Here is a 230,686-nt window from a genome sequence, read left to right on the forward strand (position 1 = left end):
CGGCAGACTGTGCGAACGATCGATCATCGCTTTGCGCTCGGCAACAGACCGGCCTTCCCGAGCGCGCCGGCCAAAAAATCATTCGCCAGCGTCAACTCACCGATCTTGGCATGTAGTGTCTTCACGTCAACCGGCGGCTCGCCCGTTTCCGATGCCTTGTCCGAACCAAACACACCGGCTGCGCCCTCCAGCAACTGGCTTCGCCACGTCGTGATCTGGTTCGGATGCACGTCAAACTGCTGCGCCAACTCGGCCAGCGTCTTCTCGCCCTTCACGGCAGCCAGTGCCACCTTCGCCTTGAATGCCGGACTGTGGTTCCGGCGGGGTCGTTTGCTCATCTCTGCTCCTGTCTCGCAGCCATACTGGCCACCGTCAGGCAGAAAATCCACTTATCTCAATGTTTAGTTTTGCCAGGCCACCTCTATGCCACTGCGTAACGAAATACCTGCCCGATGAAATTCAGTGCGTGTTTCGCGCTCTCATGCCGCCCCTTTTTCTCGATAGGCCGCAGAGCCAGCAGCACGCAGGTCCCGCGCTCCGTCCCGCAGGATATGGGCTCTCGTTGAAGAAACATCCGGATAAGCGCCTAGGGAGAGTAGCTTTTTAACCTTTTTAAACCGTCCTTGAGCATCGATCCGAAATTTCAATCTCCATAGTCGGCTGCCATCGGGCTTATCAGGAGGAAAAGGCCGCGCTCATCAGCGACCTAATATGGCTTGTCTTGAGGCTTTAGCCCCCTGTTTCTCGTGTCTGAAAGCGCCATCTGTCGACCATCCCATCTGCCTCGTCCGCTTCCTGGGGGTATCGCGTTTCACTCATTAGCCTCATGCCCCTTTCCAATACCCCCAATGGGGAACGGACAGGCATGGACGGCGACAACTGCAGCCAGCCAAAAAGAGTGAATTTTTATCTGATTTCCGCCGCTTCTTCAACCTGATGTGGATGCTAACGGAGGGGGTACTGGTGCCGCTTACGTGACTCGAACACGTGACCCCATCATTACGAATGATGTGCTCTACCAACTGAGCTAAAGCGGCGATGGCGGGGCAGATAACAGCGGTTGGGCGATTGGACAAGCGGGCAAATCATCCTCTCATCCGCTTTTCTTGCGCTCTCCATTTACCCCCTCTTTACCATCCCCTGCGACAATCGCGGTCCGGCCAAGGCTTTGCGGTAGGACAGGAACCGACTGGATGGACACTCTGCGGGGACAGGACGTCGCCCATGATCAGGATGATTTCGACGATGGCGACGACGCCGCGATCGAAAGCCCGCCCGCTGTCGGATCGGATGAGCGCCGGATGCAGGTGCGGGCCTATAATTACTGGGCATCGCTGCTGGGCGACCGCGCGCTGCCCTCGATCGAGGATCTGGCGCCGGACCAGCTTGAGGATTTCGGGCCTTACAGCGTGTTGCTGGATTTCAGCACGGGCCTGGAAAACCCCGCCATCGTCTATCTGGGCTCAGCGCTGCGCCAGGAATGTGCGATCGAAGGCACCATCGACTATATCCAGGATGTGCCTGCCCGGTCCTTGCTCTCTCGGCTGACCGACCATTATCTCCAGATCATCGCCAACGCCGCGCCGATCGGCTTCGAAGCGGAATTCATCAACCAGCGCGACGCCGAAATCCTTTATCGCGGCATTTTGATGCCCTTCTCTTCTGACGGTGACACAATCGACTTTGTGTTCGGCGTCATCAACTGGAAGGAAACCGTCAGCAGTGACATGCTGCACGGGCTGGAGCGGGAAGTGGGCGATGCGTTGCGGAGCGCTCCGACGCCGCGAGCCGCCACGCCGATCTGGGCCGATGGTCCCGCAAGCGATGCGATGACCACGGCCCCCGATGAAATTGACGAAGATGCGCTCGACCTGGCCGGCATGGAATGTCCGGCCGACGATGCCTCCCTGGCCGACTGGCTCGCCCTCGCCCGCGACGGCGCGGCTCGTGTGCGCATCAGCGAAGCACGCAGTCATGCCGCGCTCTACCGCGCCGTCAGCCTTTGCTATGATTTCGCCCTGGTCGCCCGCGCCCGGCCCGACGACTATGCAGAACTGCTTGCCGACTATGGCGTCAAGGCGCAGGCGCGCAGCCCGATGACGGCGGTCATCAAGCTCGTCTTCGGCGCCACCTATGACAAGACGCGCATCACCGAATATGCGACAGCGCTGGAGCATGCGCTGGGCAGCGGACTGGGCGTCGGGATGCTGGCGGACTATCTGACGGCCTATGTCGGCGGCCTCAAGGCCGTGGTGCGCGACGAGCGCGCCAAGCGACGCGCCGCCTCGCCCATGCGTCCCGATCGCCGCCAGACCGCGCGCGATGTCATCAAGTCGGCTGCGGCGCTGGACCCTGTTGCGGTCAGTACCGATCCGGATGGGTTGGCCGTTGTTGTCGCCCGCCGCGAAGAAGACGGCAGCTTGTCGATCGTCGCCGCGCTGCCGGAAGGTTCGGATCTTGGCCAGCGGGTCATCGTCGCCGCATCGCGTTGACGGCTCGCATCGACGCACGCCAGGCCCCGCCTCTCGACATCGTAACTTAGTCACGTAATAGAGGCCGGGCATCGCGCGGCGCCAGTTGGTGCCGCATGCTGCGCTGCATCATATTATTTCACAATTCCGAAATTTTATTTCGTTCGATACTTGAGCGTTTCTGCCGTGCAGCGCATATAAGCGATCCCGAGCCGAGGAGTCGCATGGCGGCCATCCAGCGCCTCCTCCGTTCAGACTAGAGCGGGTGAAGACCGCTGTTGAGAGGTGAGCGAATGACGGCGCTGGTGGAAGCGAAGAATAAGGACGTTGACCAGAACATCCTGGAGGCGTTGCAAGGCGCGCTGAGCAAGGGTGCGCTACCGGGCGAAAGCGAGGGACTGGATCAGGCGGCACTCGCTGCGGCTGGGGCCTTCCTGGGCCGCGTCGCCAACGGGCGGCGCCCCGGTGAGCCGGCAATCGTCATCGAAACCCTGGGCGAAGGTGCGACCGGCCGGTTCATGCGGCTGGCCATCATCAATGATGACATGCCTTTCCTGGTGGACTCCATCGCCAACGCGCTTGCCGCCGCCGACATCACCATCCATCGCCTGCTTCATCCCATCCTCTCGGTCGAGCGCGATGCCGGCGGTGCTCTGACCGCCATATTGGACGATGATGCGCCGGGCGCCCGGCGCGAATCCATGATCTACATCGAAGCGGATCGGGCGGATGCGAAGGCGCGCCGGGCGCTGGAGAAAGCGCTTACGGAAACATTGGCGGACGTGCGCGCGGCCGTTGCGGACTGGGCGCAAATGCAAGCCGCCATGTCGGCCGACGCGGACGCGGTCGCCGATGAGGAGGGCGCGGCGCTGCTGCGCTGGTTCCTTGCCCGCCACTTTACCCAGACCGGGCATGAGGTCGTTGCACGTGACGGCAGCAGCAACGCGGCACTGGGCATATGCACCCGCCACGACCGCGCCCTGGTTGCGCCAGCGTCACTGGACGCCGCCTTTTCCTGGTTTGAGGAAGGCAAGCGCACGCCACTGATCATCAAGTCCAGCCGGCTTTCGCGTGTGCATCGGCACGTGCTGCTGGATCTCGTCATCGTGCCCGTACGTTCCGGCAAGGACGTAACCGCGCTGTCCATTCATGCGGGCATGTGGACCAGTTCGGGCCTTGCCGCGACGCCGGACAAGGTGCCGCTGCTGCGCTCGGCACTTTCGACGCTGATGGATAAATTCGGCTTCGAGCCGATGAGCCATGCAGGCAAAACGCTTGCCCACGCGCTGACGGCTCTGCCCCACGACATCACCATCGGTTTTGATCGCGACACGCTGGAGCGGCTGGCCCTGACGTTCATGTCGCTGACGGATCGCCCGCGGCCCAAGCTGGCGCTCGCGACCAGTGCGCTGGCGCGCCATCTCTATGCCTTCGTCTGGCTGCCGCGCGATGAATTGTCGACCGCGCGCCGCGTCGCCATTCAGAACATGCTGGCCAGCGCCGCCAATGGTCCGGTGCTCAGCTGGTCGATTGCGCTTGAAGAGGGCGGCTTGGCGTTGCTGCGCATCACGCTCGACCTACGTGATGGCGGCACCGTCCCGGACGCACCGACACTCGATCATCAATTGCAGCAGATGGTGCGCGGATGGGTGCCCGCGGTCGAGGAATCCTTGGCGCTAACCGAAGAACCCGGCCGCGCTGCCGCGATGGCGCAGCGTTATGCCGCCGGCTTCCCGCTGGCCTATCGCAATGGCGCCGGTCCGGCCGAGGCGGCGGTCGACATTCGGCTGATTCATGGTCTTTCCGGACCTGGCGACAAATCCATCCGCGTCTACCGCAATCCGGAAGACTGCGCCGAGCGCCTACGTCTCAAACTCTACAGCCATGATACGACGGCCCTGTCCGAAGTCGTGCCCGCGTTCGAGAATTTCGGGTTCCGCGTCATTGAAGAAATGACCACGCCTATCGACAGCGGCGCACTTGGCCATGTTCAGCGCTTTGTGCTGGAACTGCCCTCGGGCGGCGACGCGCAACTGGTGGTCGATCGCGCCGAAATCGTGACTGAGGCTATCGCCCAGGTGCTGGAAGGGCGTGCAGAAAACGACCGTTTCAACGAACTGATCGTCACAGCCGGCCTGTCACCGCGATCGGTCGTGCTGTTCCGCGCGCTCTATCGCTATCTGCGTCAGACCGGAGTCGCCTATGGTATGGCGACCTTCGCTGAAACGCTGCGTCGGGCGCGCGATGTCACGATGAACCTCGTAGCCCTGTTCGAAGCGCTCCATGATCCCGCAGCACAGGCGGATTCCGAAGATCGCATCGCCGCAGCCAACGCCGCCATCGATGCGGGGCTGGAGCAAGTGACGGCGATTGATGAAGACCGGGTCCTGCGCTTGCTGCGCGCTGTCATCGGCGCGACGTTGCGCACCAATTTCTATGGGTCGGCCGCTTCCGAAGCGCTGGCGTTCAAGCTCGACAGCGCGCAGATTCCCGGCTTGCCCGCTCCTCTGCCCTGGCGCGAAATCTGGGTCTACAGCCCGCGCGTCGAGGGCATCCACCTGCGCGCCGGCCCGGTTGCGCGCGGTGGCCTGCGCTGGTCCGATCGGCGCGATGATTTCCGCACGGAAATCCTAGGCCTGATGAAGGCGCAGCGCGTCAAGAATGCCGTGATCGTGCCAACGGGGGCCAAGGGCGGATTCTATCCCAAGCAGCTGCCCAATCCCCAGGCCGATCGCGACGCGTGGCTCGCCGAAGGCACCGAAAGCTATCGCATCTTCATCCGCGCCTTGCTGTCGGTCACCGACAATATCGTCAAGGGAGAGGTCAAGCATCCCGCCGAGGTGGTGGTGCGGGACGGAAATGACCCCTATTTCGTGGTCGCCGCTGACAAGGGCACCGCGACCTTCAGCGACGTCGCCAACGCCATCGCACAGGATCGGGACTTCTGGCTGGGCGACGCTTTCGCCAGCGGCGGCTCCAATGGGTACGACCATAAGGCGATGGGCATCACGGCCCGTGGCGCATGGATTTCCGTGCAGCGCCATTTTGCCGAAATGGGCATCGATGTTCAGAACGAACCGGTCAGCGTGGTCGGTTGCGGCGATATGTCAGGCGACGTGTTCGGCAATGGCATGCTGCTGAGCAAGGCGATCAAGCTGGTCGCTGCCTTTGACCATCGCCACATCTTCTTCGATCCCACGCCCGATCCCGAGCGCAGCTGGGAGGAGCGCAACCGGATGTTCCAGCTTCCCCGGTCCAGTTGGGAAGATTATGACAAGTCCCTGATCTCCAAGGGTGGCGGCGTTTTTTCGCGCAGCCTCAAGCGCATTGCCCTCACCCCGGAGATGCAGGCCATTCTCGACGTCACGGACACGGAAATGGAGCCGTCCGCGCTCATCTCCGCAATCTTGAAAGCGCCGGCCGACCTGCTCTGGTTTGGCGGCATTGGCACCTATGTGAAATCGAGTACGCAAAGCCACAGCGACGTGGGCGATCCGGCCAATGATCGCCTGCGCATCAACGCTGAGGAACTGCGGGTCCGCGTAATCGGCGAAGGCGCCAATCTGGGCGTCACCCAGGCGGGACGCATCGCCTTCTCGCTCAGGAGCGGGCGCATCAATACCGACTTCATAGACAACAGCGCTGGCGTCGATTGCTCGGATAATGAGGTCAATATCAAGATCGCCCTGAACAAGGAAATGGCGGAAGGCCGCCTTCCCTTTGATGCGCGCAACGCGTTGCTGGAAAGCATGACGGATGCGGTCGCCGACCTGGTTCTGGAGGATAACCGGCTCCAGGCTCTAGGCCTTTCCATCGCCGAAGCGGGCGGTAATGACGATCTTGCCAGCTATGTCCGCCTGATCGAAACCTTTGAGGAATCCGGCCGGCTGGACCGCCAGGTCGAAGGGCTTGCCGCCAACGACCAGTTGCTGCGGCGCGGGCAGGATGGTCAGGGGCTTACCCGGCCCGAACTGGCGGTCCTCCTTTCGACCGCGAAACTGTCGTTGCAGGATGCGATCGAACATGGCGATCTGGCCAATGACGTCAGCATGATCGACGAGCTCATGGCCGCTTTCCCCCCGGCCATGCAGGAAAAGGAAGCCGACGCCATCGCCGCGCACGCACTGCGCAAGGAGATTATCGCGACCAAGGTCGCGAACCGCATCGTCAACCGCCTGGGCCTCATCCATCCGTTCGAACTGGCCGAAGAAGAAGGTTGCTCACTTGCGGATCTGGCCAATGCCTTCCTGATCGCCGAACGGCTATACGGCATTCGTGATCTTTGGGCCGATATCGACAGCGCGGACATGGGTGAGGACGCACGGCTGGGTCTGTTTGCGACCATTGCCAGCGGGATGCGCGCCCAGATCGCGGATATCCTGCGTGCCCTCCCGACGGGAACCTTGCCGGCGCAGGGTCATGCACGGTTGGCGCCTGGCGTGCAAAAACTGGCCGAACAGGTCGATGAGCTGCTGACCAGTGAAGCGCAGCGTCGCACCGCTAGTGTCTCCGACCGGCTGCTTGGACTGGGCGCGCCCGAACCTCTGGCGCGGCGCGCGGCGGGCCTGTTCAAGCTGGACGGCGCGGTCGGCATTGCGTCTCTGGCGTCCCGCATGGACATGAATGAAGTCGCCCTCACCCGCGCCTTCACGCATCTGGGCGAAGCGGTCGGCATCGACTGGGTCCAGTCCACCGCGGCTCGGATGGAGCCGTCCGATCCATGGGAAAGGCTGCTGATTTCCGGCGTCGCGCGCGACATGCAGCAGGTGCGACTGGACTTTCTGGCGCAGACATCCGCCATGGACGTGTCGGACCATGTCGAACAATGGCTGAAAGCCAAGGCAGCCCGCATTCGCCAGTTCCGCAGCCTGGTGCAGCGCGCCAAGGCGGCGGCCAACCCCAATGTGGCGATGTTGGCGGAGATTGCGGGCCAAGCGCGCGGCCTTCTGGGGCGCTGAGGTCCCGAACGCCGGGAGGCAGGCGCGCCTGCCTCCCGGGCCAACCTCCTCAATCTACGGCAGGCGTGGCCACCCCGGACGATGCGCCATTGTCTTTCGGTGTCGGGATCCCCGGCCCATAGACAGGCACGACGGGTTCATCCGGAGCGCGTCCATGCAACGCGTCGATCTCCGCCTGCCGCTGTTTCAGATATAAATCGCGATAGGCGGCATAGGGATCATCGTCCTTGCGCAATTTCTGGATCGTCTCGTCAAATGCTGCGCGTTCGCCAAGTTGGTTCAGCACCGTGGCCGGAATGACGTAGGTCGGCTTATTGAACGGCTCACCGATGGACAAGGGCAGGATCATCTTGTCGACCGTATCCCCCACAATATCCCGCAACGTGGTCGGGCCCACAATCGGCAAATACATATAAGGGCCGGGACCGACGCCATAATAGCCCAGCGTATTGGCCAAGCCATTGTTGCGATGGGGCAAATGGAACGGCTTGCGCTTCGCCACGTCAAACAGGCCCAGGAAACCCAGCGTCGAATTGACGCCAAAGCGCCCCGCTGTTTCGGCGGCCTTGCCCGGCTTCAATTGCAGCAGATAGGCGGCAAAGACGATCGGCTCGCCAATGTTGGAAAAGAAGTTGCGCAGCCCTTTGCGCACCGGTCGCGGCAGGCCCTTATTATACGCCTTGGCCACTGGCTCCACGACCGCTTTGTCGACCGATTGCACGGCTTGGAAGCTTTTGGCATTGAGCTTTTCCATCGGATCGCCCGGCGGCGCGCCCTTCTCGCCGGTCACGACGATATCCTGGACCACGTCTTCATCCGCGGGCTGGCCTTCTGTCGGCTGGACTGTCGGACCGGCCGGTGCCGGATCGACGGCCATTGGCGCGGTCTGGTCCGCCCGCGACAAAGCGCCCGTCCCTTGCGGATCGGGCTGCTGCGCGGCAGTCCCCATCATCATCATTCCCGCAGCAACGGCCGGTATCAGCATCATAATATTCCCAGAAAGGCACCGCTTCTGTTCGCAAAAGCGCGCCGGTAAGATGGCACCGCAATGCGTGCGCCTATCGTAGCTGTCCGGCATCCGGCGTGTCGGCGCTAGACCGACAACATCATAACGTCAAGAAAACGACTTGGTGCGACGCGGTGGATCATCGGCTTTCCACGGCGCGATGAGCGGCATTTCCCGCTATGACGTTCCTGCCGGCGAGAATCCGTTGCAACTGCGAGTCGTTCGCGTTATTGCGACGGTGTTGATACGGGGCGACTTATCTCGATGCATGGCACTTCCCACACCCCAAGCAGAGGCAAAGGGGAAAAGACCAGACGCGGCGCCAAGGCCTTCTGGATGAAGCAACTGCACAGCTGGCATTGGATCAGTTCGGCCGTCAGCCTGATCGGGCTCCTGTTGTTCGCCTTCACCGGCATCACTCTCAACCACGCCGCCGACGTCGAAGGCGCGCCCACTATTGTTGAGCGAAGCGGCACACTGCCCGCCCCCTTGCTGGCGCAGATCGCCGTCAGTGACGCGCCGGACGCCAAAAAGCCGTTGCCCAACGCCGTGCGGCTGTGGCTGGATGAGGAAATGGGCCAAAGCGGCGCGGCCGATGCCGAATGGTCGGCGGACGAAGTCTACCTGGCCTTGCCTCGCCCCGGTGGCGACGGCTGGGTCGCAATCGACCGCCATAGCGGCAAGGTGACAAGCGAAAGCACCAACCGCGGCTGGATCAGTTACCTCAATGACCTCCACAAGGGCCGCAACGCGGGATCGGCGTGGAAATGGTTTATCGATATTTTTGCTGTGGCCTGCTTCCTGTTCGCGCTCACCGGACTGCTGCTGCTGCAACTCCATGCGCGCAGGCGTCCCAGCACATGGCCGCTGGTGGCTGCCGGCCTCGCCATCCCGGCCATCGTCGCCATCATCTTCATTCATTAAAGGGATCATCACCCATGCAGCTTCGTCACTCCTTGCTTTTGACCGGTGCGGCCGCCGGGGCGGCCAGTGCCGCCGCTTTGCCCGCCCACGCTCAAACGCTGACCATGTCCATCATCATTCCGCGCCTCACCGTCGCCGAATATCACCGACCCTATGTCGCCGTGTGGATCGAAAAGCAGGGCGCTACACCACGCACCCTGTCGGTCTGGTATGATTATGACATGCGCAATGGCGAAGGCGCCAAATGGTTGCGCGATGTGCGGCAATGGTGGCGGGCCTCGGGTCGAACGATGACGTTCCCGGCCGATGGCGTGACTGGCGCGACCCGGGCACCTGGCGAACAGAAGCTCGCCTTCACTTCGGGCAAGGGGCCGCTCGGGTCTCTGACACCCGGCAATTACACGATGATCGTTGAAGCGGCGCGTGAAGTGGGCGGACGTGAAGTGCTGCGCCTGCCTTTCGCCTGGCCGCCAAAGCCCGGGACGACCGTCCGGGCAAAGGGCGCAAGCGAACTGGGCGCTATCACATTGACATTCGGCAAATGAAGGGGGCGATGATGAAAAGGACTTTATGGACCGCAGCAATTGCTGCGTTGCTGCTGACACCGGGCCTGGCGCAGGCGCATCGCCAATGGATGCTGCCTTCGGCGACATCGCTTTCGGGCACGGAAAGCTGGGTCACGGTCGACGCCGCCATCTCCAACGACCTGTTCTATTTCGAGCATTTCCCGCTACCGATAGATGGCATCGTCGTTACCGAGCCGGATGGTGCCGCTGGGACGATCGAAAACGCCGCCAAGGGCCGCTACCGCTCGACGTTCGACGTCCATTTGACCAAGCCTGGAACCTACCGCATCGCCTCGGTGGCGAACCGCCTGATGGGCAGCTATATGCTGAACGGGAAGCGGGAACGCTTGCCCCGTGGCATCACCAGGGACAAGCTGGCCAGTGCCCTTCCCGCAGGCGCAACTGACGTGCAGGCCAATGACTCCATCAACCGCAACGAAATTTTCGTGACCTTGGGTGCGCCCACCACCAATCTGTTCACACCGACGGGCGACGGCATCGAAATGGTGCCGGTCACGCATCCCAATGATCTTGTTGCGGGCGAAGCGGCGACCTTTCAGTTCCTGCTAGACGGGAAGCCGGCATCGGGCCTGAGCGTCACAGTGATCCCTGGCGGCATTCGCTACCGCGACAGCCTGGGGCAGATGGACCTGACCGCCGACCAGGACGGCAAGATTGCCGTTACCTGGCCGGAACCTGGCATGTTCTGGCTGAATGCCACTGTGGGCGGCCGGCGCGAAGGCGCTGGCGAAGCCGATGCACCGCCAAGCCAGCGGCGGACCTCCTACGTTACGACGCTTGAGGTGCAGGCGCCCTGACCGTCACTGTCACGACCGCCCCTCGCATTGCGATCGCGCCAGGCCTGTCGCCCGAAATTTTCCGCGGCAGGCAAAGGCGGGGTGCGATCACGGGGTTTTCCGGCCCGACGATGGGTACGACATGGTCCGCATCGGTCGTCGATCCGCCGGCAGATGCGGAAATGACCATAAGAGCGAAGCTGGACATGGTCATCGCCCAGATGAGCAATTGGGACGCAGATTCGGTCATCAGCCGCTTCAACCGGCAGCCGATCGGCGCCTGGATGACCTTGCCTGTCGAAATGATGACAGTGCTTCGCACCGGAATGGACATTTCGCGATTGTCGGGCGGCGCGTTCGATCCCGCCCTTGGCCAACTGGTCGGTCAATGGGGCTTCGGCCCGCACGTCGCCAACGAAGCCCCCGCATGCGGTAGCGCCGCCACTTCTGTTGAAGTGGGCGATCATGGCGCTCGCCGCCTTGCCGATGTGGCGCTAGATTTTTCGGGCATCGCCAAGGGCTTTGCCGTCGATGCCGTGGCCGACGCCCTGCGAGCACTGGGGGCAGCCAATTTCCTGGTCGAGATTGGCGGCGAATTGCGGGGGGCAGGCGTCAAGCCGGATATCCAGCCATGGTGGGTGGATATGGAAACGCCACCCGGCATGGCGTTGCCACCGATGCGTGTGGCCCTAAGCGGACTGGCGATCGCCACATCAGGCGACTATCGGCGTTTTCATATGGCCGCGGGCAAGCGACTGTCCCACAGCATCGACCCCGGGACAGGCGCGCCGATCCAAAATGGCGTCGCTTGCGTCACCGTGCTGCACGACAGCGCCATGATGGCGGACGCCTGGGCCACGGCGATCACTGTCGCCGGCCCCGGAAAAGGTCTGAGCCTCGCGCGCGAACATGGCCTCGCCGCCCGTATGATCGTGCGCACCGATAACGGACCGCGCGAACATCTGACCCCGGCGCTTGAAATGATGCTGGCGTAGAAAAACAGGCGCTATTTTCCAGCGGCCATCAGGAAATCTGCGCTCCTCTGCAACATGTCCGCGCGGGCATCGCTGTCCGTCAGGCTGTGAGTCAATCCGTCATAGGTGATCAACTGGCTGCGCTTGCCGGCTCCCTGCAATTTGGCTTGCATGATCCGCGCCTGGCTTATGTCGACATTGCTGTCGTCGGTGCCGTGGAACATCAGCACCGGTGCGCGAAATGCGGCGGCATGATTGGACGGGGACGCCTCTGCAGCCTCCGGCCCGGTTCCCATGCGCTGCTGTTGCAGCAGATAGTCGGCGCTATATTGGCTGCGCCGCATCCGATCGGCAAAATCCGTCACCGGCGCGATCGCCACCACTGCCTTGAACAGCGCAGGATCGACCGCCTGCGCCTGCAATGCTGCGTACCCGCCATAAGACCAGCCCGCGATCGTCAGCTTATCAGGGTTGGCAATGCCCTGCGCCACCAGCCAGCGCCCGGCATCGACAACGTCACTGATTGCCATCCGCCACGAACGATAGCCGTTGCGCATCAGCCATGCCTCACCAAAGCCAGCCGAGCCGCGAAACTGCGGTTGCAGCACGGCGAAACCGCGTGCCGCATAATATTGGACCATCCAGTCGAAACCCCATTCGTCCCGCGCTTCCGGGCCGCCATGGGGCAGGACGATAGCCGGCAGGCCCTTTGCCGTCTCTTTGCCGGGCGGAAGCGTGAGATAGGCCGGGATCATCGTGCCGTCGCCCGCCTGATACTGAACCGACTGCATGACGGCGAGCGTGCGTCCGGCAAGCTCCGGTCGATCAGGCATGATCGGCGACAATTTGCGGGCGGCGCGGTCGAACAGATAATATTGCCCGGGATCGACATCGCTGCCGGCCCAGATCAGGACGCGGTTGCCGTCGCTGCTCATGTCGCTGATGTTGATGGCCTTGCCGCCCAATGCCTTGCCCAGCGACGACACCAGCGCCTTTGCCTGTTCGTCGAAATAGACTGCCTGGCGATGGTCGGTGACGTAGCTGGCGCCGACGACGCGCCGGTCGCGACCCACCCGGATTAGCGCGCTCACATCCACGTCTGGGCGCGAGAATATGACCGTCTTGGCAAGACTTGGGTCCAGCGCGACCGTGACCAACGCATCGCGACCATTCATCTTTTCAAACCCATAAGCGACGTTCTTTGTCGGATCGACGGCAACCGGGTAGAAACCGCTATTGTCCCGCGTATCGTATAGGGACAAATTGCTCCATCCCGACTTTCCCACCGGCCGATAGAGAAATTTATAGGTGCCTTTGGCATAACCGGACGTGCGGTTTTCCTGAAGCGCCATGATGCGGACATGGCCCTGCCCGTCGGAGATGTAATCGACCGCCAGTTTATCAGGAGATTCGATCCGCTTAGCCGAGCCACTGCGGGTGTCGATCCGGTCGACGCCCAACCCTTCCAGCTTCTTTTCGATCAGGCTGCCGATCTTCGCTTCTGGCACATAGGATCGGGTCATGAGGACGGTGCCCTCGTCATCGGGCAGCAGATCGATCACATCGCCGCCTCTCAAGTCATAACTCAGCGCGTTCGCTCCGCGCCGCTGGCTTAACAACTTGGTGTCTCGTCCATCTGCGCCGACCGCGAACACATTGGAAAAGCCATAGACATCATCGCCATAGCGTTGCTCACCGACTATCCGGCAAGCAAGACGGTCGCCAGAGACCCAATCGCAACGATTGAGATATTCAGGGCGGCCGCTGGTCGAGGCTATCACTTTGATATCAGCGCCTTCGCGCGCCTCAAGAACATAGGCGCGACTTGTCCGTCCGGGTCCCGAAGCGATCAGCGCGATTGTTCGGCCATCAGGCGACAGGCTGGCCGAAGAAATGGTTTCACGCGCGCCAAAGGCCTTGGCCAAGGCATCGGGTTGCCCCTGCGCCAAAGCCGTGGCAGCCGATCCCGCCAACCAGAGCGCGATGCACGCAGCTTTCGCGATTCCCCTCATCTCCAATATTCCCCCACAAAATCCCCTCGAGTCCGGTGGCTAAGCCAAGGCGGACATATTGGCAACGGCTTGCTTGCTCTCCCCGCTGCTCAGTGGCATCACCCCTCTACCGATAAGAAAAAGGGGACATAGTCTTGCGCAGTTCCATTCTGGCGATCGCCGCCATATTGGCTCTTCCGGCCTGCACCACCATGTCCGACGCGCCGCCAGAAAGCGCGTCGGCTCAGCCTGCCGCTTCCGGCGTGACGCCATCCATCGACACGATGAAACGGCTGGTGCAGCTATTGTCCTCGGACGCCTATGAAGGCCGCGCGCCCGGATCGGCCGGGGAGGAGAAGACGCTGGCGCTGCTGTCGTCGGAATTTGCCAGGCTGGGGCTCAAGCCCGGTAACAATGGCAGCTGGTTTCAGGATGTCCCGCTGGTCGAAATCACCGCAAAAAATGTGTCGCCGCTGCGCTTTAGTGGCGAGAATACCCCCGTCACCGCCGCCTATGGCCCGGAAATGGTGATCGGCACCTATCGCACGGCCCAGCCGCATATCGCGGTGAAGGACAGCCCGGTCGTGTTCGTGGGTTATGGCATCAACGCGCCCGAAAAGGGCTGGAACGATTATGCCGGCGTCGATGTGAAGGGCAAGACGGTCATCATCCTGGTCAATGATCCCGACTATGAGACAAGCGGCCTTGAGGGCACCTTCAACGGCAGGGCCATGACCTATTATGGCCGCTGGACCTATAAATATGAGGAAGCGGCCCGACAGGGCGCCGCCGCCGCGATCATCGTGCACGACACGGTGCCTGCCGCCTATGGCTGGAACGTCGTGCAGTCCAGTTGGACCGGTGCGCAGCATGTCGCCGACAGCGCCAATGGCAATGCCGACCAGTCCGCCGCGATCGGCTGGATCCAGAAGGACAAGGCGCAGGCGCTGTTCGCCAGCGCGGGCATGGATCTGGACGCGCAGATGCGTGCCGCCAAGCAGCCCGGATTCAAGGCAGTGCCGCTGGCGGGCGTCAAGGCGAACGTCTCCTTCGACAATGACCTGCGCAAGCATAGCTCGAAGAATGTCGTGGCGCTGCTGCCCGGCAAGACGCGCCCGGACGAATATGTGCTCTACAGCGCCCATTGGGATCATCTGGGCCGATGCCAGGCCGCGCCCGATGGCGACGACATCTGCAACGGCGCGGTCGACAACGCCACCGGCACGGCTGCGCTCGTCGCCCTGGCGGAAGCGAATGTGAAGGCTGGGCCGACCGACCGGAGCCAGGTCTTCCTGGCGGTGACGGCGGAGGAATCGGGGCTGCTGGGGTCGGCCTATTATGGCGAAAACCCGGTCTTCCCCTTTTCCAGGACCGTCGGCGGCGTAAACATGGACGCGCTCAGTGTCGCAGGTCTGGCAAAGAATGTCGTCGTGATTGGCAAGGGCAAGTCCCAGCTTGACGCCTATCTGGACCGCGCTCTGGCCGCGCAAGGCCGGGTCGCGACGGTGGAGCCGACGCCGGAGAAGGGCTATTATTATCGCTCGGACCATTTCAGCTTCGCCAAGCATGGTCTGCCGATGCTCTATTTCGAAGGCGGCGAGGATCTGGTGAATGGCGGCACCGCCGCCGGCATGGCGGCGGCCGAGGATTATACCAAGAACCGCTATCATGGCCCCAAGGACGAATATGATCCCAATTGGGACTGGAGCGGTGTCGCGGCTGACCTCAAACTTTATTATGACGTGGGTCGCGCGCTTGCCGAAACCACCGAATGGCCCAATTGGGTTGAAGGCGATGAGTTCCGCGCCATCCGCGACAAGGATCGCGCTGGCCAATAAGCCAGAGGAGAGGACCTATTTCCCGGCCGGGGAATAGGTCCAGCTCTGGGTCTGCGATCCATCCATTCGCGACGTTTCCGCCATCAACAGCCGCCCTTCTCGCCAGTAGCGAATGCGTTGGGGATACTCATGATCGGGGTTGGCGAAGCTGATGTCGCGCACGCCCTGTTCGACCAGCGTGAATGGCGTTGCCGGTCCACCGTCGGGCGCGGCATAAAGCATCACATCGCCCGCCCCATCGCGGACGATGCGAATGACCTCCCAGCCCAGCAGGCTTTCGCCGCGCCCGTTGCGGCCAACGCCGATCATCGTGCCGCCGCGCGGCAGCGTCCACACTTCTTCCGCCCAGCGATCGCCGCGCTGCTGGACCCATTCGCCAGTCAGCCATTCGGGCAGTTCGTCCGCCCATGCCTTGCCCGACAGCGAAAGCGACAGCAGCAAGGCCATCGCCACTGTCGGGATACCCGCCTTCATCATCGCAACCCTCTGTCCAGATCCGTGATCGCGCGTTATGGAGCGCGCACCCTTTCCGACCCATCATGATCCGGCGCGTCAGGCCGGGCAAGGATATTGCACATGACCTTCCGCATGCCCGCCGAATGGGCGCCGCACGACTGGACCTGGATCGGCTTTCCGACCAACCCTGCCGAATGGCCCGGCGCATTCGATGGCGCACGCCAGCAGATCGCCGCCTTTACCAACGCCCTGCATTGCGGCGGCAAGGGCGAGCAGGTGCGGCTGGTCGTCGCCCATGAAGAGGACGCAAAGGCCGCCCGCGCAATGGTCGATGCATCTGTCCGCATCGTTGTCGCGAACCTCGGCGACGTATGGCTGCGCGACACCGCGCCGATCGCCGTCCTGAACGGCACAGGCGGACGCGCGCTGGTCGATTTCGGCTTCAACGGCTGGGGCGGCAAATATCAAATGCCGGGCGATGAGGATATCGGCGCGCGGCTGGCGGCGACCACCGGCCTTCCCACATCGACGCAAAACTGGGTGTTCGAAGGCGGGGCGATCGACACCGACGGCACGGGCCTGTTCGTGACGACCGAGCAATGCCTGCTCAACCCCAATCGCAATCCCGACCTCGATCGCGGGAAGATCGAAACATTGCTGGCGGGAAGCCTGGGCCTGTCGGACATGCTGTGGCTGGGCGACGGATTGCGCAACGATCATACCGACGGGCATGTCGACAATCTGGCGCGCTTCGTTGCGCCGGGCGTTCTGGCTCTTCCCGTCGCCACGACCCCGGACGATCCCAATGCCGCCATCTACGCTGACGCACGCGCCCGCGCACAGGCTTACGGGCTGGAGGTAGTGGATGTCCCCTCGCCCGGGCTTGTGCTGGTCGATGGCGAGCCGATTCCGGCAAGCTACATGAATTTCTATATCGGAAACGCCGCTGTCATCGTGCCCATTTATGGCCAGCCCAACGACCAGGCGGCGCTCGACGCCTTCCGCGCCTTCTTTCCGGGTCGGGAGATTGTAGGATTGCGCAGCGACGCCATATTGTCTGGCGGCGGCAGCTTTCATTGCTGCAGCCAGCAGATGCCATCGCTCTGATCTATCGGGAAACAGAATGACCAAGGTTACCGTCGCCGCACTTCAGCTCTCCTTTTCCGACGACAGGGCTGACAATATCGCTCTGGTCGCCGATCATGTGCGCAAGGCGGCGATGCGCGGGGCCAAGATCATCCTGCCGCCGGAATTGTTCGAAGGCCCCTATTTCTGCCGCGTGGAGGACGAAGCGCTGTTCGCCAACGCGCTGCCGACGGACGAGCACCCCGCCGTGCAGGACATGCGCAAGCTGGCGAAAGAGCTAGGCGTCTATATCCCCACCAGCTATTTCGAGCGCGACGGCCACCACCATTATAACTCGCTCGCCATGATCGATGATCAGGGGGAGATCATGGGCGTCTATCGCAAGAGCCATATCCCCGACGGGCCGGGCTATGAGGAGAAATATTATTTCCGGCCTGGCAATAGCGGCTTCAAGGTGTGGAAGACGCGGTACGGCACGATCGGCGTCGGCATCTGCTGGGACCAATGGTATCCCGAAACCGCACGGTGCATGGCGTTGATGGGGGCCGAAATGCTCTTCTACCCTACCGCCATCGGCTCCGAACCCTATGATGCGGACCTTGACACCAGCCGCATGTGGCGGCGGGCGATGATCGGTCATGCCGTGTCCAATTGCATGCCGGTGATCGCCGCAAATCGCATTGGTGAGGAAGACGGCCAGAGCTTCTACGGCCACAGCTTCATCAGCGACGAATGGGGCGACTATGTGTCGGAAGCGGATGCGAAGGACCATGGTGCGCTGGTCGCAACGCTCGACCTGGAACGCGCGCGCATCCATCGCGCGGGCATGGGCTTCTTTCGCGATCGCCGGCCGGACCTGTATGGCCGCATCGCGCAGGACATCTGAGCCGCGCGCGGCCTAGACGTCGGCCCAGCGCCGCAGCAGATTATGGTAGACGCCGGTCAGGCGGATAACTTCCACATGATCCTGCCCCAGCTGCGCGGCGATACCCTGGACGCTGCGATCCAGGTCGAACAGCATCTGCCGCGCCGCATCGTCGCGGATCATCGACTGGAGCCAGAAGAAACTGGCAACCCGTCGCCCGCTTGTCACCGGCTCCACACGATGGAGCGAGGATGAAGGGTAGAGGACGGCGTGCCCGGCCGGCAGCTTCACCTGCTGCACGCCAAACTGGGTTTCGATCGTCAACTCGCCACCCTCATAGGCTTCGGGCGGTTCCAGAAACACGGTAACGGACAGGTCAGACCGCACGCGAAAGCCCGTACCGGCCTGAATGCGCACGGCATTGTCGACATGGACGCCAAAGGATTGCCCACCCGCATAGCTGTTGAACAGCGGCGGAAAGATGCGCAGCGGCAGCGCCGCCGCGATGAACAGTGGCGATTGTCCGAGTGCGTCGAGGATCATCTGGCCGGCTCGCTTCGCGGCCAGGCTGTCTTCGGGCAATTGCAGATTATGCTTGGCGAGGGCCGACTGGTGGCCGGAGGTGATGTTGCCATCGACCCAATCGGCGGCGTCGATCAAGTCGCGAATGGCGGCAACGCCGGCAGCGTCGAGTAGGTCGGGAATGGGGATGAGCATGGGGTGAAGGGCTGTCCGTCAGGCGGCGTCGGTCCGCAGGATGAAGGGGATTTCCACGACGCCACGCACGCGCACCGGTTGGCCGCTGCGCAGCACCGGCTTCCAGCGCCAGCCGCGCACGGCTTCGCTGGCAGCCTTGTCGAGCCGGAAAAAGCCGCTGCTCTGCGTAACGACCAGATTTTCAACCGCACCGTCCAGACCCAATGTCAGGGTCAAGACAACAGTGCCTTGCTCCCGCTTGCGACGGCTTTCAACCGGATAACGGGGCGGCTTGCCGGCAATCATCTGCGCGCCAAGGTCGCCCCCCTGGACTAGGCTGGGCGCCGCGACCGGCGCGGCGACGACCGGCGAAGGAGCAGGAACGGCGATCGCGACCGGTGTTGGAGATTGCGGAGGCGATACGTCCGGTGTCGTGCGTATCTGGGGTGCCGGCGGCACCGGTGTCTGCACGATCGGCGGCGGCGCGACCACTTCGGGCCGGGACGGCGGCGGGGGCGGCGCTTCCTCAGCGGGCGGCGGGGGTGGCGGACTAAGGTTGACGACAGTCAGTGACGCGTCCTGCGCCTTGGTAACATGGCTGCGAATCTGCACCAGCGCGCCGATCAGCAGGATGTGGATCAACAGGATCGCAATGATCACGGGCACATTCGGACGAGAACGGACTCCGTAGCGTTCACCCGGCACAGACCGTTGCGACATGGTCCGAACGCTATCGACGTTCACCACTGGCTCGCAGATGATCGCCACATCGTCCGTATCGCTCGGCTCGCTTGCCGCTTGCAGCATGACAGCGCCTCCCTTTCCGTCAGCCCGCGATAGCGCGAAGACTAATGCGAATCAATTGCGGCGTTTGCAAGCCAACAAAATGGGGCGGCGGATCGAGCCAAGGCCAATTGATCCGCCGCTCGCGGCCCAAACCTACGTCAAATCTTGTAATTGAGCGTCAGGACCCAGGACCGCCCCTCCCCTGGATTGGCCCAGCCATTGTTGCGTACGCTGGTGAAATATTTCTCATTGGTGAAATTCTGGACATTGAGCTGCGCAGTCAGACTTTCCGTGACCGGATAGGAGAGCATCGCCCGATGGACCAGATAATCGTCCGTCTTGTACATCGGCGCACCAGTCGCATTGGAAAGATACCAGCTGCCCTGATAGGTCAGGCCATAGCCCAGTTGCAGCCCAAACGGCAGCGTGTAGGTCGTGAACAGACTGCCCGAATGCTTCGGATTGTTCGTCATGGGGTTGCCGGCCTGAAGATCGACCACACCCTGCGATTTCTGATAATCGGAAATGCTCTGGATTACCTTGGTGTCCAGATAGGTATAATTGGCGAAGATCGTCCAGGCGGGCGTTATGTTGCCAGTGGCGCCCAGCGTCACCCCATTGACCCGGTTGCGTCCGTCATTGACGGCCAGATCGCCGACCAACGGGTCATTGGAGGTGACCCGGTAGTTGGTGCGCTCGTTACGGAACAACGCCGCGCTCAATTGCAACTGGCGGTCGAACAAATCGATCTTGCCGCCAATTTCGTAATTGACTGCCTGTTCAGGCTTGATGTTGCAGGGGTCGGTGAAGTTATTGCCTTCATCGGCAAGTCCGCAGCCCGATCGCACGGTGGTGCTCACCGGGTTCTTCGAATTGCCGTAAGCGACATACAGGCTGGCATAGTCGACAGGCTTGAACACCAGACCTACGCGGTAGGAAAAGAGGTCGTCCGTGGACTGCTGCCGCGCGCCGGCGCTATATGCGCCGCCAAGCGCCGGTGTCGCGATGCTGTCTGACCGGAAACGGGCGCGATTATGCTCCCAGCGGATACCGCCATTGAGTTCGACCTGCTCCACGATCTTGACCGCTGCGAAGGCATAGGCGGCGACGTTGAACAGGTCGCCGTCATCGCGCCGGGTGCGGATCGGATTGACGGGCCCGGTATAAATGGCATCGGGATTGCTAATGTCGATCGGATCGAGCGTCGGGTTGGGCAAGGCACCACCGACATTGCGCAGCACGTTACCGCTGTCGAGCGTGTAATCTTCCTGCAACGCGGACGTGCCGATCACCAAGCTATGACCACCTGGAATGGCAAAGGTCAGATCAAGCTGGTTGTAGAGGGTCTGGTTCTCGGTATTGCGGAAGCCGCCCCGTGGTCCTCGAGGATAATAGGTGCCGGGCACCTGCGTATCCGAGCAGGGATCGCCATTCGCCAGCAGACCGCTGGCCAGGCAATAATCGCCCTGTGGCGGATTGACGATCAGCTCCTGTTCAACCCGCTGCCAGCGCGACAGATTACGGATGGAAAAGACGTCGCTGAAGCGATGATCGAAGATCGCGGTGGCCTGATCGATCGTCTGGTCCTGCTTGTCCAGATTGCGATAGCCATAATAGCCGCTGTAGGGCACGCCGGGCAGAATACCGTCGTGAAAGGCATTCTTGTAATAGGGCACACCGTATAGCGGCGTGTTCTGATCTTCCTGATGGGTGTAGAGCAGCGTCAGCGAGGTTGGCCCTTCAAGTCCAAGCTTCACAGAGGGCGCAACGCCCCAACGTTCGTAGCGATCGACGTCGCGGCGCGGCACGTCATTTTCATGATACATGGCATTGAGCCGCACGGCCGCGAAGTCGGACACGCGCACATTGCTGTCGACCGTCGCGCGATAATAGTCCGACGTGCCGATACCGCCCTGAACCAGCGTCTCATCATAGCCCTTGGGCCGCTTGGTGACGATATTGATGTTGCCGCCCATCGCTCCGGACCCGCCATAAACGGAATTGGCGCCGTTGGTGACTTCGATCTGTTCGATATTGAACGGGTCAGTGCGGCTATATTGCGCGCTGTCGCGCACCCCATCGATGCTGATATCGGTATTGGCACTCTGACCGCGCAGATTGATATTGTCGCCATAGCCGCCGCCGCCTTCACCCGCGCCGAAGGTGATGCCGGGGATCGTCGACAAAACGTCGCGCAGGGTCAGCAAATTCTGCTTCTGGATGGTCTGGTTGCCGACGATGGTAATCGTCTGCGGCATGTCCAGCAGCGGGCGCACATATTTGGGTGATTCCGGCTTGTCGACCTTGATCGCAGGCTCGTCGATAGCGGTGTCGGTGACAGTCATTCCGCCCAGTTTGCGGGCGGTTTCATCCCCCTGCGCCTGCGCCTGCGCCTGCGCGGCACCGGAAAAGGCCAGAGCGCCGACGCAGCCGAGCGCAAGAAAAGAGGTGGATGCGATTTTGGACATGGATAGTCTCCCCCATATTGTCGAGGAGGCTGCTATTGCGAATCGTTCTTATAGTCAAATGCTATTGCAACTAATTCTTATCACCAATTGCCGCCAGCCGCCGAAACAGCCAGCAGCGGATTGCGCTCGCCAGATTGGGCGCAGGATCGGCCGCCATGCGCGCAAGGTCGATCCGCGCGATCAGGGCGTTGACGGGAACGGATCCGTCGTCGGCCGCGCGGCGTAGCGCGTCCCAGAATATGGGTTCCAGACTGATGGCGGTCTGGTGGCCGGCGATGGTGACGCTCCGCTTCACCGGCGGGGCGAAGGGCGACCCGTGAGGATCGTCAAGGTCGCCCATGTCCATCAATACATATGCTGGCCGCCGTTGATCGACAGCGTGCTGCCGGTCACGAAGCCGCCATCCTCGCTACAGAAAAAGGCGACGCCGCGCGCGATTTCATGGGCCTGCCCCAGCCGGCCGACCGGGATCTTGGCGACGATCTTTTCCAGCACAGGGGCAGGTACGGCCGCGACCATGTCGGTGTCGATATAGCCGGGCGCGATGGCATTGACTGTCACGCCACATTTGGCGCCTTCCTGCGCCAATGCCTTGGTAAAGCCATGGATGCCCGACTTGGCGGCCGCATAATTGACCTGGCCATATTGACCCGCCTGGCCATTAACCGAACCGATATTGACGATGCGGCCCCAACCCCTTTCGCGCATGCCGCCGAAACAGGCCTTCGCCATATTGAAGCAGCCGCCAAGATTGATGCGCATGACCTCATTCCAGTCGTCGAAGCTCATCTTGGCGAGCACGCCGTCGCGGGTGATGCCGGCATTGTTGACGACGATGTCGACAGGCCCGATCGCTTCGGCGACCTGCGCGCAGCCGTCGAGGCACGCCTGATGGTCGCCCACGTCCCATTTGAAGGCAGCGATGCCGGTCTTGTCGGTGAACGCCTTGGCCTTTTCGTCGTTGCCGGCATAGTTGGCGGCGACGGCATAGCCCATTTCCTTGAGCGCGAGACTGATTGCCTCCCCGATGCCCCGCGTACCGCCGGTTACGATCGCCACTCTCGACATATCAGCGTCCTCTTCCAAACAGGGGTCAGTCCATCCAACCCGAAAGTTCGCGGCCTATAAGCCTCTGGTAAAGGGTGATAGCCTCCGCGGATGCGTTTAGACAGGGCAAATAGGCGAAATTTTCCCCGCCAGCGGCCAAAAAAGCCTCTTTTGCGCGCATGGCAATCTCTTCGAGCGTCTCAAGGCAGTCCGCTGAAAAGCCTGGTGTTGCCACGGCAATGTTTCGGACACCTTCGTGCACCAATTTGGCCAGTGTTGCTTCGGTCTCAGGCTCAAGCCATTTGGCCCGCCCGAAGCGCGACTGGAAACTCATATGGACCGGTATTGACAAGGCCTCCTCCAGCAGTCGCGCGGTCTTGACCGAATGACAGTGGTAGGGGTCGCCCAGTTTCAGCGTCCGTTCGGGCATGCCATGAAAGCTGGCGAGCAGCGCATCGGGGCGGAAGGACAAGGCGGTGATGGCCCCTTCGATCGAGCGGCGCAGGGCGCCGATATAGGCGGGGTCGTCATGATAGGGCGGCAGCGTGCGCACGGCCGGTTGCCAGCGCATCTTTGCGAGGGCCGCAAAGGCCGCGTCATTGGCAGTGGCGGTCGTTGCACCGCTATATTGCGGATAAAGCGGCGCCAGCAATATACGATCGCACCCGGCTTGCTTCATCGCCTTCAGCCGCTCGCCGATGGCGGGATTGCCATAGCGCATTGCCCAGTCGACAAGCACTCCACCCCCCATAGCATCCTGAAGCGCCTGCGCAGTGGCGCGCGTGTAGACGGCGAGCGGCGACCCTTCCGTCATCCAGACCTGTTGATAGGCGTGGGCCGATTTTTTCGGCCGCGTCGTCAGGATCGCGCCGCGCAGGATCGGTTGCCACAGCAATGGCGGAATTTCCACGACACGCCGGTCGGAGAGAAATTCGGCCAGATAGCGGCGGACCGAAACAGGGTCTGGCGCATCCGGCGTGCCTAAATTGATGAGCAGCACACCCACCATTGGCGCGGGGATGACGGGATGATCGGCTGGCGGGGTCATGGCGTTCCTACAAGGGGCAGGCTGCGGATGCGCTGGCCAGTCCATGTATAAAGGGCGTTGGCGATGGCGGGAGCCATAAGCGGCGCGACGAGATCGCTGGTGCCGGCGGGATCGGCCGTGCTGCGGATCATCTCGACGGATACCTCTCCTATGTCGGCCAATCGTGGCAGGTTCATTCGGCCCAGGATAGCGCGGGTCGGGAGGCCGTGCGCATAAGAAACTGATGCGCCGGTTGCGAAGGCGAGGCCGAAGACAAGGCCGCTTTCGATATGCTGGCGGGCGATATCGGGATGCACCGGATCGCCAGCGTCGACGGCGGCGATGATCCGGCCGACCGAAAGCCGGTCACCCGACATGGACGCTTCCACCATGACGGCGGCATAGGCCCCGTTGATCATGTGCGCCGCCATCCCCTGCCCGCTGCCGGCCACGCCGCCCTGCCAGCCCCCCATCGCGGCCGCGGTGGTGAGGCAGTGCGCCAGGCGGGGATTGCCGCCCAGCATCTGGATGCGGAAGGACATGGGCTCGATATTGGCAAGATGCGCCAGTTCGTCGATGAAACTTTCGGTGAAGAAGGTGCCATGCAGACGCGCATTGCCGCGCATGAAGCCAAGCGGCAGGCCGACATCGGCCGGATAATGATCGATCGCCCAATTGGGAATGGCGTAGGGCGGCACCATGCCCGCGACGGCGAGCCGGTTCGCACTTTCGGCCCCGTCCTGCGCGGCTTCATGCGGCAGCTTGCCGTCGGCGATGCGCGCCCATGTCTGTGTCATCGCGCAGGGCGCGGCGACCTTTGCCAGCCAGCCTTCGATCGCGCCATTGCGCCCGACCTTGGCGGCCATGCGCGCGCGCGCCGGCGCGCTCGGTCGATCCTGGATGACATCTTCCAGCCGCGACCATAGGAGTTGCACCGGTCGCCCCATGTCACGGGCGATCATTGCGGCCTGAACGCCCACATCCCAGTCCATCGCCCGGCCGAAGGACCCGCCTGCATGGAGCGGATAAAGTGTTACCGCGTCCCGGGAAAGGCCAAGCGCATCGGCGATGGCATCGCGGGCCAGACCGGGGGCCTGGGTAGCCATCCATATTTCCGCGCCGCCCTCCGTGACGCGCGCGGTGGCGCAGGGCGGCTCGATCGCGAGATGAAGGGCAGCATCGACCTGATATTCGCTCGCCAATATGGTCGCGCCGTCGAAGACCGGCTCCAGATCGCCTTGCGCATAGAGACGGCGGCCCGATGATTTGGAAAATGCCGCCTCCAGCGCAGCGTCGATGCCTTCGCTGCTGACCGCTGTCCCGCGCAGGGTGAAAACAGGGTCGGCAAGGTCCAGCGCCTTGTTCGCCGCCCACCAGTTGCTTGCCACCGCGGCGACCCAGCGATCCTGCTTCACCAGCTTGAGGAAACCCGTGACGCTACTCGCAGCACGATCGTCCAGCCCGGCAAGGGTCGCATCGCCAATTGGTCCCTGTCGGATGGATGCGAACACCATGTCAGGGAGGCGGACGTCGGCGGCAAAATTATGCGTGCCGTCGATCTTTGATGGCGTGTCCAGACGCGCAAGATCCTGCCCCGCCAGCCGGCCATCCTGTCCCTGCCGGTAAGGCAGGATCGGCGGCAGGTCGAACGCCATCGCCTCGCCGGCCACATCGCCGATCTTCATCCGCCGCTGCGCCCCATCGGAAATGAGGCCTTCCTGTATGTCGCAGCTTTCCCAGGGAATGCTCCAGCGCGCAGCCGCCGCCTTGCACAGCAGAACGCGGGCCGCAGCGCCCGCATCGCGATAGGCGTCATGGAACATCGGGATCGACGTGCCGCCGCCTGTCAGCATCAGCGCGCTGCGGGTCGCATATTGGTCGATCGCCCAGCGTCCGGCGTCGCCCAGCAGCCGGGTCCAATCGCTGGCCAGCCATTCGCGCGCTAACAGCTCATTGGCGTAAAGTGGGCTTATCGGCGCGCTTTGCACGGCGACGGTGCGCCAATCCGCGCCCAGTTCGTCCGCCAATATCTGCGGCAGAACCGTCGTTACCCCTTGCCCCATTTCGGTCTGGGGGACGACAACGATGATCTGGCCCGATCGGTCGATCTTCAGGAAGGCGTTGACGATGGTTTCCGTAGGGCCGGCAGCGAGGTTGGGCGCGTAGGTGCGCGGCCAGGCGCCCCACGCGAGCAAAAGCCCTGCCGCCGCCCCGCCGCCGATCAGCAGCGTCCGCCTATCGAGGCCCTTTCCTCTGTCCAATTGCTTCCGCGGTGCGCGCCCCATGAGCTGCCTGATACTGGCGCGCAATGCTGCTGCCTAGAGCTATTCGGCGCGGATCGGCGCGACGCCCAGACGGGGAATTTCGATGGCGGGGCAGCGGTCCATCACCACATCCAGGCCAGCCGCCTCCGCACGTGCCGCCGCAGCTTCGTTCACGACGCCGATCTGCATCCAGACCGCCTTGGCACCCACGGCGATGGCGTCATCCACCGCCTCGCCAGCCGCTTCGCTGCGGCGGAAAATATCCACCATGTCGATCGGCACGCCGATGTCTGACAGGCGCCCCCAGACAAATTCGCCATGGACATGCTCGCCCGCCAACTGCGGGTTGACCGGGAGCACGCGATAGCCATGATCCTGAAGGAAGGCCATGACGCCATAGCTCGGCCGATCCGGCCGATCCGATATGCCAACCAGCGCAATGGTGCGGGTGCGCTCCAGCAGCGCGGCAATATCCTGCGGGTGGGTAAGCGGCACGGCTTTCTCCTTATCTGGTCAAGACAGAAGATGCACGAGGCGGCCAGACGTTCCCCGTCAGCCCCGATCAGGCGGGCTGGTCCAGCCACGCCGCCACCTTTTGCCCGATCGCGCGGAAGGCGTCGGCATGGGGGCCTTCGCCTGCCGCCGGCGGATCGCCTGCGTCGGACTGGCGGCGAATATCGATGGCGAGCGGCACGCGGCCCAGGAACGGCATGGACAGCGCCGCCGCTTCCCGTTCCGCGCCACCCTGACCGAACGGGTCGGAAATTTCGCCGCAATGGGGGCAGGCATAGCCCGCCATATTCTCCACCAGCCCCACCATCGGCACGCCGGCCTGCGCGAACAGGCTGACGGCGCGCGTGGCGTCGATGAGGGCGAGGTCCTGGGGCGTCGACACGATCACCGCACCGGCAGGCTTGTGCTTTTGCACCATCGACAGCTGAATGTCGCCCGTGCCCGGCGGCAGGTCAACGACCAGCAGGTCCGTATCGCCCCAGTCAGCGTCGATCAGTTGGCCAAGTGCGCCGCTCACCATCGGGCCGCGCCAGGCCAGCGCCTTGCCCGGTTCGACCAGATGCGCCATCGACAGCATCGGCACGCCCATCGCGCCGGTGACGGGGATCAGTTTCTTGTCGCGGGCGACCGGCTTTTGATCCTCGCTGCCCATCAGCCGCGCCTGCGACGGGCCGTAAATATCGGCATCGACCAACCCGACTTTCAGGCCAAGGCGGCGCAGCGCGATGGCAAGGTTCGCTGACAGCGTCGATTTGCCAACGCCGCCCTTGCCCGACGCAACGACCAGGATGCGCAGCGGACGACGCTCGGCAGTCATGGCGATCCGCACATCGCTGACGCCGGGCACGGTCAGGCCGCCTTCCCGGATGGCCGCGATCAGCCCGTCGCGCTGATCGGGACCAAGGCCGCCCACGTCGAGAGAGAGCATCATCACCCCGTCGCGCAGCCGCGGCGTGCTGGCGCGGCCATCGGTCAGGGTCTTCAGGCGGGCGGCGAAATCGTCAAGATCGGTCATGCCGACGCGCTGTAGGCAAGTTTCGCGCCCATTGGCACTGTTTTTCGGGCGAGAGCCTTCCTATAGAGGGTGTCATGAGAAGAATTTTCGGGTGGATGCCCGCGATCACAGCGATGGTCCAAGGCCCCTGGGGGGGCAAGAATGACGGACCCGGCGGGGACGGACCAAAGGACGGCGACGGCGGGCCGCGCAACCCCTGGACTCAACCCGGCAAACCGACCGGCGGCGGGCAGAAGGGTCCTTCCGCGATCGAAGAACTGTTGCGGCGTGGTCGCGACAGCTTCGGTCAGGGTGGCGGCGGACGCAATGGCGGCTTTGGCGGCATGCCGCCCTCGGCCGCCGGCAAGGCGCTGTGGCCGATCGCAATCGGCATCATCCTGGTGCTGTGGCTGCTGCTCACAAGCGTGCATCGCATCGGCCCGCAGGAACGCGGCGTCGTGACCTTCGTCGGCAAATATAGCCGCACGCTGTCCCCGGGGATCAGCCTGACCCTGCCGGCCCCGTTCGAGGCGGTGACGACAGTGGACGTGGAGGAAATCCGCACCATCGACATCGGATCGTTGAGCGCGGAAAGCGAAAATCTGGTACTGACCGGCGACCAGAATATCATCGACCTCGCTTATTCGGTACGCTGGAACATCCGCAATCCCGAACTCTACCTGTTCCAACTGTCCGACCCTGACGACACGGTGCGCGAAGTGGCGGAAAGCGCGATGCGGGCGGTGCTGGCGAGTGTCAGCCTGGACGACGCGCTGGGCGCGGGCCGCACCACGATCGAACAGCAGGTCGAACAGCGGATGCAGGAGATATTGGACGGCTATAAATCAGGCATCCGCATCCAGGGCGTCGCGATCAAGCAGGCCGACCCGCCGACCGCCGTCAATGACGCGTTCAAGGAAGTGTCGGCCGCACAGCAGACCGCGCAGACCTACCTTAACGAAGCACGCGCCGCCGCGCAGCAGGTGACGGCCAAGGCGCAGGGCGAGGCCGCCGCCTTCGACAAGGTCTATGAACAATATCGGCTGGCACCCGAAGTGACGCGCCGGCGCATGTATTATGAAACCATGGAGAGCGTCCTGTCGGATGTCGATAAGACCATCGTCGAGGGGAGCAACGTGACCCCCTATCTGCCGCTGCCCGAAATCAAGCGGCGCGCGCAGGCGACGCCTGCGCCCGAAGCATCCAGCACGGAGGGCCAGTGATGCCCGGATTCCTGCGTCATCCCGTCGCGCTGGCGATCATCGCGCTGGTCCTGCTGATCATCGTCGGCAGCACGGTCGCGATCGTGCCTGAGACCAAGCAGGGCGTGGTCGTTCGCTTCGGCGACCCCAAATATATCATCAACAGCTATCGCGCGAGCGAACCCTTTGGAAAGACCGGCGCGGGCATCATCCTGCGCGTGCCTTTCGTCGACCAGATCGTGTGGATCGATAAGCGCGTCCTGTCGGTCGAGATGGAGCGGCAGCAGGTGCTGTCGACCGATCAGCTGCGGTTGCAGGTCGATGCGTTCGCGCGATACCGCATCGTCGATCCGCTGCGTATGTATATCGCAGCGGGCAATGAGGAACGGGTGAGCGACGCGCTGCGGCCGATCCTGGGTTCGGCCTTGCGCAACGAACTGGGCAAGCGCCCCTTTGCCGCCCTTCTCAGCCCTGAGCGGGGCCAGGTGATGGACAATATCGAGGCCGGCCTCAATCGCGTCGCCCGGCAATATGGCGCGCAGATCGTCGACGTGCGGATCAAGCGGGCCGACCTGCCCGATGGCGCGCCGCTGGAAAGCGCGTTCAACCGGATGCGCACCGCCCGGTCGCAGGAGGCGCTGACCATCCGCGCGCAAGGCGCCAAGCAGGCGCAGATCATCCGCGCCGAAGCGGACGCGAACGCTGCCCGCATCTATGCCGAAAGCTATGGCAAGGACCCGCAATTCTACGATTTCTACCGGGCCATGCAGAGCTACCGCTATACCTTCGCGCCCGAACGCAGCGGCGAGACGAACATCATCCTGTCGCCGGACAATGAATTCCTGCGGCAATTCCAGGGCCGACGTTAATCCCGCTGGCAAAGCGGCTGCTTTGTTACGGAACCAGTGTCATTCAATGAGGGTTAAGGCAAGGCGGCGCATTTCTCGGCTCTCCCTAGAGTCCCGCCTTCCATTTCCTGAAGACCAGAAGAGGACCTTCACGAGTGCGTTACGCTTATGCCATCACCGGCGCCCTGCTGCTCGGCGGCACCGCCATCGCCGTCACCACCAGTTCCAATGTCGGCGCGCAGGTCGCGCAGAATGAAGGCTTGCAGGCCGCAGCGCCCGCCGGCGCTCCCGCTAGCCTGGCCGACATGGTTGAGAAACTGCAACCGGCCGTCGTCAACATTTCTACCAAGCAGCGCGTCCAGGTTCAGAACCCCTTTGCCGGCACGCCGTTCGGTAACCTGTTTGGCCAAGGCCAGCCGCAGACCCGGCAGGCCCAATCGCTGGGTTCCGGCTTCATCATTTCGGCCGATGGCTATATCGTCACCAACAACCATGTGGTGTCGGCCGGCGCGGAAGGCGCGAGTGTCGAGCAGATCACCGTGACGATGACCAACCGCGAGGAATATACCGCCAAGCTGGTCGGGCGGGATGCCGCCACCGACATCGCGGTGCTCAAGATCGAGCCGAAAAAGGCCCTGCCCTTCGTCAAGTTCGGCGACAGCAGCAAGGCGCGCGTGGGCGACTGGGTCGTCGCGATCGGCAATCCCTTCGCGCTGTCGGGCACCGTGACAGCGGGCATCATCTCAGCGCTGCATCGTGGCACTGGTGGCACCTACGACAAATTCATCCAGACTGATGCGTCAATCAATCAGGGCAATAGCGGCGGCCCGATGTTCGACATGCGCGGTAATGTGATCGGCATCAACAGCCAGATCCTGTCCCCTTCGGGTGGCAATGTCGGCATCGGCTTTGCGATCCCGTCGGAACAGGCAGAACCGATCGTCAGGACACTGATGAAGGGCCAGACCGTCAAGCGCGGTTATCTGGGCGTGCAGATCAGCCCGCTGGGCGAAGACCTGGCCGAATCGCTGGGGCTGGCCAAGAATAGCGGCGAGTTCATTCAGGGCGTCGAACCAGGCAAGGGCGCGGACAAGGCCGGGATCAAGGCGGGCGACGTGATCGTCAGCGTCAACGGCCAGGAAGTGAATCCGGACCAGAATCTGTCGTCGATCGTCGCCAATCAGCCGATCGGGTCCAAGGTGCCGATCGTCCTCATTCGCAACGGCCAGCGCATGACGGTGACCGCCGTCGTGGGCGAACGACCGCCCGAAGACGAGCTGAACAGCTTCGCCCAGAGCCAGGATGATGAGGATTTCAGCCAGCAACAGCAGCAGACGCCCGGCAAGGCCGCCGAACAGTCGCTGGGTATCGCAGCGATTCCGTTGACGCCCGGCATCATCCGCCAGCTCGGCATCCCGACCGACACGCGCGGCATTGTCATCACGGGGGTCGACGGGTCGACCGACGCGGGTGCCAAGGGGCTGCGCCGGGGCGACGTCATCATTAGCGCCAATAATCGCCCGGTCACCAGCCAGGCGGAGCTGGACGCACAGGTGAAGGCGGTCGCGGGTCAGGGGCGCAACGCCATCCTGCTGCAGGTGCTGCGTCGCGGCCAGCCGCCGATTTTCCTGCCGGTGCGGATGCGCGACAAGTAAGGGACAAACGCCCTCTCCCCTTGTGGGCGAGGGCGATGTTCGGCTAATTCCGTCATCCCCGCAGGCGCGGGGGTGGCGGTTTTTTTGTGGGGGATCGCGATGAGCGACGGACTTTTCATCGGCCTTGGTTCACCGGACAAGGCCGGCGGCGTTCCCCAGACGCTGAACCTGCGCCGTGCCAACCGGCATGGCCTGATCGCAGGCGCGACCGGAACCGGCAAGACCGTGACGCTTCAAACCATCGCCGAGGGTTTTTCAGCGCGCGGCGTGCCCGTTTTCCTGGCCGATGTGAAGGGCGACCTTTCCGGCATCGCGATGGCAGGATCCCCGACCGCGAAGAATGCCGACAAGCTGGTGGCGCGCGCGCGGGAGGTCGGCGTCACCGACTACAGCTATGCCGATAATCCGGCGATCTTCTGGGATCTTTATGGGCAGCAGGGCCACCCCGTGCGCACGACGGTCAGCGAAATGGGGCCGCTGCTGCTGGCGCGGCTCATGGGCCTCAACGACACGCAGGAAGGCGTGCTGTCGATCGCCTTCAAATATGCCGATGACGAAGGGCTGCTGCTGCTGGACCTAGGCGACCTGCAAGCAATGCTGGCCTATTGCGCCGACCATGCCAGCGAGCTGTCGGCGCGCTACGGCAATGTGAGCAAGGCCAGCGTCGGCGCGATCCAGCGGCAGCTGTTGCAGCTGGAGACCCAGGGCGGCGATTATTTCTTTGGCGAGCCTGCGCTCGACATCCACGACATGCTTCAGCTGGACGAGAAAGGGCGCGGCTACATCAATGTGCTGGCCGCCGACAAGCTGATGCAAAGCCCCAAGCTCTACGCCACATTCCTTCTATGGCTGCTGTCCGAACTGTTCGAAACGCTGCCCGAAGTCGGGGACCCGGAGAAACCCAAGCTGGTCTTCTTCCTCGACGAAGCGCATCTTTTATTCGAAGACGCGCCCAAGGCGCTGACTGACAAGATCGAGCAGGTGGTGCGCCTCATTCGATCGAAAGGCGTGGGCGTCTATTTCGTGACGCAGAACCCGATCGACATTCCCGAGGATGTGGCCGGGCAGCTGGGCAACCGCTTGCAGCATGCACTTCGCGCCTTCACGCCACGCGACCAGAAGGCGATCAAGGCGGCGGCCGACACATTTCGTATCAACCCGGACCTGAACGTCGAAACCGCGATCACGGAACTCAAGGTCGGGGAGGCGCTGCTATCCCTGTTGCAGGAGGATGGCGCCCCGGGCGTGGTGCAGCGGACGCTGATCGCCCCGCCCCGATCCCGATTGGGTCCGATCAATGCCAAGGAGCGTGCGATCATCCAGTCCATTTCCCCGTGCGCCGGCAGATATGACGAGGCGATCGATCGCGAATCGGCCGAAGAGATATTAGCGGCGCGGGCGGATGCGGCGGCGGCGGCGGCGGCGGCCGAAAAAGCCGAAGCAGAAGCAGAAAAGGCTGCGGCGGCCCAGGCCAAGCTGGAGGCAAAGCAGCGCGAAGCAGAATTGAAGCGGCAGGCCCGCGAGGCTGCGCGGCCAAGCAATCTGGATCGGGCGATGCAATCGGCCACGCGGTCGGCTGCGTCCTCTGTCGGGCGGCAGGTCGCCAATGAACTGGGGCGTGCGGTTTTCGGCGGAGCGTCGCGGCGAAAGTCTTCGGGCAGCATCGCGGGTCAATTGGTGCGCGGCATTTTGGGCGGCCTGTTCAAATAGAAGCAAGCCGACAGCGAACAGGACACATGCGCGGCTATTTTCAACATGCACTCATAGCCATATGGTTATGGGATCGATGGATGGCGGCTGGCGCGCGATAGGTCGCAGTCACCTAGTCGGTCCGACTAGAGACGAGGCGGCCGGCGCCTGAGACTATGCTGCCCTGACACAACGACAGGAGCAGGGTCGATGGTGAGTGGCGTTTCAGCGGCTGAAAACAGCGCGACCAACAATGTGCAGACAGCGACGAACGAGCCTGGCGGCAGCCATCAGGTGCACGCGGGAGAGACGTTGTCGCAGATCGCGCAGCGTTACGGCACCGATGTCGGCACGCTGGCGGCGCTCAACGACATTCGCAATCCCGACCTGATCCATGTCGGCGACCAGCTGACTCTGCCGGCGGGCGCCGCACAGGGCTATGAGGTCGCATTCGGCGACACACTGGGCAAGATCGCGGCGCGCCACGGCGTCGGGCTGGACGCGCTGTTGTCGGCCAATCCGCAGATCGCCGACCCCAATCGCATCTTCCCGGGCGACCAGCTGTCGATCCCCGCCAACGATACGGCTGCGCCCGCGACGGAAACGCAGCAGGTCGCGCCGGTCGAGGGCGCGCCGCGCGTCGAGGGTGGCACGCTGGCGCTCAGCGAAACCGACATCACCAACATCAAGAAGACGCTGCAGACCGAATGGGTGCAATCAGCCGGCGACGCGCAGGCGCATGGCATCATCGACACCATCCTGAACCGCACAGCGTCGGGCCATTGGGGCGACAGCGTGTCGGACGTGGTGAATGCTTATAATCAGTTTTCCGACATCAACGGGCCGATCGCCCGCGCCGACGGCCGCAATGCCGTGGAGGATATTCCTGAGAGCCAGATCAGCACCCGCGTCGACCAGATGGTGGACGATTATCTGGCCGAGCGGGCGGCAGGCACGCCATCGTCCGTGGGATCGCACCTCAATTACGCCAATCCCAATTATAGCAGCCCCAACAATCTGGGCTGGATCAATGCGCTGGACGGACCAGTGCTGGGCCGGGGCGATGCGGTCCACCATCATGGCACGGTGCCCGAACTGGACCGCTATCGTCCCGATGATTTTGCCGTGGCGCTGCCCGGCACCGCTGCGGCTGAGACTGCGCCGGCCGACCAGACGCCTGTCAGCGGCTCGATCGACGGGCGCGCGGCGGCGGCGGCTAATGGCGTGCACGTCAAGAGCGAGGCTGTGCAGATCAGCCGGCTGGATGCCGAAATGGAGCCGGCCATTCGCGCGGTCGCGCAGGCGGCGCAGCGGCTGAGGCTGCCCACTCCGGTCATCACGTCCGGCAATGACAGCCGCCACATGAATGGGTCGCTCCATTATAGTGACCAGGCGCTCGATTTCCGCGGCAACAATATCAGCGCGGCGCAGGGCCAGGCCTTTCAGGACGAAGTGCGCGCGATATTGGGCGAACGCTACGACGTAGAGTTTGAAACCTTCGCCAATACAAGCAACAATCACCTGCATGTGGAGTTCGACCCGGACTGAACCGAGGGACTGACGAGATGCGGCGATGGAGGCTAGCCCCCGCCGGGGCGATGATGCTGCTCGCAAGTGCGGGGTGCGCGCCAGCGGGCGACGCATCCCAGCGGCAGATGGAAGAGACTGGCACGCCCGCCCGTGCCGCTGCGGCCATCACGGCGCAAACGACCAGTGCGAGCGCGCAGTCGCGCCTGCTGGGCAAGAGCGATTTCACCCTGCGCGGCAAGCCCGCCTGCAAGATCGCCTATGCCTATGCCGGCCATGCGCCCGATACGCTGTTCTGGGAGGAGCCCTGCGCCGACGTCACGGCGCGGCTGGCAGGTAAGAGCGGTCTTCAAGGCTGGGGCAAATGGCGGCGGTTGGACGACCATGCTCGCAAGTTCGTGCAGGCGATGCCTGGCGGCCGCGTCCTCTATGTCGAGGGCCGTTTCAGCGCGTCAGTCTATCCTGTCGGGACGAGCGGCGAGGCCTATGAAGTGACCGTGGCGGATTGAGGGGCGCGGCGCACGCCGCGTCCCCCGGCCGCATCAGAAACGGTAGGTCGCGCCGATGGTGAAGTTGCGCGGCGCGCCATAGCGATACTGGCTGAACGAGCCCATATTGCTGTAGAATTTTTCGTCGAACAGATTGTCGACATTGGCCTGTAGCTGCAATTGCGGCGTCACCGCATAGCGTGCCATCAGCGCGACCAGCGTATAGCCGTCCTGCTGGAAGCGGAAGGCCGCGCCGGTGACGGGATTGGCCCCGTCCGAATAGGCCTTGCTGCGATAATTGATGCCACCGCCAACGGTGAGGCCGTCAAGCGCCCCGCCCAGATCATAGGTGGTAAAGATTTTCAGCAGCTTGCGCGGCTGGTCGGTGTTGGCGGGAACATCGTCGGCATCCTCCGCCTTGAACTGGCTGTAGCTGGCATTGACGTTCCAGCCTGGCATCGGCTGCCCGGTGACTTCCAGTTCGAACCCCTTGCTGACCACGCCCGCGGCCGCGCGATAGGGCTGGAACAACAGCCCATCGACGATGATCTGAGGCCCATCCATCTGCCCGACATTATCCTGTTCAATGCGAAATAGCGCGACCGAGGTTTGCAAAGCGCCGCCAAAGAAGCTGCTCTTAAGGCCGATTTCATAGGCATTGCCGTCCAGCGGATCGAGCAGCCGCCGTTCGCGATCGTAAAGATTCTGCGGCTGGAAAATCTTGGTATAGCTGGCGTAGACCCGGTGGTTGGGCGTCAGGTCATAGAGCGCGCCGACATAGGGAATGAAGACATTGTCGTCGCCATAGTCGCTGGTCGCGCCCCAGGCATAGCCGGTCTGTTTCCAGCTGGCGATGCGGCCGCCCAATATGACCTTGAGCGGATCGGCGATGTTGAGGCGCATCGCGCCATAATAGCCGGTCTGCTTGATCCGTTCCTGTTCGTTGCGCACCGGCGTCGTGCCCCAGATGGGCTCGGGATAGGGCACGCCTTCCTGCCCGATGACGGGCAGGTCGGTGAGCCATGGCAAAGGCGCTTCGAAATTGTCGGTGTGGCGTTTGAGGACGCTGTGCAGCGCGCCGAGCACCACTTCATGGTCGCGGCCGAACAAAGGCACCAGCCCCTTCAATTGCGCATCGAAGCTGTTCTGGATGCTTTGCCCCGACGATTTATAGGGATTGGTGCCGTCCATCGTGCCCGTATCCTTGTCCACGGTGCCGTACAGATAGAGCAGCTGCGTATCGCCGGTGTTCTTGAGGCGGTTATAGTTGAGCGTGAGGTTCCAGCGATCCCCAAATTCCTGGCGCACGGTGGCAAAGATATTCTGGTTGGTTGTGTTCCAATAGGTCCAGTCCGCCGCCGTGGTCTGCGATCGCGGCAGGTCCGTCACCGAGCCGTCGCTGTAGAAGGTGGGCAACGCGCCCCAGGTGATGCCGCGCGGCTTGGTATCCTGATGACTGATGCCAGCGCGGACCAGCGTGGTATCCGTGAGGTCAGCGTCGACGACGCCATAAAGCACCCATTTCTTGCGGTGCTGAATGTCGATATAGCTGTCCCCTTCCTCGTACCGGCCGACCAGGCGGGCCCGCACGCGTCCGTCGGCGGTCAACGGGCCTGCGACATCTGCGGACAGACGCCAGGTATCCCAGCTGCCGATGCTGGCGCTGGCATAGCCGGTCAATTCGGTCGCGTCGGCATGTTTGCGCACAAGGTTGACGGAGGCGGATGGATCGCCCGCGCCCGAGAGCAGGCCAGTCGCGCCGCGGACGATTTCCACCCGTTCATAGATGGACACGTCGATGCTGGTTTCGCCATTGCCCCCCGCCAGCGTCCAGGCCGCCGGCACGCCATCGACCTGCGTATTACGGATTTCAAAACCACGCGCGAAGAAGCTGTTGCGCACATCATCAAATTCATTGGCGGAGACGCCGACCGCGTTGGTGATGACGTCCTTCACCGTAATGAGATTCTGATCGAGGATACGCTGCGCGGTCATGATGCTGACCGATTGCGGCGTTTCGAGCGTGGTGAGGCCAAGGCCGGTCGCGGTGTCTATCTTGTTTTGCAGCGTATAGGTGCCGGTGACGACGATCGTCTCTTCATCAGGCGCGCTTGCAGCGTCGGGCGCCTGGGCAAAAGCCGGCGCAACGAAGGCACACAGGGCGGCAGTGGAAAGCCAGGCGAAGGTCCGTGTCATGGTGCGATTGTCCCCCATATATGTTCGTTGCGGCCCGCTAATCACAATGCGAATAATTTGCAATAGCTTTTACGTCTGTGTTTTTGAATAGGAGCAATCCAATGCTGATACGGATGCAGCCGGGATGCTCAGGATGCAGGCAAAATGGCGGGAAGCTAGTTCGTCCCTGCCGATCGAAGCTGTCGAGCGCGGGGGGATAAGCGCCAGCGACAGCCTCAAGCCGCCGGTGGCATCTGCCACGCGTTGCCGTTGCCCGCCTCCCCCGTCCCGGCTAAGGCGCGGCCATGACCGTGCCTGACGCCCCGCCCCGCCATCCGCTGCGCTTTCCCGATTTCCGCGCCTATCTGGTCGGCCGGCTTTGCGCGGTGCTGGCGCAATATGGCATGATGATCGTGCTGGGGTGGCAGGCCTATAATATCGCGCGCGAAACGATGACGACCGCCGGCGCCTCGGCGCAACTGGGGCTGATCGGGCTGGCGCAGTTCTTGCCGCTTTTTTTCCTGACGCCCATCACGGGATGGGTGGCCGACCATTTTGACCGTCGAATCATCACCCGCATCACATTGTCGGTGCTGGCGGCGGCGTCGGGGCTGCTGGCCTTTGCGACCTATGAAGGCTGGGTCAGCCTGCCGCTGATATTCGGCATGGCGGTGATTGTTGGCACGGCGCGCGCGTTCAACGGCCCGGCCTATGGCGCGCTGGCCCCCAATCTGGTGCCACTGGCGGTGCTGCCCAATGCCATCGCCATTTCCTCAGTCGCGTGGCAGGCGGGCATGATCGCGGGGCCGGCGCTGGGCGGCTATGCCTATGCCGCGACGCCCTGGGGCGCTTATGCCATGGCGGCTGGCCTGTTCACCGTGGCGCTGGGCGCCATGCTGCTGATCGGCCCGGTGCCGCAGCCACCGCGTCAGACGGGTCGCCACCCAGTCCGGCAGATGATCGACGGCTTTGCCTATGTGAAGGGCAACCGGCTGGTGCTGGCTACGATCACACTGGACCTGTTCGCGGTGCTGCTGGCGGGCGCGACGGCGCTGCTGCCGGTCTATGCCCGCGACATATTGCATGTGGGATCGACGGGCCTGGGCCATCTGGCGGCAGCGCCGGGCATCGGCGCGGCGGTGACGGCTTTGTGGTTTTCGTTCCGCCCGATGAAAAGCGAGGTGGGGTTGAAGATGCTGGGTGCGGTGATCCTGTTCGGCATCGCCACCATCATATTCGGGTCCACCGCCTTCCTGTCGCGCGACATTGCCATGCCCGTGGGCCTGGGCTCGCTGGTCGTGCTGGGCGGCGCGGACATGGTGTCGGTGTTCGTGCGCCAGTCGCTGGTGCAATTGCATACGCCCGACGCGATGCGCGGGCGCGTGTCGAGCCTGTCGCAGCTCACCATTTCGGCGTCCAACGAACTGGGCGAGGCGGAATCGGGTTTTCTGGCCGCGCTGGTCGGCCCGGTGGCGGCGGTGATCGGAGGCGGCGTCGGCGCAATCATCATTACCTTATTATGGTCGCGGCTCTTTCCAGAATTGCGCCTTGCACGTAGCTTTGATCCACCCGACATCGGGCGCGCGGAAATCAGCCAGGAGAAGGCATCATGAAAGCAGCCACGATACTCGAAACCATCGGCAACACGCCGCATATCCGGATGCAGCGCCTGTTCGGCGACGCGGAAGTGTGGATCAAGTCGGAACGGTCGAACCCCGGCGGGTCGATCAAGGACCGGATTGCGCTCGCCATGATCGAGGCGGCCGAAGCCTCGGGCGAGCTGAAGCCGGGCGGCACCATCATTGAACCGACATCAGGCAATACCGGCGTTGGCCTTGCCATGGTGGCGGCGGTCAAAGGCTATAAGCTGGTGCTGGTCATGCCCGAAAGCATGTCGATCGAGCGGCGACGGCTGATGCTGGCCTATGGCGCGAGCTTTGACCTTACCCCGCGCGAAAAGGGGATGAAGGGCGCGATCGAGCGCGCGCTGGAGCTGGTCGGGCAGACGCCGGGCAGCTGGATGCCGCAGCAGTTCGAAAATCCCGCCAATATCGACGTGCATGTGCGCACCACCGCGCAGGAAATCCTGGCCGATTTCGCCGACGCGCCGATCGATGCGCTGGTAACGGGCGTGGGCACGGGCGGCCATATCACCGGGGTGGCCGAGGTGCTGAAAAAGCAATGGCCCGCGATGAAGGTCTTTGCCGTCGAACCGACGCTTTCTCCGGTCATCAGCGGCGGCCAGCCCGGCCCGCACCCGATTCAGGGCATCGGCGCGGGCTTCATCCCGGCGAATTTGCATACGCAGCTGCTCGACGGCGTGGTGCAGGTCGATCCGGCGGATGCCAAGGACTATGCCCGCCGGGCCGCGCGTGAGGAAGGGATGCTGGTGGGCATATCGTCCGGCGCGACGCTGGCGGGCATCGCGCAAAAGCTGAAGGACATGGCACCGGGCAGCCGGGTGCTGGGCTTCAACTATGATACGGGCGAGCGCTATCTGTCCGTGCCCGATTTCCTGCCGGAATAAGCCGCCCTGCATGGCCGCGCGCGCCGACGCCCCCTCTCCCCTCGCATGGATCGCCTGGGCGCTGATCCTGATCGGGCTGCCCATGGCGGTGGCCGGATGGGAGACGCGCGGCCGTGACGTGGCGCATGGCCCTGGACCGGTGCGCGGCCGCGTCGCGCGCATCGAGCAACCGCCCAGCCCGCCGCCGCCGGTCGAGCCGGTGGAGGTCTATGCATTGGAGCGGGACGAGGCGCGGCGGTTCAATGCGGCGGTGCCTTTTTCCAAACTGGCCAATCCGGCGGCGCGGCCCTTCGTCTTTGCAGGGTCGCCCGAGGATCTGGCGCGGGCGGTCGATTGCCTGGCGGCAGCGCAAATCTACGAGGCGGGCGACGATGCCACAGGCGAGCAGGCGGTGGCACAGGTCGTGCTTAATCGGGTGCGCCATCCCGCCTTCCCCAAGACGGTGTGCGGCGTGGTGTTTCAGGGGCAAGAGCGGCGCACCGGCTGCCAGTTCACCTTCACCTGCGATGGCGCGCTAGCGCGCACCCCAGGCGCTGCGGCCTGGGACCGGGCGCGCGAGATCGCCAGGGCGGCGCTGGCGGGCAAGGTCTTCAAAGCGGTGGGATACGCCACCCATTATCATACCGATTGGGTCGTGCCCTATTGGAGCGGCAGCCTGGACAAGATCGCGGCGGTCGGCACGCATCTCTTCTTCCGCTGGCGCGGATGGTGGGGAACGCCGCCCGCCTTTCGCTTCACGCGCGACGGCGGCGAGCCGCTGATCGGCAAGATCGCGAGGCTGTCGCCCGCGCATGTGGGCGGCGAGGTTCCGGTGATGGCGCAGGACGCGCCGGTCGTGACGGCGGGCGGGCTGGAGGCGCTGGTGACGCAGCCGCGCAAGAGCATCGGCGCGGATATGCTGGGCAAGTCGGTCGCGGGCGTGAAGCTGGCGGTGCTGGGGCCGGACGGCAAGAGCTTCCTGGTGGAATTGCCGGGCGGCGGATCGCCCGACAGCTGGCCCGCGCTCGCCCGCACATTTTGCGCCGGGCGGCTGGAATGCCGGATCATGGCGTGGAAGGCGGGCGCAACGCCGGGGAAGCTGCCGCTGACCGACCCGCAACTCGACGCGATGAGCTTTGCCTATATTCACGATGCGGGCAGCGGATTGCAGCGCGCGCTGTGGAATTGCGAACAGACGCCCCGGCCCAAGGAGCAGTGTATGCGGCGGCGGGTGGCGGCGGCGCCCCCTGCCCCACCGGCCGATGCCGGCCTTGCCGGCGTGCGCAAGAAGGAGCGCTTCGAAACGGTAACGATCGCGCCGGTGAACCCGCCGCGCGCCGCGCAGTCGCGGCAGGAATAAGTCGGCGATCGCGATGGCGGATCGCACATTCCATATCGTTACGGTATAGCATCACGATAACGCGGGGACATGATGGTCACGAGACGGCATTTTCTGGGGGGATCAGCCGGCGCGGTTGGACTGGCCATGGGCGCGGCGGGAGTGGCGCAGAGCGCGGGCGCGGCAAAGGAGTGGCCGATCGACCCGCCCTTTCGCTTTACCGGCGACATGGATGATTTCGACGCCGCGCAGACGGCACTGGCGGCGCTCTACGACGTGCGGCGCGACTTCGCCACGTTCGACGCGGCCTATTATGGCGCGATGACCCGGCCGGTGGAGGCCGCCTATCGCGCGCGGTCACACTGGGTGAACCGCAACCATGCCCTGTTCCTTCGCGGCGGATCGCCGGGCCATCCGCGCGATGCCGAACTGGATGCGTCGCGCGCGGCGGTGGCGCGGATGCTGGGCGCGGCGACCGACGAAATCGCGCTGTCGGCCGGGGGCACGGAGGCGCTCTACGCGCTGATCGCCAATTATGCGCCGCTGCGGGCCGGGGACGCGGTCATCTATGCCGATGTCGATTATGATGAAATGCAGTTCGCCTGCGACTATCTGGCGCAAAGCCGGGGCGCGCGGCTGGTGCGGTTCGACCTGCCCGAACCGCAGACCAAGGCCAATATCCTTGCCGCCTATGACAAGATATTGCGGGATACGCCGCGTGCCAAGTTGTTGCTGCTGACCCATTTGTCGAACCGCAACGGGCTGGTGCCGCCTGTCAAGGCGATTGTCGCGATGGCCAAGGCGCGCGGCGTCGATGTGATCCTGGACAGCGCGCAGGCGGTGGGCCACATCCCCTTCACCGTCGCTGACACCGGCGCCGACTTTATCGGCTTTTCGCTTCACAAATGGCTGGCCGCGCCGCTGGGCACAGGTGGCATCTATATCGCCAGGGATCGGTTGAAGGACATCAACCCGTGGCTGGGCAACCGCATCCATGACGCCGACGATATTCGCGCGCGGATTCCGACGGGAACGGTCGATTTCGCCGCCCGGCTGACCGTGCCCGCCGCCATCGCGATGCAGGATGCGATCGACCTGGAGGCCAAGCATCGCCATCTGCTGCGCCTGCGCAATTATTGGGTGGAGCGTGTGCGCGACGTTCCGGGGCTGGAGATCATGCTGCCCGACGAACCGGGCAACTACGGCGCGGTGAGCGCATTCCGGCTGCCGGGCATGAACGGGCCGGACGACGCCAGGAAGGCGGCCAAGCTGTTCCTCGACAAATATCATTTGCTGGCGGTGGCGAAGGCGGGGCTGGCAAGCGGGCCGGTGCTGCGCGTGACGCCCGCCCTGTTCAACAGCAGCGCGGAACTGGACCGGCTGGTGGCGGCGATTATCGCGGAGCGCGGCCTGTTTGCGTGAAGCGTCGATGAAACCTGGAAAGCAATTGCGCGTTCCCCCTCTTCACAAGTCCCCTGCCCCGGACTATATGGGCGGTTCGCAAGTCGGCGAATGATGGCCCATGGGCATTATACGCCGCGCCCGGATCGCTCGGGAGCCATGATCGCGTTGCGCACGATCGGCGGCAGGAATAGGGCGGTTTCATCGGGTTACTCAGACGCTACAGTGCGGATCGGACAGTCCCGGCCCGCACTTTTTTGCGTGGGCTGAATGGAGCGAATCGCTCCCTTCCCGCCCATGGACCGGCTGAATTTTCGCTGCGATGCGGAAAAACGCGACGAACAGACGACCGCTCAGACAGGTACAGGCAGGACACGCATGGCGACCAAGGCTCTTCCCCCCATCAGCAACACCGGCGCGAAGAAGCGCATCCGCAAGGTGTTCGGCGACATCCACGAAGTGGTGCAGATGCCGAACCTGATCGAGGTTCAGAGGGAGAGCTACGAACAGTTCCTGCGGTCCGACCCCAAGATCGGCTATGTTTCGGGCCTGGAAAAGACGCTGCGCAGCGTATTCCCGATCCGCGATTTCGCCGGCACGGCCGAAATGGACTTCGTTCATTACGAACTGGAAGACCCGAAATATGACGTCGAGGAATGCCGTCAGCGCGGCATCACCTACGCCGCCCCGATGCGCGTCACGCTGCGCCTGATCGTGTTCGAAGTCGATCAGGACACCGAAACCCGCTCCGTGCTCGATATCAAGGAGCAGGACGTCTATATGGGCGACATGCCGCTGATGACGGGCAACGGCACCTTCATCGTCAACGGCACCGAGCGCGTGATCGTCAGCCAGATGCACCGGTCGCCGGGCGTCCTGTTCGACCATGATCGCGGCAAGACCCATTCGTCGGGCAAATATCTGTTCGCCGCGCGCGTCATTCCCTATCGCGGGTCGTGGCTGGACTTCGAATTCGACGCCAAGGACATCGTCAACGTCCGTATCGACCGCAAGCGCAAGCTGCCGGTGACGGCGCTGCTTTACGCGCTGGGCCTCAATGCCGAGGAAATCCTGGCGCAATTCTACAACAAGGTGGTGTTCCTGCGCGGCGAAGGCGGCTGGCAGATCCCCTATGTCGCTGAAGCGTGGCGCGGCATGAAGCCGGCCTTCGACATCGTCGACGCCAAGTCGGGCGAGGTCGTGTTCGCCGCCGGCCAGAAGATCAGCCCGCGCGCCGCCAACAAGGCGGAAAAGGACGGCCTGGAAACGCTGCTGATCCCGACCGACGAAGTCTATGGTCGCTACAGCGCCTATGACCTGATCAACGAGAGCACCGGCGAAATCTATATCGAGGCGGGTGACGAAGTCAGCCCTGAGAATCTCGAAAAGCTGGACAAGGCGGGCATTGACCGCCTGGAATTGCTGGATATCGACCATGTGTCGACCGGTCCCTGGATCCGTAACACGCTCAAAGCCGACAAGGCCGAGGATCGCGACCAGGCCCTGTCCGACATTTATCGCGTGATGCGCCCTGGCGAGCCACCGACGAAGGAAACCGCCGAAGCGCTGTTCGCCGGCCTGTTCTTCGACCCCGAACGCTATGACCTGTCGGCGGTCGGCCGCGTCAAGATGAACATGCGTCTCGACCTTGACGCCGAGGACACCGTCACCACGCTGCGGACCGAGGATATCCTGGCCGTGGTGAAGGAACTGGTGAACCTGAAGGACGGCAAGGGCGAGATTGACGATATCGACAATCTCGGCAACCGCCGCGTCCGTTCGGTCGGCGAACTGCTGGAAAACCAGTATCGCGTCGGCCTGCTGCGCATGGAGCGCGCGGTCAAGGAGCGCATGTCGAGCGTCGATGTGTCGACCGTGATGCCCAACGACCTCATCAACGCCAAGCCTGCCGTGGCCGCCGTGCGTGAGTTCTTTGGCTCTTCGCAGCTGTCGCAGTTCATGGACCAGACCAACCCGCTGTCCGAAGTTACCCACAAGCGCCGTGTGTCGGCGCTTGGGCCGGGTGGTCTGACCCGCGAGCGCGCTGGTTTCGAAGTCCGCGACGTTCACCCGACCCATTATGGCCGTATCTGCCCGATCGAAACGCCCGAAGGCCCGAACATCGGTCTGATCAACAGTCTGGCGACGTTCAGCCGCGTCAACAAATATGGCTTCATCGAAACCCCCTATCGCAAGGTGGTCGATGGCAAGGTGTCGGGCGAGGTGGTCTATCTGTCCGCCATGGAAGAGGCCAAGCACACCATCGCCCAGGCGAACGCGGAACTGACCGAGGATGGCGGCTTTGCCGAAGACCTGATCTCGGCGCGTGAAGCGGGCGAGTTCCTGATGGCGCCGCGTGATCACATCACGCTGATGGACGTCAGCCCCAAGCAGCTGGTGTCGGTCGCGGCCTCGCTCATTCCCTTCCTGGAAAACGACGACGCCAACCGCGCGTTGATGGGATCGAACATGCAGCGCCAGGCAGTGCCGCTGGTCCGCGCCGAAGCGCCTTTCGTGGGCACCGGCATGGAAGGCACGGTTGCGCGGGATTCGGGTGCGGCGATCACCGCCAAGCGCGCGGGCATCGTCGACCAGGTCGATGCGACCCGTATCGTCATCCGTGCCACCGGCGATGTCGAACCCGGCCAGTCGGGCGTCGACATCTACACGCTCCAGAAGTTCCAGCGTTCCAACCAGGACACCTGCATCAACCAGCGTCCGCTGGTGAATGTCGGCGACCTGATCGACGCGGGCGACGTCATCGCCGACGGTCCATCGACCGAGTTTGGCGAGCTGGCGCTGGGTCGCAATACGCTGGTCGCGTTCATGCCCTGGAACGGCTACAACTATGAAGACTCCATCCTGATCTCCGAGCGGATCGTGAAGGATGACGTCTTCACCTCGATCCATATCGAGGAGTTCGAGGTCATGGCCCGCGACACCAAGCTGGGGCCGGAGGACATCACCCGCGACATTCCGAACGTCGGCGAGGAAGCGCTGCGCAACCTCGACGAAGCGGGCATCGTCTATATCGGCGCTGAAGTGGAGCCGGGCGACATCCTGGTCGGCAAGATCACGCCAAAGGGCGAAAGCCCGATGACGCCGGAAGAAAAGCTGCTCCGCGCGATCTTCGGTGAAAAGGCGAGCGACGTGCGCGACACGTCGCTGCGTCTGCCGCCGGGCGTTGCCGGTACGGTCGTTGAAGTACGCGTGTTCAACCGCCACGGCATCGACAAGGACGAGCGCGCCATGGCGATCGAGCGGGAGGAAATCGACCGCCTGGCCAAGGACCGCGAGGACGAACGCGGCATCCTTAACCGCGCCACCTTCAACCGGTTGCAGGAAATGTTGCTGGGCCAGACCGCGTCTGCCGCGCCGAAGGGCGTCAAGAAGGGCGTGGTCATCGACGAAGCCCTGCTGGGCGAAGTCGAGCGTCACGAATGGTGGAAGTTTGCGGTCGAGGACGATCAGCGCCAGGCCGGCATCGAAGCCGTCAAGGCGCAATATGACGAGGCGGTGAAGCTGATCGTCGAGAAGTTCGAGGATCGCGTCGACAAGCTGCAGCGCGGCGACGAGCTGCCGCCGGGCGTGCTCAAGATGGTCAAGGTGTTCGTCGCGGTGAAGCGCAAGCTGCAACCGGGCGACAAAATGGCCGGCCGTCATGGCAACAAGGGCGTCATCAGCCGCATCCTGCCGATCGAGGACATGCCGTTCCTGGAAGATGGCACGCATGTCGACATCGTGCTCAACCCGCTGGGCGTGCCGAGCCGCATGAATGTCGGGCAGATCTTCGAGACGCATCTGGGCTGGGCCGCGCGCGGCCTGGGCGAGCAGATCAAGCATGCGCTGGAGGACTGGCGCGAGGCCAATCCGAACGCGGAAGCCGGCGCGATGCCGGACGCGGTCAAGCAGCGCCTGCTCGACGCCTATGGCGAGCAATATGTCGATCAGATCGAACGGCGCGACGCCGGGCAGATCATCGACCTGGCCGAACATCTGGGCCGCGGCGTGCCGATGGCGACGCCGGTGTTCGACGGTGCGCGGGAAGCCGACGTGTCGCGGATGCTGGAAATTGCCGGGCTGGATTCTTCGGGCCAGTCGGACCTGTATGACGGCCGCACGGGCGACAAGTTCGACCGCAAGGTGACGGTGGGCATCATCTACATGCTGAAACTGCACCACCTGGTCGACGACAAGATCCACGCGCGCTCGATCGGCCCCTACAGCCTCGTCACCCAGCAGCCGCTGGGCGGTAAGGCGCAGTTCGGTGGCCAGCGCTTCGGGGAAATGGAAGTGTGGGCGCTCCAGGCCTATGGCGCCGCCTACACGCTCCAGGAAATGCTGACGGTGAAGTCCGACGACGTGGTCGGCCGCACCAAGGTCTATGAGGCGATCGTCAAGGGCGACGACACGTTCGAGGCCGGCATTCCCGAAAGCTTCAACGTGCTCGTCAAGGAAATGCGCTCGCTGGGCCTCAACGTCGAACTCGCCGCAATGGACGAGGTCGAGGACGACGACGGCATGGCGCAGGCGGCGGAGTAAGGTTGGTCGGGGCGTTGCACGTCGCAGCGCCCTCTCCTGCTTCGCCACAGAATTTTACCCTCTAGAGGGACTGATAAAAAATGAACGAACTGACCAACTTCGCCAACCCGGTCGCCAAGCCGGAAACTTTTGACCAGATCCAGATCGGCCTTGCCTCGCCCGAGCGCATCCGCAGCTGGTCCTTTGGCGAGATCAAGAAGCCCGAAACGATCAACTATCGCACGTTCAAGCCGGAACGTGACGGCCTGTTCTGCGCGCGCATCTTTGGTCCGATCAAGGACTATGAGTGCCTGTGCGGCAAGTATAAGCGCATGAAGTATAAGGGCATCGTCTGCGAAAAGTGCGGTGTCGAAGTTACCGTGTCGAAGGTCCGCCGTGAGCGGATGGGCCATATCGAGCTGGCGGCGCCCGTCGCGCACATCTGGTTCCTGAAGTCGCTGCCCAGCCGCATCGGCCTGCTGCTCGACATGCAGCTCAAGCAGCTGGAGCGCGTCCTCTATTTCGAGAGCTACATCGTCACCGAGCCGGGCCTGACGCCGCTGGAGAAGTTCCAGCTGCTGACCGAGGACGAACTGCTCGACGCGCAGGACGAATATGGCGAAGATGCCTTCTCCGCCGGCATCGGCGCCGAGGCCGTCAAGCAGATGCTGATGGACCTTGACCTGGAAGGCGAGAAGCAGATCCTGCTTGAGGAACTGGCGACGACCAAGTCGGAGCTGAAGCCCAAGAAGATCATCAAACGTTTGAAGGTCGTCGAGAGCTTCCTGGAATCGGGCAACCGCCCCGAATGGATGATCCTGGACGTCGTGCCGGTCATCCCGCCCGAGCTGCGCCCGCTGGTTCCGCTGGACGGCGGCCGGTTCGCGACGTCGGACCTTAACGACCTCTATCGCCGCGTCATCAACCGCAACAACCGCCTCAAGCGCCTGATGGAACTGCGCGCGCCGGACATCATCGTCCGCAACGAAAAGCGCATGCTGCAGGAAGCGGTGGACGCTCTGTTCGACAATGGCCGCCGTGGCCGCGTCATCACCGGCGCGAACAAGCGTCCGCTGAAATCGCTGTCCGACATGCTCAAGGGCAAGCAGGGCCGCTTCCGCCAGAACCTGCTCGGCAAGCGCGTCGACTATTCGGGTCGTTCGGTCATCGTGACCGGCCCCGAACTCAAGCTGCACCAGTGCGGCCTGCCCAAGAAGATGGCGCTCGAGCTGTTCAAGCCCTTCATCTACGCCCGCCTCGACGCCAAGGGTCTCAGCATGACCCTCAAGCAGGCGAAGAAATGGGTCGAGAAGGAGCGCAAGGAAGTCTGGGACATCCTGGACGAGGTGATCCGCGAGCATCCCGTCATGCTGAACCGCGCGCCTACGCTGCACCGTCTTGGCATTCAGGCGTTCGAACCCGTACTGATCGAGGGTAAGGCGATCCAGCTGCACCCGCTCGTCTGCTCGGCCTTCAACGCCGACTTTGACGGCGACCAGATGGCCGTGCACGTTCCGCTGAGCCTTGAGGCGCAGCTGGAAGCGCGCGTGCTGATGATGTCGACCAACAACATCCTTTCGCCCGCAAACGGCAAGCCGATCATCGTTCCCTCGCAGGACATGGTGCTGGGCATCTATTATCTGTCGATGGAGCGTGAAGGCGAGCCGGGCGAAGGCATGCTGCTGGCTGACATGCAGGAAGTCCACCAGGCGCTCTACGCCAAGGCGGTGACGCTGCATTCCAAGATCATCAGCCGCGTTCCGCAGACGGACGAGGATGGCAATCAATATATGAAGCGGTATGAGACCACGCCCGGTCGCATGCTGCTGGGCGAATGCCTGCCCAAGTCGCATCGCGTGCCCTTCGACGTCGTCAACCGCCTCCTCACCAAGAAGGAAATCGGCGACGTTATCGATCAGGTCTATCGTCACACCGGCCAGAAGGACACGGTGCTGTTCGCCGACGCCATCATGGCGCTGGGCTTCCGCCACGCGTTCCAGGCCGGCATCAGCTTCGGCAAGGACGACATGGTCATCCCCGACAGCAAGGTGACGATGGTCGACGAGACCAAGGCGCTGGTGGCCGATTATGAGCAGCAATATCAGGACGGCCTGATCACCCAGCAGGAAAAGTACAACAAGGTGATCGACGCCTGGTCGCGTTGCGGTGATCAGGTCGCCAACGCCATGATGGACGAGATCAAGGCCCAGCCCAAGGACCCCAAGACGGGCCGGATGGCGCCGATCAACTCGATCTACATGATGGCGCATTCCGGTGCGCGTGGCAGCCAGGCGCAGATGAAGCAGCTGGCGGGCATGCGCGGCCTGATGGCCAAGCCGTCGGGCGAGATCATCGAAACGCCGATCATCTCCAACTTCAAGGAGGGTCTGACCGTCCTTGAATATTTCAACTCCACCCATGGCGCCCGCAAGGGTCTGGCCGACACCGCGCTCAAGACGGCGAATTCGGGCTATCTGACCCGCCGTCTGGTCGACGTCAGCCAGGACTGCACTGTCGTCGAGGAGGATTGCGGCACCGAAAAGGCGCTGGAGATGAAGGCGATCGTCCAGGGCGGCAGCGTCATCGCATCGCTGGGTGAGCGCATCCTGGGCCGCACCACGGCCGAGGATATCGTCGATACCAAGGACAATAGCGTGGTGATCCCGATCGGCACGCTGCTGGACGAAGCCATGATCGCGCAGATCGAGGCGATCGGCACGCAGGCGGTGAAGATCCGCTCGCCCCTGATCTGCGAAAGCAAGATGGGTGTGTGCGCCAAATGCTACGGCCGTGACCTGGCCCGTGGTACGCCGGTCAATATCGGTGAAGCTGTCGGCGTCATCGCGGCGCAGTCCATCGGTGAACCGGGCACGCAGCTCACCATGCGGACCTTCCACATCGGCGGCGCGGCGAACTTCAACGAAACGTCGAACCTGGAAAGCGTGGCGGACGGCACGATCGAGCTGCGCGACATGCCGACCATCACCGACAAGAATGGCCGTCGCCTGAGCCTCGCCCGCAACGGCGAGATCGCGATCATCGACAGCGAGGGCCGCGAGCGCGCGACCCATCGCCTGCCCTATGGCGCGACCATCCTGTTCGAAAATGGCGCCGCGGTGGCCAAGGGCGACCGGATTGCCGAATGGGATCCGTTCACCATGCCGGTCATCACCGAAAAGCCGGGCATCGTGAAGTATCAGGACCTGATCGACGGCAAGACGCTGACCGAACAGACCGACGAAGCGACGGGCATCGCCCAGCGCGTCGTCACCGAACATCGCGGATCGGCCCGGTCGAAGGAGGATCTGCGTCCACGCCTGACCCTGCTCGACGACCAGTCGGGGGAAGCGGCTCGCTACATGCTGGCGATCGGCGCGACCCTGTCGGTCGACGATGGGGCGCAGGTGCAGGCCGGTGACGTGCTGGCGCGTGTCAGCCGCGAAGCGGCCAAGACCCGCGACATCACGGGCGGTCTGCCGCGCGTGGCGGAGCTGTTCGAAGCGCGCAAGCCCAAGGACAACGCCATCATCGCCAAGGTGTCGGGCCGCGTCCAGTTCCTCAAGGATTACAAGGCGAAGCGCAAGATCGCCATCAATCCCGAGGATGGCGGCGAGCCGGTCGAATATCTGATCCCCAAGAGCAAGGTGATCGACGTTCAGGAAGGCGACTATGTCAAGCGCGGCGACAACCTGATCGGTGGTTCGCCCGACCCGCATGACATTCTGGAAGTGCTCGGCATCGAGCCGCTGGCCGAATATCTGGTCGCGGAAATCCAGGAAGTCTATCGCTTGCAGGGCGTGAAGATCAACGACAAGCATATCGAGACGATCGTTCGTCAGATGCTGCAAAAGGTCGAGATCACCGTGTCGGGCGATACCACCTTGCTGGTGGGCGAGCAGGTCGATCGCGAGGAAATGGACGAAGTGAACGCCAAGCTGGGCGCTGGCATGCAGCCGGCCGAAGGCAAGCCGGTGCTGCTGGGCATCACCAAGGCGTCGCTGCAGACCCGCTCCTTCATCTCGGCCGCGTCCTTCCAGGAAACCACCCGCGTCCTCACCGAAGCGGCGGTCCAGGGGAAGAAGGACACGCTCGTGGGCCTCAAGGAAAACGTGATCGTCGGCCGCCTGATCCCAGCGGGCACGGGCGCTGGCATGAACCGGATGCGGGTTGCCGCCTCGTCGCGTGACGCGGCGCTGCGGGCCGCGCTGCGGGCGTCGAACGAAGCCCATCTGATCGCGCCCAAGACCGCTGCCGAGGAACATGCCGCCGAACTGGCGCAGGGCCCCGAAGCGGCGATCGGCAATGATCCGCTGGCGATGGTCGAAGGGGAAGCCCACGGCACCGACGCGGATGCGGGCGATTACCTGCAGCAGAGCGACGAGGGCTGAGCCCTTTGAAAAGGACGGAGCCGCACCCTATCTAGAGTGAGGCTCCCAGGCCCCCGCGCCGTCACAGGCGCAAAAAGAGCCCGCCGATGCAGCGATGCGCCGGCGGGCTTTTCTTATGTGCTTCAGTCGACTGTCAGCGGTCGAGCCGCTCATCGTTTAACTATCACAACCCGACATTCAAATTATTTGGGTCGGAATACTTTAACATCGTCAAAGTAAACCGTCTGTCGGCCACTCTTATCTGGGGTTCGATAAATTCCAAGATCAATCCCAACCGTATCCGAAGAGCCATATTTTTTTGGAGAGAAGCCAATAGGACCATTGTAGTTGACCTTTTGTTCTCCATTAAGCCGAAACCTGATATTCCCCTGTGGCTGATCGTTCCCGCCTTTCAACGCGAAGGACAGACCAAATCTATACCACTCTCCTATTTTCATTTTCCCACGATAGAGGACGGTCTTATCTCGACGATCGTAATATCTAAATTTGTTGGCGCCGGGATATCTTACGGATAACACAAATTCCTGATACTCAGAACTCTTGTCGGCTCTTCTGCTCTTCGGAACCATATTGAGAGATATAATCGGTCCAGCAGGGACATAGTCCATCTTTGCCGATCGGGATTTATCTGGAAGGGTCTGAGACACTTGAAAATGGAGCAGGTTATGAATTGGCGTGGAATAACCTGCACCTAACTTCATAGCGAAACTTACATTGGTTACGCGGCCGTCGTTAATCCGGATAATGCCATTCTGCCCTCCAGGCACCTTTTTGTGATGCGACCAAATATTGAATAAGATTTTGTTTTTCTTCGAGTTTGGGGCTGAAGGCGCCATCGAAAGCCGAAGACACTTTGGGGGTGAATAGCACCCCGATGAGGATATCCGCGGAGCGCCGTCCAGTATCGTCCCGGGATCGATAGTAGCATTAATAGAGCCTCCCGGAGTAATGACCTTCGGAAGTTTCCGCCCCTCGACTTTTGCGCCATCATCGAAATTCAGCAGCCTCTCAGCCGACGGTTGCTGAGCCAGAGCCAAAGTCTGACATGAACCAGCGGCGAGGCCAATTGCAAACATGCGCAACATTCAACGTCTCCTTCGCAAGGAGAACGCGGAAATGTAAGAGATTATCCATTGCTGCACTTGCAAGCAGATCATATGTCAAAAAAATGCAGGCATCAGTTCGTCCATTGTCAATCCAAACAGCCAAGAGCAGCTGTGTTCATCCCTATCACTTTGAAAAGGGCAAATTTATTGGCGGATTTGCCTCTGAGGACGTACTTGAAAATGCGCGAATGCCTGGAATCCCCAGTCCCAGGGACATTCCACTAACAGATCCGCCCCGACCCAACCGTCGCTATGAAGGGCGCTATCTTTTCGCCGGCCCGCTATGGAACCACTTTGGTCACGTTTTGGTCGATTGCATACACCGCCTATGGGCGCTGTTGGAAAAACCAGACCGATATGAAGCCATCGTGTTCGCCAATGTCCAAAACTTGCGGGCTCGCAGCGTCCCCCAAATCCCTTCTTTTGTCCCTCATCTGCTAGACCTTATGGGGCTCCCCGCAATACCCATAATCTTCGTCGATGAGGCTACTGAATTTGAAATACTGGATATCCCAGAGCTTGGGAGCATTTATAAAATTGGGTTATCTCCAGGGTATCGACCCTACTTAGAACGCTATCAAGAGGCCATAACTAAGAGGACCGCGCTCTTTCGTGAAAAGACGCCCACCAGAATTTTTTATGGCCGCGGACATGCGCTGCGCGATGGGGGCGTCATCGGCTCCTCATATTTCGAAAAATCACTAAAACATGCGGGCTTTTTATCTTGCGTGCCAGAAGACCTAAGTCTCCGTCTACAATTTGCTTATCTTCTTCAAGCTGAAGAAATCATTTTTGAAGAAGGAAGTTCAATCCATCTAACTGAGTTACTACATGAAGTTAAAGCGAATGTCCGGATACTTCCTCGACGTCCTAATCCTCACGTTTTCCGGACAGCTTTAACTCCGAGATGTTCAGTCTATCAGGTATTGGCAAAGCCAAACAATATCATCCAACTTCCCGACCGTAATGGGAATATGTCTCCTGCATCACTGACATTCTATAAAGATCATGAGGCAGTGTATAATGAACTTTCCAAGATTTTTGATTTGCCAGATTTCGACAAATCGCTCTATGAGACTTTAGAACTTCGGGATTTAAAAGCCGCCCCTGTAAAAAGCCCGACCATATTGAAACAGAGGTTAAATATGATCCGAAATTATCGAGAAGAGACTTGATTAAATTCTCATCAATTTTGGCAGCATAGATTGCGCGATAATCCTTAACTGATCGACATTGAGTGAAATCTGAGGTTCGCATCCTATTGGCAACTCGTGCTCCAGTCGGAGCGCTTGGCTATTTGGGATAAGACTATTGATCTCATCGACAGTTTTTTGGGTGCGGCTTACAAACTCTGCCCAACACTGTTGTGATGGCTTAATTGCATCCGCTTTCAAATCGGGCAATTGCTCACAAACGATGTCCGAAAACAAATCTCCTGATTTGCCGAAAACTTTATTTACCTCCTGCTGAAAAACAAGCTCTGCGTACGTGAGAGATCTGTTTACTACAGGGTAGGGAACCGAATACACTTCGTCTGAATTGAGCCACCGTGCTAAGACGCGCGACACCTCTTTCTTACAATTGGAATAATTATATACGGACAGAGTAATCTCAGGATGTTGAAGTATCTTCTTTATAAAGACTTCAACGCTCCTGAAAAAATTAAAATGCTCGATATATTCATCCATCGCACCAGCATAGCCACTGCGTTTAACAGCCTGCTGATACGAAGAGGAAAGCATCTCATCCGGGTTACGGACAAAAAAAAGCACATTGATGCCTTCGTAATGCTCCGACAATGCCGTGATATTTTTCCGATTCAGCCAATTCTTTTCCAGCGCAAATAAAAATTCGGAGCTATACAAGGTCGAAGATGAATAATCTCCACGTGTCACATGCGACACGCTCCCTGGATTTTTCAAGAAAATGGACCCGTTGCCGGAGGATATTTTCCCTTCGGCGGACCGGTCACTATTTAAAACCGGATACAGAATGGAGAGATCTTGCTTCAACTTGTCGCGATGCGTGGACAATATGGACTGAATATAGCTGCTGCCGGTTTTTCCATGCCCAACATGCAGAAACAATTCTCTTTTCATTGACCCCCGACCTTGAAAATATAATCGCTGTTCGGGCTAGTCAGTGCCTATCCCGTCCGCCTTTGCCTCGATCCGCGCCCGCCAGCAGGCGATGCCTTCGGTTTCCAGTTCTGGACGATCAATCATATATTCCGCAACCATAAATCCGTCGCGGGTGTAGAAATCGACGTCGTCGCCGGGGAAGGCCTCGCCCCAGCGGGCGGTGTAGCTGTAGCGGTTGTGGATGATGAAGCGGCCCCTGCCCTTGGTGCGGCCTTCATGATGGGTGACGGTGGAGCCGGCGGCATATTCGAAGACATGGCGGCCATGGCCCAGGCGATAGCACAGGTCGATATCTTCCTGCCCATTGATGAAGATCGGGTCGAACCCGCCGACCGCGGCGAAATCCACAGCGCGCATCGCGAAACAGGCCCCCGTGATCGCGCGGAAACGGCGATTGTCCGCGACCAGCGGTGAATTGGCGTCCTCATCGACATAAATGGGGTAGCCCAGCGGCGTCTTGCCCGAGAAGACCACGCCAACGCACTGCACCTTGCCATCGGGGTAGAGCAGCTTGGGCTGGCTGCCCATGACTTCGGGGTCGGCGAGCGGCGCCAGCAGCGGCTCCAGCCAGCCGGGCTGCACTTCGGTGTCGTTGTTGAGGAAGATGATGCGTCCGCCCTGCGACGCGGCAAAGCCGACATTGTTGCCGAGCGAAAAATTCAGATTGTCGAAATTGTGGATGACGCTGATGCGCCCGTCCCGCTCCGCCCACTGATCGAGCAGGCCCGACGTTTCCTCATCGCTGCCATTATTGACCATGATGATCTCGACCTTGGCTCGGCCGCACTGGCGCACCAGCGCGTTGAGGCATTTGTTGGTCAGCGAATATTGATTGTAGACGCACACGATGATCGACACGAGGTCGGGATCGCGCTGCGGCGCGTTGCTGCGCAGGCTGTGCCAGTCGATCATCGTCTGGTTGAGCGACAGGAAGCGGCGCTCAGGCCCGACGCGATGCACGCTGGCGTCCACAGGCTCGCCCACCGGCGCGTCGCGCCAGGCCGGACGGGTGGCGACGGCATCCTCCTCATAGGCCTTGGCGGCGAGCGCGCGCAGCTGCTTCATCTTGCCCGATCCGAACGCCGCCTGCACCTTGCGCGCATAATCGGGATGGCGTTGGTGGACGATTTCCATCGCCGTCTTGATGAGGCCATCCTTTTCCGCGCCAAAGCTGGCGGTGCGCTGGTGGAAGACATAGGCGTGGGGCGAAATGAAATTCTTCCACCCGGCCTTGATCGTGCGCATGCAAAAGTCGTTTTCCTCGCCATAACCGCGCGGAAACGCCTCTTCATCGAACAGGCCGATATGATCCATCAGGTCGCGGCGAATATACATGCAGAAACCGTTGCCGGTCGGCACGTCGATGGGATCGGACTCCTGCGTGAAGCTGATGATCCGGTGCGCCCATTCGTCATGCGACAGGCCTTCGGGCCGGGGATTGACGATATTGGGCGTGGGGAAGGAAAAGCTGCCCGAATTGTCCCCCATGGCCGTGACGGTGCCGGCCTTGGGCGTGCCCAGCGCCACCTTGCGCATCCCCTCGATCCAGCCGTCATGGACGATGGTGTCGCTGTTGAGCAGCAGGATATCGTCATCCCCCGCCCAAGCGATGCCGCGATTGATGGTGCGGGTATAGCCCATATTCTGCGGGTTCACGAGCAGGTTAAAGCCCGGGTTGAGCGCAAAACGATCCAGCAAGGGCTGCACCCGGTCATCGCTGCTGCCATCGTTGATCATCAACACCCGGTGCCGGGTCAGGTCGGTGCGGGTCAGCACAGATTGCAGGCAGCGCTCGACGGCTTCGGGCGCATTATAGACGGGCACGATGATGGTCAGCCGCCGTGTTTCGTCGATGCGCAGCGGCACCGGCTCGTTCAGCATAGTCGAAAGCGCATGCCGCAAATTGTTGCGCAGCACGACCGGCGCGAACTGGCGCAGGATCTTCTCACGACCAGCATCGCCCATGGTCGCGATACGATCGGGATCCTGGCACAGCGTGACGACGCGCGCTACGACTGCGTCGATGTCCTTATAATCGACGAGGAAACCGCTTTGGTTGTCGTCGATCAGTTCGGGCACCGCGCCCCAGCGATAGGCGATCACCGGCCGGCGCGCGGCCTGTGCTTCCGCCACAGTACGGCCGAAGGATTCGGCGAAATGCGACAGGGCGAGCACGACGTTGAGCTGCGCCATCGCCTCGGCCGGGGTGTCGGCATAACCGGCGAATTCGAGATTGCCCGGCAGGCCGGCGGCCTTCAATTCGGCGACATAGTCGTTTTCGGGGCCGATGACGCGGAAGAAGGCGTTGGGCGCCGCAGATTCCGCACGGCGCGCGACCTCGACAAAATCGGCTATGCCTTTTTTGGGGATGTTCGAGCTGACGATGCCGAACACGATCCGGTCCTGCACGACATTGGCCATGTCGAGCGCATCGACCTTCGCGACATTGGGCGCGTGGAAGCTGCGCTTGCTGCGCTCGAACAGCTTTTGCGTGGCGGCGGAATTGGCGATCACATAATCGGTTTGCTGGAGGATGCGATCGATAATGCCCTTCGCATCCATGCCCATGCGGTTGCACAGATGTTCGTCATGGTCGATCAGTTCGCGCGCATGGATCGCCGTCACCCGCCCTGCCCGGCGCGCCGCGATCAACGGATCAACCAGCACGATCGTATTGCAGTAGACGAGGCTGATATTGCACTGTTCGATGATGTGCGTGAAATCCTCGATAGAGGTTTCGTCAGGCCCCCGGTTCTTGGTCCATTGCCCATAGGGGAAGGCGAACAGGCCGCAGGATTTCGAGCGGAGCAATTCGATATAGTCGGGATTGCCCTCCTTGGGCACGGCGACATAGATGTTAAGGCGCATCTGCCCCAGCGCATCGAGCATGTCGATGAAGCTGCGTTCGCCGCCGAACATGTGCGCGTTGACTTCATGGGCGCACAGCAGGACCGATGGCGCGTCCGCGATAACAGGCACGTCCCCCTGCTTCCAGGATGCCGGATCGAGCGCGCGCCGACGCGGACCGAGGCGGCGGTTTTCGCGGTGCCCGTTCTTCACATAATGGAGCAACGGGTTCATGCCCGCCGCGCCCACATCGGGGTTCATTTCCAGATAGCCGCTGGTGCTGAACTCGCTCGACGGATCGCGCCGCAGCAGCGACCCCAACCACAGATAATGCGCAGCGGCGTCCACGCCCAAGATCCGGACGTCGGGATAGGTGCGCAGATACCAATCCTCATTGAACAGGGGAGACTGCTTGATCAACGCCACATGGTCGGCCGGCGCTGCTTCTGCTAGGATCAATTTGTGCATATCGCGCTTCATACCACCTAAAGTTCCGAGCGCTGTCGCCACGATAAACGCCGACACACCCCTCCTCTTCATTCCCGAATGCGGAACACTCCACCCGCCATAATCCATGTTAGGCATAGCCAGACTGTCCTCGCAGGTGCAGCAAAGCAAGTATAAAGCCAGGATTAACCCTATTTTCCGGGCTGGACGGTCAAATTGCACGTCAGACGCATCGGTAGCCGCCAGAGTGGCTCTTAACCCTCAATCGGAAAATCTAGCAGCTGCAACAAGATAGCAGCGAGGACTTTTCAGCCCGATTAGGAGATGATTACAGCTGCGTTACCGCCACGATGCGCTGTGCTGGCGAACATTTTCCCGGAACACAAAACAGCTGTGACAAAAAGCCCGAGTCGTTTTTTGGCGCATAACCGGAACCGGGCGGATCTTCGGCACGAGAGCGATAGAATATGGTCTCACTCGACCTGAGCCGTTCAGATGACGGCGCGGGCAGTCGCCTCTCGCAAAGCCATCATGTCCGGCCCCGAAAAGGCAGCTTTTACGAGGCGGGCATAGTCGGGATAGCGTTTCATCACGACATCGACACCTTCCTTGACCAGCTTGTCCTTCTCGCCCTTGAAGCTGGCGGTGCGGATGTGGAAGACGAACGCCCAGGGCGAGATGAGGTTGACCCAGCCCGCCTTCATCGCCCGCATGCAGAAGTCATTCTCCTCACCATAGCCGCGCGGGAAGCCTTCCTCGTCAAACGTGCCGCATGCGTCCATCATGGCGCGCCGGATATACATGCAGAAGCCCGAGCCGGTCGGCACTTCAGGCGCGGCGCAATCGACCGCCGCCTGAACCATCATCAACGCATATTCCTCATGCGTCAGATGATCGGGCTTGTCGCATTTCTGGTTATGAAGCGGGAAGGAGAAGGCGCCGGCATTGTCGCCCATGGCCGTGACCGTGCCGACATTGGGCCGGCTATAGGCGGTGGCGCGCAGACCCTCCAGCCAGCGCGGCGTAACCACCGTATCGCTGTTCAAGAGGATGACATCGCGCCCGGCGGCCTGGCCGATGCCAAGGTTGATCGTCTTGGTATATCCCAGATTGCGAGGGGACCGCATGATGGTGAGGCCCGGCGTTCCGGCAAAACTGTCAAGCACGGGTCCAACCGCCGGATCGGGGCTGCCATCGTCGATGACGAGCAGCTGATTGTCCTTCAAATTTGTGTGCTTGATGACGGAGGCGATACAGGCCCGCACTTCCTCCGGAGCATTGTAGACGGGCATGACGATGGTGCAGGGCACGGCCGCACCGATGGTCTGGGCGGCGATATCGATGGGTTTGGCATTGCCCACATCGCTCTGCGGCGTCATCGGCCGACCGACGATCCGGCCATAAGCCTGGCCGACATGATCGCGCAGGCGCTGCTGCGAGAAATTCTGGCGGATGAAGGCGGCGCCCTTTTCCCCCATGGCTCCGATCTTGGCGTCATTCTCGCACAGGTCGGCCACCGCATCGACTACGGCAGCGACATTCTTGAACGGCACCAGATAGCCGGTTTCGCCATGCTGGATAAGCTCAGGCAGCGCGCCCCAATGATAGGCGATGACGGGGCGTTTGGCCGCCAAAGCTTCGGCGACCGTCCGGCCGAAGGATTCGGCGAAAGTGGACAGGTTCAGCAGGACATTGAGTTCCGACATGGCCGACCGGGCGCTGTCCTTGTAGCCGGCGAAGATCAGATTGTCGGGGCGCTCGCCCTTCGCGACCTCGTCCATCCAAGCATCGATCTGCGCGGTGCGCGGGCCAATGATGACGAACTTGGCGCGGCTGGTGCGGGCAGCCGCCAGGCGGGCGACCTCGACAAAATCGGCGATGCCCTTTTTGGGGATGTTGGAACTGACGATGCCGAACTTGATCGTGTTGCCGAACAGGTTGCGCATCTCGAAATCCTCAACCGTGACCGCATTGGGCACGTAGAGGGTCCGATTGTCGCGGGCGAACAACTCGCAGGTGGCGCGCGAATTGCCTATCAGCCAGTCGGTGCGGTCGAGCACCGTGCTGATGATCTCCCCGGTGGTGAGCGCCATGCGCTCCTGAAGGCCATTGTCGAGTGAGATGAGTTCCCGGACATGGCTGAGCGCCGTGCGCCCCATGCGCCGCGCCGCCGCGATCGGTTCCAGCAGGACGATGGTGTTGGCATGGACGATATCGACGGCATGGCGCGCGATGATGTCGGCGAAGTCCAGCATCAGCCATGCATAATTGTCGCGATTGTCCATCCATTGCGGATAGCGGAAGGCATAGGCGCCCGCGCACAGCTTCTGGATCGCCTCGATATAGGCCCGGTTATTGTCGCTGGGCAGCGTCATGATGACATTGACCGGCATCGTCGCCAGCGCTTCGAGCACATCGAGCAGGCTGCGTTCGCCGCCGAACAGCTGATGCCCGGAAATATGGGCGCATAACAGGATCGTCGGCTTGGTCGGATCCACCTCCCTGTAGCCGCGATACCAGACCGGGCCGCGCGGCATGGTGCCGTCCGGCGCCAGCGGGCTGCCCAGATGGGCAAGCCGACCTTCCTGCTTGGGCGCAGCGGCGATGCCGGCCGGCAGCGTCACCGCCTTCATTCCCGGCGTCGCGTCGACCGCAGAGCGGAACGCGGCCAGGTTCGTCCTGCCCCAACGCTGGTCGGGCTCCAGATAGGTGCCTTCCGCCCACTCATTCCAGGCATTGATGAACATCAGCGTTTCAGGCGCGCTGTTATGGCGGCTTTCCTGATCCAATATGCCCTTGATCCAGCGCCGGAACCCCTGCGGGGTCGCGCCATGGAAGACGCGCGCATCGGTCAGGCGGCGCGCCATATTGTCCCAACCCAGCATCGCGCCGCGGTGCACGGGCCATTCATAGCCGTCGGCATAGCGTTCGACATCGCCATCGACGACGGCGCCATAGTCGAAAATCTCGCCACCGAAATCCTTATGCAGATCATGCACCTTGGCGCGCAGATCGACCCGCGCGCCTTCATGCGGCGGGAACAGGACATAGCTGTCGAGCCCGTGATCCTGCGGCTGGCCTGCCAGCGATTCAAGACCAAAGCGCACCGCGCACAGGTGGATCTCGCCAAGACCGGCCTTGCGGCATTCCTCGCGCCAGATACGCGCGGTTTCCAGCCAGTTGGGAATGATCGAAATGCGATAGACAAGCAGAACCGGCTTGCCGCAATGACGAATCCAACGCGGATCCTTCATCATCGGGATCATTTCGTGAATGAAGGCGATATTGCTTTCGAGCGAATAATCCTGCTGCATCAGGACGTGGCGGTTCTGCCCGTCCCAATTGCGCGACCAGTTTTCGTTCGCCCAGCATACGCAAAAGCCGGTGTCGATGCGCGACGACCTGGCGAACTGCTCGATCGGCTGATTGAGCAGCTTCTTGCCGTTGAACCAGTAATAATAGAAGCAGAATCCGTGGATGCCGAATTCGCTTGCCAGTTCCGCCTGGCGCACCTGCGTCTCTTCAAGGCGCAGGTCATAATAGCCAAGGTCTGCCGGCACGCGCGGCTGATAATGGTGGCGGAATAATTGCTTCCCGCGCACGACATTCTGCCATTCGGTAAAGCCCTTGCCCCACCATTTGTCATTTTCGGGAATAGGATGGAATTGCGGCAGGTAGAAAGCCACAGCCTTGAGAGGGCGGTCAGGCGCGGCTGCTTGCGCCGGCCCGCGCGCGGCGTTGCGAACCTCCATGCCCCCTTCCCGGGCAACGGCGGCCAAAATCCCCAGAACCGTATCGCGTCCGGGAAATTTGCTGGCGTCCCCCGCACCAGCCAATTCAGCGGCACGCACAGCCACGGCAAGGGGCCGCCCGAGCAAAGGCTTGAGCCAGATCGCCGCGCCGCCGACCAGGTGCAGAGGATCCTGGCCAAGGGTCAAGCCCAGGCGTGGCAGCGCCGTATTGAGCGCGTCAATCAGCAGCTTGCGCTCCGCATCCTGTCGGACCAGCATAGAGGCGTGAGCGCCTGCCAGGCCCCATTGCGCATCGCCAACAAAGGCAGGTTGAAGCGCGATCGCCTGTTTCAGGGATTCGCCCGAACCATCCTGCGGCGATATCCAGAGGATATCTTCATAGCCATCCAGCGCCCCGGAGCCTGCAACACGCGCAAAACCTCGGGCATTCCCCGCCTCATCTGGGTCGCCAAGCAACGTCAGCGATACGATGTTGTCCGACAACGCCTCAGCGCCGAGCCGATCAATCGCTCCCATCAGGAACAGGTCCAGCGCACCGAGGCGGGAAAGCAGCTGCCGGATTTGTGCGCCGTCATCTTTAAGCGCGAGATTGAGGACGACCGCCAGTGGCGCGTTGGGCTCCAGCCCGCGCAACCCGAACGCATCAGTCGCATGACGGACATCGCAGGTCATTTCGACCGGACTTGGCATCGGCTGATGCGCTTTTGCGACGGAGTCGACAAGCCTTACCGGCGACTTGCGCGCGGGCAGCGGCTCGCGCCCTTCCGCCTCGCCATGGCGAATATAGTGAAGCAACGGATCCATGCCCGCCGCCACGACATCGGGATTGACCTCCACATAATGCCGTGTGTCAAACCTGGGGCCGGGATCACGCTGGAGAAGAAGACCAAAGCGCACGAAATGCTGGATGGGAGTGACGTCCACCAGGCGCGCGTCCGGGAAGGTCTTCACATACCAGTCGGCATCGAACAGCCCCGATTGTTCGACTTCGCGGGCCAGATCATCAAAAGTCAGCATTATCAGCCTTCATGGAATCGAGCGGCGCCAGACATGGAGCCGGATATCGGCAACAGGTTCAGCGCGGCTTTTCCTGGAGGGCGGCTGCGCAGCGGCGCAAATCCTCCATCGTGCGATTGACCGAGCGTCCTTCGCGAAGGCCATGGGTCACGAAATGTTCGGCGGCATTAACGCCCGCTTCGGACACATCAGGGTTCTGGTTAAGATACCAGGTAGCGTCGAACAGGCTATGCGTATCCAGCAACGCGCATTTGCGCTGCAAACGGACATTGGCAGGCAGGTATTTCGGCGCCGCTTGACGCAATAACGCGCCGAGCAGGCGTGTGAACAACAGATGCGCCTTGTCGGCCTGCGCCACCAGTTCTTGAACGCGTCCTTCCCGATCCTGCGCACGCTTGAGCGCGGACATCAGCGTTGCATTTTCCTTGAAACGAGCATCCAGTGCGGCTTCATGCTCACGCACGGTCGTTGCCTGTTGATCCTTAGCGGCCAGCAATTCGCCCTTGAGCTTGCGATGTTCGTCGTCAAGGCGCTTGACCTGAGCCTCAGCGGCCTGACGCGCCGCCGTCTCGTCAGCCAGTTGTGCGCGCAAAAACCGCAATTCGGCAGTGGCCCGGTCATCCGCCATCGCGGCGCCGCCGCCTGCATTCCCCTGGCTTTCCAAATCTTCCACCGCACCGCTTCCTTTGTTCAAAACTGCCCCGCTTCAGGCTATCGCATGATGGTTTCGGCTCACGAACCAAGTACCGAAGGATGGTGCGGCGACTATGGCAACCACCCTGTTGATGCAAGCCTTCCCCCGCGCCCTGCAGTCATCCTAGCGCTTCGTGGCTGACTGGGCCAACTCGCGCAGCGCGGCCATTTTCGCATTGGGCGAGCGCCCTTCGGCAAGGCCGTGGCGAATGAAGTGCAGCGCCGGATCCAGTGGTGAAACGGCGACATCCGGATAGGCCGATACATACCAGTCGGCATCAAAGCCGGCATGGTCGATGATCAGGCGGCGTTGCTGCTGCTCGGTTTTCTTTCGCGTGAGTTTGGGGAATGGCAAGACCGCTTGCGCCAACATCGTTTCCAGCGACGATAGCAAGCGATTATAGAGGTCGATATTGCTTTGCTGACTGGCCAGAGCCGTCGCGCGAAGGATTTCCCTCTTTCGCGTCATGTCCTGAAGGTCGGCTTCGACCGCCTTTACAGCATCCGTATGAGCCTTGCGCAGCCTGTCACTCTCGGCAGCGTGCTGCGCCATTTCGGTGCGCAGGCGGTCCAGTTCCTCGGTGCGAGCGCCCTCCTGTACCCGCGCGTCCTCCAGTCGCTGCCGATGCTCGCGCAGCGCGACATCCCGTTGGGCAAGATCAGCTTCGATATCGCGCTGATTTTGCAATACCGCATCAAGCCTTTGCGTCGATGCCCTTTCCTGGTCGGCGAGGGCCTGTTGAAGGTCGTCGACCTGCGCCTGCACCTGCCGCAGTCTTTCCTGCTCTTTGTCGCGCATGCGGGTCTGTTCATCGAGGTCCGCGCGAAGCCGCTCGATCGCACCATTGCGTTCGGCAAGACTGGCTTCGGCATCGTCCTGGCGCTGGCGAACATCGTCCAGCATCTGGCGCGTCTGGGCCAGTTCCAGTTCGCGATGATTGACCGCGCCCTGAAGCTGGATGGTTTCCGCCGTGCGCTCGCGCAGATTCTGCTCGAGCGTGGTGATGGAGCGGTTCGCCCTTTCCAAAGCAGCGCTATGCCGCTCCCGGTCCGCCTGATGATGCTCATCGGCCGCGCGCAATTGCGCGTCACGGTCGGCCAAGGACTGGTTCGCCGCAAGGAGTGACTGGCGCGCTTGCGCGAGTTCCATTTCGCGCAGAGCAAATTGCTCGGTCAATGTCGCGATCTCACTGAAGCGGGCCTTGAGCGCCTCTTCCGCCGCCGCCTTCGCCCGCTCCAGATCACGAAGCCTGGACTGTGCCTGCGCCAGGGATTGCTCAAGCTCGGCGCGCGCTTTCGCGTCAGCACCTTGCTGCTCGTGCCACTCGTTCCGGGCATTGAGCAAGGCTTCGGCCGCCTGTTCGGTTTCCAGCTGCCTCTGGCGCAGGGCGCTGTCCGTCTGCGCCAGATCATCCTGGAGCCGCTTTAGCTCTTCCTGGTGGGTGGAGCGCTCCTGTGCCAGCTGACCGGAGAGTTGCTCTGCCCGCTCCTCCCATTGCCTTGCGAGCGCTTCGGTCTGCGCCGCCTTTACCTGATGGTCGGATGATGCCTGTTCCGCATCGCCCAGCTTGTGCAAGGCATCCGACAGAGCCTGCGCACTTTCCTCCTGGCGCGTGGCGGCCTCCCGCTCTGCCTCGTCGGCGCGGCGCTGAGCCTCCTCGATCGCTGCGGCGCTTTCTTCCTGCTTCTGCCGAGCCGCATCCGCCTGCTGCTGCGCGTCCTTCACCGCGGCGAAGGCGTTGGACAGGTCTCCTTCCAGCTTGGCGCGCATTTCGCGCAACGTATCGCGCTCCTTCTGCGTAGCCAGATGGCGCGCCTCGAGCGCTTCCTTGGCGCGCTGGATCGCCTCAGCCTGTTCCTGTGCCTTCACAGCGCGGGCCTCGACCTCAGCCTGCGCGAGCTTCAGCTCCTCGGCCTGTTTGCGGGAGCCAGCGACATGCTGCTCCAGCGAACGAGCGCGCTCACGCAACCCGTCCCTCTCCTTCCGGGCCTCGGCCAATTGCCGTTCAGCCGTTTCCTGCCCCGTTTGCAACGCGGCAAGGCGCTCCTGCGTCGAGGAAAAATTGCGCTCAAGCTCTACTTTCCCGGCGCGCAGGGCATCAAGCTCTGCTTGTGCGGCGGCTGCACTGCTTTCCAGTTCGGCCTGACGCGCGCCCGCCTTCTCGCGGTCCTGCTGCAACTGCGCGATCTTGGCGTGCCGATCCTCATTATCCTTCGCGATCGTGCCAAAGGCATGGCTCGCCGCGACAAATTGCGCGCGAACCTCATCCAGCGCCGCACGTCCGTCCGCATTCTCGCCATCGGCGGCAAAGCCCATCAGCGTCTCATATGTCCGAACCACCCAGTCGGAACCGTAGCTGAGCGAACGGAGTACCCGTACGCCATCGCGGTGATGGCGCATGTCGGCAGAAAGGAATTGCGCGATTTCACGGCGCGCCTTGACCGAATTGCGCGGCCAGATCAGCCCCAGATCGTCCTGCGTCCGCTCGATGAGGCCGGCCGGGTCTTCCAACAGATCATCGAACGTCGTGAAGATGCGGCGCAACCCGCGGGTTCCGCGCTCGCCGTCGAGCGTGTAGCGCAACCATAGCAAGACGCCCTTGGACATCAGGAAATTATTGCGCCGCTCCAGCGATCGCGCGACCTCGACGGGATTGCGCAGCGGATGGATAGCTACCTGATCAATACCCAATTCGTCGAAGATTGATCGCCAGAACGGCATCAGGATCGAAAGCCGCGGGTCCTTGAAGATGAAGAGGGGCGAGTCGGTGAATTCACTACCCACCAGTTCGATCGCGCGATCGCGAAACCGTTGCACCGCGGAGGATTTGAACCAGTCGGGATTGAATTCCAGCCATTCCGACCATTCACCGCCGCCCGACAGGAGCATTTCCTCGTTCAGGTCCTTGATCGGCTTGGATTCCCAGTAGCCGGCGGCGTTCCACTGGTCAGCCCCGATCAGGCGCGGCGGCATGTCACCGCCGAGCAGGTTGAGCGCGCGCGACAGGGCACTGGTGCCGGAACGGTGCATCGCGACAATCATCACCGCCGTACGTCTGGCTGACGGGGAAACAGGGGCGGAAGCCCCCACCTTTTGTGCCTGACCTGATTTCGCCCCGCCCGATGCCTGCGTTTTTTCCGTCGACACTATATCGTCCACCCTTAACCGCCCCCAGACTGAATGGCCGCACCTTCTGACGCCATGGTCGCACCTGTCAATCATAAACCCCAGCTTTGTCCCGCATTGCAGCATCGGCAGCCGGCTTGGCGCGGAGATTGGCACCTATGCGACGGTGCTCGTCACCGCCAGGCAACTGCGCGGCAGCGCAGCAATGCCACGCCCCCGGGCGGCCGCCAGCTTCTGCCTTCCAGACGCGGAGTCTCGTTCTGGGCCGACCCCATCACACAACCAGACATTGCGCGCCGCAACATCGCCTTGCAATCGACACCCGCCAACCTTACACCGCGACCGTCTTTGAGGGAGCTTGATGTGCGCAAGGGAATTATATTGGCCGGCGGGTCCGGCACAAGACTCTATCCGCTGACCAAAGGCGTCTCGAAACAATTGATGCCGGTCTATGACAAGCCGATGATCTATTATCCGCTGTCGACCCTGATGCTGTCGGGCATTCGCGACGTCCTGATCATCACTACGCCCCATGATGCGGCGTCCTTTCAAGCTCTTCTGGGCGATGGCAGCGAATGGGGCATGTCCCTGTCCTATGCCGTGCAGCCCGAACCCAAGGGGCTGGCCCAGGCCTATCATATCGGCGCGGACTTCGTGGGCAGCAATCCCTCCACGCTCGTGCTGGGGGACAATATCTTCTACGGCCATGGCCTGGTCGACCTGTTGCGCAATGCCGGCACGCGCGACAATGGCGCCACCGTCTTTGGCTATTATGTCAGCGATCCCAAGGCCTATGGCGTGGTATCGTTCGATGCGCAGGGTCGCGCCGAAACGATCGAGGAAAAGCCCGAACAGCCCAAGTCCAACTATGCGGTCACGGGGCTGTATTTCTACGATGGCCGCGCGGTCGATATGGCGCGGGACCTCAAGCCCTCTCCGCGTGGCGAACTGGAAATCACCGACCTCAACCGCCTCTATCTGGAAGAAGGTGCGCTCTCGGTCGAGATCATGGGCCGCGGCTATGCCTGGCTCGACACCGGCACCCACGGATCGCTGCTCGACGCGGCGCTCTATGTGCGGGTGACGGAGGACCGCCAGGGCCTCAAAATCTGCTGCCCCGAAGAGATCGCCTGGCGTCAGGGCTTCATTGACGACGCTCAGCTGGAAAAGGTCGCGGCCCCGCTGCGCAAAAGCGGCTATGGCGACTATCTGATGGACCTGCTCGGCGGCAAGGGAGCGATTGCGTGAACATCATCGAGACCGCCATCCCCGGCCCCGTCATCATCGAACCGCGCGTGTTCGGCGACGAACGCGGCTTCTTTTACGAAAGCTATAATGCGGGCGCGTTCAAGGCGGCCGGGCTGGATCTGAATTTCGTCCAGGACAATCACAGCAAATCCGCCAAGGGCGTGCTGCGCGGGCTGCATTTCCAGAATCCCAATCCGCAGGGCAAGCTGGTGCGTGTGACCGCCGGCCGGGTCTGGGACGTCGCGGTCGATATCCGCCGGTCCAGCCCGCATTTCGGCAAATGGGTCGGCGTCGAGCTGTCGGCTGCCAACAAGCGCATGTTCTGGGTGCCCGAAGGCTTTGCGCACGGCTTCATCGCGCTGGAGGACGGCACCGAATTTCTCTACAAATGCACGGCGACCTATGATCCGTCCGCCGAACATTCGCTGATGTGGAATGATCCTGCCGTCGGCATCGAATGGCCGCTGGAAGGTCTGGAACCACAGCTGTCGGGCAAGGACGCACAGGGCAAGGCGCTAAGCGAGATCGAGGCTTTCGCATGAAAACGCTGATCACAGGAGCCAAGGGCCAGCTTGGCCGGGGTTTGCAGGCGACCGCGCCGGCCGACGCGACATTGCTGTGCGTCGACGTCGATGAACTTGATATCACCGACAGCGTCGCAGTCGGGGCGTTTGTCACGCGCGAAAAGCCGGATCTCATCCTGAACGCCGCCGCCTATACTGCCGTGGACAGGGCGGAAACAGAAGAAGACGCCGCAATGGCGATCAATGGCATCGCGACCGGGACGCTGGCGGACGCCGCCCGATCCGTGGGGGCACGGTTCGTCCATGTGTCGACCGACTTCGTGTTCGATGGACGCGCGGGAATTCCCTACGCCCCCGATGCGCAGACCGCGCCGCTCAGCGCCTATGGCCGCACCAAGCTGGCGGGCGAGCAACTGGCCGGACCGGATGCGCTGATCGTGCGCACGGCCTGGGTCTATGCGCCGACCGGCGGCAATTTCGTGCGCACGATGCTGCGCCTGATGGCGGAACGACCCGAAGTCCGGGTGGTCGCCGACCAGATCGGCACGCCGACCTACGCGCCCGGCCTTGCGTCAGCGCTCTGGACCATGGCCGGCAAGGGCGTTTCGGGCATTCACCATTATACCGACAGCGGTGCTGCCAGCTGGTATGATTTTGCGGTCGCCATCCAGGAAGAAGGGCTAGCGAGCGGCTTGCTGAGCCAGGAGGCGCGGATCGTGCCGATCCCGACCAGCGCCTATCCGACGCCCGCGGCTCGCCCGCATTATTCGGTTCTGGACAAGGCGTCGACCTTCGACGCTCTGGGTGGTCCGACGCCGCATTGGCGCGCCAATCTGCGCGTGATGATGCAGGCGATCAAGACGAACGGCTGACCGTCTAAGCGTCGACCAGTTTCAGCGCGCGGAGCAAGGCCCGCGCGCTGTCGTCCCAGCCGGCACCGACATAAGGTGCGGGATCTGGATAGCGCAGAATCTCGACTAACCGGGCCGCGAGCGCAGCGGGCGCTTCGTCAGTGAAAAAATAAAGGCCGGGGCGCTCGAGTTCGCGCAACACGGGCAGGTCGCGCGCCAGCACCTTGCAGCCGTGACGCAGCGCCTCGGCGACCGGCAATCCATAGCCCTCCCCGCGTGAAGGCACCGCGACCAGCGACGCCCGCGCATAGATGGCGGTCAGCACTTCATCGGTCGCGCTGTCCAGCCACAGGAAACGCGGCTGCCGCCGCGCCAGCTCCCGCATATGCGCCTGCAAGGATTCGGTGCGCCAACCAGGACGACCGACGACGACGAGCCAAGGCGCCGCGGGGTCAATCTGCCACAGATGCTCCATCGCCGCGATGAGGCTGTCATGCCCCTTGCGCGGTTCGATGGTCCCCACGACCAATACCATTTTCTGACCGTTCAGTTGGGCAAGCGCGGCATCCTCTTCGGCGCTCATACCCATGGTGGGGCTGGACTGCTCGATCGCGCCGCTGAGCGGCATGACGCCAATCTCAATTCGGTTAAGCGACATCGCATGCGCGGTTTGCAGCATATCGTGCAAATCGCGCGCCACCTGCTCCGAAATACAGATGGCGCGATCGGCATGGCGCATCAGCACCTTGATCCATCCCCGGAAATTCCGCCCGGTGCTTTCTGGAAACCAGTCCGGCCGTTGAAGCGGCAACAGGTCATAGACGACCAGATTGATGGAAGCCCCCGCGCGCCGCCAGCCGGCGATCTGCCGCCGATGGCGGATCAATCTGTGCGCAGCGAGATCAAGGCCTAGGAAAATATCGCCCGAGGCGGCTTTCACCAATGGAGCGGACCGGGCGGGCAACGAGAATGTCAGACTGTCCGGATCATAGTGCGCAACCGCGTAGCCGCGCCTCGCCGTCGCCGCGACCGGCACTACGAGGACATCCTTCAGCTCTGCCTGGATCAAACACTGCCAGAGCGCCCGAACCACCCGCTGAATACCAGTGCCCGCGTCATGCTGCGCAATCGTAGAGACATCGATCAAGAGGCGGCGCGGGGTGGAACAAACAGCGGGAAGTATCCGTCGCCCTTTCCACCGGGCAAACCAGGTCATGCCCGCTCGTTGGCCCTGTAGAAGGAATAGGCTTCGTCCATGTCCTCAAATTCGGTCAGGGTATTGTTCGCAAGAACAGCCGCGCGATCGCAACGTTGCCGCACGAAAGCATCATTATGCGACACTATGATCATTGCGCGGTCCGCGCGCTTCACGAACAATTCCTCCGCGCATTTTTCCTGGAACCGCTTGTCGCCGACGGCCACGATTTCGTCGATCAGAAAGCAATCAAAATCCACCGCCAACGAGATCCCAAATCCCAATCTTGCACGCATGCCGGCTGAATATGTCTTGATCGGCTCTTTCATGAAGGAACCAAGCTCGGCAAATTCTTCAACTGCTTCCGCTGCTTCAACAGGGTCTTTATCGTAAATTCGGCAAATAAACTTCAGATTGTCCAACCCGGTAAGAGAATGCTGAAAGGCGCCTGAGAACGCTAATGGCCAGGATATCGACATATCACCAGAAATCCTGCCGCCCGAAGGCTGCTCGATTCCCCCGATCAACCGGATCAGCGTCGATTTTCCTGCACCGTTCCGACCAAGAATACCGATTTTCTCCCCGCGTCCGATGGAAAAACTGACGTCTCGAAAGACCCAGTGCCGACCGGTCCGAGTGGGATAGGACTTGGATATATTCTCAAGACTGATCATGCCGGGACCAAATTCTGGCTCGCCCTTCGGATTTCAACCAATCCGAACAAGGTGAAGACAAGATTGATCGTAGCCATATAGCCCAAGTCATAATGCGCATTAAACTGCGATCCGAAAAAGCCATCACGCACGCATTCAACACCATGGACCATGGGGAGATAGAGGACCCAATGGGCAAAATCGGGGGGAAGAGCGTCAACGAGAAAGGCAGACCCCGACAAAGGGAACATGAGATATTGAAGCGGTGCCCAGAACTTGTCGATCAGTTCCGAGCGATGCGACAAGGCCCCAACGAACATCCCGATCGCGCATCCCCACCATGCGAGCATGAGCCAGCCGACGACGACCTTGAAGGGGTCCTCGGGCAGCGACAGCCAGCCGATAGCCGCAAAAATGATCGTGAGGATGAAGAAGGAAGTCGCGACGCTCAAACCTTCCAGCAGCAGTCTGCTCACGAAGATGTCGAATATCCGGACGTTGCGATGATACATCAGCGACAGATTTGGCTCTATCGAATCGATGACACGCGACGGCATATTTCGCCAGACGAGCACGCTTGAATATCCCGTGAGCGCGAAAGCCGCAATTGACAGGCTCGAGCCATGAACTGCCCGTAGCGCGCTCCAGATCAAGGTCACGCCGATGGTGAAGATCATCGGCTCCACGAACAGCCACAAAAATCCGATATTGTGACGCCCAAAACGTGTGATGACCTCGCGCATGACGAGCGCATGTATAACCCGCCGCTGGATCGCCCACGAATGCAGCAAACCGGTCTGAGGTCCCTGCCGGTGGCCGTCGCCCTCCATCAGTCCTTATGCTCCTTGATGCCGCTGACCAGCATCGACAATATGGCCCATACGACCATGCCAACCGCAAACACGCCAAGAATGGCGCGCATCCGGCGCGGCTCGGAAGGATAATCAGGCATATTAGGTTCAACGATGCGTTCGACATAAGCGCGCTTGCGGCGTGCTTCATTGCGGGCATCTTGCAGCGAGGTGATCGCGGAGGCGAGCACCTTGTCAGCAAGTTGGCTTTCCAGTTGCAAGCGCTGATATTGCGCTGCCGTTGCGGCGAGCGACTTCTGATTACCCGCGACAATGCCGGTCTGCTCGTCAATTTCCTTGTTCAACTGCCGAACCCGACTCTCCAATACCGGAATTTGCGGGTTTTGCGGCGTGAATGCGCGCAATTGGACGAGTTGCGTCTTGGTCGTGATCATCTCATCTTGAAGCTTGGAAACCATCTGCAATTGCACATTGGCCTGCTGTTCCGGGTCTACAACGCCTTTCAGGTTGCGATAATTCGAAAGAGCGAGTGCGGCTTGCCTGGACGCGCTTTTCGCTTCTTCCAATTCCTTGGAAGCATAACCAATCAGGTCACCGCGCGAACGCTGGTTCAATTGGTTGACGAGCGTTTCAGCCTGCGCCAGCAATCGACGATTGATTTCATAAGCATCTTTGGGTGCAAAGGCGCGCACCTTGAGCGTGGTGATGGATGAGCCGGCATTATAGGCCACCTCCACCTTATTGGTGTAATATTGAAAAAGCTTGTCGAACGATCCGCCTGAACCAAATGGATTGAACCGGTTCAGGATCGATATGGAGTCATTGCCATAGGCGCGCGTGACAAGCCCGTTTTTATTGAGCGTCGTCAAAGCATCGCGCGACAGGATATAATCCTGCGTGGCATAGCCTTCATTCCCCGATGACCCGCCAGATTTTATCAGCGAACTCAAGCCCGAAACGTCCGATTTATCGGAGTTGCGAACGACAAAATGCGACTCGGAAATGTACAGACTGGAACTCAGCGAATAGTAAAGTATCGCTATCGCCGTAGGAATCAGGACCGAGGCGATAAAGAGAGTCGGCACGCGCCCGACGCGATCAGGAATTTTCAGCATTGGCACTCGTCAGCCCATAGTTTGGGCTTGTGTTAGGAGTGGCATCCGGCAAAGTCCAGCCTATTGCATCGCGGCACAGAGACGGCGTCCTTGGCCTCTTTGGCGTCCTCACTCCTTGTTTGTAATCCGCAAAGGGCGTGCTAGGGCGAGCGCTCCTTCCTACAGCAGGGGCTGTGCGGCTTTATGAAAATCACGATGATTGGCACGGGTTATGTAGGCCTTGTGTCGGGGGCCTGTTTTGCGGATTTCGGGCATGACGTTGTGTGCGTCGATAAGGATGCGGGCAAGATCGCGGCGATCGAATCCGGCCGCATGCCGATCTTCGAGCCGGGGCTGGACCAGCTGGTGGGCAGCAACGCGGCGGCCGGTCGCCTGACCTTCACCACCGACCTTGCCGCCGGGGTCAAGGGCGCGGACGCGATCTTCATCGCGGTCGGCACGCCTTCGCGCCGGGGCGATGGCCATGCCGATCTTTCCTATGTCTATGCTGCGGCGCGGGAAATCGTCGGCGCGCTCGATGGCCCTGCCGTCATCGTCACCAAGTCGACCGTGCCCGTGGGCACCGGTGACGAGGTCGAGCGGATCGCGCGCGAACTGCGCCCTGATCTCGACATTCAGTGCGTCTCCAACCCCGAATTCCTGCGCGAAGGCGCGGCGATCGGCGACTTCAAGCGGCCCGACCGCGTCGTCGTGGGCACCACCGGCTCTGAGCGCGCGATCGCGGTGATGAGCCAGGTCTACCGACCGCTCAACCTCAACCAGGCGCCGCTGATGTTCACCGGCCGCCGCACCGCCGAACTCATCAAATATGCCGCCAACGCCTTCCTCGCGACCAAGATCACCTTCATCAACGAGATGGCGGACCTGTGCGAGGCGGTGGGCGCGGAAGTGCAGGACGTGTCGCGCGGCATCGGCCTCGACAACCGCATCGGCGGCAAATTCCTGCATGCCGGCCCCGGCTATGGCGGCTCCTGCTTCCCCAAGGATACGCTCGCGCTGGTCAAGACGGGCCAGGATCATGACGCGCCGATCCGCATCGTGGAAACGGTGGTGCAGGTCAACGATCTGCGCAAGCGCGCCATGGGCCGCAAGATCGTCAAGGCGCTGGGCGGCGACGCCCGCGGCAAGAAAGTCGCGCTTTTGGGCCTCACCTTCAAACCCAATACCGACGACATGCGCGACGCCCCCAGCCTCGCCATCGTCCAGGCGTTGGAGGATGCCGGCGCAACCATCGTCGCCTATGATCCCGAAGGCATGGAGGTCGCCGCGCCGATGATGCCATCCGTCACGATGGCGAGCGACGCCTATGAGGCCGCCGACGGCGCCGACGCGCTGGTGCTCGTCACCGAATGGGACATTTTCCGCGCGCTGGACCTGAAACGCATCGCCGCCGCCATGGCCGGCAAGGCGCTCATCGACCTGCGCAACATCTACCCCCTCGCCGAAGCCCAGGACGCCGGCTTCACCCTCACCCGCGTCGGCGGGATGGGCAGCTGAACCGGCTGACGGGCATATGAAAAGCGCGATCATCACCGGCATTACCGGCCAGGACGGGGCCTATCTGGCGCAACTGCTGCTGGACAAGGGCTACCGGGTTTACGGCACGTTTCGCAGGACCAGTTCGGTCAATCTGTGGCGGATCGAGGAACTGGGCATTGCCGACCATCCGGAATTGCGGCTGGTCGAATATGATTTGACCGACTTGTCCTCCTCCATCCGTCTGCTCCAGCAATCGCAAGCACGCGAAGTCTATAACCTGGCGGCGCAAAGCTTTGTGGGCGTGTCGTTCGACCAACCGCTGACCACCGCGCAGATCACCGGCATCGGTCCGCTCAATCTGCTGGAAGCCATCCGCATCGTCGATCCGTCGATCCGATTTTATCAAGCCAGCACGTCAGAGATGTTCGGCAAGGTGCAAAGCATGCCGCAGAATGAAGCGACCCCATTCTGGCCCCGCAGCCCCTATGGCGTGTCGAAACTCTATGCACATTGGAGCACGGTCAACTATCGTGAAAGCTACGGCATTTTCGGGTGCAGCGGCATATTGTTCAATCATGAAAGCCCGTTGCGCGGACGCGAATTCGTCACCCGCAAGATCACCGACTCTGTCGCCAAGATCGCGCTGGGGCAGCTCGATTGCCTGATGTTGGGCAATATTGACGCCAAGCGCGACTGGGGTTTTGCCCGCGAATATGTCGAGGGCATGTGGCGCATGATGCAGGCGGACGAGCCGGACACCTATGTGCTGGCGACGGGACGAACCGAAACGGTTCGCGATTTCGTGCAACTCGCATTCAAGGCGGTGGGACGGGACATCGTCTTTTCCGGCGAGGGCGAAGCGGAAATCGGCGTCGATGCGGCCAGCGGCGGAACCGTGATGCGCATCGACCCGCGCTTCTATCGCCCGGCAGAAGTCGATCTGCTGATCGGCGATGCAAGCTATGCGAGGGAAAAGCTGGGATGGGCGCCGCAAACCTCGCTTGAAACGCTGTGCGAGATGATGGTGCAGGCCGACCTGCGCCGTAACAAGGCCGGCGTCAGTTTCTGAACGGAGGCGGTCATGACCACCACCCTCATCACAGGCGCGGCGGGCTTTACCGGCCGCTATCTGGCGCGGCGGCTGGCTAATGGCGGCCATCGCGTGGTGGCGCTGTTGCGCGAGCCGACTGCTCTGGCGGAAGCGGGCGTCGCTGAGAGCCATGTCTGCGACCTGACCGACGCGACAGGCCTGCACGCCATCATGCGTCGGGTGCAGCCCGATCACATCATCCATCTGGCCGCGATCGCCTTCGTCGCGCATGACGATCTGGCCGACATGTATCAGAGCAACATCGTCGGCCTGCGCAACCTGCTGGGAGCCGCCAACTGCCTCGACCGCCAGCCCCGATCCATTCTGGTGGCGAGCAGCGCGAATATCTACGGCAATGGCAGGCCGGGCCGCTTGAGCGAAGACGTGCCCCCTGCCCCCGCCAATGATTATGGCGTGACGAAAGCAGCCGGCGAGATGATCTGCCGCCTGTTTGAGCGGCGACTGCCGATCATCGTCACCCGCCCGTTCAACTATACCGGCGTTGGACAATCGCCCAGCTTCCTTATTCCCAAGATCGTCGATCATGTCCGGCACCACGCACCCGATATCGAACTGGGCAATCTGGACGTGGCGCGCGATTTTTCCGATGTGCGCATGGTGGTCGATGCTTATGCCCGGCTGATCGAGGAGCCGGCTGCGATCGGCGGGACATTCAATGTCTGTTCGGGCGAGGCGACCAGCCTTGGTCAGCTTCTGGACAGTATCCGCCGATTATCGGGTCATGATTTCGCGGTGCGGGTCAACCCAGCCTTCGTTCGCGCCGACGAGGTCAAGACCCTGTGCGGTGACGCGGCCCGGATCGAAGCCGTAATCGGCCCGCTGGCGCGCGTGCCACTGGATGAAACGCTGCAGTGGATGCTGACGGCATGAGGTGACAGGATCGCAGCCGGTCGGTAATGTCTTGCAACCCGACACTGGCTGATGTTTGAATTTTCGTGGCCCGTTCGGGCGCTAGGAGACTTGATGACCCGCTTGTCGTATCGCCGGATCGGCGCACGCCTTCCCCGCCTCAGCCTGATGGCCGCGTTGCTGGCGACCGCCGCATGCACCTCGGTCGGCCCCAGCACGCAGCGCGTTGCGAAAGCTGGCAAGGCCGGCGAAGCGTCGGTTCAGGGCATTCAGGTCATCCACCTGAACGACCAGATGATTGCCGCGCGGCCCAGGATTCCGATACGCGATTTTGCGACTAATCTAGGTGATTCGCCGGCTGTCGGTGAGACTGTGGGGCCGGGCGATGTGCTGACGGTCAACATCTGGGAAGCGCCGCCCGCGGTGCTGTTCAGTTCCAATCCGACATTGAGTTCCGTCGACACCAGCCGGGCGACGTCGCTTCCGGAATTTATCGTTGGCCAGTCCGGCGAGATTTCCGTGCCCTTCGCCGGAATGGTGCCTGTCACTGGCCGCACGCTCGACTCAATCGAGCGAGATATTACGCAGCGTCTGCGCGGCAAGGCGCATCTGCCACAGGTCGCCGTACGCCTGTTGCGCAATCAAAGCGCCAACGTGTCCGTCGTCGGCGACGTCAACCAAAGCACGCGCATGCCGCTCACCCCCAAGGGCGAGCGCATCCTGGACGCGATTGCCGCGAGCGGCGGCACCAAGGCCGCTTCGGAAAAGACGGCCATTCAGGTCAGCCGCGACGGTCAGGTCTATATGATGCCGATGTCGGCGGTGATCAGCGATCCCCGCCAGAATGTCGTGCTGCGATCGGGTGACATCGTCACGGCGCTGTATCAGCCCTACAGCTTCACCGCACTGGGTTCGGCGAGCAAGAGTCAGGAGCTGTATTTCGAGGCGACCGGTATCACGCTGGCGCAGGCGATGGGCCGCATCGGCGGCTTGCAGGAAGGTCGCGCCGACGCGAAGGGCGTTTTCCTGTTCCGCTGGGAAAATCCCGCACTTGTGCCCGATCACGGCGCGGATGTGGTTCCCGGCCCCGATGGGCGGATTCCTGTGATCTACCGCGTCGATATGCGCGATCCGGGCACCTATTTCGCGATGCAGAAATTCCTCATCCAGGATAAGGACGTGCTGTATATCTCGACCAATCCGGTTGCCGAAGCCCAGCGCGTCTTCAGCCTGTTCGCCTCCACGGTTCTGCCACTGGTCGCGATCGACAGAGCCATCAGCCGCTGACAATGAGCGAGTCGGGGCGAGCAAGGCTTGTTCGCCCGGGCCCGTCACCCTTTGCCGTCAGGGCGTCAGTCCGGCCGCCTTCATCTGTTCGACAACGCCCCTGACGTCCTGCGATCGGTCGCGCGGCATCACCAGCACGCCCTGCGCCGTCGACACGACGACGCAATCGCGCATGCCAAGGGTAGCGACCGGCGGGCCGCCATCGACATAGATGAGGTTGCCTGCGCCATCGACGGTAACGGCCTCGCCCTTCACCGCATTACCTTTCGGGTCGCGATCACGCACCGCCCATAAGGCGTTCCAGGAGCCGACATCGGACCACCCCATGTCGACGGGCACGACCGCCGCATGATCGGTCCGTTCCATCACGGCCACGTCGATCGAGACATTGGGGCTGGCGCTAAATTCCGCCTCGCCCGGCAGGACAAATCCGTCCTGCATTGTCGCCTGCGCCATCGCGTCGACCGCAGCCGCGCGCACGGCGGGCACATGCTGGTCCAGTTCGTCCAGCAGGACGCCGGCGCGGAACAGGAAGATGCCGCCGTTCCAGTAATGGCGTCCATCGGCCAGATAGGCCTCGGCCCGCGCCAATGGGGGCTTTTCCACAAATTCGGCGACCGCGTGAATATCATTGGCGGCGTCGATCACATCGCCCTTGCGGATATAGCCATAGCCCGTTTCGGGATAATGCGGCTGGATGCCGAACGTCACCAGCCTGCCATCGCGCGCCGCCCCCAGCGCCGACGCGACGGCGCCCCGAAACGCTGTAACATTGGCGATCACATGGTCCGACGGCATCACGAGCATCAGCGCCGCGGGATCGCGCGCAGCGATCCAGGCTGCTGCAATGGCGATGGCGGGCGCGGTATTGCGACCTTCGGGCTCCAGCAGGATCGCCGCCGTGCTGTAGCCCCCGTCGGCAAGCTGTTGCTGCACCAGCGGCCCTTGCGCCCCGCTCGACACGATCAGCGGCTTTTCAAAGCCCGGCAGATCATAGGTTCGCTCAATGGTTTCCTGCAACATCGAACGATCCCCGACGAGCGGCATGAACTGCTTTGGGCAGGCGGCATGGGAGGCCGGCCACAGGCGCGTGCCCGCGCCCCCGGACAGGATCACCGGATAAATTGTGGTCGAAGAAGAAGAGGCAGAAATGGTCAAAATCCCTGATGGCGGCGCGTCATGATCCGCGGCCCTAGCATGAAAGGCGTAAAGAAATCCGCATTGATGCGGCCCTGTCTATGAAGCGGCAGGGGTCGATGCAATCCATGGCGGGCGAACGCTGTCTTTTTCCTCTCGCTTTGGCGATGGGGGCGGTCTGGCCCCGGGACCAATACCGCCCCGATCGCGATGAACCGCTAAAAAAGGCTGTTCGCGCCTGCACTGTACCGATATGTCGGGCCAAAGCGGTCCGCCTCGCGGGCCTGCAAGTGGGGGATTTGAATGGATTGGTTGCACGCGATCGCGGGGCTGTTCGTCGGTGTCATGGTGGGCATGACGGGCGTTGGCGGCGGATCGCTGATGGCGCCGATCCTGATCCTGCTGTTCGGCGTGTCGCCAACGACGGCGGTGGGCACGGACCTGTGGTTCGCGGCAATCACCAAATCCGTGGGCGGGTTCGTCCACCATCATCATGGCGGCGCCGAAGGCCGGCCCGATTATGAAGTCATCAAGCGCCTGTGCCTGGGCAGCCTGCCCGCCGCCGTCATCGTCCTGATCTTTCTGTCGCAGATCGACGCGCAGCAGATCAAGGGCGGGCTCATCATGAACGCGCTGGGGGTGGTGCTGATCCTCACGGCCGTCGCTACCCTGTTCCGGGGCCGGTTCCACCACATGGCGGTCCATGCGCGCAAGGATACCGCGCACAATTTCCTGCGCTATCAGGCCGGCCTCACCGTGACGGCCGGCGCCCTGCTGGGCGCGATGGTCACGCTGACGTCCGTGGGCGCTGGGGCGCTGGGCGCGACGCTGTTGCTGGCGCTCTATCCGCTGCGAATGCGATTGCAGAAGCTGATCGCGACCGACATCGTCCATGCCGTGCCATTGACGCTGGTGGCGGGCCTGGGGCATTTGTTCATCGGCAATTTCAACCTGTTGCTGCTGCTCAACCTGCTGGCAGGCTCGATCCCCGGCATCATCATCGGATCGATGCTGGCGTCCAAGGTGCCGGAAAAGATGTTGCAGCCCTTGCTTGCTTGCGTCCTCGTCGTTGCCGGCTGGCGCTTGCTGGGCTGACCAGCAGACGCCGGCTTTACGTCCCCAGCAACCGGGCCACCACATCCCGCCAGGATCGTGTGACCGCGTCCATGCCGAAGGCGTCAATGCGGTCGCCGGGATATAATCTTGTTTCCCGATCGAGTTGCTGTGCCATGGCGATCGCCATTGCCGGGGCATCCCCCGGATCGACAAGCCGACCATAGCGTCCGTCATCGAGCAAATGCGCAGCATTGCCCGCGCTGATCGATGCGACGCAGGGCGCGCCCACCGCCATCGCCTCCAGCAGCACATTCGCCGATCCTTCCCACCAGGACGGAAGCACGAATGCGTCGCAGCGCGCCAACCAGGGGAAGACGTTCGCCACCGTGCCGGGCAAGGCCAGGTCATCGGCGATACCCAGGTCCTGGCCCTGCGCCATCAATCGTGCGCGGGCGTCGTCGCGGCTTTCGCCCAGAATGATGAGCCGAGCGGGCATGTGCCCGCGCAGCAGCGCGAAGGCGCGCAGCAAGGTGTGGAAATTCTTTTGTGGCGCCAGTCTGCCTATGGCGAGAACGACGGGCCTGTCGCCGCCCAGCCAGGAATGTGGCGCGGCATCGCCGATGCGGGCCTGCGCCGACGCCCGGTCGATGCCATTGGCAATGACAGTGACCCGCCCTGAGCGGCGGGCGAGGTCGAAGGCCGGGGTATCGGACAAGGTCGGCGACACGAGAACCAGATGCGCGGCATCGGCGGCGATCAGGCGTGCCATGCCTACCCGACCGGTCCGCTTCCACCGCCCCGACGGCGCGGTCGGGATGGCGCGCATGATGTCGTTGCTGATGCGATAGAGCCGTTTGACGCCGCGGATCCCGCGGCTCGCGGCCCAGACCGTCCCATGGCCATGATTGCCCGCCGAAATCAAAAGCCGCGGTCGATGCGCGCGCAAATGCCGGTGAAGCGCGATCACCGCGTCGGCCTTTTCCCGCAGACGAGAATGGCCGACGCCTGGCAACAGGGCATGATGCGGGACTCCGGCAGCGCCCTCCCCGCCCGGCAAAGCCGTGACCAGTTGCACGTCATGACCAGCCAGCGCCAGATCGGCGGCAATCAGGCGCGCATTACGCACGACTCCCGTCGCGACCAGCGCATGCACATAGATACAGATCAACGGCCGCGCCGGTCCCATTCCACCACCTGCGCGCCCTGCCAGCGTTCGACCGGCACATGCGCCAGATGATGGCGGTACAGGTCGCCCAGCCGCGTGTCCGATAGTCCCCGCCCGCTGACGAGTTGCAGGATGTCCGTTCCGGGATTCCAATTTCCCTCAACCAGCACAGGGCCCGCGCATGTCAGGCCCACATCCCATCCGATGACGGTAAAGTCGGCAAAGGCGCGATGGGCGCGCACCGCCAGCGCAATCGCTTCTCCTAGGTCGGGGACGGCGGCCCCCATGATCTTCGCCCCCGTGGCGGGATGTCGCTCCAGGGCGTCGGGTCGACCTTCGGCGCTGCGCCATGCCACCCCGCAATAGCCTTGTTCATCAATCCCAAGAACGAGATTGCCGGCATTGAAATTGTCCACAGGGCGCGGTCCGCCAGCCGACAGGCGCAAAGCCAGGTCGCACGCTTCGGGCAAGCCGCCTTCGTCCAGGCACGTGACGACCCGCAATGTGGGAAGCGCGCCAGGCGATAGCGGGGCGAGGCTTTCATGCGTCGGCAGCCGACGCTGAATCACGCCACCCTTGCGCCACAGGTCCAGGAGACACGCGCGCAACTCTGTGTCGCCGACCGCCCCTGACGGACCGCGCCAGCCCTGGCCTTCGCGCTGATAGCGCTCCACCCCTTGTCCCTTCGACCGGAAACTGGGCTTGGCGATGATGTCGGTTTCGCTCGCCAGCCAGTCCGACAGATTGCCCGCGACAACGGGGCATGAAGGGGGGATCGGCAGCCCCGCCCCCTCTGCCTTGGCGGCGAAAAGTTGCTTGTTCTTCAAAGGATTGCCACCAAAGGGAAAGGCGGCCGGGTTCAGCAGCCGATGCAGCCCTTTACGGTCGCGCATCGACAGGCCCGACTGGCGCACCGGGGCGGGCAAGAGGAGCCGCTCGGCCGCGCTCCATCCGCCCCGCCCCATCGTCGCCAATCCTTGCGACAAAGCCCGCTCAGACCGCGCCCAATGCGCGCGCAGGCCGCCATGATAGGCCGCCAACAGACTGTTGTCGTCCCGGGGCGGGACCGCGCGTATGGTGAGCAACGGCTATTCCGCCGCTTGCGTGATGACGGCGCGTCGCTCCAGCAATTGCGTGGCGACGCCATGCGACCGCGCATTGTCAACGTCGATCGCCACCGCGCCATCCGACAGGATCACCGGCGCGATCGTCATGCGGAAGCAGCGCGAAAAGCGGGCGAACGTGTCCGCCAGCGTGCCGATGCCAAAGCGGAAGCGGATGAGATTCAGCAATCCGAAGGCGCCGATGATGCGCGCGGGATGCTTTACGAACTGACCGCCGCTGCGGAATGTTTCGGCCGCCGCCAGCGCATTGGCGTTCTTCAGCCAATAGGTGTTGCAGTTGGAATAGCTGTCGTCCGCGAAGCGGTAGAATTTGCGCTGCCCTTGCGGATGGGCCGCCAAAACAAAATCGCGGCGGGTGAAGGCGACGGCGGCATCCGCACCCTGCGCTTTGCAGCCTTCCATCATTTCCGCCACTGAATCCGGCGTCAGCAGGACATTGTCGGCCGTGGTGATGAGCAGCGGGAAAGTCGCCCCCTGCGCCCCCGCCAGCACCGAATCGACCAGATTGCGCTGCGCCGCGACGGGCATCAGCCGACGGGTCGCGATCAACCCGCGCAGCTGCGGCAAATCCTGTAGAACCGCCGGCTCCTCTATCGCGACGCGGATCTGCCCGATCCGCTCGCTCGCCGCGAGCGCATCGATCACATGCACCAGCATGGGCTGCCCCGCCACCGGGACCAGGCATTTATGCGTGACGCTCGCCGCCTGTGCCAGCGGATCGGTCGCGCCGTCGCGCTTGCCCGCGAGCACCAGCGCCGTCGCCTTGCCGTCCGTCGGCATCAGGCCGCGACCTTGAGCGGCGCTTCGGTCAGCAAACCCTGCCGTTCCAGGCTGTGGCCGATGATGGTTTCGACCAGCATCGCGTGATCGACGCCGATCGAGCGGGCCGACCGGGATATGGTCTTCTTCGACCACAGGTTGCAGGACAGATTGACTTCCATGAACTGCACCGCGCCGGTCACGGGATCATAGCGGAATTCGAACCGGCCATAGTCGAACGGCCAGAGGTCCGGGAGCATCCGGCGGGTCATATCCTCCAGCTGCGCCAGCAGCGCGCGATCCTCGACCAGCACCAGCGGGTCGTCGCCCGCGTCGATCAGGCCGCGCTTTTCTTCATGACTGCGCGCGCGATGCGGATCGGCCGGCACATACATCATCGGCGGCAATATCCAGGGCTGGCCGCCGCTGCCGCCCACGACCGGGACCGCGATGTCGAGCAGGGGCGCCCAGGCTTCGACCAGGACGTCATGGCCTTCCCCATGCAGATAGTCGATTTGCGTCCGTGCTTCGGTCCAGCTGTCGACCATGGCCAACCCCCAGGACGCCGACGACGCATTGGGCTTCACCACCAGCCGCTCCGCGTGAAAAGCGGGCTCGGCGGGCAGGCCGCCACGGCGAAATATCTGCGCCGGCATGGTCGGCACGCCATGGGCGCTGGCGATCATCTTGCTAAGATATTTGTCGTCCGACACGCCGCGCAGGATCGGGCTTGCCCCCAGATGCGGCATGTCGCGCCAACTGAGCAGCAGCGGTGCCATCATCTCGCTATTCTGGAAGCCGCCCCGGTTCAACAGGGTGACGACGAAATCCACATCCGGCCGGTCGAACAGCGATTCATAACTGTCAGCGACCCGGATATTGAGGCCGATCTCCTCCAGCGTCGTGCGCATTTCATGATGATAGACGGCATGGTTGCCATCCACCGCATCGGGCGTGCCGGACGCGCGTGCATGCTTGGCAAGGAAGAGGATGCGCAGTCGCGCCTTGTCGGCAGGCGAAATACGCACGCAGCGATCGATATGCGTTACCATGGCCGATCCCTAGCCTGTCCGCATGACGTCGGCTTGACGCGCCCATGACAACCACGCGTCGATGGCACGACACCGGCATGAACAATTTATGCCAGGGATATGTCAGGCTGTTGGTTCACTGCGCTGCGCGCACCATTGCCAGCGCCGCTGCTTCGGCGACCTTGATGCCGTCGATGGCGGCGGACAGGATGCCGCCGGCATAGCCCGCACCTTCGCCTGCCGGATAGAGGCCCGCGACGTTGAGGCTCTGAAAATCCTTGCCGCGCGTGATGCGCACGGGCGACGATGTGCGGGTTTCCACCCCCGTCATGACCGCATCGCCATGGTCATAGCCCGCCAGTTGCCGGCCAAAGACCGGCAGAGCCTCGCGGAAGGCGTCGATGACGAAGGGCGGCAGGCAGGATGCGAGATCCGTTGGCGTCACGCCAGGCTTGTAGGATGGCTCCACCGAACCCAGCGACGTGGATGGCCGCCCGGCCAGGAAATCGCCGACCGTCTGCCCCGGCGCCCAATAGCTCGACCCGCCCGCAAGAAAGGCCTGGCTTTCCCAATGACGCTGAAAATCAATGCCGGCCAGCGGCCCACCGGGATAATCGCGTTGCGGGTCGATGCCGACGACCAGGCCCGAATTGGCGTTGAATTCGGCGCGGCTATATTGGCTCATGCCGTTGGTGACGACGCGCCCTTCCTCCGACGTCGCGGCGACGACCCGGCCGCCCGGGCACATGCAGAAGCTGTAGACCGTGCGGCCATTGCCGCAATGATGCGCCAGGCTGTATGCCGCCGCGCCCAGGTCAGGGTGGCCCGCGCATTGGCCGTAGCGGGCGCGGTCGATCCAGCTTTGCGGATGTTCGATGCGCACGCCGATGGAAAAGGGCTTGGCCTCCATATGGACGCGCTGCCGATGCAGCATTTCGAATGTCGGGCGCGCGCTGTGGCCCACCGCCAGGACGACATGATCGGTTTCGATCGCGCTGCCGTCATGCAGCACCAGTCCGCGCAGCTTCTGCGCACCGTCGCCGTCCGGTTCCAGCAGCAGGTCATCGACCCGCGTCTGCCAGCGATATTCGCCGCCCAGTCCTTCGATTTGGCGGCGCATGGATTCGACCATCGAGACGAGCCGGAATGTGCCGATATGGGGATGCGCTTCCCATAATATGTCGTCGGGCGCACCGGCGGCGACAAATTCCTCCAGCACCTTGCGGCCCAGAAAACGCGGGTCCTTGACCCGGCAATAGAGTTTGCCGTCAGAAAAAGTGCCGGCCCCGCCTTCCCCGAACTGGACGTTGGAATCCGGGTCGAGTTCGCCGCGACGCCACAGGCCCCACGTATCCTTCGTGCGCTCGCGCACCACCTTGCCGCGATCCAGGATGATCGGCCGGAAGCCCATCTGCGCAAGGATAAGGCCGGCAAACAGCCCGCACGGCCCCGCGCCGATCACTACAGGCCGTTTGCCACTCCAGCCATCGGGGCGATGCGCGACGAAATGATAGCGCGTGTCGGGCGTCGGCCGCACATCATGATCGTTGGCGAAACGCGCCAGCACGGCGGCTTCGTTCTCCACATCGATGTCGAGCGTATAGACCAGCTGGATCGCATTGCGACGGCGCGCGTCATTGCCGCGCCGGACCAGATTATGACCGCGCAACTCCTGCGGCTGAATGTTCAGGCGCGCACAGATGGCGGCGGGCATCGCCTCGGCCGGATGGTCGAGGGGCAGTTTCAGGCCGGACAGTCGGATCATGGGGCAGCCCTTAATCGCTCCCGGCCTGAAAGAAAACTAGGCGCGGGAAAGCCGCCCCGCCAGCCATTCCACGGCGAGCGCGGCCAGCATCGACAGGCCGGTCAGGGGAAAGAGCGCGCCCAGTGCGATCATCACGCCTGCGACCGTCCGGCGCGCGACCGGGCTTGCCGGCGGCGGCGCGGCAAGCCGCCCGTCTTGCCGCCGCTTCCACCACAGCGCCGGCGCGGTCAGACACAGCAGCAGCAGGCACAGGCATCCCGCCAGCATCAGCAGCCGGTTGCCCTCCCCATATTGCTGGCCCTGATGGGTGGCGATGCCCCATTCGACCGCCTTTGCGCCCTTGCCGAACTGCCGCCATTCCATGTCCTGCACCACCGCGCCGGTCGCCGCGTCGATGGCGATGGCGCGCGCATCGTCGGCGCGCACCGTGATCGCCGACACCAGATAGGGCGCGCCCGGAGTGGCCGGCAGGAAGAGGTGATAGCCCTGCGCAAGCCCCCGCCGGGCAGCGATCTGTGTCACGGCGTCGACGCCGACATCGCGATTCCCCTGCCCCATCGGCGCGTCCTGCTCCCGCAGCGTCCAGGGCAGCGCATGCTTGGCGGCGTGGGACCAGGGATTGACCTTCATTGGCGGCCGCCCCGCCTTGTTGGCGGCGATCACGGCTCGCAACCCTCCGCCCCAGATATCGGTCCACGGCATGCCGGTGATGGCGAGAAACAGGATGACGAGCGCCGACGCAAAGCCCAGCGTCCCATGCAGGTCGCGCCAGAACAGCCGCCCCTTTACGGTCCCGCGGAGCGCCAGAGCGGGTTGGCCGCGCCGGGGCCAGCGCAGGTACAGCCCCGTGACGCACAGGATGATCGCCCAGCCGGCGACGATTTCGACCAGCCGGTTGCCGACCGGTCCGGTGATGGTCAGGCTGTGCAGCGACTTGACCGTCTCCATCACGCCGCCATCGCGCATCTGCCCCAGGATACGCCCGTCACGGGGATCGACGAAGTAGGTCATCGTGCCGCCCCCGTCCCTCGGCGTCACTACTCGCCAGCTTTCCTCGTCGCTGGCCGGGCGCACCACCTGGGTAGCGGCGCCACCAGCGCGCGCCTCCGCCGCCGCGACGATGCGCGACGCCGGCAAAGATGCGCCCCCGCCTGGCTGCGTCAGCCGCACCGGATAGACCAGCGCCTCCACTTCCGCCTTGTAGAGATAGAGCGCGCCCGTAGCCGCCATCAGCGCCAGCACCGGCAGCACGATGAGGCCGGCATAGAAATGCCAGCGCCACATGGCGCGGTAAAATCCGCCGCCGCGCACGTCCTCACCCATCAGAAGCGCGCCCGCACGCCGGCGTAGAAAGCGCGGCGCTCGATGGGATAGAAGGCGGCGCTGCCTTCGTTGGCGGGGGTCGCGGGGTCATCCGCGACATAGCGCACCAGCGCGCTGATATCGCCGATCGCCCGCTCCTTTGTCAGGTTGCGCGCATCGACGAACAGGGTGACGCCGTCCTGCACTTGCGCCTGCGCGGTGAGGTTCAGCATCGCATAGCTCTCCACCCGCTTGCTGTTGGCATAATCCACCCATGCCCCCTGCGGCAGCCATTCGACCGCCGGGCTGACCGACAGCCGGTCCGTCCCCAATGTCAGCTCCGCGCGGTAGAAATGGCGCGGGATGACCGGCAGGCGATTGTCGCCGAACTGGATGTCGTCGCGGAACCGGAAGTCGCTATACTGATAGACCTGCCGCAGCCGCAGCCAGGGGCTGAGCGTCAGGTCCAGCCCCGCCTCGATCCCCTGATGCCGCGTGCGGTCCGCATTGAAGGTCGCGGCCGGAATAAGGCCGGGAACGACGCTATATTGCAGCATCTCACCCCTTATGTCCGCGCGATAGACGCTGACGTCCCACGTCGCGATGCCCACCCGGCCGCGCGTGCCGATTTCGGCGGTCCATGCCTTTTGCAGCCCGACCGGCGTGAAGCCGGGCGCGCCGCCCGCGGGCGCCTGGCTCAATTCGCCAAAGCCGGGCATTTCCACCGATCGGCTGTAATTTGCGTAGACCTGCATCCTATCCGATGGTTCGTAGAGCAGGCCGATCTTGGGCGCGAAACTGTCGAAATCGGCCTGACCGCTGCGTGCGGGGGCCATCCGGTTGTCGATCTTGCGCTCACCATGGCTGTAGATGCCCCCGGCCACCAGCCACAGGGAGGGCAGCGGGGCTATGCGCGCTTCGGCATAGCTGTTGATCGTCTGCGCCTTCTGCACCGCATCGGCGGTCGGGGCGCCCGACTTTCCATTCAGATTAACGAATTGCCGCGCGACGGTGCGGCCAAACCGCGCCTGGCTTCCCAGCGTCAACGCGACGGGCATGCCGCCAATGTCCCCGGTCAAGTCCACGCTAACAAAGACTCCGCGATCCTCCGATTTCTGGTCGATCACCTGATAGATCGGATGAAACAGCTGTTTGGCATTGAAATAGACGCCAAAGGCGACGGTAGCATCGTCCAGTGCGATGGTCGTGCGGTTCTGCAACCGGATCGAATCGATGTCCCGCGCCTGATCGCCAAAGACATTGCCCTTGGACGGATTGGCGATGGCGTCGGTCTCATTGAGCGCGCCCGCCAGTTTCTGCCGGATCGTCTGCGCGCTTGCGTAAAAACGGGTCTCCACCCGCTCGCTGAGTTTTAGGCCGACATTGCCGTTGAAGCGCAATGCCTTGCGGTCGCCATGGATGCGGTCGCTGTCGGACCGGTCGGCGGTGATCGCCATAAATGCATCGCCATGATCATCGGCATAACCAAAGGCCATCTTGCCGCGCAGCGTGTCGAAACTGCCGCCATCTATGCGCAGTTCGACGCCCGGCGCACTGCGGCCGGTCGGCGTCACGGCATTGATCGCACCACCCAGCGTCGATCCACCCAGCCGCAGCGCATTGCCGCCCCGATACACCTCCAGATGCTGGAAGACCTGCGGGTCCAGTTCCTGGAAATCGCCATTGTCGTCGGCGGCGTTGATGGGAATGCCATCCTGCAACAGGGTCAGGCCGCGCATGTGATAGCCGCGCGACAGGCCTGATCCGCGAATGGAGATGCGCACTTCCTGCCCGAAGCGGGGCTGGGTGTAGACGCCGGGCGAGAAGCTGAGCGCGTCGCGCAGCGACACGGCGAGCTTGTCGTCAAACTCTTGCGCCGACACGACATCGACGCCGCCGGGGGTCCGCTGCACGCGGGCGGCGGCTTCCTCGACAATCGGGCTGGCGGTGACGATGATCGCGCTTTGGTCGGCGCTGTCCTCGGCAAGAACCGGATGGGAGGACAGCATAAGGACGAGGGCGCACAGCGGCAGGCCGCGCGCGACACTATGAGAAAACATGGATGGATCTTTCTGAAACAGGCCGACGTCTTCGTCACCACGCGGCGCCGAATCGGTCATTCATCCCGACGCGCGGGGCGTGCGGGCATTGCAGTCTTTTTCAGAAAGCGGCGGGTGGCCCCAATGAGGGCGGCGGTGGCGCGGCCAGCCGGGCGATGAGGCCGGTCTTGAGCGCAAAGGCGATCGGGCCGAAGGCGAGTTTCCACGCCGGCAAGGGCAGATCGGCCAGCGCCAGCGGCGGAACGACCGGCTGGACCGACGCGGCGAAGGGGCAATGCTGTTGGCCGCCCATGCCATCATCCGGGCGATGATCGCCATCCATGGGTGAGCCGCCGCGATCGACCACGACATTGACGGCCCCCTGACCGGTGCAAAGCGTCACCACTACGCCATGGGCGGTGCGTACCGGCATGAAACCGGTCGGCGCGATCAGGTGAATTGCCAGGACGAGCAGCGCCAGCGCGGCCAGCACACCGCGCGCACCTCTGCTCTGTCTGATCGCCCCCGTCATGACGCTGGCCCTAGCGGCTTGGCCGTGGCGTGTCACTGGGGCAAAAGGCCCATGCGGAGATATGCAGGACAGGCATAGCACTCACCTTGACGTAAACGTAAAGCGGGATTACATCATCGCCATGGATAATCGCAGCAGCATCGCCGGGATCGAACTGCCCGATCATAGCGAACGGGAACGCTACAGCATCACCGACCTGTCGGAAGAATTTGGCGTCACCGCGCGCGCTCTGCGCTTTTACGAAGACGAAGGGCTGATTTCGCCTGAACGCCAGGGCCTGACCCGCATCTATTCACGGCGCGACCGGGCGCGACTGGCGTGGATCCTGCGCGGCAAGCGCGTGGGTTTCAGCCTGACCGAAATCCGCGAGATGATCGACCTCTACGACGCTGATGAGGAACATGAGGCGCAGCGGCGCGTCACTGTGGACAAATGCCGCGCGCGCATCGACCTGCTGACCCGGCAGAAGGACGATATCGATGCGGCCATTGCCGAACTGGCGGCCTTCGTCGCCACTATCGAACAGAAATAGACCCCCTACCCCGCATAAGAGAATTTCAGGAGACGATCATGCCAAGCTACGCCGCCCCCATTCGCGACACCCGCTTCGTACTGGATCATGTCGTGGGGCTTGACCGCTACGCCAATCTGCCCAGCTTTGCCGCCGCTTCGCCCGATCTGGTGGAAGCGATCCTGACCGAAGGCGGCAAGGTCGCGGCCGAAATCCTGTTCCCGTTGAACGCTTCGGGCGACAAGGAAGGCTGCACGCGCAATAGCGACGGCAGCGTCACGACGCCCGCCGGCTTCAAGGACGCCTATGACCAATATGTCGCAGGCGGCTGGACGACGTTGCACGCGCCGGAGGAATTTGGCGGACAGGGCCTGCCCATGGTCGTGGCGACTGCGCTCGGCGAATATATGACGTCGGCCAACCAGGCGTTCGAAATGTATTTCGGCCTCACCACCGGGGCGATTTCCGCGCTGCTCGCCAAGGGCAGCAGCGAACAGCAGCACCGCTATATCCCCAAAATGGTGTCGGGCGAATGGACCGGCACGATGAACCTGACGGAACCGCATTGCGGCACTGACCTTGGCCTCATCAAGACCAAGGCCGTGCCGCAGGGCGATGGCAGCTACGCCATCACCGGCACCAAGATCTTCATTTCGGCGGGCGAGCATGACCTGGCCGACAACATCATCCACCTCGTCCTCGCCAAGACGCCCGACGCGCCCGAAGGCAGCAAGGGCATTTCGCTCTTCGTCGTGCCAAAGATCATGGTGGGTGACGACGGCGCGCTGGGTGATCGCAACGCCGTTTCCTGCGGGTCGATCGAGCACAAGATGGGCATTCACGGCAATGCGACCTGCGTCATGAACTATGACGGCGCGACCGGATGGATGGTCGGCGAGGAGAATAAGGGCCTGGCCGCCATGTTCATCATGATGAACGCCGCGCGCCTGGGCGTCGGCCTCCAGGGCTTGGGCCAGGCGGAAGTCGCGTTTCAGAACGCCGTTCATTATGCGCAGGACCGTCGGCAGGGTCGCGCGCTCACCGGCCCCAAGGAGCCGGAGGAAAAGGCCGACACGCTGTTCGTCCATCCCGACGTGCGCCGCATGTTGATGGAGGCCAAGGCGCTGACCGAAGGGTTGCGCGCGCTGACCCTGTGGACCGCCGTGCAGGTGGACCTGTCGCACTACGCCGAAACCGAGGAAGAGCGGCAGGCGGCCGATGACCTGCTCCAGCTGCTCACCCCGGTGGTCAAGGGCTATGGCACCGACAAGGGTTTTGACGTCGCGGTGTCGGCGCAGCAGGTGTTCGGCGGCCATGGCTACATCTGGGAAAATGGCGTAGAGCAATATGTGCGCGACGCCCGCATCGCCCAGATTTACGAAGGTACCAACGGCATTCAGGCGATGGACCTAGTGGGCCGCAAGCTACCCATGCATGGCGGGCGCGCATTGCAGGCGTTCCTGAAGCTGGTGAACGAGGAGGTCGCCGCCGCCAAGTCCGACGAATCGATCGCCCCGATCGCGGAGGCGCTCGAAAAGGCGAGCGGCCAGCTGGGCGCGGCGACCATGTGGCTGATGCAGAACGCCATGAAGAACCCGGATAATGCGGGCGCAGGCGCGCATCATTATATGCACATATTGGGCATCGTCGCGACGGGCCTGATGTGGCTGCGCATGGCTAAGGCGGCCAGCGCGCAGATCGCGGCAAGCGAAGGCGATGCGGGCTTCCTGGAGGCCAAGCTGGTAACGGCCCGCTTCTTTGCCGAACGGATCATGCCCGACGCAGGCGCACTGCGGCGCAAGATCGAGGGCGGCGCGGATACGCTGATGGCGCTCGACCCGGCGCAATTCCTGGCCGCCTGACCCTAGGCGACCGGACAGTCATTCAAGCGAAGGGCGGCCCATTTGGCCGCCCTTTTGCTTATCGGGTCAGGCCGCGAGCGGCAGCGGCGTGTCCAGCACGACCGGGCTGGCTTCCTGCTCGACCGGCGCTGCGGCGGGGGTCAGGCCAGCAATATAGCGTTCGGCGGTGACGACGTCGCGGCGATAGGCGAAATAGAGTGCGATAAGCGAAAACATGGCAGACCCTCTGAATGGTTTTGCTGCGTTGCAGCATCCCAGCCTATGTGGGCGAACAGCCCTTTCTTCGCAAATGCAAGGATTTCGAACGCGATTGCAGGAAAGTCACCTGCCGCCCTTCGCCGGCGCAATCGGCCGGTCGACGCCCCTTGCCCCTACCCCCGGAACATCGCCTTCATCGCCAGTTCCCACGGCCCGCCGCGATAGTGCCAGGCGGCCAGCCCGGCGATGGCCAGCGGGCGCGGATGAAAGTCAGCGCGCAGCTGATCTGCCAGCGCCTTCGCCGCGTCCGGCGTCACCTTGTTCTGGATCGTGATATGCAGCCGCGGCTTCGCCTGATCCTGCGGCGTCAGCATCCCGGCAAAGGCGTCGGCCAGTTCCGCGCGCATCTCTAGCAAATCGGGGCTTTCGACACGATAGGCAACCCCGCGCCCCAACAGCATGACGTCGGTCAGGCGCGCGGCGGGCCGCGGTCCGGCGCCCAGGCGTTTCAATCGCCCCGCAACCTCCTCCAGGGCAGAGGGCGGCAGATGATGAAACAAGTTGATATGCGCGCCAAGCCAATTGCGCTCCGGCGGGAAATGCGCGCGGCGCAGACCATCAGCCCAGGCGAAGTCCGCCGCCCCCATCAACGCCGTGACGATAATGGGGGCCGGCACGCCATCCGTCATGCGCGCGGATTGTCCGCCAGCCAAGCCAGCACCGGCTCCGGGCTGGTCTCGCCATAGGGATCGTCATCCTCGCCCGCATCGTTGATGCCCGGCTCCTCGAACCAGGCGACGATCCTGCCGTCATCGACGACCATCGCGTAGCGCCAGCTGCGCTCGCCAAAGCCCAGATGATCCTTCTTCACCAGCATCCCCATGCGGCGCGTGAAATCGCCCGATCCGTCGGGCAACAGCTTGACCGACTTGATGCCCAGCTGCTTACCCCACTGGTACATGACGAAGGCGTCGTTGACCGACACGCAATAGACATCGTCCGCGCCCGCCGCCCTCAGCGCCGCGCTCGATTGTTCGAAGGCCGGGCATTGTTCCGTCGAGCAGGTCGGCGTGAACGCTCCGGGCAGCGAAAAGACGACGGACCGCTTTCCCGCGAACAGATCGCCCGTGCTGACCTCCTGCCAGCGAAAGGGATTTGGCCCTTCGACGCTGTCATCGCGGACCCGGGTCTTGAGTGTGACGTCAGGGATGGATCGACCCAGCATAAGAGCATTCTCCTTTAAGGCCGGACTGCTATCGCCACGGCTGTTTTCGGTATATATTCGGGCGCGAACCGGCCGCAAGCGATGCCGGTCAAGTGGGGGTAACACGCATCATGTCCACATCCCGTTCCCTGACAATCGTCGGCATCATCCTCTTGCTCTGGAACCTGATGGGGGTGATGGCCTTCGTCATGCAATATGGCATGGACCTGACCGACCTCGCCCGGACCGATCCCGTCACCGCCCGCGCCTTCGCCGCCATGCCCGCATGGTTGTGGATCGTCTATGGCGTGGCGGTCGCGGCCGGCACGGCGGGCGCGGTGGCGCTGCTGATGCGCCGGGCCATCGCGGTGCCGCTGTTCCTCGTCTCGCTGATCGCGGTCCTGGTGCAGTTCGGCCATACGCTCGGCATGACCGACCTGATCGCGCAAAAGGGCCTGATGGTCGCGGCCGGCTTTCCCGCGGTCATCATCCTGATTGCGATCGTGCAACTTGCCTATGCGCGCTCCATGGCGACGAAGGGCGCGCTGCGCTGACCCGTCGGCATGCGCCAATGGCCTAGAGTTCGCCGCGCGCGCGGCGAATTTCGAACCATTTGCGGACATTCTCATTATGCTGCTGCAAGCTGTCGGCAAAGATATGCCCGCCCTTCCCGTCCGCCACGAAATACAGCGCCTTGGTCTGCGCCGGGTGCAGCACCGCCACGATCGACAGGCGACCGGGATTGGCGATCGGACCCTTGGGCAGGCCGGTCATCGCATAGGTATTATAGTCGTTCACCGCCGCGATTTCCGACTTGCGGATGCGCCGCCCCAGCGGCTTGCCGCGCGTGATCGGATAGATGATCGTCGGATCGGCCTGGAGCATCATGCCCGCGCGCAGGCGGTTGGCATAGACGCCCGCGACCATCGGCCGTTCCCTGGCGACGGCGGTTTCCTTCTCGACGATGCTGGCAAGGATGATCGCCTCGCGCGGGGTCTTCACCACCAGATCGGGCGCGCGCTCTGCCCATAGCTTGGCGAGCAGCTTCGTCATCGCGTCCTGCATGCGTTTGAGCACAGCGGCACGCGGCTCGCCCTTGTCGAAGGCATAGCTGTCGGGCAGCACGCTGCCTTCCTCGGGCACCTGGATGTCCCCGGTCAGCTGGTCGTTCGCCATCAGCCGCTCATATACCAGGATCGAGGGCATGCCTTCGGGAATGGTGACAAGCCGGGTCAGCGTCTTCCCGCCCTGCAGGATCGCCAATATGTCCTTGTTGCTGGCCTGTGCCGGGATGACGAACTCGCCCGCCTTGATCGGCGTCGATCCGCCAAAGAACTTGGCGCGGGTCAGGAAGGCATCGGCCGATCGCACCGCGCCCGCCTGCTTCAACAGCACGGCCGCATCGGACAGGGTCGCGCCTTCGGGCACGGTGATGCTGACTTCCCTGGCCGCCGGCCCGTCCTCGCTCCAACCGGCGACGAAGCGGAACGCGATGAACGCCGCCACCGCAAGGCCAATTAGCAGGATGCCGCAGCCGATGCGGCGGGTGGGGCTCGGGCGGGATCGTCTTGCCATGGGTTTCAGTCCGTCCCGCACTTAAAGCATCCTCCCCCTGCCGGGGAGGATAAGCCTTAGACCGCCTTCATGATCAGCGACGCATTGGTGCCGCCAAAGCCGAAGCTGTTGTTCAGCACCGCGCGCACCTTGCGCTCCTTGGCGACGTGCGGGACCAGGTCGACACCCTTGCAGCTTTCGCTGGGCTCATCGAGGTTCAGCGTCGGCGGCACGATCTGGTCGCGCATGGCGAGGATGCAGAAAATGCTCTCCACCGCGCCCGCGCCGCCCAGCAGGTGGCCGATCGCCGACTTGGTCGACGACATCGACATGGACGACAGATGGTCGCCGAACAACCGCTTGACCGCGCCCAGCTCCAGCTCGTCGCCCAGCGGCGTCGATGTGCCATGCGCGTTCACATAGTCGATATCTTCCAGCGACAGGCCCGATTTCTTGAGCGCCATTTCCATCGAGCGATAGCCGCCGCTGCCTTCGGGATGCGGGGCGGTGACATGATAGGCGTCGCCCGACAGGCCATAGCCGATCACTTCGGCGTAGATATGCGCGCCGCGTGCCTTGGCCCGCTCATATTCCTCCAGCACGACGACGCCCGCGCCCTCGCCCATGACGAAGCCGTCGCGGTTGACGTCATAGGGGCGGCTGGCCTTTTCGGGCGTGTCGTTAAAGTTGGTCGACAGCGCCCGCGCCTGGGCGAAGCCAGCAATGCCGATCGGACAGATCGCGCTTTCCGCGCCGCCCGCCAGCATCACGTCGGCGTCGTCCATCGCGATCATACGCGCGGCGTCGCCGATCGAGTGGGCGCCGGTCGAACAGGCGGTGACGACCGCGTGGTTCGGCCCCATCAGGCCATATTTGATCGAAACTTGGCCGGAGATGAGGTTGATGAGGCGACCGTGAACGAAATGCGGCGATACACGGCTTGGCCCCTTGTTGGCCAGCACCAGCGATTCGCTTTCGATGCCCGGCAGCCCGCCGATGCCCGACCCGATCGAGCAGCCAGCGCGCAGCCGCTCTTCTTCGGTCATATTGTCCAGGCCCGCGTCGCGCAGCGCTTCGCTGGCCGCCGAAATGCCAAAGACGATGAAGGGATCGACCTGGCGCTGGATCTTGTGATCGACGTCCAGCGACGCGTCATAGCCATATTCGTGATCGGCCGGCTTCACTTCGCAGGCGATGCGGCACTTGTAATCGGTCGCGTCGAAGCGCGTGATCGTGGCCGCGCCCGATTTCGACGCGATGATGTTTTTCCAGCTGGTTTCGACATTCCCGCCCAGCGGGCTCACCATGCCAAGGCCGGTTACGACGACACGACGCATATCCTAGCTCCGAAAATTCATGGACCTTATGCCGCCCATGTAGCTACTGAAAGCGCGCTTGTGAACGGCGCGCCAGATATGAAAAGGCTCCCCACGCCTCGGAAATCCGGACAGGAGGAGCCGTTTCTCGTTCGTCAGCGCGGCCCTTCCCTCTCAGGATCGGGCCGGGCGGACAAATTACTGCTTGCTGTCGATATAATCGATCGCATCCTTGACGGTGGCGATCTTCTCGGCAGCGTCGTCGGGGATTTCGACGCCGAATTCTTCTTCGAACGCCATCACCAGCTCGACGATGTCAAGGCTGTCTGCGCCCAGATCGTCGATGAAGCTGGCATCCTCGGTCACCTTTTCGGCTTCTACGCCCAGATGCTCGACGACGATTTTCTTTACGCGATCCGCGGTCTCACTCATGAGAGGTCCTTCTTGACAAATATCGTTGGTGGTCTGTGAACAACCGTTAAGGCAATGCCCTAGAGCCAAGCCCCGATAGAGGCAAGAGGCAAGGCCGCCAAGCCCCTTCGTTGCGATGCGATGGCAGTCGGGCACGGCCAGACGTGAATATGGCCTGACGCAGCATGGCTTCGGCCTTTCTCCCTCACCTGCATGCCGACCCGCATCAGCGGCAATAGCCTTCCTGCCCAGCGACGACGATCAGGCAATTTTCCTTCTCCGCCAGCCATTTAAAACCCGTTTCCGCGCCCGTTCCCGGCCGGATCGTCAAATCCTTGCCGTCGCGCTCGAAGCGGATCATGGCCCCGTCCGCAACGCCGTCATAGTTACCCTGCCGATCAAGCGTATCCTTGTTGGCGATGGCATAATGGCCCGGCTTGCCGTCGGGCGATGGCTGAATGTCGAGGAACAGTCCCTCCGGCCCGGTCCAGCGCCCCACCCAATCGTCCGTCGCCATCCGATCCGTCGGCGCAGGCGCGGCGCCCACCGCGTCCGGTTCGGCCACATTCTCAATAGTCGAGACCGGCGCAGCGGCCTGGTTGCTGCCGTTCGCGCTGTCCGGATCAGCCCCGCCGGAACATCCGCTCGCCAGCAACATCAGCGCCGCGCCGGCAAGGCCTTGCGGCATGGAGGAAAAGCGCATGATCATCTCCTTGTCTTGACCCGCCTTGTCGAACCCGTGGCCCGGCCGGGCGATCCTCCGTCCACCGCTTGCCAGGGGGCGTCGGGCGTGTCCAAAGGGGAATATGGGAAGGAGACGGCATGGCGCAACCGGTAGGACCAAGAGCAAGAGCGCGCTTCGTGCGCGAAACGCCCGACGTGCGGCGGCAGGCGTTGATCGACGCGACCGCCCGTTGCCTCGCGGAAAAGGGCATTGGCGGCACGTCGGTCCGTGCGATCTGCGCCAGGGCCGGCGTGTCGTCCGGCCTGCTCACCCATTATTTTCCGGGCGTCGATGCACTGATTCTTGCCACCTATGTCGATGTGGGTGCCCGTGTTTCGGCAGCGCTCGATGCCGCGATCGCGTCGGCGGGCACTGATCCGCGCGATCGGCTCCGCGCCTGCCTGCTGGCCAATCTGCGCCCGCCGGTATTGGACCCGGACCTGCTCGCCACATGGATCGCCTTTTGGAGCCTGGTCACGTCTGATCCCGCCATCGCCGCTGTTCATGCCGACGTCTATCGCGGGACGCGCCATCAGTTGGAGACACTATTGGGCGAAGCCGCGCCCCAACTTTCGCAGGCGCAAAAGCGGATCGCCGCCATCAGCCTCACCGCACTGGTGGACGGCCTATGGTTGGAATTGTGCCTCGACCGGTCCAGCTTTACAGCGGAAGAGGCGCAGGCGATGGCAGAATCCGCGATGATGCAATGGCTTGGCGCAAATGACGAACAAGTCGATAAGTCAGGCGCGCTCTGATCGCTTTTCTCACTCAAGCCGTTCAAGAAAACCAATTTCCCTTATGGGCACCCCATCCCTACATGGAGTTCGCAACTGCAACACATTTTGCGAGGTAATCAGCGCCCATGGCTCTCATCAACACCCCCCTGCAGCCCTTCCAGGCCACCGCGTATAAGGACGGCAAGTTCGTCGATGTGACCGACGCCGATGTGAAGGGCAAGTGGGCCGTATTCTTCTTCTATCCCGCCGATTTCACCTTCGTCTGCCCCACCGAGCTGGAAGATCTGGCTGACATCTACCCGACGCTCCAGGGCATGGACGTTGAGGTCTATTCGGTTTCGACCGACACGCATTTCTGCCATAAGGCCTGGCACGACACGTCGCCGGCGATCGGCAAGATCAACTATTACATGCTCGGCGACCAGAACCACCAGCTGTCGAATCAGTTCGGCGTGCTGCGCGAAGGCGTTGGCCTGGCGGATCGCGGCACCTTCGTGCTTGATCCCGAGGGTGTGATCCAGCTCGTAGAAATCACGCCCGAAGGCGTGGGCCGCAATGCCGCGGAACTGCTGCGCAAGGTCAAGGCGCTCCAATATTGGGCCGCGCATCCGGGCGAAGTCTGCCCCGCCAAGTGGGAAGAGGGCGCCGAAACGCTCGCTCCGTCGCTTGACCTCGTCGGCAAGATCTAAGGCGCGCCAGGCGTCTGCGTAAACACCGCCGGCTTCCCGTTCGCGGGAACCCGGCGGGGCCTTCGCACGATATTCCACAAGATGTTTTTGCCGGGGTCTTTGGGTCGCACCATCCCCGCAACGGGCCGCCGCGTTCCCTCTCCCCAAGCGGCGGCCCGCCTTCTTTCAACGGAGCCAGACAGATATGTTGGACGCAAATCTCAAGGGACAGCTGAAAAGCTATCTGGCGAACATCACCCAGCCGATCGAGCTGGTGGCGTCGCTGGATGAAGGCGCGAAGTCCCGTGAACTCAAGGAATTGCTGGACGAAATTGCCGAGCTGTCGGAAAATGTTTCCGTTGCTACCGGCAATGCCCAGCGCAAGCCCAGCTTCATGATCCGCCGTGTCGGCACGGACATTGGCGTGACCTTTGCGGGCATCCCGATGGGGCATGAATTCACCTCTCTGGTGCTCGCCCTGCTCCAGGTCGGCGGCCATCCGTCAAAGGCGGCGCAGGACTTAATCGAGCAGGTGAAAGGCCTTGACGGCGACTATGCCTTTGAAACCTATTTCTCGCTCTCCTGCCAGAATTGCCCCGACGTGGTGCAGGCGCTCAACCTGATGAGCGTGCTCAACCCCCGGATCAGCCACGTCGCGATCGACGGCGGCCTGTTCAAGGAAGAGGTCGACGCGCGCAAGATCATGGCCGTGCCCACCATCTTCCTCAACGGCGAACCCTTCGGTCAGGGCCGCATGGAGCTGGAGCAGATCGTCGCCAAGATCGACAGCGGCGCAGAAGCGCGCGCAGCCGAAAAGATCAAGCGCCAGGACCCCTTCGAGGTGCTGGTGGTCGGCGGCGGCCCCGCCGGCGCTGCGGCCGCCATCTACGCGGCGCGCAAGGGCATCCGCACCGGCGTCGCGGCCGAACGCTTTGGCGGCCAGGTGCTCGACACCATGGATATCGAGAATTTCATCTCGGTCAGCCGCACCGAAGGCCCCAAGCTCGCTTCCGCGCTGGAAGCCCATGTGAAGGATTATGACGTCGAGGTCATGAACCTGCAAAAGGCCGCGAAGCTGATCCCGGCCAGGACCGAAGGCGGCTATCATGAGGTCGTGCTGGAAAATGGTGCGTCGCTCAAAGGCCGCACCGTCATCCTGTCGACCGGCGCGCGCTGGCGCCAGATGGGCGTGCCCGGCGAGGACGAGTATCGCAACAAGGGCGTCGCCTATTGCCCGCACTGCGACGGGCCGCTCTTCAAGGGCAAGCGCGTGGCGGTGATCGGCGGCGGAAACAGCGGCGTCGAGGCGGCGATCGACCTCGCCGGAATCGTCGCCCATGTGACGCTGATCGAATATGACAGCCAGCTACGCGCCGACGCCGTGCTCCAGCGCAAGCTCGCCAGCCTGCCCAATGTGAAGATCATCACATCGGCCATGACCACGCAGGTCATCGGCAATGGCGAAAAGGTGACGGGCCTGTCCTACAAGGATCGCAACCATGGCACTGAACATGATGTCGAACTGGAGGGCATTTTCGTCCAGATCGGCCTTGTCCCCAACACCGAATGGCTGAAGGACGCGATCGCTTTGTCCCCGCGCGGCGAAATCGAGATCGACGTGCGCGGTGAAACCAGCCAGCCCGGCATCTTCGCGGCCGGCGACTGCACGACCGTGCCCTACAAGCAGATCGTCATCGCGATGGGTGCGGGGTCGACCGCAGGCCTGTCCGCCTTCGATTATCTCATTCGCCTGCCGGCGACCGAAGAGGTCGAGGCGCAAGCGGCGTAACGGCACAACCCGAGCGGGGTTGCACGGCGGCCGGTCCAGCGATGGGCCGGCCGTTTTTGCTAGTCCGGCACCGCGTCGGAGGACGCCGCGAGCGGCGCATCCACTCGGTCGCCATGGCTTTTGGGAGCGGAAACGACCAATATCGCGACCGGCGCGTCCTCTTCATTGCGCGCCTGATGGGGCACGCCGGGCGCGATCTCCACGCCCTGGCCCTTGGTCAGCCGATACACCCGTCCATCCATCTCCATCGTCAGCGCGCCATCCAGAACATAGAAAAACTGACGCGCGGCACGATGATAATGGCGCACCTCAGCCGCGCCGGGCGCCAACCGTTCCTCGATGATCGACAGGTCCGGCCGTTGCACCAGATGCCATCCATCATTGATGCCGCCCCAGATATAATGGTCGGCCTCCGCTTTGGAGATCGGGCCGGAGATGGGCGAAACGGCGGCGGCCCCGGCGAGGCCGAGCAGAACAAGAGCGAACGTCATGCCGGGGAAAACGGATTGATGCAGCCCGTCCTCCATGTCCGCGATCAGGCGCCGGGATGGCGCACCTGTCTGGCATTCCTCGAGCCGCCGCACTAAAGGCGAGCGCCATGCAGCCCGCCCCCCTTTCCTCGCCCGACGCCGCATCGCCATCGCGCGCCTCCTCCCGCACGCTTGGCCTTGCCGCCTGCATCGCGCTGGTGATGGGCAATATGATCGGGTCGGGCGTGTTCCTGCTGCCGGCCAGCCTTGCCCCTTTCGGCTGGGACGCGGTGGCGGGGTGGATATTCACCATCGCCGGGTCGCTGGTGCTGGCCTTCGTCATCGCGCGGCTGACCGTCGCCATGCCCGACGCCAGCCCGTCGCAGATGATCGCCCGCGCGTTCGGCCCGCTGGCCGGTTTCGCGATCGGGTGGACCTACTGGATTTCCCTCATCATCACCAATGTCACCATCGCGGTCGCCGCCACCGCGAATGTGAGCAGCCTGCTGCCGGTGCTGGCGCGGCCGGGCCTTGGCGCGCTCTGTTCGATCGGATTTCTGTGGCTGATGACCGGCATCAATCTGGCCGGCGCACGGGCGGCCGGCGTGGCGCAGATCTGGACCACGGCGATCAAGCTCATCCCGATCATCGTCGTCCTGATCCTGTTGCTGCTGATAGTGGGCAGCGGCCGGGCAGAGGTTGCGCCCTTCCCGCCTCAGGGCCTGACCGGCGCGGGCATCACCGCTTCGGCCGCGCTGACGCTCTGGGCGCTGCTCGGCTTTGAATCGGCCAGCGTCGCGGCCGACAAGGTGCGCGACCCCGCGCGCACCATCCCGCGCGCGACGTTGATCGGCACGGCGGCGACCGGGCTGATCTACCTGATCGTCTGTTCCGGCATCGCGCTGACACTGCCGGCGGCGCAGACGCAGACCGGCTCCCCCTTCGGCGCGTTCGTCAGCCATTATTGGTCGCCGGGTCCGGCCAGCCTTGTGGCGATGTTCGTTGTGGTCAGCTGCCTGGGCGCGCTCAACGGCTGGACGCTGCTGCAAGGCGAAGTGCCGCTGGCGATGGCGCGCGGTGGCGAATTGCCCCGCTGGCTTGCCGTCACCGACGCGCGCGGCACGCCGCGCCGCGCCCTCATCCTGTCCACCATCCTCGCCAGCCTGATGCTGGTCGCCAACAGCCTGCAAGGGCTGGTCGCGCTGTTCACCATGATGGCGCTGCTCGCGACATCGGCGACGCTGTGGCTCTATGTCGGCTTCGCGCTCGCCAGCCTGCGGTTCCGGCTCGTGATGCCGGCTGCGATCATCGGCCTGGGCTATGCGCTCTGGACCTTATGGGGTGCAGGCGTCGTCGCCAGCGGATCGAGCATCCTGCTGATGCTCGCGGGCCTGCCCTTCTACGCCCGGGCGCGGCGGGAACGGAAGGCTTTGTAAATCCCCCGTTCGGTTGGAGCAGCCATCGAGCGCAGCCGAGACGGCGTATCGAGAACAATTTCTCGACACGCTCAAACCGAACGGGGTGGCGAACTGGGGCGGGGAATCAATCCCCCCACATTTCCTTGAGCTTGGAGAAAAATCCCGTCGATTGCGGGCATTCCTCGCCCGTTTCCGTTTCGCGGAAGGCTTCGAGCAATTCGCGCTGCTTGGCGGTCAGCTTCGTCGGCGTCTCGACGTCCACCTGGATGACCAGATCGCCAAGGCCGCGACCATTGAGCACCGGCATGCCCGCGCCGCGCTGGCGGATCTGTTTGCCCGACTGGATGCCGACCGGGATCTTGATCTCGTGCCGACTGCCGTCCAGCCCCGGCACTTCGATTGTCCCGCCCAAGGCAGCGGTCGTGAAGCTGACCGGCGCGCGGCAGAACAAAGTCGTGCCGTCGCGTTCGAAGATCGCATGGCGCTTCACATGCAGGAAAATATAGAGGTCGCCAGCCGGTGCGCCCCGCGCGCCCGCTTCGCCCTCGCCCGACAGGCGGATACGCGTGCCTTCATCCACGCCGGCAGGGATGGAAACCGACAGCGACTTGGGTTTGTCGACACGGCCCTCACCCCGGCATGACCGGCACGGGCTTTCGATCACCTGCCCTGCGCCATGGCAGGACGGACAGGTACGCTCGACCACGAAAAAGCCCTGCTGCGCGCGCACCTGGCCATGACCATGGCAGGTCGCGCAGGTCTTGACCCCGGTGCCCGGCTGCGCGCCCGACCCGTCGCAGGTTTCGCAAGCGGCCGACACTTCGATCTGAATGTCGGTCTGCTTGCCATGATAGGCTTCGTCGAGGCTGATCTCCATGTCGTAGCGCAGGTCCGCGCCGCGCCGCTGCTGCTGGCGTCCGCCACCCGCGCCGCCAAAGCCGGCCTGGCCGAAGATCGTCTCGAAAATATCGCCAAGGTCGGAAAAACCGCCCGCCTGCCCACGGAACCCGCCGCCGCCTCCGCCGTTCTGAGCATTGGTATAGGCGGCATGGCCATAGCGGTCATAGGCCGCCCGCTTCTGGGGGTCTTTCAGGCACTCATAGGCTTCCGACACGGCCTTGAACTTGGCTTCGCTGTCGGTGCATCCCCCGGTACGATCCGGGTGATATTTCATCGCGAGCTTGCGATACGCGCTCTTGATGGTCGCGCCGTCTGCGGTGCGCTCGACCTCGAGCAGCGAATAATAGTCCGTTTCAGTCATATCATTCCCGGCTGCACCCGCCGCCGCGTGTCACGCGCGCGGCGGGTGCAGTCTAACGGCTTACGCCTTGTTGTCGTCCACTTCGGAGAATTCGGCGTCGACGACATCATCGTCTGCCTTGGGCGCGTCGGCCTCCGGCGAAGCAGCCGCAGCCTGTTCCTTCTCGTAAATGGCCTGGCCCAGCTTCATGGCAACCGTGGCGAGTTCCTGCGCCTTGGTCTTCATCGCTTCCGCGTCGCCGCTCTCGATCGCGGACTTGGTCGCGGCGATGGCGGTCTCGATCTCGCCCTTCAGGCTTGCATCGACCTTGTCGCCATGCTCGGCCAGCTGCGCCTCGGTCGTGTGAACCAGGCTCTCGGCGTTGTTCTTGGCTTCCGCTGCTTCACGACGCTTCTTGTCCTCTTCAGCGAAGCGCTCGGCATCCTTGACCATCTGGTCGATGTCGGAGTCCGAAAGACCACCCGAGGCCTGAATGCGGATCTGCTGTTCCTTGCCGGTGCCCTTGTCCTTGGCGGACACGTTGACCAGGCCGTTGGCGTCAATGTCGAAAGTGACTTCGATCTGCGGCACACCACGCGGCGCGGGCGGAATGCCGACCAGGTCGAACTGGCCCAGCAGCTTATTGTCCGCCGCCATTTCACGCTCGCCCTGGAACACGCGGATCGTCACGGCCTGCTGATTGTCATCAGCGGTCGAATAGGTCTGCGACTTCTTGGCGGGGATCGTGGTGTTGCGGTCGATCATGCGGGTGAACACGCCACCCAGCGTCTCGATGCCAAGGCTGAGCGGCGTCACGTCGAGCAGCAGCACGTCCTTGACGTCGCCCTGCAACACGCCTGCCTGAATGGCCGCGCCCATGGCGACGACTTCGTCCGGGTTGACGCCGGTGTGCGGCTCCTTGCCGAAGAAGTCCTTCACCGCCTCGCGCACCTTGGGCATGCGGGTCATGCCGCCGACAAGGACGACTTCGCTGATCTCGCTCGCCGACACGCCCGCGTCCGCCAGTGCCTTCTTGCACGGCTCCATCGTCCGCTTGATGAGGTCCGCGACGAGGCGTTCCAGATCAGCGCGCGTCACGGTCTTGACGAGATGCTTCGGCCCATTCTGGTCAGCGGTGATGAAGGGCAGGTTGACTTCGGTCGTCTGCGCCGAAGACAGCTCGATCTTCGCCTTCTCGGCGGCTTCCTTCAAACGCTGGAGCGCCAGCTTGTCCTTGGTGAGGTCAATGCCCTCGGCCTTCTGGAAGTCGGCAGCCAGATATTCGACGACCTTCGCGTCGAAATCTTCGCCGCCCAGGAAGGTGTCGCCATTGGTCGACTTCACTTCGAACACGCCGTCGCCAATCTCCAGGATGGAGATGTCGAACGTGCCGCCGCCAAGGTCATAGACCGCGATCGTCTTGCCGTCCTGCTTGTCCAGGCCATAAGCAAGCGCCGCCGCAGTCGGCTCGTTGATGATGCGCAGCACCTCAAGACCGGCGATCTGGCCCGCGTCCTTGGTGGCCTGACGCTGGGCGTCGTTGAAGTAAGCAGGAACGGTGATGACCGCCTGCGTGACGGTTTCGCCCAGATAGCTTTCGGCGGTTTCCTTCATCTTTTGCAGGGTGAAGGCGCTGATCTGCGACGGGCTGTAATCCTGGCCGCCGGCCTTGACCCAGGCATCGCCGTTCGGGCCTTTGGCGATCGAATAGGGGACGAGTTCCATGTCCTTCTTGGTCATGGGATCGTCGAAGCGGCGGCCGATGAGGCGCTTCACCGCGAAAATCGTGTTGTCCGGGTTGGTGACCGCCTGGCGCTTGGCCGGCTGACCGATCAGACGCTCGCCATCCTTGGCGAAGGCGACGATCGAGGGCGTGGTCCGCGCCCCTTCCGCATTTTCGATAACCTTGGGCTTGCCGCCATCCATCACAGCCACGCAGCTGTTGGTCGTGCCAAGGTCGATCCCGATAACTTTTGCCATTTTTTCCTCTTTTAACCCCAAATCATGCGTTCAGCGGTTGAAGGCCAAATACCTCACGAAAGCGCCAAGGCAAGGCCGGTTTGCACGGGGGATATAGGCGTGCTTTCGCTTGGCACAAGGCGCAGGGGCGATTAGCTATGCAACCGACCTGAAACAAGACAGACATGGAGTGAGAGATGCGTGGTCCCCTTGCCCTCATCGCCCTGGCAGCGCCGTTGGCCCTGACCGCCTGCGGAGACCCCGCCCCCACCTATATCGACCAGGCCTGGATACGCCTGTCGCCGAACAAGGATCGTCCCTCGGCCGGCTATTTCGTCGCCCATGGCGGCGATAGCGCGACCCAACTGCGCGGCGTGCTCACCGACTATGCGCTCAAGGTGGAGATGCACGAAAGCGTCGAGGAAAACGGCGTCATGACGATGAAGCCGATCAACAGCGTCGATATTCCTGCCGAGGGCACGGTGACGTTCGCGCCGGGCGGCAAGCATCTGATGCTCTGGGGCGTCAACGACACCGCGATCAGCCGGGGCAAGATGCAACTCACTTTCCTGCTCGACAATGGCGACCGGCTGCTGGTCGATGCCGTAATCCGCAAGCCGGAGGGCGCGGCCGCCGCCACCCCGGCCCCGTCGGACAACAGCGCCAATTGACCAGCCGGCCGCTGACGCCGGGCGAAGTCGCGCTCGCCCGCACTATGTTCGGCGCCGTGATCGACTATGCGCGCGTGCGCGTCCATGACCGCGCCTGGTGGCCGCTCCAGCCCCGGCGCGTCACCATGGCGCCCGATGGCGACCTGTGGTTCCACCCGCAAGGCGGCCTGTTCTGCGCCGATTTTCGGGACCAGCCGCTCCATCTCCAGGCGCATTTCATCCACGAAATGACCCATGTCTGGCAGGCGCAACGATCGGGCAGATGGTGGCTCCCGCTAATGCGGCACCCCTTCTGCCGCTACGACTATGCCATCGCGCCGGGCAAGCCCTTCGCGCGCTACGGCATCGAGCAACAGGCCGAAATCGTGAAACACGCCTTCCTGCTGCGACAGGGCCGGACGATAGACGGCAAGCCGGGACTTGAAGCGTATGAAGCCCTGTTGCCGTTCGAGGCTGGTTGACGGGTTGGATCAGGAGCGCGCGCCCATCCCTGTCGTCACCCCCGCATTTTCACCGTCATCCCCGCGCAGGCGGGGATCCATCTCCCGACGCTGCACATGGCCAGACATCAGAAGACGGGCCCCCGCATCCACGAGGGGGGCGGAAAGGGATGGGAAGAGGACGTGCCGTTTTCGAAACGGACATTTAGTTAAGCTGTCATTGCCGCGCGATGCCTAAAGCGGCACTATTTCTCCGATGAGGATTTATCCGGCTTTCGTCCTATCTGCATTCCTGAGCCTCGTGACGACAGGGTGCGGTCGCGCGCCAGAGAATTACGCCTCAAGTTGCTCAACCCCACGCGAGCATTGGGGCCGGGAAAAGGATGGCATCGGTCATTTAAGGACAGTGCAACCGATTTATGTCGCCTCTGACGGATCAACGCTTTGGAACAAGTCCGTCATATCAGACGCCACCCTTCGGCGTTATATGGCAATCATGAGCGAGATGAACCCAGAGCCTCAGGCGGTCCTTGATGTCGCGCCCACTGCGCCGTGCAATCGCGTTGAAGCTGTTCGGGCAATTATGGATTCGGCACCGCTCTGCGAAGGGCCGCAGTCGCTATGCAGCGAAGGATGGAACTGGCGACAATGGCCAGATTTGGGCGGTTCTTAGTGCCTCCTATGGGGTTGCGCTTATCCTCACCTCAATGGCTTAAAATGATCGGTTCCAGACCATCCTCCCCTGTAAGGAGAGGTGGCTGGCCGTAGGCCAGACGGAGGGGTGTCCCCCTCTCGACAAGGTGACTCCCCTCGACCACTTCGTGGTCCCCCTCCCCTTGCAGGGGAGGATTTGACCGCCGACCTTGGTCGACACCGGACGGACGCCCAGCCACCCCTCCCCCCGCAAATATCTGTCCTATTCCCGCCTTCTCTGCTTCATCCTTGTCGATGCGCTCGCAGTCTCTTCCGCCTGCCATTCCCGTCCGCCAACACCCTGTTGGATGTGTCGTTTCATGGTCGCCTCGCAGGCGCTTCGTAGTCGCCTCATGGTCGCTTCGGGCCGAAAACGCCCGACGACATTGTGAACTTCGCACCCGTCACGCGGCGCGCCGATCAGATATTGCCCTGAAGCTCCTCCGGCACGTCATCATCGGGACCAAAATAGAGCGACGCGCATGCGTCTTTCAGGCATCCGCCCTCCAGCGTCAGGTCGTCGCGCCAGGCGTCGGCGATGAAGTCCATCGTGTCGAGATGCCGGTCCTCGAAATACATGGCGTGGACATCGTCGCGCCCCGCGCCATAGACGATGCGGCCGATCTTGGTCCAGATCGACGCCATGGTACACATGCCGCACGGCTGGAGCGTCGAATAGAGCGTCGCCCCGCGCAAATCCATGTCGCCATGGACCTGCCCCGCCGCGCGAAACGCCATCATTTCGGCATGCGCGGTGGCGTCGCACCGCTCCTCGGTTTCATTGACGCCCTGCGCCAGCACCGCGCCGTCGAGCACAATGATCGCAGCGATCGGCGTGTCCTGCGGCGAACTGCCCTTGCTGCGCGCAAGGTCGATCGCGCGTTGCATCCATTTGCTGTCGGTTTCGTCCATCCCGGTCCCTTCCGCCCTGTGGCGCATTCCCGGCATGGACGTTTGGGATCGGCGCTCGTTCCCCGCCCGCTCAGGCAGGACAGCAATGCCGCCCGGCTCGACCGGCCACCGCTTCCCCCAAACGAAAAGGGCGAACCCGCCGGCCCGCCCTTATCCTTCAACCCGTCGTCGCGGCCCTTAGTAAACTCGCGCCTTGGGCTTGATATAATCTGCTTCGTCGGTGAGCGTGTAATCGTGGACCGGACGATAATCGAGGCTGACCTTGCCGCCCTGGCCACCCCAGCCGTCGAACCAGCTGATCGTGTGCTTCATCCAGTTTTCGTCGTCGCGGTTCGGGAAATCCTCATGCGCATGCGCGCCACGGCTTTCCTTGCGGTTTTCCGCGCTGACCATCGTGCAGACCGCCGACGACATAAGATTGTCGAGCTCCAGCGTCTCGATGAGGTCGGTGTTCCAGATCAGCGAGCGGTCGGCGACGGACACGTCCTCCATCCGCTTGTTGACCTGCGCCATCTTCTGCACGCCCTCGGCCAGCAACTCGCTGTCGCGGAACACGGCGGCATGCTTCTGCATGGTGTGCTGCATTTCCAGACGGATCGCGGCGGTGGGCGACCCGCCCTTGGCATTGCGATATGTGTCGAGGCGGGACAGCGCCAGATCGGCCGCATCCTTGGGCAGCGGCTTGTGGCTGCCATTGGGCTTCAATGTTTCCTTGAGGTGCAGGCCGGTCGCGCGGCCGAACACGACAAGGTCAATGAGGCTGTTGGAGCCAAGGCGGTTCGCGCCATGGACCGACACGCAGGCGGCTTCGCCCACGGCATAAAGGCCAGGCACCACGACTTCGGGATCGTCGCCGACCTTCGTCACCACCTGGCCATGATAGTTACAGGGGATGCCGCCCATATTGTAATGGACCGTCGGCGTGACCGGCAGCGGCTGGCGCGTCAGATCGACGCCCGCGAAAATCTTGCCGCTTTCGGTGATGCCGGGCAGGCGTTCGGCCAGCACCTTGGGATCGATATGATCCAGGTGCAGGAAGATATGGTCCTTGTTGGGACCAACGCCGCGCCCTTCGCGCATTTCCATCGCCATGGATCGCGACACGACGTCACGGCTGGCCAGATCCTTCGCCGACGGGGCATAGCGTTCCATGAAACGCTCGCCTTCGCTGTTGGTGAGGTAGCCGCCCTCGCCACGCGCGCCTTCGGTGATGAGCACGCCCGCGCCGTAGATGCCGGTCGGGTGGAACTGCACGAACTCCAGATCCTGGAGCGGCAGGCCAGCGCGCAGCACCATGCCGCCGCCATCGCCGGTGCAGCTATGCGCCGACGTGGCCGAGAAATAGGCGCGGCCATAGCCGCCCGTCGCCAGCACGACCGCATGCGCGCGGAAGCGGTGGATGGAGCCGTCCTCCATGCAGATGGCGATGACGCCCCGGCATTCCCCATTTTCCATGATCAGGTCGATGGCGAAATATTCGATGTAAAAGTCCGCGTCATATTTCAGCGACTGCTGATAGAGCGCGTGGAGCATCGCATGGCCGGTACGGTCGGCCGCTGCGCATGTGCGCTGCACCGGCGGGCCTTCGCCCATATTCTGCATATGGCCACCGAAGGGACGCTGGTAGATCGTCCCATTTTCGTTGCGGCTGAACGGCACGCCGGCATGTTCCAGCTCGATGACCGCGGCAGGCGCTTCGCGCACCATATATTCGATCGCGTCCTGGTCGCCCAGCCAGTCAGACCCCTTGACGGTGTCGTACATATGCCAGGTCCAGTGGTCGGGGCTGTTGTTGCCCAGAGACGCGGCGATGCCGCCCTGCGCCGCCACGGTGTGCGACCGGGTTGGGAACAGCTTGGTGATGCAGGCGGTCTTCAGGCCCGCTTCGGCGCTGCCCATGGTGGCGCGCAGGCCCGAACCGCCCGCGCCGACGACGACCGTGTCATAGGTGTGATCGATGATCTTGTAGGCTTCGGTCATTATTCGGCAGTCCCCGTGAAGGCGATCTTGGCGATCGCGAAGATGCCGGCGGCCGCGCCGCCAATGGCATAGAAGTTCAGCAGCAGGATGCAGAGGAAATTGAGGCCCTTGTCATGGACATAATCCTCCAGCATCACCTGCATGCCAAGGCGCAGGTGCAGGAAGATGCTGACCAGCATCAACATCATCGGCACCGCGACCAGCGGGTTGGCGATCCAGGCGACCACGCTGTCATAATCGAGGCCCGGCAGGCTGATGAGGCTGAACAGCAGCCACAGCACCAGCAGCAGATTGCCGACCGCCGTATAACGCTGCGTCAGCCAGTGATGCGCGCCTTCCTTGGCGGAGCCGAGCCCGCGAACGCGGCCGATACCAGTTCCCGTGCCCATCAGAACGCCTTTCCGAAGAAGATATATGCCCAGAACAGGATGGTCAGCGCCGCGCCGGCAAGGAACACGCCGATCGACCAGCTCTTGTTGGTGCGCAGTTCATAGCCCGCCCCCATGTCGAGGACGAAGTGGCGCAATCCGGAGCAGAGATGTTGGAAGAAGAACCAGCTAAGGCCGATCATCACCAGATAGCCAATGGGCGATGTCGCGCAACTGACGAAGGTCGCATAGGCTTCCGGGCCAATCGCGGCGGCCATCAGCCACCAGACCAGGCCCAGCGCGCCGACCGTGGCCAGGCCGTTGCCCGTCACGCGGTGCATGATGGAAACGGCCATGTGCGGGCCCCATTTCCAGATCGTCAAATGCGGCGAGAGCGGCCGGCTGGAGGTTCGCGCCATGTCTACCCTTGTCCCTGATCTTGTGCTCGAGTCCCGTCCCCTTAAGAGCGAAGCGCGACAAGGGCAAGCCGCGCAAGCGTGCGAAAGCCTGCACTTCAGGGCTATCTGGCATAAGAAGTGATTAACCAAAGGCCGCTAAGGATGGCGCCAGTTCACCATTCACAAGACCAGCAAGGGCACTCATCCATGCCGTCGACCGTATCCGCCGCTACCCTCAACCCCGAACTGATGGCGGAAATCGACGCCAGCGGTCAAGTGGGCCGCGCCGCGCAGGAAATCGGCCAGCTGATCGAGGCGGACATACCCAAGGTCGCGGAGGCCTTTTTCACTTCCTACATGCGCGACACCGGGCTGGACCAGCGATTGGGCAGCGCGGTCGTGGAACGAATCCGCACTGAGGCGCGGCATTATGTCGAACAGAAACTGCTGCATTTTCAGCAGGGCGACTGGGCGCGATCGGCCGCCAATTGCGTGCGCCATGCGCGCAAGCATGACGTTTCGGTTCGGGCGGTCATCACCGCAGTCGCCAGCGCCAACGAAACCATCCTGGATCTGCTGTGGGAACGATGCGCCGACGATCCGGCGCGCGCACGCGGATTGCAACGGGCGATGTTGCAGATTGCGATGCTTGATTCGGGCGTCATGAGCAATGTGCTGGCCAATGATCAGGCCGAAGCGCAGAAATCCGAGCGGCAGCGCTATGGTCTGTTGTTCGAGCAGCGCATCATGGGCGAAATCGACGGCGCGACGAAACTGGGCGAATCACTGCGCGAACAGGCCAAGGATGCGTCGGCCGCGACCCGCGGCATGCTGGGCAAGGCGTCCGAAGTCGCCGCCGCCGCCGAACAGTCGGCTCTGGCGATGCGTGAAGCCGCGCGCACCTCTGCCGGCCTCATCCGCGCGATCGAAGACGCGCGCACCGAAGTCGAGGGCGCGGCCGACGTAGCGCAACGCGCCGCGCAGCAATCGGGCGACGCCGTCAGCATGTCCGCCACCCTGTCCGAGCATGCCAAATCGATCGAATCCATCCTGGGCCTGATCCGCGACATCGCCGGCCAGACCAATTTGCTGGCGCTCAACGCCACGATCGAAGCGGCGCGTGCAGGGGATGCGGGGCGCGGCTTTGCGGTCGTGGCGCAGGAGGTCAAGAGCCTCGCCAACCAGACCGCGCGCGCAACCGACGAAATCGCCGGCAAGATCGCCGATATCCAGAATTCGACGCGCCAGTCGGTCGAAACCAACGAGCGTATCCGCGACACCGTCGGCGAGGTTCAGGCCAGCGCCGATCGCATCCGCCACGCCATGGACGCGCAGGCGCAGACCGTCACGATGATAACCGCGGCTGTGGACGAAACCGCGCTGGCCGCTGATTCGATGTCCAGCACCATTTCCGCGATCCGCCAGGATACGGAGATCGTCGCGTCGGAAATCGACCAGCTGGAACGCGGCTTCATGAGCGTGGAGGGCAAATTGGCGGGGCTGCGCAATGCGTCGTCCGACTTTGGGCGGCAGGTCGCCTGACGCTTCCCCTCCCTTGCATGCTGGAGTAAGGCCGGCGGCATGAATGATGCCGTCGCCGCGCCAGCCGGGCAAAGCTGGAAAGTCACCCTGCCCTGCACCCGCGCCGAGGCCGAGGCATTAGACGGCGACATCGCCGCCTTCGCCCTGATGGACCGCCCGCCGGTTTTGATGACCAGCGAGGCCAATCCCGACGACGAGGATCAGTGGCAGCTGGATGCCTATTTCGAAGGCAAGCCCAGCGCCGCTGCCGTGAAACTGCTCAAGACGCTGGTGCCCAGCGCCACCGGGACAAAACCCCTTATCGAGCAACTGCCCGACGAAGATTGGGTGACGATCAGCCAGCAGGGGCTGGAGGCCGTCACCGCCGGCCGCTTCCACGTCCGCAATCTGGCCAGCGATCCGGAAGCGCCGGGGCATGTCAATCTGCTGATCGAGGCCAGCCGCGCCTTTGGCACAGGCCAGCATGAAACCACCGCCGGATGCCTCGCCATGCTGGACCGGATGCGGCGCGTGGGCATGCGATACCGCAATGTCGCCGACATCGGCACCGGCACGGGGCTGCTTGCCTTTGCCGCGCTGAACCTCTGGCCGCGCGCGCACGCCATCGCGTCGGACATCGACCCGGTTGCGGTGGAAATCAGCGCCGACAATGCCCGCGCCAATGGAGTCACGCTGGGCAGCGGCGCCGGGAAATTGGCGCTGGTGACGGCAGCGGGCGCCGACCATGCCGCAATCATCGGCCGCGCGCCCTATGACCTGCTGATCGCCAACATCCTGGCCGGTCCGCTGATCGAACTCGCGCCTTCCTTATGCGCCCTGGTCGAGGATGGCGGCACGATCGTCCTGGCAGGCCTGCTGAACGGCCAGGCTAATGCTGTCCTGGCGGCCTATCGGGCGCAGGGCATGCGCCTCGCTGAACGCAGCGACCGTGGCGACTGGCCGACATTGCGGCTGCGCAAGCGGCCCCGTATCGGCTGGAAGAGGCCGCAACGACTGCGAGCGAACGCGCGCGGCGAAGCGCCCGGTTTTGGCAGCATCTAAACCCTCAAGGAGACGATCATGACCATCGTGCGCGAACCGCTGGTTCATCAGATTGACGGAGAGCCGTTCGAGCATATGGTCGTCGCCGATGCCAAGGCCGGTCCGCGCCCAGGCATCCTGCTCTTCCCCAATGTGCTCGGCACCAAGGAAGCGGATGTCGCCTATGCGCAGAAACTGGCGGAGCTTAATTACAGCCTGTTGGTGGTCGACCTGTATGGACAGGGCAAGCGCACCACCCGGGCCGAGCCGGATGCGGCTCGTTACATGAATGCGCTGCGCGCCGACCGCGCCCTTTTGCGCGACCGGCTCAACGCGGCGCATATGGTGCTCAAGGGGCTGGACATGGTGGACGCGGACCGGACGGCAGCTATCGGTTTCTGCTTCGGCGGCCTGTGCGTCCTCGACCTGGCGCGCAGCGGCGCGGACATTGCGGGCGGCGTCAGCTTCCATGGCGTCTATGATCCGCCGCCCTTCCCCTATGCCGCCATCAGCGCAAAACTGCTGGTCTGCCATGGCTGGGACGACCCGATCGCTCCGCCCGAGGCGACGATGGGGCTTGCCCGTGAACTGACGGAAGCCGGATGCGACTGGCAAATCCATGCCTATGGCCACACCGGGCATGCCTTTACTGACGAATCGGCCAAAATGCCTGACAAGGGCTTGGCCTACAGCCCCGCCGCAGATCGGCGGAGCTTCCAGGCGATGACGAATTTCCTGTCTGAGCTGTTCGACTGACGCGCCAACGCGCATCTGTCACAGATCGTCGATCATCTCCGCCAGCACGGCCAGGCAATCCTTGGCCAACTGCATCGACCGAGCCGGCGACCAGCCATAATCGGCGTCGGGCAGGTCGTTATTGTCCTTGAAGGGCATTTCCAGCGTCATGGCCACCGCCCCGAACCGCTCCGCCACCTGATTGGTGGACATGGACAGATTGGCCTTGCCCGCGCCGGCAACCGGATAGCCCAGCCGCGTCTGAAAATCGGGCGTGCGCTGCGCCAGCGTGTCACGATAGCGATGATAGAGCTGCGATTGACGCTCGGTGATGGAAGGAATGCCGTCAAAGCCTGCGATAAAGACGGCGGGAATAGCCTCGTCGCCATGGACGTCCATCGCGAAATGGACGCCGCTTTCATCCATGGCGTCGCGCACCATCAGCACTTCCGGGCTTCGTTCCGCGCTGGGTTCGTGCCATTCGCGGTTGAGGTTGACGCCAGCCGCATTGGTGCGCAGATGCCCGCGCCGGCTGCCGTCGGGATTCATATTGGGGACAAGATGGATCGTCGCCTTCTGCCGCAACAAGCGCGCGACGGCGTCTTCTTCGTCGCACAATCGTTCCAGCGCGCCTTCCATCCACCACTGCGCCATGGTTTCGCCCGGATGCTGGCGCGCATAGAGCCACAGCTGCTTAGGACCATCGCCCAGCGTCAGCATGTCCATCGGTTGCCCGTCCAGCGTCAGACCCAATTCGCGATGAACCACGCCCGGCTGCCCCGCCGCCCAGGCGATCAGGTCATGATGGCGTTCCATCGAATAGGGCGCGAAATAGGCGATCCACACGGCATTGCTATCGGGCGTCAGGCGGATGGTGAGCGTGCCGTCGGCATAGCTGGTGTCGGCAAGAAACCAGTTTTCGCGATCTTCGCTGACGCGGGCGCAATAGCCGGGCCAGCCATCCGGATAGGCCGACCGCGCGCCATTGACGATGGCCAGTTCCACATCCTGCCCCGCCGCGTTGGCCAGGCGGAAATGGAACCACTGGTAAAAATCGCTCTGATGATCGGTGACGATCTCCAGTTCGGCGCGCGGGCCTGACGCCGTGTCGGTGATGGAAAGGACGCGAATGTTGCCGCTATCGAAAGCGCTGGAAATGCTGATGCTCATTTGACCGTTATAGTGCGCCCGGATTCGCCAGGATAGCCCCTGATCAACGCACTGGCGAGCTTCTGTGCGGCGGCGGCGGGTTGCGCCTCGGCCGATCCCTGCTTGCCTTCGGTATAGGCGCGACCTTCCCAGATCGTCGTCGAATCGGATCGCCGGCGCAATTGCACGTGCAACTCGGTCGTCACGATATCCTTGGGCTTGCCGGACAGGTTGATGCCAACGCCCAGCCCCAGGCCGGAATAGCCACCGCTGCCAACGCCGCCGCCAACACCCACGCTCACTGGCCGGCCGCTGCGATCGACGCCGCCGGGCCGGAAGCTGCGGCGAAAGTTGACGAGCGCGACATAGTCGCTGCTGGCGCCCTCTGGCACGGGTTCAAAGCCCACCTGCGCAAACTGCTGCTGCACCGACGCGGCATAGGTGCGAAACTCCAGGCTGACATCGGGATTGCCAGGCATTTCTTCCACGGCGATCGTGCCGGATCGCGCCGGATTGTCGATGTGAAAGCGCGTCACTTCCACCGGCGGAACGGTCGCACAGGCGGCGAGCGGCAAAGCTAGAATGGCGGCAATCAGGGGACGCTTTGACATGACTTCACTCCAACGGGCATGTGCCGGATAGACGGCGCGACGGATCTAATCCCCTCTCAACGCGTAAAGCCACGAAGTTGCTGCATCGACGATGAACAGGGGTAAAAATGGGCGCATCGCGCTTGACTTTGAACGCCCCGGCCCATAGGGGCAGCGCTTCGAAATTCAGACCGAAACCAGATTCATCAAAGGCCGACTGCCATGAAGATCCGCAACTCGCTCAAGTCGCTCAAGGGCCGCCACCGGGACAACCGCGTGATCCGTCGTCGCGGCCGCACCTATGTCATCAACAAGACCAATCGTCGCTTCAAGGCTCGCCAGGGCTAAACGACGATCGTCGCTTCCTTTTGGAAGCTGCGTAACGAATTATGAAGGCGCCCGGTCGATGATCGGGCGCCTTTTCGCGTTGTCAAAGCCGATGGCAACGCTTGGGTTCCGGCAAGACCCTCTCGCCGGAACCCAAGGCATCAGAAGGATGGCGATTCGTCGCGGCCCTTGAGCTCGTCGCCGCGAATGGCCGCGACATGCAGGACGTTCGTCGATCCTGGCGTGCCAAAGGGAACGCCGGCCAGCACGACGATCTTGCCGCCCTTTTCGGACATGCCATGACGCAGCGCCATCCGCCGGGCCTTGCCGATCATCTCCTCGAAATTGCCGATATCCTTGGTGCGAACGGCATGGACCCCCCAGGTCAGGCCGAGCTTGCGCGCCGTGTCCGATCGCGGCGTCAGCGCCAGGATGGACGCCGATGGCCGCTCGCGCGCGACCCGGCGGACGGTGCTGCCCGATGAGGTGAAGCAGGTGATAGCGCTGGCACCCATGACCGAGACGATGCTGCTCGCCGCTTCGGCCAAGGCGTCGGCGGTGGTTGGATCGGGCCGCGTCTCCGTGAAGTGCAACCGCGCCAGATAGCCCGGATCGCGCTCGACGCTGTGGGCGATGCTGTCCATCATCGTGACCGCTTCGACCGGCCAGTCGCCAGCTGCCGTCTCGGCCGACAGCATGATCGCGTCGGCGCCATCATAGACCGCCGTTGCGACGTCGGACACTTCGGCGCGGGTCGGCGATGGCGACTTGATCATTGATTCGAGCATCTGGGTCGCGACAACCACCGGCCGTCCCAGCGTGCGCGCGGTGGCGACAATCTGTTTCTGAAGCGGCGGCACGGCCTGCGGCGGCAGTTCGACGCCCAGGTCGCCACGCGCCACCATCACGCCATCGGCCAGTTCGATGATCTCTTCCAGCCGCTGCACTGCGGAGGGCTTTTCGATTTTCGCCATGAGCGCGCCATGACCGCCCATCAGCTTGCGCGCTTCGGCGAGGTCTTCGGGTCGTTGCACGAAGCTGAGCGCGATCCAGTCGCAGCCCTGCTCCACCGCGAAGCTCAGGTCACGGCGATCCTTGTCCGTCAGCGCGGGCACCGGCACGACGACGTCCGGTACATTGACGCCCTTGCGATTGGACAGGGTGCCGCCGACTTCGACGATGGTGTCGATACGATCGTCGCTGACCGCCTTCACCCGAAGGACCAGCTTGCCATCGTCGAGCAGCAACCGTGTTTCAGGAACCAGCGCCGCGTAGATTTCAGGGTGGGGAAGATTGACGCGCCGGGCATCGCCAGGCGTTTCGTCCTGATCCAGCACGAAGGCAGCACCCTTTTCCAGGATGGCAAGGCCCTTTTCGAAGGTGCCGACGCGCAGCTTTGGCCCCTGAAGGTCGCCTAATATCGTAGTCGGCCGGTTGAATTCCTTTTCCAGCGCGCGGATGGAGGCAATGCGCGCGGCATGATCCTCATGCGCGCCATGGCTCATATTGATGCGGAAGGCGTCGGCCCCGGCGACGAAAAGCGCCCGGATCATTTCGGGCGTATCGCTCGCGGGGCCAAGGGTTGCCAGAATGCGCACCTTTCGCGAGCGGGGCGGTAACTTAGTCATGTCTTCTCCTGACCGTCATGATCGCGCCGGGCCTGACCCTTGGCCTTGCCAGCGCGTCGTTATGGGTTATCCGTGCTGCACGACAGGATGATGTAGTTTCAGCGAAAAGGATCGCCGATGGCCGACACCATACTCACCGATGCGGTTGCCGCAACCGCCTTCCGACGCCTGGTGGCGCATTTGCAGCACCGGACCGACGTGCAGAATATCGATCTGATGGGGGCGGCGGGCTTCTGCCGCAACTGCCTGGCCGACTGGGTGGCGCAGGCGCATGGCGACGTGACCCGGGATGAAGCGCGCGAGATCATCCACGGCATGCCCTTTGCCCAGTGGAAGGCGCAGCATCAGGGCGAAGCCACGCCCGACCAGATCGCAAAGATGCAGGAGAGTGTGGCGAAGAACGCCGACAACCATTAGAGGCGAGCGCCAATCCGATTCTTTCGGCCGATTCACATTCACATACGGAGAACCCCATGAGCGAGGGCAACGTTGCCGCCGATCAGCTACGCCTTTTCATCGAGCGCATCGAGCGGTTGGAAGAGGAAAAGAAGGGCATCGGCGACGATATCAAGGACGTCTATCTGGAGGCAAAGGCCAATGGATATGACGGCAAGATCATGCGCCAGATCGTCCGCTTGCGGAAGATGCAGCCGCACGACCGGCAGGAAATGGAGGCTATCCTCCAGACCTACCTCGCCGCGCTGGGGATGGAGTAACTTTTCCCCCGGGCCTGTCCGGACCGGCACGAGCGCCTGCGACATTGCAGGATCGGGGCGCGCTCGTTAGAGAGCGCGCTTCGGATCATAGATATTATCGGGAGAAAGGCCGTGGCCGGCCATTCCAAATTCAAGAACATCATGCATCGCAAGGGCGCGCAGGACAAGAAGCGGTCCTCGATGTTCTCCAAGCTGAGCCGGGAAATCACCGTCGCAGCCAAGATGGGCATGCCCGACCCGGACATGAACCCACGCCTGCGCCTGGCCGTCAATGCCGCCAAGGCGCAGTCGATGCCAAAGGACAATATCCAGCGCGCGATCGACAAGGCGTCGGGCGGCGACATGGAGAATTATGAGGAAGTGCGCTACGAGGGCTATGGTCCGGGCGGCGTTGCCATCATCGTCGAGGCGTTGACTGACAACCGCAACCGCACCGCCACCAACGTCCGCACGGCCTTTTCCAAAAATGGCGGCAATCTGGGCGCATCGGGCGCGGTTAGCCATGGCTTCGAACATCTCGGCCTCATCACCTATCCGGCCAGCGCGGGCGATGCCGATGCTGTATTCGAAGCGGCGCTGGAAGCAGGCGCTGACGATGTGTCCTCCAACGAGGACGAGCACGAAATCTGGACCGCGATGGACGCGCTGCACCAAGTCGCCAAGGCGCTGGAAGCCAAGCTGGGCGAGGCGGACGGCGCCAAGCTCGCCTGGAGGCCGACCACTACGGTCGAGGTCGACGAGAGCAATGCCGGCACGCTGATGAAGCTGGTCGACACGCTGGAAGATGATGACGACGTCCAGACTGTCTGGGGCAATTATGAAGTGTCGGATGACGTGATGGAGAAGCTGGGCTGAGACGCCCCGCCGCCGTCCCTATCCGACCCGCCCCTGCATCATGATCCTGCTCGGTCTTGACCCCGGCCTTGGCACGACCGGTTGGGGCCTGATCGCGGCCGACGGCAATCGCCTGACTCATATCGGCAATGGTCAGATCAAGACCGACGCGGGCATGGCGCTGGCGACACGTTTGCTGGCGATCGACTTGGCGCTCACCGATCTGATCCTGGAGCACCGCCCCGATGGCGCGGCGGTCGAGGAAGTGTTCGTCAACGTCAATCCGCAATCCACCTTGAAGCTGGGACAGGCGCGCGGCGTGGTTCTGCTCGCCGCGTCGCGATCGGGCATGGAGGTGGGCGAATATGCCGCGCGGCTGGTCAAGAAGTCCGTCGTCGGTGTCGGAAACGCATCGAAGGACCAGGTCCATGCCATGGTGCAGCGCCTGCTGCCGGGGGCGAGGATTGCAGGGCCTGATGCGGCCGACGCCTTGGCCGTTGCGATCACCCACGCCCATCATTTGGCAAGCGCGCGGCGGATTCCGCGTGGATAAGCCATGGGGGCGGCACGCCGCCCCTTTACTTCACTGCCAGTCGAAAGAGAGCGGCGCTTCGCGAAAGGCGAAGCGGTCGAGATGATCTGCAACGACCTGTTTGAAGCGGCCGACATCTGCTTCGGGACTGGGTTCCAGGGAGACAATCAGTACATCGGGCTGGGCCTCCATATGGATCGCCCCCATTGGGAAGGCGATATCCCCCCTATCCGTGTCAAACCGGACCTCGAACTTGTGGCTCCAATGTTTGCACAGTTGCTGGAGATAGCGGCTGGCGCTGGTGGTGGGGACGGTTGCGGTAATGGTCATGGGTCAGAGCCTTTCGATCTTGCTGGCGGCTTCGTCGATCAGGGCGGCAACGTCGAACATGGTCTGGTTGTCGGCCCCTTCCTTTTCAAGCCGTTGCTGGACGGCGAAGCGTAGATTGTGCATCGCGCGGCGGACAGGCGCCGGGTCGACGCGCTCCGCCCTGCGGGCGAGCTGAGCGAGCCGCTCCATCGCCTGATCGAGTGCGGCCTTTTCTTCCGCGAGCTTGGCATGGCCAGCGTCGGTGATAGCGAAGCGCTTGCGGCTGCTTTCGCCCGGCTGCTCTACGATCAATTCCATATCCGAAAGCAATGTGAGCGTGGGATAGACCACCCCCGGACTAGGCGCATAGACCTCTCCCGATAGCGCCTCGATCGCGCGGATGAGGTCGTAGCCATGACGCGGTTCATCGGCGATCAGCTTGAGCAGGACCAGCCGCAGCGCATCATTTTCAAAAACCCGCCGGCGCCCGCCGCCGCCTCGTCCACCACCGCCGCCGCGAAGACCATGATGTCCAAATGTATCGCCGCCAAAGCCACCGGCATGGCCTTCGCGACCGCCGAAGCCGACACCGAATGAGACAGCTACGCCGGCATGGTTCCGCCTGCAACGAGTGCGACTGCGATCGGCCGTCCATAGAGTATGCATATTCCAAATTCCTTATCTTGATAGGTCTAGATATATCTTTAATTTGCATGTCGTCAAGATGGGAGCGGCGAGTCAAGGGTTGCGAGGCCGCTCCGTTAAGGGGTTTTTGACCGGCATGTGCTAATCCTCCACTGTTGGGAGGGCATATGATCGCCAAGCCGGACTGCTTGATCATTCGCAGCAGATGTTTAACCGTATGTGATCCGACCTTTGCGCGGCTGACCGTTCCCGCAGCCGCAGGCCGTTGGACTCGCCGCTGATGTACAAATCCATCCTCCGCGATCAGGTCCGGATCGGCATGTTCATCCATCGTTTCGAAGGATCATGGTTCAAGCACCCCTTCTGGCGAGGACGTTTCCTGCTTGTCGATGCAGATGACATGACCGCCATTGCTCAGAGCGGGATAGAGCGGCTGATCATCGACACGTCGAAGGGGCTTGATGTGGACGAACCGGCGTCTTTGAAGCCGTCTGGGATCATCGCTCCGGTGACCACGACTCCATCGCGCTCAACCAATTCCGCCACCGTAAAGCCCGCGCGCGCCATTCGCCAGGATGATGGCCGGGAACGGGCACGGATCGAGGCCAGCCGCGTTGCCGACAGGTCCAAGAAGGTCATGCGGGAGATTTTCGATGCCGCCCGGCTAGGCAAGGCCGGGCAATGTGCCGCTGTGACGGCAGTGGTGGCGGATTTAACCACCATGATCGAGAAGAACCGTCAGGCGTTTCTCAAGGTGTTGCGTCTGAAATCCAAGGACGAATATACCTATCTGCACTCAGTCGCGGTCTGCGCCTTGATGATCAATCTTGGCCGGCAGATAAAATTGGACGAAGCGACGATAGCGGACCTGAGCACTGCAGGGTTGTTGCATGACATCGGCAAGATGCTGGTTCCCGACGCATTGCTTAACAAGGCCGGGCGGCTGACGGATGCCGAATTCAGCCTGATGCGCACGCATGCCGAGCGGGGCTTTGAGTTACTGAAGGACATCGACGCCGTGCCGGAGTTGGCGCTGGACGTATGCCGTCACCACCATGAAAAAATCGATGGAAGCGGTTATCCCGAAAATCTTTCGGGCTCAGAGATCAGCCTCGCCGCCCGCATGGGGGCGATTTGCGACGTCTATGACGCGCTGACGTCCAACCGGGCGTATAAGGAAGCCTGGACACCGGTAGAGGCGATCACCCGAATGCAGAGCTGGGACGGGCATTTCGATCCGGCTTTGCTGTTCAGCTTTATGCAGAGCATTGACACCTATCCGGTCGGGTTGATCGTGCAGCTACGATCGAACCGGATTGGCGTGGTGCTGGACAATGGCCGGCGCGCATCACGTCCAAAGGTTCTGGCCTTCTATTCCACGCGTGAGGAGGCGTGGATTGACAATGAGATCGTAATGATCGGGGAAACATTATCGCGCGACGCAATATTGGCGAACGTCGACCCTGCCGATTGGGGAATTTCGCAGAGCGACATCGACGCCATTCTGAATGGGCGGGCGCCCAATCGACAACTGGCAGGATAACGTTGCGCGTGCTCGCCTCCCCCTACCGATTGGAGGGGGAGGCCGAGCTTATCAGTCAGGCTTTTTGGCGACGCTGACCATGGCAGGGCGCAGCAGGCGGTCCTTGATCATATAACCGGCCTGCATTTCAACGAGAATAGTGCCCGGCTCTGCATCAGAGGACGGGACTTCCATCATTGCCTGATGCTTGTTGGGGTCGAGCGGTTGGCCAACCGATTCCAACTTGGTGATGCCGTTGCGACCGAACACGCTTTCCAGCTCGCGCCCGGTGGCTTCCAGGCCCACGACCAGCCCCTTGAACTTCTCGTCGTCACGCAGGTCAGCAGGAATGGCCGCAAGCGCGCGGGTCAGGTTATCAGCCACCGACAGCATGTCGCGGGCAAAGGCAGTGGCGGCATAGGCGCGCGCGTCGGCCAGTTCCTTTTCCAGCCGCCGCCGCACATTCTGCGTATCAGCATGGGCATAGAGAATGTCCTGCTTGGCGGTCGCCAGCTCGGCTTCCAGAGCAGCGATGCGGTCGGCCGTGGCATCGCCAGAAGGCGCACCATCTTCGGGCAGGGCATCGACGACTTCGGTATTTTCCAGATTCTGATTGTCTTCGCTCATCTCATCAATCTCGACAGCGTCTGTGCAGTGAAGTCCACCATGGGGATCACTCGCGCATAGTTCAAGCGCGTGGGGCCGATCACGCCGACCACGCCGACGACCCGGCCATCCGCGCCACGATAGGGTGCGGCTATGACGGAAGAACCCGACAGGGAAAAGAGCTTGTTTTCCGACCCGATGAAGATTTTGGTCGCGCTGCCGGCCAGCGCGCCGCGCAGCAGGTCCATAATTTCCTGCTTGCCCTCCAACTGTTCGAGCAACTGGCGCGCGCGTTCGAGGTCGGCGGCGATGCTTTCATCGAGCAGGCGGGACTGCCCGCGCACGATCAGCACCGGACGATCATCAGCGTCGTGCGACCAGGTAGCGATGCCGCGTTCCACCAGATCGCGAGCGGCCCGGTCGAGCGCGCCGCGATCCGCCTCCATTTCACGGCCAAGCGCCTCGCCCGCTTCGCGCAAGGTCAGGCCGACAAAACGCGCCGACATGAAATTCGCCGCTTCATTGAGCATGACCGGGCTGACGCCATCGGGCAGGTCGAGCACGCGATTTTCGACCGATCCATCCTGCCCGACCAGCACGGCCAGCGCTTGGCGCGCGTTCAGCGGCACGAAGCCGAACTGGCGCAGCACCGGTTCGCGTTTGGGCACCATGACGATGCCGGCGCAGGCAGACAGGCCGCTCAATGTAGCGGTGGCGGCGGACAAAGCCTCTTCGATCGGGCCGTTTTCCGTAATCCCGGCCTCGATCGCGCGCCGTTCCTCGATAGACGGTTCAGCCGCCTGCATCATGCCATCCACAAACAGACGCAAACCCGTTTCGGTAGGCATCCGTCCGGCTGAAGTATGCGGCGCAGCAAGCAGGCCCAGCTCCTCCAAATCCTGCATGACATTGCGGATGGAGGCCGGCGACAGGCTCAAGGACGCCATCTTGCTGATCGTGCGCGAGCCCACGGGCAGGCCCGTGCCTAGATAGCTTTCGACCACCAGGCGGAAAACATCGCGCGCGCGATCATTCAATTCAGAGATCGGGATAACCGACATGATCCTTATCTAAGTGCGGCAATCGCGCCGCTCAAGATCGTCACGGCGTTACCGCACGCGGGTTGAGCATGCGTTCGACGTCAAGAATCTTGGGCACGGACGCGATAGCGACCCTTAACTTGCCATAGCGCGCGTCCATGCAGCCCGACTGGAATTCCAGTTTTGTCGACTCCTGGCCAGGCCGGCTCCATTCAACCTTATAGGCCGGCAGATCGGTGGCGAAGGTTTCGCAATTTTCGCCATGGGCGATGCGCTGCGTCGTGCCGGTGGGCGGGCGGTGCGGCGCCAGCGTGGTGATCAGCCGGCGATATTGGGCACTCGACAAGGTGAAGCGGGTCGCGCCGGGGACGGAAGTGTTGCGTTCTGGCTCCAGCAGGCCAGAGCCATCGGGCGACACCTGGACCGTGTAGGTCGGGCACGCGCCGAAACAGCGACCGGCGGTGAAGCGGATCACGTCGCCCGGCGCTTTTGGCGGCTCCAGCCCTTCCCTCTCCATCGTGCAGCCCGCCAGCAGAATCAGGCCGGCTGCGATCATGTTTTTCGTCGTCATGCCCCCTCTTATCGTCCAAATGGCGCGCTGGACACTGGCAAGTCGCGCCATCGACCGCTAAGCGACGCTGCAAGTGCGCTTTCTGGCGCATCGGCGGTGTCGGCCCGGCTGGGCGCGCCAGCCTGATCCATGCAAGGAGATTATCTATGCGTCCTTCCGGCCGCGCGCCCGACCAGATGCGCGACATCACCATGGAGCCTGGCTTCACCATTCATGCCGAGGGAAGCTGCCTCGTCAGCTTCGGCGACACGCGCGTACTGTGCACCGCGTCGGTGGAGGAGAAGGTGCCGCCCTTCCTGCGCGGCAAGGGCCAGGGCTGGGTCACGGCCGAATATGGCATGCTGCCCCGCGCCACCCACACGCGCGGCAGCCGTGAAGCGGCCAAGGGCAAGCAGTCGGGCCGCACGCAGGAGATCCAGCGGCTGATCGGCCGATCGCTGCGCACGGTCGTCGACCTCAAGGCGCTGGGCGAGCGGCAGATCGTGGTCGATTGCGACGTGATCCAGGCTGACGGCGGGACCCGCACGGCGGCCATTTCCGGCTCGTGGGTCGCGCTGCGCATTGCGGTCGACAAGCTGCTGGCTTCGGGCGCGCTCACGCAAGACCCGATCATCCAGAAGGTCGCGGCGATCAGCTGCGGCATCTACAATGGCACGCCCGTGCTGGACCTCGACTATGCCGAGGATAGCAACGCCGAGACGGACGCCAACCTGATCCTGACTGGCGACGGCAAGTTCGCCGAGGTACAAGCGACGGCCGAAGGCGCAGCCTATGACGAGGAAGAGTTGTTGCGCCTGCTGCGCCTTGCCCGCATCGGCTGCGCCAAGATCTTCGCAGCGCAGGACGCGGCCACCGGGCGGTAAGCGCGTTCCCACGTTCGGTTCGAGCCTGTCGAGAACCAATGTCTTAAACCGCTTCTCGACAAGCTCGAAGTGAACGGAGATAGTAAAACTTATGAGCGACGATTTCGGACAGGAACAGGCGATCCGCAAATTGCAGCCAGGCAAGCTGGTGATCGCCAGTCATAATGCGGGCAAGGTGCGCGAGATTGCGGCGCTGCTCGGCCCCTATGGCATTGAGCCGATTTCCGCCGGCGCGCTTGACCTGCCCGAACCGGAGGAAACCGGCACGACCTTCATCGCCAATGCGGAGTTGAAGGCGATGCAGGCGGCGGACTTGAGTGGCTTGCCCGCTCTGGCCGACGACAGCGGCCTATGTGTCGAGGCGCTGGGCGGCGATCCGGGGCTTTTTTCGGCGCGCTGGGCGGGCCCGGACAAGGACTTCAACCTGGCGATGCAGAAGGTCTGGGACGGGATTGCGGCCAAAGGGCCAGATGCCGGCCATGATGCCCATTTCGTTTGCGCCCTCGCCCTTGCCTGGCCGGACGGTCATGTCGAAGCGTTCGAGGGTCGGGTCGATGGCACCATCGTCTGGCCGCCGCGCGGAGACAAGGGCTTTGGCTATGATCCGATGTTTCAGCCCCATGGGCATGACATCAGCTTTGGAGAAATGGACCCCGACGCCAAGCACGCCATGAGCCACCGCGCCCATGCTTTCGCTCAATTGGTGAAAGCGGTATTCTGAAGCGTCATTGCGCGGCTTTGAGGCGCGCAGAATCGATATGCCAGCGTCGCTGATCGGCGGTGGAGCCGTCGATATCATTGACCCGGCGCACAACATAGCTGCCGGCGAAGCGCTGATGAGAGCCATCCGCCAGGACGGCATCCACCTTCACGGGAATGGTTTGATAGACCGAGCCTGCGCCTGCATCTCCAGGCGTCAGGCGGCCGATCGTCACCTGTGTCGATCGGGTGTCGGCAAAGCCTGCCCGAAAACGATCCAGCGACTGGTTCGGGGGACCGTCATTGCCCCATTGTCGCCAGGCGGTATCATAATCGCGGGCGTTCAGTGCGGCATAATAGCGTTTGACGACATTGGCGGCCGCTTCCATGCCTTTTGGATCAGGACCGCAGCCGGCCATCGGCTCTCCCTTTCCGTCAAACAGCGCGCAACTGCGCGCGATTTCATCCTGCATGATGGCGCAACTATTGGCGACGTTGCATGGCGGCCGGGTAGCGGGCGACACATTGCGGCAGGTCTTTGCCAATCGCTCTGCCGCCGCCGTACCGATGTCTGCCGCACAGGATAAGGGCGTGCGATCCGACGATGCAGCCGTAGTGATAGGCGACGAAGCAGCGTTAGCCGATTCCGGATCGAGCGAGGCGTCAGGCGCTGGCGCGCCGCCGCCCGCCGACACAGTTCCCGCGCCAACAGCGCCGGATGCAGCGTTATCGGCCCCTCCCGCCTGCGGATCGCCGGGTGCGCTGCATCCCGCCAAGGTGATCGCCATCGCGGTCAGAATGATTTGGGACGGACGCATCGCGGATCGGACCATGAGAGATTCTCCTTTGTGGCGATCAATGCGCACCCCGCCAGTAAGGTTCGATCGGCAGGTCGATGGTGGCAAAGCCAGGATAGACCGAATGGGTGCCGGCCCCTGCTGGCCCTGACGGGCATTCCCAGCTAAGGGCGGCGGCAATGCCGGACACCATATTTCTTCCCCCTGTCGCTTCCCCGACGACCGAGCCCTTGGCTCTCTATATCCATTGGCCCTTCTGCGTGTCCAAATGCCCCTATTGCGACTTTAACAGCCATGTGCGCGAAGGCATTGATGTCGATGCCTGGCGCGGCGCACTGCTTGCGGACATGGCGCATGAGGCGGCGCTGACCGGCGGGCGGCCGCTGACGTCGATTTTCTTTGGCGGCGGCACACCATCGCTGATGCCGCCCGCACTGGTCGCCGACCTGATCGCTGCGGCGGATCGCCAATGGGGCCTTGCGCCCGACAGTGAGATCACGCTGGAGGCCAATCCCAATTCCGTGGAGGCGGCGCGCTTTGCCGATCTGGCCGCGGCGGGCGTTAACCGGGTATCTCTGGGTTTGCAGGCGCTCGACAATGATGCGCTGCATTTCCTGGGGCGCGCGCATGATGTCGACGAAGGGCTGGCGGCGCTGGCAACGGCGCAACGCGTGTTCGACCGCGTGAGTTTCGACCTGATCTATGCGCGACCGGGACAGAGCGAGGCGGACTGGGAGGCCGAACTGGCGCGCGCGCTGGGCTTTGGCACAGGGCATCTCTCGCTCTATCAGCTGACGATCGAGCCAGGCACGCGCTTTGCGACGCTGGTGGCGCAGGGCAAGCTGACGCCTGCCGATCCAGATCATGGCGCGACTCTCTATGAATTGACGCAATCCATGACGGTTGCAGCGGGCATTCCTGCCTATGAGATCAGCAATCACGCCCGACCGGGTCAGGAAAGCCGACACAACCTTACCTACTGGCGCTACGGGGATTATGCCGGCATCGGACCGGGGGCACATGGGCGACGCACAGGCCAAGCGACGGTCCGCCACAAAAAGCCGGAAAACTGGATGAATGCAGTCGCGCGCAACGGTCATGGCGCGCAGGGCGAAGAGCCGCTGGCGGACGAGGATCGCGCGCGCGAGGCGCTGCTGATGGGACTGCGGCTGCGCGAAGGCGTCGACCTTCGCCGCATCGCGTCAGAATCGGGCATTACGATTTCGCAGCTGGTCGATGACCGGGCGGTCGCGCGACTGATGGAAATCGGACTGATGGACCGGCAGGAAAGCCATATTCAGGTCACGCCGGCCGGCATGTTGCTGCTGGATGCGATCCTGCCGGAAATCGTGACGGTCTGACCCGCTTTATCAGGGCTGTTCGGTGGCCTTGGCCTCAGGCGAGGGCACCGCGTCCTTGCTGGTCATGGCGACGGCGGGCGGTCCCTTCTGGATGGCGGCGGCCAAGTCCCCTACGGGGGCGCAATCGGTCTTGCAGAGCTTTTGCGCCTGCGCCAGCACCTCCTTGGCGCGGGCGACCGCGCCCTTTTCCATCATCGCTTCGCCCTGCCCCGCCAACGCAACGACATCAGTCGGGTCCAGCAGCAAGGCTTCCTTATAAAGGCGGATCGCCTTGCCCTGAAGCCCCTGCGCCCGCGCGACTTCAGCGAGCGCCACATAGGCGGCGCGATTTCGCGGATCGACCGCCAGCGCGCTTTCCAGCGCGTCGGTCGCGCCCTCCAGATTACCCGCTTTCCACGCAGCCTCGCCGGCCTTTTGCCATTCGACCGACTGGGGGCTGATCTGACTGTCCGGCCGTTGGCTGAAGCCGACGCTGGACACAGTCGTCAGCAGGGCGGCAAGCGCGATCGAGGCGGGGGTGAAACGCATTATCTTCTCCAGCCATGTTTCAGGCGATGATTGCAGGCTCGGGTCCAAGGTCCAAGTGTCGCGAACTTGCACGGCTTTGTCCATGGGATGATTTACGCCTGACGCCGCAGCCGTGCGAAGTAGAAGCCGTCGCTGCCATCATGCCCCGGCGTCAGCAGCAGCCCGCCGCCATGCGCGCGCCCGACCGGCAGATCGATCGGTTCGGCGATCCAGCCCTCATGGCGATCAAGGAACGCCGCAACCTGATCACGCCCCTCCCGATCGACGAGCGCGCAGGTGGCGTAGACCAGCAGGCCGCCGGGCCGCACCAACGGCGCTGCGAAATCAAGGATGCGCGCCTGTTCGGCGACCAGTCGGTCCAAGCGCGCAGGGGTCAGCCGCCAGCGCGCCTCAGGATTGCGCCGCCAGGTGCCGGTTCCTGAACAGGGCGCGTCCACCAGCACCACGTCCGCCTGTTCCTGCAAGTGTGCAAGTCCCCGCGCCTCATGGCTCTGGTCCAGCAGCAGCGTGTCGATGAAGGTCGCGCCAGCGCGTTCAGCGCGGGGTTCCAGTCGCGCCAGACGCGACCGGATGGTGTCGGCCGCGATCAGCCTGCCCTGCCCCGCCATCGCCGCGGCCAGCGCCAGCGTCTTGCCACCCGCCCCGGCGCACAGGTCAACGACCGTCATGCCGGGCTGCGCGACGCAGGCGGCCGCGATCCACTGGCTGCCGGCATCCTGCACTTCGACAAGGCCGTCCTGCCACGCCGGATGCTGCTCCACCGGCCAGCCTTCGGGCAGACGCAGTGCGTCGGGAAGGCCGGAAATGGCTGTGGCGTCCGGCAGCAGGGGCGCGACCTGCGCCGGTGTGGCCCTGAGGCGATTGACGCGCAGGTCGACCGGGGCGCGGCCCAGCAGCGCATCTTGCTCGACCGGCGCAGCGAGCAATGGCCGGAGCCAGCCGGGAACAGCGCAGGCCAGCGCCCCCGCCTCGCCCGGCTCGATCGGCAGCGGCGCGTGAGGCGACCCATCGAACAAGGCGGCGAGCGCCGGCTGGTCCTGCGTCAGACCGATCATTGCCACCCGGCCCGTGTCCGGACGCTCCGCCGCGCGGCGGATCGCATCATAGACATGATCGCGCACGGCCCGGCGATCGCGCGACCCGGCATAGCGCCGTTCCTTGAAATAGCGGGCGATGAGAGTGTCGGCGGCAGGACCGCCATCGCGCGCAGCAGCGATGATGGCGTCCAGCAGCTCGATCGCAGCCTGGATGCGGGCGGAGGGTGTCATGCGTTACTCCACCTTATCCGTGCGCAAAAAGGGTCGGGAGATGCTCACTTTGCTCGTGCCCCACCCCCTGCCCCTCCCTTGGAAGGGAGGGGAATGGAAGGACAATCAACGCGTCGGATAGTTGGGCGCTTCGCGCGTAATGGTGACGTCATGGACATGGCTTTCCGACAGTCCCGCATTGGTGATCTGCACGAAGCGGGCGCGCTCCTGCAAATCCTTGATCGTGCGGCTGCCGGTATAGCCCATCGCCGCCTTCACGCCGCCAACGAGCTGGTGAATGACATCCTTGGCTGGCCCCTTGAACGGCACCTGACCCTCAATCCCTTCGGGCACCAGCTTCATCTGGTCTTTGATATCCGCCTGGAAATAGCGGTCGGCGCTGCCGCGCGCCATCGCGCCGACGCTGCCCATGCCGCGATAGCTTTTATAGGCGCGGCCCTGATAGAGGAAGGTTTCGCCCGGCGCCTCAGCCGTGCCCGCCAGCAGTGATCCCACCATGACGCAGCCAGCGCCGGCTGCCAGCGCCTTGGCGACATCGCCTGAGGTGCGCAAACCGCCGTCCGCGATGACAGGCACGCCATGCCTGGCCGCTTCCTCGGCCGAGTCCATGACCGCTGTGAGCTGTGGGACACCGACGCCGGCAACGACGCGGGTGGTGCAGATGGAACCCGGGCCGATGCCGACCTTTACGCAATCCGCGCCCGCGCCGATCAGCGCCCTGGTCGCCTCGGCGGTCGCGACATTGCCGGCGACCACCTGAACATGGTTGGACAGTTTCTTGACCGCTTCGACCGCGGCCGACACTTGCTTGCTATGGCCATGCGCAGTGTCGATGACGATGAGGTCGCATTCCGCATCGATCAACGCCTTGCTGCGCTCCAGACCGGTTTCACCCACGGTGGAGGCGGCAGCGACGCGCAGGCGGCCCGACGCGTCCTTCGTGGCCTGCGGATAGGTGACGGCCTTTTCGATATCCTTGACGGTGATGAGGCCAACGCAGTGATAGGCCTCATCCACGACGAGCAGCTTTTCGATCCGGCGCTGGTGCAGCAGCCGTTGCGCCTCATCCTGGCTGACGCCCGCCTTGACGGTGGCAAGATTGTCCTTCGTCATCAATTCACTAACCCGCTGAGCGGGATTTTCAGCGAACCGCACGTCGCGATGGGTGAGGATGCCGACCAGCTTGCCCGATTCCTCGACCACCGGAATGCCGCTGATCTTGTGCCGCTGCATCAGCATCTGCGCGTCGGCGAGCGTAGCGGTCGGCAGGATGGTGATGGGATTGACGACCATGCCGCTTTCGAACCGCTTCACCGCCCGGACGGCATCGGCCTGTTCCTCGACCGTCAGATTGCGGTGCAACACGCCAATCCCGCCCAGTTGCGCCATGACGATCGCCATGTCGGCTTCCGTCACCGTATCCATGGCCGACGACAGGATCGGGATGTTAAGCTTTATCCCGCGCGTGACCTGCGTGCTGGTATCGGCCTGGCTCGGCAACACATCGGATTCGGCGGGCTGCAACAGCACGTCGTCAAAGGTGAGGCCAAGGCGGATGTCCATGTGAAAGCCACTTTCTGCTGCGGGACGGCGGGCGCGCCCCATGGGGATTCGTGGCGGCCCATGTAACCACTTACCCCCCGAACGACCAGACCCTTTCACAGATTATTGCACTGCGAAGGGTGGGATCGAAGGCTGATCCCCATATAGAAAAGGCCCCCGAATGGAGGCCTTTTCGCTTGGTCGACGGAATGCCGGCCGATCACATGTGGATGGGCTTGCCGGTCACGGCCATCGCCGCTTCCTTGATCGCTTCACTATGCGTAGGATGCGCATGGCAGGTATAGGCGATGTCTTCGCTCGACGCGCCGAATTCCATGGCTTGAACAGCCTGCGCGATCATCGTGCCGGCGGGCACCGCGATGATCCAGACGCCCAGAACCTTATCGGTTTCCGCATCGGCGATGATCTTCACAAAGCCTTCGGGCTCATGATTGGTCTTGGCCCGGCTGTTGGCCATCATCGGGAACTTGCCGACCTTGACCGCGCCCTTTTCCTTGGCGGCGTCTTCGGTAAGGCCCACGCCTGCGATTTCCGGCTTGGTGTAAACGACCGACGGAATGAGGTCATGGTTCACGATGCCGGTCATGCCCGCGATATTCTCGGCAACGGCGATGCCTTCATCCTCCGCCTTGTGCGCAAGCATTGGCCCCGGAACGACGTCGCCGATCGCCCATACGCCAGGCACCTTAGTCGCGAAGTCATGATCCGTCTCGATCTGACCGCGCTGGTTGACTTCCAGCCCGATCTTGTCGAGGCCAAGGCCTTCCGTGTTGGGCCGGCGACCAATCGACACCAGCACGACATCGGCCTCGATCGTTTCGGCTTCGCCGCCAGCGGCCGGCTCGACCGTGAGCCTGACCCCATCGCCAACGACTTCCGCGCCCGTTACCTTGGTGCCAAGCTTGTATTCAAAGCCCTGCTTCTTGAAAATCTTGTTGGCTTCCTTGCGGACTTCGCCGTCCATGCCAGGCAGGATCTGATCGAGATATTCGACGACCGTCACCTTCGCCCCCAGGCGGCGCCAGACGCTGCCCATCTCAAGACCGATGACGCCGCCGCCGACGACCACCAGATGCCCGGGAACCTTGTCCAGTTCGAGCGCACCGGTGGAATCGACAATCTTGCCACCTGCATTATCGATCGTCACGCCGGGCAAGGGCGTGACCGAAGACCCGGTGGCAATGACGATATTCTTGGCCGTCACCTTTTCGCCACCGACTTCGACGCTGTTCGCGCCTGTGAAGCTTGCAAGTCCCTTAAGCCAGGTGACCTTGTTCTTCTTGAACAGAAATTCGATGCCGCCGGTCAGCCCCTTGACCGCGTCGGTGCGCTGGCCCTGCATGGTAGCAAGGTCCAGACTCATCGCATCGATCTTGACGCCCAGCTTGGCCAGCATGCCATTGGCAGCCTCGTCATAGAGTTCCGAGGCGTGCAGCATCGCCTTGGACGGGATACAGCCAACATTGAGACAGGTGCCGCCCAGCGTCTCCCGGCTTTCCGCGCAAGCGGTCTTGAGGCCGAGCTGCGCTGCGCGGATCGCTGCGACATAGCCGCCCGGCCCAGCGCCGATCACCAGAACGTCATAATCGAACTCTGCCATACCAATCTCCGTTCGCCCTTGGAGCGAGTTGCATGTCTCGCTCCAACCTGTCGAAGGGCATTACTTCTTCTTTGGTCCTTCTGAAAACAGAAAGGACAGGGCGTCGACAGGCGCAGCCCCAACGGACCAATGGCCGACCTTAAAGGTCGATCAGCAGGCGGGTGGGATCCTCAATCGCATTCTTCACAGCGACGAGGAACGTGACCGCTTCGCGACCGTCGATCAGGCGGTGATCGTAGCTCAGTGCGAGATACATCATCGGGCGGACGACAACCTGGCCATCGCGAACGACCGGGCGGTCCTCGATACGGTGGAGGCCCAGCACCGCCGACTGGGGCGGGTTGATGATCGGCGTCGACATCAGCGAACCGAACACGCCACCATTAGAGATAGTGAAGGTGCCGCCCTTCATATCTTCCATGGTGAGCTTGCCATCCTTGGCCTTCTTGCCGAAGTCGCCGATCGTCTTTTCGATCTGCGCAACGCTCAGGCTTTCGGCATTGCGGATGACAGGGACGACAAGGCCGGTGGGCGCGGATACCGCGACCGAGATGTCGGCAAAGTCGTTATAGACGATCTCGTCGCCCTCAATCTGACCGTTGACGCCAGGAATATCCTTGAGCGCCATGCACACGGCCTTGGTGAAGAAGCCCATGAAGCCGAGGCGCACGCCATGCTTCTTTTCGAAGAGATCCTTATACTTCGTCCGCGCCTCGATGACGTTGGTCATGTCGACATCGTTGAAGGTGGTGAGCAGCGCAGCGTTGTTCTGCGCTTCCTTCAAGCGCTTGGCGACCGTCTGGCGCAGGCGGGTCATCTTGACGCGTTCCTGCTTACGGCTGGGGCCGGCAGCGGGCGCGGCTTCGGCCGGCGCGGCCTCGGCGCCGGTGGAGGCAGCCTTGGCGGTTCCGGCATCGACGGCGGCCATGACGTCATCCTTGGTCAGGCGGCCATCCTTGCCCGAACCCTTGATCTTGCTCGGGTCAAGGCCATGTTCCAGCACCAGGCGGCGCACGGCAGGCGACAGCGTGAGGTTGCCGCCCTCGCCTTCCTCATCGGCAGCAGCGGGCGCGGGCGCCGGTGTCGACGCACTCGGCGCGGGGGTGGCGGCTTCGGCCTTGGCGGCGGGCGCCGACGCGGGCGACGGAGCGGCGGCGGCGCCTTCGTTCACATAGGCGAGAAGCGCGCCCACCTCGACCGTGTCGCCTTCCTTGGCAACAATGTCACCCATCGTGCCGGCGGCGGGCGCAGGCACATCGACCGCGACCTTGTCGGTTTCCAGACTGACGATCGGCTCGTCCGCCTTCACGGCCTCACCGGGCTTCTTCAGCCACTGGCCAACGGTTGCTTCGGTAACGGATTCGCCCAGCGTGGGGACTTTGACTTCGGTAGCCATGAGCTTGACTCAGCCTTTCTTCTGGCGGCGGATTTCTTCACGAACGCTGTGGCCCAGCGCATCGGCAACGAGGGCGCCCTGTTCGGCAACATGGCGCTTGGCAAGGCCGGTGGCCGGCGAGGCCGACGCCTTGCGGCCGGCATAACGCGCGCGCATCGGCGCCTTGCCGGCCATCGCCAGCGCTTCCTCGACAAAGGGCTCGACAAAGAACCAAGCACCATTGTTGCGCGGTTCTTCCTGGCACCAGACGACATCCTCGAGATTGGTCATCCGTGCGATGCGCTTGGCCAGCGCCTCCGTGGCGAAGGGATAGATCTGCTCAATCCGCACGATCTGGGTATCGCTATCGCCCGCGGCATCGCGCGCTTCGGCCAGATCATAATAGACCTTGCCCGAACACAGGACGAGCCGCTTCGTGTCGTGATCCGCCGCGCCATTGGGGTCCGACAGGATGCGCTTGAAGTGCGTTTCGCCCAGGAAGTCCTCCGCCTTGCTGACCGCCGACTTGTGCCGCAGCAGCGACTTGGGCGTCATGATGATCAGCGGCTTGCGGAAGCTGCGGAGCATCTGCCGGCGCAGGACGTGGAAATAATTCGCCGGGGTGGTGATGTTCGCCACCTGGATATTGCCTTCCGCGCATAGTTGCAGGAAGCGTTCCAGACGCGCCGAACTATGCTCCGGCCCCTGCCCTTCATAACCGTGCGGTAGCAGGCAGACGAGGCCGTTGGCGCGCAGCCATTTGCTTTCCGACGACGCGATATACTGGTCGAAGATGATCTGCGCGCCGTTGGCGAAATCGCCAAACTGCGCTTCCCAGAGCACCAGGCTCTTGGGATCGGCCAGTGCGAAGCCATATTCGAAGCCCAGAACGCCATATTCGGAGAGGGGGCTGTCCAGCACCTCGAACCGGCCATGGGGGACGGTGGACAGCGGAATATATTTGTTTTCGCTGTCCTGATCGACCCACACCGCATGACGCTGGCTGAAGGTGCCGCGACCCGAATCCTGGCCCGACAGGCGCACGCCATAGCCTTCCGAGAGAAGCGAGCCGAAGGCCAGCGCCTCGCCGGTCGCCCAGTCGAAATTCGCGCCCGACTTGAACATCTCCGCCTTGGCATCCAGCACACGCTTCAGCGTCTTGTGGACATTATGCCCTTCGGGAATGGTAGTGAGCGTGCGGCCGAGGCTGTCAAACAGCTTCTGGCTGACCCCGCTTTCCACCGTCTGGCGCGCGGTTTCGGCGTCGGCTGGCTTGTGCAGGCCCGACCAGCGGCCCGCAAACCAGTCGGCGGTGTTCGCCTTGTAGCTCTTGGCCGCCTCAAACTCTTCTTCGAGATGGTTGACGAATTCGCCGGTCGCCTGCGCCACGAAATCATCATCGACCACGCCTTCGGCTTTCAGCCGCGACGAATAGACGTCGCTGACCGGCGGATGCTGACGGATCTTCGCATACATTTGCGGCTGGGTGAACGAGGGCTCGTCGCCTTCATTATGACCGAAACGGCGATAGCACCACATATCGATCACGATGTCGCGATGGAAGGTCTGGCGATATTCGATCGCCAGCTTGCAGGCGAAGGTAACGGCTTCGGGATCGTCGCCATTGACGTGCAGGATCGGCGCCTGAACGCCCTTGGCCACATCGCTGGGATAGGGCGAGGACCGCGCGAATTGCGGCGAGGTGGTGAAGCCGACCTGATTGTTGACGACGAAATGGATGCAGCCGCCGGTATTATAGCCGCGAATGCCCGAAAAGCCGAGGCATTCCCAGACGATACCCTGCCCCGCGAACGCCGCGTCGCCATGGATCAGCACGGGCAGCACGGCCTCATGCTTTTCCAGATCGTCGCGGAAGGTCTGCTGCGCGCGGACCTTGCCCAGCACCACCGGATCGACAGTTTCGAGATGTGAAGGGTTGGGGACCAGCGACATATGCACCTTGATCCCGTCGAACTCGCGATCGGTGGAGGTGCCGAGGTGATATTTGACGTCGCCCGAGCCGCCGACATCTTCGGGATTGGCGGTGCCGCCCGAAAATTCGTGGAAAATGACGCGGAAGCCCTTGGCCATGACATTGGCCAGCACGTTGAGGCGGCCGCGATGCGCCATGCCGAACACGATTTCGCGCACGCCGGTCGAACCGCCATATTTGATGACCGCTTCCAGCGCGGGAATCATCGATTCCCCGCCGTCGAGGCCGAAGCGCTTGGTGCCGACATATTTGCGGCCCAGGAACTTCTCATATTGTTCGGCCTGGATGACCTTGGCCAAGATCGCCTTCTTGCCCTCGGGCGTGAAGTGGATTTCCTTGTCCTTGCCTTCCATCCGGTCCTGAAGGAAGCGGCGTTCCTCGACATCGGCGATGTGCATATATTCAAGGCCGACATTGCCGCAGTAATTCTGCCGCAGAATGGCGACGATCTCGCGCACAGTCGCATATTGCAGGCCGAGCGAGCCACCGAGGTAGATTTTCTTGTCGAGGTCGGTGAGACCGTGATATTCCGGCGTCAGATCCGCCGGCAGGTCGCGATGAACGAGGCCCAGCGGATCGAGATTGGCAGCCAGATGACCACGCACACGATAGGTCCGGATCAGCATCATCGCACGGATGCTGTCTTCCGCGGCGGCCGTGATATCAGCGTCCGATACGGCCTTGCCCTGCGCCTTGGCGGCGGCCTTGACAGCCACCTGCATCTGCGTGGGGTCCAGCGCGCCGGTCAGATCGTCCGTATCCGTCAGCGGCCAATTGTCGCGTGCCCAGCTCGGCCCGCGCTCGATTTCGAAATCCTGGTTCTCGTATCCCATCGTCTATCCCATCTGCGCCGCGTGCAGTCGCGGAAGCGGGAGAATATGCGGTCGGGGTGCAGCCCGACCGCATCCATATGTAGGAGTAATCTTACCCCTTCAAGACCTCGACCAGCGTGGAGCCAAGTTCCGACGGGCTGGCAGCGACCTTGATGCCCGCCGCTTCCATCGCCGCGATTTTGCTTTCCGCGTCGCCCTTGCCGCCCGACACGATCGCGCCGGCATGGCCCATGCGGCGGCCCGGAGGCGCGGTGCGGCCCGCGATGAAGCCGGCCATCGGCTTCTTGCGGCCCTTCTTGGCCTCGTCGATCAGGAACTGGGCAGCCTGCTCTTCCGCGTCGCCGCCGATTTCGCCGATCATGATGATCGATTCGGTGGCGTCGTCGGCTAGGAACAGTTCCAGCACGTCGATGAAGTTGGTGCCGTTGACCGGGTCGCCGCCGATGCCGACGGCCGTGGTCTGGCCCAGGCCCGCGTTCGAGGTCTGGAACACGGCTTCATAGGTCAGCGTGCCCGAGCGCGACACGACGCCGACGCTGCCCTTCTTGAAGATGCTGCCGGGCATGATGCCGATCTTGCATTCGTCGGGCGTCAGGACGCCGGGGCAGTTGGGGCCGATGAGGCGCGACTTGCTACCCGACAGCGCGCGCTTGACGCGCACCATGTCCAGAACCGGGATGCCTTCGGTGATGCACACGATCAGCGGGATTTCCGCGTCGACGGCCTCAAGGATCGAGTCCGCAGCGAACGGCGGCGGGACATAGATGACGGAGGCGTCCGCACCGGTCTTCGACTTGGCTTCCGCGACGGTGTCGAACATGGGCAGGCCGATATGGGTCGTGCCGCCCTTGCCAGGGGTCACGCCCGCGACCATCTGCGTGCCATAGGCCAGCGCCTGTTCGGTGTGGAAAGTGCCGGTCGCGCCGGTCATACCCTGGGTGATGACCTTGGTATTCTTGTTCACCAGAATGGACATGCGTGTCCCTTTTCGTCTGTGACGTGGCAGTTTATGAAAAGCAGCCCGCCGCCGGCTGCACACATACCGGGGCGGGCTGGAAAATTTCAGTCGATCAGGCGAGCGTACTGTCGATGCCCTTGCACGCGGTCAGCAGGTCCTTGACCGCGTCGATCGACACCTGAAGCCCGGCCTTCGCCTGCTCGTTGAGTTCGATCTCGATCACTTCCTCGACGCCATCCTTGCCGATCTTGACCGGCACGCCGACATAGAGGCCATCGACGCCGTACTGGCCGTCAAGATAAGCGGCGCAGGGCAGCACGCACTTCTGGTCGCCAAGATAGCTTTCCGCCATGGCGATGGCCGACGCGGCAGGCGCATAGAAGGCCGAACCGGTCTTGAGCAGACCCACGACTTCGCCGCCGCCATTGGCGGTGCGCTTGACGATGGCGTCGATACGCTCCTGGGTCGATTTGCCCATCTTGATGAGGTCGGGAACGGGAATGCCCTTGACGGTCGAATATTCGACCACGGGGACCATCGTATCGCCATGGCCGCCCAGCACGAAGCTGGTGACGTCGCGGACCGATACGCCAAATTCCCAAGCGAGGAAGGTCGAGAAGCGCGCCGAGTCGAGCACCCCGGCCATGCCGACGACCTTGTTATGGGGCAGTCCCGAAAATTCGCGCAGCGCCCACACCATCGCGTCGAGCGGGTTGGTGATGCAGATGACGAACGCGTCGGGGGCATATTGCTTGATGCCCTCACCCACGGCCTTCATGACCTTGAGGTTGATGCCGAGCAGGTCGTCGCGGCTCATGCCCGGCTTGCGGGGCACGCCGGCGGTGACGATGATGACGTCTGCGCCTTCGATATCCTTGTAATCATTGGTGCCCGTGATGGCTGCATCGAAGCCCTGCACCGGGCCGCACTGCGACAGATCAAGCGCCTTGCCCTGGGGAATACCTTCAGCGATGTCGAAGAGGACGATATCGCCCAGTTCCTTCTGCGCCGCCAGATGGGCGAGCGTACCGCCGATATTGCCAGCGCCGATGAGCGCTATCTTTTTACGGGCCATAAGCTGTCATCCTCCAAGTCATGATTACTGGAATTGCTGGCTCGCCTACGCCCTTCCCGCAGGGGTTTCAACCTGCGATAACCGCCGATCAGAAATTATCTTTGCAATTAGTTCGCAATTGCATTAGTTGGAGTCGCACAGCCTGTCGCTCGTCGGCTCCTACCCTGGCCGCGAGCCTTCCCTGCAGAGCTACCCTGCCGGGCGCCCTTCCTCCTCGGGGGCGCCCGGCCTGTTTCCGGTTATGAAGTTGCGATTTGAAGAAGAGTTCCGCCGGGCTGCGGCAGGTGGAGGTTGGGACTGCGGCGGCCCGTGCGGGTCATTTGGGACCGTGGCCCAACGCCAGATAGTCGTCCGACTGCATTTCTAGCAGCCGCGATACGGTGCGTTCGAATTCGAAAGCGCCGTCGCCTGTAGGGTATAGCCGTTCCGGTGACGCGTCCGCCGAAGCGAGCAGTTTCACCTTATATTCGTAGAGCGAGTCGATCAAAGTGACAAAGCGGGCTGCCTCATTCCGCTTTTCCGGCCCGAGCACCGGAATCCCGACGATGATCACCGTATGATATTTGCGCGCGATCGCCAGATAATCAGGCGCGCCCCGCGCTTCTGCGCATAATCGCTTGAATGAAAAGACAGCGACGCCCTTCAAGCTTTTGGGCACATGCAGGGTCCGGCCGCCCTGAACGGCGATATCCTCGGCCGGGACCTTTGCGCGATCTTCCACCGAGAAATCGGTTAGGCGGAAAAAGGCGTCGGAGAGGGCTCGGGCCGCCTCCGGCCCGTTTGGACAATGCCAAAGCTGCGCATCGCCCAGCCGGTCCCGCCGATAATCGGTCGGACCGTTCAGGCTCATCACATCCAGCTTCGCCTTGATAAGGTCGATGAAAGGAAGGAAGAGCTGACGGTTGAGGCCGTCCTTGTAAAGATCGTCTGGCACACGGTTCGACGTGGTGACGACGGTCACGCGCTTGTCGAGCAGTCCGGCGAAAAGGCGCGACATGATCGCCGCATCCGCCATGTTGTTGACGACCATTTCGTCAAAACACAGCAGCCGCGCCTCTTCCGCCAGCGAATCGACCACCGGCGGGATCGGGTCGCCCGTTTCCGACTTGCGCGCTTCGGCGAGACGGGCATGCACGTCGAGCATGAACTCGTGGAAATGGGCGCGCTTCTTGCGTTTGACCTGCACCGTGTCGAAGAACAGGTCCATCAGCATCGACTTGCCCCGTCCGACGCCGCCCCACATATAAAGGCCACGCGGCGGATCGGGCGGCTTGCGCAGCAATTTCCATAAGGTCGACCCGCGGGCCGGGGTCGCTTCCAGATCCTGTTGCATCCGCCCAAGCCGCTCCGCTGCGGCGCGTTGATCGGCATCGGGCCGGAGTTCGCCGGACTTCACCAGCGCGTCATAGCGGGCGAGAATGGTCGTCACTGCGGCTTTGGCGCCTTCCGGATAGTTGCCGCTGAAGCGGCTATCGCCTCCCCATTTTGCGTCATCAGCAGTCGCAGGAAGAAGAGACGGTCGGTTTCGCGCAAAATCTCCACTAGGGCGATCAGATCAGGCCCCACCTTCCCTAAACCCAGATATTGCATGCTAAGATCAATGGTTACGCCATTGATCTGCGCCTCATGCCCCATGATCCACAGGGCGCCGAAATAGGCGTGATCGGCAAAGGCCGCGAGAAATCCGCCGTGCAGCGTATCGAGCCGGTTGCGGTGACTGGAGCGCGTTTCCAGGGCGACGCGAGCGCGCGTTGGCCCGTCCGCCCGCATATAACCCCGCCCGATCGCTTGCAAAAAGGTGTCGGGGTGCGGATCGGACCAGGCCGCCCAACCCGCCCATTTGCCTTCGCTTAGCGGTTGACCGCCGCCTACGCCGTCGCTCGTCAACTTACAGCTGCCGTTCGACCATCATCTTCTTGGTTTCGGCGATCGCCTTAGCCGGGCTGAGCCCCTTGGGGCAGACATTGGCGCAGTTCATGATGGTGTGGCAGCGATAGAGGCGGAAGGGATCTTCCAGCTCGTCCAGGCGCTCGCCGGTATATTCGTCGCGGCTGTCGGCCAGCCAGCGATAGGCCTGAAGCAGGATGGCGGGGCCGAGGAACTTGTCGCTGTTCCACCAGTAGCTGGGGCAGCTGGTCGAGCAGCAGGCGCACAGGATGCACTCATAGAGGCCATCGAGCTTTTCGCGGTCGGCGGGGGACTGGAGCCGCTCCTTGCCGCTGGGCGGCGGGCTGACGGTTTGCAGCCACGGCTTAATGCTGTTGTATTGCGCGTAGAAATGCGTGAAGTCCGGCACCAGATCCTTGATGACATCCATGTGCGGCAACGGAGTGATCTGCACCTGCTTGCCCGCGCATTCATCGATCGCGGTGGTGCAGGCCAGGCCGTTCTTGCCGTTCATGTTCATCGAGCAGGAACCGCAAATACCCTCGCGGCAGGACCGGCGGAAGGTCAGCGTCGGATCATATTCATTCTTGATCTTGAGCAGCGCATCGAGAACCATCGGGCCGCACTGGTCCAGATCAACCTCGAACGTGTCGTAGCGCGGATTCTGGCCGGAGTCGGGATCGTAGCGATAGACTTTGAAGCTGCGGACATTGGTAGCGCCCTCGGGCGCCTTATGGGTCACGCCCTTGCCGTTGATCTTGCTGTTTTTGGGCAACGCAAATTCGGCCATCGCTCTTCGAGCCTCTTCGGGAATGTGTCTCGGGTCGCGGCCCGAATAGCAAAAATTCCGCAAAGGTCCAGCGTTGTGGGTCATGTTTCTCCCCAAAACCCTTGTTGCAATGGGCTCGCAAATCATGCCGGGGCGGCTTGCTTCCTTTGCCGGCCACGCTAGGGCGACCCATATGCGCACATCCGGTGCGTGCGCCCTGTCACTGAGTGGATAGCCCGTTTGCCGACCGACATCGCCTTTCTTGCGATCGCAGAAGCGCATCAGATGTATCACTGGCTGCCCGCGGCGCTTGAGTTGGCGCGGCGCCCAGACGTGCGAGTCAGCGTACTCTCGCCATCCGACCATTTGCTGGACCTGATCGGCAGCTACGACCCCGACGCGCGGCTTGCCAGAGTTCGCCTTCGCCGCCCCCCGTCGCGGCGGGATTCGCTGTTTCACCAACCTTCGCGCCTTGCGACCCTGCTGCTCAATCACCGCCGCATCCTGCGCTTCCCCGTGATCGTCACGACCGAGATCAGCAGCGCCTGGCTTCGTCATGTACCAGGTTTCGCGTCCCTTATGATTCATATGAAGCATGGCGCGGGCGATCGCGAAGGTGGTTACAAGAAGCGCCACGCCGACTTTGATCTGACGCTGGTTGGCGGCGACAAGGACAAACGCCGACTCATTGCGCGCGGCCTTGGAACGACGGACAATGTGCGCATCGGCGGCTATGCCAAGTTCGAGCTTAAGGCGCAGAGGCGGCGCTTCTTCTCTGATGACAAGCCGGTGCTGCTCTATAATCCGCATTTTGATGCGGCACTGTCGTCCTGGGTCAACCATGGTCCTGCCGTGCTGGCGGCGCTGGAATCGCTTGAGGACTGGAACGTCATCATCGCCCCCCACGCGAAATTGGCGCAGCGCGTGCCTCCGATCGTCAGCAACGCGCCGCACATCCGCGTGGACATGGGCAGTCGCCACTCGATCGATATGAGCTACACGGTCAGCGCCGACGTCTATCTGGGTGACGTATCGAGCCAGGTCTATGAGTTTCTGATCGAGCCGCGCCCTTGCATCTTTCTCAATCTCGACCGCCGCGACGCGTCGGGCGAGGATTTTGCCCATTGGCGCCTGGGGCAGATCATCGAAGCAGCCGACGCCTTGCCGACCGCGCTTGCCCAGGCCGCCGGCTTGCAGCCCCGCTTCCTGGCGCTACAGGAAGCAGCCATGCGCGATTCCATCGACCTATCCCCCATCCCCGCCTCGCATCGCCAGGCTGACATCATCCTCGATTTTCTGAAGGGCGCCGCATGAGCCAGCTTCTGTCCACATCTTTGGGGCCGGTTCGGCTGATCGGCGAGAATGCGACTCCGATCTGGGGCATGCCCAACGCCGAACGCAATCGCCGCATGGCGGAAAGCGCGGCAAAGAATGGCCGCCGGTTGGCGAACGGGCACGAACTGCTCTTCAATCTGACCTACGCCTTCGATCCGCTGCTGCTGACGCTCGCGCTGGAAGCGCCCGGAACGCTGTTCACCTGGGGAGAGGCGCCGATCGTTGGACAGGTAGCGCAGGGCGCCGATCCATTGCGCGCGCCCCACATCATCGACCTGTCGGACGGGCGGCGGCTCTACAATCGCCAGTTGCGCAAGCTGGAGCAGCCGATGGTGCGTGAACTGACGCCAGCCAGTCGGCGCGAGATCGAGCGCCGCAGCTATTTCGGCGCATATAAGGGCGTGACCGACCTCCTCACCAAATATCTCTGGCCCGAACTAGCGTTGGTGCTGACCCGGATCGCCGCGCAATTGCGCATGACGCCCAACATGGTGTCGGTGATCGGCGTCAGCCTCTGTCTGTTGGCGACCTTTCTTTTTGCAAAAGGTCTCTACTGGACCGGGTTTCTTTCCGGCTTCATCTTCATGGTGCTGGACACGGTCGACGGCAAACTCGCCCGATGCACCATAACCTCGTCCAAATGGGGCAATGTGATCGACCATGGCGTCGACCTCGTCCATCCGCCCTTCTGGTGGTATTTTTGGGGCACCGGCCTCGCCTATTGGGGGCTGCAACTGCCAGGCACGACCTTCGCCTTCGTCATGACGGCGGTCGTTGCCGGCTATGTGCTGCAACGGCTGATAGAAGGCATGTTCCTCAAGGACTTCAAGATGGACATCCATGTCTGGCGCCGGTTCGACAGCCAATTCCGCCTGATCACGGCCCGACGCAATCCCAATATGGTGATCCTGTTCGTGGCCCTGCTGTTCGGGCGGCCGGACATCGGGCTTGTCGCGTTGGCGTGGTGGACGATCATATCGCTGATCGTTCATGCTGTGCGACTGGCGCAGGCCTATGGCCAGGCGCGGTCGGGGCGACCGATCGTCAGCTGGATGGACGAAGCGGAGGGACAGGCATGAACGCGACGATCGAAAAATTCGGCTATCCCGCCACGCTGGTGGCGCAGTTCGATCATTGGCTGGTGCTGTTGCGGCCGAGCCAGCCCACGCTGGGATCACTGGTGCTTGCCGCGCGAAGCGACGCCACGGCATTCGGCGACCTGCCCGCGGCAGCGCATGCCGAACTCAAGACCGTCACCGCTACGATCGAGACAGCGCTGGCCAAGGCGGTGGGCTATGACAAGATCAACTATCTGATGCTGATGATGGTAGACCCCCACGTCCATTTCCACGTCATCCCCCGCTACGAAGGCAGCCGCACGGCCGCAGGCCTGACGATCGCCGACGCGGGATGGCCGGGCCAGCCTGACCTGGGCTCTGCGATCAAGCTGGACAGCGACATGGACAGCTTGCGCGATATGGTCAAAAGTCATTTCGATAGCGAAATGAGCAGCTGACCGGGCAGATATCGCTGCCGTTGTCTGGAAATGGTGCACCCAACTGGATTCGAACCAGTGGCCCCCAGATTAGGAATCTGATGCTCTATCCTGCTGAGCTATGGGTGCCCGGTGCCGGCTCTATTGCGCGGGAAGGCTGCGGTCAATTCTTCGCGTGCGGCGGAACGACGGGAAGTGGCAGGGGGGCGACCTCAACGCCTTCGGCGATCAGAGCCTTGGCTTCGGCGGGCGCGACTTCGCCATGGATGCTGGCACGATCCTGTTCGCCATAATGCATGGCGCGCGCCTGGTCAGCAAAGTCCCGGCCGACCCAAGTGGAATCGGCCAGCAATTTCTGCTGCGCCTGCGCGACGGCCTCGACCAGCGCCTGCATCTTGGCCATATCCGCGCCGCTCGCTGCTGGTGCCGCCACATCCTGCTTTGTGGGCGCGGTGCGCTGATTCCCTTTTGCAGCGATCGCTGGCGCCATCACGGCTTTCATTACCGACGTGTCACCGCAGACCGGACAGGCGATCAGGCCGCGCGCCTGCTGCGCCTCATAATCACCACTGGAACCGAACCAGGCTTCGAACACATGCGCCTGGCTACTGCATTTGAGGTCGAACACGATCACGAAATTGCCACGTCCTGAGAGATAGGCTGCCGATTGGCGAGCGCGGGCACCCGCGCCCGTACATCCTCTATGCGCGACAAATCGATATCCGCAAGCCCCAGACCCTCCGCTTCGCCCATGTCCAGCAGCACGTCGCCCCACGGATCGACCACCAGGCTGTGTCCGTAGGTGGTGCGTCCATCCGCATGCGCGCCCCCCTGCGCCGCCGCGATGACGACGCATCCCGCCTCGATCGCGCGGGCGCGTAGCAGCACATGCCAATGCGCCTGCCCCGTAGGCACGGTAAAGGCGGCGGGCACCAGCAGGATCGTCGCGCCGGCATCGGTCAGCGCGCGATAGAGATCGGGAAACCGCATGTCGTAGCAAACGGAGAGACCCATCAGTCCCCAAGGCGTCTTCACCGCAGCGGCCTGCTCGCCCGGCCCATAAACCGATGATTCGCGCCAGCTTTCCCCGCTGGCCAAATCTACGTCGAACAGATGCATCTTGTCATAGCGAGCGCGGATGTCGCCATTGGCGTCGATCATCAGGCTGCGGTTGACCCAACGGCCATCCGATCGTTCATCCTTGAACGGCAGCGAACCGAGATGAACCCATAGCCCTTCGCGCGCAGCCGCGTCGCGGACGGCGGCCAGCACGCCATCGTCCGCCTCGCTGCGCAGCGTTGCTGCCGCGCGCGCGCGATCACGGTCGAGATAGCCGGCCATTTCGGGGGTAAAGAGCATGTCCGCCCCCTCTCGCTTGGCGCGGCCCGCCATCTCGACGATCGCGGCAGCATTGGCGGCGGGATCGATCCCGCTCGTCATCTGGAAAAGGGCAGCGCGCAAACTGCTCACTGACCCAGCATCGCGTCCAGCTTGCCGGCGCGGTTCAACGCAGCAAGATCATCGCTGCCGCCGATATGCTGACCGTCGATGAAGATTTGCGGCACCGTCGTCTGCCCCGGCGCGCGTTTCAGCATTTCGTCGCGCGTTGGGCCGCCCATGCTGATGTCATATTCGTCGAACGCCACGCCCTTGTCGCCCAGCAACGCCTTGGCCCGCGCGCAGTAGCCGCACCAGGCCTTGGTATAGATTTCCACTTTCGCCATGACAAATATTGCTCCTTTGCCATCAACATGGGGGGAGGCGCGCCATTGTCAATCAGGTCCGCGCGACAGGGTGGCGTCGCGATCGGGCAGCGCCCGCGCCCAGCAGACCAGCCGGACGTTGGTGGCGCCGCCACGCTTCAACATGCGCGCGCAGGCCGCCGCGGTTGCGCCGCTGGTGTGGACGTCATCGATCAGCAGCACGCGCCGCCCGGCAAAGCCATGGCCAGGCGCCAGCGCGAAGGCGCCGCGCACTGCCCTGGCCCGCTGCGCCGGGTTCATGCCGCGCAAGGGCTGGGTTCGCCGGACGCGGCGCAGCCCGTGCCGGTCGACCGGCCAGCCCGTCAGGCTGCCCAGATGGTCCGCGATCAGCGCCGACTGGTTGAACCCGCGATGCCACAGGCGCCAGCGATGCAGCGGCACCGGGACGATCAGGGGCGGATCGCCCTCCCCCGCTGGTCCCGCATGGCGCAGCATCTGTCGCGCGATGAGGCGGGCAAGACCGGTGCGCCGCCCATATTTGAGCCGCAGCGCCACCGTCCGCGCGACATCGCCATAGGCCAACACCGCTCGCGCGCTGTCCCAGGCCGGCGGATCGGCCAGGCACGCGCCGCATGCGGCATCCTGCCCCATGTCGTGCGGGAAAGATATGCCGCAGCGGGCGCAGCAGGGATCACCCAGGAATTCCATGCCGCCCCAGCAGTCGAGGCAAAATGCATGATCCTCCCCCACGATGCCGCCGCAACCGGGACAGCGTGGCGGTAGCGCATAATCAAGCGCAGGGCGCAGCGCAGACTTGAGAAGCGGGGCAAGAGCCATCATCTGCCTTGTTCCCGCTTGACCGTCTCTGCACAAGGCCCGCCATGGACTCCCGCCCCGACATTTTCGATTCAGCCCTGCGCGCTTGTCGGCGCGATCGGATGCTGCCCACTTATGCGGACCATGATTTTCTGCATCAGGCCATGCTGGACGAATTGCTGGACCGGCTGGGCGATGTGCAGCGCGACCTGCCCGAAGCGCTGGTGATCGGTTGCCCCGACGGCCGCGCGCGCGCCGCGCTGGAGGCTATGGGCAAACGCGTTGCTTGCGTTGATCCATCCTTCCTTGCAGCGCGCGCCATGAACGGCGTGCAGGCGGACGAGGATGCCCTGCCCTTCGCCGACGATAGTTTCGACCTGGTGCTGGCGTGCGGCACGCTGGACAGCGTCAATGACCTGCCGGGCGCGCTGATCCTGATGCGACGGGTGCTGCGGCCCGATGGGCTGATGCTGGCGGCCTTTGCCGGCGCAGGCAGCCTTCCGCGCCTCAAGGCAGCCTTGCTTGCCGCCGAGGGAGATCGAGCGGGCCAACATATCCATCCGCAGGTGGACGTGCGAGCGGCGGGCGATCTGCTCAGCCGCGCCGGCTTCGCCATGCCGGTGGCCGATGGCGAGACGCTGACGATCCGCTATGGCGACATCGTGCGGCTGATGCACGACCTGCGCGGCATGGGGGCGGGCAATGTCCTGGCTCACCGCCCGCCCGCGCTTACCCGCGAGGTGCTGATGCGGGCGGCAGCGCATTTCGCCGAGGGGGCCGATCCGGATGGCCGTGTCGCCGAACAGATAGCGCTCATCTACCTGTCCGGCTGGAAGCCCGACGCCAGCCAGGCGAAGCCGGCCCGGCGCGGCAGCGCGACGGTATCGCTGGCGCAGGCGCTCAAGAGGCCGGGCTGATAATCAGCCGGGCGATGCGGCGGACCCGGCCAACAGCCCGCCGTCAATGTCGATTTCGGTGCCCGTGATGTAGGTTGCCTCATCAGAGGCCAGCAGCACCGCGACCGCGGCGACTTCGTCGACCCGGCCGAACCGTTTGAGCGGCGTATCGGCGACCAGCGCCGCCATCCGCGCCTGTCGGTCCGGGCCATCGCCCACCATTGCGTCCCAGATCGGCGTCATTATCGCGGCGGGATGAACGGAATTGCAGCGTATCTTCCACCCCTGCTGTGCGCAGTAGAGCGCCACGGTCTTGCTATGGTTGCGGATCGCCGCCTTTGACGATGCATAGGCGGCTGCGCCCGGAATGCCGACCAGCCCGGACCGGGACGACATGTTGATGATAGCCCCCTCGCCTTTGCGCTTCATTGCGCGAATGGCGTAGCGGCAGCCCAGGAAAGTGCCGTCGAGGTTCACACGGTGCACCGCATGCCATTCGGCCAGGCTGGCATGTTCGGGATCATGCCGTGTCCCGGCTTCTTCCAGACCGGTGATGCCGGCATTGTTGACCAACACGTCGATTTCGGGGCGCACGTCAAGGAGCCGGTCCCAATCGGCTTCTGCCGCTACATCCAGTCGCTCGAAGCCACAGCCGATCGCATCCGCGCTGGCGCAGCCGATCTGTTCATCCATGTCGGTCAGCAGCACGTCAGCGCCTTCGCGATGAAAGGCCTCTACTATTGCGCGCCCGATACCGCGCGCACCGCCTGTTACCACACATGTCTTTCCCGCTAGCCGCGCCATCTCGCCTCCGATTTTCCGAATGCAGCGAGAAGAGCCGTCAGTTTGCAGCCGACGTCAAGCCCGCAGGGCCGGTCATGGCCCCCACCCGCACCGGCTCCACCACCTCTTTCGCGGTCCATTCCTCGCCTTCTCGCACATATTCCACATGGCTGGCGCGGCGGAAGCCGGCGCCGTCCCAGACGATGACCTGCAAGTCCATCTCATTGTTGCGGCGGACGTGCAGCCAGTTGAAGCTTTGCGGCTCGTCATTGCGCAGGCGGGTGGAAGTGGCGGTGCCCGCCTGGATCACCAGCGCGCCGCCGCTGTGCGCGACCATCTTGTCCGCAGCTTCCGCATAGGTGCGGTGGAAATGGCCGGCGAGCGCGACATGGACACCAGCCTCACATGCGGCCTGCACGGCATCGTCATGCCGCCCGACAGCCTCGCTCAACTCGCCGCCCTTGCCGATCGGCATGGAAAAGAGCGGATGATGCGTGACCAGGATGCGGGTCTTGTCGCGCGGGACGTGCGCGAAGCGATGCCGAAGCATGTCCATCTGGTCATGGTTAATCCGCCCATCCTTTATCGTCAGCGACCGGGCGGTGTTGATCCCCAAAATCGCCACTTCATCATCTTCGTAAAAAGGACACAGATCGTGGCTGATATACCGACGATAACGGCGCAGGGGGGTAAAAAAGCGGCGCAACACGTCATAAAGCGGCACATCATGATTGCCGGGTATGACAAGTGTTTTCAGCCCCGCAGCCCGCAGCTTGCCCAGCCATGCCGCAGCCTGGCGGAACTGACCAACGCGTGCGCGCTGCGTGAAATCGCCGCTGATAACCACCAGGTCGGGGCGACGTTCCTCCAGCCAGGCGGTGGCGGCGTCGACGATCCTGGGGTCGTTCGCGCCGAAATGAATATCGGACAGATGAGCGATGCGAGCCATGGCTAGGTAACGAATCGCGCGCAAAGGGTTTCCAGCCGGAGCCGAATCGGCTGGACGGAGTTATTGCGGCATGGAAACGACGGACTTGCCCAAGGACGCAATATTGGTCGTCAACGCCCATAGCCGGCGCGGCCAGGACAGTTTCGATCAGGCACGGGACAGGCTGGAAGAAGCGGGCATCAGACTGCTTGAAGCCCATGCGGTGAAAGACCCCAAGCAAATGGCGACAATGGTGCGCCAGGCCATAGCTACTGGTGCGCCGATGGTGATCGTAGGCGGCGGGGACGGATCGATGTCCGGGACCGTCGATGAATTTGTCGGCAAAAATTGCGTGTTTGGCGTGCTGCCCCTCGGCACCGCTAACAGCTTTGCCCGAACGCTGGGCTTACCGCTTGATCTGGACGGCGCGGTGCGGGCCATTGCCAACGGGCGGCGGCGGCGCGTCGATCTGGGCATGGTGGAGGGCGATTATTTCGTCAATGCCGCCTCCCTTGGCCTGTCGCCCATGATTGGCCGCACGGTGCCGCATAAGCTCAAACGCTATCTCGGCCGGATCGGCTATCTGGCCTGGGCCGCAAAATGCTCGGTCGGCTTTCGCGCCTTCCGCTTGACGATCGACGATGGGACGCAGGAGCATCGCATGTGGTCGACCGAAGTGCGCGTGCTGAACGGCCCCTATCATGGCGGCGTCGAACTGTCCGATCATGCTGACGTCGATACCGGTGAAATCGTCATCCAGGCCGTAGTCGGCCGCAGCAAGCCGCGCCTGGCCTGGGACTGGTATGCCAAATTCTTCAAGTTGCGCGACCGCGACGCGCACACCCGCGAATTTCACGGCAAGTCGTTTCGCATCGACACGAAGCCGCGCCAGCGCATCTCGATCGACGGTGAAGTGTTGGCGCGCACGCCTGCTACAGTGAAGATCGCGCCCGGTGCGATCGACGTCGCGGTCGCGCGGGACGCGTGACCTCCACCGCCTACAAAATAAAAAAGGGCGCCGTCGCGGCGCCCTTTTTCCTGTTCGTGCCGTGTTGGCCGATTACTTCTTCAGCGTCAGACCACCGAAACGCTTGTTGAAGCGCGCCACCTGACCGCCGGTGTCCAGCTGGCGGTTGCCGCCCGTCCAGGCCGGGTGCGACTTGGGGTCGATGTCGAGCGCCAGCGTGTCGCCTTCCTTGCCCCAGGTGGAGCGGGTCTGGAAGGTGGTGCCGTCGGTCATCTGGACGGTGATCATGTGGTAATCGGGATGGGTATCGGCCTTCATGGCAATATGCTCCTTTGATGGCCGGTTTCCGACCGGCCGGATGCGAAAATAAGCGAAGGCGCGCCGTTAGCGGTTTCGGCGCGCCAAAGCAAGCATGGTGATGGAGGCGCGATCAGTCCTGCGGCGGATCCGTGATCATCGCGACGAAATTGGCTTCCGACGCCAGCTTGCCGTCGATCGTCGCCTTGCCGCTGAACTTACAGATCGCGCCCCGGTTCTGCGTCACTTCGACATGCAGGTCGAGCAGGCAGCCGGGTTCAACCGGCGATCGGAATTTCGCGCCGTCGATGCTCATGAAATAGACGAGCTTGCCCGAGTCGGCGAGGTCCATCGATTCCACAGCCAGCACCCCGGCCGCCTGCGCCATCGCTTCGACGATCAGCACGCCCGGCATGATTGGGCGCGTGGGAAAATGGCCCTGGAAAAAGGGTTCGTTGACCGACACCGCCTTGATCGCGTGGATCGACTGGTTTGGCACCAGCGACACTACGCGGTCGATCAGCAGCATCGGATAACGATGCGGCAGCGCAGCCATGACCCGACGGATATCCATCGGGCCACGCGCGTTCGTTTCAACCTCTCCGTTCATTCTTGTGTCAGCGCGACTTGGGCGCCTGCGCCGGGGTCGCGGGCGCGGGCGCGGCGGCTGCGCCCTGCGCCTGGCCCGGCTGCCAGCCGGCCGGCGGGGTGATGCCGACGCTGGGCACGAGCGCGTTGAGTTCGGTGATGACGGCGGGCGTGATGTCCGCACCAGCGCCGAAGCTTTCGGTCGCCGCCTTCTTGAAGACGATTTCCGACTTGGTCTTGGCGGTCGCGGCCTTCAGCGCGTCGTCCAGCTTGGCGACGATCTGCTGTTCGACATAGGCGCGGGCCAGAGCCACCGGCTGGGTCAGGCGCTGCAATTCGGCCTGGCCGGTCTGCTGGGCCTGCTGCAACTGCTGGAACTGGGTTTCCAGTGCCGGCGTCGACTTGTTACCTGCAGCTTTATAGGCGGCCTGCAGCGCGTCATTCTTGGTCTTGAGATCGGTTTCGATCGCGCTGCGGCGCGAAGCGATCTGGTCCAGCTGCGGCTTGTAGGTGGTCTGCATCTGGGTCATCGCGGTGGTGAAGGCCGTGCTCTTGGCAACGGCTTCCTCCAGATCGACGACGGCGATGCCGGACTTGGTCTGGGCTGCGGCCGGGACGGCAGTCAGCGCAATGGCGGTCATGGGCGCGAACACCAGCGCCGCGGCTTTAACGAGTGTCTTCATCAGAATTGAGTCCCCACATTGAAGGTGATGAGCTTGTTGTCGTCCCCTGGTTCCTTGAGCAGGGCCTTGGCGATGTCGATGCGGAACGGGCCGAAGGGCGAGTTCCAGTTGACGCCAAAGCCCACCGACAGACGCGGCTTGAGCGTGTCGCCGAGATATTGCTCCTCAAAGCCACCGCTCACAGTGTAGTCGGTGCCAAAGCTGGCCGGGCAGACCGGATTGGCGGCGGTACCACCCGCGCGCACCTGTGTCTGACCACTTGCATTACAGAAGCCGGCAAACTGGCCATTGCCGTTAATGAGGCCTGGCTCTTTCAAACCGGCAACCGCGCCTGCATCCATGAAGATCGAGGGGCGCAGACCCATTTCACGCGCGGCCGAACCCAGCGGAATCTGAACTTCCGCGCGGGCAAGATAGTAGATTTTTCCGCCCAGCGCGTCGTCTGTCCGGTTGTTACGGCCGGTAATCGGCTCACCGGTTGCGACGCCATCGTCACCTACGGTAGCACTATAATAACGTCTGACGATACGCGGTCCTACACCACGGATGTCAAAGCCTCGGAATTGCGGCTCACCCAAGAAGAAGCGATCGACCAGACGGATCTTGTCCACTTCCTGCCCAGACGCGTCCCGCCGTTCGCCTTCCAAGCTGTGGATATACCCGCCCTCGCCCGAAAGCGAGAAGATGAAACCTGCGCCCAAAGGCCAGAATTTCGACGCGGAAAGGCGGGTCTTGATATATTTGACGTCACCGCCGAGCCCCGCAAAATCCTGGCTCAGCACGACATTGTTGCCGCGCGTCGGCCGGATGCGGTTGTCGCGCGTGTCATAAATCAGCGAGTAGCCCACCGACGAAGTCGTCCGTTTGCCGATCGCGTCGCACAGATAGCGGCCTGCCAGCAGCGGATCGCACTGACCATCGGTATAAAACTGGTCCCGATCCAGCGTCACATCGTCAAAGTTGAGGCTATAGCGCAGCGCCAGCGACATATATTCGGTGATCGGCACACCGGCGCGGATCTGGAAACCCGTGGTGGTCTGCTCGTAGGTGGTGTCGCGATCATTATTGGTCAGATAGCGGAAGCTGTTGAGGTCCCGACGATAGATGTCGCCGCCCAGCGCGATATTCTTGTCCATGAAATAGGGTTCGGTGAAGCCCACTTCGATCGACTTGGAATAGGCCGAATAATTGACCGACGTGCGCAGTTCCTGGCCCTTGCCACGGAAGTTGCGCTGGGTGATCGACGCCGCGACGATGAAGCGCTCCAGCGAGGAGAAACCAGCCGAGAGCGAGAGCTCGCCGGTCGATTTTTCCTGCACATTGGTTTCAAGCACGATGCGGTCCGGCGCGGAGCCGGGCTTTTGTTCGATATCCAGCTTTTCCTGGAAGAAGCCGAGCGAATTGATCCGGTCCTTCGACCGCTTGACCAGGAAGCTGTTGAACGCGTCGCCTTCGGCCAGACGGAATTCGCGGCGGATAACCTTGTCCTGCGTCAGCGTGTTGCCATTGATGTCGACCCGTTCGACATAGACGCGCGGCGCGTTGGCGATGCGGAAATTAATCCCCATCGTCAGGTCTTCCTTGTTGCGGTTGAAGTCGGGCTGCACGTCGGCAAAGGCATAGCCGAACAGGCCGGCCGTCTCACTGAGCGTATCGACCGTGTCCTCGACCTGCTTGGCGTTATACCAGTCGCCCGTCTTCATCGGCAACCGCTTGGTCAGGCTTTCGCCCGACAGGTCGCGAATGTCCGATTCGACCTTCACATCGCCGAACTTGTAGCGGTCGCCTTCTTCCACCACATAGGTGATAATGAAGTCCTGCTTATCCGGCGTCAGTTCGGCCACGGCCGAAATCACACGGAAATCGGCATAGCCTTCGGTCAGGTAGAATTGGCGCAGCTTCTGCTGGTCATAGGCCAGACGATCGGGATCATAGCTGGTGCCAGATGAAAAGATGCGGAACCAGCGCGACTGTTTCGTCACCATCTCGCTGCGCAGTTCGCCATCGCTGAACTTGTCGTTGCCGATGATGTTGATCTGGCGAACCTTGGACTTAGGCCCTTCGGAAATTTCAAAGACGATATCGACGCGATTCTGGTCGAGCTGGACCATCTTTGGCTCGATGGTCGCGGCGAAGCGGCCCTGGCGGCGATAGAGTTCGACGATGCGCGCGACGTCGGCGCGGACCTTCGACCGGGTATAGATCTGGCGTGGGGCGAGCTTGATTTCCGGACGGATCTTGTCGTCCTTCAATCGCTTATTGCCTTCCAGCACGATGCGGTTGATGACCGGATTTTCCTTCACCTCGACCGTCAGCGCACCATTGTCGTTGCGGATCTGGACGTCGGCGAACAATTCGGTCTCGTAGAGGTCGCGCAGCCCCTGATCGAGGCTTTCCTGGCTATAGGGCTGGCCGATGCGCAGCTTCGTGTAGGACAGCACCGTGTCCGGCTCCAGCCGCTGCGTGCCGGTGACGGTGATCGACCGGATCGTGCCCTGCGCGGCGGGTGCGGCCGTCGTCGCAGGCGCAGCCAAAGGCGCGGCGGCATCCTGCGCCATCGCCGGAACCGCCGTGAGGCCCGCGATCATGGTCGTCGCCAACAGGGCGGCCACCATCGGGCGCTGCCTCATGCTGCTGTTCATCGCTGTCACCCGCTCCACCTCAAACGCAAAAAATGTTTCCGTCGCAACAGACGACGCCAAGCCGCGCTTCCCTGCCCGAAGCGCGTCAGCCGATCAAGCCGGACAGGCTTTGCCAAAGCCCGAAAGACGACAAATCGTTGAAAGTCACCAGCAGCATCATCGCCATCAGCACCGCAAGGCCGGACCTGTAGGCCCATTCCTGCGCCTGCGGACTGACAGGGCGCCGCTGCACTGCCTCGATCCCGTAAAAGAGCAGATGCCCGCCATCAAGCATGGGAATTGGCAAGAGGTTGATGAACCCCAAGTTAATCGAGATGAGTGCGACGAAGAAGATGAAGCTTTCCAGCCCCAATGTCGCGGCCTGCCCCGACACCTGCGCGATCTTGAGCGGCCCGCCCAATTCCTTGACGGATCGGCCGCCACTGACAATCTGACCCAGAGTTTCGACCATGGTCCGCACGATCTGTCCGGTGCGCTCGACCGCCACGATTGGCGCGCGCAACAGGCTGACGCGCTCGACCACGGGTTCGCCAGCGCCGATGCCCAGCCGTCCGACACGGAATTTCTGGCCGAAGCCGTCATCCTCCATGACCGCGCCGATCTTGGTGCGCACCTCCAGCCTTTGCCCGTTCCGCTCGATCGCGACATCCACCGGTTCACCCGGACGGATCCGCGTGTACATGACCATGTCGGTATAGGTGTCCATCGTCCGCCCGTTGAAGGACAGGATGCGGTCACCCACCTTGATCCCAGCGGCATCAGCCGCGCTGCCCTGCTCGACGATGCCCGCGACCGCCGGCGTGCGGCTTTCGCCATGGACGAAGGCGAAGGTGGCGATGATCAATATGGCGAAAAGGAAATTGATCGCCGGCCCTGCCGCAACGATGGCCGCGCGTTGCCACAATGGCTTGGCGGGGAAGCTTTCAGCGCGATCGCCGGCCGACATTTCCAGCCAGGCCGGGTCGGTCATGCTGGCCGCGTTCATATCCCCCTTGAAACGCACATAGCCGCCCAAGGGCAACGCCGCGACGCGCCAGCGGGTGCCGCGCCTGTCCACCCAGGCGAAGAGTTCGGGACCGAAGCCGATCGAGAAGGCCTCCGCCTTCACTCCGCACCAGCGGCCGACCAGATAATGGCCAAGCTCATGGACGAAGACCAGCGGTCCGATGACCGCCACAAAGGCCAGCACTGTCAGCAGGAAGCCGGGATTCTGGATCAAACCGTCAATCTTTCCATCGTCTGACCCGCAAACAAGCGGGCCTGCGCGTCGGCCGCCAGCACGTCCCCGATCGTGTTGGGCCGCCCCGCGCTATAGCGGTCCAACACATCCTCCACAATCATGGCAATATCAAGGAAGCCGATACGCCCCGCCAGAAAAGCGGCCACCGCCACTTCGTTCGCGGCATTGAGGATCGCGGGGGTCGCCCCCCCCTCAGCCGCGGCAGCGCGCGCCAGACGCAGCGCAGGAAAACGATCCGGATCAGGCGCTTCAAAGTCGAGCCGACCAATGGTTGCGAGGTCCAGCTTCTGACAGGGCGTCGAGATCCGCGCGGGCCAGGCAAGCGCATGGGCGATGGGAATGCGCATATCGGGCGACCCCAGTTGCGCAAGAGTCGAACAATCGCGATATTCGACCATCGAGTGGATGACCGATTGCGGATGGACCAATATCTCGATGCGGTCGAGCCCCACCGGGAACAGATGATCGGCCTCGATGAGTTCCAGTCCCTTGTTCATCATCGTCGCGCTGTCGACGCTGATCTTGGCGCCCATCGACCAGTTGGGATGCGCCACCGCCTGGGCAGGCGTGATGCCGACCATGTCAGCCCGGCTGCGGGTGCGGAACGGGCCACCGCTGGCGGTCAGGATGATTCTTGAAACGTCCTCGATGGAACCGCCAGCAAGGCATTGGAAAATGGCGTTATGCTCACTGTCGACGGGCAACAGGGTCGCGCCGGACTCCCGCGCCGCCGCCATCATTAACCCGCCGGCGGATACCAGCGACTCCTTGTTCGCCAACGCCACCGTACCGCCAGACTTCAGGGCAGACATGGTAGGCTCAAGTCCCGCACAGCCGACGATCGCGGCCATGGTCCAGTCCGCGCCAGCCTGCGCCGCATCGACGAGCGCCGCTTGCCCCGCCGCCGCTTCGATACCAGATCCCGCCAAAGCGTCCTTGAGCGCGCCGTACAGCCCGTCCTGCGCGATGACCGCGATTTGCGCGCCGGTCGCCTTTGCCTGGGCCGCCAACCCATCGATATCGCTATGGGCGGTCAGCGCCACGACCCGGTACGCATCCGGCTCTCGCCGGACGAGGTCGATCGTGGACAGGCCCACAGAGCCAGTTGCGCCAAAGATGGAAACGCTTTTCATACCACTCATGCCGCCTGCGCCAGTACGGCATAGCATAGGGCCGCCAGCGGCGCGGCCGCGACCACCCCGTCCAGCCGGTCCATCACGCCGCCATGGCCGGGAAGCAGCGTGCCACTATCCTTGACCCCGGCCCGGCGCTTCATCGCGCTTTCCAGCAGATCACCCAGTTGCGCCGCGACCGCCAGCAGCCCGCTCGCCGCCGCAAGCTGGATCGGCAGGCCCGCAAATCGGTGGAGGAGGAAGCCCAGCACCAGCGCCGCCAGCACGCCACCAGCTAGACCCGACCATGTCTTGGAAGGGCTGATCCGGGGTGCCAGCTTGGGCCCACCGATCGACCGCCCCGCGAAATAGGCGCCGATATCTGTCGCCCAAACCAGCCCAAGCGCCCAGAAAGCGAGCAGCAAGCCATAGGCATAGGGCTGCTGCCCGCGCAAAAACAGCAGAGCGGTGATCGGCACACAAATGTAGGGAACGCCAAGTGCCAGAACGACATTGCGGCTGGTGAAGGCAATGAAGAAAAATGCCGCCGCTCCGGCGATCAGCACCGGCCAGTCGATGCCCGCCGCCAGGGGACATAACAAAGCGAGGGGGATGGAGACGGCAAACATCGCGGCCTTGCGCTGCTCTACATTCGCGCCGGTCAAATCGCCCCATTCGCCTTGCATCAGCACACCGGCCACGACCAGCAGCACCCAGAAAAGCAGCCCCCCGGCAAGCAAGGCACCTAGCGCCAGCGCAATGAGTGCGACGCCGACGACGGTCCGGATCCGAAGGTCGCTGACCATCATTCACAAACCGCCAAAGCGGCGGTCCCTCATACGAAAGGCGTCCAGCGCCTGCCCCAGCGCCCGGTCGTCGAAATCAGGCCAGAGCAGGTCAGTGAAATAGAGTTCGGCATAGGCCGCCTGCCACAGCATGAAATTGCTGAGCCGCAATTCGCCCGATGTGCGAATGAGCAGGTCGAGCGGCGGCAGTTCGCAGGTGTCCAGTTCGTTGTCGATGTCGGTAATGCCGATATCGCTCGCGGCAAGTTCGCCGCGCGCAACCTTTTGCGCGATGCGCTGCGCCGCGCGCACCATCTCATCCTGCGCGCCATAGTTGAGTGCGATCGCGATGACCGGGCCGCTATTGCCGGCAGTCCGCGCCATCGCACCTTCGATCAGCGTCACCAGCGACGGGTCGAGCGCGCGATAATCGCCGATTACCTTCAGCCGCACACCGTTTGCGTGAAATTCTTCGATATCGCTCTGGATGAAATGCCGCAGCAGCCCCATCAGATCGGCCACTTCACTCGCCGGCCGTTTCCAGTTTTCCGACGAAAATGCGTAGAGTGTGAGGCATTCCAGCCCCATGTCCTGCGCGGCGCGCGCTACCCGGCGCACCGCCTCCACCCCGGCGCGATGACCGGCAATGCGCGGCAGCAGCCGTTTCTTCGCCCAACGGCCGTTGCCGTCCATGATGATGGCGACGTGGCGGGGTCCGGGAGACGGCGCCGCCACGCCATCGACGGCGCGCGCGCCACCGACTGACGCGATGCTGGACAGGTTGGACTGGGCGTGTGTGGCCATCAGGAAGACAATGCGTGCGTTGGCCGCGAAAGGAAAGCCCCGGCTTACTGGCCGAGAATTTCCTTTTCCTTCGCGCTTGTCACGGAATCGATATCCGCGATGGTGGAGTCGGTCAGTTTCTGGACCTCAGTCTCCAGCCGCTTGCGCTCATCCTCGCTGATTTCGCCCTTTTTTTCATCGGCTTTCAGGTTGTCCATGCCGTCGCGACGGACATTGCGCACAGCAACGCGCGCGCCTTCGGCATATTTGCTGGCGAGCTTGGCCAGTTCCTTGCGGCGTTCCTCGGTCAGGTCCGGGATCGGCAGACGCAGCGTCTGCCCATCGACAATCGGATTGAGACCCAGGCCCGCCGAGCGGATCGCCTTGTCACACGGGCCGACATTGCTCTTGTCCCACACCTGCACCGACAACATGCGCGGCTCAGGCGCCGACACGGTCGCGACCTGGTTGAGTGGCATATGCGCGCCATAGACTTCGACCGTCACTGGATCGAGCAGTTGCACATTGGCCCGGCCGGTGCGCAGGCCGGTCAGGTCGCCCTTGAGCGATTCAACCGCACCGGCCATGCGGCGTTCCAGATCGGCTTTGTCATATTGCGGCATGAGTTTTCAACGCTCCTGATTTTGCACGATCGTCGCTACGCCTTCGCCCGCAAGAACCTTGGCCAGATTGCCGGTCTCACGAATGTTGAAGACGACGATGGGGATATTATTCTCGCGGCACAGGGCGATGGCGCTGGCGTCCATCACCTTGAGATTGTCATTGAGCACCTGGTCGAAACCGATGCTGTCATAGCGGGTGGCATCGGCGACCTTCTTGGGATCAGCATTATAGATACCATCGACGCTGGTGCCCTTGAACAGGGCATCACAGCTCATTTCCGCCGCCCGCAGCGCCGCAGTCGTATCGGTGGTGAAGAAGGGACTGCCGGTGCCCGCGGCGAAGATCACGATCCGGCCCTTTTCCATGTGCCGCTCTGCCTTGCGCCGGATATAGGGCTCGCACACGCTGGCCATGGGAATGGCGGACTGGACGCGTGTGTCATAGCCCAGTTTTTCCAGGGCATTCTGAACGGCAAGCGCGTTCATGACCGTGGCGAGCATACCCATATAGTCGGCGCTTGCCCGGTCAAAGCCGGCGGCCGCGCCGGCAACACCACGAAAGATGTTGCCTCCCCCGACCACCACGCATAATTCAAATCCCGCATCCTTGGCTGCTGCGATCTCGCCTGCGACGCGCGCGACGGTATCGGGCTCAATGCCGAACTGCCCCTGCCCCATCAGCACTTCGCCCGACAATTTCAACAATATACGCTTGAAAGCAGGCAGGGTCATGGGCGGTAGATCATCCTTGGCGAATGGGCGGGAAGCGGCGCGGACCTTAGTCGGGAGCGGCCACAAAGCCAAGCGGCGTTTATATGCCCAGGAGCCACGGCACGGAAAAGTGCGCACATCTGGTCGACACTGCCCGAACCAACCCCTCTTGTAGCGCCATTTTGATGGCACTTACCGCCCGCCGCGCTGTTGCGGTGCGCCGGGTCAATCTGATGCTGATCGATGTCATCGTCTTTCCAGCTGCCAACAGCCGAGGCGGCCTGCACCAATTCATGCCAAATCGGGCGCTCGTCGCCCCGAATGTAGCGAAATATTGCTGGATCATCTTCCACATTGCGCGCCGCGCGCAAGCTCTGTCTAACCTGCTGCGATATTGAGCAGGGATGAATGATCATGTCAGCGGTCGATTTTCACGGCTATGACGCCTCTGCTGGCTATACATATGGCTTTTGCCCGGAAATGGCGCCGGACTGGCTCGATCTGTCGGCAATGCTGGCCGGAGCAGCGCCGGCTCGACGAGATGGCCAAGCGCCCTTCCGCTATCTGGAATTGGGATGCGGCCAGGGCATGGGATTATGCCTGCTGGCTGCTGCCAACCCCCAAGGCCAGTTTGTCGGCGTCGACTTCCTGCCCGACCATGTCGCCCATGCGCGCGCCGTCGCGCGGGCGGCGGGGCTGACGAACATCCAATTCAGCGATGGTGACTTCGTCGCACTGGCGCAGCAGTGGCCGGTCGATTTTGGCCGGTTTGACTATGTCTCCCTGCACGGCGTGTATAGCTGGATCACGCCGCCAGTCCGCACGGCACTTGTCCGCTGCCTGGGCCAAGCGACAGCATCCGGCGGCCTGGTCTATATCGGCTATAATGCGCAGCCCGGCTGGCTGGGGTCCATGCCGTTCCGTCACATCAGCCGCCTGTTGAAGGAGGAAAGCAACCAGCCGAGCGAGGCTGTCATGCAGGCATCGATTGGTCTGTTTGACCGGTTGGCCGCAGGTGGGGCAAACAGCTTTCGCATTCTACCCGGCCTGAAAAGCCGGCTTGCCGCCGTAAAGCGCCAAGCGAGCAACTATTTGATCCACGAATATCTGCACGCAGGATGGCATCCGCTCTGGCATTCGGAGGTTGCAAAGGAAGTGGCGGGCGAGGGCCTGACGTTCGTCGGCACCGCCTCGCTCGCCGAAACATTGCTCCCCGGCGCGCTGCCGCCGCTCCTGCGCGCCACGGTCGAAGAACAGGTCAGCAGCGTTCTGCGTATCGATGTTCAGGATCTGGTGATCAACCAGTCCTTTCGCCGCGACGTTTTTCGTCCCTCTTCTTTATGGCCAACCCCTGCGGGCGATGTGGTGCTCGAAGGGAAAAAAATATATCTGCTAAAACCAGTGGAAGGGGATAGCCTGACCATCGCTACCAGCTTCAGCGAGATTATCCTGCAGGCCCCCGCCTATGCAGAGATTGTGTCCGCCCTCGACGCCGGCGGGCGGTCGATCGGGGAGTTGCTGGCGCTGCCCGCGATGCGCAAGCAAGGCAGGTCAAACGCGCTGCAGATCATGGCCCTGCTCCTGCATGCGCGGATCGTGGGCGTGGGGCGAAGCGCACCTGCGCCGATCCGTGCGGTGCAGGGCCTCAACCGCTTCATCGCCGAAGAAGCATCGCGGGGACGCCGCTATGATCATCTTGCAGCCGCTTCGCTGGGATCGGCGGTGGTCGCGACGGCCGACGATCTGAGGCTGCTCGACGCATGGCTGGCCGCGAAGGGGCGCATCGACGCTAAGTCCCTGGCTGCAACATGCGCAGACAAGCCTATGGGGGATCAGGGCGCGCCGGCTGACGGTCAAACCGCCATCACACCGGACAGAGCGGCCGCCTTCCTTAACCAGACGCTGCCGCGATGGCGCAAGCTGGGCGCGGTCGCCCAGGGCCAGGCATGAAAAAAGGGGCACTCATGCGAGCGCCCCTTTCCATTTTTCGGTCAGGTCGGACGATCAGACGCCAGCAGCGGCAGCCACTTCGGCGGCGAAGTCGCTGACTTCCTTTTCGATGCCTTCGCCCAGCTGGAAGCGAACATAGCTCTTGAGCGTGATCGACTTGCCCGCATCCTTCGCCGCCTTGGCGACGACGTCGGCGACCGGGGTCTTGTTGTCCATCACGAACAGCTGGCTGAGCAGCGCCTGTTCCTTAGCGAACTTGGCGACCGCGCCATCGACCATCTTGGCGACGATCTCGGCGGGCTTGCCGCTTTCGGCGGCTTTTTCAGCGGCGATGGCGCGTTCACGCTCCAGCAGGGCCGGGTCGATGTCGTCGGCCGACAACGCCAGCGGGAAGGCCGCGGCGATGTGCATGGCAAGCTGCTTGCCGAGCGGCTCCATGACGTCGGCGGGCGCATCGCCTTCCAGCGCGACCAGCACGCCGATCTTGCCCAGGCCGGGCGCCGCGGCGTTGTGGACGTAAGGGACGACGACGCCCTGGCTCACTTCGACATGGCCGACGCGACGGACATTCTGGTTTTCGCCGATGGTGGCGATGTTCGACACCAGCTTTTCATTGACTGTGCCGCCACCGGGGTAAGCGGCGCTCGACAGCGCGTCGGCGTCGGCAGCGCCGGTTTCGAGCGCTACCGTCGCAACGGTGCGAACGAAATCCTGGAACTGGTCATTCTTGGCGACAAAGTCGGTTTCGCTGTTCACTTCAACGGCAACGCCCTTGGTGCCGGCGACGGCGACGCCGACCAGACCTTCCGCAGCGGTGCGGCTGGACTTCTTCTGCGCGGCGGCCAGGCCCTTGGCGCGCAGCCAGTCGGTCGCGGCTTCCAAATCGCCATTGGCTTCGGTGAGCGCCTTCTTGCAATCCATCATGCCCGCGCCCGAACGGTCGCGCAGTTCCTTGACGGCGGCAGCGGTAATCTCGGCCATGTTTCGGCTCCTAAGTTTCGATGTTTCAAACAAGCGGTATTCAGATGCACACTAGGGCGCGTTCCGGTGGAGCGCGCCCTAGCCTGTCATGTTTGCAGTTGCGCGACGCTCTTAGGCTTCGGCGGCAACCTGCTCGACTTCGGGCTCGTCCAGAGCGCCGATATCGACGCCGGACGCCTGCTGCGCGCCACGGTTGCCCTTGGTGGCGGCGGCGGCGACGGCTTCGCAATAGAGGCGGATCGCGCGGCTGGCGTCATCGTTCGCCGGAACCGGGAAGGCGATGCCGTCAGGCGAAACGTTCGAATCGAGGATCGCGACGACCGGGATGCCCAGCGTATTGGCTTCCTTGATCGCCAGCTCTTCCTTGTTGGCGTCGATCACGAACATGACATCGGGGATGCCGTTCATGTCGCGGATGCCGCCCAGCGACAGTTCCAGCTTCTCACGCTCGCGCGTCATCTGGAGCACTTCCTTCTTGGTGAAACCGTGGGTGTCGCCCGACAGCTTTTCCTCGAGGGTCTTCAGGCGCTTGATCGAACCCGAAATCGTCTTCCAGTTGGTAAGCATGCCGCCCAGCCAACGATGGTTGACGAAATGCTGGCCCGACTTGCGCGCAGCGTCCGCGATGGGATCCTGCGCCTGGCGCTTGGTGCCGACGAACAACACCTTGCCGCCGGCAGCAACGGTCGCCGACACGAAATCGAGCGCACGGCCAAAGAGCGGCACGGTCTGCGACAGGTCAAGAATGTGGATGCCGTTGCGCTCGCCGAAGATGTACGGCTTCATGCGCGGGTTCCAGCGGTGGGTCTGGTGGCCGAAATGGGCGCCAGCCTCGATCAATTGGTGCATGCTGACGACAGGGGTCGCCATAATCTTTCTCCTTCCGGTTGCTACCTCTGGGAATCGGGAACCGTCGCACGGCCTGAAAGGCCGGTCTGGCACCGGATATGGTGATTCCCATGTGGAATGGGCGCGCCTTTATACGTCAGGCATCCGAAAGGCAAGGGTTGACACGCGCCCTGCATAGGAACATAAAGGGAACAGACGGAACAAATACGGTTAATAACTGTTCAGTCCGTCATAGTGAGACCTGCCGTGCAAATGGCAAGACGGAAAGTGACGATCATGTTCACGTTTGTTGCCGCGACCTTATTTTCTGCCGCGTTCCTAATGGCGGTTGGAACCATCATATGGATGGTTGCCGCCTATCATGACAAGATGGTGGCAGCCCTTCTCTTCCAGCCTATCCCGCAAACTCCGCAGGTTTACCATATTCGCATCAATCGTCCCCGTGTGACGAATCGCCTGCGCGCGCCTGATACGCGTTCGTTAGCTGCCCACCCTCTTTCAGCCGCTTGATAGTCAAATCGACGCAGCGGCGTCCCGCTGTTTCCTGACGCGCGCATAGGATAGGACGCCAAAGGGAATGAGTGCGACATATGCTGCACACAATATAAGCAGGGTCAGCCAAGGGTCCGTGACCAGCAGCGCAGCCAGCAGACCGGCTACCGCGATCGCTTCGAGCCGGATCCGTTTGCGCAGGCGCAGGGCTGACCAGCTATAGGTCGCAATGTTCGATATCATCAGGAAGGCGGTGAATGCCGTCCAAGGCGCCACCACATACCACTCGCGAAAGATGTCGGCACCAGTCACCAGCCATAGATAGAGCGGCACGAACGCCAACCCTGCACCGGCCGGTGCGGGCACGCCGGTCAGAAAGCCCGCCGATTTGTGCGGCTGCTCATCCGCATCGATATTCGCGTTGAAGCGGGCAAGTCGCAGCGCGCACGATAGCGCATGGGTCAAAGCGAAAATCCATCCGAATTTCGGCATGGCGTGCAGCGACCAGAGATAGAGGATCAACGCTGGCGCAACACCGAAGGCGATCGAGTCTGAAAGGGAGTCGAGTTCCGCGCCGAAACGGCTTTCGCCCCGCAGCAGCCGAGCGATGCGCCCGTCCAGACCGTCCAGTACGCCTGCAAACAGGATCGACAGAACGGCCCGTTCCCATTCGCCGGAGATGCCGTAACGCACCCCCGTCAGCCCGAAGCAAAGCGCCATGGCCGTGACGGCATTGGGCGCCACCATGCGCAGCGTGATGCCGCGACGCAATCCGCGCGGGATGGCGCGACGCTGGCGGCTCATGACAGACCCGCCGTCACTGCTGGATACCTGGCACGACGCGTGCGTCGCCAATCTGGCCAAGGATGGTTTCGCCAGCAACGGTGCGCTGGCCCAGGATCACGCGCGGCGCAGTGCCGGCGGGCAGATAGACATCGACCCGGCTGCCGAACCGAATGAGGCCGATGCGCTGGCCCGCGGCCACCATGTCTCCCGGCTTGACGAAGGGCACGATGCGACGCGCGACCAGGCCCGCAATCTGCGTGAAGCCGATGCGCAGCCCGTCATGCCGCTCCACCAATATATGTTGCCGTTCATTATCCTCGCTCGCCTTGTCGAGATCGGCGTTGAGGAACTTGCCCGAAATATAGACGACCGACTTGATCGTTCCGCCGATCGGCGTGCGATTGATGTGCACGTCAAACACGCTCATGAAGATCGAAACGCGGATCAGCGGTTGGTCGCCAAGGCCGTCTACCCCCGCCATTTCGCGCGGCGGCGGCACGCGCTGGATCAGGGTGACGAGGCCATCGGCCGGTGCAATGATCGCCCCTTCATCCTGCGGCACAGCGCGGACGGGATCGCGGAAAAAGGCGAAAACCCAGATCGTCACCATCAGCACCAGCCAGCCGACAATGTCCCACCCGACCAGAAACAGCACTGCGGTGATCGCCGCAGCGATCAGGCCGAACTTCATGCCTTCGGGGTGGACCGATGGCCAGCGCCATTTGACATTGCCGCCAGCGGCGATCGTGATTTCGTTATTTTCCATGGACTCGTCTTAGGCAGAGACTGATGCGCTGACAACGACCGATGCCGCCTATGGCTCCCCGCATCCCCCTGCGCGGCTTCCGCAGTTGAACATTGCCGCCGCTTTGCCTAGGGCGATGGCAAATTCCACCCGAGAGAAGAAAGCGAAGACGCGCTATGGCGAAGATCAAGGTGAAAAACCCCGTCGTTGAGATTGACGGCGACGAAATGACCCGGATCATCTGGGAATGGATCCGCGAGCGTTTGATCCTTCCCTATCTTAACATCGACCTCAAATATTATGACCTCTCGGTCGAGAAGCGTGACGAAACCAACGACCAGATCACGATCGATTCCGCCAACGCGATCAAGGAATATGGTGTCGGCGTCAAATGCGCCACCATCACGCCGGACGAAGCGCGCGTTGAGGAGTTCAACCTAAAGCAAATGTGGAAGTCGCCCAACGGCACGATCCGCAACATCCTGGGCGGTGTCGTCTTCCGCGAGCCGATCGTCATTTCCAACGTCCCGCGCCTGATCCCCGGCTGGACCAAGCCGATCGTCGTTGGCCGCCACGCCTTTGGCGACCAATATCGCGCGACCGATTTCAAGGTGCCTGGCGCCGGCAAGCTGCGCCTGGTCTTCGAGGGCGAAAATGGCGAGACGATCGACCGCGAAGTGTTCGACTTCCCCGGTTCGGGCGTCGCCATGGCCATGTACAATCTGGACGATTCGATCCGCGACTTCGCGCGCGCCTCGTTCAACTATGGCCTGAACCTCAAATGGCCGGTCTACCTGTCGACCAAGAACACGATCCTCAAGGCCTATGACGGCCGCTTCAAGGATCTGTTCCAGGAAGTGTTCGAGACCGAAGGCTTCGACCAGAAGTTCAAGGACGCCGGCATCGTCTATGAGCACCGCCTGATCGACGACATGGTCGCCTCCGCGCTCAAGTGGAGCGGCGAGTTCGTGTGGGCGTGCAAGAATTACGACGGCGACGTCCAGTCGGACCAGGTGGCGCAGGGCTTTGGCAGCCTTGGCCTCATGACCTCCGTCCTGCTCTCCCCCGATGGCAAGACGGTCGAAGCCGAAGCCGCGCACGGCACCGTCACGCGCCACTATCGCCAGCATCAGCAGGGCAAGGCGACGTCGACCAACCCGATTGCGTCGATCTTTGCCTGGACCGGCGGCCTCAAGTTCCGTGGCAAGTTCGACGACACGCCCGACGTCGTAAAGTTCGCCGAAACGCTGGAAAAGGTCTGCATCCAGACCGTCGAAAGCGGCAAGATGACCAAGGATCTGGCGCTGCTCATCGGCCCGGAACAGGCGTGGATGACCACCGAGCAGTTCTTCGAGGCGATCCGCGTCAATCTGGAAACCGAAATGGGCAAGTGGAACTGATCGTACCGCGTTCGGTTCAATACGCTAACGGAATGAGGCGGCGCCGGGCATCCGACGCCGCCTTTTTCTTTGTACATATGCGACAAGGAGGCAGTGCGTGACGACGACGGGCAAGAAGCGTTTGGAGGTCCGTGCGGCCGTTCCTTCGGATGTGCGGGGCATCCAGCGGTTGATCGCCCGCGCCTATCCCGGCATGCCCAATTATTCGCTGGCCACCATCCGCGGCCAGATCAACAATTTCCCCAATGGCTGCTTCGTCGCTCTCTATGACAGCAAGGTCGTCGGCTATTGCGCGACGATGCGCGTCAGCAAGGCGATGGCCTTTGCCCGGCATGATTGGGAGGAAATCACCGCAAACGGCTTTGGCACGCGCCATAGCGCGGCCGGCGAATGGCTTTACGGCTATGAAATGGCGGTCGATCCCAAGCTGCGGGGCCTGCGCATCGGCCAGCGGCTCTATGACGAACGCAAGGAACTGGCGGAGGAACTGGACCTGCACGGCATCGTCATTGCCGGTCGCATGCCTGGCTATGCCAGAGCGAAGCGGCGCGCCGGCAGCCCACAGGACTATCTGGACAAGGTCGTCACCGGCAAGCTGCGCGACCAGGTCATCAGCTTTCAATTGAAGAACCAGTTCGAGCCGCTGGGCGTGCTGGAAAACTACCTGCCCGAGGACAAGCAGTCGGACGGCCATGCCGCGCATCTGGTGTGGCGCAACCCTTATGTCGACCCCGACGAAGCGCCCGAAATGCGCGTGCCGCGCGGGGTGGAGAGCGTCCGGCTCGCCACCTGCCAGTTGCAGGCGCGCGCTGTCGAGGATTTCGACGAGTTCATTCGCAATATCGAATATTTCGTGGATGTGGCGGCGGATTACCGGTCAGACTTCATCATCTTCCCCGAACTCTTCACCCTGCCCCTGCTGTCCTTCGAAACCAAGAAGCTCTCGCCCATGGAGGCGATCGACAAGCTCACCAATTACACCCCGCGCCTGACGCGGGAATTGGGGCGCATGGCGCTGGAATATAATATTAACATCATCGGCGGATCGCATCCGACGCGCGCCGAGGATGGCGATATTCAGAACATCGCCTATGTCGCGCTTCGCGACGGGTCGATCCACACGCAGGAAAAAATCCACCCCACCCCCAATGAAGCCTTCTGGTGGAACATCAAGGGCGGGGATTCACTGGACGTGATCCAGACCGACTGCGGGCCGATCGGCGTCCTCATTTGCTACGACAGCGAATTTCCCGAACTGGCGCGGCGGCTGGTGGACCAGGGCGCGCGCATCATCTTCGTCCCCTTCTGCACCGATTCGCGCCTGGGATACATGCGCGTGCGCTATTGCGCGCAGGCCCGCGCGATCGAGAACCAATGCTATGTCGTCATGTCCGGCAATGTCGGCAATCTGCCCAATGTCGACAATATGGACATCCAATATGCCCAGAGCGCGATCCTGACGCCCTGCGACCTGCCCTTCGCGCGGGACGGCATCGCGGCGGAATCGACCGAGAATGTCGAAACGCTGACCATGGCCGACGTGAACCTGGCCGACCTCAGCTGGGCGCGGGCCGAAGGCACGGTGCGCAACCTGCGCGACCGTCGGTTTGACCTCTATCATATCGACTGGGACAGCAATCCCGACAATGGCCACGCGCCCAGCGGCGGACCGGTGCCGGCCGGCGGTCATAACGCACCGGGCGGTGGTTGAGGCGGAGCATTCGGGGTCGAGCACGGTCCGTCCCCCCCGGCGAAAGCTGGGGTCATGGGCGACGAAGCGATATACGCTTTAAATCCCAGCCTGCGCGGGCTGAGAAGTCGTGGACAGGCAGTGACGACCAGAAATAGCCCTTCGCCCAAGCTACGCCGAGGGGGAATGTGCATACGGAGACGCGGAGGCCGTGCGGGATTTTTCGGCATGTCTGCGTATTCGCGCGATTAAAGATAGGCGCTCCGATGCGGAACAGGACCATCCGCTAGTCACCCAAGCCGGTTATTCCCGAACCACGATCCAATGCGAGACGCCGAGATAGACGATGGCTGACCAATTTCACGTTATCACCGGCGGTCCTGGATCAGGCAAGACGAGCCTAATTGATGCTTTGGCCGCAAGGGGCTTGGGCCGTATGCCGGAAGCCGGTCGAGCAATCATTCAGGATCAGGTCGATATTGGTGGTACTGCCTTGCCGTGGGCCGATCGTGAAGCTTTTGCGATATTAATGCTCGCATGGGAGATGCGGTCTTATCGAGAAGCTTTAAATGTTCCCGGTCCCGTAATCTTTGATCGCGGCATCCCCGACGTTATTGGCTACTTACGGCTATGCAGGTTGCCGGTGCCGGCTACCGCGCTTCGGGCGGCAGAGCAGCGGAGATATTCAAACAGAGTCTTCATTGCCCCGCCTTGGCCAGAGATTTTCAAACGTGACGCTGAACGAAAGCAGACGTTCGCGGAAGCCGAATCCACCTTTCATGCGATGGTCGATGCATACTCCGGCTTGGGCTATAGGCTTGTCATGCTGCCGCTCGCATCAGTAGCGGAACGGGCAAACTTCATTTGCGAACAGATTGCCCAGTCATAGCATATCCATGATTTTTGGGACGGCAGCTATTGCTCTCCCAAACCCATTTTATGCCCAGCGACTTCCTACCCCTCCCCGTCATTCACCCAATCAAGCCGTCACCAGCTCTAACAACTGATCGCGCGTCGCCAGCAATTGCTCCAGCGGTGGCTGTTCGCTCCCCCGGCTCACACTCGCCATGGCGCGGTCGAGCCGTGCGCGTGACACATCGCTAATGTCGGGAAGCGCATCAGCGATGCCCACCATATCCTCCATCCGCCCCCAGCAATTGAGCGCCAGATCACATCCGGCCGCGACCACGGCGGTGGCGAGGTCTGGAATCGAGCCTTTCAGCGCCTTCATGTCGAGATCGTCGGACATCAGCAGGCCGTCAAAGCCGATGCGTTCCCGGATGATCCCGCTAATCACGGTGGGCGACAGGCTGGCGGGCCGGTCGGCATCCCAGGCGGTATAGACGACATGCGCCGTCATCCCCATCGGCGCGCTGCGGAGCGTGTGGAAGGGTGCCAGGTCGCTTTCCAATTGCTCCGCATCGGCGGTGACGACCGGGAGTTCCAGATGGCTGTCCACCAGCGCGCGACCATGACCGGGCATATGCTTGACGATGCCGACCACGCCGCCAGCCGCCAGCCCCTCCAGCACGGCACGCCCCAGCGCGGCGACGCGCATCGGCTCAGCCCCCAGCGTGCGGTCGCCCATGATGTCGCTCGCCCCGTCCTGCCGCACGTCGAGCAGCGGCAGAGCGTCGACCGTGATCCCGACTTCCGCCAGAGTCAGCGCGATGGCATGGGCATTGGCATGGGCCGCGGCGATCGCGCTGGACGGGGCGGCATCATAGAGCCGGTCGAAGATCGCTCCGGGCGGAAAGCTGGGCCAGACCGGGGCCTGCATCCGCGCAACGCGCCCGCCTTCCTGATCGATCATGATGAGCAGGTCCTCACGGCCATGGATCGCACGCAGATCATCCGTGAGCGCGCGCACCTGCGCCCGATCGACGATATTGCGTTTGAACAGGATGTATCCCGCCGGCTGAGCCTCGGCAAAGAAGGCGCGTTCGTCAGGGGTGAGGGTTTCGCCGGACAGGCCGAAAATGACGGGTTTCATCCCAGGATATCTAGCGTCGACCATCGCGCCTGTCGAAGCGCAAATGACGGGCCGGCTATAACCGGCGGTGCCGCCGGTCACGCCTTTCCCGTCAGTTGACGACCAGACAGCTTTCCCCCGCCACCTTCAACCGACCGCAGATGGTCGCCGCCTGCGCCCCGGCGCTGGCGCGAAGGCGATAGACAGTGCCGCCACCGACCTCGGCCGATTCCACGGTCATCGCCAGCGGCGCCAGATAGGCGAAACGCTTTGACAGCCGACCCCAGGCGTCCTTGGCCCCCGATGCGCTGCCATAAGCGCCCAGCTGGATCGTACCGCCTGTTGCCTTGGCCTGCTTGACCGGTGCAGCCTGTTGCGACGTTTCATCAGTCACCGGCGCAGAAACGCTCTGCCCTGCCTTGGGCGCGACGGAAGGTTTGGCATTGCCCGGTGCGGGCGCAGTGCCGGTGATGGGCGCTTCGGGCACGCGGCTGGGGTCGATGCGCCCATCGCGCGCGACGCCTTCGCTTGCGGCAAAACTGGCGTCGCCTTCGCCGGCAAATTTGCGGGCGTCAGCCTCGTTCGCGGGAATCTTGTAATTGCCTTCGGGCGCGGCGATCAGTTCGCCAGCGCCGCCCGCGCCATTGCGATTCTGCGCCCACCAGATGCCCGCGACGACTCCGCCGATCAGCAGCAGGCCAAGCAGGATCAGTCCGAGCATGCGAAGCGGCGAAATCCGCTCCTCCTCCTCATCGATTGCCGGTTCCAGCCAGGGCAGCCGATCGTCATCGTCCAGATCGAGTCGGCCCCGCGCATAATCGCCCATCGTCAGAATTTCCCGTCCATCACTGCATTTCAGTCAGCGCGGCCACGCCCATCAGCGCCAGCCCGTTGCGGATAATCTGCCCTATTCCCTGCGCCAGGGAAAGGCGCGTAGCAGTCAGCGCCGGATCGTCGGCGCGGATGACGCGTGCGCCCGGATCGTCATTGCCCATATTCCACCAGCCATGAAATGCCGAGGCCAGATCATTGAGATAGAAGGCAATTCTATGTGGTTCGCGCGCTTGTGCCGCGCCTTCGACGACGCGGGGAAACTGCGCGGCGAGCTTGACCAGGCTCAGCTCCGCCGTCCCAAGTAGGGACAGGTCAGGCGCGGGCAGCGCGATACCAGCCTCTTCAGCGCGACGTCCGAGCGAGGAAATGCGGGCATGTGCATATTGGACGTAGAAGACCGGATTGTCCTTCGACGCCTCCACCACCTTGGCGAAATCGAAATCCATCTGCGCATCGGCCTTGCGTGTCAGCATGGTGAAGCGGACGACATCCTTGCCCACTTCCTGCACAACATCGGCCAGAGTCACGAAATTGCCCGCGCGCTTGGACATTTTCACCGGTTCGCCGTCGCGCAGCAGGCGGACCATCTGAATGAGCTTGACGTCGAACCGCGCCCTGCCCTCGGTAAGGGCGGCCACGGCGGCCTGGATGCGCTTGACCGTGCCGGCATGGTCCGCGCCCCAAATGTCGATCAGTTGATCGGCCGACTGCGCCTTCTGGAAATGATAGGCCATGTCGGCACCGAAATAGGTCCATGCGCCGTTCGACTTCTTGATCGGGCGGTCCTGATCGTCGCCGAACTTGGTGGAGCGGAACAGCGGCAGTTCCACCGGTTCCCAATCATCGGGCAATTCGCCCTTGGGCGCTTCCAGCACGCCGTCATAGACCAGGTCATGCGCGCGCAGCCAGGCTTCCGCCTCGGCCGGCTTGCCCGCCGCCTGCAATTCCGCCTCCGACGAAAAAATATCATGGTGGATGCCGAGCAGCGCCAGATCACTCCGGATCATGTCCATCATCTTCGCCACGGCGAAGGTGCGGAATGTCACCAGCCAGTCGGATTCGGGCGCACCAGCGAAACGGTCGCCATATTCGGCAGCCAGCGCGTGGGCCACCGGGACCAGATAATCGCCGGGATAAAGCCCTTCGGGGATCGCGCCGACATCCTCGCCCAGCGCCTCGCGGTAACGCAGATGCGCCGACCGGGCGAGCACGTCCACCTGACCGCCGGCATCATTGATATAATATTCGCGGATCACCTTGTGCCCGGCATATTCGAGCAGGGTCGCAAGCGCGTCGCCGACCACCGCGCCCCGGCAATGGCCCATATGCATGGGGCCGGTGGGGTTGGCCGACACATATTCGACATTGACGCTGACGCCCTGTCCCAGAGCGGACCGACCATAGTCGGCGCCATCGGCATGGATCGCGGCCAGTTCCGCACGCCAGGTCGCGTCTGTCAGCGTCATGTTGATGAAGCCAGGCCCGGCGATCGCGGCGCTTGTCACCTCATCCAGCGCTTGAAGCTTGGCCACGATCGCTTCGGCCAGAGCGCGCGGGTTCGTGCCAGCCGGCTTGGCCAGCACCATCGCGGCGTTGGTGGCTAGGTCGCCGTGGTTGGAATCGCGCGGCGGCTCGACGGTGACAGGTTTGCGATTGAGGCCGGCGGGCAGAACGCCGTCAGCCTCAAGCGCGTCGAGCACGGCATCGAGATGGGCGGTGAAACGAGTGTAGAGAGACACGGGACAGTTCCTCGAAAAGCTAAAGACCCGTTCGGGCTGAGCCTGCCGAAGCCCTGCACTTTCTTGGACAAGAAGAACAGCCCATCGACAAGCTGAGGGCGAACGAAACTGAGTTCGCTCCTAGCGCGTGGCGTTATATCGAAGCTGATCCTGGGTCAGGTTGAAACCCACGAGCAGTTCGAAGCTGGTGCGCTGCAACGCGGTCTTGACGTCTGGCTGGGCGAACGGGTCGATCGCGGCATCGGCATCACCGGCCTTGCGCTTCTGGGTGATCTTCTGTTGGATTTCCGCCGGCAGGGTGGCCGCGCTCTTGTTCACATAGGAACCGGCCTTGGCCTGCGCGCTGGCGCGATACTGACCCGGCGCGAAGTCCAGCGTCACCTCACCGATGCGCTTGGCAACCACGGCGCTACCGCCCTGCACCACCGCCGAGAAATAAGGCAGGACAACCTGCCGCGCCCCGCCGGCATCGGTGCGGCGGGCGTTCACGGTAAAGGTCGCTTCGGTGTAGAATTGGTCGCCATCCGCGCAGGTCGAACGCAGGTCAGTGATGTTCGCCACGACATCGATCGCCGATGCGTCGGTGCTGTTTGCCGGGTTGAACACGGTGATGTCGCCAGTCTGCGCCGGGATCGCCGCCGTGGGGCAGGCTGATCGCACAGCGACGATGCCGCCCGTCGCGTCGATCTCGCCGCGCCGCGAGCAGCCTGCCAGAGCGAGCGCCAGCATGGCGGTCAGGGCGATCGAAGAAGTTTTCACAGGCAGATATTCCTTGGCGGGGCCGGAAGTGTCGCGCTTCCTTATCCATCCGCCGCCCGCCACGCAACTGCAAGCAAGGCGCTTTCGCGTCGCGCCCCTTTCCTCCGCCGCGCCATTCGCCTAAGCGGACAGGCATGACGCACGCGCCTGAAGCTCTTCGCCCAATGACCCTTTTGATCGCCGCTCCTCGCGGTTTCTGCGCAGGGGTCGACCGCGCCATCGTCATCGTCGAGCGCGCGATCGAGAAATATGGCGCGCCTGTCTATGTCCGTCATGAAATCGTCCATAACAAATATGTCGTGGACAGCCTGAAGGCCAAGGGCGCGATCTTCGTTGAAGAGCTGGATCAGGTGCCCGACGGCGTGCCGGTCGTCTTTTCCGCCCACGGCGTGCCCAAGGCCGTGCCGGAAAGGGCCCAGGAACGTGGCCTGGACTATCTGGACGCCACCTGCCCGCTCGTCAGCAAGGTGCATCGCCAGGCGGAACGGCAGGTCGCAAGCGGCCGGCATATCCTGTTCATCGGGCACAAGGGCCATCCCGAAGTGATCGGCACATTTGGCCAGGTGCCCGACGGATCGATGACGTTGATCGAAACGGTCGAGGATGTGGCGCGCTTCGCGCCCATCGATCCCGACAATCTGGCCTTTCTCACCCAGACCACATTGTCGGTGGATGACACGGCTGCCATCGTCGCGGCGCTGCAAGAACGCTTTCCCTCCATTGCCGCGCCAAGAGGAGAGGATATCTGCTATGCGACCTCCAACCGCCAGACAGCCGTCAAGGCGATCGCCGGGCGATGCGACGCTCTTTACGTGATCGGTGCGCCCAACAGTTCCAATTCGCTGCGCCTGGTGGAAGTCGCCGAACGCGAAGGCACGCCCGCACGCCTGATCCAGCGTGCAGACGAGGTCGATTTCGCCTGGCTCGATTCCATCGGCACATTGGGATTGACGGCCGGCGCGTCCGCGCCGGAAATTTTGGTGCGCGAAGTGGTTGAGCGCATCGCCACCCGCTATGACGTAACCGAGGAACAGGTCGAAACGGCGCGGGAAACCATTTCCTTCAAGCTGCCACGCGGTCTGGAACATGCATAGGGCGCCAACCCGCCTGTCCGCGTCTATCTGCTTTCCCTATCAAGGCTGACCGCCCATGGCCGTTTATACCCATGTCCCTGCCGAAGACATCGACGTCTTTCTGGCGCGCTACGACGCCGGGCGGCTGGTGTCGGCCAAGGGGATCGCCGAGGGGGTCGAAAATAGCAATTACTTGCTCGAAACGACGGGCAGCACGGATCAAGGCGATGGCCAGCGGTTCATTCTGACGCTCTATGAAAAGCGCGTGGACGAAGCCGATCTGCCTTTTTTCATGGACCTGCTCGACCATCTGAGCGTGCGAGGTTGCCGCGTGCCGCGCTTCATCCCCGACCGCGAAGGCCACCGCCTCCAGCATCTCGCCGGGCGCCCCGCGTGCCTGATCGAATTTCTGACTGGCATCAGCGTGACCGAACCGACCGCGGCTCAGGCCCAAGCGGCAGGCATGGCGCTGGGCGACTTGCACAAGGCGGCGCAGGGATTTTTGCTCGAGCGGCCCAACCGGCTGGATAAAAGGGGCTGGCATAGGCTGGCCGCGCGTTGTGGCAAGGATCTCGATCAGATCGAGGCCGGCCTTGCGCAGCGTGTCAGCGACGAACTGAATTGGCTGGATGCGCATTGGCCCGAAGACCTGCCGCAGTCGGTGATCCACGCCGACCTGTTCCCCGATAATGTGCTGATGCTGGGAGAGCAGGTGACAGGCCTTATCGACTTCTATTTCAGCTGCACCGACATTCGCGCCTATGATCTGGCGGTGACGCACAGCGCCTGGTGCTTCAGCAATGACGGCAAAACCTTTTTTGGCGACCGGGCGGCGGCATTGGGCATGGGTTATGACCAAGCCCATGGCCTGACGCCGGCCGAGCGGGCCGCCTTCCCGATCCTGTGTCGCGGCGCCGCGCTCCGTTTCCTGCTGACGCGCGCCTATGACTGGATCAATACGCCAGCCGACGCGCTGGTGACGCGCAAGGATCCGCTCGCCTATCGGCGGCGGCTGGATTTCTATGCCGGCGCAAACGCAGCGGAGTTGCTGGGCGCATGAGCGATCTTCCCCAGGTCGAGATTTTCACCGATGGCGCGTGCAAGGGTAATCCCGGCCCCGGCGGATGGGGTGCGGTGCTGCGTTTTGGCGACACGGAAAAGGAAATTTCTGGCGGCGAGGCGCAGACGACCAACAACCGCATGGAAATGACGGCGGCGCTTGAGGCGCTCAACCTGTTGAAAAAACCGTGCGCGGTGACGCTTTATACCGACAGCAAATATGTCATGGATGGCATCACCAAATGGGTGTTCGGCTGGCAGAAAAAGGGCTGGCGCACCGCCGACAATAAGCCGGTAAAGAATGTCGAGATTTGGCAGAACTTGGTCAAGGCAGCCGCGCGTCACCAGATGACATGGAAATGGGTGAAGGGCCATGCCGGCCATCCTGAAAATGAGCGCGCCGACCAGCTTGCCAGTGCAGCCGCCGAGACGTTCCGTCGCTGATTCCGTCGCTGATATAGTGGGCGACCCTTCCTAGCGGCCCAGGAGCGTTGAAAGATGACCTGACGGAGCCTTGCCGACGTAAGGCTCCATCAGGCCATGTCTTTGTCAGGCGATGCCCGCGCGCCGGCGCACTGTCTGTTTCAATATGTCGAGGGGCATCGCGCCAAGCGTGAGCACTTCGTGGAACTGCTTGATGTCGAAGGCGGCACCCTGGCGCTGCTTGGCCTCCTCACGCAGGTCATTCCAGACGGTATGGCCGATTTTGTAGCTGCACGCCTGGCCCGGCCACACCGTATATCGATCAATCTCTCCCTGGCTTCGTCCGCGCGCGATGCCAGTCGTAGCGATCAGGAAGTCCGTAGCCTTTTCACGGCTCCAGCGTTTGGCGTGCATCCCTGAGTCAACCACCAGACGGGTCGCGCGGAACAGCAGCGATTGCAGATAGCCCACCTGACCCAGCGGATCGCCTTCATACATGCCCATTTCGTCGGCCAGCTGTTCTGAATAGAGCGCCCAGCCTTCCGAGTAACCGCTATAGCCACCGCGCCGTCGGATCAGCGGAATGGCATCGGACTCCAGCGCGACCGATACCTGAAGATGGTGCCCCGGCACGGCCTCATGATGGGTCAGCGTCGCGAGGCCGAATTTCGGCCGATCGAACGTGTCACGCAGGTTGATATAGTAGATGGCCGGACGTGAGCCATCGAGAGAGGCGTTCTGGTAGTAACCGCCCGGCGCGCCCGCCTGGATCGTCACCGGCACGCGGCGCACCTCGACTGGTGCCTTGGGCAGCGTATTGACCGAAAAGGCTTCGGGCAGACGCTTGCTCATGGCAATGATCTGGCGATTGAGCTGGGCCAGCAAGGCCTCACGGCCCGGGTCGGTGTTGGGATAAAGCTGGTCAGGTCGCTTGTTGAGCGCCACCAGCCGCTCGCCGACGCTGCCCTGGGTCATCCCCTCGCCTTTCAGGATGCCGTCGATCCGGCTGCTGATCTGCGCAACCTGATCGAGGCCAATGCGGTGAATTTCATCGCCGGTCAGCTTGGTCGTCGTCGCCGCCTCCGCGGCGTTCGCGTAGAATTGCTCGCCATCGGGCAAACGCCAGCAGCCTGCATCATGCACCGCCTTTGCCCGCAAATCCTTAACCAGGGCGCGCTGGCGATCGACAGCGGGGAAGATGCTTTCCGCCACGATCTTCTCGGCCTGCGCCGCGCGCTCTGGCGGCAGGCCTGCATCTTTGAGTTTCTTGACGAAAGATGTGACGAGCACCGTCTGCGCCGCTGGCTGGTCGCGCAAAGCAGCCTGCATCTTCATTGTCGTGTCGAGAATATAGTCGGGTGCGAAGACGCCACGGGCGGCGTCAGCTTTCTGCCGTTCCAGTTCGCCGTCCATCGCGGCCGGAAAGGCCTCCAGGCGCGACAGATAGGCGTCGGCATCGGCAGCATCCTTCACCCGATGCTGCGAATCAAGGAAATCGGGAATTTCGCGATAGCTGCCGGTCAGCTGTGAAAGAATATAGGGTGCGTAACGGCCCATGGTTTCCCCATAGCCAAATTGTTCGCCGCCCAGCGTCCGATCGAACTGATAGGACAGAACATCATAATCGAGTTGGCTGGAGTCGCTGAGTTTCGAACGATCGACGCTGGCAAGCCGTTGCGCCTGCGCCTTCACGCGCGCCATGTCCTTGGCCACGCCAGCAGCGCTGGTATCGCTCAGTTGCCCACGCAGAGCGGCGCGCGGCCCGGTGTCGAGGCCAAGACGCGTTGCGCTTTCCGGCGACGATTCGAGCCGCTCATAGAAAAACTGGTCGAGCATGGCGCGGAATTGCGTGTCGGCGCTTCCGGTTTGCGCAAAGAGATTGGGCGTGGCCGCAGCAATGGCGCTGGCGCCGCTGGTGGCGAGAAATTGGCGTCGGTTCACGACTGGACAACTCCATATTGGGGAGGAAGCGACACAAATGCATCGCCTGGGGTGCCATCCTTGTGCCGTTGGATCAGGCATTTGGCTAGGGGCGTAGCCCATGCAAACATGATCCGCTTCCCGAAGGTCCGAATGGTTACGGCTATATCGGGCTGTGCCGATCCGCTATGCCGCCCCCACAAAATGCACCGGAGCATCGCGTCATGACCTACACGCTCATCACCGCAAATCGCAATTACAGCAGTTGGTCGCTGCGCCCGTGGATTTTGATGAAGGCGCTAGGCGTGTCGTTCGACGATCGGATCGAGCCGTTCGTGGCCGCCAGCAACTACGCGGCCTTCCGCAGCTTTTCACCCACGGGCCAAGTGCCCGCGCTGATCGATGGCGATAGGACTGTCTGGGATTCCCTTGGCATCACACTTTACCTCGCCGATCGCCACGCCGGCGTCTGGCCGGCGGACGAAGCAGCCCGCGCCTTTGCCCAATGCGCGGTGGCCGAAATGCACAGCGGATTTGCCACACTGCGCAGCGATTGCCCGATGAATGTGGGTGTACGGGTAGAGCCGCATATCCATTCCCCCGCACTGGGACGGGATATCGCCCGCGTGCGCGAATTGTGGGAACAGGGGCTGGAGCGGTTCGGCGGGCCTTTCCTGGCAGGCGCAGCCTTCACGGCGATCGACGCATTTTACGCTCCCGTCGCATTCCGGGTGCGCAGCTATGGCCTTGATGTCGGTCCGGCAGCACAGGGATGGGTCGATCATATGCTGAGCCATCCCGCGATGAAGCAGTGGGAGATGGAAGCTCTCGCCGAAACCTGGCGCGAGGAAAGCCATGAGGCGGAGATCGGCAGCGCGGGCAGGATCATCGCCGATTATCGGGACGGATGACAGCGGCGTAACTTTCTTGCCGCTCCCTGGGTAAAAACAGGATATTTCGGTCGCATTCCCCCTTTTCCCTTTGGCGGGAGGGGTCTAGGGGGAAGCATCATGGTTAAGCCTCGCACCCTTTATGAAAAAATCTGGGACGCGCACGTCGTCGAGCGACGCCCCGATGGCACCTGCCTCATCTATATCGATCGTCACCTCGTCCATGAGGTGACAAGCCCGCAGGCGTTTGAAGGGCTTCGACTGGCCGGTCGCAAGGTGCGTCGTCCCGATCTGACGCTGGCCGTGCCCGACCATAATCTGCCCACCACGCCGCGCCGGGATGCTGCAGGCAATCGTGTTCCGATTGCCGATCCGCAAAGCGCGCAGCAACTTGCTGCGCTGGAACGCAATGCACCGGAATTTGGCGTCCGCCTGATCGGCGACGCGGACCCTGAACAAGGGATCGTGCATGTCGTCGGCCCGGAACAGGGCTTTACCCTGCCGGGCACCACATTGGTCTGCGGCGACAGCCACACCAGTTCGCACGGCGCGCTTGGTGCCTTGGCTTTTGGTATCGGCACCAGCGAGGTCGAGCATGTGCTGGCAACGCAGACCTTGCTGCTCAAGCAATCCAAGACCATGGAAGTGGTGGTCGAAGGCGAACTCGCCCCCGGCGTTACGCCCAAGGATGTGGCGCTGGCGATCTGCGGTGCGATCGGCACGGCGGGGGGAACAGGCCATGTCATGGAATATCGCGGCTCGGTTTTCCGCGACATGTCGATCGAAGGGCGGCTGACCGTCGCCAACATGTCGATCGAAGCCGGCGCGCGTTCCGGCCTGTTTGCGCCTGATGACAAGACTTTCGCCTATCTGAAAGGTCGACCGATGGCCCCTGCGGGGGCGGATTGGGACGCCGCCGTCGCCTATTGGAAAACATTGGCCACCGACGAAGGCGCCTCCTTCGACAAGACGGTTGTGATCGACGCCGTCGATATCGTGCCCACCGTCACCTGGGGCACCAGCCCCGAAGACGTCGTGGCCATCACCGGTATCGTTCCCGACCCCGCCAGCTTCCAGGATGCCGCCAAGCAGGATGCGGCCCGCAAATCGCTGGATTATATGGGCCTCACCGCCGGGCAGCGTATGCAGGACGTTCCCATCGAACATATCTTCATTGGCAGTTGCACCAACAGCCGGATTGAGGATCTGCGCGCCGCCGCCGCTTTGCTGAAAGGCCGTCATGTCGCGCCCGGCATCAAGCATGCCATGGTCGTGCCCGGATCGGGCCTGGTCAAGGCGCAGGCGGAGGCCGAAGGGCTTGATCGCATATTCCTGGAGGCAGGCTTTGAATGGCGCGAGCCCGGCTGTTCCGCCTGTCTGGGCATGAACCCTGATAAAGTGCCGGCCGGTGAGCGCTGCGCGTCCACCAGCAATCGCAATTTCATGGGCCGCCAGGGACCGGGGTCACGCACGCATTTGGTTTCGCCCGCCATGGCCGCCGCCGCCGCCATCACGGGGCGGCTGACCGATGTTCGGGAATTGATGACGACAGAAAAGGGGATGGTCGCATGAAGAAGATTTTCTGGCTGCTGACAATGGGCGCATTGGCCAGCGCGGCGATGGCCGCGACGCTGGGCCGCGCCGAAGACACGCCGGCGTCCGAGGTTCAGAAGGCGAACTGATGGACAAACTGACCACGGTCGAAGGACGGGCCTATCCGTTCGGAATGAAGAATGTCGACACCGACATCGTCATTCCCGCCCATTGGCTCAAGACGATTTCGCGCAGCGGCCTTGGCGAAGGTGCATTTGAAGTGCTGCGCAAGGAACCGGGCAACGTTTTTGACGATCCCGACTATGCCGGCAGCCCGATCCTGATCGCTGGCGACAATTTCGGATGCGGGTCCAGTCGCGAACATGCTGCCTGGGCGTTGGCGGACCTTGGCATCAAAGTGGTGATTGCGCCCAGCTTTTCCGATATTTTTTCGGGCAACGCGTTCAAGAACGGCATTTTGACGGTCGTCCTGCCGCAAGAAGCGGTCGATCGTCTGATGCAGGTTGCGAAGACCGATCCCATCCATATCGATCTGGAAGCGCAAAGCGTCACCACGCCTTTTCAGGACCGCTTTCACTTTGAAATTGACCCTTTCCGCAAACATTGTCTGCTCGGTGGGCTGGATGAAATCGGCCTGACATTGGGACAGGCCGACAATATCGACAGCTATGAAGCGCGACAAGCGCAGGAACGGCCCTGGATCGCCCCCTCCCCTGCTCGGGCCGTTGCGTAATTCGCTGCTTGTCCGTATCACATTTTCGCAACAGGCCATCCAACGGGGCATAAACACATGACCACCTTCGACGATCGCGAAAAAGCGTTCGAAAATATGTTCGCGCATGATCAGGAGATGGAGTTCCGGATCCAGGCGCGCCGCAACCGGCTTCTTGGCGAATGGGCCGCAGCGAAGATGGGCCTGACGCCCGAGGAAACCGACGCCTATGCCAAGGCCGTCGTCCAAGCCGACTTTGAAGAAGCAGGCGATGAAGATGTCATTCGCAAATTATTTGGCGACATGACGCAAGCCGGGATCACCATAGACGAAGCGGGCGTACGCGCGGCGTTGGAAGAACAGGCGGTGATCGCCCGTCGTATGTTCATCGAAGCACAGTAAGGGGCGCGACGACGATGCCCATGGCCGCTGACGATATTGCGCAGATGATTCGGGCTGCGATTCCCGATGCCCAGGTCGAAATTACGGACCTGGCAGGCGATGGCGACCATTATGCTGCGCGCGTCGTGTCGGAAAGTTTCCGGGGGATGAGCCGGGTCGCGCAACAGCGCGCGGTTTATGCCGCCCTTGGCGGGCGCATGGGCGGTGTTCTCCACGCCTTGCAACTGACGACGGCGGTTCCCAACTAACGCAGGGTGAGAATGCGCCCAACAGGGTCGCGACAGAAAGAATTGGATGACTATAATGACCGACGCCGTGCAGCAGCGGATCGCGCAGATCGTAAGTGGCCATGATGTGGTGCTGTTCATGAAGGGCACCCCGCTCTTTCCCCAATGCGGTTTTTCCAGCCGCGCTATCGCCATATTGGAGCATCTGGGCGTGGGCTACGAGACGGTCGACGTGCTGCAGGATCAGGCTATCCGTCAGGGTATCAAGGCCTATTCCGATTGGCCGACGATCCCGCAGCTGTACGTGAAGGGCGAGTTTGTCGGCGGCAGCGACATTATGATGGAAATGTATGAAGCGGGCGAACTTAGCCAGCTCATGACTGACCAGGGCGTCGCTCCAGCCAACTGAACGGCGATTGGATATATTTAAAGAGGCGGTCCGCGACGCGGGCCGCCTTTTTTGTACCGGTCATATTCGAAACCTGTGGTTGCGTTCTTCGCCTGCCCCAATGTCTGCTCTTGAGCGGTCCAGGATGCGCCTTTGCACCGAGGAAGCTGCGCCTTCATCCCGCTAGTGATGGCGGTTGCGGATCGCCTCTTCGGTGAAGATATCGCCGGCAAAAAGCTTTATGCAGTCCGCATGACGCGTTGCGGTTCAAGGCCGGCGCGTGCATTCCCTCCTTACATTGCGCTCCCTTTCAGCCCGGACGCTTACGAATAAGAGCCGGCAGCGCGCAGCGGCGGACAAATGATAGGCGGCGTCGTCTTCGCACGACGCTGGCAAAATGGCACAAGAAAGGGCGCGACCTCATGGCCGCGCCCTTATTATTCATGCGCTGTTTAGCTTATGCGCCAGCAGGCTTAGGATCGCCAAACGGACCTTTGCGCTTGCGGATCCGGGGTATGGACGAACCAACCGCTGGAATGACCGAAGGCTTGATCGTGGTGCCGTCGTCTCGCGTGATCTCGCCCTGCTCGAGCAGCGTCTTGATTTCTTCGCCGGTCAGCGTCTCATATTCCAGCATGGCATTGGCGAGAAGGTGCAACTGGTCCTCATGACCTTTCAACAGGTCCTGCGCGCGGGCGTAGCCCTGCTCGACCAAACCTCGTATTTCCTTGTCGATCAGCTTGGCCGTCTCGTCCGACATATGCACGCGCTGGCTTTGCGAATAGCCGAGGAAGGTTTCCCCCTGCTGTTCTTCATATTGCAGCGGGCCCAGCTTGTCGGACATGCCCCACTGGGTCACCATGTCGCGGGCCAGCTTGGTGGCATATTGGATATCGCCCGATGCGCCCGATGACACCTTGTCATAGCCGAAGATGATTTCTTCGGCCACGCGCCCGCCCATGGCGACGGCCATGTTCGCATGCATCTTGTCGCGATGATAGCTGTAGCTGTCACGTTCGGGTAGGCGCATGACCATGCCCAGAGCGCGGCCACGCGGAATGATGGTCGCCTTATGAATTGGGTCGGAGGCGGGTTCATGCATCGCGACGATCGCATGGCCCGCTTCATGATAGGCGGTCATCTTCTTTTCGTCGTCGGTCATGACCATCGAGCGACGCTCGCTGCCCATCATCACCTTGTCCTTCGCGGCCTCGAACTCGTCCATGGCGACCAGGCGCTTGCCCCGCCGAGCAGCCATCAACGCCGCTTCGTTGACCAGGTTGGCCAGGTCCGCACCCGAGAAACCCGGCGTGCCGCGCGCGATGGTGCGGGGATCGACGTCAGGGGCAAGCGGAACCTTCTTCATGTGCACGGCGAGAATCTTTTCACGGCCATCGATGTCGGGACGCGGCACCACGACCTGACGATCGAAACGGCCAGGACGCAGCAGCGCAGGGTCAAGCACATCAGGACGGTTGGTGGCCGCGACGATGATAATACCCTCATTGGCTTCAAAGCCGTCCATTTCGACCAGCAGCTGGTTCAACGTCTGCTCGCGCTCGTCATTACCGTTGCCCAGGCCCGCGCCACGATGCCGGCCGACCGCATCGATTTCGTCGATGAAGACAATACACGGCGCATTCTTCTTCGCCTGCTCGAACATGTCACGCACGCGGCTGGCGCCAACGCCGACGAACATCTCGACAAAGTCCGAACCTGAAATGGTGAAGAAGGGAACGCCCGCCTCACCAGCGATCGCGCGTGCCAACAAGGTCTTGCCCGTGCCCGGTGAACCAACGAGCAAGGCGCCCTTGGGAATCTTGCCGCCCAGACGCGCAAATTTGCTTGGGTCCTTCAAAAACTCGACGATCTCCTGAAGTTCCTCACGCGCCTCGTCGATCCCAGCAACGTCGTCGAACGTCACCTTGCCGTGCTTTTCGGTCAGCAGCTTGGCCTTGGATTTGCCAAAGCCCATCGCCCCGCCAGCACCGCCGCCTTTCTGCATCTGACGCAGGACAAAGAACGCGATGCCCAGAATCAGCAGGAATGGAAGCGACTGATAGATGAGGATCATCCAGAAGCTGGGCTGTTCCTCCGCCTGCCCCGAATATTTGACATTAAAGTCGTCCAGCATCTTGGGCAGGCCCGGATCATTGACCGGAACGGTGCTGAACTTCTGCCCGCTCGACAATGTGCCAGTGATGCGGTCAGGCGCGATGGCCACGTCCTTGACCTGCCCTTCCTGCACTTTGGACCGGAATTCGGAATAGGCGATGCCGGTGCCCGCCGTCGTGGCGGTGCGGCTGTCGAACAGTGAAACGAACAGCAACAGGGCAACGATCACGCCTGCCCAAATCATCGCGCTCTTGATCCAGGGATTGCCCTGCGGGTCTTTCTCGTCGTTCATCATCACTCTCTTTCACCCGCCAAGATAGGGCACGCCCGCAAAAGCGCAAGCACAGCGCACGCCCGTGTACGACATGGGATTTACCAGGGCGAGTCGACGGTCAAACGAGCCCAGCGATGGTCAGCGCGAGATAGCCGAGCGCTAAAGCTAAACCCGCGGACAGGCCGCAGAGCAGATATCCGATGTAGAGCAGCAGCGGCGGATGGGGCCGCGCCAGATTTCGATTGCGCTGGGCAGCCGAGAGGATGACGCTCGCCAACAGGCCATAGGATAGGGCCGCAAATTCAAACATGCACGAATAGTCCTGCCAGAAAGCCTGCTCGATAGCATAGCGATGGTTAACCGACTGCCATTCTGCGGAAAAAATCGGCGAAGCGTTAGACAGGCGCGCTATCCTGTGGAACCTTTTTGCGCCGTCAATTGCGGGGAGGAGCGGGCCGTAATGTCCAGATGGCTCCCCCTTTCAGCAGCCAGTCGCCCAGGCTGGCCTGATGCCCTGTTGCCGCTGCCTGCAGGGCGCGGTCGAGGCTTTCGCCGCGCGGCGGCTTCGAACCGGCCAGCATCAGCATGTGCAGGACCAACCGGCGAAGATATTCGCGCGGAAAGTCGGTACGCACGAGCCTCCATCCGTCACCATCCGCGCGAATATATTGATCGGCCAGTTGGGTGACGCTCCACAGGATCGCCGCCTCTGCATCCGCCAGGGCTGCCGCACTGCGCGTAGCGGCCTGTGCATCCAACCATGTCGCGCCGGATAGCGCCATGCGCAGGGTGGCCCGATCGAAACGCCTGTCACGGTTTGATGGGTCCTGCACATAAGGCAGGCCTTCGCGATCGACAAACGCCTGCAACATGGCCTTGCGTTCCCCGAGCAACGGCCGGATTACGCGCCCCGAAACAGCGCGCACCCCCGCAAGTCCTCCGATACCCGATCCTCGGTTGAGGCGCATCACCAGCGTTTCGAGTTGGTCGTCTGCGTGGTGGGCGGTCATGATCCAGTCAATGGCGTGAGACGCGCGCCAGGCCTCTATCAATCGGTAACGCGTGGTCCGCGCCCACGCTTGTACATTACCTGTCACCGTCGCATCCGCGATCAGTGTAACATGCTCGATGCCATGCGCGACACACCATCGCGCCACCAACGCTGCCTCGTCAGCGGATTCCCGCCGCAAGCCATGATCAACCGTCACCGCGGCTACGCGCCCCGGGAAGGCGGACGCGGCGAGGCAAAGCAAAGCCATGCTGTCCGGCCCGCCGGAAACGGCTATGCCAAAGCGGATCGCCGGATCATCGCCGACCAGCGCGGATGTCGCATCGACCAGCCGCGTCTGAAACGCGGCACTGTCGCCTGTCAGTTGCACTTCGCCTGAGCGCGCCCCTTGTCCATCATCGTGCGCAGGCCCGATGACAGGCTGGTTCCATAGACCTGATCCAATTCCTGATAGACTTTGCAGGCGTCCGCCGGCTTTTTCAGCTGAATGAGGGCTTCGCCCAGATAGGCCAGGCTATCTGCGGCGCGATCGCCGCGGGGGCGCTTCTGGTAATTTTCGTAAAAGGCAACGGAGGCGAGCGCTGGCTTGCCGTCATCCAGATAGGCGCGGCCAAGCAAATTCTGCGCGCGGCTGGCGACCGAGTTGTCCCCATATTTGTCGACAGTGGCTTTCAACTGCGCCTGCGCCTCCGGATAGAATTTGGCGTCCCACAAGCGAAAACCATATGTGTAAGCGTCATTGGCTTCGTCGCCGCTATTGGGCCGCTCGATCGCCGCGACTGCCGTCTTGCGCGCCTCGCTGGCACCAGCCGGCGCTGAGGGTTTGGCGGCGGCAGGCTTGGCTGGCGTTGGTTCAGCGGGCGCTGGCGCAGCGCTCGCGTTGGATGATGCCATTGGCGTCATTGCGGGAGGCGCCGCAGCGGGTGCCATGCGCGCATCGGTCTCAGCCTTGTATTTCGTGAACGATTCTTCGAGCTGGCGCAGCTTGTAGCTGTTTTCCTCCACCTGGCCCGTGATCGAAGCCAATTGCGATTCCAACGCGCTCACGCGCGCGGTCAGATCAGCGATCGGGGACGATGCGGGCGTACCGGGCGAAGGCTGTGGTGCCGCCGGCCGCGTGATGTCCGCCTCTATCGGCGTGCCGGCAGGAAATACCTTGCGTTGCACCGCACGCATTTCCTTTTCCAGCCGGTCCACGCGCCCCTCGACGCTGGTCTGTGCCACGACCGGCGAGGCAAGGGCGATCATCGCGCTTCCGATGAAGGCTGTTGACGCGAAAAAGGCGTGACGCATGACGTTCCCCGACTGCTGCGACCCGGCACGGACATATCCTTGCGGCCGGTGAACGCATGACTTCCAAGCTGCAACGCCCAACTCCCCGCTGAGGTGAACGCCTGCATTCTTAACCATAAAGCCTAATTGCCTGCCGTAAAGCAGGACCTTCTGTCTTGTCAGTTCGCCGATGCTGCCGGCACTGCCTGCCCGCCTGCCGGCGTACCCGATTGCTGCCCGGCTGGCGCAGCGCGTGCCAGCAGCGCTTCAGCGTTCACCGGGACATCTGCAATGGTGCGATCCGCAGCACCCAGGGGCGGCACCGGCTTTCCGCCTACCGTGACGCTCAGGGCCTGAGGGCGTCCAGTCAAAATCGTGGGATTGCGCGCGCCAGCAGGAAGAGTGAAGCTTTCGCCCTTCTTCATCGTCCCGTCCTTCAGGCGCTCGCCCGCTTCGTCCACGATCCGCAACCAGACATCATCGACCGCCGTGAAGACGACGGTTTGCGGCACCTGGCGAATGGGCGCGACGGCACTGCCCGCCGGAGGCGCCGAGGGTCGGGCCGGCGCATTGGCGGCAATATCCTCGCTGGTCGGCGGCGTGAACAATTGCGTGCGCCAGATGATATAACCGCCGATGAGCAGCAAGACGACCGCCGCCAGCGTCCAGGCCAGCGTGCGCGACGGCACCCGCGCCGGATCGGCGGGTTCAAATGCCTCGTAGCGGTTAGCACCCAGATCGGAACCGTGGACGCCTTCCCGCACCTCAGCGGCGATGGCCACTTCGTCTACATCGACAGCGCGCGCATAGGCCCGGGCAAAACCGACTGCGTAAGGAATGCCCGGCAGCGCGCCATAATCGTCGCGCTCGACCGCCTCAAGTTGCCGCAATGCAATGCGCGTGCGCGTGGCCACGTCCTGAAGCGACAGCCCCTGCGCCTCTCGCGCGGCGCGCAGCTTCGCGCCGGGCGTCTTGGGCTGCGTGTCTTCCACCGGCGTCGCGCCGGGTTCAATGTCTGGTTCTTCTGCCATGTTGCTCCGCGACCTGTGATGGTCGGCCTTGTCTCATTGCGGGACGGGCGTTGTCAACGCCGGTCCCGCCGTTTCAGGTCAGTTCCACGTCACGGTCGGACGCCCATTGCGTCAACCGTTCGCGTATGTCCGGCGCGCCGCTATCAAGCCATTCACGCATCGTCGATTGCAGCTGCGTGGCATCGATAGCGCGGATCATCGCCTTGACCGGGCCAACCGATGCCGGCGTGATCGACAGACGCCGGATGCCAAGGCCGATCAGCGCCATCGCCTCCAGCGTTCGCCCGCCCATTTCGCCGCATACGCCGACTGGCACCTGATGCGCCACGCAGGCGCGAACGACCCTGTCCAGAAATCGCAGGATCGCGATACTGAGCCAGTCATAGCGTTCCGCCAGCTTGGGGTGGGCACGGTCCGCAGCAAACAGGAACTGGGTCAGGTCATTGGTGCCGATCGACAGGAAATCGACGCGCGGCAGCAGCAGGTCGAGCACTTCGGCCAGTGCCGGCACTTCGAGCATCGCGCCATATTTGACTGCAATCGGCAGCTTTTTCCGATGACCTTGCAGCCATTCGCGCTGATGCTCCACCAGATCGCGCGCCGCCTCATATTCCCAAGGCTCCGACACCATCGGAAACATGATATTGAGGACCTTCCCCGCACTCGCCTCCAGCAACGCGCGCGCCTGCGCCTTCATCAGGCCATCGCGATCCAGCGCAAGGCGCAAGGCGCGCCATCCCATGGCCGGGTTATCCTCCAACTCCTCGTCGCCATCGCGCTGCATATAGGGCAGCGCCTTATCACCGCCGATATCGACCGTGCGAAAAATGACCGGACGATCGCCCGCCGCGTCCAGCACATCCTTATAAAGCCGTTGCTGTTTTTCGCGCTGCGGCAACGTGGCGGACACCAGGAACTGGAATTCGGTGCGGAACAGGCCGATGCCGTCCGCGCCGACCAGGTCCAGCGCCTGCGCGTCTTCGCGCAGGCCTGCATTGACCATCAATTCGACGCGCTGCCCATCGGTGGTCACGGACGGCAGGTCGCGCATCGCGGCGAATTCCGCGCGACGCTTCTGCGTTACATGCAGCTTGTTCTCGAACGCCTCGTCCATGTCGGGACCAGGGCGGATCAGCACCGTGTTCTCCGCAACGTCCAGCAGAATAAGGTCGCCCTCGTTCAGCTTGTGGCGAACATCCCGCACACGCCCCAGAACGGGCACGCCCATGGCGCGCGCAACGATGGTGACATGGGCGGTCAGCGACCCTTCCTCCAAGATCACGCCCTTCAACCGCCGACGGTCATATTCCAGCAATTCCGCCGGGCCCAGATTGCGGGCGATCAATATGGCGTCCTGACGCAAGCCCAGCTGCGCCGCGGTCCCCAATTGCCCCGACACGATGCGGAGCAACCGATTCGCCATATCCTCGAGGTCATGCATGCGATCCTGCAACAGCGGATCGTCAATCTGCCGCATGCGCATGCGGGTACGCTGCTGAACCCGCTCGATCGCCGCCTCGGCCGTCAGGCCGCTGTCGATGGCCTCGTTGATGCGCCGGATCCAGCCTTCGTCATAGGCGAACATCTTGTAGGTTTCGAGCACCTCCTGATGCTCGCCTTCAGTTCCGAACTCGGCCGCGCCGGTCATCCGGTCGATCTGCTCGCGCATCTTGGCGAAGGCGGAAATGACCCGCGCGCGTTCGGCCTCCGTATCTTCCGCGACCGTATGTTCGACATGGATTCGCGGTTGGTGGAACACCGCATGGCCGCGCGCCATGCCCATCACCAGCTGCAATCCCTGCAAGATGGTGGTGCCCGTTTCCGCGACACGGGCATCGGCCGGACCGTCATCGGCCAGTTCAGCATTGGCGATCAGCTCGGAAAGCACCATTGCGACCGTCTGCAACGCCTCGATCTCGACTTCTTCATACCGGCGCGGCTCCACATGCTGCACGCACAAGACGCCGATCGACCGCTCGCGCCGGACGATCGGTACGCCGGCAAAGCTGTGAAAGCGATCTTCCCCGGTTTCAGGGCGATAGGAAAAGTCGGGATGCGCCGCCGCCTCGTCCAGGTTCAGCGTCTCGACATTGGTGGCAATGAGGCCCACCAGCCCCTCCCCCATCGCCATCCGCGTGACATGGACCGCTTCCTGTTTCAGGCCGCGTGTGGCAAACAGTTCCAGCACGCCTTCACGCACCAGATAAATCGAACAGACCTCGCTGGAGAGCGACTGGCCGATGATCTCCACGACCTTGTTGAGCTTGGCCTGGGCGCTGTTGCGCGACGCCATCACCTCCTGCAGCAGGACAAGGATCTGGCGGGCGGCTGCGGCGGGCGTCGTTGGCATGGACAAGCGCTAACAGATTGACCGGAAGAGTGCCAAGATTCGTGCATCCAAAGGACGGCGAAAAATCGTCTCAACAAGACAGTCCGCCATTCACATGGCGGAAACAATCGATAGGTTCGTCCAAAGGAGGGACGGCCTTTCCACGCACGGCCCGCAGGGAGACAGGACCATGGCGACCCAACCAGATATGACGCATTTCGAACAGGATCTCATCGACCGCGGCTATTCGCGCCGCCAACTGGCCAAGGCGGCGGCGCTGCTCGGCGCTGCGACCGCAACTCTGCGCGTTACCGGCGCGGCCGCACAGCAGGCGGCCAAGCCGGTCGAGGGCGCCGTGCGCATTGGCGCCAATGAATGCTGGACCGGCCCTTTCCCTGTCGCAGCGGAAGCCGCGTACAAGCTGGTCAATGAAGGCAATCGGTACGAACCGGACAGCGAGCATCAGAAATTGTTCGCGGCGGTGTCCGCAGTCGAGGGTATTCCGGTCGACCATGTCACCGCCTGGCCCGGATCGTCCGATCCGCTGAGCCGCGTGGCAGTCGCCTATGCCTCGCCCGCGCGCGGCATCGTAACGGCCGATCCGACCTATGAAGCGATCTGGCGCACCGGCGACTGGCTGGGCGCCAAGGTCACGAAGGTTCCGCTGACCAGCGATTATCGCCATGACGTCAAGGCGATGCTGGCGGCCGATCCCAATGCCGGGGTTTATTATATCTGTTCGCCCAACAACCCCACGGGCACCGTAACGCCACTGGCCGACATCGAATGGCTGGCCAATAACAAGCCCAAGGATTCGATCCTGGTCGTCGATGAAGCCTATATCCACTGGTTCGATGGACCCAATGCCGCCAAGCTGGCGGCATCACGGGACGACGTACTGATCTTGCGCACCTTTTCCAAATTGTTCGGGATGGCGGGCATGCGGCTCGGCCTGACCTTCGCCAGCCCCGCATTGATGCAAAAGATGATGCGGTATGATGGCGGGCAGGTGACGGCAATGCTGCCGATGACAGCGGTCGCCGCCGGCACCGTTTCGGTAGCCCAGGCCGACCTCATCAAGGCGCGTCGGGCGGAAATGATCGCTGCCCGTGACAAGGCGGTCAGTCACCTGAAATCCAAGGGGATCAAGGTCATTCCGGGCAGTCAAGCCAACATGTTCATGGTCGATTGGGGCAAGCCGGCCAAGGAAATGCAGGCCGCCATCCTGGCCGAAAAGGTTCAGATCGGACGCAACTGGCCGATCTGGCCCAATGTCTCGCGCGTCTCTGTCGGATCGATGGAGGAAATGGACGCTTTCAACGCGGCAGTAGACAAGGTCTGGACGGCGTAAGAGGCGGCGTCCCATACGCGCAAAATAATATCATGATCAGGCGGCGGCACATTGCGGAAATGTGCCGCCGCTTCGTCTTTCGTCTGTGTGTGCTTCTTGCAGAACGGGGACGGACGATATGACCATGATGCTGAACAAGGATGCCAGGGAAGACCTGATGGAACGCGGTTATTCGCGCCGCCAGATCGCGGAAGTTGCCGCGTTGGTGGGAGCGGGTGTCGCAGCCAGTTCACTGCTGGGCGGAGCGGCCCAGGCGCAGCAGCAGGCCGCGCGTGGCGTCGCCGGGGCCGTGCGCATCGGCTCGAACGAATGCTGGACCGGCCCCTTCCCTTCGGGCGTCGATGCCGCGGCGAAGGCCGCTGCGCTCGGCAACTGGTATGATCCCGACAATTATCGTGGCGACCTGGTCAAGACCGTCGCCTCGGTAGAGGGCATTCCCGAAAGCCATGTGATGCTCTGGCCCGGTTCGGGCGGTCCGCTGGTCAGCACGGTCGCCGCCTTCTGCTCGCCCACCAAGGGACTGGTGACTGCCGATCCAACGTTCGAATCGGCATGGCGCACCGCCGACTATCTCAAGGCACCGATCGCGAAGGCGCCACAAGCGCCGGGCGCGGGCCATGACGTCAAGGCGATGCTGGCAGCCAATCCGAATGCCGGCCTTTATTATATCTGCACGCCCAACAATCCGACCGGCACGGTGACGCCGCTCGCGGACATCGAATGGCTGCTTGCCAACAAGCCCAAGGATTCGGTCCTGCTGGTGGACGAAGCCTATATCCATTTCTCCGAAGCGCCGAGCGCGGCAAAGCTGGTGGCGGGGCGCAAGGATTTGGTCGTCATGCGCACCTTCTCCAAGCTATTCGGCATGGCGGGCGTGCGCTTGGGCCTGACCTTCGCTGATCCCGAATTGCAGAAGCGGATCATGCTGTTCGGCCCGACGGCGGGCGGCCTGTCCATCACCGCCATGGCGTGCGGCAATGCGGTCTACCCCGAAGCGGCGCTGATCAAGGCCCGCCGCGAGGAAATGATCGCCAACCGCGAAGAAACCATCGCGTGGCTGACCAAGAAGGGCATCGATGTACAGACGGGCAGCCAGGCCAACATGTTCATGATGGACTGGAAAAAGCCCGCCAAGGACATGCAGGCTGCGATGCTCGCCACGCCCGAAAAGGTGCAGATCGGTCGCAACTGGCCCATCTGGCCCACCGTCTCGCGCGTTACCGTAGGTTCGGCCGAAGACATGGCGAAGTTCCGCGCCGCTGTGGAAAAGGTCTACACCGCTTGACCTGATATTCTGATCCCAAAGCGAAGGGCGTCTGGCTTGCCGGACGCCCTTTTGATGACGGGGACGCCCAAGGCAACCCTTTCAATCTCCTAGTGGCGTCAAATCAAGCCAGAAAGGGCGACACCACGCCCATCACGCGCTCAACCGTCGCCTCTTTCTCGCCCACCGGCGCCACATAATCGATCACCGACCGCGCCTGCGCCTCCCCCGCCCCGTGCGCGATCATCCAGGCGGCAAGATAATAGGCCGCCATGCATCCACCCGCCGTGGCGACATTGGCGGAGGCGTGAAAGGGCGCATCTATCACGCTCGCTCCACCGGCCTCTATCCATGGACGGGTCGTGACGTCAGTGCAGACCGGCCCATCGCCCAGCAGGCCAAGCGCCGCCAGAAGCAGCGCGCCGGAACATTGCGCACCGATCAATTGCCGGGCAGCGTCAAGCCGCAGCCGCGCCATCAGCGCCGTATCCGCCGCGATCTGGCGCGTCCGCACGCCGCTTCCTACAACGATGGCATCCATATCCGGCAGTTCGTTCAGCCTCGCTCCGGCCGTCACCGTAACGCCGCCCATCGACGTGACCGTGGCGTTCGGCGCACAGATGGTCGCGCGCCAGCCATGCACGCGGTTCAACAGCGACAACGCGACGAAACTGTCCAGTTCGTTGAACCCATCAAAAGTCAGGATCGCTATTTGCATGAATTTGCCTCCCGTTCTTGACGGGGGGTCTAGACCCCGAGACGATATGAGCGCGCGGGCCGCCCCGGCAGTAATGGCCCCTAGCCGCCGGAGGGCGCGGTGCGCCGGCTATAGTCGATGCGGATGCGCACCCAGCTGCCCACCATCACCTTGCCGTTGACGCGCGGCGGCAGGACGAGAAATTGCCAGGCGGCCAGCCGCACGGCACGACCAAAGCCCGACCCCATCGGCGATTCCCCCATCACCTGGCAATTTTCCACATGATAATGGTCGATGGTCTTGCACGCCACCAGCCCCCAGCCATTGGCCGGCGCATCATTGGGCAGATAGGGCGACAATTCCGCATGGGTCGGCCGCCGATACCATTCCGCCTCGAACAGTTGAACCCCGCCAGGACCTTCGCCCGGCCCGGCGACGGCCGCGCTGTCTCCCTGTCCTGCCGCGCCTTCGCCCGGCGCACGCGAAGGCATCTTGCCAATGTCGGCCGACGCCATCTGCTCGCGATTAAGCGTCAGGAACGGAAAAGGGGATGGTGGCTGCTCGGCCGGTTTTTCGACCTTGACCGGCGGTCGAACGACAGGCTCCTCTGCCTTCTGCGGCTCAGCCTTGCTTTTTTCCTTCCGCTCGGCCTTCTCCGCCTTGGCTTCTTCCTTGGCAGCTTTTGGGCCTGCTTCCGTTTCGAAAGTGACCGGCAGGCGCGGGTCCATCTTGGGCGGCTGAAAAGACGGCGAGAGGGTGAAGAGCGCCAGCAACAGCAGCAGATTGAGCACCAGCGCGAACGTCACGCCGCCCGCCCGTTGCCGCACCTTGTCCCAAGGAATCGAAGAGATATTCAAGCGTGCGGACCAAACAGACGACAAGGGAAGCCGGTCTTGCCCAGACGGCGCGGCGGCGTCAACGCCGTCTGACGTCACGGCCGACCAGTCGGTTACACAACATGACGAAGCTGGCGAAACCACTGGCAGCGCGCCGGCTTCTCGGCTAGGTGGCCCGCGATGCTCAACAGGCTCTATCAATGGACGCTGGCGAAAGCCGCGCACCGCCATGCCGAACGCTGGCTCTTCGCCGTGAGCTTCATGGAATCCAGCTTTTTCCCTATCCCGCCGCACCCTTTGCTCGGCCTCATGTGCCTGGCCCGGCCGGAACGCGCGATCCGGTTCGGGCTGATCTGCACCATCGCGTCGGTGCTGGGCGGGCTGTTCGGCTATGCGATCGGCTATTTCCTCTACGAAGCGATCGGCACCCAGATACTCAACGCCCTGGGCCTGGCGGAAAAATTCCCGGTCGCAGCCTGCTATTTGCGGGACTATGGCGCGGAGATCATCCTGATCAAGGGCGCGACGCCCATCCCCTTCAAGCTGATCACCATCACCGCCGGTTTTATCGGTCTGCCTCTCTTCACCTTCCTCTGGGCCAGTATCCTGAGCCGCGGTTTTCAGTTCATGCTGGTCGGCATCCTGTTCTGGAAATTCGGTCGCCCCATCAAGGCATTCATCGAAAAATATCTGGCGCTGCTTTCCGCCGCCTTCCTGATCCTGATCGTTGCCGGATTCCTTGCGGTGTCCGCCCTCTCGGGAACGCAAGGCAAGAGCGACGCATGCTCCAGCGCGACCATGGACAGGGTCCGCTGATCGCCATGATCCAGGCCGCCTTTGACCGTCATCCAAAGGTTGCAGCGCTGCTGGCAGGGTTCTTGTCCGCCACCGGGTTCGCCCCGCTCAGCCTCTGGCCGGTGACGCTGATGTGTCTGGCTGCGCTCATCATCCTGATCGCCAAAGCCTCCGACCGCCGCAACGCCTTCCTGCGCGGCTGGCTGTTCGGCGTGGGGCATTTCACGCTTGGCCTCAACTGGATCGCGCACGCCTTCACCTTCCAGGATGCCATGCCGCACTGGTTCGGTTATGGCGCCGTGATCCTTCTTTCGCTGTATCTGGCAGTCTATCCGGGGCTGGCGACGTTGGGCACTTGGTGGATGACGCATCGCTTCGCGCTGTCCCCGACAGCCTCGCTCTTCATGCTTGCGGCGTGCTGGATCGTCACGGAATTTCTGCGTGCGACGCTGTTTACCGGGTTTGCCTGGAATCCGCTTGGCGTCATCCTGTTGCCAACGGGCGCCGCCATTTCGGCAACCGTGATCGGCACCTATGGGCTTGGCGCGCTGGTGATATTGGCCGCAGGCGCGTTGATGTTCGCCGTTCATGGTCAGGCACGGCTGGGCGGCGTGATTGCAGCACCGATCGTCCTGTTGGCCCTGATCGGCTGGGTCACCCCTGCCCCACTGATACCCGCTGGCGCGCCGCGCGTGCGCGTGGTCCAGCCCAATATCGGCCAGGAAGAAAAATATTCGGTCGAGGCCGAATATCGCAACTTCGAGAAGCTGCGTATCTTGTCCGGCGCGCCGCGCCCGGCACCCCGCCTCATCTTCTGGCCCGAAGCCGCCATACCCGCCTATCTCGACATGGAACCCGACTGGCGTGCGCGGCTCGCAGGCCTGTTGGGACCGGGCGATCTGCTCCTGACCGGCGGGGACAAGGTCTATTTCAAGACGGTCGATCAGAATGGCGTTCCCGTCAGCGAACTGGCCGGTGCCAACAACAGTGTGTGGATCGTGACGCCGCAAGCGACTATCGCCGGCCGCTATTCCAAGGCGCATCTGGTTCCCTATGGGGAATATCTGCCGATGCGGCACATATTGGAGCCCATCGGCCTGTCACGCCTGGTGCCTGGCGACGCGGACTTCTGGCCAGGGCCCGGCCCACAAAGTCTGACCTTGCCCGCGACGCTTGGACGGCCATCGCTGAAAATGGGCGTCCAGATCTGCTACGAAATCATCTTTTCGGGTCAGGTAATCGACCGGGACGACCGTCCCGCATTCCTGTTCAACCCGTCCAACGATGCCTGGTTCGGCAGTTGGGGACCGGTCCAGCACCTCGCCCAGGCGCGTTTGCGTGCACTGGAGGAAGGAATGCCCATCATCCGATCAACGCCTACCGGCGTGTCGGCCATCATCGATGCCCGTGGCCAAATCGTCCGCTCCATCGCCCCAAATCGCGCGGGTTATCTGGATAGCGGCCTTCCGCCGGCGCTGGCGCCCACGCCATTTTCGCGCTTCGGCAACTGTCTCCCTGCCTTGTTCACCCTGGGCTTATTGGGTGCCGCCGTTGCAACGCGACGACGCAGCCGCTAAGGCACCCGCTGCACATAAAGATTTCTTTATACGCAGACACAGCATCAGACTGGAGCAACCATGCGTTCAAACTACCTCTTCACGTCCGAATCCGTATCCGAAGGTCATCCCGACAAGGTCGCCGACCAGATTTCCGACGCGATCGTCGACCTGTTCCTGTCCAAAGACCCCGAAGCGCGCATTGCCTGCGAAACGCTCACGACGACACAGCTTGTTGTTCTGGCCGGCGAAATCCGCTGCAAGGGCGTCTATGAAAACGGCGCCTGGGCGCCTGGCGCGCAGGAAGAAATTGAACGCACCGTTCGCGAAACGGTGAAGCGGATCGGTTATGAACAGGATGGTTTCCATTGGGAAACTCTGCGCTTTGAAAATAACCTCCACGCTCAGTCCGCGCACATCGCGCAAGGCGTGGATGCAAGCGGCAACAAGGACGAAGGCGCTGGCGATCAAGGTATCATGTTCGGATACGCCGCCAACGACACGCCCGACCTGATGCCTGCCACCCTTTATTACAGCCACAAGATTCTGGAAACCATGGCGGCCGACCGCCACTCCGGGGCAGCCCCCTTCCTGGAACCAGACGCCAAGAGCCAGGTCACGCTGCGGTACGAAGGCAGCAAGCCGGTCGCCTGCACCGCGATCGTGGTATCGACCCAGCATGCCAAGGGCTATGATCAGGGGGACAAGGAAGCTGAACTCAAGGCCTATGTGAAGGACGTGGTGGCCAAGGTCATTCCCGCCGATCTGCTTTCGGACGAAACCGTCTACCACATCAACCCGACTGGCAGCTTCGAAATTGGCGGGCCGGATGGCGACGCGGGCCTTACCGGTCGCAAGATCATCGTCGACACCTATGGCGGCGCGTCACCCCATGGCGGTGGCGCCTTCAGCGGCAAGGACCCGACGAAGGTCGACCGGTCTGCGGCCTATATCACGCGCTATCTCGCCAAGAATGTCGTGGCCGCAGGTCTTGCCCAGCGTTGCACAATCCAGATTGCCTATGCGATCGGCGTCGCCGAACCGCTGTCCCTCTATGTCGACACGCATGGCACCGGCACGGTGGGCGACGACAGGATCGAGGACGCAATCAAGTCGCTCAAGGAACTGGGCGGCCTGACCCCGCGCGGCATTCGCACGCATCTGGGCCTTAACAAACCGATCTATCAGCCGACGGCTGCTTATGGCCATTTCGGGCGCAAGCCTGAGGGCGATTTTTTCCCTTGGGAAAAGACCGATCTGGTCGAAAAGCTCAAAGCCGCGCTGTAAGCCGGACTTTCGTCTACAAGGCAAAACTGGAAAAGGCGCAGGAGCGATCCCGCGCCTTTTCCTTATGCGAGAACCAGCGCCACCAGTTCGGCCGAAGATATGCCTGCCGACCGCAAGAACCCTTGGTAATAATCGCACCCCTCGCGCGCCAGCAGGTCCAACTGCTCTTCGGTTTCGACACCTTCGGCGATGACCTTGAGCCCCAAGGACTTGGCCATGTGGATGATGCCCCGCACGATGATCCTGTCCCGCGCGGTGCCGGCAATATCCTGCGCCAGACCACTGTCGATCTTGAGATAATCCAGCGGCAGGGATTTCAAATAGGCCAGACTGGAATAGCCGGTGCCGAAATCGTCGATGGCCACTGCCAGCCCTTCGGTGCGTAGAGCGCGCAGCAGCGCGGCGGCGGCATCAACGTCGTGGATCAGCCCGCTTTCAGTGATTTCGACCGTCAGCCGCGCCCGGGGAAACCCGCTCCGGTCGACCATGTCGAGCAAGTCGGGCATGAATTGCGGCTGGGCGATATCTGCGGCGGTGACATTGATCGACAGGCGAAGGCCGGACAAGGCACGCGGCCAGGCCGCCGCCTGCCGCAACGCCTCACCCAATATATGCGTGGACAGCGGCAACATATAATCGGACCGTTCGGCCGTCGCGAACAGGATGCCTGCGCCGAGCGGGCCGTAATGGGGGTGGTTCCAGCGGGCCAGCGCCTCAACCCCGCTGATGACCTCCGAATTCACCGGATATTGCGGCTGGAACACGATACCGATTTCGCCCCGATCCAGCGCCAGACGCAGGTCGGTTTCCAGCCGATCGGGATCAACCTGCCGACTTTGTTTTTCGGCCGACAATATCCTGATGCCTTCACCGCCAGCCTGCCGCGCGTCAGCCAGCGCCATGCCCGCGCGCCGCAGCAAATGGGTCGCATCATCTTCGCTGCGCGCCTGCGCGATACCACACCGCGCGATCAGGCGAATGAGGTGATCGCCCGCGCTGAAGGGCCGCCCGATCGCACCGATCAGTTGGCGCGCCAGAAATGTCGCCCGATCGCCATTCCCCTGCTCGCCTGCAAGGCCGACCAGAAATTCGGTCCCGGCGATCCGCGCCACCATCGCGCCAGGTGCGACATCATCGACCATGCGTTCGATCCGCCGCGCGATCCGGCCGAGCAGCGCGTCGCCCACTACCTGCCCATAGGCCGCGTTCATCCGTTCGAACTGGCTGATCGACAGCAGCAGGATAGTGGTCGGCAACCCGGTCCGCCGGTCCAACCAGTCGAGCGCGGCCTGTCGCGATCGCAGACCGGTAAGATAGTCGCGGCTGCTGCTGTCGCGCTCATGCTGGTCGGACAGCCATTCGACATCGGCCGCGACCTGCCCGTCTTCGATGCGCAGATGGTGGACCAGGCGGTCCCCCGGCCGTTCCGGCAGTCCGTGGGCCAGGGACGCGGGCCGCCCGGTGCGCGCCATAGCGCGCAACGCTGTCAGCACGCCAATGCGCTCGGCCCGCGGCAAATGCCGCACCAGGGCCGCGGGAGCCAATGTCGGCGCATCTAGCGCCAGGTGCCGCGCGAGCGCGTCGCTGACCCGCAACAGTCCATCGCTGCCCAATTGCCAGTAGAGCGCATCCCCCCGCCTTATTCGCTGCGCCCGATGCCGCGCGCCCTGCTCCCCGCCCAGCCGCTCGACCAGACGCTGCGCCGACAGAAGAACCGCGCGCAATCCATCGGGACTAAAGGGCGCCAGCAGGAAATGCGTGGCACCGGCGGCCAGCAGGGCCGGAACCCGGGCCTCCTCGCCGGAATCGAGCAGCACGACCAGCGCGCCGCCGCCCGCCTCCATCGCAGGCACCAAAGGCGTCAGCAACGCGTCGACGTCGGCATCGCTGCGCAGATCGATGAGCGCGACCTGGGCCTCGCTTCGCAGGAAGCGCTGCGGCGCGTCCCGAGCCCGGCGTGCGCCGATACTGCGCCACCCAATCGCCCGCGCCGCCTGCGACAGGCCGTCACGGTCGCCCAGTGATAGAATGAACAGGCTATGCTGTGTCGCCGATGTGGCGTCCCCGCCCACTGTCTGTATCTCCCCGACGCCGCGCATCGCGCCGTCCTATCAGCAAGGCGTTACCGACCCGTTTGCGTCACTGCAACCGGGGTGCTTGCACGGGCCATGGCCATCGCCTAGCTATACCCCATGGCCACAGCCACTTCCTCGTCCGCACCATTGATCGACGCTCTGGGCCGCCGGATCAGCTATTTGCGGATTTCGGTGACGGATCGATGTGATTTGCGCTGCCGCTATTGCATGGCCGAACGAATGCAATTCCTGCCCAGGGATCAGGTCTTGAGCCTGGAGGAGATTGCGCTTCTGGCCGATCTCTTCATCGCGCGCGGCATCACGAAAATCCGGCTGACGGGTGGAGAGCCATTGGTCCGGCGCGACATTGGCGAACTGGTGCGGCGGATCGGCCGTCATCTGGGTAGCGGACTGGACGAACTGACCCTCACCACCAACGCGACCCGGCTCGATAGTCATGCGCAGGACCTTTTCGATGCGGGCGTCCGCCGCGTCAATGTCAGCCTGGACAGCCGCGATCCTGCGCGCTTTGCGGACGTGACGCGTGGCGGCGACATCGGCCGCGTGTTCGCGGGATTGGATGCCGCGCGTGCGGCCGGCCTTGCCGTCAAGATCAACATGGTCGCGCTCAAAGGCATCAATGACGACGAAATCCTGCCGATGCTGCGCTGGTGCGACAGCCAGAGTTTCGACCTCAGCCTCATTGAGACCATGCCGCTTGGCGATACGGGTGAAGACCGGACCGATCATTATCTTCCGCTGACCCAGGTGATAGACGATATCGCGGCCGAGCACCCCCTGGCCCCGATCGCGCATCGCACCGGCGGCCCTTCGCGCTATCATGCCGTTGACGGCATGCGCGTGCGGCTGGGCCTCATCACCCCCCTCACCCGCAATTTTTGCGCCGATTGCAATCGCATCCGCATGACCTGCGAAGGCAAGATATTCATGTGCCTGGGGCATGAGGATCATGTCGATTTCAAGGCGGCGCTTCGCGAAGGCGGACTGGACGCGGTCCAGCCGCTTGTCGACCGGGCGCTGCGCCTCAAGCCTGCTGCGCATGACTTCCACATTGGCGCAAACGCGCCCGCCGCCACCCGTCGTCACATGAGCGTGACCGGCGGATGAGCGTCGATGGCCGGCGCGCTCTGGTCGCGTCTCCTACTCCAGCGGCGCGCGCGGCGGAAGAAAGGCTGCGCACCGTATATGACTTCGCCCCGATCGAGCAGGCGGACATGGTTGTCGCGCTGGGCGGAGATGGCTTTATGCTCCAGGCCCTGCATGCGATGTTGGAGGCGCGACGCATTCTGCCGATATTCGGCATGAACCTCGGTACCGTGGGCTTCCTCATGAACGAATGGCGGCTCGACGGGCTGGACCAGCGGCTTTCAAAGGCGAAGAGCTTCAAGGTCAATCCGCTGCGCATGACGGTCGACACTGTCGATGGCGAGCAGTTTTCGATTCCCGCCATCAATGAGGTGTCGCTGCTGCGCGAAACGCGCCAGACCGCCAAATTGGAGGTAGAGGTGAATGGCCGGATCGTTCTGCCCGAACTGGTTTGCGACGGTGTGCTGGTAGCGACGCCGGCAGGCTCTACCGCTTATAATCTGTCGGCGCATGGTCCTATCCTGCCGTTGGGATCCGCATTGGTGGCGCTGACGCCGATCAGCCCCTTTCGTCCACGACGCTGGCGCGGCGCGATCCTGCCGGAAGCAACGCGGATCCGTTTTTCCGTCCTCAATCCCGTTAAGCGGCCAGTCAGCGCTGTCGCCGACCAGCGCGAAGTGCGCGACGTCGCGCAGGTGGAAGTCCGCATCGACCGGACCACCCCGCTCACCCTCTTGTTTGATCCTGAGCATACGCTTGACGACCGGATCGCTGCGGAGCAGTTCATCGCCTAGGGCTTCCGGGCAGGATATTTCGACAATTTGACGCTTGCCATTGCGAGAAAGGCGCTGCTATAGGCGCGGCCTGCCCAGCGAAAGCCGGGTTGCTCCCCGATAGCTCAGCGGTAGAGCATTCGACTGTTAATCGAATGGCCGTAGGTTCGAATCCTACTCGGGGAGCCACTTTCCACTCCACATATGCGATGATCCTGCACTGACAGGTGCCGTGCATCCGGTCTATGCCGTCTGTCGCAAGGAGTGTCCGATGTCTGATTCCCCCGCCATCCAAGTTGCTGATGTGCTGGACGCCGCCCGTCTGCTCGACGGTGTGGCGGTGCGCACGCCGCTGATCGAGAACCGCGTGCTCAATGAACGCATTGGCAGCCGCATCTTCATCAAGTTCGAAGGCGCGCAGCATACCGGATCATTCAAATTCCGCGGCGCCTATAATCGACTGGCGCGCCTGTCACCAGAAGAACGGGCCGCAGGCGTGGTCGCCTGGTCATCGGGCAATCATGCGCAGGGCGTCGCCTGCGCCGCGCGCATGCTCGACATGCCCGCTACCATCGTCATGCCGTCCGACGCGCCCGCCATCAAGGCCGCCAACACGCGCGCGATGGGCGCCCGCATCATTCCCTATGACCGGTTGACCGAAAGCCGGGAAGACATCGCGATCCGCCTCGCCCGCGACGGCGGCGCAACCCTGCTTCCCTCTTTCGACGATCCGCATGTCATGGCAGGCCAGGGCACGGTCGGCCTGGAGATATTGGATCAGGCGCAGGAGGCGCAGGCCCATATCACGCAAATCCTGGTGTGCTGCGGCGGTGGCGGACTGATCTCCGGCATCGCCACGGCCGTCGAGGCAGCCCGCCCCGATATCGCGCTCTACAGCGTCGAACCGGACGGCTATGACGATACGGCCCGATCACTGACCAGCGGCGTGCGCGAGCAGGTGGCGCCAGGCGCAACATCCATCTGCGACGCTCTGCTGGCCCCCAGTCCGGGCGCCCTCACCTTTCCGATCAACCACATGTTGCTGGCAGGTGGCCTCGCGGTCAGCGATGCAGAGGTGCGCGCCGCGATGCGCTTTGCCTTCTCGACGCTGAAACTGGTGACCGAACCGGGCGGAGCTGTGGCCTTGGCGGCGCTGCTCGCGGGCAAGGCTCCGCCCTGTGCTGGAGATCGGGTCGTGGTCATTTCAGGAGCCAACGTCGATCCTGATCTGTTCGCGGACATCATCAGCGGAAATGATTGAGGGCGGCGGGACAATTTCTCTCCTCCCCCTTGCCAAGCCCCGCCTGGCGCTGCATATGCGCGGCCTGCCCGGCTCAGTGCGGGGCCGCTCCCCGATAGCTCAGCGGTAGAGCATTCGACTGTTAATCGAATGGCCGTAGGTTCGAATCCTACTCGGGGAGCCAATTTTCACCCATATCGTCCCGAAAAAAGAAACGCGCAGAACCGGGATGGCTCCGCGCGCTTCACGTCATGCTGGGGACGAAACGGGATCAGCGCGCGGCGTATTGCCGGCCGCGACCAGAGACCGCCCAGCGCTGTGGCGTAGCACCAGGCGCGGTTTCGCGCACGAAGCATTGCCCATGCTGCGACCGGATCATGCGACATGCGGTCATCGCGTCATTGCGGTCGGCAAAGCCGCTCACCGCCAGTCGATGATAAAGCCGACCGCCAACCTTCGCCTGGCTGGTCAGCACGGGAAAGGCGCCGAGCGCGCTGTTCCGGCCAGCCATGGCGGTCCATTTCTCGCGCGCGATCGCGGCACTGTCATAAGCGCCCAATTGCACGACCCAGTTGCTGGCATTGGAGGCCGGCTTGATGAAGGCGGCCTTCTGCATCCGTGCGGCCGGCTGGCGGGCAACGGCCTGCTGGATGACTGCGGCAGGCTTGGCCTTTGGCAGCCGCGAATTGCGATTCTCCACGATGAAGTCACGTGCGGCAACGCGCTTGATCGGAGCAGCAGCGACCATCGGCTTGGGAACAGGCTGCATTTCAGGCGCAGCAGCGGCGAAGGCGACCGGCTGAACGTCCGCCGCCGGCTGAGAAACCGCTTCCGGCGCGGCGGCTGCGAGAGCGACCGGATCAGCGGCAGCCGCTTCGGGCGCCACAGGCGCAAGCGCAAGCATTGCGGGCTGCCCCGCATCGGCTTCGTTCATGGTCACGCCCATCAGCGCTGCAACACGCTGCGGCGCAAGCGCGGGCGCGGCAAGCTGCGCCCATTCCGTCACGCGCTTGTTGGCGTCGGCGGGGTCGAGGTCCATTCCCACCACCAATCGCGCATCTTTCCAGCGGCCCGCCAGGGCATAGGCATAAGCCAGATTCTGCCGCGTGCGCGCGGTCGCCGAAGGATCGTGGATCGCCTGCGACAGAATGCGCACCCCGTTTTCCGCATCGCCTGCCATCGCCATGGCCAGGCCATAGTCCGACGCCGGGATCGTGTCCGCATGGCCCGCCAGCAGGCTGCGCGCGGTGTCCGATCGCCCCTGCGCCACTTGCACCAGCGCCAGGCTGACGATCGTGCGCGCGTCGCTGCTGCCAAGCGCCAAGGCGTCAGACAAAGCTGTTTCCGCCGATGCGAAGCGCCCGGCCAGGACATAGGCGCGCCCGAGCAACTGACGATAATCGCCATTTTGTGGGGCCATCTGGACTGCAGCCTCGGCCGCCTTCACCGCGTCGCCGGCATCGCGATCATCCAGCGCCTTGGTCGCCTTCGCAGCCAGTTTCGCGGCATCGCCCTTGGGCTGGGAGATCGACGCGCGGGGGTGGAATGCCGCCCCCGTGCAACCGACCATGGTGGTGGCGACGATCAGCGAGGATATCGCCGCCTTTCCGAACGTCGTGCGATTCATCATCTTATCCACCCTTCGTCATCGTGCGCCGCCCCTGCGGCAACTGTTCGGCCAGCCGGTCGATTTCCGGCAGGGTCATCAGGAGTTCGTCCAGCGCCTGGGTCAGCATCTGCTGTGCGGACCGACCGGTCACGGCGCTGGCGAGGCGAAGCTTGAGGCGGCGATCCGCGTCAAGACGCAGCGTGAAGGCCGCCTTGCGTCCCTGAGCCACGTCGACGACCGGCTTCACATGCTTCGCCGGCTTACCCCGCTTGGGCTTCGCAGCCTCAGGCGCGGCGTTGATCCGATCGGCCAGATTCTCACGCTCAGTAACAACGGCAGGCACTGGTGCATCCAGCGTGACGCCCATCGGCGTCAGGCCGATCGCGACCGGCTGTTCCACGGGCTGGGGCGCAGGTTCGACGTCGAACCCCATGTCGTTCCATCCCAGATCATCCTGTTGCAACGCGTTCACCGGCCCGCGGCCAAAGCCGAGCATCGGCCGGCGCATGGCCGGTTGGGCCGCGCCCTTGCGGGCAAGCAGGCCGGACGTCAGCGACGCGAGTGGTTTGGGTTCGCCCATATGCCTGTGCCTCCCTTACTGGCTCACGCGACGGCCAAAGCCGCCGCCGACCGGGCGCGCGGCGACCGTGCCGACGCTGCCATGGGGCACGGAAAAGACCGTGCGGCGAAAATTCTTCTCCAGCCGGTCGGAGACATAGGCCCACAGCGATTCGACTTCGCCGGCGGAGCGACCACGCGGGTCCACCTCCATCACCGTGCGACCGTCGATCATCGACGCGGCGAAGTCAGTGCGGTGATGCAGTGTCACCGGCGCCACCGTGCCATGCTGTGACAGGGCGACGGCGGCTTCTGACGTGATGCGTGCCTTTGGCGTGGCGGCGTTGACGACGAAAATCAGCGGCTTGCCCGCACGTTCGCACAGATCCACCGTCGCGCCCACGGCGCGCAGGTCATGCGGACTGGGACGGGTGGGAACGACAATCAGTTCGGCGACCGAAATCACGCTCTGGATCGCCATGGTGATGGCTGGCGGGGTGTCGATGACGGCGAGTTTGAAGCCCTGCTGGCGTAATATCTCCAGGTCGGACGCCAGACGCGCGACCGTGGTTTGGGCAAAGGCGGGAAATTCGGCCTCGCGCTCGTTCCACCAGTCGGCGAGCGATCCCTGGGGGTCGATGTCGATAAGGACGACCGGTCCCGCGCCGGCGCGCTGGGCCTGCACCGCCAGATGCCCGGACAGCGTCGTCTTGCCAGAACCGCCCTTCTGCGATGCCAATGCCAGAATTCGCACGCACTTCCCCCGAAGACATTCCCGTTCCGCAAGGCAATGCCATGGCCGCATCTAAGATTTGGTTAACCGCGCCAAGCCTGTCTGAATGGACACCCGTTTATGCTAACAGCCTCTTAACCTCGTTCGGGCTACAAGCGTCCGACAGTGAATGGGCAGGGATTATGACACGGATGCACATCATGGGGCATAGGATCGGGACGGTGGCGCTGGTGGCGATGCTGGGCATGGGCGCTCCGGCGCTGGCCGATGTGAAGGCAGGCGTCGATGCCTGGCAGCAAGGCGATTATGCGCGCGCGATCAACGAATGGCGGCCTTTGGCGGAGGCTGGCGATCCCGATGCGCAGTTCAACATGGGTCAGGCCTACAAGCTTGGCAGGGGTGTCCAGCCCGATTTCAGGGTGGCGCTCGACTGGTATCGCAAGGCGGCGGCGCAGGGCCATTTGCGCGCCGAAGACAATCTGGGCCTGCTGATGTTCCAACAGGGCGACCGCAGCAATGCCATGCCCTATCTGCAACGCGCCGCGATGCGGGGCGAACCCCGCGCGCAATATATTGTCGGCACGGCGCTGTTTAACGGTGACCTGATCGCAAAGGACTGGGTGCGCGCTTATGCGTTGATGAGCCGCGCGTCGGCCTCGGGCCTGACGCAGGCCACGACCAGCCTGGCCCAGATGGACAAATATATTCCCGACGATCAGCGCAAGCAGGGCCTGGCCCTGGCGGTCAACATCGAGAAGGGCAAAGGCGACCTGTTGGCAAACACGCCTGCCGCACCGGCCCGTCCTGGCCCTTCGGCCGTGCGCGCGACCGACATTCCGGCATCGACGCCGGCGCCCATCGTCAAGGCAAAGCCCGTTCAGCAGGCCGCTGCCACACCACGGGCAACGCCACAGCCAAAGGCTGAGCCCAAGCCGCAACCACGCCCGGCGCCTGCGCCGGCCGCATCAGGGGATTGGCGGGTTCAGCTTGGCGCCTTTGGTCAGGAAGGCAGCGCGCGTACGCTGTGGGGTCGCTTGACTGGCAAGGTGAGTGGCCTGTCCGCCTATCAGCCCTATTTGGTCCGCGTCGGCAATGTCACGCGGCTTCAGGCTGGCCCCATCGCTACCAGCAGTGACGCGGAACGTCTGTGCAGCCGGATCAAGGCTGCGGGTTCGGAGTGTTTCGCCACGAAGAAGTGACGTCGCGTCACGCCGCCTGTTCCAGCATCCAGTCGCGAAACTGCGCGACGGCCGGTCGGGAAAGCGCTTCGGGCGGATAGACCAGATAATAGGCCTGCTCGTTGGACAATGGACGGGCAAAAGGGACCACCAATGTGCCCGCATCCAGTTCCGGGCGAATGAGAAAGCTGGGGATCAGCGCAACCCCGGCCCCGGCGGCCGACGCCTGGGCCAGCATCAGGAAATGTTCGAATGTCGGGCCAAGTGCCAGTTCGGACCCATCGACCCCGGCCGCCGCCAGCCATCGGGGCCACGCATCCCTGCGGGACGTCTGGCTGAGCAGCGGAACATTCAGCAGGTCTGCGGGCGTCCGCAATGGATGGGCCGCAAGCCAGTCGGGCGCGCAGACGGGAATGGCCTCTTCGCGGAACAGAAAGTCCATCTGCACCCCCGGCCAATCCTTCGCGACACCGAAATGGACAGCTGCATCGAAATCCTCATGGGTGAAATCAAAGGGCTGCGAGCGCGCGGCGAAGTCGATCACCAACTCAGGATGTCGAGCCGTCAGCAGCGGCAGGCGCGGCGCAAGCCAGCGCATGCCAAAGCTCGGCAGCGTTGCGATGCGCAGCGCGGTCTGCGGAGCGCGGGCCGCCGCACGAGCCGTCGCCTGGCGGATGCGATCCAGCGCGGGAAGCAACGCGTCGGCATAGACCCGCCCGGCATCGTTGAGGCGCACGCGGCGACCGATCCGGTCGAATAGCGGCGTTTGTAACATCGCTTCCAGTTGCGCGATCTGGCGGCTGACCGCACTCTGCGTCAGGCCGATCTCCTCTCCGGCGCGAGAAAAGCCACCATGGCGCACCGCTGCCTCGAACGCGGTCAGTGCGCTCATCGGCGGCAACCATTTGCGCGGTTCATTCATTCCCTAAGCTCATCTGCATATGACAGGACACCATTTGTCTTAACTGCCATATCCTGCGACAATCCGTCTGTCATGCCGGAGCATTTATATGTCGAATGAGAATATGAGCACCATCGAACGGCTGGTGATGAACACCCTTAGCGACGTTGATGGCCGACGCACTCTGGACATGCTGGACATCGCGCCCGCGCTGCTGGCGGAACGCGGTGGTCAGGTGTCGCGCGCGGCTTTCGCCATGGCGATGAATGTCGCGCTATTCCACGATTTGCTGACCCGCGTGCCGAGCGGCCACGCCTATGTCGCCGACGCGCTGGCCAGTGGCCGCCGGATCGTGTTCGACCATGGGGCGCTGCGCAGCATTCGCTTTCCCGACGGCCCGACCGGTGATCTCCCCGGTGGCGAGGATGCCTTCACCCGCATCTTCCTGCCGCTGGGCTATGAAATGGCGGCTATTTATCCACTCGACCGGCTAAAGATGACCGGGCGCGCCTATCGCCACATCGATCATCCCGACGCGATTCCGCAGTTCTTCCTTTCCGAACTCCATGTCGACCGCTTCGACCCCGAATTTTCCGAAGCCGCCCGGCGTGTATTCGGCACCTCACGCGATCCATTGGACGATGAGGCGAAGGCGGTACTCAATCGCTTTGCAGCCGGCGAAGCTGTCGCCTTCGATGTCGCGCTGGCCGCGCTGCCGACCATTGTCGCCGCCTTCGACCGGCAGCATAGCCCCCCGGCCTTCGCTGACTATCAGCTGCTGCTATCGCGTTCCAACGAAGCGGCCTGGATTGCGACCGAGGGCAATGCCTTCAACCATGCGACCGATCGCGTGCCCGATGTCGCCACACTGGCCCAACGACTGAAAGACGAAGATCGCCCGATGAAGGAGCGGCTGGAAATCTCCGCCAGCGGTCGCGTGCGCCAAACGGCATTTCGCGCGGACAGCGTCATGCGCCCCTTCGCCGAGGGAGATACGCGGCAGGTTTCCGGTTCTTTCTTCGAATTTATCAGCCGGGACATCGACCCCGAAACCGGGCTGATCGACCTGGCGTTCGACACCGGCAACGCGACCGGCATATTTGCGATGACGAGCGCACAGGAAAAAGCGCAGGAAAGGACGACCCGGTGACCGATATGCTGCAATCTTTCGACCCTGCATCGCGTGAACTTATCTGGGAAGGACCAGTGGCGCGCTCCGCCGATTGCGCGCGCGCCATCTCCACAGCCCGCGCCGCCCTGCCCGGCTGGCGCGCGCTGCCCGTGGACGATCGGATCGCCATCATCCGCAGCTATGCCGCCATATTGGGCGATCGACGCGCGGAACTGGCGCAACTTATCTCAAGGGAAACCGGCAAACTACTGTGGGAAAGCGATGCCGAAGTCGGGTCGATGATCGCCAAGGTCGAGGTGTCGATCAAGGCGCATGCCGAACGCACGGGCGAACGCGCCGCCGACATGCCCTTTGGCCGCGCGGTACTGCGGCATCGCGGCCATGGCGTGATGGCCGTGCTTGGCCCCTATAATTTCCCCGGCCATCTGCCCAATGGTCATATCGTGCCCGCTCTCATCGCGGGCAATGCCGTGGTGTTCAAGCCATCGGAAATCACGCCCGCCACCGGCGCAGCCATGGCCGATGCCTGGACGGCGGCAGGCCTGCCCGATGGCCTGTTGACCGTCGTTCAGGGCGGTCGCGCGACCGGCGAAGCATTGGTCGCTGGCGATATTGACGGCTTGCTCTTCACCGGATCAGCGGGCGCTGGCGCAGCACTGCGCCGGGCTCTGGTCGATCGGCCGCACGTCATCATGGCGCTGGAACTGGGCGGCAATAACCCGCTGATCGCCTGGGACAGCCCGGATGATGCCGCGTCAATCATTATCAACTCCGCCTTCATCACGACCGGCCAGCGCTGTTCCTGCGCGCGCCGGCTGATCGTTCCCGAAGGCGCGACCGGTGACGCCATCGTAGAGGCGACGGCCGCTTTGGCTGCCAGACTGCCGATTGCCGCCTGGAACGAACAGGGCGAGGCGTTCATGGGACCTTTGGTGTCGGATCAGGCTGCCGCCAGCGCCCATAGGGCTGTCAGCGACCTGATCGCGCGCGGCGCGCGCGTAATCCGCCCCTTTGAAGGAGTGGACGATCGCAGCGCCGCTTTCGTAACGCCCGCCATATTGGACATGACCGGCGTCGATGCGCCGGACGCGGAGATTTTCGCGCCAGTCCTCTCTATAATGCGCGTGCCCGATTTCGATGCGGCGATGGCCACGGCGAACGCCACCAGTTTCGGACTTTCCGCCGGGCTGATATCGCAGGACGAAGCGCTCTGGCGCCGCGTGGTGGAAGAAAGCCGCGCCGGCGTCGTCAATCGCAACCGCCCGACGACGGGCGCTGCGGGCAATATGCCGTTCGGGGGCCTGGGGGCATCGGGTAATCACCGTCCCAGTGCCTATTATGCCGCGGACTATTGCGCCTATCCGATCGCCAGTTTCGAAGCCGACGGCGTCAGCGCGGTTCCGGTTAACGGGTTGAACAGCTGAATGGCTTAGGGCAACGGCATAATCCGCATATCGTTGGAGGGGCCGTTGCCGCACGTTGCTGATTCATCCTGGGTGCTGACTTTGGTCTGCGCCGATCGTGTCGGCATCGTCGCCGCCGTCAGCCAGTTTCTTGCGGAGCGAGGCGGGTTCATCACCGACAGCCAGCAATATGCCGATCGCGACGCGGACCTGTTCTTCATGCGCGTCGCGTTCGAGGCAACCGACGATCGGATGCGCGATACCCAGACCCTGCGCGCGGACTTTGCCACGATCGGTACGCGCTTCGCGATGGATTGGTCGCTGGAAGAAGCGCGCCACCGGCCCCGCATGCTGATTGCGGTGTCGAAGGGATCGCACTGCCTGGCCGATCTGCTGCACCGGTGGCAGGCCGGTATGCTGGCGGTAGATATCATGGGGGTCGTGTCCAACCATCCCGACATGCGGCGCATCACCGAATGGCATGGCATCCCCTATCATGAGTTACCGCCGAACGGCGACAAGGCAGCGCAAGAGGCCGCGTTGCTCGACATTTTTGAGCGCGGCCGTTCCGATTATCTGATCCTGGCCCGCTATATGCAGGTGCTATCGGAGCAGATGGTCGATCGGCTGGCGGGGCGCTGCGTCAACATCCACCACAGCTTCCTTCCTGGCTTCAAGGGCGCGCGCCCCTATCACCGGGCGCATGAGCGCGGAGTCAAGCTGATCGGTGCGACCGCGCATTTCGTCACCGCCGACCTGGACGAAGGCCCGATCATCGAACAGGCGGTCGAGCGCGTCGATCATCGCGCCACGCCGGAGGACCTTATCCGCATCGGCCGCGATATCGAGGCGCAGGTGCTTGCCCGTGCGGTTTCCTGGATCGCCGACCGGCGCGTGCTGCGCAATGGCGGCAAGACGGTCGTTTTCCGATAGGCGCCTAATTTTCTGGGCAACCGAATCGCCCTGCTCAGGCGCTGTGGAGCCTGTAGACCGTCAAAAAGCCAATGCGCGCTTTTCAGCCGACCAAGCTGTACAAAAACCAGCCTACAATCAGCAAGCTGGAGATAATGCAGATACGGTCGCCGAAAACATCAATACGAGACATGAATAGACATCCTTCACCCAGGAGCGATCTTCGTCGCTTCTGGCGAAAGATTACAACAAAGCGGCCGTTAACGAAACTGGAAAATTGCGAAATGTGAAGGCCAGCTTGGAATAAAAACAGAAGGCTGATCGCGGCTAATCGCGCCTGGCAATATCATTTTCAGCCACCGGATTCTGGTGGCGTAGATATGCCGCTGTCGCCTCTTCAGCCCCCCGATAGGCTTCCTGCCAGCGGGCGCTCCAATATTTCAGGTCCTGCAAATCGATGCGTGCGCCCGACACGGCGCAGAGCACAAATTGCCCGGGCCGGATGATCGCAAAATCCGCCGCATCATATTCCAGAACTGCCAAGCCCGGGACATCGCCGATCATCTGCATCAATCGCCCGTCAGGATACGATCGACCAGTTGCTTTACGGTCGGGACGAATCCATTCGAATAGAAAGGATCCTGCTTGAAACGATAGGCCGCATGGCCCGCAAATAGCAGATTCTTGTCGAGATCGCCGCCATGAACCGATTCCTGGAGCGATTTCTGGATGCAGAAGCTGCGTGGATCGGCAAGGCGGCCTGTGGAGTTGGTCTCGCTATCCATCCAGCTGGAAAAGGCGCATTGGCTGAGGCAACCCATGCAATCTGTCTGATCCTTGCGGATTTCCGCTTTTTCTTCTTCGGTTACGAACACCAGCGTATTGTCTGGCGTTTTCAGGGCGGAGGTGAAGCCAGCGCCGAACCATTGGCGGGCGCGCTGAAGATCGCCCAGCGTCACCCAGAAATTCTTGCCCTTTACGCCGACATCCAGCTGATGCGTGTGGTCGCCTGCCTGTTCCGTGCTGAAAGGAATTTGCCGTTCCGACCGCGCTTCGAGCGAGCGGAGAAAGGGATTGCGGATCGCCGAACTGTAGAAACCGGTTGGCGAAAATTTGTGTAGCAGAACGTCACCAGGCTCCAGGTGCAGCAGGCGATCTTTCCATTCCTGGGGGATGGGGCTTTCCTGCGTCAGCAACGGACGAGTGCCGAACTGGAACATGATGGAGCCAAGTTCGGGGTTATCGATCCAGTCGTTCCAGTCCTTGAGCGCCCAGACACCCCCGGCCATGACGATGGGCACATCATCCGAAATGCCGCCTTCGCGCATCGTGTCGCGCAGTGCCTTGACGCGGGGATAGGGATCCTGCGGCGCACGTGGATCCTCGGCATTGGAAAGGCCATTATGACCGCCGGCCAGCCACGGATCTTCATAGACCACCGCCGCGAGCCATTCCGACGCCTTGGAATAGGCACGCTTCCACAACGCGCGGAAGGCGCGACCCGAAGACACGATGGGCAGATAGGACACGTCATAGGATGCCGCGATTTCGGAAAGCTTGTAAGGCATGCCCGCGCCGCAGGTGACGCCTGCCACCATACCGCGCGTCTTTTCCAATACGCCATGCAGCACACGCTGCGCGCCGCCCATTTCCCATAGGACGTTGATGTTGATCGCGCCCTTGCCCCCGGCAATCTCGAACGCGCGCTTCACCTGCTCGACCGCGCCATCGATCGCATAGGCGATCAGTTCTTCATGCCGGTCGCGCCGGGTACGGCCATGGTAGATCTGGGGAATGATGTTACCGAAACTGTCATAGCTGTCCGCGTTGACTGCGGACACTGTTCCGATGCCACCGGCAGCTGCCCACGCACCTGAACTGGCGTGGTTGGACACGGCGACACCCTTGCCGCCTTCGACCAGCGGCCAGACTTCGCGGCCGCCATAGACGATGGGCTTCAACCCCTTGAACAACGACATCTCCTGCACATGCGCCCGATCCATGTCCGGGTAAAGCGACCTTATAGCAGCATCGGCTGCCCATGACGAATTTCGCGCGCCCTAGCGCAAAATCATGGGGCTGGCCAGAGCTTCGCCGTAGAGAGACGCATAAGCATTTACCATAGTTTCCTCCGCGAAATCGCGGGCGGCGCGCGCCTGATTGGCGGCGCCCAGCCGGGCACGCAGTTCAGTGTCAGCAGCCAGTTGCCCGAGCGCGTGAGCCAGCCCTTGCTCATCGCATACGACGAAGGGGCGGTTTTCCGGCGCAACCATGTTGGCGACATCACCGACATCCATCGAAGCAGCAGGCAGTCCGGCCGCCATAGCCTCCACCAGCGAAATCGGAAATTGCTCGCTATCCGAAGACAGGGCAAAGATATCGAACAGACCGACGAAGCGCCAGGGACGGTCAAGAAAGCCCGCCATGTGCATATCGTGCAGTCCGTGGGCGGCCGCCTCGGCGATGATCGCCGCTCGCTCAGGCCCTTCCCCCACCACGACCAATTGCAGCCGATCCTTGTGCGCTGCGACCGCACGGACCAGCCGGGGGATATTCTTGACCGCGCGCAATCCGGCAAGCGTGCCGACCAGCAGCTTGCCGGGCGTGCGCACCAGACCGGGAATCGCGTCTGTCACTGGCGGGACGCCATAGCGCGCGACGTCAATGCCATTGCGGATAAGGTGCAGCCTATGCGCGGGTTGCTTCCAGACGTTGCACGCAATGCTTTCCAGCAGCACCGAAGGCACGACAAGGCCATGCGCCCGTTGGAGCGCAATGCGGCGAAAAAGATTGCGCTTGGTCTTTAATCCCTCTGCCTCATCCGCATTGAAGCCATCTTCATGATGGATGAGCGGCGGCAGCCCCTTGGCAGTCCCGCCGCCCAGGCGATGGGCCATCACTGCGTCCATCGCCCCCCAATTATAAGTCAGGACAAGGTTGAAGCCTTTGAGGAAAGCACGGATTTCGCGATAGCGCGCAAAGCCGGGCTTGCCCGCAAAGGACGGGGCATCGGGATAAGCGACCTCAATACCCGGATCGATGGCGTCGCGCGCGCCCATGGCGAACGGGTCGGCGCTCATAATGCTGTGGCGCGCCTTGTCGCCCCAGATGTTCATCAGGCGGGTTGCGCGCGCTTCCTTACCGCCGAGGGAAAAGCTGCCATGGACATGGAGAATATGCGGTGGTTCAGCCACGCAACACCCGATCGAGCAGCCGGTCGATCGCAGCCAGACTCTCGGGTTCGTCGAGCACTGGCGCATGGCCCACATCAGGCACGGTGACCAGTTCAGCGCTTTCGCCAATGTCGCGCGCCATCCGAAGGGCATTGTCGGCGCTCAGCAGATCGGAACGCGACCCGCGCAGCAGCAGCGTCGGAATACCGCCAAAGGCGGGCATGACGGGCCACATATCGACTCCGGTTTCGCTGCCCATCGCGCGAATGGGTTCGGCGATCTTCATGTCATAGTCCAGCACGATGCGCCCGCCGCTGTTGAGGCGATAGAGGCGCTTGGCCATGGCGATCCATTGTTCCAGGCCATAGCCCGGATAAACGTCACCATTGGCGTCAGCGAGCGCGCGGGCGGCATGAACCCAGGTCGGATGGGATTGCCCGACGCCGACATAGGAGCGGATGCGGTCAAGCCCGGCGGGGTCCAGCGCCGGGCCAACATCATTGAGCAACGCGCCCGCAAGCCATTCGCGATGGGTGGCAGCGATCAACATGGTAAGGATGCCGCCCAGCGACGTTCCGATCGCGACGAATCTGGTGATAGCCAGATCGGCGAGCAGGCGGCTGATATCCTGGAGATAGGTCAGCGGCACATAGCTCATCGCGTCCTTGGCATAGGCGCTTTCCGCACGGCCGCGCATGTCGGGACAAATAAGGCGCCATTGGCCCGAAAGTCGTTCAGCCAGCGGCTCGAAATCGCGCGCATTGCGCGTCAGGCCGGGCAGGCAAAGCAAAGGCGGCCGACCATCATCGGCGCCTTGCCTGATATAATCCCGATAATGGAGCCGCAGCCCGTCGGGTGACCACCAATATCCATCCGTATAGCCGGTCAAACTTGATCCTTCCGCCCTGACACCCCCATATCGCCGCATGAGCCAGACGCCGCAAGCCGCCAATTATCGTCCCGCGACCGAAATCGACGCGTTGATGCCCGACATCGCCGATCCAGTGGCCGCCGCCGATTTCCCAAAGACGATCCTGCGCTATCGCAATGACCGTGCTGCGGCTGATGTTGGGCTCGATGGGCTGACTGATGATGCCTGGATCGCCCATTTCGGCCGCTTTGCGCCGCTGGCAGGCAGCCTGCCCCAGCCGCTGGCGCTGCGCTATCATGGCCACCAGTTCCGCCATTATAATCCCGACATCGGTGATGGCCGTGGGTTCCTGTTTGCCCAGTTGCGCGACCACCAAGGCCGCCTGATGGACCTTGGCACCAAGGGATCGGGACAAACCCCCCATAGCCGCTTTGGCGACGGGCGGCTGACGCTGAAGGGCGGCGTGCGCGAGATTCTGGCGACGGAAATGCTGGAGGCCCTGGGCGTCAATACGTCGCGCACGCTCTCCATTATCGAGACGGGCGAAGCGCTGGAGCGCAATGACGAGCCGTCCCCGACACGGGGCGCCGCCATGGTGCGCCTGAGCCATTCCCATATCCGCATCGGCACATTCCAGAGGGCGGCATTTCTGGAAGACACAGCGCTGCTGGAGCGATTGACCGATTATGCGCTGAGGCATCTATACGACGAGATGCCTGGAGATGATCCTGCGGCCCAATTGCTCGGCCTTGTGGTCGAGCGCACCGCCGATCTGGCTGCAAGCTATATGGTGGCGGGCTTCGTCCACGGCGTGCTCAACAGCGACAATATCAACGTCACGGGCGAGAGTTTCGACTATGGCCCCTGGCGGTTCACGCCATTATGGGAGCCCGCCTTCACCGCCGCCTATTTCGACCATGGCGGCCTTTACGCCTTCGGTCGGCAGGCCGAGGCTATCCATTGGGACGTGGCACAACTGGCCGTGTCGCTTCGGGTGATCACGCCGGCAGAGCCGCTCATAGCGCAACTGGAACGCTTTCCAGACCTGTATGGCGCTGCCGTGCAGCGGCGTTTCTGCTGGCGGCTTGGCGTTCAGGAAAATGCGCAGTCCGGTTCGATGATCGAGGCGGCCGTACGCGGCATGACGCAAACCGGCACGCCTATCGACCGGTTCTTCCATGACTGGCGCGGCGGCGTCGCGCCCGCACCTGCTGTCTATGCAGATGCGGCATGGGCGCCGTTCCGGGAGAGCATCGTGGCGTGCGAGCCGGAGCCTGATGCCCGAATGCATGATTACTGGCAGGATGCAGAACCGTGTTCGATGCACATCGAAGAGGTCGAGGCGATCTGGAGCGCCATCGACCGGCATGATGATTGGGAACCGCTCTATGCCAAGGTCGCTGCGATCCGTCGCATGGGCGCGGCGCATGGCAGCGGGTCAGTGGCATGATCCCGACACCCTCTCATTTCGTTAACCAATTTCCCGCATAGCGTTATCCAAATGGTCGCGTCGCTTACATCCCACGAACCCGCCACGGGCACCCTGCTTTGGCAGGGGGAGCCGGGCGATGTCGAAGCGGAAGTCGCCGCGGCGCGCGCGAGCTGGCCGCGATGGGCGGCGCAGCCCATCGCCTATCGCATCGAAACGCTGCGCCGCTTCGTCAATGTCGTTCGGCGCGAAGACGAAGCGCTGGCCGACCTGATCGCGCGAGAAACAGGAAAGCCGCTTTGGGAGGCGCGCGACGAAGTAGCGGCGTTGATGGGCAAGGTCGATATCAGCGTCGCCGCCTATTCGGAACGCACAGGTCAACGTCGGCTGGAAGCCAATATGGGCGCACGCCAGTCCGTCCGGCACAAACCCCATGGCGTCATGGCAGTGTTGGGACCTTACAATGCCCCTGCGCAACTACCGGGCGCACATATCATCCCTGCGCTGCTCGCGGGCAATGCCGTCGTGTTCAAACCCTCTGACCGGACCCCGGCCGTTGGCGAAATGCTGGTGCGGTTGCTGCACGAAGCGGGAATTCCAACAGGCGCGATGCGATTGTTGCAGGGTGGCCCCGACATAGGGAAGGCACTGGCTTCCCACGCGGATGTCGGCGGCATATTATTCACCGGGTCTGCGCAAACCGGTATTGCGATCAACCGCCAATTCGCGGCGCAGCCGTCGAAGATCCTGGCACTGGAAATGGGCGGCAACAATCCCATCCTGGTGTGGGATACGCCAGAAATTCCGGCGGCCGCCGCCATCGTCGTGCAATCCGCCTTCCTGACGAGCGGGCAAAGATGCACTGCTGCCAGTCGCCTGATCGTGCGGGACAACATCGCCGACACGCTGATTGCCGAAGTCAAGAAACTGGCCGACCGCTTGATCGTCGATCAGCCCCATGCGACGCCGACGCCCTATATGGGTCCGGTCATCGACAATCAGGTCGCGGACGGTTTGACCGAAAGCTTTCTGTGGCTGATGAGCAATGGCGGGCGCCCGATCAAGCATATGGTGCGCACACGGCCCGGCCTCCCTTTCCTCAGTCCAGCGATCATCGATGTGACGAATATGAAGGAACGGCCCGATGTCGAGCTGTTCGGACCCTTGTTGCAGGTGATCCGGGTGAGCGATTTCGGCGAGGCGATCGCGGAGGCCAATAACAGCCGCTATGGGCTGGCGGCTTCGCTCGTCGGCGGATCACCGGAACAATATAATCAATTCTGGTCCAATGTCCGCGCCGGCGTCATTCACTGGAATCGTCCCACCAACGGCGCAGCATCCAATGCGCCGTTCGGGGGCATCGGCATTTCGGGCAACCATCGGCCAGGCGCCTATTATGCCGCGGACTATTGCGCCTATCCCGTCGTTTCGGCGGAGCTGGAGAAGCCACGCGCCTCCATTGGCGTTGGCCTTAAGGACATAGACGTCAGCGCGATGGGCGAATGAGGCTGGCGTCGGCGCAAAAACATTTCCTAATCCCCCGCATATCCATTCTGAATTGAACTGCGACGGGGCATTGGCCATCTGCAATGGCATGGATGACATTATCCCTGCCACCGTCTTTTTGGTCGGCGCAGGTCCGGGCGATCCGGACTTGCTGACGATCAAAGCCGCACGCCTGATCGGCGAGGCCGACGTCATCGTGCATGACGGTCTGGTGTCGGACGCTATCCTGGCGCTGGCTTCGCCGGACGCAGAGCTTATTTCGGTCGCCAAGCAACGCAGCCGCCATTCCATGCCGCAGGATGCGATCAATGTCTTACTGATCGATCTGGCGCGCGAAGGGCGCAAGATCGTGCGGTTGAAGGGTGGCGATCCTTTCATCTTTGGCCGGGGCGGCGAGGAAGTGGATGCCTGCCGCACGGCGGGCGTGCCGGTCGAGGTGGTTCCGGGCATCAGCGCAGCCATCGGTAGCGCGGCGCAGGCGCAGCTTCCCCTTACCCATCGCGCCGCGTCCAGCGCCGTGACCTTTGTCGCTGGCCAGTGCAAGGGCCTGTCGGATCAGGACTGGTCGGGCCTGGCGGGAATCGGGCGTACGCTCGCCATCTATATGGGCGTAGCGACCGCGACCGATATTGCCGACAAATTGATCGCGGACGGCGTTTCGCCCGCGCTGCCAGTAGCGGTTCTGGAAAACGGAACCCGGCCCCAGATGCGGACGCTGCGGACATTGCTTGCCGATCTGGGCGACATGGTGGTGCGCGAAAAAATTGCCAGCCCGGCGCTGATCGTGGTGGGCGAAGTGGCGGCACACGCACTGGCGCATGATATGCTCGACGCCTGCCGTGCGCTGGCAAACACTCAAGAAGGTCGGGCCACCGGCGGGAAAAGGGTAGAATGAAGATATTGACGGGCAATGACCTGGTGAGTGGCGACGTCATCTGGTGGGCGGGCGACGGCTGGTCGCGCCAGGTGGGCGACAGCATCGACGTAGGGCAGACCGGCGACGACCTTGCTCGGACCGAGGAAGCGGCCTTGCGCGTCGTGGGCGCCTACGTGATCGACGCCACCATAACCGACGAGGGCGTTCGCCCCGCGCATATCAAGGACCGCATTCGCGCGCTCGGCCCCACGGTGCGCCCCGACCTGACCCTGAAACCGAACGATGCCGATGCCGGCAATTGGGTGATCTGAACCATGTATCGTTATGACAGCTATGACCAGTCCATGGTGGACGCCCGCGTCGAGGAATTTCGCGATCAGGTGCAGCGCCGCCTGACCGGGGCGTTAACTGAGGATCAGTTCAAGCCGCTGCGGCTGATGAACGGCCTTTATCTGCAATTGCACGCCTATATGCTGCGCATCGCCATCCCCTATGGCACGCTGTCGGCCAGGCAAATGCGTAAGCTGGGTGAGATCGCGCAGAAATATGACCGCGGTTATGGCCACTTCACGACGCGCCAGAACCTGCAGTATAACTGGATCAAACTGGCCGACGCACCCGACATTCTCGCTGAGTTGGCGACCATCGAAATGCACGCGATCCAGACCAGCGGCAATTGCATCCGCAACATCTCGTCCGACCAATATGCGGGCGTTTCCGCAGACGAAGTGGCGGACCCCCGCCCCTGGGCCGAACTGCTACGCCAATGGTCAAGCTTTCACCCCGAATTCACCTATCTGCCGCGCAAGTTCAAGATCGCGGTGATTGCGTCTGACGAAGATCGCGCGGCGATGCGGCTGCACGACATCGGGCTGAAGCTGGTGGAGCGCCACGGCGCGATCGGCGCGGAAGTCTATGCCGGGGGCGGCATGGGGCGCACCCCGATGGTCGCGCCCCTGATCCGCGATTTCGTGCCCGAAGACGAGATCATTTCCTATCTGGAAGCATGCCTGCGCGTCTATAATCGCTATGGGCGCCGCGATAACAAATACAAGGCCCGGATCAAGATCCTGGTCCATGAACTGGGCGTCGAGGAATATCAGCGGCAGGTCGAGGAAGAATTTGCGCATATGCGCACGCTCGGCCTCAACCCGCCGGTCGAGGAACTGGACCGCATCCGCGCCTTTTTCGCACCGCCCGCCTATGAAAGCGACCTGACCCAAGACATCGATCGCAGCGACCCGGCCTTCGCCCTGTGGGTCGACCGGCAAGTCGCCACACATAAGGCGGCTGGCTATGCCATCGTCAATATCAGCCTGAAGCCGCTGTCCGGCATCCCCGGCGACGCTTCGGCCGAGCAGATCGAACTGGTGGCCTCGCTGGCCGAGCAATATAGCCTGGACGAAATCCGGGTGACGCATGCGCAGAACCTGGTTCTGCCGCACGTGAAGAAGGCGGACCTGTACGCCATCTGGCAGAAGTTGGATGAGGCCGGCCTCGCCGAGGCCAATCTTGACCTTATCACCGACATCATCGCCTGCCCTGGCCTGGATTATTGCGCGCTCGCCAATGCGCGGTCGATCCCGCTAGCACAGAAAATCGCGCAGCGGTTCGCCGACGCGGAAAGGCAAGCAGAGCTGGGCGAATTGAAGCTCAAGATTTCAGGCTGCATCAACGCCTGCGGCCACCATCATGCCGGTCATATCGGCATATTGGGCGTGGACCGGAAGGGCGTGGAAAATTTCCAGCTGCTGCTGGGCGGTTCGGGCGCGGACGATGCTTCGCTGGGGCAGATCACCGGCCCCGGTTTTTCCGAAGATGGCGTCATCGACGCGATCGAGAAGGTGACAGATATCTATCTGGCCCAGCGCGAGGGCGACGAGCGCTTCCTGGACACCTATCGCCGCATCGGCATGAAGCCCTTCAAGGAGGCGATCTATGGTTGAATTCCTGTCATTTCGCGATGGCGACGCCGCGCAGGAACCCGCCGTTACGGTAGAAGCCTTCACCGGTCAGTCCAATTCCACCGCGGTGCGGATCGAGGCGGGCGAGGATGCGCGCGAATTGCTGCCGCATCTCGACAGGCTCTCGCTGGTCGAAGTGAACTTTCCCGCTTTTGGCGACGGGCGCGGTTACTCGGCCGCCCGCATCCTGCGCGAAGCAGGCTATGCGGGCGAATTACGCGCGGTAGGCGATGTTCTGGTCGATCAGATCGTCGCCATGCGCCGTTGCGGCTTTGATAGTTTCCACCCTGCCAAGCCGCTGGACGACGAAGCGGTCGAGCGTGCGCTTACGCGCTACGCCGATGTCTACCAAAAATCGGTCGATGGCCGTGCGCCCATCTGGGCGAAGCGGCATCCGGAGAACATAGATGGCTGAACCTGCCCGCAAGATCGACATTATCGACGCGCGCCCTGCCTTCACGCAGGGCGATGCCGACGCGCTCAACGCGCGGTTTGAAGGCATCGACACGTTGACGATGCTCAAGACCGTGTTCGCCGAGGGCCTGGCTGGCAACGTCGCGGTCGTCTCCTCTTTCGGCACCGAAAGCGCCGTGCTGCTGGATCTGGTGGCCAGGGCGGACCGGACCGTGCCGGTAATCTTCGTCGACACGCTCAAAATGTTCGCGGAAACGCTGAATTATAGGGACACACTCATCAAGCGGCTGGGGTTTACCGACAGCCGCACCGTGACGCCCCTTCCCGATGCCATTGCCAGCAAGGACGCAACGGGCTTGCGCTGGTCCTATGATCCCGATGGGTGCTGCGAGATTCGCAAGGTCGAGCCTATGAAGCGCGCCAAGGATGGCCTGGACGCCTGGATTTCGGGCCGCAAGGCGTTCCAGTCCGTGACCCGTCAGAACCTTCCCCGGTTCGAGGTGGAGGACGGCCGATTAAAGATCAATCCGCTGGGCGACTGGACCAAGACCGATCTGGAAGCCTATTTCGCCGAGCACGATCTGCCGCGGCATCCGCTGGAGGCGCAGGGCTATCTGTCGATCGGCTGCGAGCCCTGCACGTCCAAGGTGCTGCCCGGCGAAGACCCGCGCGCCGGGCGCTGGCGTGGCTGGGACAAGGTGGAATGCGGCATCCATTCGCCGGTCAGTCCAATTCCGGGACCAGACGACGACGCCAATGATCCCGCGAATATGCCTGTGTTCTGAGGCCGACCGGCATTTCGCGCCTTTTGGTTCACGCGAGAGACGCCGAGACGCGCAGGATGGCCGGGGAAGTCCGCTCACTGCAGTTTTTGGTGCGTGCAGAGGCGCAGAGAATGCGACGCTTTCTCCTGAAAATCGCTAATGACTAGGTAGCATAGGCAGCGGCCGCAGGCCGCGAAAAAGGCTCCGCGCTTCCCCGCGAAAAAGAGCCGAAACATTCGTCGAAACCGGCCCTATCCCGCTGCCTTGACGATGTCCGCCCATGCCTGTTCGGTAATGACTTCGATGCCGAGCGCCGTCGCCTGTTTGAGCTTGGTCCCCGCCCCAGGCCCCGCCACCACCAAATCTGTCTTGGCGCTGACCGACCCCGCAGCCTTCGCGCCCAGCCGCTCGGCCTGCGCTTTGGCCTCGTCACGGCTCATGGTTTCCAGCTTGCCGGTGAAGACCACGGTCTTGCCGGTCACGGCGCTGGCGGTCGTTTCCACTACATAGGGCGGCGGCGAAACTTCCGAGAGGAGATCGTCCCACGCATCGACATTATGGGGTTCGTGGAAGAAATCTGCGAGCGCATGCCCAACGGCCGCGCCGACATTTTCAACGCCAATATGCTCGGCGATCGCCTTGTCCATCTTGGCCTGGGTTTCATGTTCCTGATCGCGTAAAAGCATGACATCCTGCGCAAGCGCACGGATGGTCGGCAATGTGACGTAGCGTTTCAACAGGTCGCGCGCCGTCACCGCGCCGACATGGCGGATGCCCAGGCCAAAGAGCAGGCGCGCTGCATCTGGCTGGCGCTTGGCCTCAATCGCCATGAGCAAATTATCGACCGACTTTTCCTTCCAGCCTTCGCGACCGAGCAGATCGGCGCGATGTTTTTTAAGGCGGAAGATGTCGGCCGGCTCTGCGATCCAGCCAAGATCGAGAAACTCCTGAATCGTCTTTTCGCCCAGGCCTTCAATATCGAGAGCGGCGCGGCTGACGAAGTGGCGCAGACGCTCGAACCGCTGTGCCGGGCAGATCAGACCGCCGGTGCAGCGAACATCAACCTCCCCTTCTTCCCGCACAGCTTCGGAGCCGCAGACGGGGCAATGGGTCGGAAAGGGGAAGGGTTCGCGCGCCTCATCACGGGTGAGATTGTCGACGACCTGGGGGATGACATCGCCGGCGCGCTGGACAATGATTCGGTCGCCGGGTCGGACACCAAGGCGCGCAATCTCGTCGGCATTGTGCAGGGTGACATTGGAGACGACGACGCCGCCGACGGTCACAGGCGTGAGGCGGCCAACGGGGGTGAGCTTGCCCGTCCGGCCGACCTGGATGTCGATGGCTTCCAGCGTGGTCTGCGCGCGTTCTGCGGGGAATTTGTGGGCGATGGCCCAACGCGGCGCCTTTGCGACGAAGCCCAGCCGCTGCTGCCAGTCGAGCCGGTCGACCTTGTAGACCACGCCATCAATGTCGAAGGGCAGATCGGCGCGCCCGGCCTCTATGGTGCGGTAGTGGGCGATAAGGGCATCGAGACTGTCGACGCAGGCCAGCATGTCGGACACGGGCAGGCCCCAGCCCGCGATTGCCTGCATGACGCCCAGTTGCGTATCGGCGGGCAGCGCGCTGTGGGCACCCCAGCCATGGGCTAGGAAGCGCAGCGGACGGCTGGCGGTGACAGTGGCGTCCTTCTGCCGCAGCGATCCGGCGGCGGCGTTGCGCGGGTTGGCGAACTGGCGAGCTTTTTCAGCGTTTTCCGCTTCGGCAAGCAGCCGGGCATTGAGTGCCACGAAATCGCCCTTGGCCATATAAACCTCGCCGCGTATCTCGAACAGGTCGGGGATGGCTTCGCCGGTCAGACGCTGGGGAATATCGGCAATCGTGTGGACATTGGCGGTAACGTCTTCGCCGGTCGTGCCGTCCCCGCGCGTGGCGGCAAGGACCAGTTCGCCTTTTTCATAGCGCAGCGAACAGGACAGTCCGTCAATCTTCGGCTCGGCAGTGAGGGCAACGGGCGCATCGTCTGGCAGCGCCAGGAAGCGGCGAATGCGCGCGAGGAAATCGGCGATATCCTCGTCCGAAAAGCCATTGTCGAGGCTCATCATGCGAACGGCATGAGGGACTTTCTTGAGCGCCGTCGTCGAGGCCGCGCCCACCTGCGCATTGGGCGAGTCCGCGCGGATCAAATGCGGGAAGGCGGCTTCGAGCGCGTTATTTTCGCGGATCAGCGCATCATAGTCCGCGTCGCTGATCTCCGGCGCGTCCTGATCGTGATAAAGGCGGTTATGCTTCGCCACTTCCTTGGCGAGGCGCATCAGGCGGTTGGCCGCTTCGGCTTCGGTCAGCATCGCTGGATCAGTCATCGGGCTGCCTTAGCGCTTGTCGAGCGCGCACGGAAGCGCGCGGCGGCAATGCCCTACATCTTCTCGTTGATGCCGGATTGGACCGGCCACCGCGATAGGGTATCGCGTTGCGCATCCCCGGCCCGCCGAGCCGAGCCGCCTTCAGGTTGCAGAAAAGCGAGATTACGCTGCCGAACAGCCCAGTCAGCGGCCACACCCAATTCACGATGGCCATTTTCTGCGGCCGCCGCATGATATCAACCAGGATGACCACCACGCACAGGATTGCGAGGGTTAACGAAGCGATGGAAAGCCCATGCAGCCAATCTGGAAAATGCGCTGACGCCATGCGGTCTTAACAGGGACGCGCCCCACTGTTTCCATGGAAATGATCTAGCCGCGTTCCAGCAATCGCTCTGCCTGCGCCCTTGCTTCCGCCGTAATTTCCGCTCCCGACAACATGCGCGCGATTTCTTCGCGGCGCTCTGCATCGTCCAGGGCGTGGACCCCCGTGCGTGTGACGGTGCCATCGGACGACTTGGCGATCAGCATATGGCCCGCGCCGCGCGCCGCGACCTGAGGGCTGTGGGTGACAACAAGGATCTGGTTACTCTGCGCGAGGCGGCTGAGGCGCTCACCGATCGCGTCGGCGACCGCGCCGCCCACACCCCGGTCGATCTCGTCGAAGATCAGCGTGTCCGCCCCACCCCGCTCCGCCAGCGCGACCTTCAAGGCGAGGATGAAGCGCGACAATTCGCCGCCCGATGCGATTTTGGCAAGTGGCGCGAAGGGCGCGCCGGGATTGGTCGAGATTTCAAACTCCACCCGGTCCATGCCCTGTGCGCTCCATTGGCCCTCGTCTAGTTGGGCAACGACGGTGCGGAAGCGGGCGGCGTCAAGCTTGAGCGGGGCCAGCTCCCCCGCGACCGCCGCATCCAGCCGACCGGCAGCCAGCTGGCGCTCCGCAGACAGCGCCTGTGCCGCGACGCGATAAAGATCGGCTTTTTGCGCCACATCCTGTTCCAGCGCGGCGATATGCTCCTCCCCACCCTCGATCGCGACAAGCCTTGCTGCCATGTCGTCGCCAAGCGCTGCGAGATCGTCTGGCGCAACCTGATGTTTGCGCGCAAGACCGCGCAGGTCGAACAGACGGGTTTCAATGGAGTCGAGACGCGCGGGATCGAAACTCAACGCCTCGGCGGCCTCGGCCAGCCGATCCTCCGCCTCCCCGGCCTCGACCACGGCGCGGTCGAGGGATTCGAGCACGGCGGCCAATAGCGGTTCCTCCCCGGCGATCCGGTCCAATCGGCGCGCCGCCTGCCGCAATTGGGCGAGGCCCCCGTCCGACCCGGTCAGGCAATCGCTGATCGTAGCGAGATCATCGGTCAGGCGCGCGCCCTTCTGCATGGCGGCGCGCTCTTCGGCCAAAGTCGCCTCTTCGCCAGCTTGCGGGGCGAAGGTGCGCAGTTCCTCAACGGCGTGGGTGAGATAGTCGCGATCCCGCGCGGCGGTCGCCACCGTTTCACGCGCTTGGCTCAACGCATTGGCAGCAACGCGCCAGTCGGCATGCGCCTTCGCCACAGCAGCTGTATCGCATCGACCATAAGTATCGAGCATGGCGCGATGCCCGCGAGGATTGAGCAGTCCCCGATCGTCATGCTGCCCATGGATTTCCACCAACGAGCCGCCCAATTCGCGTAACAGAGCGGCCGAACATGGCTGATCATTGATAAAAGCTCGGCTGCCGCCATCGGCCTTCACCATGCGGCGAATGAGCAAGGGCTCGCCCGGCTCCATATCTATGCCATTGTCAGCCAATAGAGCGGCGGCCGGATGATCGGGCGCGGGCGGGTTGAAGGCCGCGATGACGCTGGCCTGCTGCTCGCCCGCGCGCACCAGTCCGGTGTCGGCGCGCGCGCCAAGCGCCAGGCCAAGCGAGTCGAGCAGGATCGACTTGCCCGCGCCCGTCTCGCCAGTCAGCACACTGAGGCCAGCGCCAAACTCCAGGTCCAGCGCCTCGATCAGCACGACATTGCGGATCGCGAGGCTCGTCAGCATGACGTGGTCCTACCCGTCAATGCACAAAAGGGGAACAGGGAAAGCGGCGGCTCAGGCCGCGCCGCCATGTTCCTGCATCAGCTTGTAGCTGCGCTCATACCATTTGGTGCCCGGATAATTGCGGCCGAGCACGGCGGCGGCCTTTTGCGCTTCGGTCGGGATGCCGAGCGACAGATAGGATTCGACCAGGCGCTCTAACGCTTCGGGCGTATGGGTCGTCGTCTGATATCTATCGATGACCGTGCGGAACCGCAGCGTGGCCGCAAGCCACTGGCCGCGCCGCTGATAGAAGCGACCAACCTCCATTTCCTTGCCGGCCAGATGGTCGTTGACCAGATCGACCTTCAATCGCGCATCGGCGGCATAGCGCGTCTGGGGATAGCGACGGATCAGTTCGCCGAGCGAATCGAGCGCCTGCTGCGTGATCTTCTGGTCGCGGGTGACGTCGGCGATCTGCTCATAATAGCAGATGGCGATCAGATAATAAGCGTAGGGCGCATCCTTGTTGCCAGTGTGGATCGACAGGAAGCGCTGCGCCGCCGAAATGGATTCGGCATAATCGCGGTTCATATAATAGCTGAACGCCGACATGAGTTGCGCGCGGCGCGCCCAGGGCGAATAGGGATGCTGACGCTCCACCTCATCGAACAGCGCGGCCGCCAGCTTATACTGGCCGCGATCAAGCCGGTCCTTGCCGCTGTTATATAATGTCGACACGTCCCGGGCGACATAGAGCGTGTCCGCCTTGTTCTTCGATGTCGAACAGCCGGTCAGGACGGGCGAGGCGATCAGGACCAGAGCGGTGGCCGCGCCGATGCGCGTCAGGGTTTTCGTCAGCATGGGGCGGGTCATAGCCGAGCGACGCGCCGCCGCCAAGCGCCAGAATGGTGCGCCCTGTTCAACAGGTCGCAGCCAGCGGCAAGTCAAGTCGCGCGATGGTGCCGCCCGTTGCGGCGGGCTGTAGCGCGAAGCGGCCGCCAAGCTGCATCGCCAGCGCGTTGGCGATGCGCAGGCCCAAAGACGGCCCCTCATTCGCGTCGAAATTTGGCGGAACGCCCTTGCCATTGTCCATGATGCGCAGCGTGAGTTCGCCGTCCGCGCTTTCCAACGTTACACAGATAGTGCCGGGCCGGTCAGGCAGACCATGTTCGATCGCATTGCTGACCGATTCCGCCACGACCAAAGCCAGGGGTACCGTGACGTCCGAGGCCAGGACCAATGCCTCCGGCGCGGAAACCTCAACCTTGACATCGCTGCGACCCGATGCGTCCAGAATGTCCGCGGTCAGGGTATGAAGAAAAGCGTTCATATCCTGTCCTCGCCCCGATGGATCATAGAGGGCGCGACTGATTCTGCCGATCAAAGCCAGCCGCGCGGACGCATCATCCAGCGCACGCCGCGCCACGTCATGATCGACATGCCGCCGCTGGAGCGACAGCATCGCTGCGACCACCTGAAGATTATTGGACACCCGGTGTTGCAACTCGCGAAACAGCAGCTCGCGATTTTCGGCCAGCGCGCGGCTACGTTCGCGCTCAACCGCCAGATTGAAATTGGCGCGTTGCATGAAATGGATGAGGATAATGTCCACCGTAACGACGCCGGTATAGAACAGCATGGCCGTCGCCACGGCGGGATTCAGGGTAAAACTGTGGATCGGGTTGATGAAAAAATACCAGGAGGCAAAACCCCCGATAGTGGCCCCGAAAATTCCCGGCCGAACACCGAACAGGAAGGAAGACAGGATGACAGCCGGGAAGAAGGTAACGAACGGATAGCCCTGCGGTAACAAGGGTTCCGCTGCAAAACGCAGCATCAGCCCCGCCGTGCAGAACAGAAAGGTCAGCAGATAGGCATATATCGGTCGGTCAAGGACGAGCGGCAGGCGTTCGACAAAGCGCTCGTTGCTCCGCTGCATGATGATCCCCGTTTGGCTGGTCGGCACAATATCCAAGTCCTTACGGAAGCGCATTGATTGAAATCAGTCAACCGGCCCATCCACCAAAAAAGGCGTCCGAAACCGAACGCCTTCTTCAGTTGCTCCCCTTTTCAGGGTCGGCTTATCAGTCCTGGGTCAGGAAGTCGGGCAGCCCAGCGCTGGAGCCGTCATCGTCGCCCTTGCCGCCGCCAT

General features: G+C 62.8%; 207 protein-coding genes, 4 tRNA genes and 1 pseudogene (1 of these 212 cut by a window edge). 92 read left to right on the forward strand and 120 right to left on the reverse strand.

The window, feature by feature from the left end; all coding sequences use genetic code 11:
* The 4 genes and pseudogenes from LL253_RS00005 to LL253_RS00010 form a co-directional block, all read right to left on the reverse strand.
* A pseudogene (locus LL253_RS00005) lies at positions 1–338 on the reverse strand (transposase); the annotation flags it as partial.
* 83 nt (positions 339–421) lie between these two features.
* The gene (locus LL253_RS19975) at positions 422–523 is read right to left on the reverse strand and encodes a phage integrase central domain-containing protein (RefSeq protein ID WP_407696068.1); all 102 of its coding nucleotides are present in this window, start codon (positions 521–523) and stop codon (positions 422–424) included.
* Entirely contained in the window at positions 480–647 is a 168-nt protein-coding gene (locus tag LL253_RS19895) for a hypothetical protein (RefSeq protein WP_323133381.1), read from the reverse strand. The genes LL253_RS19975 and LL253_RS19895 overlap by 44 nt, the downstream gene beginning before the upstream one ends.
* A 314-nt stretch (positions 648–961) precedes the next feature.
* Positions 962–1,037: transfer RNA gene (locus LL253_RS00010), tRNA-Thr, on the reverse strand.
* Positions 1,038–1,193: 156 nt separating this feature from the next.
* On the opposite strand from LL253_RS00010, the gene LL253_RS00015 reads away from it, so the two are divergent.
* A complete protein-coding gene (locus tag LL253_RS00015) occupies positions 1,194–2,492 on the forward strand; it encodes a PAS domain-containing protein (protein WP_228225757.1) in 1,299 nt (432 codons plus the stop codon).
* Positions 2,493–2,764: 272 nt separating this feature from the next.
* Positions 2,765–7,429: an NAD-glutamate dehydrogenase gene (locus LL253_RS00020; RefSeq protein ID WP_228225758.1), complete on the forward strand. Its 4,665-nt coding sequence runs from the start codon at positions 2,765–2,767 to the stop codon at positions 7,427–7,429.
* 49 nt (positions 7,430–7,478) lie between these two features.
* Here LL253_RS00020 and LL253_RS00025 read toward each other — a convergent pair whose 3' ends face one another.
* The gene (locus tag LL253_RS00025; protein WP_407696069.1) at positions 7,479–8,417 is read right to left on the reverse strand and encodes an MlaA family lipoprotein; all 939 of its coding nucleotides are present in this window, start codon (positions 8,415–8,417) and stop codon (positions 7,479–7,481) included.
* 282 nt (positions 8,418–8,699) lie between these two features.
* Between LL253_RS00025 and LL253_RS00030 the strand changes: the two genes are divergently transcribed.
* From LL253_RS00030 to LL253_RS00045, 4 genes are all read left to right on the forward strand, one after another.
* The gene (locus LL253_RS00030) at positions 8,700–9,359 is read left to right on the forward strand and encodes a PepSY-associated TM helix domain-containing protein (RefSeq protein WP_228225759.1); all 660 of its coding nucleotides are present in this window, start codon (positions 8,700–8,702) and stop codon (positions 9,357–9,359) included.
* A gap of 14 nt (positions 9,360–9,373) precedes the next feature.
* Positions 9,374–9,904 carry a DUF2271 domain-containing protein gene (locus LL253_RS00035; protein WP_228225760.1) on the forward strand — a complete coding sequence of 177 codons (531 nt, stop codon included), beginning with the start codon at positions 9,374–9,376 and terminating at the stop codon, positions 9,902–9,904.
* 8 nt (positions 9,905–9,912) lie between these two features.
* Complete coding sequence (locus LL253_RS00040) at positions 9,913–10,743, forward strand: DUF4198 domain-containing protein (RefSeq protein ID WP_407696070.1); 831 nt, start codon at positions 9,913–9,915, stop codon at positions 10,741–10,743.
* A gap of 110 nt (positions 10,744–10,853) precedes the next feature.
* Positions 10,854–11,717 carry an FAD:protein FMN transferase gene (locus LL253_RS00045; RefSeq protein ID WP_228225761.1) on the forward strand — a complete coding sequence of 288 codons (864 nt, stop codon included), beginning with the start codon at positions 10,854–10,856 and terminating at the stop codon, positions 11,715–11,717.
* Positions 11,718–11,728: 11 nt separating this feature from the next.
* Here LL253_RS00045 and LL253_RS00050 read toward each other — a convergent pair whose 3' ends face one another.
* A complete protein-coding gene (locus LL253_RS00050; RefSeq protein WP_228225762.1) occupies positions 11,729–13,708 on the reverse strand; it encodes an alpha/beta hydrolase family protein in 1,980 nt (659 codons plus the stop codon).
* 134 nt (positions 13,709–13,842) lie between these two features.
* On the opposite strand from LL253_RS00050, the gene LL253_RS00055 reads away from it, so the two are divergent.
* Positions 13,843–15,525: a M28 family metallopeptidase gene (locus tag LL253_RS00055; protein ID WP_228225763.1), complete on the forward strand. Its 1,683-nt coding sequence runs from the start codon at positions 13,843–13,845 to the stop codon at positions 15,523–15,525.
* A gap of 15 nt (positions 15,526–15,540) precedes the next feature.
* Here the strand turns inward: LL253_RS00055 and LL253_RS00060 are convergent, their stop codons facing one another.
* Complete coding sequence (locus LL253_RS00060) at positions 15,541–16,002, reverse strand: DUF6265 family protein (protein ID WP_228225764.1); 462 nt, start codon at positions 16,000–16,002, stop codon at positions 15,541–15,543.
* Positions 16,003–16,101: 99 nt separating this feature from the next.
* On the opposite strand from LL253_RS00060, the gene LL253_RS00065 reads away from it, so the two are divergent.
* Positions 16,102–17,088, forward strand: coding sequence for an agmatine deiminase family protein (locus LL253_RS00065; RefSeq protein WP_228225765.1), 987 nt, complete (start codon positions 16,102–16,104; stop codon positions 17,086–17,088).
* Between the two features lie 16 nt (positions 17,089–17,104).
* A complete protein-coding gene (gene aguB, locus LL253_RS00070; protein ID WP_228222766.1) occupies positions 17,105–17,953 on the forward strand; it encodes an N-carbamoylputrescine amidase in 849 nt (282 codons plus the stop codon).
* A 12-nt stretch (positions 17,954–17,965) separates the two neighbouring features.
* Here the strand turns inward: aguB and LL253_RS00075 are convergent, their stop codons facing one another.
* The 9 genes from LL253_RS00075 to LL253_RS00115 form a co-directional block, all read right to left on the reverse strand.
* Positions 17,966–18,649 carry a Fe2+-dependent dioxygenase gene (locus LL253_RS00075; RefSeq protein WP_009822185.1) on the reverse strand — a complete coding sequence of 228 codons (684 nt, stop codon included), beginning with the start codon at positions 18,647–18,649 and terminating at the stop codon, positions 17,966–17,968.
* Between the two features lie 18 nt (positions 18,650–18,667).
* Positions 18,668–19,435: an energy transducer TonB gene (locus LL253_RS00080; RefSeq protein ID WP_407696071.1), complete on the reverse strand. Its 768-nt coding sequence runs from the start codon at positions 19,433–19,435 to the stop codon at positions 18,668–18,670.
* Between the two features lie 137 nt (positions 19,436–19,572).
* Positions 19,573–21,882: a TonB-dependent receptor gene (locus LL253_RS00085; protein WP_228225766.1), complete on the reverse strand. Its 2,310-nt coding sequence runs from the start codon at positions 21,880–21,882 to the stop codon at positions 19,573–19,575.
* A gap of 70 nt (positions 21,883–21,952) precedes the next feature.
* Positions 21,953–22,228, reverse strand: a complete 276-nt coding sequence (locus LL253_RS00090) for a ribbon-helix-helix domain-containing protein (protein ID WP_228225767.1) — start codon at positions 22,226–22,228, stop codon at positions 21,953–21,955.
* Entirely contained in the window at positions 22,228–22,950 is a 723-nt protein-coding gene (gene phbB / locus LL253_RS00095) for an acetoacetyl-CoA reductase (protein WP_228225768.1), read from the reverse strand. Before phbB ends, LL253_RS00090 begins: the two co-directional genes overlap by 1 nt.
* Positions 22,951–22,975: 25 nt before the next feature.
* Positions 22,976–23,977: a ferrochelatase gene (gene hemH, locus LL253_RS00100; protein ID WP_228225769.1), complete on the reverse strand. Its 1,002-nt coding sequence runs from the start codon at positions 23,975–23,977 to the stop codon at positions 22,976–22,978.
* Positions 23,974–26,241, reverse strand: coding sequence for a molybdopterin cofactor-binding domain-containing protein (locus tag LL253_RS00105; protein ID WP_228225770.1), 2,268 nt, complete (start codon positions 26,239–26,241; stop codon positions 23,974–23,976). Before LL253_RS00105 ends, hemH begins: the two co-directional genes overlap by 4 nt.
* 39 nt (positions 26,242–26,280) lie before the next feature.
* On the reverse strand, positions 26,281–26,715 hold the full coding sequence (locus tag LL253_RS00110; RefSeq protein ID WP_009822192.1) for a CoA-binding protein: 435 nt from the start codon (positions 26,713–26,715) through the stop codon (positions 26,281–26,283).
* Positions 26,716–26,782: 67 nt separating this feature from the next.
* Complete coding sequence (locus LL253_RS00115; protein WP_323133382.1) at positions 26,783–27,748, reverse strand: Mrp/NBP35 family ATP-binding protein; 966 nt, start codon at positions 27,746–27,748, stop codon at positions 26,783–26,785.
* A 74-nt stretch (positions 27,749–27,822) separates the two neighbouring features.
* On the opposite strand from LL253_RS00115, the gene hflK reads away from it, so the two are divergent.
* From hflK to LL253_RS00145, 6 genes are all read left to right on the forward strand, one after another.
* The gene (gene hflK, locus LL253_RS00120; protein ID WP_228222758.1) at positions 27,823–28,950 is read left to right on the forward strand and encodes an FtsH protease activity modulator HflK; all 1,128 of its coding nucleotides are present in this window, start codon (positions 27,823–27,825) and stop codon (positions 28,948–28,950) included.
* Positions 28,950–29,798: a protease modulator HflC gene (hflC, locus tag LL253_RS00125; protein WP_009822195.1), complete on the forward strand. Its 849-nt coding sequence runs from the start codon at positions 28,950–28,952 to the stop codon at positions 29,796–29,798. The genes hflK and hflC overlap by 1 nt, the downstream gene beginning before the upstream one ends.
* A gap of 134 nt (positions 29,799–29,932) precedes the next feature.
* On the forward strand, positions 29,933–31,432 hold the full coding sequence (locus tag LL253_RS00130) for a Do family serine endopeptidase (RefSeq protein ID WP_009822196.1): 1,500 nt from the start codon (positions 29,933–29,935) through the stop codon (positions 31,430–31,432).
* A gap of 99 nt (positions 31,433–31,531) precedes the next feature.
* Positions 31,532–33,142, forward strand: a complete 1,611-nt coding sequence (locus LL253_RS00135) for a helicase HerA-like domain-containing protein (protein ID WP_228225771.1) — start codon at positions 31,532–31,534, stop codon at positions 33,140–33,142.
* Positions 33,143–33,331: 189 nt separating this feature from the next.
* Positions 33,332–34,669, forward strand: a complete 1,338-nt coding sequence (locus LL253_RS00140) for a LysM peptidoglycan-binding domain-containing protein (protein WP_228225772.1) — start codon at positions 33,332–33,334, stop codon at positions 34,667–34,669.
* Between the two features lie 50 nt (positions 34,670–34,719).
* Complete coding sequence (locus tag LL253_RS00145; RefSeq protein ID WP_228225773.1) at positions 34,720–35,157, forward strand: hypothetical protein; 438 nt, start codon at positions 34,720–34,722, stop codon at positions 35,155–35,157.
* Between the two features lie 33 nt (positions 35,158–35,190).
* Here the strand turns inward: LL253_RS00145 and LL253_RS00150 are convergent, their stop codons facing one another.
* Positions 35,191–37,332, reverse strand: coding sequence for a TonB-dependent siderophore receptor (locus tag LL253_RS00150; RefSeq protein ID WP_228225774.1), 2,142 nt, complete (start codon positions 37,330–37,332; stop codon positions 35,191–35,193).
* A 284-nt stretch (positions 37,333–37,616) separates the two neighbouring features.
* Between LL253_RS00150 and LL253_RS00155 the strand changes: the two genes are divergently transcribed.
* The 6 genes from LL253_RS00155 to rpoC all read left to right on the forward strand — a co-directional run bounded on the left by LL253_RS00155 (position 37,617) and on the right by rpoC (position 51,466).
* Positions 37,617–38,924: an MFS transporter gene (locus tag LL253_RS00155; RefSeq protein WP_228225775.1), complete on the forward strand. Its 1,308-nt coding sequence runs from the start codon at positions 37,617–37,619 to the stop codon at positions 38,922–38,924.
* Positions 38,921–39,838 carry a cysteine synthase A gene (gene cysK / locus LL253_RS00160; protein ID WP_228225776.1) on the forward strand — a complete coding sequence of 306 codons (918 nt, stop codon included), beginning with the start codon at positions 38,921–38,923 and terminating at the stop codon, positions 39,836–39,838. Before LL253_RS00155 ends, cysK begins: the two co-directional genes overlap by 4 nt.
* Before the next feature lie 10 nt (positions 39,839–39,848).
* Positions 39,849–41,177, forward strand: coding sequence for a cell wall hydrolase (locus LL253_RS00165; RefSeq protein WP_228225777.1), 1,329 nt, complete (start codon positions 39,849–39,851; stop codon positions 41,175–41,177).
* Between the two features lie 72 nt (positions 41,178–41,249).
* The gene (locus LL253_RS00170; protein ID WP_228226076.1) at positions 41,250–42,578 is read left to right on the forward strand and encodes an aminotransferase class V-fold PLP-dependent enzyme; all 1,329 of its coding nucleotides are present in this window, start codon (positions 41,250–41,252) and stop codon (positions 42,576–42,578) included.
* 357 nt (positions 42,579–42,935) lie between these two features.
* Positions 42,936–47,099 (forward strand): DNA-directed RNA polymerase subunit beta, encoded by a 4,164-nt coding sequence (gene rpoB, locus LL253_RS00175; protein ID WP_228222776.1) that lies wholly within the window; start codon positions 42,936–42,938, stop codon positions 47,097–47,099.
* A gap of 80 nt (positions 47,100–47,179) precedes the next feature.
* Positions 47,180–51,466, forward strand: coding sequence for a DNA-directed RNA polymerase subunit beta' (gene rpoC / locus LL253_RS00180; protein WP_228225778.1), 4,287 nt, complete (start codon positions 47,180–47,182; stop codon positions 51,464–51,466).
* Positions 51,467–51,648: 182 nt separating this feature from the next.
* On the opposite strand, the gene LL253_RS00185 is transcribed toward rpoC, so the two are convergent.
* Complete coding sequence (locus tag LL253_RS00185) at positions 51,649–52,551, reverse strand: hypothetical protein (protein WP_228225779.1); 903 nt, start codon at positions 52,549–52,551, stop codon at positions 51,649–51,651.
* An 83-nt stretch (positions 52,552–52,634) separates the two neighbouring features.
* Here LL253_RS00185 and LL253_RS00190 point away from each other — a divergent pair, with 83 nt between their 5' ends.
* Positions 52,635–53,747, forward strand: a complete 1,113-nt coding sequence (locus tag LL253_RS00190; protein WP_228225780.1) for a glycosyltransferase 61 family protein — start codon at positions 52,635–52,637, stop codon at positions 53,745–53,747.
* On the opposite strand, the gene LL253_RS00195 is transcribed toward LL253_RS00190, so the two are convergent.
* The 5 genes from LL253_RS00195 to LL253_RS00215 form a co-directional block, all read right to left on the reverse strand.
* Positions 53,748–54,671: a hypothetical protein gene (locus tag LL253_RS00195; protein ID WP_228225781.1), complete on the reverse strand. Its 924-nt coding sequence runs from the start codon at positions 54,669–54,671 to the stop codon at positions 53,748–53,750.
* Positions 54,672–54,707: 36 nt separating this feature from the next.
* The gene (locus LL253_RS00200) at positions 54,708–58,040 is read right to left on the reverse strand and encodes a glycosyltransferase (protein ID WP_228225782.1); all 3,333 of its coding nucleotides are present in this window, start codon (positions 58,038–58,040) and stop codon (positions 54,708–54,710) included.
* Positions 58,041–58,498: 458 nt separating this feature from the next.
* Entirely contained in the window at positions 58,499–62,776 is a 4,278-nt protein-coding gene (locus LL253_RS00205) for a glycoside hydrolase family 99-like domain-containing protein (protein ID WP_228225783.1), read from the reverse strand.
* Positions 62,777–62,834: 58 nt separating this feature from the next.
* Positions 62,835–63,449, reverse strand: a complete 615-nt coding sequence (locus LL253_RS00210) for a hypothetical protein (protein ID WP_009822215.1) — start codon at positions 63,447–63,449, stop codon at positions 62,835–62,837.
* 144 nt (positions 63,450–63,593) lie between these two features.
* Positions 63,594–66,500 carry a hypothetical protein gene (locus tag LL253_RS00215; RefSeq protein ID WP_228225784.1) on the reverse strand — a complete coding sequence of 969 codons (2,907 nt, stop codon included), beginning with the start codon at positions 66,498–66,500 and terminating at the stop codon, positions 63,594–63,596.
* Between the two features lie 459 nt (positions 66,501–66,959).
* On the opposite strand from LL253_RS00215, the gene rfbA reads away from it, so the two are divergent.
* The 3 genes from rfbA to rfbD are packed head-to-tail and all read left to right on the forward strand — an operon-like array spanning position 66,960 to position 69,240.
* Positions 66,960–67,844, forward strand: a complete 885-nt coding sequence (gene rfbA, locus LL253_RS00220) for a glucose-1-phosphate thymidylyltransferase RfbA (RefSeq protein ID WP_037542918.1) — start codon at positions 66,960–66,962, stop codon at positions 67,842–67,844.
* Positions 67,841–68,386, forward strand: coding sequence for a dTDP-4-dehydrorhamnose 3,5-epimerase (rfbC, locus tag LL253_RS00225; protein WP_009822218.1), 546 nt, complete (start codon positions 67,841–67,843; stop codon positions 68,384–68,386). Before rfbA ends, rfbC begins: the two co-directional genes overlap by 4 nt.
* Positions 68,383–69,240 carry a dTDP-4-dehydrorhamnose reductase gene (gene rfbD / locus LL253_RS00230; RefSeq protein WP_228225785.1) on the forward strand — a complete coding sequence of 286 codons (858 nt, stop codon included), beginning with the start codon at positions 68,383–68,385 and terminating at the stop codon, positions 69,238–69,240. Before rfbC ends, rfbD begins: the two co-directional genes overlap by 4 nt.
* A gap of 4 nt (positions 69,241–69,244) precedes the next feature.
* On the opposite strand, the gene LL253_RS00235 is transcribed toward rfbD, so the two are convergent.
* The 4 genes from LL253_RS00235 to LL253_RS00250 form a co-directional block, all read right to left on the reverse strand.
* Entirely contained in the window at positions 69,245–70,366 is a 1,122-nt protein-coding gene (locus tag LL253_RS00235) for a glycosyltransferase family 4 protein (protein ID WP_228225786.1), read from the reverse strand.
* Between the two features lie 65 nt (positions 70,367–70,431).
* Entirely contained in the window at positions 70,432–71,088 is a 657-nt protein-coding gene (locus LL253_RS00240) for an ABC transporter ATP-binding protein (RefSeq protein ID WP_228225787.1), read from the reverse strand.
* Complete coding sequence (locus tag LL253_RS00245) at positions 71,085–71,897, reverse strand: ABC transporter permease (RefSeq protein ID WP_228225788.1); 813 nt, start codon at positions 71,895–71,897, stop codon at positions 71,085–71,087. Before LL253_RS00245 ends, LL253_RS00240 begins: the two co-directional genes overlap by 4 nt.
* Complete coding sequence (locus LL253_RS00250) at positions 71,897–72,994, reverse strand: hypothetical protein (protein ID WP_228225789.1); 1,098 nt, start codon at positions 72,992–72,994, stop codon at positions 71,897–71,899. The genes LL253_RS00245 and LL253_RS00250 overlap by 1 nt, the downstream gene beginning before the upstream one ends.
* 183 nt (positions 72,995–73,177) lie before the next feature.
* Here LL253_RS00250 and LL253_RS00255 point away from each other — a divergent pair, with 183 nt between their 5' ends.
* The 4 genes from LL253_RS00255 (at position 73,178) to LL253_RS00270 (ending at position 77,720) form a co-directional block, all read left to right on the forward strand.
* Positions 73,178–74,491 carry a UDP-glucose dehydrogenase family protein gene (locus tag LL253_RS00255; protein WP_009822224.1) on the forward strand — a complete coding sequence of 438 codons (1,314 nt, stop codon included), beginning with the start codon at positions 73,178–73,180 and terminating at the stop codon, positions 74,489–74,491.
* A 16-nt stretch (positions 74,492–74,507) separates the two neighbouring features.
* Positions 74,508–75,542: a GDP-mannose 4,6-dehydratase gene (gene gmd / locus LL253_RS00260; RefSeq protein WP_228225790.1), complete on the forward strand. Its 1,035-nt coding sequence runs from the start codon at positions 74,508–74,510 to the stop codon at positions 75,540–75,542.
* Positions 75,543–75,554: 12 nt separating this feature from the next.
* Entirely contained in the window at positions 75,555–76,454 is a 900-nt protein-coding gene (locus tag LL253_RS00265) for an NAD-dependent epimerase/dehydratase family protein (protein WP_228225791.1), read from the forward strand.
* A 93-nt stretch (positions 76,455–76,547) separates the two neighbouring features.
* On the forward strand, positions 76,548–77,720 hold the full coding sequence (locus tag LL253_RS00270) for a polysaccharide biosynthesis/export family protein (protein WP_228225792.1): 1,173 nt from the start codon (positions 76,548–76,550) through the stop codon (positions 77,718–77,720).
* A 57-nt stretch (positions 77,721–77,777) separates the two neighbouring features.
* On the opposite strand, the gene LL253_RS00275 is transcribed toward LL253_RS00270, so the two are convergent.
* Positions 77,778–78,836 (reverse strand): mannose-1-phosphate guanylyltransferase/mannose-6-phosphate isomerase, encoded by a 1,059-nt coding sequence (locus LL253_RS00275; RefSeq protein WP_323133384.1) that lies wholly within the window; start codon positions 78,834–78,836, stop codon positions 77,778–77,780.
* Positions 78,837–79,160: 324 nt separating this feature from the next.
* Here LL253_RS00275 and LL253_RS00280 point away from each other — a divergent pair, with 324 nt between their 5' ends.
* A complete protein-coding gene (locus tag LL253_RS00280; protein ID WP_228225793.1) occupies positions 79,161–79,952 on the forward strand; it encodes a sulfite exporter TauE/SafE family protein in 792 nt (263 codons plus the stop codon).
* A gap of 16 nt (positions 79,953–79,968) precedes the next feature.
* On the opposite strand, the gene LL253_RS00285 is transcribed toward LL253_RS00280, so the two are convergent.
* The 8 genes from LL253_RS00285 to LL253_RS00320 all read right to left on the reverse strand — a co-directional run bounded on the left by LL253_RS00285 (position 79,969) and on the right by LL253_RS00320 (position 89,630).
* On the reverse strand, positions 79,969–81,081 hold the full coding sequence (locus tag LL253_RS00285; RefSeq protein WP_228225794.1) for a glycosyltransferase: 1,113 nt from the start codon (positions 81,079–81,081) through the stop codon (positions 79,969–79,971).
* On the reverse strand, positions 81,078–82,163 hold the full coding sequence (locus tag LL253_RS00290; RefSeq protein WP_228225795.1) for a sugar-transfer associated ATP-grasp domain-containing protein: 1,086 nt from the start codon (positions 82,161–82,163) through the stop codon (positions 81,078–81,080). Before LL253_RS00290 ends, LL253_RS00285 begins: the two co-directional genes overlap by 4 nt.
* A 3-nt stretch (positions 82,164–82,166) precedes the next feature.
* A complete protein-coding gene (locus LL253_RS00295) occupies positions 82,167–82,982 on the reverse strand; it encodes a nucleotidyltransferase family protein (RefSeq protein WP_228225796.1) in 816 nt (271 codons plus the stop codon).
* Complete coding sequence (locus tag LL253_RS00300) at positions 82,982–84,013, reverse strand: D-alanine--D-alanine ligase family protein (RefSeq protein WP_228225797.1); 1,032 nt, start codon at positions 84,011–84,013, stop codon at positions 82,982–82,984. The genes LL253_RS00295 and LL253_RS00300 overlap by 1 nt, the downstream gene beginning before the upstream one ends.
* 115 nt (positions 84,014–84,128) lie before the next feature.
* Positions 84,129–85,757, reverse strand: coding sequence for an NAD(P)/FAD-dependent oxidoreductase (locus LL253_RS00305; RefSeq protein WP_228220853.1), 1,629 nt, complete (start codon positions 85,755–85,757; stop codon positions 84,129–84,131).
* Positions 85,758–85,793: 36 nt separating this feature from the next.
* The gene (locus tag LL253_RS00310; RefSeq protein ID WP_228225798.1) at positions 85,794–87,080 is read right to left on the reverse strand and encodes a PepSY-associated TM helix domain-containing protein; all 1,287 of its coding nucleotides are present in this window, start codon (positions 87,078–87,080) and stop codon (positions 85,794–85,796) included.
* On the reverse strand, positions 87,080–89,119 hold the full coding sequence (locus LL253_RS00315; RefSeq protein ID WP_228226078.1) for a TonB-dependent receptor family protein: 2,040 nt from the start codon (positions 89,117–89,119) through the stop codon (positions 87,080–87,082). Before LL253_RS00315 ends, LL253_RS00310 begins: the two co-directional genes overlap by 1 nt.
* Before the next feature lie 100 nt (positions 89,120–89,219).
* On the reverse strand, positions 89,220–89,630 hold the full coding sequence (locus LL253_RS00320) for a DUF2946 family protein (protein WP_009822238.1): 411 nt from the start codon (positions 89,628–89,630) through the stop codon (positions 89,220–89,222).
* 121 nt (positions 89,631–89,751) lie between these two features.
* On the opposite strand from LL253_RS00320, the gene LL253_RS00325 reads away from it, so the two are divergent.
* Together LL253_RS00325 and LL253_RS00330 are read left to right on the forward strand one after the other, a co-directional pair.
* Positions 89,752–90,162: a MerR family transcriptional regulator gene (locus tag LL253_RS00325; protein WP_009822239.1), complete on the forward strand. Its 411-nt coding sequence runs from the start codon at positions 89,752–89,754 to the stop codon at positions 90,160–90,162.
* A gap of 38 nt (positions 90,163–90,200) precedes the next feature.
* A complete protein-coding gene (locus tag LL253_RS00330) occupies positions 90,201–92,003 on the forward strand; it encodes an acyl-CoA dehydrogenase C-terminal domain-containing protein (protein WP_228220851.1) in 1,803 nt (600 codons plus the stop codon).
* A 66-nt stretch (positions 92,004–92,069) separates the two neighbouring features.
* Here the strand turns inward: LL253_RS00330 and LL253_RS00335 are convergent, their stop codons facing one another.
* From LL253_RS00335 to LL253_RS00345, 3 genes are all read right to left on the reverse strand, one after another.
* Positions 92,070–92,219, reverse strand: coding sequence for a hypothetical protein (locus LL253_RS00335; protein WP_009822241.1), 150 nt, complete (start codon positions 92,217–92,219; stop codon positions 92,070–92,072).
* Positions 92,220–92,374: 155 nt separating this feature from the next.
* Entirely contained in the window at positions 92,375–92,878 is a 504-nt protein-coding gene (locus tag LL253_RS00340) for a 2'-5' RNA ligase family protein (RefSeq protein ID WP_323133386.1), read from the reverse strand.
* A gap of 8 nt (positions 92,879–92,886) precedes the next feature.
* Positions 92,887–93,426, reverse strand: a complete 540-nt coding sequence (locus LL253_RS00345; protein ID WP_009822243.1) for a peroxiredoxin — start codon at positions 93,424–93,426, stop codon at positions 92,887–92,889.
* A gap of 110 nt (positions 93,427–93,536) precedes the next feature.
* Here LL253_RS00345 and LL253_RS00350 point away from each other — a divergent pair, with 110 nt between their 5' ends.
* On the forward strand, positions 93,537–93,959 hold the full coding sequence (locus LL253_RS00350) for a hypothetical protein (protein ID WP_037542924.1): 423 nt from the start codon (positions 93,537–93,539) through the stop codon (positions 93,957–93,959).
* A 22-nt stretch (positions 93,960–93,981) separates the two neighbouring features.
* On the opposite strand, the gene mltG is transcribed toward LL253_RS00350, so the two are convergent.
* From mltG to LL253_RS00370, 4 genes are all read right to left on the reverse strand, one after another.
* Entirely contained in the window at positions 93,982–94,980 is a 999-nt protein-coding gene (mltG, locus tag LL253_RS00355; RefSeq protein ID WP_228225800.1) for an endolytic transglycosylase MltG, read from the reverse strand.
* A gap of 56 nt (positions 94,981–95,036) precedes the next feature.
* Positions 95,037–96,296: a beta-ketoacyl-ACP synthase II gene (fabF, locus tag LL253_RS00360; protein WP_228225801.1), complete on the reverse strand. Its 1,260-nt coding sequence runs from the start codon at positions 96,294–96,296 to the stop codon at positions 95,037–95,039.
* Between the two features lie 177 nt (positions 96,297–96,473).
* Complete coding sequence (locus LL253_RS00365) at positions 96,474–96,707, reverse strand: acyl carrier protein (protein ID WP_007689016.1); 234 nt, start codon at positions 96,705–96,707, stop codon at positions 96,474–96,476.
* Between the two features lie 205 nt (positions 96,708–96,912).
* On the reverse strand, positions 96,913–97,389 hold the full coding sequence (locus tag LL253_RS00370) for a hypothetical protein (protein ID WP_228225802.1): 477 nt from the start codon (positions 97,387–97,389) through the stop codon (positions 96,913–96,915).
* 119 nt (positions 97,390–97,508) lie between these two features.
* Here LL253_RS00370 and LL253_RS00375 point away from each other — a divergent pair, with 119 nt between their 5' ends.
* The 3 genes from LL253_RS00375 to ahpF all read left to right on the forward strand — a co-directional run bounded on the left by LL253_RS00375 (position 97,509) and on the right by ahpF (position 100,604).
* The gene (locus tag LL253_RS00375) at positions 97,509–98,165 is read left to right on the forward strand and encodes a TetR family transcriptional regulator C-terminal domain-containing protein (RefSeq protein WP_228225803.1); all 657 of its coding nucleotides are present in this window, start codon (positions 97,509–97,511) and stop codon (positions 98,163–98,165) included.
* A 107-nt stretch (positions 98,166–98,272) separates the two neighbouring features.
* Entirely contained in the window at positions 98,273–98,836 is a 564-nt protein-coding gene (ahpC, locus tag LL253_RS00380) for an alkyl hydroperoxide reductase subunit C (protein WP_009822250.1), read from the forward strand.
* 184 nt (positions 98,837–99,020) lie between these two features.
* A complete protein-coding gene (ahpF, locus tag LL253_RS00385) occupies positions 99,021–100,604 on the forward strand; it encodes an alkyl hydroperoxide reductase subunit F (RefSeq protein ID WP_228220846.1) in 1,584 nt (527 codons plus the stop codon).
* Positions 100,605–100,663: 59 nt separating this feature from the next.
* Here the strand turns inward: ahpF and LL253_RS00390 are convergent, their stop codons facing one another.
* Positions 100,664–101,095, reverse strand: coding sequence for a cupin domain-containing protein (locus LL253_RS00390; RefSeq protein WP_228225804.1), 432 nt, complete (start codon positions 101,093–101,095; stop codon positions 100,664–100,666).
* 107 nt (positions 101,096–101,202) lie between these two features.
* Between LL253_RS00390 and LL253_RS00395 the strand changes: the two genes are divergently transcribed.
* The gene (locus tag LL253_RS00395) at positions 101,203–102,510 is read left to right on the forward strand and encodes an amino acid permease (protein WP_228225805.1); all 1,308 of its coding nucleotides are present in this window, start codon (positions 101,203–101,205) and stop codon (positions 102,508–102,510) included.
* Positions 102,511–102,616: 106 nt separating this feature from the next.
* Here the strand turns inward: LL253_RS00395 and dnaJ are convergent, their stop codons facing one another.
* Entirely contained in the window at positions 102,617–103,753 is a 1,137-nt protein-coding gene (dnaJ, locus tag LL253_RS00400; protein WP_009822255.1) for a molecular chaperone DnaJ, read from the reverse strand.
* Positions 103,754–103,813: 60 nt separating this feature from the next.
* Positions 103,814–105,712, reverse strand: coding sequence for a molecular chaperone DnaK (gene dnaK / locus LL253_RS00405; RefSeq protein ID WP_228220844.1), 1,899 nt, complete (start codon positions 105,710–105,712; stop codon positions 103,814–103,816).
* A 176-nt stretch (positions 105,713–105,888) separates the two neighbouring features.
* Between dnaK and LL253_RS00410 the strand changes: the two genes are divergently transcribed.
* Entirely contained in the window at positions 105,889–106,362 is a 474-nt protein-coding gene (locus LL253_RS00410; protein WP_228225806.1) for a copper chaperone PCu(A)C, read from the forward strand.
* Positions 106,359–106,823, forward strand: coding sequence for a vgr related protein (locus LL253_RS00415; protein WP_228225807.1), 465 nt, complete (start codon positions 106,359–106,361; stop codon positions 106,821–106,823). The genes LL253_RS00410 and LL253_RS00415 overlap by 4 nt, the downstream gene beginning before the upstream one ends.
* 1,092 nt (positions 106,824–107,915) lie before the next feature.
* On the opposite strand, the gene LL253_RS00420 is transcribed toward LL253_RS00415, so the two are convergent.
* The 4 genes from LL253_RS00420 to sdhC form a co-directional block, all read right to left on the reverse strand.
* Positions 107,916–108,407, reverse strand: coding sequence for a nucleoside deaminase (locus LL253_RS00420; protein WP_021226364.1), 492 nt, complete (start codon positions 108,405–108,407; stop codon positions 107,916–107,918).
* 177 nt (positions 108,408–108,584) lie between these two features.
* Positions 108,585–110,387, reverse strand: coding sequence for a succinate dehydrogenase flavoprotein subunit (sdhA, locus tag LL253_RS00425; protein ID WP_228225808.1), 1,803 nt, complete (start codon positions 110,385–110,387; stop codon positions 108,585–108,587).
* Positions 110,387–110,776 (reverse strand): succinate dehydrogenase, hydrophobic membrane anchor protein, encoded by a 390-nt coding sequence (gene sdhD / locus LL253_RS00430; RefSeq protein WP_009822263.1) that lies wholly within the window; start codon positions 110,774–110,776, stop codon positions 110,387–110,389. The genes sdhA and sdhD overlap by 1 nt, the downstream gene beginning before the upstream one ends.
* Entirely contained in the window at positions 110,776–111,174 is a 399-nt protein-coding gene (sdhC, locus tag LL253_RS00435) for a succinate dehydrogenase, cytochrome b556 subunit (protein WP_037542946.1), read from the reverse strand. The genes sdhD and sdhC overlap by 1 nt, the downstream gene beginning before the upstream one ends.
* 186 nt (positions 111,175–111,360) lie before the next feature.
* On the opposite strand from sdhC, the gene LL253_RS00440 reads away from it, so the two are divergent.
* Genes LL253_RS00440 through LL253_RS00450 form a run of 3 tightly spaced genes read left to right on the forward strand, consistent with a single transcriptional unit; the run spans position 111,361 to position 114,471 of the window.
* Positions 111,361–112,695, forward strand: a complete 1,335-nt coding sequence (locus LL253_RS00440; RefSeq protein ID WP_228225809.1) for a methyl-accepting chemotaxis protein — start codon at positions 111,361–111,363, stop codon at positions 112,693–112,695.
* A gap of 39 nt (positions 112,696–112,734) precedes the next feature.
* Positions 112,735–113,736 (forward strand): 50S ribosomal protein L11 methyltransferase, encoded by a 1,002-nt coding sequence (locus LL253_RS00445; RefSeq protein ID WP_228225810.1) that lies wholly within the window; start codon positions 112,735–112,737, stop codon positions 113,734–113,736.
* Positions 113,737–113,754: 18 nt separating this feature from the next.
* Entirely contained in the window at positions 113,755–114,471 is a 717-nt protein-coding gene (locus LL253_RS00450; protein ID WP_228225811.1) for a dienelactone hydrolase family protein, read from the forward strand.
* Between the two features lie 18 nt (positions 114,472–114,489).
* Here LL253_RS00450 and LL253_RS00455 read toward each other — a convergent pair whose 3' ends face one another.
* Together LL253_RS00455 and LL253_RS00460 are read right to left on the reverse strand one after the other, a co-directional pair.
* A complete protein-coding gene (locus LL253_RS00455; RefSeq protein WP_009822269.1) occupies positions 114,490–115,620 on the reverse strand; it encodes a M14 family metallopeptidase in 1,131 nt (376 codons plus the stop codon).
* Complete coding sequence (locus LL253_RS00460; protein ID WP_009822270.1) at positions 115,617–116,210, reverse strand: hypothetical protein; 594 nt, start codon at positions 116,208–116,210, stop codon at positions 115,617–115,619. The genes LL253_RS00455 and LL253_RS00460 overlap by 4 nt, the downstream gene beginning before the upstream one ends.
* A gap of 201 nt (positions 116,211–116,411) precedes the next feature.
* On the opposite strand from LL253_RS00460, the gene ykgO reads away from it, so the two are divergent.
* Complete coding sequence (gene ykgO, locus LL253_RS00465) at positions 116,412–116,537, forward strand: type B 50S ribosomal protein L36 (RefSeq protein WP_004210176.1); 126 nt, start codon at positions 116,412–116,414, stop codon at positions 116,535–116,537.
* Positions 116,538–116,677: 140 nt separating this feature from the next.
* Here ykgO and pyk read toward each other — a convergent pair whose 3' ends face one another.
* Positions 116,678–118,144 carry a pyruvate kinase gene (gene pyk, locus LL253_RS00470; protein WP_228225812.1) on the reverse strand — a complete coding sequence of 489 codons (1,467 nt, stop codon included), beginning with the start codon at positions 118,142–118,144 and terminating at the stop codon, positions 116,678–116,680.
* Between the two features lie 117 nt (positions 118,145–118,261).
* On the opposite strand from pyk, the gene LL253_RS00475 reads away from it, so the two are divergent.
* From LL253_RS00475 to ruvC, 4 genes are all read left to right on the forward strand, one after another.
* A complete protein-coding gene (locus LL253_RS00475) occupies positions 118,262–118,561 on the forward strand; it encodes a DUF1244 domain-containing protein (protein ID WP_009822272.1) in 300 nt (99 codons plus the stop codon).
* Positions 118,562–118,617: 56 nt separating this feature from the next.
* Entirely contained in the window at positions 118,618–118,860 is a 243-nt protein-coding gene (locus LL253_RS00480; protein ID WP_009822273.1) for a DUF2312 domain-containing protein, read from the forward strand.
* A gap of 111 nt (positions 118,861–118,971) precedes the next feature.
* Complete coding sequence (locus LL253_RS00485; RefSeq protein ID WP_228225813.1) at positions 118,972–119,715, forward strand: YebC/PmpR family DNA-binding transcriptional regulator; 744 nt, start codon at positions 118,972–118,974, stop codon at positions 119,713–119,715.
* Positions 119,716–119,755: 40 nt separating this feature from the next.
* On the forward strand, positions 119,756–120,247 hold the full coding sequence (gene ruvC, locus LL253_RS00490) for a crossover junction endodeoxyribonuclease RuvC (RefSeq protein ID WP_228225814.1): 492 nt from the start codon (positions 119,756–119,758) through the stop codon (positions 120,245–120,247).
* A 30-nt stretch (positions 120,248–120,277) separates the two neighbouring features.
* Here the strand turns inward: ruvC and LL253_RS00495 are convergent, their stop codons facing one another.
* Together LL253_RS00495 and LL253_RS00500 are read right to left on the reverse strand one after the other, a co-directional pair.
* Positions 120,278–120,556 (reverse strand): DUF2218 domain-containing protein, encoded by a 279-nt coding sequence (locus LL253_RS00495; protein WP_228220831.1) that lies wholly within the window; start codon positions 120,554–120,556, stop codon positions 120,278–120,280.
* A gap of 3 nt (positions 120,557–120,559) precedes the next feature.
* Complete coding sequence (locus LL253_RS00500; protein WP_228225815.1) at positions 120,560–121,201, reverse strand: PadR family transcriptional regulator; 642 nt, start codon at positions 121,199–121,201, stop codon at positions 120,560–120,562.
* A 259-nt stretch (positions 121,202–121,460) separates the two neighbouring features.
* Here LL253_RS00500 and LL253_RS00505 point away from each other — a divergent pair, with 259 nt between their 5' ends.
* Positions 121,461–122,723, forward strand: coding sequence for an HD-GYP domain-containing protein (locus tag LL253_RS00505; RefSeq protein ID WP_228225816.1), 1,263 nt, complete (start codon positions 121,461–121,463; stop codon positions 122,721–122,723).
* Between the two features lie 51 nt (positions 122,724–122,774).
* Here LL253_RS00505 and grpE read toward each other — a convergent pair whose 3' ends face one another.
* From grpE to LL253_RS00520, 3 genes are read right to left on the reverse strand one after another with little or no spacing between them, the layout of a single operon-like run.
* Complete coding sequence (grpE, locus tag LL253_RS00510) at positions 122,775–123,329, reverse strand: nucleotide exchange factor GrpE (protein WP_228225817.1); 555 nt, start codon at positions 123,327–123,329, stop codon at positions 122,775–122,777.
* Positions 123,326–124,369 carry a heat-inducible transcriptional repressor HrcA gene (hrcA, locus tag LL253_RS00515; protein ID WP_009822280.1) on the reverse strand — a complete coding sequence of 348 codons (1,044 nt, stop codon included), beginning with the start codon at positions 124,367–124,369 and terminating at the stop codon, positions 123,326–123,328. Before hrcA ends, grpE begins: the two co-directional genes overlap by 4 nt.
* A 40-nt stretch (positions 124,370–124,409) precedes the next feature.
* Positions 124,410–124,919 (reverse strand): DUF6438 domain-containing protein, encoded by a 510-nt coding sequence (locus LL253_RS00520; protein WP_009822281.1) that lies wholly within the window; start codon positions 124,917–124,919, stop codon positions 124,410–124,412.
* A 146-nt stretch (positions 124,920–125,065) separates the two neighbouring features.
* On the opposite strand from LL253_RS00520, the gene rph reads away from it, so the two are divergent.
* Complete coding sequence (gene rph, locus LL253_RS00525; protein WP_228225818.1) at positions 125,066–125,782, forward strand: ribonuclease PH; 717 nt, start codon at positions 125,066–125,068, stop codon at positions 125,780–125,782.
* A 91-nt stretch (positions 125,783–125,873) separates the two neighbouring features.
* The gene (gene rdgB, locus LL253_RS00530) at positions 125,874–126,503 is read left to right on the forward strand and encodes an RdgB/HAM1 family non-canonical purine NTP pyrophosphatase (protein WP_228225819.1); all 630 of its coding nucleotides are present in this window, start codon (positions 125,874–125,876) and stop codon (positions 126,501–126,503) included.
* A 4-nt stretch (positions 126,504–126,507) separates the two neighbouring features.
* On the opposite strand, the gene LL253_RS00535 is transcribed toward rdgB, so the two are convergent.
* Entirely contained in the window at positions 126,508–127,314 is an 807-nt protein-coding gene (locus LL253_RS00535; protein WP_228225820.1) for a hypothetical protein, read from the reverse strand.
* Positions 127,315–127,336: 22 nt separating this feature from the next.
* Positions 127,337–127,471, reverse strand: a complete 135-nt coding sequence (locus LL253_RS19730) for a hypothetical protein (protein ID WP_266100841.1) — start codon at positions 127,469–127,471, stop codon at positions 127,337–127,339.
* Here LL253_RS19730 and hemW point away from each other — a divergent pair.
* Positions 127,458–128,639, forward strand: coding sequence for a radical SAM family heme chaperone HemW (hemW, locus tag LL253_RS00540; RefSeq protein WP_228225821.1), 1,182 nt, complete (start codon positions 127,458–127,460; stop codon positions 128,637–128,639). The genes LL253_RS19730 and hemW overlap by 14 nt on opposite strands.
* A 9-nt stretch (positions 128,640–128,648) precedes the next feature.
* On the opposite strand, the gene LL253_RS00545 is transcribed toward hemW, so the two are convergent.
* The 11 genes from LL253_RS00545 to LL253_RS00595 form a co-directional block, all read right to left on the reverse strand.
* The gene (locus LL253_RS00545; protein ID WP_228225822.1) at positions 128,649–129,167 is read right to left on the reverse strand and encodes a tetratricopeptide repeat protein; all 519 of its coding nucleotides are present in this window, start codon (positions 129,165–129,167) and stop codon (positions 128,649–128,651) included.
* Positions 129,168–129,259: 92 nt separating this feature from the next.
* Positions 129,260–130,435 (reverse strand): RsmB/NOP family class I SAM-dependent RNA methyltransferase, encoded by a 1,176-nt coding sequence (locus LL253_RS00550; RefSeq protein ID WP_228225823.1) that lies wholly within the window; start codon positions 130,433–130,435, stop codon positions 129,260–129,262.
* A 105-nt stretch (positions 130,436–130,540) separates the two neighbouring features.
* On the reverse strand, positions 130,541–131,998 hold the full coding sequence (gene guaB / locus LL253_RS00555; protein WP_228225824.1) for an IMP dehydrogenase: 1,458 nt from the start codon (positions 131,996–131,998) through the stop codon (positions 130,541–130,543).
* Between the two features lie 199 nt (positions 131,999–132,197).
* Complete coding sequence (gene lpdA / locus LL253_RS00560) at positions 132,198–133,598, reverse strand: dihydrolipoyl dehydrogenase (RefSeq protein ID WP_228225825.1); 1,401 nt, start codon at positions 133,596–133,598, stop codon at positions 132,198–132,200.
* A gap of 139 nt (positions 133,599–133,737) precedes the next feature.
* Positions 133,738–134,994, reverse strand: coding sequence for a 2-oxoglutarate dehydrogenase complex dihydrolipoyllysine-residue succinyltransferase (gene odhB / locus LL253_RS00565; RefSeq protein ID WP_228225826.1), 1,257 nt, complete (start codon positions 134,992–134,994; stop codon positions 133,738–133,740).
* A gap of 9 nt (positions 134,995–135,003) precedes the next feature.
* Entirely contained in the window at positions 135,004–137,799 is a 2,796-nt protein-coding gene (locus LL253_RS00570; RefSeq protein ID WP_228225827.1) for a 2-oxoglutarate dehydrogenase E1 component, read from the reverse strand.
* 91 nt (positions 137,800–137,890) lie between these two features.
* Positions 137,891–138,775 carry a succinate--CoA ligase subunit alpha gene (sucD, locus tag LL253_RS00575; RefSeq protein WP_228225828.1) on the reverse strand — a complete coding sequence of 295 codons (885 nt, stop codon included), beginning with the start codon at positions 138,773–138,775 and terminating at the stop codon, positions 137,891–137,893.
* A 94-nt stretch (positions 138,776–138,869) separates the two neighbouring features.
* Positions 138,870–139,832 (reverse strand): malate dehydrogenase, encoded by a 963-nt coding sequence (mdh, locus tag LL253_RS00580; RefSeq protein WP_228225829.1) that lies wholly within the window; start codon positions 139,830–139,832, stop codon positions 138,870–138,872.
* A gap of 316 nt (positions 139,833–140,148) precedes the next feature.
* Positions 140,149–141,261 (reverse strand): cell division protein ZapE, encoded by a 1,113-nt coding sequence (gene zapE / locus LL253_RS00585; RefSeq protein WP_228225830.1) that lies wholly within the window; start codon positions 141,259–141,261, stop codon positions 140,149–140,151.
* Entirely contained in the window at positions 141,258–141,719 is a 462-nt protein-coding gene (locus tag LL253_RS00590) for a PaaI family thioesterase (protein ID WP_228225831.1), read from the reverse strand. The genes zapE and LL253_RS00590 overlap by 4 nt, the downstream gene beginning before the upstream one ends.
* Position 141,720: 1 nt before the next feature.
* Positions 141,721–142,509, reverse strand: a complete 789-nt coding sequence (locus LL253_RS00595; protein ID WP_009822296.1) for a succinate dehydrogenase iron-sulfur subunit — start codon at positions 142,507–142,509, stop codon at positions 141,721–141,723.
* Between the two features lie 219 nt (positions 142,510–142,728).
* Between LL253_RS00595 and LL253_RS00600 the strand changes: the two genes are divergently transcribed.
* The 3 genes from LL253_RS00600 to LL253_RS00610 are packed head-to-tail and all read left to right on the forward strand — an operon-like array spanning position 142,729 to position 145,339.
* Complete coding sequence (locus LL253_RS00600) at positions 142,729–143,802, forward strand: glycosyl transferase (protein WP_228226079.1); 1,074 nt, start codon at positions 142,729–142,731, stop codon at positions 143,800–143,802.
* A complete protein-coding gene (locus LL253_RS00605; RefSeq protein WP_009822298.1) occupies positions 143,799–144,902 on the forward strand; it encodes a CDP-alcohol phosphatidyltransferase family protein in 1,104 nt (367 codons plus the stop codon). The genes LL253_RS00600 and LL253_RS00605 overlap by 4 nt, the downstream gene beginning before the upstream one ends.
* The gene (locus tag LL253_RS00610) at positions 144,899–145,339 is read left to right on the forward strand and encodes an HIT family protein (protein WP_228225832.1); all 441 of its coding nucleotides are present in this window, start codon (positions 144,899–144,901) and stop codon (positions 145,337–145,339) included. Before LL253_RS00605 ends, LL253_RS00610 begins: the two co-directional genes overlap by 4 nt.
* Before the next feature lie 31 nt (positions 145,340–145,370).
* On the opposite strand, the gene LL253_RS00615 is transcribed toward LL253_RS00610, so the two are convergent.
* From LL253_RS00615 to LL253_RS00635, 5 genes are all read right to left on the reverse strand, one after another.
* Positions 145,371–145,447, reverse strand: a tRNA-Arg gene (locus LL253_RS00615).
* Positions 145,448–145,481: 34 nt separating this feature from the next.
* Positions 145,482–145,952, reverse strand: a complete 471-nt coding sequence (locus LL253_RS00620; protein WP_228225833.1) for a DUF1178 family protein — start codon at positions 145,950–145,952, stop codon at positions 145,482–145,484.
* Positions 145,949–146,779, reverse strand: a complete 831-nt coding sequence (locus LL253_RS00625; RefSeq protein WP_228226080.1) for a carbon-nitrogen hydrolase family protein — start codon at positions 146,777–146,779, stop codon at positions 145,949–145,951. Before LL253_RS00625 ends, LL253_RS00620 begins: the two co-directional genes overlap by 4 nt.
* 5 nt (positions 146,780–146,784) lie before the next feature.
* Positions 146,785–147,042, reverse strand: a complete 258-nt coding sequence (grxC, locus tag LL253_RS00630; protein ID WP_009822302.1) for a glutaredoxin 3 — start codon at positions 147,040–147,042, stop codon at positions 146,785–146,787.
* A gap of 48 nt (positions 147,043–147,090) precedes the next feature.
* Complete coding sequence (locus tag LL253_RS00635) at positions 147,091–147,861, reverse strand: ComF family protein (protein WP_228225834.1); 771 nt, start codon at positions 147,859–147,861, stop codon at positions 147,091–147,093.
* Positions 147,862–147,902: 41 nt separating this feature from the next.
* Between LL253_RS00635 and LL253_RS00640 the strand changes: the two genes are divergently transcribed.
* Entirely contained in the window at positions 147,903–148,754 is an 852-nt protein-coding gene (locus LL253_RS00640; RefSeq protein WP_228225835.1) for a class I SAM-dependent methyltransferase, read from the forward strand.
* Positions 148,755–148,757: 3 nt separating this feature from the next.
* Here the strand turns inward: LL253_RS00640 and LL253_RS00645 are convergent, their stop codons facing one another.
* Complete coding sequence (locus LL253_RS00645) at positions 148,758–149,537, reverse strand: SDR family oxidoreductase (protein ID WP_228225836.1); 780 nt, start codon at positions 149,535–149,537, stop codon at positions 148,758–148,760.
* A 37-nt stretch (positions 149,538–149,574) separates the two neighbouring features.
* Positions 149,575–150,465 (reverse strand): metallophosphoesterase family protein, encoded by an 891-nt coding sequence (locus tag LL253_RS00650; RefSeq protein ID WP_228220810.1) that lies wholly within the window; start codon positions 150,463–150,465, stop codon positions 149,575–149,577.
* Between the two features lie 70 nt (positions 150,466–150,535).
* On the opposite strand from LL253_RS00650, the gene LL253_RS00655 reads away from it, so the two are divergent.
* Entirely contained in the window at positions 150,536–151,432 is an 897-nt protein-coding gene (locus LL253_RS00655; protein ID WP_009822307.1) for a diacylglycerol/lipid kinase family protein, read from the forward strand.
* Between the two features lie 72 nt (positions 151,433–151,504).
* Here the strand turns inward: LL253_RS00655 and rpmE are convergent, their stop codons facing one another.
* The 10 genes from rpmE to pyrH all read right to left on the reverse strand — a co-directional run bounded on the left by rpmE (position 151,505) and on the right by pyrH (position 160,896).
* Positions 151,505–151,729, reverse strand: coding sequence for a 50S ribosomal protein L31 (gene rpmE, locus LL253_RS00660; RefSeq protein ID WP_009822308.1), 225 nt, complete (start codon positions 151,727–151,729; stop codon positions 151,505–151,507).
* A gap of 112 nt (positions 151,730–151,841) precedes the next feature.
* Positions 151,842–152,282: a 3-hydroxyacyl-ACP dehydratase FabZ gene (fabZ, locus tag LL253_RS00665; RefSeq protein WP_228225837.1), complete on the reverse strand. Its 441-nt coding sequence runs from the start codon at positions 152,280–152,282 to the stop codon at positions 151,842–151,844.
* Between the two features lie 43 nt (positions 152,283–152,325).
* On the reverse strand, positions 152,326–152,979 hold the full coding sequence (locus tag LL253_RS00670; RefSeq protein ID WP_009822310.1) for an OmpH family outer membrane protein: 654 nt from the start codon (positions 152,977–152,979) through the stop codon (positions 152,326–152,328).
* Positions 152,979–155,621 carry an outer membrane protein assembly factor BamA gene (gene bamA / locus LL253_RS00675; RefSeq protein WP_228220808.1) on the reverse strand — a complete coding sequence of 881 codons (2,643 nt, stop codon included), beginning with the start codon at positions 155,619–155,621 and terminating at the stop codon, positions 152,979–152,981. The genes LL253_RS00670 and bamA overlap by 1 nt, the downstream gene beginning before the upstream one ends.
* 85 nt (positions 155,622–155,706) lie before the next feature.
* Positions 155,707–156,840: an RIP metalloprotease RseP gene (gene rseP / locus LL253_RS00680; RefSeq protein ID WP_228225838.1), complete on the reverse strand. Its 1,134-nt coding sequence runs from the start codon at positions 156,838–156,840 to the stop codon at positions 155,707–155,709.
* The gene (locus LL253_RS00685; RefSeq protein ID WP_228225839.1) at positions 156,837–157,994 is read right to left on the reverse strand and encodes a 1-deoxy-D-xylulose-5-phosphate reductoisomerase; all 1,158 of its coding nucleotides are present in this window, start codon (positions 157,992–157,994) and stop codon (positions 156,837–156,839) included. Before LL253_RS00685 ends, rseP begins: the two co-directional genes overlap by 4 nt.
* Before the next feature lie 5 nt (positions 157,995–157,999).
* Positions 158,000–158,779 carry a phosphatidate cytidylyltransferase gene (locus LL253_RS00690; RefSeq protein WP_037543362.1) on the reverse strand — a complete coding sequence of 260 codons (780 nt, stop codon included), beginning with the start codon at positions 158,777–158,779 and terminating at the stop codon, positions 158,000–158,002.
* A 3-nt stretch (positions 158,780–158,782) separates the two neighbouring features.
* Complete coding sequence (locus LL253_RS00695) at positions 158,783–159,562, reverse strand: isoprenyl transferase (protein WP_228225840.1); 780 nt, start codon at positions 159,560–159,562, stop codon at positions 158,783–158,785.
* 44 nt (positions 159,563–159,606) lie between these two features.
* Positions 159,607–160,164, reverse strand: coding sequence for a ribosome recycling factor (gene frr / locus LL253_RS00700; RefSeq protein WP_009822316.1), 558 nt, complete (start codon positions 160,162–160,164; stop codon positions 159,607–159,609).
* Positions 160,165–160,170: 6 nt separating this feature from the next.
* Positions 160,171–160,896, reverse strand: coding sequence for a UMP kinase (gene pyrH, locus LL253_RS00705; RefSeq protein WP_037542958.1), 726 nt, complete (start codon positions 160,894–160,896; stop codon positions 160,171–160,173).
* 164 nt (positions 160,897–161,060) lie between these two features.
* Here pyrH and LL253_RS00710 point away from each other — a divergent pair, with 164 nt between their 5' ends.
* Positions 161,061–161,273, forward strand: coding sequence for a hypothetical protein (locus LL253_RS00710; protein ID WP_228225841.1), 213 nt, complete (start codon positions 161,061–161,063; stop codon positions 161,271–161,273).
* Between the two features lie 16 nt (positions 161,274–161,289).
* Positions 161,290–162,825 carry a class I SAM-dependent methyltransferase gene (locus tag LL253_RS00715; protein WP_228225842.1) on the forward strand — a complete coding sequence of 512 codons (1,536 nt, stop codon included), beginning with the start codon at positions 161,290–161,292 and terminating at the stop codon, positions 162,823–162,825.
* A gap of 54 nt (positions 162,826–162,879) precedes the next feature.
* Here LL253_RS00715 and tsf read toward each other — a convergent pair whose 3' ends face one another.
* Together tsf and rpsB are read right to left on the reverse strand one after the other, a co-directional pair.
* Positions 162,880–163,806 (reverse strand): translation elongation factor Ts, encoded by a 927-nt coding sequence (gene tsf, locus LL253_RS00720; RefSeq protein ID WP_228220802.1) that lies wholly within the window; start codon positions 163,804–163,806, stop codon positions 162,880–162,882.
* Positions 163,807–163,917: 111 nt separating this feature from the next.
* Positions 163,918–164,676, reverse strand: coding sequence for a 30S ribosomal protein S2 (gene rpsB, locus LL253_RS00725; RefSeq protein ID WP_009822321.1), 759 nt, complete (start codon positions 164,674–164,676; stop codon positions 163,918–163,920).
* 255 nt (positions 164,677–164,931) lie between these two features.
* Here rpsB and LL253_RS00730 point away from each other — a divergent pair, with 255 nt between their 5' ends.
* Entirely contained in the window at positions 164,932–165,165 is a 234-nt protein-coding gene (locus LL253_RS00730) for a hypothetical protein (protein WP_228226081.1), read from the forward strand.
* 3 nt (positions 165,166–165,168) lie between these two features.
* On the opposite strand, the gene LL253_RS00735 is transcribed toward LL253_RS00730, so the two are convergent.
* The gene (locus tag LL253_RS00735) at positions 165,169–165,894 is read right to left on the reverse strand and encodes a CDP-alcohol phosphatidyltransferase family protein (protein WP_228226082.1); all 726 of its coding nucleotides are present in this window, start codon (positions 165,892–165,894) and stop codon (positions 165,169–165,171) included.
* 70 nt (positions 165,895–165,964) lie between these two features.
* Entirely contained in the window at positions 165,965–166,699 is a 735-nt protein-coding gene (locus LL253_RS00740) for a phosphatidylserine decarboxylase (RefSeq protein WP_009822324.1), read from the reverse strand.
* Positions 166,700–166,854: 155 nt separating this feature from the next.
* Between LL253_RS00740 and LL253_RS00745 the strand changes: the two genes are divergently transcribed.
* From LL253_RS00745 to LL253_RS00755, 3 genes are all read left to right on the forward strand, one after another.
* On the forward strand, positions 166,855–168,078 hold the full coding sequence (locus LL253_RS00745) for an NADP-dependent isocitrate dehydrogenase (protein ID WP_228225843.1): 1,224 nt from the start codon (positions 166,855–166,857) through the stop codon (positions 168,076–168,078).
* A 97-nt stretch (positions 168,079–168,175) separates the two neighbouring features.
* Entirely contained in the window at positions 168,176–169,789 is a 1,614-nt protein-coding gene (locus tag LL253_RS00750; protein ID WP_228225844.1) for a GNAT family N-acetyltransferase, read from the forward strand.
* A 325-nt stretch (positions 169,790–170,114) separates the two neighbouring features.
* On the forward strand, positions 170,115–170,657 hold the full coding sequence (locus tag LL253_RS00755) for an AAA family ATPase (RefSeq protein ID WP_228225845.1): 543 nt from the start codon (positions 170,115–170,117) through the stop codon (positions 170,655–170,657).
* Between the two features lie 90 nt (positions 170,658–170,747).
* Here the strand turns inward: LL253_RS00755 and nagZ are convergent, their stop codons facing one another.
* From nagZ to LL253_RS00775, 4 genes are all read right to left on the reverse strand, one after another.
* The gene (gene nagZ, locus LL253_RS00760) at positions 170,748–171,761 is read right to left on the reverse strand and encodes a beta-N-acetylhexosaminidase (RefSeq protein WP_228225846.1); all 1,014 of its coding nucleotides are present in this window, start codon (positions 171,759–171,761) and stop codon (positions 170,748–170,750) included.
* Between the two features lie 91 nt (positions 171,762–171,852).
* On the reverse strand, positions 171,853–172,566 hold the full coding sequence (locus LL253_RS00765; protein ID WP_009822329.1) for an SPOR domain-containing protein: 714 nt from the start codon (positions 172,564–172,566) through the stop codon (positions 171,853–171,855).
* A gap of 19 nt (positions 172,567–172,585) precedes the next feature.
* Complete coding sequence (gene argS / locus LL253_RS00770; protein WP_228225847.1) at positions 172,586–174,313, reverse strand: arginine--tRNA ligase; 1,728 nt, start codon at positions 174,311–174,313, stop codon at positions 172,586–172,588.
* 120 nt (positions 174,314–174,433) lie between these two features.
* Complete coding sequence (locus tag LL253_RS00775) at positions 174,434–175,042, reverse strand: hypothetical protein (RefSeq protein WP_228226083.1); 609 nt, start codon at positions 175,040–175,042, stop codon at positions 174,434–174,436.
* Between the two features lie 164 nt (positions 175,043–175,206).
* Between LL253_RS00775 and ispH the strand changes: the two genes are divergently transcribed.
* From ispH to rnhA, 3 genes are read left to right on the forward strand one after another with little or no spacing between them, the layout of a single operon-like run.
* Positions 175,207–176,166, forward strand: coding sequence for a 4-hydroxy-3-methylbut-2-enyl diphosphate reductase (gene ispH, locus LL253_RS00780; protein WP_228225848.1), 960 nt, complete (start codon positions 175,207–175,209; stop codon positions 176,164–176,166).
* Positions 176,167–176,221: 55 nt separating this feature from the next.
* A complete protein-coding gene (thrB, locus tag LL253_RS00785; RefSeq protein ID WP_228225849.1) occupies positions 176,222–177,205 on the forward strand; it encodes a homoserine kinase in 984 nt (327 codons plus the stop codon).
* Positions 177,202–177,648: a ribonuclease HI gene (rnhA, locus tag LL253_RS00790; protein ID WP_009822335.1), complete on the forward strand. Its 447-nt coding sequence runs from the start codon at positions 177,202–177,204 to the stop codon at positions 177,646–177,648. Before thrB ends, rnhA begins: the two co-directional genes overlap by 4 nt.
* 105 nt (positions 177,649–177,753) lie before the next feature.
* On the opposite strand, the gene LL253_RS00795 is transcribed toward rnhA, so the two are convergent.
* Positions 177,754–179,568 (reverse strand): DUF885 domain-containing protein, encoded by a 1,815-nt coding sequence (locus LL253_RS00795; RefSeq protein ID WP_228225850.1) that lies wholly within the window; start codon positions 179,566–179,568, stop codon positions 177,754–177,756.
* A 203-nt stretch (positions 179,569–179,771) separates the two neighbouring features.
* On the opposite strand from LL253_RS00795, the gene LL253_RS00800 reads away from it, so the two are divergent.
* From LL253_RS00800 to grxD, 6 genes are all read left to right on the forward strand, one after another.
* Positions 179,772–180,458, forward strand: a complete 687-nt coding sequence (locus tag LL253_RS00800) for a glutathione S-transferase family protein (protein WP_228225851.1) — start codon at positions 179,772–179,774, stop codon at positions 180,456–180,458.
* A 99-nt stretch (positions 180,459–180,557) separates the two neighbouring features.
* Positions 180,558–182,009, forward strand: a complete 1,452-nt coding sequence (gene leuC, locus LL253_RS00805) for a 3-isopropylmalate dehydratase large subunit (protein WP_228225852.1) — start codon at positions 180,558–180,560, stop codon at positions 182,007–182,009.
* A 109-nt stretch (positions 182,010–182,118) separates the two neighbouring features.
* Positions 182,119–182,724 carry a 3-isopropylmalate dehydratase small subunit gene (gene leuD, locus LL253_RS00810; protein WP_228225853.1) on the forward strand — a complete coding sequence of 202 codons (606 nt, stop codon included), beginning with the start codon at positions 182,119–182,121 and terminating at the stop codon, positions 182,722–182,724.
* Positions 182,725–182,781: 57 nt separating this feature from the next.
* Positions 182,782–183,105, forward strand: a complete 324-nt coding sequence (locus LL253_RS00815) for a DUF1476 domain-containing protein (protein WP_009822341.1) — start codon at positions 182,782–182,784, stop codon at positions 183,103–183,105.
* Positions 183,106–183,119: 14 nt separating this feature from the next.
* Complete coding sequence (locus tag LL253_RS00820) at positions 183,120–183,353, forward strand: BolA family protein (RefSeq protein WP_009822342.1); 234 nt, start codon at positions 183,120–183,122, stop codon at positions 183,351–183,353.
* Between the two features lie 55 nt (positions 183,354–183,408).
* Positions 183,409–183,741, forward strand: coding sequence for a Grx4 family monothiol glutaredoxin (grxD, locus tag LL253_RS00825; protein ID WP_009822343.1), 333 nt, complete (start codon positions 183,409–183,411; stop codon positions 183,739–183,741).
* 436 nt (positions 183,742–184,177) lie between these two features.
* On the opposite strand, the gene ftsH is transcribed toward grxD, so the two are convergent.
* The 6 genes from ftsH to ptsP form a co-directional block, all read right to left on the reverse strand.
* Positions 184,178–186,127: an ATP-dependent zinc metalloprotease FtsH gene (ftsH, locus tag LL253_RS00830; RefSeq protein WP_037543366.1), complete on the reverse strand. Its 1,950-nt coding sequence runs from the start codon at positions 186,125–186,127 to the stop codon at positions 184,178–184,180.
* Positions 186,128–186,227: 100 nt separating this feature from the next.
* Positions 186,228–186,419, reverse strand: coding sequence for a hypothetical protein (locus tag LL253_RS00835; protein WP_009822345.1), 192 nt, complete (start codon positions 186,417–186,419; stop codon positions 186,228–186,230).
* Between the two features lie 124 nt (positions 186,420–186,543).
* Entirely contained in the window at positions 186,544–187,488 is a 945-nt protein-coding gene (gene tilS, locus LL253_RS00840) for a tRNA lysidine(34) synthetase TilS (RefSeq protein ID WP_228225854.1), read from the reverse strand.
* The gene (locus tag LL253_RS00845; protein WP_228225855.1) at positions 187,479–188,411 is read right to left on the reverse strand and encodes a hypothetical protein; all 933 of its coding nucleotides are present in this window, start codon (positions 188,409–188,411) and stop codon (positions 187,479–187,481) included. The genes tilS and LL253_RS00845 overlap by 10 nt, the downstream gene beginning before the upstream one ends.
* Positions 188,412–188,569: 158 nt before the next feature.
* On the reverse strand, positions 188,570–189,421 hold the full coding sequence (locus LL253_RS00850) for a helix-turn-helix domain-containing protein (protein WP_228225856.1): 852 nt from the start codon (positions 189,419–189,421) through the stop codon (positions 188,570–188,572).
* A gap of 73 nt (positions 189,422–189,494) precedes the next feature.
* Positions 189,495–191,771 carry a phosphoenolpyruvate--protein phosphotransferase gene (ptsP, locus tag LL253_RS00855; protein ID WP_009822349.1) on the reverse strand — a complete coding sequence of 759 codons (2,277 nt, stop codon included), beginning with the start codon at positions 191,769–191,771 and terminating at the stop codon, positions 189,495–189,497.
* A 169-nt stretch (positions 191,772–191,940) separates the two neighbouring features.
* On the opposite strand from ptsP, the gene LL253_RS00860 reads away from it, so the two are divergent.
* A complete protein-coding gene (locus LL253_RS00860) occupies positions 191,941–193,101 on the forward strand; it encodes a pyridoxal phosphate-dependent aminotransferase (RefSeq protein WP_228220784.1) in 1,161 nt (386 codons plus the stop codon).
* Between the two features lie 118 nt (positions 193,102–193,219).
* Complete coding sequence (locus LL253_RS00865) at positions 193,220–194,386, forward strand: pyridoxal phosphate-dependent aminotransferase (protein WP_009822351.1); 1,167 nt, start codon at positions 193,220–193,222, stop codon at positions 194,384–194,386.
* Positions 194,387–194,489: 103 nt separating this feature from the next.
* Here the strand turns inward: LL253_RS00865 and LL253_RS00870 are convergent, their stop codons facing one another.
* Complete coding sequence (locus tag LL253_RS00870; RefSeq protein ID WP_228225857.1) at positions 194,490–195,083, reverse strand: DJ-1/PfpI family protein; 594 nt, start codon at positions 195,081–195,083, stop codon at positions 194,490–194,492.
* 80 nt (positions 195,084–195,163) lie between these two features.
* Positions 195,164–195,919 carry a hypothetical protein gene (locus tag LL253_RS00875; protein ID WP_228225858.1) on the reverse strand — a complete coding sequence of 252 codons (756 nt, stop codon included), beginning with the start codon at positions 195,917–195,919 and terminating at the stop codon, positions 195,164–195,166.
* 159 nt (positions 195,920–196,078) lie between these two features.
* Here LL253_RS00875 and LL253_RS00880 point away from each other — a divergent pair, with 159 nt between their 5' ends.
* From LL253_RS00880 to metK, 3 genes are read left to right on the forward strand one after another with little or no spacing between them, the layout of a single operon-like run.
* Positions 196,079–196,714, forward strand: a complete 636-nt coding sequence (locus tag LL253_RS00880; RefSeq protein WP_228225859.1) for a YqaA family protein — start codon at positions 196,079–196,081, stop codon at positions 196,712–196,714.
* Complete coding sequence (gene lnt / locus LL253_RS00885; protein WP_228225860.1) at positions 196,681–198,270, forward strand: apolipoprotein N-acyltransferase; 1,590 nt, start codon at positions 196,681–196,683, stop codon at positions 198,268–198,270. Before LL253_RS00880 ends, lnt begins: the two co-directional genes overlap by 34 nt.
* Before the next feature lie 60 nt (positions 198,271–198,330).
* Positions 198,331–199,536, forward strand: a complete 1,206-nt coding sequence (gene metK, locus LL253_RS00890) for a methionine adenosyltransferase (RefSeq protein ID WP_228220778.1) — start codon at positions 198,331–198,333, stop codon at positions 199,534–199,536.
* A gap of 62 nt (positions 199,537–199,598) precedes the next feature.
* Here the strand turns inward: metK and LL253_RS00895 are convergent, their stop codons facing one another.
* Positions 199,599–201,635, reverse strand: a complete 2,037-nt coding sequence (locus tag LL253_RS00895) for a putative bifunctional diguanylate cyclase/phosphodiesterase (protein ID WP_228225861.1) — start codon at positions 201,633–201,635, stop codon at positions 199,599–199,601.
* Between the two features lie 93 nt (positions 201,636–201,728).
* Here LL253_RS00895 and moaA point away from each other — a divergent pair, with 93 nt between their 5' ends.
* The 5 genes from moaA (at position 201,729) to LL253_RS00920 (ending at position 204,915) form a co-directional block, all read left to right on the forward strand.
* Positions 201,729–202,739, forward strand: a complete 1,011-nt coding sequence (gene moaA / locus LL253_RS00900; RefSeq protein ID WP_228225862.1) for a GTP 3',8-cyclase MoaA — start codon at positions 201,729–201,731, stop codon at positions 202,737–202,739.
* On the forward strand, positions 202,736–203,512 hold the full coding sequence (locus tag LL253_RS00905; RefSeq protein ID WP_228225863.1) for an NAD kinase: 777 nt from the start codon (positions 202,736–202,738) through the stop codon (positions 203,510–203,512). The genes moaA and LL253_RS00905 overlap by 4 nt, the downstream gene beginning before the upstream one ends.
* A gap of 93 nt (positions 203,513–203,605) precedes the next feature.
* Positions 203,606–203,680: transfer RNA gene (locus LL253_RS00910), tRNA-Asn, on the forward strand.
* Positions 203,681–203,762: 82 nt separating this feature from the next.
* Entirely contained in the window at positions 203,763–204,752 is a 990-nt protein-coding gene (locus LL253_RS00915; protein ID WP_228225864.1) for a threonine ammonia-lyase, read from the forward strand.
* An 88-nt stretch (positions 204,753–204,840) separates the two neighbouring features.
* Positions 204,841–204,915 (forward strand) — tRNA-Asn (locus LL253_RS00920).
* A gap of 87 nt (positions 204,916–205,002) precedes the next feature.
* Here the strand turns inward: LL253_RS00920 and LL253_RS00925 are convergent.
* The 3 genes from LL253_RS00925 to LL253_RS00935 are packed head-to-tail and all read right to left on the reverse strand — an operon-like array spanning position 205,003 to position 207,652.
* Entirely contained in the window at positions 205,003–206,358 is a 1,356-nt protein-coding gene (locus LL253_RS00925) for an SPOR domain-containing protein (protein ID WP_228226084.1), read from the reverse strand.
* A 4-nt stretch (positions 206,359–206,362) separates the two neighbouring features.
* Positions 206,363–206,920, reverse strand: coding sequence for a hypothetical protein (locus LL253_RS00930; protein WP_228225865.1), 558 nt, complete (start codon positions 206,918–206,920; stop codon positions 206,363–206,365).
* 15 nt (positions 206,921–206,935) lie between these two features.
* Positions 206,936–207,652 carry a ParA family protein gene (locus LL253_RS00935; protein WP_228220773.1) on the reverse strand — a complete coding sequence of 239 codons (717 nt, stop codon included), beginning with the start codon at positions 207,650–207,652 and terminating at the stop codon, positions 206,936–206,938.
* Positions 207,653–207,822: 170 nt separating this feature from the next.
* Here LL253_RS00935 and LL253_RS00940 point away from each other — a divergent pair, with 170 nt between their 5' ends.
* Positions 207,823–208,830, forward strand: a complete 1,008-nt coding sequence (locus LL253_RS00940; RefSeq protein ID WP_407696072.1) for an SPOR domain-containing protein — start codon at positions 207,823–207,825, stop codon at positions 208,828–208,830.
* A 7-nt stretch (positions 208,831–208,837) separates the two neighbouring features.
* Here LL253_RS00940 and gcvA read toward each other — a convergent pair whose 3' ends face one another.
* Positions 208,838–209,731, reverse strand: a complete 894-nt coding sequence (gcvA, locus tag LL253_RS00945; RefSeq protein WP_228225867.1) for a transcriptional regulator GcvA — start codon at positions 209,729–209,731, stop codon at positions 208,838–208,840.
* An 88-nt stretch (positions 209,732–209,819) separates the two neighbouring features.
* Here gcvA and LL253_RS00950 point away from each other — a divergent pair, with 88 nt between their 5' ends.
* The 3 genes from LL253_RS00950 (at position 209,820) to purU (ending at position 213,178) form a co-directional block, all read left to right on the forward strand.
* The gene (locus LL253_RS00950) at positions 209,820–210,860 is read left to right on the forward strand and encodes a 2-oxoadipate dioxygenase/decarboxylase family protein (protein WP_228225868.1); all 1,041 of its coding nucleotides are present in this window, start codon (positions 209,820–209,822) and stop codon (positions 210,858–210,860) included.
* Positions 210,861–210,865: 5 nt separating this feature from the next.
* The gene (gene astD, locus LL253_RS00955) at positions 210,866–212,266 is read left to right on the forward strand and encodes a succinylglutamate-semialdehyde dehydrogenase (RefSeq protein ID WP_228226085.1); all 1,401 of its coding nucleotides are present in this window, start codon (positions 210,866–210,868) and stop codon (positions 212,264–212,266) included.
* 72 nt (positions 212,267–212,338) lie between these two features.
* A complete protein-coding gene (purU, locus tag LL253_RS00960) occupies positions 212,339–213,178 on the forward strand; it encodes a formyltetrahydrofolate deformylase (protein WP_228225869.1) in 840 nt (279 codons plus the stop codon).
* A 306-nt stretch (positions 213,179–213,484) separates the two neighbouring features.
* Here purU and LL253_RS00965 read toward each other — a convergent pair whose 3' ends face one another.
* The 4 genes from LL253_RS00965 to LL253_RS00980 all read right to left on the reverse strand — a co-directional run bounded on the left by LL253_RS00965 (position 213,485) and on the right by LL253_RS00980 (position 217,219).
* Positions 213,485–213,721 carry a DUF2093 domain-containing protein gene (locus tag LL253_RS00965; RefSeq protein ID WP_228225870.1) on the reverse strand — a complete coding sequence of 79 codons (237 nt, stop codon included), beginning with the start codon at positions 213,719–213,721 and terminating at the stop codon, positions 213,485–213,487.
* A 5-nt stretch (positions 213,722–213,726) separates the two neighbouring features.
* Complete coding sequence (locus LL253_RS00970) at positions 213,727–215,130, reverse strand: NAD(P)H-dependent flavin oxidoreductase (RefSeq protein WP_037543392.1); 1,404 nt, start codon at positions 215,128–215,130, stop codon at positions 213,727–213,729.
* An 87-nt stretch (positions 215,131–215,217) separates the two neighbouring features.
* Complete coding sequence (locus tag LL253_RS00975) at positions 215,218–216,351, reverse strand: glycosyltransferase (RefSeq protein ID WP_228225871.1); 1,134 nt, start codon at positions 216,349–216,351, stop codon at positions 215,218–215,220.
* Positions 216,344–217,219 carry an alpha/beta fold hydrolase gene (locus LL253_RS00980; protein WP_228225872.1) on the reverse strand — a complete coding sequence of 292 codons (876 nt, stop codon included), beginning with the start codon at positions 217,217–217,219 and terminating at the stop codon, positions 216,344–216,346. The genes LL253_RS00975 and LL253_RS00980 overlap by 8 nt, the downstream gene beginning before the upstream one ends.
* Before the next feature lie 37 nt (positions 217,220–217,256).
* On the opposite strand from LL253_RS00980, the gene LL253_RS00985 reads away from it, so the two are divergent.
* The 7 genes from LL253_RS00985 to LL253_RS01015 all read left to right on the forward strand — a co-directional run bounded on the left by LL253_RS00985 (position 217,257) and on the right by LL253_RS01015 (position 224,176).
* Positions 217,257–218,651 carry a protein adenylyltransferase SelO family protein gene (locus tag LL253_RS00985; RefSeq protein ID WP_228225873.1) on the forward strand — a complete coding sequence of 465 codons (1,395 nt, stop codon included), beginning with the start codon at positions 217,257–217,259 and terminating at the stop codon, positions 218,649–218,651.
* A 51-nt stretch (positions 218,652–218,702) separates the two neighbouring features.
* Positions 218,703–220,136 (forward strand): succinylglutamate-semialdehyde dehydrogenase, encoded by a 1,434-nt coding sequence (gene astD, locus LL253_RS00990; RefSeq protein ID WP_228220766.1) that lies wholly within the window; start codon positions 218,703–218,705, stop codon positions 220,134–220,136.
* Between the two features lie 88 nt (positions 220,137–220,224).
* On the forward strand, positions 220,225–221,031 hold the full coding sequence (gene cobA, locus LL253_RS00995; protein WP_228225874.1) for a uroporphyrinogen-III C-methyltransferase: 807 nt from the start codon (positions 220,225–220,227) through the stop codon (positions 221,029–221,031).
* On the forward strand, positions 221,028–221,324 hold the full coding sequence (locus LL253_RS01000) for a DUF2849 domain-containing protein (RefSeq protein ID WP_009822376.1): 297 nt from the start codon (positions 221,028–221,030) through the stop codon (positions 221,322–221,324). Before cobA ends, LL253_RS01000 begins: the two co-directional genes overlap by 4 nt.
* Before the next feature lie 3 nt (positions 221,325–221,327).
* Positions 221,328–222,959: a nitrite/sulfite reductase gene (locus tag LL253_RS01005; RefSeq protein WP_228225875.1), complete on the forward strand. Its 1,632-nt coding sequence runs from the start codon at positions 221,328–221,330 to the stop codon at positions 222,957–222,959.
* Positions 222,952–223,392, forward strand: coding sequence for a DUF934 domain-containing protein (locus tag LL253_RS01010; RefSeq protein ID WP_228225876.1), 441 nt, complete (start codon positions 222,952–222,954; stop codon positions 223,390–223,392). Before LL253_RS01005 ends, LL253_RS01010 begins: the two co-directional genes overlap by 8 nt.
* Entirely contained in the window at positions 223,385–224,176 is a 792-nt protein-coding gene (locus LL253_RS01015) for a phosphoadenylyl-sulfate reductase (protein WP_228225877.1), read from the forward strand. The genes LL253_RS01010 and LL253_RS01015 overlap by 8 nt, the downstream gene beginning before the upstream one ends.
* Positions 224,177–224,406: 230 nt before the next feature.
* Here the strand turns inward: LL253_RS01015 and ligA are convergent, their stop codons facing one another.
* From ligA to pnp, 6 genes are all read right to left on the reverse strand, one after another.
* Positions 224,407–226,518, reverse strand: coding sequence for an NAD-dependent DNA ligase LigA (ligA, locus tag LL253_RS01020; RefSeq protein WP_228225878.1), 2,112 nt, complete (start codon positions 226,516–226,518; stop codon positions 224,407–224,409).
* Positions 226,511–226,846, reverse strand: coding sequence for a hypothetical protein (locus LL253_RS01025; protein WP_228225879.1), 336 nt, complete (start codon positions 226,844–226,846; stop codon positions 226,511–226,513). Before LL253_RS01025 ends, ligA begins: the two co-directional genes overlap by 8 nt.
* Before the next feature lie 44 nt (positions 226,847–226,890).
* The gene (gene recN / locus LL253_RS01030; RefSeq protein ID WP_009822381.1) at positions 226,891–228,555 is read right to left on the reverse strand and encodes a DNA repair protein RecN; all 1,665 of its coding nucleotides are present in this window, start codon (positions 228,553–228,555) and stop codon (positions 226,891–226,893) included.
* A 51-nt stretch (positions 228,556–228,606) separates the two neighbouring features.
* Positions 228,607–229,395 carry an outer membrane protein assembly factor BamD gene (locus LL253_RS01035; RefSeq protein ID WP_228225880.1) on the reverse strand — a complete coding sequence of 263 codons (789 nt, stop codon included), beginning with the start codon at positions 229,393–229,395 and terminating at the stop codon, positions 228,607–228,609.
* Positions 229,396–229,453: 58 nt separating this feature from the next.
* Positions 229,454–230,473, reverse strand: coding sequence for a sensor histidine kinase (locus tag LL253_RS01040; RefSeq protein WP_228225881.1), 1,020 nt, complete (start codon positions 230,471–230,473; stop codon positions 229,454–229,456).
* 145 nt (positions 230,474–230,618) lie between these two features.
* Positions 230,619–230,686, reverse strand: partial view of a polyribonucleotide nucleotidyltransferase gene (gene pnp, locus LL253_RS01045; protein ID WP_037543400.1) — the end only. The gene runs 2,248 nt beyond the window's last position; the window shows 68 of its 2,316 coding nt (coding positions 2,249–2,316); its start codon lies beyond the right edge, outside the window; the stop codon is at positions 230,619–230,621.

The organism is Sphingobium soli (assembly GCF_020782245.1).
Taxonomy (GTDB): Bacteria; Pseudomonadota; Alphaproteobacteria; order Sphingomonadales; family Sphingomonadaceae; genus Sphingobium; species Sphingobium soli.

Excerpts from the sequence above, each read along its gene's own strand:
- LL253_RS00710 (WP_228225841.1), top strand. The coding sequence starts at position 161,061 with ATGGCACTTACCGCCCGCCGCGCTGTTGCGGTGCGCCGGGTCAATCTG.
- ruvC (WP_228225814.1), top strand. The coding sequence starts at position 119,756 with ATGATCCTGCTCGGTCTTGACCCCGGCCTTGGCACGACCGGTTGGGGC.
- rpoC (WP_228225778.1), top strand. The coding sequence starts at position 47,180 with ATGAACGAACTGACCAACTTCGCCAACCCGGTCGCCAAGCCGGAAACT.
- LL253_RS00145 (WP_228225773.1), top strand. The coding sequence starts at position 34,720 with ATGATGCTGCTCGCAAGTGCGGGGTGCGCGCCAGCGGGCGACGCATCC.
- LL253_RS00135 (WP_228225771.1), top strand. The coding sequence starts at position 31,532 with ATGAGCGACGGACTTTTCATCGGCCTTGGTTCACCGGACAAGGCCGGC.
- dnaJ (WP_009822255.1), bottom strand. The coding sequence starts at position 103,753 with ATGACTGAAACGGACTATTATTCGCTGCTCGAGGTCGAGCGCACCGCA.
- LL253_RS00670 (WP_009822310.1), bottom strand. The coding sequence starts at position 152,979 with ATGAAGACACTCGTTAAAGCCGCGGCGCTGGTGTTCGCGCCCATGACC.
- LL253_RS00370 (WP_228225802.1), bottom strand. The coding sequence starts at position 97,389 with ATGCGCTTTTCCTCCATGCCGCAAGGCCTTGCCGGCGCGGCGCTGATG.
- LL253_RS00745 (WP_228225843.1), top strand. The coding sequence starts at position 166,855 with ATGGCGAAGATCAAGGTGAAAAACCCCGTCGTTGAGATTGACGGCGAC.
- LL253_RS00880 (WP_228225859.1), top strand. The coding sequence starts at position 196,079 with ATGCTCAACAGGCTCTATCAATGGACGCTGGCGAAAGCCGCGCACCGC.
- LL253_RS00500 (WP_228225815.1), bottom strand. The coding sequence starts at position 121,201 with ATGCATACTCTATGGACGGCCGATCGCAGTCGCACTCGTTGCAGGCGG.
- LL253_RS00850 (WP_228225856.1), bottom strand. The coding sequence starts at position 189,421 with ATGGCAGAAGAACCAGACATTGAACCCGGCGCGACGCCGGTGGAAGAC.
- moaA (WP_228225862.1), top strand. The coding sequence starts at position 201,729 with ATGGCCACAGCCACTTCCTCGTCCGCACCATTGATCGACGCTCTGGGC.
- LL253_RS00905 (WP_228225863.1), top strand. The coding sequence starts at position 202,736 with ATGAGCGTCGATGGCCGGCGCGCTCTGGTCGCGTCTCCTACTCCAGCG.
- LL253_RS00150 (WP_228225774.1), bottom strand. The coding sequence starts at position 37,332 with ATGACACGGACCTTCGCCTGGCTTTCCACTGCCGCCCTGTGTGCCTTC.
- LL253_RS00025 (WP_407696069.1), bottom strand. The coding sequence starts at position 8,417 with ATGATGCTGATACCGGCCGTTGCTGCGGGAATGATGATGATGGGGACT.
- lpdA (WP_228225825.1), bottom strand. The coding sequence starts at position 133,598 with ATGGCAGAGTTCGATTATGACGTTCTGGTGATCGGCGCTGGGCCGGGC.
- rnhA (WP_009822335.1), top strand. The coding sequence starts at position 177,202 with ATGAGCGATCTTCCCCAGGTCGAGATTTTCACCGATGGCGCGTGCAAG.
- mdh (WP_228225829.1), bottom strand. The coding sequence starts at position 139,832 with ATGGCCCGTAAAAAGATAGCGCTCATCGGCGCTGGCAATATCGGCGGT.
- hemW (WP_228225821.1), top strand. The coding sequence starts at position 127,458 with ATGCCGGACACCATATTTCTTCCCCCTGTCGCTTCCCCGACGACCGAG.
- hflC (WP_009822195.1), top strand. The coding sequence starts at position 28,950 with ATGCCCGGATTCCTGCGTCATCCCGTCGCGCTGGCGATCATCGCGCTG.
- ptsP (WP_009822349.1), bottom strand. The coding sequence starts at position 191,771 with ATGCCAACGACGCCCGCCGCAGCCGCCCGCCAGATCCTTGTCCTGCTG.
- LL253_RS00460 (WP_009822270.1), bottom strand. The coding sequence starts at position 116,210 with ATGTCAAAGCGTCCCCTGATTGCCGCCATTCTAGCTTTGCCGCTCGCC.
- LL253_RS00730 (WP_228226081.1), top strand. The coding sequence starts at position 164,932 with ATGTTCACGTTTGTTGCCGCGACCTTATTTTCTGCCGCGTTCCTAATG.
- LL253_RS00270 (WP_228225792.1), top strand. The coding sequence starts at position 76,548 with ATGACCCGCTTGTCGTATCGCCGGATCGGCGCACGCCTTCCCCGCCTC.
- LL253_RS00860 (WP_228220784.1), top strand. The coding sequence starts at position 191,941 with ATGGCGACCCAACCAGATATGACGCATTTCGAACAGGATCTCATCGAC.
- LL253_RS00835 (WP_009822345.1), bottom strand. The coding sequence starts at position 186,419 with ATGTTTGAATTTGCGGCCCTATCCTATGGCCTGTTGGCGAGCGTCATC.
- LL253_RS00640 (WP_228225835.1), top strand. The coding sequence starts at position 147,903 with ATGGACTCCCGCCCCGACATTTTCGATTCAGCCCTGCGCGCTTGTCGG.
- LL253_RS00310 (WP_228225798.1), bottom strand. The coding sequence starts at position 87,080 with ATGGGTGAGGACGTGCGCGGCGGCGGATTTTACCGCGCCATGTGGCGC.
- LL253_RS00925 (WP_228226084.1), bottom strand. The coding sequence starts at position 206,358 with ATGAATCGCACGACGTTCGGAAAGGCGGCGATATCCTCGCTGATCGTC.
- LL253_RS00085 (WP_228225766.1), bottom strand. The coding sequence starts at position 21,882 with ATGTCCAAAATCGCATCCACCTCTTTTCTTGCGCTCGGCTGCGTCGGC.
- LL253_RS00280 (WP_228225793.1), top strand. The coding sequence starts at position 79,161 with ATGGATTGGTTGCACGCGATCGCGGGGCTGTTCGTCGGTGTCATGGTG.
- fabZ (WP_228225837.1), bottom strand. The coding sequence starts at position 152,282 with ATGGATATCCGTCGGGTCATGGCTGCGCTGCCGCATCGTTATCCGATG.
- LL253_RS00655 (WP_009822307.1), top strand. The coding sequence starts at position 150,536 with ATGGAAACGACGGACTTGCCCAAGGACGCAATATTGGTCGTCAACGCC.
- LL253_RS01010 (WP_228225876.1), top strand. The coding sequence starts at position 222,952 with ATGGTTGAATTCCTGTCATTTCGCGATGGCGACGCCGCGCAGGAACCC.
- frr (WP_009822316.1), bottom strand. The coding sequence starts at position 160,164 with ATGCCGCAATATGACAAAGCCGATCTGGAACGCCGCATGGCCGGTGCG.
- hemH (WP_228225769.1), bottom strand. The coding sequence starts at position 23,977 with ATGACCCCGCCAGCCGATCATCCCGTCATCCCCGCGCCAATGGTGGGT.
- gcvA (WP_228225867.1), bottom strand. The coding sequence starts at position 209,731 with ATGAATGAACCGCGCAAATGGTTGCCGCCGATGAGCGCACTGACCGCG.
- LL253_RS00040 (WP_407696070.1), top strand. The coding sequence starts at position 9,913 with ATGATGAAAAGGACTTTATGGACCGCAGCAATTGCTGCGTTGCTGCTG.
- LL253_RS00635 (WP_228225834.1), bottom strand. The coding sequence starts at position 147,861 with ATGATGGCTCTTGCCCCGCTTCTCAAGTCTGCGCTGCGCCCTGCGCTT.
- thrB (WP_228225849.1), top strand. The coding sequence starts at position 176,222 with ATGGCCGTTTATACCCATGTCCCTGCCGAAGACATCGACGTCTTTCTG.
- LL253_RS00815 (WP_009822341.1), top strand. The coding sequence starts at position 182,782 with ATGACCACCTTCGACGATCGCGAAAAAGCGTTCGAAAATATGTTCGCG.
- LL253_RS00545 (WP_228225822.1), bottom strand. The coding sequence starts at position 129,167 with ATGCGTTTCACCCCCGCCTCGATCGCGCTTGCCGCCCTGCTGACGACT.
- LL253_RS00775 (WP_228226083.1), bottom strand. The coding sequence starts at position 175,042 with ATGCTGGCGCTCGCTCTGGCAGGCTGCTCGCGGCGCGGCGAGATCGAC.
- tsf (WP_228220802.1), bottom strand. The coding sequence starts at position 163,806 with ATGGCCGAGATTACCGCTGCCGCCGTCAAGGAACTGCGCGACCGTTCG.
- ligA (WP_228225878.1), bottom strand. The coding sequence starts at position 226,518 with ATGACTGATCCAGCGATGCTGACCGAAGCCGAAGCGGCCAACCGCCTG.
- LL253_RS00570 (WP_228225827.1), bottom strand. The coding sequence starts at position 137,799 with ATGGGATACGAGAACCAGGATTTCGAAATCGAGCGCGGGCCGAGCTGG.
- LL253_RS00440 (WP_228225809.1), top strand. The coding sequence starts at position 111,361 with ATGCCGTCGACCGTATCCGCCGCTACCCTCAACCCCGAACTGATGGCG.
- LL253_RS00045 (WP_228225761.1), top strand. The coding sequence starts at position 10,854 with ATGGGTACGACATGGTCCGCATCGGTCGTCGATCCGCCGGCAGATGCG.
- LL253_RS00315 (WP_228226078.1), bottom strand. The coding sequence starts at position 89,119 with ATGTTTTCTCATAGTGTCGCGCGCGGCCTGCCGCTGTGCGCCCTCGTC.
- aguB (WP_228222766.1), top strand. The coding sequence starts at position 17,105 with ATGACCAAGGTTACCGTCGCCGCACTTCAGCTCTCCTTTTCCGACGAC.
- sdhC (WP_037542946.1), bottom strand. The coding sequence starts at position 111,174 with ATGGCGCGAACCTCCAGCCGGCCGCTCTCGCCGCATTTGACGATCTGG.
- LL253_RS00740 (WP_009822324.1), bottom strand. The coding sequence starts at position 166,699 with ATGGAAAATAACGAAATCACGATCGCCGCTGGCGGCAATGTCAAATGG.
- LL253_RS00365 (WP_007689016.1), bottom strand. The coding sequence starts at position 96,707 with ATGAGTGAGACCGCGGATCGCGTAAAGAAAATCGTCGTCGAGCATCTG.
- LL253_RS00985 (WP_228225873.1), top strand. The coding sequence starts at position 217,257 with ATGAGCCAGACGCCGCAAGCCGCCAATTATCGTCCCGCGACCGAAATC.
- LL253_RS00140 (WP_228225772.1), top strand. The coding sequence starts at position 33,332 with ATGGTGAGTGGCGTTTCAGCGGCTGAAAACAGCGCGACCAACAATGTG.
- leuD (WP_228225853.1), top strand. The coding sequence starts at position 182,119 with ATGGACAAACTGACCACGGTCGAAGGACGGGCCTATCCGTTCGGAATG.
- LL253_RS00685 (WP_228225839.1), bottom strand. The coding sequence starts at position 157,994 with ATGAAAAGCGTTTCCATCTTTGGCGCAACTGGCTCTGTGGGCCTGTCC.
- LL253_RS00345 (WP_009822243.1), bottom strand. The coding sequence starts at position 93,426 with ATGCTGGGTCGATCCATCCCTGACGTCACACTCAAGACCCGGGTCCGC.
- LL253_RS00495 (WP_228220831.1), bottom strand. The coding sequence starts at position 120,556 with ATGACCATTACCGCAACCGTCCCCACCACCAGCGCCAGCCGCTATCTC.
- LL253_RS00245 (WP_228225788.1), bottom strand. The coding sequence starts at position 71,897 with ATGGAGGGCGACGGCCACCGGCAGGGACCTCAGACCGGTTTGCTGCAT.
- LL253_RS00715 (WP_228225842.1), top strand. The coding sequence starts at position 161,290 with ATGTCAGCGGTCGATTTTCACGGCTATGACGCCTCTGCTGGCTATACA.
- LL253_RS00320 (WP_009822238.1), bottom strand. The coding sequence starts at position 89,630 with ATGACGGGGGCGATCAGACAGAGCAGAGGTGCGCGCGGTGTGCTGGCC.
- LL253_RS00940 (WP_407696072.1), top strand. The coding sequence starts at position 207,823 with ATGCACATCATGGGGCATAGGATCGGGACGGTGGCGCTGGTGGCGATG.
- recN (WP_009822381.1), bottom strand. The coding sequence starts at position 228,555 with ATGCTGACGAGCCTCGCGATCCGCAATGTCGTGCTGATCGAGGCGCTG.
- LL253_RS00475 (WP_009822272.1), top strand. The coding sequence starts at position 118,262 with ATGGCCGACACCATACTCACCGATGCGGTTGCCGCAACCGCCTTCCGA.
- LL253_RS19730 (WP_266100841.1), bottom strand. The coding sequence starts at position 127,471 with ATGGTGTCCGGCATTGCCGCCGCCCTTAGCTGGGAATGCCCGTCAGGG.
- LL253_RS00870 (WP_228225857.1), bottom strand. The coding sequence starts at position 195,083 with ATGCAAATAGCGATCCTGACTTTTGATGGGTTCAACGAACTGGACAGT.
- LL253_RS00090 (WP_228225767.1), bottom strand. The coding sequence starts at position 22,228 with ATGGACATGGGCGACCTTGACGATCCTCACGGGTCGCCCTTCGCCCCG.
- LL253_RS00410 (WP_228225806.1), top strand. The coding sequence starts at position 105,889 with ATGCGTGGTCCCCTTGCCCTCATCGCCCTGGCAGCGCCGTTGGCCCTG.
- LL253_RS01025 (WP_228225879.1), bottom strand. The coding sequence starts at position 226,846 with ATGGCGTCAGCGCATTTTCCAGATTGGCTGCATGGGCTTTCCATCGCT.
- LL253_RS00820 (WP_009822342.1), top strand. The coding sequence starts at position 183,120 with ATGCCCATGGCCGCTGACGATATTGCGCAGATGATTCGGGCTGCGATT.
- LL253_RS00165 (WP_228225777.1), top strand. The coding sequence starts at position 39,849 with ATGGCCGCGCGCGCCGACGCCCCCTCTCCCCTCGCATGGATCGCCTGG.
- sucD (WP_228225828.1), bottom strand. The coding sequence starts at position 138,775 with ATGTCCATTCTGGTGAACAAGAATACCAAGGTCATCACCCAGGGTATG.
- LL253_RS01015 (WP_228225877.1), top strand. The coding sequence starts at position 223,385 with ATGGCTGAACCTGCCCGCAAGATCGACATTATCGACGCGCGCCCTGCC.
- rpmE (WP_009822308.1), bottom strand. The coding sequence starts at position 151,729 with ATGAAGGCCGATACCCATCCCGATTACCACATGATCACCGTCCAGATG.
- LL253_RS00445 (WP_228225810.1), top strand. The coding sequence starts at position 112,735 with ATGAATGATGCCGTCGCCGCGCCAGCCGGGCAAAGCTGGAAAGTCACC.
- astD (WP_228226085.1), top strand. The coding sequence starts at position 210,866 with ATGCTGCAATCTTTCGACCCTGCATCGCGTGAACTTATCTGGGAAGGA.
- LL253_RS01005 (WP_228225875.1), top strand. The coding sequence starts at position 221,328 with ATGTATCGTTATGACAGCTATGACCAGTCCATGGTGGACGCCCGCGTC.
- LL253_RS00375 (WP_228225803.1), top strand. The coding sequence starts at position 97,509 with ATGGCGCAACCGGTAGGACCAAGAGCAAGAGCGCGCTTCGTGCGCGAA.
- LL253_RS00250 (WP_228225789.1), bottom strand. The coding sequence starts at position 72,994 with ATGCTGAAAATTCCTGATCGCGTCGGGCGCGTGCCGACTCTCTTTATC.
- rfbD (WP_228225785.1), top strand. The coding sequence starts at position 68,383 with ATGAAAACGCTGATCACAGGAGCCAAGGGCCAGCTTGGCCGGGGTTTG.
- LL253_RS00645 (WP_228225836.1), bottom strand. The coding sequence starts at position 149,537 with ATGGCGCGGCTAGCGGGAAAGACATGTGTGGTAACAGGCGGTGCGCGC.
- pyk (WP_228225812.1), bottom strand. The coding sequence starts at position 118,144 with ATGACTAAGTTACCGCCCCGCTCGCGAAAGGTGCGCATTCTGGCAACC.
- LL253_RS00610 (WP_228225832.1), top strand. The coding sequence starts at position 144,899 with ATGAACGCGACGATCGAAAAATTCGGCTATCCCGCCACGCTGGTGGCG.
- mltG (WP_228225800.1), bottom strand. The coding sequence starts at position 94,980 with ATGGCAAGACGATCCCGCCCGAGCCCCACCCGCCGCATCGGCTGCGGC.
- LL253_RS00420 (WP_021226364.1), bottom strand. The coding sequence starts at position 108,407 with ATGGACGAAACCGACAGCAAATGGATGCAACGCGCGATCGACCTTGCG.
- ahpF (WP_228220846.1), top strand. The coding sequence starts at position 99,021 with ATGTTGGACGCAAATCTCAAGGGACAGCTGAAAAGCTATCTGGCGAAC.
- cysK (WP_228225776.1), top strand. The coding sequence starts at position 38,921 with ATGAAAGCAGCCACGATACTCGAAACCATCGGCAACACGCCGCATATC.
- LL253_RS00065 (WP_228225765.1), top strand. The coding sequence starts at position 16,102 with ATGACCTTCCGCATGCCCGCCGAATGGGCGCCGCACGACTGGACCTGG.
- rph (WP_228225818.1), top strand. The coding sequence starts at position 125,066 with ATGCGTCCTTCCGGCCGCGCGCCCGACCAGATGCGCGACATCACCATG.
- ykgO (WP_004210176.1), top strand. The coding sequence starts at position 116,412 with ATGAAGATCCGCAACTCGCTCAAGTCGCTCAAGGGCCGCCACCGGGAC.
- grxD (WP_009822343.1), top strand. The coding sequence starts at position 183,409 with ATGACCGACGCCGTGCAGCAGCGGATCGCGCAGATCGTAAGTGGCCAT.
- LL253_RS00535 (WP_228225820.1), bottom strand. The coding sequence starts at position 127,314 with ATGGTCCGATCCGCGATGCGTCCGTCCCAAATCATTCTGACCGCGATG.
- odhB (WP_228225826.1), bottom strand. The coding sequence starts at position 134,994 with ATGGCTACCGAAGTCAAAGTCCCCACGCTGGGCGAATCCGTTACCGAA.
- LL253_RS00080 (WP_407696071.1), bottom strand. The coding sequence starts at position 19,435 with ATGCTGCAAGCGGCAAGCGAGCCGAGCGATACGGACGATGTGGCGATC.
- LL253_RS00255 (WP_009822224.1), top strand. The coding sequence starts at position 73,178 with ATGAAAATCACGATGATTGGCACGGGTTATGTAGGCCTTGTGTCGGGG.
- astD (WP_228220766.1), top strand. The coding sequence starts at position 218,703 with ATGGTCGCGTCGCTTACATCCCACGAACCCGCCACGGGCACCCTGCTT.
- LL253_RS00075 (WP_009822185.1), bottom strand. The coding sequence starts at position 18,649 with ATGCTCATCCCCATTCCCGACCTACTCGACGCTGCCGGCGTTGCCGCC.
- LL253_RS00845 (WP_228225855.1), bottom strand. The coding sequence starts at position 188,411 with ATGCGTCACGCCTTTTTCGCGTCAACAGCCTTCATCGGAAGCGCGATG.
- rpoB (WP_228222776.1), top strand. The coding sequence starts at position 42,936 with ATGGCGACCAAGGCTCTTCCCCCCATCAGCAACACCGGCGCGAAGAAG.
- LL253_RS00765 (WP_009822329.1), bottom strand. The coding sequence starts at position 172,566 with ATGGGCGATTATGCGCGGGGCCGACTCGATCTGGACGATGACGATCGG.
- LL253_RS00735 (WP_228226082.1), bottom strand. The coding sequence starts at position 165,894 with ATGGTGGCGCCCAATGCCGTCACGGCCATGGCGCTTTGCTTCGGGCTG.
- LL253_RS00325 (WP_009822239.1), top strand. The coding sequence starts at position 89,752 with ATGGATAATCGCAGCAGCATCGCCGGGATCGAACTGCCCGATCATAGC.
- LL253_RS00020 (WP_228225758.1), top strand. The coding sequence starts at position 2,765 with ATGACGGCGCTGGTGGAAGCGAAGAATAAGGACGTTGACCAGAACATC.
- LL253_RS00480 (WP_009822273.1), top strand. The coding sequence starts at position 118,618 with ATGAGCGAGGGCAACGTTGCCGCCGATCAGCTACGCCTTTTCATCGAG.
- LL253_RS00965 (WP_228225870.1), bottom strand. The coding sequence starts at position 213,721 with ATGATCGGCGATGTCCCGGGCTTGGCAGTTCTGGAATATGATGCGGCG.
- LL253_RS00520 (WP_009822281.1), bottom strand. The coding sequence starts at position 124,919 with ATGACGACGAAAAACATGATCGCAGCCGGCCTGATTCTGCTGGCGGGC.
- LL253_RS00915 (WP_228225864.1), top strand. The coding sequence starts at position 203,763 with ATGTCTGATTCCCCCGCCATCCAAGTTGCTGATGTGCTGGACGCCGCC.
- rdgB (WP_228225819.1), top strand. The coding sequence starts at position 125,874 with ATGAGCGACGATTTCGGACAGGAACAGGCGATCCGCAAATTGCAGCCA.
- LL253_RS00450 (WP_228225811.1), top strand. The coding sequence starts at position 113,755 with ATGACCATCGTGCGCGAACCGCTGGTTCATCAGATTGACGGAGAGCCG.
- bamA (WP_228220808.1), bottom strand. The coding sequence starts at position 155,621 with ATGAACAGCAGCATGAGGCAGCGCCCGATGGTGGCCGCCCTGTTGGCG.
- LL253_RS00215 (WP_228225784.1), bottom strand. The coding sequence starts at position 66,500 with ATGCACCGTTCCGGCACCAGTGCCCTGTCGCGCGCGCTCAACCTGCTC.
- grpE (WP_228225817.1), bottom strand. The coding sequence starts at position 123,329 with ATGAGCGAAGACAATCAGAATCTGGAAAATACCGAAGTCGTCGATGCC.
- fabF (WP_228225801.1), bottom strand. The coding sequence starts at position 96,296 with ATGCGTCGTGTCGTCGTAACCGGCCTTGGCATGGTGAGCCCGCTGGGC.
- LL253_RS00800 (WP_228225851.1), top strand. The coding sequence starts at position 179,772 with ATGACCTACACGCTCATCACCGCAAATCGCAATTACAGCAGTTGGTCG.
- LL253_RS00030 (WP_228225759.1), top strand. The coding sequence starts at position 8,700 with ATGCATGGCACTTCCCACACCCCAAGCAGAGGCAAAGGGGAAAAGACC.
- ispH (WP_228225848.1), top strand. The coding sequence starts at position 175,207 with ATGACGCACGCGCCTGAAGCTCTTCGCCCAATGACCCTTTTGATCGCC.
- LL253_RS01040 (WP_228225881.1), bottom strand. The coding sequence starts at position 230,473 with ATGCAGCGGAGCAACGAGCGCTTTGTCGAACGCCTGCCGCTCGTCCTT.
- pyrH (WP_037542958.1), bottom strand. The coding sequence starts at position 160,896 with ATGACCCTGCCTGCTTTCAAGCGTATATTGTTGAAATTGTCGGGCGAA.
- LL253_RS00155 (WP_228225775.1), top strand. The coding sequence starts at position 37,617 with ATGACCGTGCCTGACGCCCCGCCCCGCCATCCGCTGCGCTTTCCCGAT.
- LL253_RS00200 (WP_228225782.1), bottom strand. The coding sequence starts at position 58,040 with ATGAAGCGCGATATGCACAAATTGATCCTAGCAGAAGCAGCGCCGGCC.
- LL253_RS00390 (WP_228225804.1), bottom strand. The coding sequence starts at position 101,095 with ATGACGTTCGCTCTTGTTCTGCTCGGCCTCGCCGGGGCCGCCGCCGTT.
- ahpC (WP_009822250.1), top strand. The coding sequence starts at position 98,273 with ATGGCTCTCATCAACACCCCCCTGCAGCCCTTCCAGGCCACCGCGTAT.
- LL253_RS00755 (WP_228225845.1), top strand. The coding sequence starts at position 170,115 with ATGGCTGACCAATTTCACGTTATCACCGGCGGTCCTGGATCAGGCAAG.
- LL253_RS00060 (WP_228225764.1), bottom strand. The coding sequence starts at position 16,002 with ATGATGAAGGCGGGTATCCCGACAGTGGCGATGGCCTTGCTGCTGTCG.
- LL253_RS00895 (WP_228225861.1), bottom strand. The coding sequence starts at position 201,635 with ATGCGCGGCGTCGGGGAGATACAGACAGTGGGCGGGGACGCCACATCG.
- dnaK (WP_228220844.1), bottom strand. The coding sequence starts at position 105,712 with ATGGCAAAAGTTATCGGGATCGACCTTGGCACGACCAACAGCTGCGTG.
- LL253_RS01035 (WP_228225880.1), bottom strand. The coding sequence starts at position 229,395 with ATGCTGACGAAAACCCTGACGCGCATCGGCGCGGCCACCGCTCTGGTC.
- sdhA (WP_228225808.1), bottom strand. The coding sequence starts at position 110,387 with ATGACCGAAGCCTACAAGATCATCGATCACACCTATGACACGGTCGTC.
- lnt (WP_228225860.1), top strand. The coding sequence starts at position 196,681 with ATGCTCCAGCGCGACCATGGACAGGGTCCGCTGATCGCCATGATCCAG.
- LL253_RS00350 (WP_037542924.1), top strand. The coding sequence starts at position 93,537 with ATGTCCACATCCCGTTCCCTGACAATCGTCGGCATCATCCTCTTGCTC.
- gmd (WP_228225790.1), top strand. The coding sequence starts at position 74,508 with ATGAAAAGCGCGATCATCACCGGCATTACCGGCCAGGACGGGGCCTAT.
- LL253_RS01000 (WP_009822376.1), top strand. The coding sequence starts at position 221,028 with ATGAAGATATTGACGGGCAATGACCTGGTGAGTGGCGACGTCATCTGG.
- LL253_RS00265 (WP_228225791.1), top strand. The coding sequence starts at position 75,555 with ATGACCACCACCCTCATCACAGGCGCGGCGGGCTTTACCGGCCGCTAT.
- guaB (WP_228225824.1), bottom strand. The coding sequence starts at position 131,998 with ATGGACATCCGCCTTGGCCTCACCTTTGACGACGTGCTGTTGCAGCCC.
- LL253_RS00865 (WP_009822351.1), top strand. The coding sequence starts at position 193,220 with ATGACCATGATGCTGAACAAGGATGCCAGGGAAGACCTGATGGAACGC.
- LL253_RS00455 (WP_009822269.1), bottom strand. The coding sequence starts at position 115,620 with ATGAGCATCAGCATTTCCAGCGCTTTCGATAGCGGCAACATTCGCGTC.
- LL253_RS00930 (WP_228225865.1), bottom strand. The coding sequence starts at position 206,920 with ATGGGCGAACCCAAACCACTCGCGTCGCTGACGTCCGGCCTGCTTGCC.
- LL253_RS00050 (WP_228225762.1), bottom strand. The coding sequence starts at position 13,708 with ATGAGGGGAATCGCGAAAGCTGCGTGCATCGCGCTCTGGTTGGCGGGA.
- LL253_RS00305 (WP_228220853.1), bottom strand. The coding sequence starts at position 85,757 with ATGATCCGACTGTCCGGCCTGAAACTGCCCCTCGACCATCCGGCCGAG.
- hrcA (WP_009822280.1), bottom strand. The coding sequence starts at position 124,369 with ATGTCGGTTATCCCGATCTCTGAATTGAATGATCGCGCGCGCGATGTT.
- LL253_RS00650 (WP_228220810.1), bottom strand. The coding sequence starts at position 150,465 with ATGGCTCGCATCGCTCATCTGTCCGATATTCATTTCGGCGCGAACGAC.
- LL253_RS00395 (WP_228225805.1), top strand. The coding sequence starts at position 101,203 with ATGCAGCCCGCCCCCCTTTCCTCGCCCGACGCCGCATCGCCATCGCGC.
- LL253_RS00185 (WP_228225779.1), bottom strand. The coding sequence starts at position 52,551 with ATGTTGCGCATGTTTGCAATTGGCCTCGCCGCTGGTTCATGTCAGACT.
- LL253_RS00330 (WP_228220851.1), top strand. The coding sequence starts at position 90,201 with ATGCCAAGCTACGCCGCCCCCATTCGCGACACCCGCTTCGTACTGGAT.
- LL253_RS00505 (WP_228225816.1), top strand. The coding sequence starts at position 121,461 with ATGTACAAATCCATCCTCCGCGATCAGGTCCGGATCGGCATGTTCATC.
- LL253_RS00115 (WP_323133382.1), bottom strand. The coding sequence starts at position 27,748 with ATGACCGATCTTGACGATTTCGCCGCCCGCCTGAAGACCCTGACCGAT.
- phbB (WP_228225768.1), bottom strand. The coding sequence starts at position 22,950 with ATGTCGAGAGTGGCGATCGTAACCGGCGGTACGCGGGGCATCGGGGAG.
- LL253_RS00335 (WP_009822241.1), bottom strand. The coding sequence starts at position 92,219 with ATGTTTTCGCTTATCGCACTCTATTTCGCCTATCGCCGCGACGTCGTC.
- LL253_RS00690 (WP_037543362.1), bottom strand. The coding sequence starts at position 158,779 with ATGGTCAGCGACCTTCGGATCCGGACCGTCGTCGGCGTCGCACTCATT.
- LL253_RS00035 (WP_228225760.1), top strand. The coding sequence starts at position 9,374 with ATGCAGCTTCGTCACTCCTTGCTTTTGACCGGTGCGGCCGCCGGGGCG.
- LL253_RS00605 (WP_009822298.1), top strand. The coding sequence starts at position 143,799 with ATGAGCCAGCTTCTGTCCACATCTTTGGGGCCGGTTCGGCTGATCGGC.
- LL253_RS00550 (WP_228225823.1), bottom strand. The coding sequence starts at position 130,435 with ATGACACCCTCCGCCCGCATCCAGGCTGCGATCGAGCTGCTGGACGCC.
- metK (WP_228220778.1), top strand. The coding sequence starts at position 198,331 with ATGCGTTCAAACTACCTCTTCACGTCCGAATCCGTATCCGAAGGTCAT.
- leuC (WP_228225852.1), top strand. The coding sequence starts at position 180,558 with ATGGTTAAGCCTCGCACCCTTTATGAAAAAATCTGGGACGCGCACGTC.
- LL253_RS00300 (WP_228225797.1), bottom strand. The coding sequence starts at position 84,013 with ATGGTAACGCATATCGATCGCTGCGTGCGTATTTCGCCTGCCGACAAG.
- rpsB (WP_009822321.1), bottom strand. The coding sequence starts at position 164,676 with ATGGCGACCCCTGTCGTCAGCATGCACCAATTGATCGAGGCTGGCGCC.
- LL253_RS00295 (WP_228225796.1), bottom strand. The coding sequence starts at position 82,982 with ATGCCGACGGACGGCAAGGCGACGGCGCTGGTGCTCGCGGGCAAGCGC.
- nagZ (WP_228225846.1), bottom strand. The coding sequence starts at position 171,761 with ATGAAACCCGTCATTTTCGGCCTGTCCGGCGAAACCCTCACCCCTGAC.
- LL253_RS00205 (WP_228225783.1), bottom strand. The coding sequence starts at position 62,776 with ATGCTGACTTTTGATGATCTGGCCCGCGAAGTCGAACAATCGGGGCTG.
- LL253_RS00950 (WP_228225868.1), top strand. The coding sequence starts at position 209,820 with ATGTCGAATGAGAATATGAGCACCATCGAACGGCTGGTGATGAACACC.
- sdhD (WP_009822263.1), bottom strand. The coding sequence starts at position 110,776 with ATGGGCACGGGAACTGGTATCGGCCGCGTTCGCGGGCTCGGCTCCGCC.
- hflK (WP_228222758.1), top strand. The coding sequence starts at position 27,823 with ATGAGAAGAATTTTCGGGTGGATGCCCGCGATCACAGCGATGGTCCAA.
- LL253_RS00170 (WP_228226076.1), top strand. The coding sequence starts at position 41,250 with ATGGTCACGAGACGGCATTTTCTGGGGGGATCAGCCGGCGCGGTTGGA.
- LL253_RS00595 (WP_009822296.1), bottom strand. The coding sequence starts at position 142,509 with ATGGCCGAATTTGCGTTGCCCAAAAACAGCAAGATCAACGGCAAGGGC.
- LL253_RS00695 (WP_228225840.1), bottom strand. The coding sequence starts at position 159,562 with ATGGCCACACACGCCCAGTCCAACCTGTCCAGCATCGCGTCAGTCGGT.
- ftsH (WP_037543366.1), bottom strand. The coding sequence starts at position 186,127 with ATGAACGACGAGAAAGACCCGCAGGGCAATCCCTGGATCAAGAGCGCG.
- cobA (WP_228225874.1), top strand. The coding sequence starts at position 220,225 with ATGGATGACATTATCCCTGCCACCGTCTTTTTGGTCGGCGCAGGTCCG.
- LL253_RS00190 (WP_228225780.1), top strand. The coding sequence starts at position 52,635 with ATGCAGGCATCAGTTCGTCCATTGTCAATCCAAACAGCCAAGAGCAGC.
- LL253_RS00240 (WP_228225787.1), bottom strand. The coding sequence starts at position 71,088 with ATGATCAGTCTTGAGAATATATCCAAGTCCTATCCCACTCGGACCGGT.
- grxC (WP_009822302.1), bottom strand. The coding sequence starts at position 147,042 with ATGGCGAAAGTGGAAATCTATACCAAGGCCTGGTGCGGCTACTGCGCG.
- LL253_RS00105 (WP_228225770.1), bottom strand. The coding sequence starts at position 26,241 with ATGGGGCGCGCACCGCGGAAGCAATTGGACAGAGGAAAGGGCCTCGAT.
- LL253_RS00195 (WP_228225781.1), bottom strand. The coding sequence starts at position 54,671 with ATGAAAAGAGAATTGTTTCTGCATGTTGGGCATGGAAAAACCGGCAGC.
- LL253_RS00015 (WP_228225757.1), top strand. The coding sequence starts at position 1,194 with ATGGACACTCTGCGGGGACAGGACGTCGCCCATGATCAGGATGATTTC.